This window comes from Janthinobacterium sp. SUN100, assembly GCF_030397705.1.
In the GTDB taxonomy this organism is placed as follows: Bacteria; Pseudomonadota; Gammaproteobacteria; order Burkholderiales; family Burkholderiaceae_D; genus Janthinobacterium; species Janthinobacterium kumbetense.
Genome location: NZ_JAPUBU010000001.1, coordinates 1373613 through 1604298 on the forward strand (window position 1 = coordinate 1373613; position 230686 = coordinate 1604298).

Consider the following 230686-nt stretch of genomic DNA (forward strand, 5'->3'; position numbering starts at 1 on the left):
GGGCGGGCGCTACGTGTATTCGCGCGGCTTCATGGTCGAAACGTACCAGTTCGACGGCGTCAACCGCGCCATGTTTTACCCGCAGGCGAACAGCTTTACCAGCAATACGGCCATGCTGGACCGGGTGGAAATCGTACGCGGCGCCACGGGACTGCTGCAGGGCACGGGTTCGCCGGGCGCCGCCATCAACATGGTGCGCAAGCGCCCACTGGCGGAAAAGCAGGTGCAGCTGGCACTCAGCGCGGGACGCTGGAATGACGTGCGCGGCGAAGTCGATGTCACCGGCCCCTTGAACGAGTCGGGCAGCATCCGCGGCCGCGCCGTGGCCGCGCATGACCAGCGCGATTATTTTTATGACGTGGCCGACAGCCGCACGGACGTGCTGTATGGCGTGCTGGAATTCGACCTGGCGCCGGGCAGCAAGCTGACGACGGGCGCCAGCTACGAAAAACTGCACGCGACGCCGTTCTTTTCCGGCATGCCGCGCTACCGCGATGGCAGCGACCCGCACCTGCCCCGTTCCACCTTCCTGGGCGCCGACTGGAACCGCTGGAATAGCAAGCAGACGGCCGTCTTCGCCGAATTCGAGCACCGCTTCGACGCCGACTGGCTGTTCAAGGCCAGCGCCAACTACACGCGCGAGCGGCATGACGTGAAATACATGTTCAGCCAGGGCGCGATCGATCCCGCCACCCTGGCCGGCATGATGATGTACGGCGGCGTGTTCGACTACGGCAGCACCAACAAGGGCATCGACCTGTCGCTCGATGGCAAGTTCAACGCCTTCGGCCGGCGCCACGGCTTCAGCGCCGGCATCAGCACGAACCGCCTGGAAAGCGACAGCGATTACAGCCTGGCCCTGCTGCAGCAGCCGAACAACCCGCTGCAGCCGAACCACGGCGTGGCCGAACCCAGCGACGCCTGGTTCCGTGCAAACAGCTACCGCGGCGATCCCAGCGTGACGAGCATGACGCAGACGGGCGCCTACGGCGTGGCCCGTTTCAGCGTCAGCGATCCGCTCACCGTGGTAGCCGGCGCGCGCGTGTCGAACTACAAGTCGAGCAGCGTGTACCGCGACACGGGCGAAGTGTATATCGACCCCTACCGTGAAAACGGCGTCGTCACGCCGTATGGCGGCGTGATCTACGCATTCGACCCGCGCTGGTCCGGCTATGCCAGCATCTCCGACATCTTCCAGCCGCAGAACCAGCGCACGGCCGATGGCGCCCTGCTCGACCCGCTCAAGGGCCGCAACCTGGAAGTGGGCGTGAAAGGCGAACTGTTCGACGGCAAGGTGAATACCTCGCTGGCGCTGTTCCGCATCGAGCAGCGCAACCGCGCGGAACTCGACCTGGTGAATACCTGCTCGTCCGGCACGGAATGCTATTTCTCGACGGGCAAGGTGCGCAGCGAAGGCGTCGATGCGGAAATCAGCGGCGAGGTGGCGCCGGGCTGGCAACTGTTCGCCGGCTATACCCTGAACAACTTCAAGTACCTGGAGCAGACGTCGAATGCGGGCGTGATGTTCGCCAGCACCTACTCGCCGCGCCACATGCTGCGCGCGTGGAGCGACTACCGCCTGCCCGGCGCCCTGCAGAAGTGGAGCGTGGGCGGCGGCGTGAACTTCCAGACGGAGAGCTCGCGCACCACGCGCGACGTGAAGGTGGCGCAAGGCGCGTACGCCTTGTGGAGCGCGCGCGCCGCCTACCAGATCGACCGTAACTGGACGGCGTCGCTGTCCGTGACGAACGTGCTCGACAAACGCTACTACCAGACGGTGAGCGCACCTGCGTGGGGCAATTTCTACGGCGAGCCGCGCAAGGCGCAACTGACCTTGCGCGCGCGTTTCTAAGGGGGACTCAGGTCGCCGGGCGCAGGGGCGCCTTCGGCAACGGGATGAATTCCGTCTCGCCCGGCACCTGTCCCATGCGCTGGGCGCTCCAGTCGTCGGCTGCCTGCGACAGGCGTTCCTTGCTCGACGAGACGAAATTCCAGAACAGGAAGCGGTGGCCGTCCAGCGGCTCGCCGCCGATGACGACGAACTGCACCGGGCCGCTGCCCGCCGTCACCACCGGTACGGCGCCCGCTCGCACGGCGCCCGCTTCCAGCAAGGCCATGGTGTGCGGCACCAGCGCCACGCCATCGAGCAGCACGTCCCCGCTGATCGGGTAAATCGCCGCTTCCGCCGGCAAGCCGTCCAGCCGCAGCTCCTTGCCTGCCTCCAGCGCCACGTCCAGGTACAGCGTCTGCATGTAGGTGCGCACGGGCGAAGTCTGGCCAAACGCGGTGCCGATCAAGACCTTCACCACGGCGCCATCGAGCGGCACGACGGGAATGTCGGCCTGCGGCGTGTGCGTGAAACTCGGTTCGTCTTCCTCGTGCGCCTTCGGCAGCGCCGCCCACAGTTGCAAGCCGTGCGTGCGGTGCGGCTGGCCCGCCAGGTCGTGCGGCGTGCGTTCCGAATGCACGATGCCGCGCCCGGCCGTCATCCAGTTGATGGCGCCCGGTTCGATGCGCTGGTACGAACCGATGCTGTCGCGGTGGTCGATCGCGCCCTCGAACAGATAGGTGACGGTGGCCAGGCCGATGTGCGGGTGGGGACGCACGTCGTGGTTGGCGTCGGGCGCCACGTCGATGGGGCCGAAATGGTCAAAGAAAATGAAGGGGCCGACGGCCTGTTTTACTGCCGAAGGCAGCAGGCGCCGCACGACAAAGCCGCCGCCCAGGTCTTTTTCGTGGCTTTTCAGGATGGCCGCGCTCATGCCAGCACCGTCGTCACTTCGGTGGTCACCGCCGTCATCAATTTATGCAGCGGGCATTTGCCGGCCGCGGCCAGCAATTCCTCGCGCTGCACATCCGTCAGCTCACCCGTCAGGTGCAGGGTGGCGGCCAGGCGGTACACGCCCCTGCGCTCTTCGCTGGCATCGCGCTCGGTCGACACTTCCACGTGTTCCAGCGGGATGCCCTTGTGTTTGGCGTACCAGACGACGGTGAGCGCCTTGCAGGCCGACAGGGCCGCGTCATACAGGTCGTGCGGCGACGGGCCGGCATCGCCGCCCCCTTCCGCCACCGAAGCGTCGGCGGAAATGATGTGGTCGCGCACGTGCACGATGTGGCGCATGGGTTGCGACTGGTCGCGGATGGCTTTGATGGTCATGGCGTTCCTTGGTGCGTTTGGAAAGCCACAATTTACACCGTTTGCCCGCTTTGCGCAGCCTGCGCCCCTGCTACCTGGTCATTTGATACGGAACAGGGCGTCGACCGTCTGCGCCATTTTGAGGCTGGTGACCATCAGCATGTCGTCGGGATTTTGCCGCTGGCGGCTATTCGCGCGGTTGTAGCGGTCGGACGGCACCAGGCCCACGGCATTGCCCAGGTTTTTCAGCTGGTCAGACGAGATGCCGGCCACGGCGCCCGCGCGCTTGCCGAAGCCGCGCGCCATGGCATCGGCCTTGCGCTGCGCGTCCTTGACGGCTTCGCCCACCAGTTCCTCTTCCAGGCGGATGCGCTCCGTGGCGCCGAAGGTGACGGCAAACGCATCGAGGTTGGGCATGGCCAGCAGCGGACGCATGACGGCGGGCCATTTCGACAAATCCGCCACGTTGACATGCACGCTCGCCTTGATCAGGTATTGCGGATTGGCCGGGTCCTGTTCCGCGCCCTTGCGGATTTCCTTGCGCACGTCGCGCACCTCGATGCCGGCGGCCGCCTCGGGCAAGCCCTGCTCCACCAGCAGCGCCCTGATTTCCGCGATGCGCGTCTGGACCAGCGCGGTGGCCACGTCCGGCGCCGGGTCGAAGACGCTGACGTCGAAGTCGATCTCGCCCAGATCCGGCATGACCAAGCTGTACGCCGTGCCCGTCGCATGGATGAAGGGATAGGAGGGAAAATCGCCGGCCAGGGCGGCGATGGGCAGGCAGGCGAACACGATGGACAGCAGGCGGCGTTTGAACACGGACACTCCGGCACGGTTAAGGTGCATGAAGTATCCGTCAAGATAATCAATATGGCAATCCCGGCCTACCCGGCCTGGTCCAGCGTGCGCGCCACCCGGAAGCCCACGATGTCGTTCGACAGCACGGTGGAAAAGCCGTTGCGCAGGGCCGAGCGCAGATAGCGCGGGTGATACAGCCAGGAGCCGCCGCGCAGGATGCGCCGGCTGCTGTCGCTGCCCTCTTCCCACGCGCTGCCGTCGACGGGCGCGCCCTCGTAATTGTCGTGCACCACGTCCTGCACCCATTCCCACACATTGCCGTGCATGTCGAACAGGCCCCAGGAATTCGGCGCGAAGGTACCCAGGGGCGTGGTGCCGCCCCGGTACACCCCGCGCGGGCCGCCGTTGTACACGTACAAGCCGTCGTAATTGGCTTGCTCGGTGCTGATGGTGTCGCCCACGTTGAACGCCGTGCGCGTGCCGGCGCGGCACGCGTATTCCCATTCCGCTTCGCTGGGCAGGCGGTACTGCCGGCCCGTGCGCTCGCACAGCCACGCCAGGTACAACTGCGCGTCATTCCAGCTCACGCCGACCACCGGGTGCTGGTCGTTCTGCACGAAGCCGGGATTATCCCAGTCCGTTTCCGACCCGCCCGCCCATCCCGTCGCCTTGACGAAGGCGCGCCATTCGCCCACGCTGACGGGGTGCCGGGCCAGCGCGAACGGGCGCTCGATGCCGACCCAGTGCTGCGGCGTTTCGCGGTCCAGCCATGACTGCTGCGAACCGACCTGGATGGCCGCCTTGTGCTCCGTCTCGTGCGCGCCCATCTGGAAGCGGCCGCTGGGAATGAGCACCAGTTCCGGCCCCTGTCCCGAGCCATCGAGCCAATCATCGCGCAAGATGCCTTCGGCATTGGCCACCGGTTCCGCGTGTTCCGGCTCCAGTTCCGGCGCCGGCGCGGATGCCGGCGCTGGGATGGCGGCGGTCGCGGCGCGGCTGGCCTCTTCGCGGCGCGCGCGTTCCTGCTCGGCCCGATACGCCGCCTCCGCCTTGGCGACGATGGCCTTGCGCTGCAATTCCTGGTGTTCCTGCAAGGCCGTGGCGGCATCGGCTTCGCGGCGCGCGCGCAGCTGGCCGCGCAGCGCTTCCTTGCGCAGCTTGCGCGCCTCTTCCGCTTCGAAATGGCGCTGCGCCTCCTGCTCGCGGCGCAGTTTATCCTGCCGCTGCTTTTCCAGCGCGGCCGCCTGGATTTCCGCCTTGCGGCGCTGGTCCAGTTCTTCCTGGCGCGCACGCGCCTCCTTGAGCGCCGCTTCGCGGGCCTGTTCCGCCGCCAGCGCCGCCTGCTGCTGTTGCTCTGCCAGGCGCGCCTGCTGCTGGCGCGCCTGTTCCGCCAGTTCTTCGGGCGACGGCCCGGCAGCCCGCTCCAGCCCTTCGAGCAAGGCTTGCACGGATAGCGGCCGCAATTCCGCCGTCAGCGAAAAACCGTTCTGCAGCACTTGCCACTGCTGCGCGTTGAGCGCCTGCGGCGCGGACGGCAGGTGGCTGGCGCTGCGCATGTCGTCGAACGGCATGCGCCCTTCCAGCATCTGGTAGATCATCACGGCCACGGCATACACGTCCAGGCGCGGGCTGGGCTGGCGCTGGTTGGCGCCGGCCTCGGGCGCCCGGTAGCCGTGCGTGCCCGCATTCGGCATCTCCAGCGCCAGGCTGCTGTCCGCATTGCGCACGCGCGACGCGATGCCGTAGTCGAGCAATTTGACATCGCCCTTCGCCGTCAGGAAGACATTGCCCGGCTTGATATCGCGGTGCACCAGCTTGTGCTTCTCCCACGCATACGCCAGGGCTTCGGCCACCGGGTGCAGCAGCTGCTGCACGGCGGCCAGCGGCAGCGCGCCCTGGCGGCCCAGATAGTGTTCGAGGTCTTCGCCATCGAGGCATTCCATGATGATGAAATAGCTGGCCGTGGCCGGGTCCTGCGCCCACTCGTAGACGCGCACGATGTTTTCATGCGCGAGTTTTCTCGCCTGGGTCGCTTCCTCGATCAGCAGTTTCGCGTGCGTGGCGCTTTGCGTCAGCTGCGGCGGCAAGATCTTCAGCGCCACCATTTCGCTGCTGCCCAGCTCCGCGTGCGTGGCCAGGTCGGTGGCTTGCCACACCTGCCCCATGCCGCCCGTGCCGATCAGGCGTTCGAGCCGGTAGCGGCGGTTTTGCGGGCCGATTTCCTGGCCCGTCATGAAGCCCAGCTCCGTCCCCTGGCGCACGGGCAGCGGCGCGGCCACGGGTGCGGCGCCGGGCGGCGCGTACTCGGCGTCGAGGATGGCGTTCTTGCGGCGTTCAAATTCCTGCTCGCTGAGCAGCCCGTCGTCGTGGAGGGCGCGCAGTTCCCGCAGTTTGTCTCGTGCTTTTTGCATCATCTGGGGTGAAACGCTTCCATCAAGGCTGCAGGGCGACGCCGCAGGCGGCGCAGAATTTATCTTCCGGATGGCCCGCGCGCTGCGCATGGCCGTTCTTGCAGCGGGCCGGCGCAGCGGCGCCCGGTCCGCCACTTGGCTGCAGCGCCTGCGCCACGGCCACGCCCAGCTGCGCCTGCGCCGACAGGCCATGCGCGTGCGCCGCGTTCTGCAGGTTGAGCAAGTCCAGCTGCTGGCGCCGTTCGCGTTCCGCCTGGCCTTCCTGGTAGCTGCGCTCCTGCGCCGCGCTGTCCTGCGCCATGCGCAGTGCCTCGGCAGGAGAAACGCTGTTCTCGGCCGCCGCCAGCGCCGCCAGCGCGTGGATCTGCTCGGCGCTCATGCCCGCCTGCAGCTGCACTTTCAGCACCTGCGCCAGCGCGGCCGCGTTCTGTCCGGCGGCCATGGCCACCTTGCCCGTGTCGCTCAGGGAGCCGATTTTCTCGATGCGGTCGATGTCGATGCGCGCCAGTTCGGCCGCATGCGCCTGCTGCGCCAGCAGGGCTTCGTACTCGCCCTTCCAGCGCGCGTAATCACTTTCGCGCTGCTGCGCCATGGCCAGCAAGTCGCGCTGCCATTGCGCTTCCTGTTCCAGCTGGCGCAGTTGCTGGCGCTGTTCCTCGATGGCCAGCGCGTCGAGCTGTGCCAGCTGCGCTTGCTGCTGCAGCTGGCGCGCGTGCACGCCGTCGGCCTCGATGGTGCGCAGCAGCTTTTCCTGCTGCGCGATGGCGTCTTCGCGCGCGCCGCCGCGCCGCAGCGCTGCCACTTTTCCCGCGATTTCCGCCGCCTGCACCTGGGCCGCTTCATCCTTGTGCGCCTCGGCGCGCAGCAATTCGCGCTGGCGCGCCAGCTGCATCTGCTCTTCCCACTCCTGCACCCGCTCCGCCTCGCGCTTGCGCGCCGCATTCGCCAGCATCAGGCCCTGCCAGGCGGCCTGGTGCTGCTCCGCCTCCAGCTGCGCTTCGCGCTGGGCCGCATCCGCTTCCGCCTGGCGCAGGCGCGCCAGTTGGGTGCGGCGCCCCGTTTCGTCATCGATCAGCAGCGCGCTTTCCACCTGCTGCGCGATCGACTGCAAGTGCACCTGATGCGTAAAGCGCTGCTGCGCCAGCTGGATCTGTTCGCGCCCATGCAGCTGCGACAATTCCAGCTCGCTGCGCATCTTGATGGCGGCCAGCGCCCGCACGTGTTCCCAGCTGGCCGTTTCGTCGGCGCGCTGCGCGCCCTTCTGCGCCAGTTCCTGTTCCAGCTCGCCCAGCGCCAGCGCGGCGCCATGGTCGAGCGCCTGGCGCCGCGATTTCGCTTCCAGGATGCGGCCATACAGGTCGATCTGGCGCCCGCGCAGCGCCTGCAGGCGCTCCGCTTCCTGGTGGCTCAGCTCCGCCTTTTCCACCGTCGCATCCTGCGTCAGTTCGGCGCGGCGGTGCGCATGGCGCGCCGCCAGTTCCTCGCGGCGGATGCGCTGCCACTCTTCCTCGTCATACAGCTGGTCGAGCTGCTTCATGCGTTCCAGGCTGTGCTGCTCGAGTTCCTGCGCCGGCAAGCCGCCCAGCCACAGGGTGCCGATGCTGGCGCCAGCGTCGCCTTCGCGCTTGTCGTGGCGCAGCGCCAGGGTTTCCACGCGCGCCACGGCCAGGCCGCTGGGCGCCAGGCGCTGCGTCAAGGCCGATTGCAGGCGCTCGTTCAATTCCGGGCGCAGGTCCGCATTCGCGTCCATCTCGCCCAGCGCGCGGCTGCCGATGAATTCCAGCGCGATCTGGCGCACGGATGGCAGCAGCAAGGCGTGCAGGTGGGCGCGGGTGACGGCGCCCGGCGCGCGCATGAACTGGCGCGCGAACGCGTCGGGCTGGCCCAGGGCGATGTCCACGCGCAGGGACGCGGCGACGTTCAGCAACTCCGTGCTGGCCAGGCCGGGCAAGTCGAATTCCAGGCTGACGGCGTCGGCGCGCGCGATCAGCACTTCGGCCGGACGCGCCGGCAGCAGCGCGGGCAGGCGCGCAAAGAAGGCAGCGCTGTCGTAGTCGCCGGCCGGTATCAAGGTGAAAGCGTCCGATTGCACGATCCAGGCGCGCGACTCGGCCGGTACCTGCAGGCGGCGCGCCGCGCTGCCGAACAGCGAGGACAGTTCGCGCACGCCGAAGAACAGGGCCAGTTGCCCATCAGCAAGATGCCATTGATTGGCATGCAGCACCGCGTCGCTGTCGGGTGCCCCCAGCGACAAGCCGCATTGCGCGCAATAGCCGGCGGCAGCGCCGTTCTTGTGCTCGCAGCGCGGGCAGCGGGCGCCGCCAAAACCAAACAATTGGAACATGTGTGACTCCTGATGATATTTTTATCCACGCGACGGGGCCGCCATGTCGATTCTAGCAGGACAGCTGGCCCTGCACTTGCCGCGCGCGGCAGTGTGCAGCGTCAAATAATGCCACGCGGCAATTACATTCATATGCCCGGATACAGGGCAATTTAGGCCTCAATTCAAGCAGTCGGCTTGCCAGCCCCGTGCGCAGGCATTTCAGCGCCGTTTTTTTGCAGGCCATCCCGCCAAAACCACGGCTGGTCGCATCCGCATGGCGCAGCGGCCCGCGCCTGGCTACAGTGCATGCATACCCACCCGCCACCCGAAAGGAAACATCATGAAAGCCTTGAAAAACATGGAAGCCATCTTCACCGTCGCCGTCGCCATCGCCTGCGGTGCCAGCTATGCCAGCTTCATGCAGCCATCGGCCGCCAAGGCCGCCGATGTGGCGCAAGCGGGCGCCATCCCCGTCGTGGTGGTCAGCGCCAAGCGCCTGACGGAACAGGAAAAGAAAATCTCGCTGATCGAGGAGCGGCAAGCCTTGCTGGGCAACGCCAGCGCCAGCACTCTGTGAGCCGCCGATGCTGACACCACGCCGCCTGGCGCACTGCGGACAGTCGCCGCGCCAGGCCGCCATAGGCATCTGATTTGTATCCGCAACGGATACACGGACACACAGCATTGTGTCAATTGTAATAAGTTGAATCAAAGGCGAAAAATCGCCGGCAAGCGCCTATAGTCCATTTCACGCAATCACCGAAATGGAGCAACCCATGAAACCCATCACACTCTACGCAGCAGCCATGCTTGCCATCAGCGCCGCGGCTTTCCTGCCCGCGCAGGCCATGGCCCAGAATCAGCTCGGCGTCAGCATTGTCGTCGGCAACGCCCCGCCTCCGCCACGGTTTGAAAGCGTGCCAGCGCCGCGCGCCGGCTATGTCTGGGCACCCGGCTACTGGAACTGGGATGGCCAGCGCCATGTCTGGAACAATGGCGAATGGCTGCGCGAACGGGGCGGCAACCAGTACCGCCGCGCCGCCTGGATACAGGAAAACAACCGCTGGCGCCTGGACCGTGGCGGCTGGGTCGCCGCGCAAGTGCAGCCCGTGCGCTACGACGAGATCCGCATCGCCCCGCCGCCACCGCGCCGCGAAGCCATCCCGCGCGCCCGCCACGGCTACATCTGGGCGCCCGGCCACTGGGAATGGCGCAGCCAGCGCTACGCCTGGACGCCAGGCGTATGGATCGCCGAACGCCCCGGCTATGCGTATGCGCCGCCCGCCTGGAACCAGCGCGACGGCCGCTGGCAGATGGAGCAAGGCCGCTGGTCGCCACGGGGCCCGAACGGCGACCGCGACCGCGACGGCATCCCCAACCGCTATGACCGCGACAATGGCAACCGCCACGACCACGACCATGACGGCGTGCCGAACCGCGACGACCGGCGTCCGGACAACCCGAACCGCAGCTAATACTCGGCTGTAGTCAGCACCAAGTCGCACCAAGGCCACCCCTCGCGGTGGCCTTGTCATTTTCCCGACACATCCGTGTATTAAAATCGCGCGACGATCAATCACACTGCACGAGAAAGATTCACGATGGCGATGGAAACTGCCGGTTTTACCTACGGCTCGGACACCTCGGGCCTGGTCTGGGGCTTCCTGTTTGGCCGCGAGGCGCAGCCGCTGGCGCTCGACTCGACGGCCGCCCTGGCCTGGCTGGCCGATGGCGCGGCGCGCCCGGCGCAGGAATTCGTCTGGCTGCATTTCAACCTGTCGCATGCGGCCAGCGAAAAATGGCTGATGACGCACACGCAGCTGGCCGACGAATTCTATGAAACCCTGCACCAGGGCTCACGCTCGACGCGCATCGAACAGGCGGAAAACACCCTGATCGCCGTGGTCAACGATGTGGTGCACAATTTTTCGTTCGAGGCATCTGACATTTCCACCATGTGGGCCAGCGTGGCGCAAAACCTCGTCATCACGGCGCGCCGCGCGCCGCTGCAGTCGATCGAACGCCTGCGCCAGGCCGTCATCAAGAACCACGAGCCGATCCGCTCGTCGGTGGAGCTGCTGATCCACCTGCTGCGCGATCAGGCGGACGTGCTGGTCAACATCGTGCGCGACGCCGTGGCGCGGGTCGACGATATCGAAGACCACTTGCTGGCCGGGCGCCTGGTGCCGAAACGCGAAGATCTGGGCGCCATGCGGCGCGTGCTGGTGCGGCTGCAGCGCCTGCTGGCGCCGGAACCGGCCGCCCTGTTCCGCCTGCTGCAACGGCCGCCCGCGTGGGTGTCGGAGCTGGACAGCCTGGAATTGCGCCAGTCGACAGAGGAATTTTCGGTGGTCCTCAGCGATATGTCTTCGCTACAAGAACGCATCAAGCTGCTGCAGGAAGAGATTGCCGCCAGCGTCAACGAGGAAAACAGCCGCAGCCTGTTCGTGCTGACCATCGTCACCGTGCTGGCCTTGCCGATCAATATCATCGCCGGCATGCTGGGCATGAATGTGGGGGGAATTCCGCTGGCCCAGCATCCGCAGGGCTTCTGGATCATCGTCGCCATCATCGTTACGTTCACGGTGGTGGCGGGATGGCTGGTGGTGCGCGTGCAGAGGAACAGTTAGCTCCGCTCCCGGCACGGCCTGGCAAGCGAACGGCGGGCGCCGTCCGCCATTACTGCTGGCTACGCTTAGCGGTGGTACTCGCCAGCCCGTTCAGGCTGGTAAACGATTTCCTCGATCTTGACCTTCACCACGCCGCCCGGCATGGGCCAGGCGATGCTGTCGCCCACGGATAGGCCCAGCAGCGCGCTGCCGACGGGCGCCAGCACGGAAATGCGGTCGGCCTGGCCTTCCACATCCTTCGGATACACGAGCGTCAGGCAGAATTCCTCCTTGTTTTCCACCGTGAAGCGCACGGTGGAATTCATCGTCACGACGGTCGGGGGAATCTCTTGCGGCTCGAGCACCTCGGCGCGGCCCAGTTCGTCGAGCAAGGCGGCCTTGTCCGGCGACAGATTATTACCCAAGGCATACAACAACGCTTCCAGTCGTTCCAGGTCTTGTGACGACAAAATAATTTTTGGTTTTTTTTCCAAGATATCCTCACTATTGATCATTAGGGCGACGTCCGGGTTTGCTGGCGGCAGCTTGCTTGGCCGCGGCAGACAAAACAAACAGCATCAGGACGTCCATCATCTGCGGATTATGGACGAACTCGCGGAGCAAGGCCATAGCGTTCTCGCATTCTTCATTAAAATTTATTAAAATCAATGACTTGCAATGGCCTATGCAGGCAAAAAGTTAATCCGCGCCGCGATGCCGGGGCCATTGAAGTTATTCTTGATGGCATTTTGTTTATTGTCAGCATGTTTTTAAAGGAAAAAAACAGCCGGCAAAAAAAGGATTAAAATTCAGCTTGGATTATTATTAGAAAGACACGCCCCACCTTTTCCGCCTGACTTGTCGCCTAAGTAGGTCGTGGGAAATTATTGTGAAGTTATGACGAACAGAACCGGATGCGCTGCAAGGCGCCCGTTGCGACGCAGTGCAGGCACTGCTAGCAGCGGGTAACGCCGCAGAGCGCCGGTTATGGAAGTCAGAAATCACAATAATTTATTACGGCCTACTTAGCCTGTTGCCACCGGCCTGTGGCATGCAGACAAAATTGCCGCGCGCCCTGTACTTTCACGCTGCAAAATGACAATATGTCGGCCTTAACAACACGTCGAGAGTTCCGGCTCACTTCGGTTTTCATCAGACTGGAACGTAAAGTATGGCAGGGCGAGGCGGGATCACACGGGGCGGCGGCAAGCGGGGCCGGCAGGAGAAAGCGTCATGATGGCGCCATTGATGCTGCCGTCGGCGCAATTGCGCGGCGACCGCATAGCCAGGCTGAACTTGCTGGCCGCGGCGGCCATGCTGGCCATGGCCAGCCTGCTGTTGATCCTCTTCCAGTTGTTTTCCCTCCAGGCATCCTTCCAGCGCACGCTGCGCATCCAGGCCGACATGCTGGCGCCCGCCGCCACGCAGGCCATGCGCCAGGACAATCGTCTTGCAGCGCAACAACTCCTCGCTCCCCTCGCCGCCGCCCCGCATATCCGGCAAGCACTGCTCTACAGCCCCTATGGCACGCCGTTTGCCCGCTATGCGCGCAGCGGCAGCGATACCGCACCCTCGGCGCCGCGCAGCGGCCTGCAGATCGATTACCTGGACGGCAGCGCTGCCATCCTGACGGCCTTGCCCGGCGGCGGCGCGCTGTACCTGCGCGCCAGCCTGGCGCCGCTGTACGCCAGCCTGGCGCAATTTGCCGCCTTCACCCTGCTGGTCTGCCTGTGCGCGTTCGGCCTGACCTTCCTGATGGTGCGCCGCACGCGCACCGCCGCCCTGCATGCGGAGCGCCATCTGCACTACCTGGCCCACGTCGACCCGGTCACGCAGCTGCCGAACCGCCATGAATTCAACGATGCGCTGGCCTATGCGCTGGCGCGCGCCGACCGCCAGGACAGCAGCGTGGGCCTGCTGCTGCTGGACCTGGACAACTTCAAGATCGTCAACGATACGCTGGGCCACCACTGCGGCGACCAGCTGCTCAAGCTCGTGTCCGAGCGCCTGGTGGCCATCCTGCGCGGCACCGACATCATCTGCCGCATCGGCGGCGACGAATTCGTCGTCATCGTGGAACCGGCCGACGACGCCTCGGAGATGGCCAGCGTGGCGCGCAAGATCCTCGCCGTGCTGGCCGCGCCGTTCGCCCTCGAAGGCCACCAGCTGTACGTCAGCGCCAGCATCGGCGTGAGCCTGTATCCGTTCGACGCGCAGGACGTGGCCACCCTGACGCGTAATGCCGATACGGCCATGTACCACGCCAAGCACCAGGGCAAGAACCGCTACGCCGTGTTCAAGGCCGAAATGGAGTTACGCGCGCAGCGCCGCCTGCGCATGGAAGCGAACCTGCGCCGCGCCCTGCAGAACGAGGAACTGTATTTGCACTACCAGCCGCAGATCGACTTGCGCAGCGGGCGCATCGTCGGCGTGGAAGCGCTGATACGCTGGCATTGCCGCGACATGGGCCAGCTGAGCCCCGCCGAATTCATCCCCGTGGCCGAGGAAAGCGGCATCATCGTCGACCTGGGACGCTGGGTGCTGCAAAGCGCCTGCCGCCAGGCAGCTGCCTGGTGCAAGGCGGGTCTGCTCGACTCACTGGAACACGTGGCCGTCAACCTGTCGGCTTGCCAGGCGCGCGATCCGGGCCTGATGGACGATATCCGCGCCATCCTGGACGAAACGCAGCTGCCGCATGGCTTGCTGGAGCTGGAAATCACGGAAGGCGTCCTGATGGACAATGTCCACGCCAATGTGGAATTGATGCGGCGCCTGCAGGAAACGGGCATCCACCTGTCGATCGACGATTTCGGCACCGGCTATTCCTCGATGTCGTACTTGAAACGCCTGCCCATCGACCAGCTGAAGATCGACCGCAGCTTCGTGCACGACCTGCCCGGCGAGGGCGAAGCCATCGTCACGGCCATCATCGCCATGGCGCACAGCCTGCACCTGAAAGTGGTGGCCGAAGGGGTGGAAACGCTGCAGCAGGTGGAGTTCTTGCGCAAAGCGGGCTGCGACAATGTGCAGGGCTTCTTCTTCGCGCGTCCGATGACGGCGGCGCAGTTGACGGCATTGCTGCTGGAACGGCGCGACTGGAGTACGCGCACGATCCTGCCGGCGTAAAAAAAGGCAGAACCAGTGGTTCTGCCCCTCGTCGCTACCTCAGAGTCATCAGGCCAGCTTGGCCGAATGCTCGCGCGTGGCGTGGAATGTCAGCTTCGGCCAGCGCTCTTCCGTCAGGCGCAGGTTCACGCCGGATGTCGCCAAATAGGCCATGTTGCCGGCCGCATCGTAGGCCACGTTGTGGCCCAGCGCATTTTCGAAATCCTGCAGGATGCGCTTGTCGTCGCAGCTGACCCAGCGGGCGCTGCTGATACTGGTGCCTTCGAACACGGCGTCCACGCCATACTCGTTGAGCAAACGGCTGGCCACCACTTCGAACTGCAGCACGCCGACTGCGCCCAGTACCAGCTCGCCGCCCTGCACCGGTTTGAAGACCTGCACCGCGCCCTCTTCGCCCAGCTGCTGCAAGCCCTTGTGCAACTGCTTGATTTTCAAGGGATTACGGATGCGCACCGAGCGGAAGAAGTCCGGCGCGAAGTACGGGATGCCCGTAAAGGTCAGCATCTCGCCTTCGGAAAAACTGTCGCCGATCTGCATGTTGCCGTGGTTCGGCAAGCCGATGATGTCGCCCGCGTACGCCTCTTCCACCTGTTCGCGCGAGGAAGCCATGAAGGTCACCACGTTCGACACCTTGATCTCGCGCCCCAGGCGCAAGTGCTTGACCTTCATGCCGCGCTCGAAACGTCCCGAGCACACGCGCAGGAAGGCGATGCGGTCGCGGTGGGCCGGGTCCATGTTGGCCTGGATCTTGAAGACGAAACCGGTAAATGGCTGCTCGGACGGCGCCACCGAACGCACGGTCGCGTCGCGCTCGCGCGGCGCCGGCGCCCAGTCGACCAGCGCGGACAGGATCTCGCGCACGCCGAAGTTGTTGATGGCCGAACCGAAGAACACGGGCGTCTGCACGCCGGAGAGGAATTCTTCCAGGTTGAACGGGTTCGACGCGCCGTGCACCAGTTCCACTTCCATGCGCAATTGATCCATCTCAAGCGGGAACATCTCCTGCAGGCGCGGGTTGTCGATGCCCTTGATGATTTCGAAGGCGCCGTCGGCCTTCTCTTCACCGGCCTTGAACAGCATGATTTCGTCGTTCAGCAGGTGGTACACGCCGCGGAAGTTCTTGCCCATGCCGATAGGCCAGGTGACGGGCGCGCACTGGATCTTCAGCACCGATTCCAGCTCGTCGAGCAGGTCCAGCGGATCGCGCGTCTCGCGGTCCATCTTGTTCATGAAGGTGACGATCGGCGTATTGCGCATGCGGCACACGGCCAGCAGCTTGATCGTCTGCGCTTCCACGCCCTTGGCCGCATCGATCACCATCAGCGCCGAGTCGACCGCCGTCAGCACGCGGTAGGTATCTTCCGAGAAGTCCTGGTGGCCCGGGGTGTCGAGCAGGTTGACGACGTGGTCGCGGAATTCGAACTGCATCACCGAGGAAGCGACGGAAATGCCGCGCTGCTTCTCGATCTCCATCCAGTCCGACGTCGCGTGGCGGCCCGATTTACGCGCCTTGACGGTACCGGCCATCTGGATCGCGCCCGAGAACAGCAGCAGTTTTTCCGTCAGGGTGGTTTTACCGGCATCCGGGTGGGAAATGATGCCGAAGGTGCGGCGGCGCTGCACTTCGCGCGCGATCACGGCCGGCGCCTTGCTGCTCACCGGCGCTGCGGCGTTGTCCGCGCTGTCGCTGGAATCGGGGGTGTTGATGTCGTTCTCGTTGGCCATATTGGTGACCATAATATGGCCCTCGCAAAAAACCCTCGATTTTACAGAAGGATCGGCCTTCCGTGTGAACTGCTTCACTCTGGCGAACGGCAAAACTGACCGCATCGCGGCGCACTTCATCAAGGGGTCACAATCCGCAGGCAACATTGCACTGCAGAAATGTTGTCACCCTACCCCGGAAACCCGATGAAAATGCTCCTCACCCCCGCCATCCGCCTCATGCAGCGCTTGCGCCTGCTGCCCAAATTCATGCTTGTCTGCCTGGTCTTCCTGCTGCCGCTGGCGCTGGCGACCACCCTGCTGATCTCGGAACTGGGCAAGTCGCTGGCCCAGGCGCAGGATGCGCAGCGGGGCGTGGCCTATGTGCGCCAGTTGCAGGAAGGCACGCGGCTGCTGCAACAGCGGCGCGGCCTCGAGCACTTGCGCCTGAGCGGCAAGGCGGGCATGGACAACACGGCCCTGAATGCGCGCATCACGGCCGCGCTGGCCGCCCTGGCGCGCTTGCCGGCGGGCGCCGGCCTGCCCCAGGCGGCCGAACTGACGAAACAGTGGCAAGCCCTGCTGGGCCGCCAGGCGGGCCTCGCGGCGCGCGACAGCTACGCGGCGCACACGGCGCTGCTGCGCCAGGCGGCCAAGCTGGGCCAGCTGGTGGCCGACCGCTCGCACCTGAGCCTGGACCCGGACGCGGGCGCCAACCACCTGAGCGCCGCCTTCACCGCCACCCTGCCCGACCTGGCCGAGAGCCTGTCCGACATCGGCGGGCGCGGCGCCGCCTACATCGACACGGGCCTGTTCGAGGCGAATGAAGATCAACTCGTCAACGCCAACGCCCTGATCGCGCGCCACGAACTGGAACGCCTGCCGGCCCGCTTCGACGAAATCATCGCGGCCAAGCCGGAATTGCGCGCCAGCCTGCAGCCAGCCCTGAAAGCCGTGCCGGCCGCGCTGGCCTTCCTCGAACGCACGAAGAATGAAGTGACGAATTCCTACGATCAGACGTCGGGCGCGCAATTCCACGCGGCCGGCATGCAAGCCATCGACGCCCTGCACGCGCTCTCCGGCGCCTCCGCCACCGCGCTGGACGGCTTGCTGGCGCAGCGCATCGCGCGCGACGAGGCGCGCCGCGCCCTGATCCTGGCGGCCATGCTGCTGGTGCTGCTGGCCGCCGCCTACCTGTGCGCGGGCTTTTATGCCGCGTTCGCGCGCGACGTGCAGCAATTGCGCGTGGCCGTGGGCGCCGCGGCGGCGGGCGACCTGTCGCAGCGCATCACATCGCAGGCACACGACGAAATCGGCGACCTGGTACGCGACTTCGGCGCCATGACGCACGGCCTGGCCACCCTGGTGCAGGAAATCCGCGGCGGCGCGGCCGTCATCGCGGCCGCCGGCGCCGATATCGCCCAGGGCAACGCCGCCCTGTCCGGCCACACGGCCACGCAAGCGGACGCGCTGGGCGCCACCGTGGACTCGATGCGCGAGCTGACGGCCACCGTGGGCCGCAACGAAGCCCACGTAGGACAGGGACGCACCCTGGTGGCATCAGCCGCCGAAGTGGCCCTGCGCGGCGGCGAGACCGTCAGCGCCGTGGTCGAGACCATGGCCTCGATCAAGGCCAGCTCGCACAAGATCGTCGACATCATCGGCGTGATCAACGGTATCGCCTTCCAGACGAATATCCTCGCCCTGAACGCGGCCGTGGAAGCGGCGCGCGCGGGCGAACAGGGGCGCGGCTTTGCCGTCGTGGCGTCCGAAGTGCGCAGCCTGGCGCAGCGTTCCAGCGAGGCGGCGCAGCAGATCAAGCGCCTGATCGGCGACTCCGTGGCCACCGTGGACGCGGGCGGCGACCTGGTCAACGCGGCCGGCAGCACCATGCGGCAAGTCGTCGATGCAGTGCAGCAAGTGTCCGTCGTCATCGGGCGCATCAGCAGCGCGGGCGCCGAGCAGAATGGCGAAATCGCCCGCATCAACGGCGCACTGGCGCAAATCGACGACATGACACGCCAGAATGCGAGCCTGGTCGACGAGGCGCGCGCCGGTTCGCAGCGCCTGCACCAGGAAGGCGAGGCGCTGACGCAGGCCGTCAGCCGCTTCCGCCTGGGGGAGCACGAGGCGCCTGCCGCGCGCCAGGCGAGCGCCGCGACCATGCGCGACGGCTTGCCCAGCGTGCGTCCGGCCGGCCTGTGGAGCGCCAACAAGCCGCGCGTCATATCACAAAATCGCGCAGAACGGCGCAAGGCTAGCTAGTCAAAAGTGTGCACGTAGGACAAGGACTACAATTTCGCCTCAAAAGAGACTACAAAGTGGCGACTGCTAATCTTATGTTCGCCACTTACATAAGCTTTTAAAGTAGCTACATCGCGATCTGCACCGCGCGGTCGAAAAAAAACGCTGTTCCCAGAGGGATGCAGCAACTTTTTTGACCAGCAACGCGGCAGTCGCACTCCGATGTAAAAAGCCTGTGAGGAATACTATGAGCCATACTCAACTTATCGCCCCGGTCCAGAAGAACCAGTTGCTGCCGCGCGCCATGCCGGCGGCCGGTCGGGAAATCAAGCTTGCGTCGCGGGTTAGCCTCAGCAGTGCCCAACAAAATGAATTGCTGGCCGCCCTGCCGCGCGCCGCGCTCGAATCGCTGTTCGAAGACCTGGAACTGGTGGAACTGCCTTTCGGCAAGGAATTGTATGCCTACGGTAACAACCTGGAATACAGCTACTTCCCCACCACCGCCATCATTTCCTTGCTGTATGTCATGGAAGACGGCGCCACGACGGAAATCGCCGTCGTCGGCCATGAAGGCGTGGCCGGTGCCTCGCTGCTGGCAGGCGAACGCGCCATGTGCACGGCCGTCGTGCAAAGTGCCGGCTACGGCTACCGCCTGAAAACGCAAAGCTTGCGCGACGCCTTCAACCAGGGCGGTGCCCTGCCCCAGCTGTTGATGCGCTACACCAACGCCCTGTTTGCGCAAATGGCGCAGAACGCCGTCGGCGGCCGTCACAGCTCGATCGAGCAAAAGCTGTGCCGCTGGCTGCTGGACCGCCTGGATCGCTCGCCATCGAACGAATTGAAGGTGACGCAAGAGCTGATCTCGATCATGCTGGGCGTGCGCCGCGAAAGCATCACGGCCGCCGCCGGCAAGCTGCAGGAAGAAGGCTTGATCCACTATCGCCGCGGCAATATCACGGTGCTGGACCGTGCCGGCCTGGAATGCTATGCGGGCGAGTGCTACAAAGTGGCCAAGACGGAATACGACCGTTTGCTGCGCGACGTATCACGCTGCTGATCCGCTGCTGATCAGGCAAGACAGATAAAAAAATGGCCGGGCTGCATGCCCGGCCATTTTTCTTACATCAACGTCCATTACGCTTCGGCATCCGCATCGATGTCTTCCGGCTCCGGCGTCAGCGGCAGGGGAATCACGGCTTCCACACACGTGCCCTTGCCTTCCGGCCCTTGGCGCACGGTAAGAGTACCGCCCAGCAGCAAGGCCCGCTCGCGCATGCCCAGCAAGCCGTGCGACATGGGTTTTTGCAGCGCATCTTCCGTGATGCCGATGCCATCGTCGATCACGCGCAGCACCAGGCCGTGCTCATTGCGCTTCAAGGTCACGCTGACCATGCCGGCGCGCGCATATTTCAGGATATTGGTCAGCGATTCCTGCACGATACGGAACAGGGCAATCGTCAGGGTGGCTTCGCGGTTGTCGATATTGATGGCCACGTCCGTTTCGCAGCGCACCGAACTCATGCGCGCAAAATCCTCGCAATAGCTTTCGATGGCGGCGCACAGGCCCAGGTTGTCCAGCAGGCTGGGGCGCAGGTCTTCGACGATGCGGCGCTTCAGTTCCACCGTTTCCAGCAAGGTGGCCTTGGCGCGGCGCAATTGCGCGGCCAGTTCCGGCTGCGTGTGCGCCAGTTGCTGCGTGACGGCGCCCAGGTCCATGCTGATCGACGTCAGATTGGCGCCCAGCTCATCGTGCAATTCGCGCGCCAGGCGCGCCTTTTCCACTTCATTGACGCTGATCAAATGGCGCGACAGCACGGATAACTGCTCCGTACGCTTGCTGACCGTCGATTCCAGGGTGTCGTTGGCATTTTGCAGCGCATACTCGACGGCGGCGCGATTCTGGAAACTGCGCCGCACCAGCTGGTAAAACATGATCAGCACGAGGATGGCCAGGGCATTGATGCCGATGCCGAGCAGCACGGCTTTCTGGTACTCATGATAAAAGGCGGCGCTGCCGGACGACAGCGCTTCATTCTGCTCGCGCGTCATGATCACCACTTGCAGGCGGATCTCGTCCATGGTGGCGCGGTCATCGGTCACGCGGGAAATGTTGACGATCTCGGCCAGCCCGCCCTGCTTGTAGACATCGATCGACTGTTGCAGCATCGACATCTTGCGACGGATCAAGCTTTTCAGCTGGCCCAGGTTTTTCAACTGGGTAGGACTGCCCGCGAGCAAGGTTTGCAGCTCGTTGAATTCGTTTTCGATTTCCGTGGTCGCCGTCTTCGACGGTCCCAGATAGGTTTCGGAGCCGGAAATGAAATAGCCGCGCAAGCTGCTTTCCGCATCGAGCACGAGCACGTTCAAATACTGCAGGCGGTCCGCCACGCGGGCGCTCTGGCTGAGCAGGGCGTTCGTGCCCTTCAGCGACTGCAGATTATGATAGAGACTGAAACCATTGAGTACAAGCAGCAAGGCGCAAGTCACGCACAGGATCGTCTTGTAGAGGGGCAGGCGGTGATTCGGGGCCGGTTCAGCGGTGAAATACATCCTGATGTGCATCCTTAGCAAGGTTCGGCGCGGGAAAAAGCGCCGGCGCCGGCCAATTATAGTCCTCGCCACAAACTGCTGCACTGCACAAGTCGTGCCGGCTGGCTGGCTGAGCGATCATGTTTCCATGATCGCACCGCAGCGCTAGTCAAGCAAATTGTTTTTCATTGCGTAATAGGTCAAGTCGCTGTTGGATTGCAAGCCCATTTTTTCCATGATGCGCGTACGGTAAGTACTCACCGTCTTGATGCTCAGCGACAAGGCGACACCGATATCGGACACGGTGGCGCCGCGCGCCAGGCGCAGGAAGACCTGGAATTCGCGGTCCGACAATTCCGTGTGCAAAGCGGCATTCGTATCGCGGTCGAACGATTGCGCCAGCAATTCGCCGACGGTGGAGCTGACATAACGGCGGCCCTGGAACACGGTGCGCACGGCCGTCATCAGCTCGTCGGCTTCGCATTCCTTGTTCAGATAGCCATTCGCGCCCATCTTGAACAGGTTCAACGCGTATTGCTGCGCGGGATAGCCGCTGAGTATCAGCACGGGCAATTCCGGCTGGCCCTGGCGGATCGTGCGCAGGGTATCGATGCCGCTCTGATCGGGCATGGCTATATCGAGCAGCAATACATCGCAAATTTCGCGGCGGGCGATATCGAGCGCTTCGCGCCCCGTACCGGCTTCCGCCACCACACTGAAATCGCTCGACGACGAAAAAATCTGTTTGAATCCAGCTCGTACTATTTGGTGATCATCACAAATGGCAACGCGTATCATTGTTTCCCCTTAAATTTTCCTGGCCTGGGAAAGACTACCGGAACCTGAACGCTGCTCCGGTTCAGCGTCACTAACAAAAACGCAACATTAACATTATATTCAAAATATGGCGCGCCGTACGGTAGCGTCAGCGCCAAGGCCGAGCGCCCATGCAGTATAGTCAACTTAGTCAACTGCTACCGGACAACCCCACCTATATTGGTACAAATCTTATTTTAGCAAGTTTAAAATCGCAATTAATTCATTGCGTATCCACACGCGGTCCAGCGGCGCTTCCTGCGGCGCGACGGGCACGGCCGGCAGCACTGGCAGCTCGTCGGCGATGGCATGCGAAGCGCCACGACTATCGAGCTTGTTGCGGGCACCGCTGATGGTAAAGCCCTGCTCGTACAGCAATTCGCGGATGCGGCGTATCAACAGCACCTCATGGTGCTGATAATAACGGCGGTTACCACGTCGTTTGACCGGCTTGAGCTGGGAAAACTCCTGCTCCCAGTAGCGCAATACATGCGGTTTGACGCCGCACAACTCGCTCACCTCGCCGATCGTGAAATAGCGTTTCGCCGGAATGGGCGGCAAGGCGATCAACTCGGTTTTACTGATGCGCTCGTTCATCGCCACTCACTCAGGCAGCACGTGCCAGCGGACTGGTCTCTTCGACCATGCTTTTCAGCTTCTGGCTCGCATGGAAGGTCACGACGCGGCGCGCCGTGATGGGAATCTCTTCGCCCGTCTTCGGATTGCGGCCCGGCCGCTGCGGCTTGTCGCGCAACTGGAAGTTGCCGAAACCGGACAGCTTGACGGCCTCGCCCCGTTCGAGCGCATTGCGGATCTCGTCGAAAAAGGTCTCGACCATATCCTTCGCTTCGCGCTTGTTCAGGCCCACCTGCTCGAACAACAGTTCGGCCAGTTCCGCCTTGGTCAAGGTGGGTAAATCTTTTTCCGCTTCCTGGCGCACTTTGGCAACCAGCATGGCCCGATGCAGATCTGCGGCCAGTGCGGACTGCAGTACGGCGGAATCAACGTCGCTGTTATTAATTTTCCTGCCCTGCCTTTTCTGTGCGCCCGAGCTCGCCACATGGCAAGCTCGTCTACGGTTGACGACGGAAAGGCCGTCACGCAAGGCGACGGCCAGTCCGGTAATTACGAACGCAGTTTCGCGTCGTGGCCCTGCTTGGCCGCATCGATGAGGACAGCCATCAGGCCATCGACAACATCGTCTTGCAGGGTGTTTTGAGTATCTTGCAAGCTAATCCGGAAAGCAAGGCTTTTTTCATCCGCTTCCAGCCCTTTTCCACGATATTCATCAAATAAAACAATGGCTTGCACGATACGCGCTGCCGGGCTCGACTTGGCGGCGGCGTGGAAGCTGTCGAGCAGATCCTGCACGGCCACCGATTGCTTGACGACCACGGCCAGGTCGCGGCTGGCGCCAGGGAATTTCGAGATTTCCTGGTACACGGGCACGACTCGTTGCGTCAGGGCAGCGGCGTCGACTTCGAACAGCACGGGCGCCAGCGGCAAGTCATACTTTTGCATCCAGCGCGGGTGCAGTTCGCCGATGAAACCGATGACCTTGCCATCGAGCTCCACGTTGGCCGAACGGCCCGGATGCAGGGCCGGATGCTCCGCCTTGCTGAAACGCAAGACCAGCGGCGCGAACAGCGCTTCCAGGTCCGCCTTCACGTCGAAGAAGTCGACCGTGCGCGCAGCCTGGCCCCATTGCTCGTCGGCCACCGCGCCGTAGGCCATGGCCGCCACGCGCTTCGGCTGTGCGTAACCGGCCACCGACAGGGGACCGTTTTCCACGCTGTCGTCGCGCTGGTAGATGGCGCCCACTTCGAAGATGCGCACGCGGTTCGTCTTGCGGTTCAGGTTGTAGCGCACATTGGCGATCAGGCTGCCAATCAGCGAGGAGCGCATCACGCTCATCTGGCTGGCGATCGGGTTCTGCAATTTGATCGGATTCGTGTTGCCCGAGAAATCGCGCTCCCATGCCGTATCGACAAAGCTCATGTTAACCACTTCCTGGAAGCCCAGGTCGGCCAGCTCATGACGTACCGCAAACAAGGAGCGGGTATTTTCTGGTGCAATCTGCATCACGTTCGCGGCCACGGGCGGCAAGGTCGGGATGTTTTCAAAGCCGTACACGCGCGCCACTTCCTCGATCAAGTCTTCCTCGATCTCGATGTCGAAACGGTAGCTGGGCGAGGTCACGGAAAACACGCCGTCCGCCAGGGTGAATGGCAGGGCCAGGCGCGTGAAGATATCGGCGATCAGCTCATCGTTGAGCGGCACGCCGATGACTTTTTGCGCGCGCGCCGTGCGCATCGACACAGGCTGGCGTTGCGGCAAGTTCACCACGTGGTCGTCGACGGGGCCGACGGTCGTGGCTGGCGTACCGCAGATTTCCACGATCAGGGCCGTGATGCGCTCGATGTGCTCGACGGTGGTGGCGAAATCGACGCCGCGCTCGAAGCGGTGCGCCGCATCGGTCGAGAAATTCAGGCGGCGGGCGCGGCCTTGAATGGCGTTCGGCCACCAGAAGGCCGCTTCCAGGTAGATGCTGTCCGTATCATCCGATACGGAGCTGGCGTCGCCGCCCATGATGCCGGCCAAGGATTCGATTTCCTGCTCATCGGCAATGACGCCGAGCCACTCGTCGACGGCGATGGTGTTGCCGTTCAACAGCTTGACGGATTCGCCCGCCTTGCCCCAACGCACGTCGAGGCTGCCGTGGATCTTTGCCAGGTCGAACACGTGGCTGGGACGGCCCAGTTCCAGCATGACATAGTTGGAAATGTCGACCAGGGCCGACAGCGGACGCTGGCCGCTGCGCTCGAGGCGCTGCTTCATCCAGTCCGGCGTGGCGGCACGGGCATTCAAGCCGCGGATGACGCGGCCCGTGAAACGGCCGCACAGATCCGGCGCGCTGACTTTCACTGGCAACACTTCATCGCTGGTGACAGGCACGGTGCGGAACTGCGGCGCATTCAGGGGCACGCCCGTCAAGGCCGACACTTCGCGCGCCACGCCCAGCACGGACAGGCAGTCCGCCTTGTTCGGCGTCAACTTGATAGTGAATTTCAAGTCGTTGAGCGCAAAGTAATCGCGGAAATTCTGGCCGATCGGCGCGTCGTCCGGCAATTCCAGCAAGCCGGCGTTTTCTTCCGACAATTTCAATTCGCGCGCGGAGCACAGCATGCCTTGCGACTCGACGCCGCGCAGCTGGCCTACCTTGATTTCAAACGGCTTGCCATCGGCGCCAGGCGGCAGCACGGCGCCGGCCATGGCGCACACGACTTTCAAGCCCGGGCGCACGTTCGGCGCGCCACAGACGATGTTGAGCATGGTGCCCGTGCCGACGTCGACCTGGCACACATTCAGGCGGTCCGCGTTCGGATGTTTTTCCATCTCCAGGACCAGGCCCACCACCACGTTCGAGAACGGGGGCGCGACAGGATCGACGTCCTCGACTTCGAGACCGGACATGGTCAGCAGATGGGCCAGTTCGTCCGAAGTCATCTTCGGATCGACCATGGTACGGAGCCAGTTTTCGGAAAATTGCATAATCAAGCCTTCAAAGGGTCAAAGCTCACAGCGCGAGCGCACAGGCACTCAAGCGCCATGAATCAAACGGAACAATGCTTAGTTGAACTGCTTCAGGAAACGCAAGTCGCCCTCATAGAACAGGCGCAGGTCGTTGATGCCGTAGCGCAACATCGTCAAGCGTTCCAGGCCGGAGCCGAAAGCAAAACCGATGAATTTCTCGGGATCGAGGCCGAAGTTCTTCACCACGGTCGGATGCACCTGGCCGGCGCCCGACACTTCCAGCCAGCGGCCTTTCAGCGGGCCCGAACCGAAGGCGATGTCGATCTCGGCCGACGGTTCCGTAAACGGGAAGTACGACGGGCGGAAGCGCACTTGCAAGTCGTCCGTCTCGAAGAATGCCTTGACGAAGTTCAGGTACACGCCCTTCAGGTCGGCAAAGCTGATGTCTTCGGCGATCCACAGGCCTTCGACCTGGTGGAACATCGGCGAATGGGTGGCGTCGCTGTCGACGCGGTAGGTGCGGCCCGGCGCGATGACCTTGATCGGCGGCGTGTGCGTGCGCGCATAGCGCACCTGCATCGGGCTCGTGTGCGTGCGCAGCAGCAAGGGCTTGCCATCGGTATCGTTGCCGTCGATGTAGAAAGTGTCTTGCATGGAACGGGCTGGATGGTTTTCCGGGCTGTTGAGCGCCGTGAAGTTGGTCCAGTCGTTCTCGATTTCGGGGCCGTCGGCCACGTCGAAACCGATGGAGCGGAAGATTTCCTCGACACGCTCCCACGTGCGCATCACGGGATGGATGCCGCCGGGCATGCGGCCACGGCCTGGCAGGGTCACGTCGATCGCTTCGGCGTTCAGGCGGCCTTGCATCTGGGCATCGGCCAGTGCATCACGGCGCGCCGTCAGCGCGTCCTCGATCTGCACTTTGACGGCGTTGATCAAGGCGCCTTGCGCCTTGCGCGCGTCCGGGTCCAGCTTGCCCAGGCCCTTCATCATTTCAGTAATCTGGCCAGTCTTGCCCAGGTAGCGGGCTTTGGCGTTTTCAAGTGCGGCAGCGTCTGCGGCGGCGATAAAGTCAGCCTGGGCCGAGACGACGAGTTCTTCTAGGGAGTTCATGCGGCATTTCCTGTTTTGGACATCAATTCTGGACTCAGTTATCTAAAATCCAACAATCAAAAACGGAAACGGGGCATAAGGTGTTAAAACCCCTGCCCCGCTCTTTATGACGTCACCCTACGGATGACGTTGTGCAATGACCGATGCTTACGCAGCGATTTTTGCTTTAACTGCGTTGACAATCGCAGCGAATGCTGGCTTGTCCATCACAGCCATATCGGCCAGGACTTTACGGTCCAGTTCGATATTTGCTTTTTTCAAGCCGTTCATGAATACGCTGTACGTTACGCCATGCTCACGGGAAGCGGCGTTGATACGGGCGATCCACAGGCGGCGGAAAACGCGCTTCTTGTTGCGGCGATCGCGGTAAGCGTATTGGCCAGCGCGCATAACTGCTTGCTTGGCAACACGGTATACACGGCTGCGGCGACCACGGTAGCCTTTAGCTTGAACAAGAATCTTCTTATGACGGGCACGAGCTGTAACCCCACGTTTTACTCTAGGCATAGTAACTCCTTAAATTGAGTGTGAGATTAAGCAGTCGGCATCATGCGCATGACGGATGTGACATCCGATGCGTTGATGTTACGGGTACCGCGCAACTGACGTTTGTTTTTGGTGGTTTTCTTGGTCAGGATGTGGCGTTTGAACGCGTGACCCGACTTGACTGTTCCACCTGGACGCACGCGAAAACGTTTTTTCGCGGAGCTTTTGGTCTTCATTTTAGGCATAGCAATCTGTCCTCTTACGGACAGCTCCATTTATAACAGGATTGCAGGTGGCAACACGACGCTGCGCTTAGATGCCTGCTTTCACATGTTGTGCAGCGGATGCGAGTCCACTACAGTTCACGCGGCCCGGACATTGCTGACCGGGCCGCGCAAATTCTGCCTGGGGTTTGACACCGCGCCAATGCCGGCGCGAGCAGTTTCCACCCACAGTAAAACGCTATTGTATCTTACTTCTTCTTCTTAGGCGAAAGAACCATGATCATTTGGCGGCCTTCCATCTTCGGGAACTGCTCGACCTGGCCGTACGGCTCCAGATCGGCTTTCAGACGTTCCAGCATGCGGAAGCCAATATCCTGATGCGCCATCTCACGACCGCGGAAACGCAAGGTGATCTTGGTTTTATCGCCATCTTCGAGGAACTTGATGAGATTACGCAACTTGATATTGTAGTCACCATCATCAGTCCCCGGACGGAATTTGACTTCCTTCACGAGGATGATCTTTTGCTTCAATTTGGCTTCGTGAGCTTTCTTTTGCTCCGAATACTTAAATTTGCCGTAGTCCATCAAACGGCACACCGGTGGCTGCGCGGTAGGCGCAATTTCCACCAGGTCGACGTTTGCCTCTTCCGCCAGGCGGAAGGCTTCAGCCAAACTTACGATACCGAGTGGCTCGTTATCGACCCCGCTTAAACGCATTTCAGGGGCAGTGATTTCGCCATTGATGCGATGTGACTTGTCAGTAGCTATTGTAATTTCCTTTAAAAATCTTGTAAGACGGTCGTGCAGCGAGTTTCCTCGTCAGGCCTTGGTGTCGACTTCATGTTTGAGTCGCTCAATCAGGGCATCGACGGACATGACGCCCAGATCGACATTGCCCCGCGCCCGCACGGCCACTGTATTCGCATCCCGCTCTTTGTCGCCAATCACTAAGATGTAAGGCAATTTTTGTACGGAATGTTCACGTATTTTATAGGTAATCTTCTCGTTACGCAAATCAGCCTGTACGCGCAGCCCCGCTTTGCGCAGTTTTGTTGTTACTTCTTGTACATAATCAGCTTGAGCGTCGGAAATATTCAACACCGACACTTGCACTGGCGACAACCACAGCGGCATGGCGCCCGCATAGTGTTCGATCAGGATGCCGATGAAACGTTCCAGCGAACCGACGATCGCGCGGTGCAGCATGATGGGCACCTGGCGCGTGTTATCCACGGCCACATATTCGGCGCCCAGGCGACCCGGCATCGACGGATCGATCTGCACGGTGCCCACTTGCCATGCGCGGCCCAGGCTGTCTTTCAGGTGGTATTCGATCTTCGGACCATAGAATGCACCCTCGCCCGGCAATTCCGTCCACTCCACGCCGCAGGCGCGCAGGGCCGAACGCAGGGATTCCTCGGCGAAATCCCACGACTCTTCCGTACCGATGCGGTTATCCGGGCGCAGCGCCAGTTTCACGTCGATATTCGTAAAGCCGAAAGCCGTGTACACATCCATCGCCTGCTGGTGGAACGCCGTCACTTCTCCGGCGATCTGCTCTTCCAGGCAGAAAATGTGGCCATCGTCCTGCGTAAAGCCGCGCACGCGCATCATGCCGTGCAAGGCGCCCGACGGTTCGTTGCGGTGGCATTGGCCGAATTCGCCGTAGCGCAATGGCAAGTCGCGGTAGCTGCGCATGCCATTGTTGAAAATCTGGATATGGCCAGGGCAATTCATCGGTTTCAGCGCATAGGCGCGGTTTTCCGATTCCGTGATGAACATGTTTTCACGGTAATTATCCCAGTGACCGGTTTTTTCCCACAGGCCACGGTCGAGGATTTGCGGCGCCTTGACTTCCTGGTAACCGTTGACCTGGTACACATTGCGCATGTATTGCTCGACTTGCTGCCAGATCGACCAGCCCTTCGGGTGCCAGAAGATCAGGCCTGGCGCTTCTTCCTGGAAATGGAAGAAATCGAGCTGTTTACCCAGCTTGCGGTGGTCGCGCTTTTCCGCCTCTTCCAGGTTGTGCAGATACAGTTCCTGATCCTCCTTCTTGGCCCAGGCCGTGCCGTAGATACGCTGCAGCATCTCGTTTTTCGAGTCGCCGCGCCAGTAGGCGCCGGCCAGCTTCATCAGCTTGAAGACTTTCAGCTTGCCCGTCGATGGCACGTGGGGGCCGCGGCACAAGTCCGTGAACTTGCCTTCGGAATACAGCGACACTTCCTGGTCGGCCGGGATCGAACCAATCAATTCAGCCTTGTAGGCTTCGCCGATGCCCTTGAAGTATTCGATGGCTTCGTCGCGCGCGACAACCTTGCGCGTGACTTGCTCATCCTTCTTGGCCAGTTCCGCCATTTTCTTTTCGATCGCGACCAGGTCTTCCGGCGTGAACGGGCGCTTGTAGGCGAAGTCATAGTAAAAACCGTTATCGATCACGGGACCGATGGTCACTTGCGCTTCCGGGAACAATTCCTTGACGGCATACGCCAGCAAGTGGGCCGTCGAGTGGCGGATCACTTCCAGGCCATCGGCGTCCTTGTCCGTCACAATCGCCAGTTCCGCATCTTGCTCGATCAGATAGGAAGTATCGACCAGCTTGCCATCGACCTTGCCGGCCAGGGCAGCCTTGGCCAGGCCGGTACCAATATTGGCCGCAACCTGGGCCACGGTGACCGGGCCGTCAAATTGACGGGCGGAACCATCGGGAAGTCGGATTGTAAGCATATTGATCTCCATATCGGCGCTGGCGCCAGGTAAAACTGCAATGTGATGGGTAAATAACTGAAAGGAAAACGCAGACGCAAAAAAACGCGGACTAGCCGCGTTTTTCACTTTCTTGAGACAAAGGAAACCCGTTCGACTAGCGTCACTCCCAAAGCTTGGTAGTAGTTCGCGGTGTCATAACCGGTTTTACCTTTCTCTCTAACTGCATTCTGGTGGGCGGTGAGGAATTCGAATCCCCGACCCCTTGGATGTCGACCAAGTATTCTAACCAGCTGAACTAACCGCCCGTAAAACTTTTGTTGATCATTGTATTTCAAATGACCGCTTGCGGCTTGCGCCAGCTTAAAACTCTTGAAAACTGCTTACTACTAAATTCTGGTGGGCGGTGAGGAATTCGAATCCCCGACCCCTTGGATGTCGACCAAGTATTCTAACCAGCTGAACTAACCGCCCCGAAGACCAGCATTATAGAGAGGCTTTCCCAGAATGACAAGGGCTCTTTTACAGGAAACTTTAATCATTTCTCGGGGCGTCAGCCCCCTTTATATAGAGAGGGCCCGGCGCACGCGGAATGCCGCTAGAATCGCGGCATGAACTCCACCCTATTCGCCTGGCTGAAAACCCTGAGCCGCATCTGCGGTTTTGAAACGGCCGACTCTTTCCCGCCCGGCCACCCATATGCGCGCACGCGCTGGGAAGCCGCGTATTTCGATATCGCCTCCGACGTAAAACCCGACGAGATGGAACGGCGCCTCTGCGCAGCCATCGCCAACACGCCGAGCGTCTTCGCCTACATCACCAATCCCACGCCGCGCATGCAGCGCGCGCTGCTGAACGTGATCCACGACCGGCTGCGGCGCCAGCCCGGCGCGGGCGCCACGGACCTGGTCTTGTTATTGATCAATGCCTACGCCAGCGAGCACATCATGGAAGCCGTGCCTGGCCTGCGCGCCCTGATCTTCAACACTGCACATGAAGAGACGAACCTGCGCGTGCATGCCATCCTGGAACTGCTGGTGGGCACGCCGCGGGGACTGGACGTGATCGACATGTAATCGTCACGCGTGATTGGCAGGCACATAGCGCGCCCGCAATCGCATGAACGGCGTTTCCACCAATCTATATAAGAGCCAGCCCGTGACGATGCTGACAGCGATACTGACCAGTATTGCGGTGAGGCCATCCGGCCCGTAGCCAAAGTCTTGCAACAAGGGCCGCAGCAGAATGCACAGCTGCTTGTGCAGCAGGTAGATCGCATACGACCACAGGGCCAGGCTGGCCGCGCCCGGCACGCGCAATTGATACAAAGCACTGGCAGGACTCAGCGCGGCGATCAGCAATAAGGTAAAACTGGCGGCCAGGGCCGGATAGCCGAACACCGTCACCCAATAACCATAGTGATCGGCGACGAACACGTAAAACATCAGCGCCGTGCCAAAGATTCCCGCCAGCAAGGTGCGATTGCCATAAGACGTCAGGCGCAGCCAGGCGCCAGGGTGGTAGTTTTTCAGCAGCGCCAGCGCCACGCCCGCCACCAGCTCGTCGAAACGGCACCACGACGCGTAATAAATGTATTTGTAATAGCCGAGGCCGCCTCGCGGCACGTGCACGTATTCATCCCACAGATAAGCACGCAGCAGCATGCCGACGATAAAGCTGGCGGCCACGGCCACCCACGCCCACAGCAGGGACTTGCGGCAAGCCGCGATCGCCAGCGCCACGGCCGGCAGCAGCACGTAGAACTGCTCTTCCACGCACAAGGACCACGCATGGGAAAACGCCGTGCCCGGCGTCAGATTGATGTTTTGCGTAAACGTCAGGAATTTCCACAGGGGAAGTAGCGCGCTATCGCCGCGAAACGCGGGCCACAAATAATACAGGGCCAGCACGGCATAGAAACTGGGCAAGGTGCGCAGGAAGCGCCGCGCATAGAAGTGCGGCAAGGAAAAGCCTTGCTCGCTGCGCAAGGCCGCAAAGATCTGGTTGCCGATCAGGTAGCCGCTGAGGGCAAAGAACAGGTCCACGCCCGTCCAGCCGATTTCTCCCCAGAAACCAAACGCCCCGCCCTCGCTGACGAACAACGAATAATGGTTCATGAAGACCAGCACGATGGCCAGCGCGCGCAAGGTGTCGAGGCCGTACAGGCGGGAAGGATGGGACGTACTGGTCATGGAATCGGCAAGGGAAAACAACATTGGCGCCGATCATGCCATGCCGGGATGGGCGATGGGTACATTCCTGGCGACATTTTTACGGGTGCCTGCCGCGAATCCCGCTAAAATATGCCGACCCCGCTTTCCCTTCCCTGATACCAATAGGATATGTCCAGCATGAGCAGCGCACTCCACTTCAAGTCCATCAACTACACGGGCCAGGGCAGCGGCCCGCGCCTGATCGTCACCGGCGCCGTGCACGGCAATGAAACCTGCGGCACCAAGGGCATCCACCGCGTGATGGCTGAACTCGACAGCGGCGCCCTGTCCATCGTGGCCGGCAGCGTCACGTTCGTGCCCATCACCAACCCGCTCGCTTACGCCAAGGGCGTGCGCAGCGGCGACCGCAACCTGAACCGCAACCTGTTCCCGAACGACAATCCGCAAGATTTCGAAGACCGCATCGCCAATTGGCTGTGTCCGCTGCTGGGCCAGCATGACGTGCTGCTCGACTTGCACTCGTTCAATGCCGACAGCCAACCCTTCGTCATGGTGGGACCGCGCAACAACGACGGCCCGCTGCAACCTTTTAAACATGAAGAAAAGGAACGCGCGCTGGCGCGCCGCCTGGGCGTGCGCCGCTTCGTCGACGGCTGGCTGCATGCGTATGGCCAGGGCGTGCAGCGCCGCCTGGGCAATAGCGACCAGGTAGGCCTGGTCTTGCGCTACGGCGTGGGCACGACGGAATACATGCGCTCGACGGGCGGTTACGCCCTCACCCTGGAATGCGGCCAGCATGCGGACCCGGCCGCGCCGGATGTCGCTTACCGCGCCATCATGAACACCTTGGCTTTCCTCGGTTTCATTGACGCGCCGCAACCGGAAGCCATCGCCGACGCCGACATGGAAGCGCTGAACATGGTCGTCGTGCACGACAAGCTGCATGCAAGCGACCGTTTCATCAAGACCTGGTCCAGCTTTGACAAGGTCAAACAGGGCGAGCAGATCGGCGTGCGCGCAGACGGCACGCCCGTGACGGCCGAATTCGACGCCTATATCCTGTTCCCCGACGTCAATGCGGCAGCCAATGCCGAGTGGTATTACCTGGCACGCGTGGCCAGCAGCTTTTGATTACTGCCCGACCGACTTGGAGAACAAGTTAATGACGAGCACGCCGGCAATGATCAGCCCCAGGCCGATCAAGGCCGGCGTGTCGAGGCTTTGCTTGAACCAGAACCAGCCGACGGCGGAAATGAGCACGATGCCCACGCCCGACCAGATCGCGTACACGATGCCGGTGGGAATGACCTTCAAGGTCAGGGACAGGCACCAGAAAGCGATGCTGTAGCCAACCACGGTGATGACGCTGGGCCACAAGCGGCTGAAGCCCTCGGACGCCTTCAAGGCGCTGGTGGCGATCACTTCGGCGATGATGGCGATGGCAAGGTAGAAATACGTCATGGCGAGGCTCATGCTGGCGTCCGTTATTGGGGGCTGAGTAATTTCAAGCCCAGGATGCCCGACACGATCAGGGCGATGCAGGCGATGCGCGCGGCGCTGGCCGGTTCGCCCAGCACCATGATGCCGAAGATGGCCGTGCCGACGGTGCCGATGCCCGTCCAGATGGCGTACGCCGTGCCCAGCGGCAAGGTGCGCAAGGCCAGGCCCAGCATCACCACGCTGCCCAGCATGGAAATAGCCGTCAGCACGGATGGCACGAGGCGGGTAAAGCCGGCACTGTATTTGAGGCCGATGGCCCAGCCGATTTCCAGCAAACCAGCCAATACCAAAATAATCCACGCCATCGTACTCTCCTGAGGCGGCAGGGTCGTCCCCGCCATGCAGCCCCGTCATCGAGCGGGGTCGTCCCCACAGGAGCAAAAGGAAAAGTATACCATTGGGTGAAAAGGCTTGCCGCCAGCACATTTTTCTAGTGTGGCCGCTCCAATCGAAAGTTGCCAAAAAACATGCTGATGGCAGCATAATTGGCGCATCCATTCACTTTCGGGAACAATGATGCTACTTCTGGCCCAAATCCTTACCGCCCTCATCCTGCTGCTGCACGTGTATATCGTGCTGCTGGAAACCGTGCTGTTCGATGCGCGCGGACGCAAGGTGTTTGGCCTATCGAAGGAAAAAGCGGAGATCGTGCGTCCCGCCATGTCGAACCAGGGTTGCTACAACGGTTTTCTCGTCGCGGCGCTGGCGCTGGGCTTTTTTCACCCGGACGCGGCCATCGCCCATGCGTTTACCGTGTTCGGCCTGGCGTGCATCGCCGTGGCCGGCGCATGGGGCGCGGCCACCGTCATGACGCGCATCCTCTACCTGCAAACGGTGCCTGCCGTCATCGCCTTGCTGCTGTTCCACTTCGCCTGATCCTCGCCGGGGCGGCCAGCCGGCCGCCCTACCCCACTCCGTGCCGCCGGCGCATACCCCAAATGGGTGATGTTTCCAAAAAACATGCCCGATACAATTCCTTGTAGCAAAGATACCACCAGACACATGGTGGCAAGTCACCTTCCCAGGGAAAATCATGCAAGCACATCCAACTACCTTTGCCGTCACTTTGCTCGGCTGCCTCATGCTGTCCGCCTGCGGCGGCGGCAGCAGCGCCGACAGTGGCTCGGGCGGCGGCTCCACCAGCGCCAGCGGCGGCACCTCGCCCACCTGCCAGTACAACAATCTGATCAGCGATACGGAACGCAAGCAGGCCAGCGCCTGCGGCATCCAGGTATCGGGCAACTACGCCCAGGCCGATTCCGGCTATGACAGTGTGATCGCCGCCTGCAAGCAGGGCGAAAAGGCCAAGGCGGATACCTACTACAGCGGCACGTACCAGAAAATGGTCGACTACGCGCGCTCCGTGAGCAAGGAACTCGGCTGCGGGCAAAACAACGGCACTACCTTGCCCAACAACACCGTGGCCAGCAGCTACAATTTCTGTGTCAAAAGCACCACCGTCAATGGTAAGCTCAGCTATGAAGGCGCTTGCTACGGCCCCGTCAAATCCGGCGAAGGGGGCTGCGGCAGCGGTTATAACTATGTGAGCCAGTACGCCAGCCTCAGCACGTGCACTTCCGGCGGAAAAAGCTGGCTGGAGTCGCGCTAGGGAAGCCGGGCGGCCGCTGCCAAGGCCGCCCGCGCCATGCCTTGTCCACCGCTTGCCGCCATGAGGATCGCCAATGACGCCATCGCTCGCCGTCGCCAGCCAGGCACTGATTACCCTGATCTATGAAGCGGCCACACAACATATCCAATGGCAAGATTTCCTTGCCGCCTTTGCACGCCAGTTGAAATCGCACGCGGGCTTGATCTGGGCCAATGATTTCAGCAACCGCTCGGTCGACGTCCAGCTGCCCGGCAGCGGCCTGTCCGCCACCTATGGCTTCGAAACGGATGCCATGGCCAGCTTTGCCAGCTATTACGGCGCGCGCAATGTCTGGCTGGAAGACGCCACCCTGCACCACGAAGGCGCCGTCGTCACCGGCTCCATGCTGTTTCCCGACCATTGCCTGAAGAAAACCGAATACTGGACGGACTGGCTGCGCCCGCAAGACATCTTTTATACGGCGGCGGCCATCGTCGAATTGCGCGCCGAGCGCTCCACCAACGTCACCGTGGTGCGCCGCGAACGGGCGGGCGCCTACGAGGCGGGCGAGCTGGCGCTGATCCGCAGCCTGATGCCGCATTTGCAGACGGCCTTTGCCCTGCAGCGCAAGCTGCGCCGGCTGGAAGTGCTGTCCCGGAGTTCCACCCAGGTGCTGGAATTGCTGCCGTTTGGCGTGCTGCTGCTCGACGCCACGTCGCAATTGCTGTACGCCAACGAACGGGCGCTGGCCATGACGGCTGCGACGCGGCTGCTGCAGTTGCGTGAAGGCGCGCCCCTGTATTGCCCGCGAGAAGCGGACAACGGCGCGCTGCGGCGCATGCTGCATGAGGCGGCGCAAACGGGCACGACGGCGGCAGGCGGCCCCGGCGGCGTGCTCAACCTGAGCGGCTTGACGGGAGAACAGCTGCGCCTGCGCGTCACGCCCCTGCCCTCCTGGCACAGTCCTTTCGGCTCGGCCAGCGCCATCGCCGTCTTTCTCAGCGATAGCAGCGACCTGATCACCTCCCTGGCCGCCACCCTGCGCAATTTCTATGGCATGACGGTGGCCGAGGCGCGCCTGACGGAAGCGCTCGTCAACGGCTATTCCCTGCAGGAATATGCCGAGCGCCAGCGCATCTCCATTCACACGGCGCGCACGCAGATCAAGAGCGCCACCGCCAAGGCCGGCGCCCAGCGCCAGGTGGACCTGGTGCGCATCGTGTTGACGGGCCCGGCCGTGCTGCAGCGCAATCCCCTTCCCGCCTGAATCCGTTCAAAAACGCGCGCCGCCAGCACGCTTTTCATTTATATCGTAAGATAGATATATCGCAAAACAACGATATTAGAATTGAACAACTACGATATATACATCGCTGAAAAGCGAATTGTATGTTCAGGAGAAACAATATGGATATCGACGCCATCCACAAGGCGCTGGCCAATCCGGTGCGCCGGCAGATTCTGCAATGGCTCAAGGAGCCGGAACAGCATTTCCAGGAGCAGGACCACCCGCTGCACCTGGGCGTGTGCGCCGGCCTGATCGACCGCCGCCTGAACCTGTCGCAATCGACGGTCTCGGCGCACCTGGCCAGCTTGCAAAAGGCGGGCCTGATTTCCGCAACCAAGGTGGGCCAATGGATTTTCTTCAGCCGCAACGAAGCCACCATCCAGGCCTTTCTCGATCACATGCAGCAAGGTTTGTAAGCACAGCTTTCATCTCGATCACTCCGTCTCAACGCCGCTCGACCGGCCCCAACAAGGAAATGATAATCATGGCAACTTTATTCGACCCCATCACCATTGGCAGTCTGCAACTGAAAAACCGCATCATCATGGCGCCGCTGACGCGTTCGCGCGCCGGCAATCCGGGCCGCGTGCCCAACGCCCTGATGGCCGAGTACTACACGCAGCGCGCCTCGGCCGGCATGATCATCTCGGAAGCGACGGCCGTCACGCCGCAGGGCGTGGGCTACGCCGACACGCCGGGCATCTGGTCCGAGGAACAGGTGGAAGGCTGGAAACACATCACCCGGGCCGTGCATGACGCTGGCGGCCTGATCGTGCTGCAGCTGTGGCATGTGGGCCGCATTTCCGCCCCCGTCTTCCTCGATGGCGACTTGCCCGTGGCGCCCAGCGCCGTCAAGCCGGCCGGCCACGTCAGCCTGGTGCGTCCGAAACAGGAGTTCGTCACGCCGCGCGCGCTCGATACGGAAGAAATTCCCGGCATCGTGGCAGCCTACCGCCTGGGCGCCGAAAATGCGAAAAAAGCGGGTTTCGACGGCGTGGAAATCCATGGCGCCAATGGTTATTTGCTCGACCAGTTCCTGCAAGACAGCACCAACTTGCGCACCGACAACTACGGCGGTTCGATTGAAAACCGCGCCCGTTTGATGCTGGAAGTGACGGACGCGTGCATCGAAGTCTGGGGCGCCGACAAGGTAGGCATGCATCTGGCGCCGCGCCGCGATGCGCACGACATGGGCGACTCGGACCCGCGCGCCACCTTCGGCTACGTGGCACGCGAGCTGGGCAAGCGCGGCATCGCTTTCATCTGCGCCCGCGAAGCGCTGGGCGAAGACCGCCTGGGCCCGTACCTGAAGCAGGAATTCGGCGGCGTGTACATCGCCAACGAAAAAATGGACAAGGCGGCGGCCGAAGCCCTGCTGGCCAAGGGCGAAGCCGATGCCGTCGCCTTTGGCCTGTGGTTCATCGCCAACCCCGACCTGCCCACCCGCCTGCACAGCGACGCACCCTTGAATCCGCTGAACCCGGACACCCTGTACGCTCCGGACGCTGCCGGCTACACGGACTACCCGGCGCTGGCGGCACAAGCCTGAACGGCAAGCTGAGCGGCACCCTGAAAGCACCCTGAGCGGCACTGCGCCGCCCATTCCCCCTGGCGGTGGACGCGACGATACCAACGCACTGACTGCGTGACGATCGCCGCGTCCGCCGCTTTTTTATTGACGCCGCCGCGCCGTTCCCTCACCTTCAGCGCCATCGGCGCCGTGCCGGCCGGGCCGGACGGCGCGCCTGCACGCTGCTGAAGACGCGGCGTATCACCTCGACCGGTACCGCGTGCTCGCGCAAATACGCTGTCGCCACCGTCCGCCCCAGTGCGTGGTGAAAAGCAACGCCCCGCTCGACGAGCTCGGCCATCACCTTATCCGTTCGCACATTCTCCCCATTCACCTCGTCGATGCTGTTTTTCATGCCATGGCTCCCTGTCGGGTGGATCAACACTGCATGAGGTTTTGACCACATTGTGCGCATTTAGTGCCCGACACGGAGGTCAAGCATCGTTAAAATAGCAGCAGCAACGGCCCCGACACCGCATGAATAGCGGCCTCGGCTGCTTGTCGCCATCGCCAGCCCCGTATAGAATGCCTGCGCAGAATTTTGCTTCAAGGAAAATGGCCACCAGCGCCATCCCATTAAGAACAGTGTCACTGAAGGGTATCAATGGACGATTTATTTGTACAAGCGGGCGACTTGCCGACCTGGCACCAGCGTTGCGCGCTGCGCGTGCTGCACCTGTTTGGCTGGCGCATGCGCTTCCGTCCCCTGCCGGGGCCGCGCGGCATCGCCGTCGTCTACCCGCACACGTCCAACTGGGATTTCATGGTGGGCCTGTTCGGCAAATGGGCGCTGTCGCTGCCTTTCCGCTGGCTGGCCAAGGATTCCCTGTTCCGCGGCCCCATGGGCAAGGTGCTGCGCTACTTGGGCGGCGAACCCGTCGACCGCAGCACCACCAGCGGCACCATTCAGCGCCAGGCCGAACGCATGCTGGCGGCCGACTGGTATTGGCTGGCGATCACGCCGGAAGCGACGCGCAGCTACCGTCCGAACTGGAAAAGCGGCTTTTATCACCTGGCCGTGGCGGCCAAGGTACCGCTGTTGCTGGTGTATATCGACTACCCGAACAAGGTGCTGGGCGTCGTCGACCATTTATATTTGACGGGCGACAAGGATGCCGACATGGCCGCCATTGCCGCCGTGTATGCGGGCCACCAGGGCTTGCACCCGGAAAAGGCGGCGCCCATCGTGCTGTCGGAGCGCCGTCCCGGTTCTTAATTCAGTCCCATCAACACCACGCCGGCAGCCGTCAAGGCCACGCCGGCCAGGCGCAGCATGCGCTCGGCCAATACCTGGCCCATGAAACGTCCCGCCCCCAGCAAGACAGCCGAGGCCAGCATGAAGCCGCACGCAGCCGAGGCGGCCGGCAATTCCTGGCCATGCGCATTGCCATGCGCCAAGGCAAACACGCCCACCATGCCCATGCCGAGCCAGTTCGGCAAGGCCAGCGCCAGCGCGATGGCCAGCCCCACCAGCGCCACCGTGGCGGCGATGCCCGTTTCCAGCCCCGGCACCGTCAATCCCACCATGCCGGCCAGCGCGCCCAGCAGCATCATGCCGAGAAAAGTGGCGGGCTGGGCCAGGCCGCCGCGCTGCGGGCCGCCCCAGATGCCCACGCCCAGCATGGCCAGCAAATGGTCGATGCCCGTGAACGGATGGGCGAAACCGGCCAGGAAGCCGGCGTTCTCGCCATGACCGGGATGGGCCATGGCGGGCAAGGCCAGCAGGCACAGCGCCGCCACGGCGGCCGTTTTCTTCATCAGTCTTGCGCTCATTGCAACTCCTTGCCTTGTTGATCGAGCAAACCTTGCTCGCGGATAAAATCGATAACGATCTGCACGCCGTCGCCGCTGCGCAGGTTGGTGAACACGAAGGGACGCTCGCCGCGCATGCGTTTGGCGTCCTGCGCCATGATGTCCAGGTTGGCGCCCACGTAGGGCGCCAGATCCGTCTTGTTGATGATCAGCAAATCGGAACGCGTGATGCCGGGCCCGCCCTTGCGCGGGATCTTTTCGCCGCCAGCCACGTCGATCACGTAAATCGTCAAGTCCGACAATTCCGGGCTGAAGGTGGCCGCCAGGTTATCGCCGCCCGATTCGACCAGGATCAAGTCGAGATTCGGAAAGTCTGCTTGCATGCGCGCAATGGCTTCCAGGTTGATCGACGCATCTTCGCGGATGGCCGTGTGCGGGCAGCCGCCCGTTTCCACACCCATCAGGCGCTCGGCCGGCAAGGCATCGGCGCGCAGCAGGATTTCCATGTCTTCCTTGGTATAGATGTCGTTCGTGATGACGGCCATGTCGTAGCGCTCGCGCATGCCCTTGCACAGCATTTCGCACAGGGCCGTCTTGCCCGAGCCGACGGGGCCGCCGATGCCTACGCGCAGGGGGTTTGAGGTAATCGATGTCATGTTGTAGTCTCTCGTGGTAGTGTTCAGGAGCGGTACAGCCGGCTGTACTGCACTTCGTGCCGCATCGACAGCAGCGACAGGCCAGGCGCCCAGTTGCCCATCTCGTCGTCTTGCAAGGTTTGCGCCGTCAGGGCCGCCGCTTCCAGGTCGGGCCGCAGCGACAGCAGCAGCCGCTGGCCCGCCACCTGCCCCAGCGGCACGGATTTCACGCAGACAAGCACCTGGTTTTCCGCCCACGCGAACAGCATGGCCAGCAGCGCCTCTTCGCGCGGAATGGCCAGCGCCGCCACGGCGCACGCATACGCCGTGGGCAGGGCTACCTCCGGCTGGCCCTGCAGCATGTCTATCAGCACGCCGTCGGCCACGCCCAGCTCGGCCAGCAATTTGGTCAGCGAATATCCCATCTGGATGGTTTCGGCGCGAAATTCCGCCGTGTCGCGCGAGGCGATGAATCGCTCGCTCCAGCACTGCACGGCGTGCAGATCCTGCGCCTCGAAGGCTTGCATCAAGCGCCAGCACAGGGGCGCCTCCCAGCGCGCCACCACCTGGGCCAGATGCTGGGCGATCCATTCGCGCGCCGTGGCCGCATCCGTCACCAGGTTTGACTCCAGCGCCGCTTCCAGCCCCTGCGAATAGCTGTAGGCGCCGATCGGCAAGGCCGGGCTGGCGAACTGCAGCAAATGCAGCAGGGCCGACGCCTGCATCATGCGGCGCCTGGCGCGCCCGGCGTATCACCGGGGCGGTGGATCTTTTGCCGCAGCGGCACGGGTGCCAGCAAATGCTGGCCGTGGCCGTCGTGGTGGCCATGGCCGCCGCCATACGCGCCCGCCTCCGGCTCGAACGGCGCGCTTTCTTCCGTCACAGTCGCTTGCAAGCCTTCCAGCATCTCCTTGAGCACCACGTCCTTGCGGATGCGCAAAAAGCCGTCGCCCACCTGCGCCTGCGTGTGGCGGTTCCCAAGGTGGAAGGCGCAGCGCAGCAAGGTATGCGCATCCGCACACTGCACCAGATAGGTCGGTTCGCGCGCGGCGACGATCTGCACCACCGTTCCTTCCGGCCCCGTCATGCGTTCGCCGTCGCGCAGCACCGTGCCGCGCACGGTGAACACGGCGACATCCTCGCCATTCGACAGCACGGCGCGCAGCCGGCATTTTTCGCGCTGGTCGTAGGGCAGCACCAGTTGGGCGACGGCGGCGCGATGGTCGTCAGCCGTCAGTTTGGTATGCAAAGTGAGCATGCTTGTCTCCCGCCTAAAATAGAAAATAACGCTGCGCCATCGGCAGCACGGATGCCGCCTCGCACACGAGCAGCTGGCCGTCGGCGCGCACGGCGTAGGTTTCCGGGTCCACTTCCATGTGCGGCGTGGCGCTGTTGTGGACCATGTCGTGCTTGCGCAAGCCGCGCATGTTCTTCACGGCGATGACGGATTTATTGAGTTTGAGCTGGTGGCCGATATCGAGCTCGTAGGCCGCCTGCGAGACAAACGTAAACGACTTTTTCAGGCCGCCGCCGAAGGCGCCGAACATCATGCGGTAGTGCACGGGCTGGGGCGTGGGAATCGAGGCGTTCGGGTCGCCCATCTGCGCGGCCGCGATCATGCCGCCTTTTAAGATCATCGATGGCTTGACGCCGAAGAAGGCCGGCTTCCACAGCACGATGTCGGCGATCTTGCCCGCCTCGATCGAGCCCACCACGTGCGAAATGCCATGCGTGATGGCCGGGTTGATCGTGTACTTGGCGATATAGCGCTTGGCGCGGAAATTGTCGCTGCGCGCCGTGTCGGGCGCCAGCGCGCCCCGCTGCACCTTCATCTTGTGCGCCGTCTGCCAGGTGCGCATGATCACTTCGCCGACCCGCCCCATGGCTTGCGAGTCGGACGACATCATCGAGATGGCGCCGATATCGTGCAGGATGTCTTCGGCGGCGATGGTTTCGCGGCGGATGCGCGACTCGGCGAACGCCACGTCTTCGGCGATGGCCGGGTCCAGGTGGTGGCACACCATCAGCATGTCCAGGTGCTCGTCGAGCGTGTTGACGGTGAACGGGCGCGTGGGGTTGGTCGACGAGGGCAGCACGTTGGCTTGCCCGACGGCGGCGATGATGTCGGGCGCATGGCCGCCGCCCGCCCCTTCCGTGTGAAACGTGTGGATGGTGCGGTCCTTGAAGGCCGCCAAGGTGTGTTCCAGGAAGCCGCCCTCGTTGAGGGTATCGCTGTGCAGCGCCACCTGGATATCCATGCGGTCGGCCACGGACAGGCAATTGTCGATGGCGGCCGGCGTGCTGCCCCAGTCTTCGTGCAGTTTCAAGCCGATGGCGCCCGCGCGCACCTGCTCTTCCAGGGGCAGCGGCAAGCTGACGTTCCCTTTTCCCATGAAGCCCAGGTTCATCGGGAAGGCGTCGGCGGCGGCCAGCATGGCGTGCAGATGCCACGGCCCCGGCGTGCAGGTGGTGGCGGCCGTGCCCACGGCCGGCCCCGTGCCGCCGCCCAGCATGGTGGTCACGCCGCTCATCAGCGCTTCCTCGATCTGCTGCGGGCAGATGAAGTGGATGTGCGTGTCGACGCCGCCGGCCGTGACGATCATGCCTTCGCCGGCGATGATTTCCGTCGCACCGCCGATGGGGAGCGTGACGCCGGGCTGGATGTCGGGATTGCCCGCCTTGCCGATGCCGAAGATCAGGCCGTTTTTCAAGCCGATATCCGCCTTCACGATGCCCCAGTGGTCGAGGATGACGGCATTCGTGATGACGGTGTCCATCACCTCGGCCGCGCAGCGCTGCGACTGGCCCATGCCGTCGCGGATCACCTTGCCGCCGCCGAATTTCACCTCTTCGCCGTAGATCGCGTAGTCATGCTCGATCTCGATGAACAGTTCCGTGTCGGCCAGGCGGATGCGGTCGCCCTTGGTGGGGCCGAACATTTCGGCATACGCGCTGCGGGGAATGCTGGCCATCTCAATCCTTTCCCGGTGGAGTGTCTTGCAGTTCACCCATCACTGCGCCATTGAAGCCGTAGACCTTGCGTTCGCCCGCCAGCGCCACCAGTTCCACCGTGCGCTGCTGGCCCGGTTCGAAGCGCACGGCCGTGCCGGCCGTGATATTGAGGCGCATGCCATAGGCGCGCCAGCGCTCGAAGGCCAGCGCCGGGTTGACTTCGAAAAAGTGGAAATGCGAGCCCACCTGGATCGGCCGGTCACCCCGGTTGGCCACCACCACGGTAGCCGTGGCGCGGCCCGCATTCAGGCTGATTTCGCCTTCTTCCAATTTGTATTCGCCTGGGGTCATGATATTTTCCTTCGTCAAAGCGCTCTACGCTGGCCGGCGGATCGCCGGCGCCACACAGGCACGGCGCGGATGGCGCCCTGCCATGCAATCAAAACTACGGTATCGGGTGGTGCACGGTCACCAGCTTGCTGCCATCGGGGAAGGTCGCTTCCACCTGGATATCGGGGATCATCTCGGCGATGCCGTCCATGACGTCGGCGCGCGACAGAATCTTCGTACCGTCCGACATCAGCTGCGCCACCGACTTGCCGTCGCGCGCGCCTTCCATGATGGCGGCACTGATCAGGGCCACCGCTTCCGGATAATTGAGCTTCAAGCCGCGCGCCAGGCGCCGTTCGGCCAGCAGCGCGGCCGTAAAAATGAGCAGCTTGTCTTTTTCGCGGGGAGTCAGGTCCATGGTTTTCCTTGCGTTTCTTTCCTGATTAAGTATTCCAGATGCGGGGCACGACGGCGTCGCGTCCCAGCATGGCGGGACGCAGCAGCTGCCAGGCGGCCAGCATGATGCGGCGCGCCGCCTCGCTGTCGCCGCACAGCAGGCGCACCACCACCAGCGCTTTCATGTGCGTGGCGCCAAACGCGGCGCCGGCCGGCACGGCGATCTCGCGCACGGCCGCCAGCACGGCGGGAGCAACGGGCATGCCGACGGCGATCAGGGTGGCGCACACCGTGTGGCCCCCCAGTCCCAGCGGGCTGACCATCAGGGCGCCGCCGGCGGCCAGCACGCCCTGCTCCCACCACAGCAGCTTGCCGCCGCGGCGTATCTGCACCTGCTGGCTGATGCTGCCCGTGTTGAACATTTCGCCCGAGGCGCTGCGGCCCAGGCAGACGATGTCGCAGCCGATGTAGCGGGCGTCCGGCGCCAGTTCCACCTCGTGGCGCAGGCGCACGCAAGCCTGGTCAAAGAAGATGCTTTCCTGCGGCAGCCACTCGATGGCGGCGCCGCTGCCGGCGCGCAGCACGAGGTGCTGGCCCGAGACATGGCCGTTCGCGCGGTACCACTTGGCGGCGCCCGGCGACGTGAGCAAGGCGTGCGCGCCCTCGCCCACCGTGGCGTCGACGGCCAGCTGGTCGCCGCCCACCACGCCGCCGGGCGGATGGATGATGATGGCGTGGCAGACGGCATCGCCTTCCGGATACAGGGGCTTTTGCACGCGCAGGGGGCCGCTGTGCGTGCGCTCGACGAGACGGCTGACGCCATCGTGCAGCGCAAAGCCCAGGCGCAAATGCGCCTGCCAGGCGCTGTGCGCGCTGGCGGCAGAAGGCGTTGCGAAATGTGGGCTATCTGGCATGCACTGCAATCGTGTAAATAACGATCTACAAAGCAGGATGCATGCCAGCGTCAGAGGGAAGAAACGTGAGAATCATGCACCGCATTGCGGCGCCCGCACCATATCAGTGCAGTTATCGTGCAGGCGCGGGGTGTGCTTATGCCGACACGGCTGCCGACGCCACCGTCAGCACACGCCGTTCGCGCAGCAGCGCCGTGAAGGCTTCCGCGGCCAGGGGGCGGCTGAAATAATAGCCCTGCATTTCGTCGCAGCCGTGTTCCGTCAAAAAATCCACCTGCTCGCGCGTTTCCACGCCTTCGGCGATGACGCGCATGTCCAGGTTATGCGCCAGCGAAATGACGGAACGGGCGATGGCCGCATCGCTGCTGCTGGTGGTGACGTCGTCGACGAACGATTTGTCGATCTTCAGCACGTCGATGGGGAAGCGTTTCAGGTAGCCGAGGCTGGAATAGCCGGTGCCGAAGTCGTCGAGCGAAATGCCCACGCCGATATCCTTCAGGCGCGTGAGGGCCGCCACCGCCTTGTCCGGGTCGCCCATCACCGTGCTTTCCGTGATTTCGATGCCCAGGCAGGCGGGCGCGATGGCGTATTTGCGCAAGGCCGCCTCGACGAACGGCACCGTGCGGTCTTGCGCGAACTGCTTGCCGGACAGGTTGACGGCCACCTTGATGCTGCCCAGGCCCGCGTCGTGCCAGGCGCGGATTTGCGCGCAGACGCTTTCGAGCACCCATTCGCCGATGGCCGTGATCGAGCCATATTCCTCGGCCAGCGCGATGAACAGGCCGGGCGGCACCTTGCCCAGCACCGGGTTATCCCAGCGCAGCAAGGCTTCCGCACCCAGCAAGGCGCCCGTGCGCAAGCACATCTGCGGCTGGTAGTGCACTTCGAATTCATCGCGGCCGATGGCGCCGCGCAGCTGCTGCTGCATCGCCAGGCGGGCGCGGATGTCGCTGCCCATGCGCTCCGTGAAGAAGGCGTAATGGTCGCGCCCCATTTCCTTGGCGCGCACGAGGGCCGTGTCGGCGTGGCGCAGCACGTCGTCGAGGCTGTCGCCGTCGGCCGGACACATGGCGATGCCGATGCTGGTCGTCAGCGCCAGGCGCTCGCCATCGACGCTGAGTTCCTCGCGCAAGCCGGCCAGGATAGTTTGCGCCAGCGCAAGCGTGCGCCCCAGCAGGGCATCGTCCTGCAGCAGGATCTGGAATTCGTCGCCGCCCTGGCGCACCACCGTGTCGCCTTCGCGCACGCAGCCGGACAGGAAACGCGCCACCACTTGCAGCGCCTTGTCGCCCACGGCCTGGCCGTGCGAATCGTTGATGTTCTTGAAGCGGTCCAGGTCCAGGCACATCAGCACCACCTGCTGGCCGTCGCGCAGAGCGTTCGCGCGCGCCTGTTCGAAGCGCTCGCGCAGCAGAACGCGGTTCGGCAAGCCCGTCAACGCGTCGTGGTAGGAGAGGAAATCGATCAGATGCTGCTCGGCCTTGCGCTCGCTGATGTCGAGGAAGACGCCGATGTAGTTGACGACGGCGCCGTCGGGCCCGTGCACGGTGGAGACGCTGAGCAGGCAGGGATAGGTGTCGCCGCTCCTGCGCCGCGTCTGCACCTCGCCCGACCAGCAGCCGCTGCTGCGCAAGCCCTGGCGCAGGGCCAGCAGCACCGCCTCGCCCGTGTATTCGGCGTGCAGGCGCAAAATGTCCGTGCCCACCACTTCCTGCGCCGCGTAGCCGGTGATGCGCGTAAAGGCGGGATTGGCCGTGACGATAACGCCGGCCGGATCGGTGATCAGGATGGCGTCCTGCGTCGCTTCGAAGACCTGGCCCGACAGGCGCAGCAATTCTTCATTGGCGCGGCGGATCTGCACTTCGCGCGCCAAGGTGCTGGCCACCTGCTCCAGTTCGGCCGTGCGTTCGGCCACGCGCCGTTCCAGGTTGGCGCGCTCCTGCGCCAGCTGCAGCTGCGCCCGCGCCAGGCGCACGTGGGCGTCCGTGCGGGCCAGGATTTCCTCGGCCTGGAAGGGTTTGGCGATGAAATCGACGGCACCCAGCGCGAAGCCGCGCACCTTGTCGTCCGTGTCGTACTGGGCCGACAGGAAGATCACCGGCACCTGGCGCAGGGACGGTATCTCCTTCAGGCGGCGGCACACTTCAAAGCCGTCGAGGCCGGGCATGCGCACGTCGAGCAGGATCAGCTCGGGCGGGCGCGCCTGGGCCGTCCACAGGGCCAGTTCGCCGTTCGGCGCCTGGCGCACCGCATAGCCGGCGCCGCCCAGCAAATCGCTCAACAGCTTCAGCGAAGCCGGCGTATCTTCAACGATCAGTACTTCGCCCTTCGAATTCACTTCCGAAAAATCGCGGTGCATGTAGCAGTTCTCTCAGCTTTGGATGAGGCGCGGCGATCCGTTGCCGCGCTGGACAAGACATTTCTTTGCGATGAACTACGTACTATCATCATAATCTTTATTGCAATTTAGCACCATCCATCGGCGGCACTTAGTCCGTCTTTTCAGCGAATCCGATGTTGTCAGCCCACACTTTTCAAGCGTGCGCCAGCGCGCCCTCATTCTCCAGCAAGTCGCACAGCTGACGGTATTGATGCTGGTCAAGCATCGCCTGCAGCGGCGCCAGCACGGGCGCGGCCGCCGGCGGCAAGGCGCCCAGCAACAGTGCCACCCTGGCCAGGTTCAATTCGCGCAGCGCCACCAGCAAGGCGGCGCGCTCTTCCCCGGCCAGCAGCAGCAAGTCTTGCGCCCGCAATGCCGGCGGCGCCTCGGGCGCCGGCGCCACGGGCAGCGGCACGGGCGCCGCCACGGGTGCCTCGGCCGCCTGCGCGGGTATGCTGAAACGGAAGGTGGCGCCCTGCCCCGGCATGGATTCCACCGTCAGTTCGCCTTTCATCAATTGCACGAATTCGCGCGAGATGGCCAGGCCCAGGCCCGTGCCATCCTTCGGTCCCGCGCTGTCGGCCTGCACGAAGGGCTCGAAGATGCGCTGCTGGTCTTCCGGGGCGATGCCGATGCCCGTGTCGCTGACGGCGAACGACAGGCGCCACGTGGCGTCATCGCGCCGCTCGCCGCGCACGCGCAAGGCGACCTCGCCGCCGCCGGCAAACTTGACGGCGTTCGACATCAGGTTCAGCAGCACCTGGCGCAAACGCGTCGCGTCGAGCAGCACGGCCGCCGGCACGTCGGCGCAATCGAGGCGCAAGGCCAGCCCCTGCTGCTCGGCGCGCATGCCCAGCATGTCCATCACTTCCTGCAGCAGGGGCGCCAGCGCCACCACGACCGTCTGCGCGTGCAGGCGCCCCGCCTCGCCCTTCGACAGTTCGAGGATTTCATTGATCAACGTCAATAAGTGATTGCCGGAGCGGTGGATGATGGCCAGGTTGCGCTTTTCATCGTCCTGCATGTTCGGCGAGGCGGCCATCAGGCGCGAAAAGCCGATCACGGAATTCAAGGGCGTGCGCAGTTCGTGGCTCATGTTCGCCAGGAAGGTGCTCTTGGCGCGGTTCGCCGCCTGCGCCTGGCTGACGGCCACCGACAGGGCGCTCGTGCGCTCGGCCACCAGTTCTTCCAGGTGATGGCGGTGGCGCAGCAGTTCCAGTTCGGCCTCGCGGTGCGCCGTGATGTCGTAGTTCGAACCCACCAGGCGCATGGGCCGCCCCTGCCCGTCGCGGAAGATCACGGCATCGGCCTTGATGTAGCGGATGGCGCCATCGGGCCACAGGATGCGGTACTCGTGCGTGAAGGCCTGGCCGGCGCCCAGCGCGGCGCGCAGGGCCTCCTTGGCGGCCGGCACGTCGTCCGGCATCAGCGCCGCGCGCCAGATCGCCGCCGGCGCCATGGTGCTGTCCGCATCGGCCTTGAACTGCGCATACATCTGCTCGTCCCACTGCAAGGCATCGTTGATGACATTCCAGTCCCAGATGCCGATGCTGGCCGCGCCGGTGGCCATCTGCACGCGCTCCTCGCTGCGCTGCAAGGCGCGGTAGCGGCTGTCGAGCAGCGCCACCATGTCGCGGATGGAACGGTACAGCGTGCGCAGCTCGCCCAGGAACCACGCTTTCGGCGGCGTGCCGGCCGCTTCGCTCTGCCCTGCCTGGACGCCGGCCGCATACTGGCCGATCGCCTTCAAGGGCTTGAGCATCAGACACCACATGAGCAGCCAGATGCTGGCCACCAGGATCACGTCGAGCGCCACGATCATGGCACCGATGCCCAGCGCGCGTTGCCGCAGCTGCGCGTGCAGCAGGGCCGGCGTCGCATACACGGCCACATTGCCGATGACTTGCCCGCCCATCGTCACGGGGCGCCGCTGCACCAGCCAGCCGGGTTCCGCGGACAGCGAGGAAAAACTGCCGATGGCGCCGGCCGCGGTGCGGCGCAGCACCAGCGCTTCCTTGCCGATGCCCGGCGTCAGGGAGCTGGCCACCAGATCGCGCTTGCCCAGCGTGCTGCGCATGATGGCCTGCATCTGCTTTTCATCGAGATTCCACAAGGGCAGTTCGATGGCCACGGCCAGCTGGTCCGCGCTCAGGGCCAGGCTGCGGTGCAGCTGCTGCCAGCGCTGCTCGCGTTCGGACTGGTAAAACAGCACGGCAAACACCAGCAGCAGCGCGGTGACGACAAAGGTCAGCGCCACGCTGACGGCCAGCACGATGGAGACGCCGCCCAGGCGCGCGCCCTTGGATGCGTGAACCGTCATGCGTCTTCGCCCTGCGGTTCGCTGGCCAGCTGCGCCAGCAAGGCGCACAGCGGCTGGTACTGATGCTGTTCCAGCATGGCGGCGATGTGCGCGGCCAGCTGCGGCAGGCTGGTCGCCACGCCGGCCAGCACGATGGCGCTGCGCCGCAAATCGAGGGCCCGAACGGATTCGAGCAGCGCCTGCCGTTCGGCCGCGCCCAGCTGGCCCAGCGCCTGCTGCAGGTCGAAGGCGGCCGCCGGCACGCGCGGCGGCGCGGCGGCGGTGCGCTGGAAGCGCACGCCCAGTTGCTGCTCCAGCATGGCGAACAGGTGTTCCTGTTCGATCGGCTTGCGCAGGAAGCCGTCGGCGCCGGCGGCCAGCGCCTCCTGCTTTTCTTCCTCGAAGGCGGAGGCGGTCATGATCACCAGGCGCGGCTGCACCAGCGCCGGCTGTGCGCGCAGCCAGCGCGTCAGCGCCAGGCCGTCCATGTCCGGCATGCGCCAGTCGCTGAGCACGATGTCGTAGCGCTGCGCCGCCAGCATGGCTTGCGCCTGCACGCCGCCCGCCGCCTCCTGCAGCTGGAAGCCCAGCGGCGCCAGCAAGCCGGCCAGCAGCTTGCGGCAGTTGTCGTCATCGTCGACCAGCAGCACCGTGCGCCCGCGCTGGCCCGCCGGCAGGCGCGCCACGCGGCCCGGCGCCAGCGGCGCGGCGGCAGGGCACTGCACGCAGGGGGCGCGCAAGTCGAAGTGGAACACGGAGCCGGCCCCCAAGGTCGACTCGACGCGCAGCTCGCCGCCCATCAGGCGCACGAATTCGCGTGAAATGGTCAGCCCCAGTCCCGTGCCGGCCTGCGCCACGGCGCTGTCGGCCTGCACGAACGGTTCGAAGATGCGTTCCAGGTCCTCTTGCGCGATGCCGCTGCCCGTATCGCGCACGGCAAACGCCAGCGCCACTTGCCCATCCTTGTCTGCCTGGCAGGCCAGCGACAGGGTCACGCTGCCCTGCTCGATGAACTTGAGCGCATTCGACAGCAAATTGAGCAGCACCTGGCGCAGCTTGGCGCCGTCGAGGCGCACCAGCGGCGGCACGCCGGAACGCTCCAGCCGCAGCGCGATGCCCTGGTCGCCGGAGCGCATGCGCACCATCTCGAGCACCTCGTCGAGCAAGCCGTTCAAGTCCACGGGCCCCGCTTGCAGCTGCATGCGGCCCGCCTCGATTTTCGACAATTCCAGAATATCGTTGATCAAGGTCAACAAATGATGGCCGGCGCGGTTGATGATGGCCAGGTTATGCTTTTCTTCCTCGAACATGCTGCTCGAATCGGCCATCATCTGCGAAAAGCCGATCACGGAATTCAAGGGCGTGCGCAATTCGTGGCTCATGTTGGCCAGGAAGACGCTTTTCGCGCGGTTCGCCGATTCGGCCTCGGTGACGGCCACCGACAGGGCCGCCGTGCGTTGCTGCACCAGCTCTTCTAGGTGGTCGCGGTAGCCGAGCAGTTCCTGCTCGCTGTGCTTGCGCTCGGAAATGTCGACGATGCCGCTGCGCACCAGGCGCCGCCCTTCCATCGGCAAGCGCACCAGCCGCACTTCGCAGGGAAAGATGCTGCCGTCGGCGCGCCGCACATTGCGCTCGACCAGGATGGGTTCCCCCAGCATGGCGCGGCGCAGATGCTCTTCCATCATCAGTCCCAGCGGCAGGCCATCGGGCTGCTCGCCCGTGTACAGGTCGAACGGCCCGCGCGCCAGCAGCGCCTCGCGCGACATCCCCAGCATGCGCTGCGCGCTGCTGTTGGCGTCGATGAAGCGGTCCAGGTCCAGGTCATACACGACGATGGCTTCGGGCGCATGCTCGACGAGGATGCGGAAGCGCTGCTCGCTTTCGCGCGCATCGCTCTCGGCGCGGCGCAGGCGGCGGCGCTGCAGCAGCAAGGCGCTCAGCATGCACGCCATGGCGAGAAATACGGCGCCGGCCGACAGCACGGCGACGCGGTGCTCGTGCCACAGCTGCGGCGGACGGTTGAAGAACAGGGTGTGCGGCGGCAGCCGGCTGATATCGGCATCCCAGCGCTGCAGCTGTTCCCAGTCATACATGGGCACCGGATGCGCCGGCGGCAGCAAGGCGCCCGGCGCGGCAGGCGCCTTGCCGGCCAACACGGCCAGCGACATCTGCGCCACCTGCTGCGCGGCCCGCTCGATGTGCAGGATGGAGCCGCCCAGGATACCCTTGCCGACCGTCGCGTTATACATGCCAAAGGCGGGCACATTGGCCAGCCGCGCCAGCTGGGCGGCAAACTGCACCGGCGTGGCGATATTGCCGTCCACGTCGCGGTTGACATTGCCCGCCACCAGCAGCGTATCGGCGGGCAAGCGCGCCACGGCCGCGCGCATCTGTTCCAGGGTCAGGTCATCGAGGTAGCGCATGGTCACCTTGCCCTGCCACGCCTGCGCCGCCTGCTGCATGTTGCGCTTCAGGGCCTGGTCGGCCTCGCTGGCGCCGACGGCCATGACGATGGTCTTGGTCTCCGGGAACAGCGCCATGGCTTGCGCCAGCGTGCCGGCAAAATCGACGTTCGCCTTTTGCTGCCAGATGGAAGACGGACTGCCGGCCGGCAAGGCCTTGCCCGAGGTATTGATCGCCAGCACGGGCACGCCGCGCGCCAGCGGCGCCAGGTCCGACAGCAACAAATCGAGCGCCGGCTGCTGCATGGCGATGATCAGGTCGGCCTTGCGGCCCATCATCTTGGTGTATCTTAAAAGCAACAAATCGCGCATCTCATTGCGCAGCGCCGGGTCGCCCTGGGTATTCAGGTTCAGGTGCTCGACCATGATGTCTTCGCTGGCCAGGCCCGCGGCGGCCATGGCGGCCACATAGGTGCGCGTGTACGATTCCACGCCGGCGCGGCCGTAATCGTAAGCGTTGAGAAACAGCACGCGCTGCCCCTGGTGCAGCGCCGCCGAGGCCGGCGTCGCGGCCGGCACGGCGGCAGGGGCCGCGGCAACACAGCATACCAGCAGCAATGCGCAGCCACAGCGGCGCACCGCTGCCCTGCCCAGCCCGCCGCCAGGCAACTCACGCATCCTTCGCCATGCCCATGCTCACCCCCGCCTGTCACCATGTTTCAACTATGCGCTGACTGCTCAGCCACCGACACTTACAAAAACATGATAACGTCAACTGCAGGGGCAAGTCTATTCCTTAGGGCAATCTTTTGGTGATTGCCATGTCTTTCTATATGACCCAGGCGCCGCCGGTCATCTGCTGGCTGAGCGCGGCATGAACTCTTGCTGGCGCCATGCAAGCCATTGCGCTAGCATGGTCTTTTGCCCGGAAAGCGTCCATGACCATCACCCTGCGCCCCGCCCTTGATTCCGACATCGACGCCCTGTGGGCCCTGCGCACGGTGGCCGTGCGCGTCAGTTGCGCCACGCATTATGCGCCGGAGCAAATTACTGCGTGGACGGCTACGCCTGTGCCGCCGGCGTATGCCGCCATGCTGGCCGCGGGTGGCGGCGTCGTGGCGATGCAGGGAGAAGCCATTGCCGGCTACGCCATGCTCGATGCGGACAAGCAGGAAGTGGAGGCAGTGTTCGTCGATCCGGCGCGTGCGGGACTCGGCATCGGCAAGCGGCTGCTGGCGGCGCTGGAGCAGCTGGCGCGCGGGCACGACATCACATGCCTGCACCTGTCCGCGTCGCTGAACGCCGTACCGTTTTACCGGGCCGCAGGGTTTATTTCCTTGCGCGAGGAAGCGTATGCGCACCCCAGCGGCATCAGCCTGGCCAGCGTGGCGATGGAAAAGGCGCTGGCGGCCGCCTGAGCCTTCAGTCCTGGCCGGCTTCGGACTCGGCCAGGCATTGCTGCAGTTTCGCGATCAGCGCGCGCACTTCATCGCCGCCCAGGTCCAGCGGGTCGCCTTGCGCGCCGACGGCGATCAGGCAGATGGCCGAGCCGTCATACCAGGCGTCCAGGCGCTCTTCCTGATTATTCATATTGTCTGGCTTCCTCTCGCAGGTCGGCCAGCAAGTCGCCCGGCGCCGCGATGCTGGCGCTGCCTTGCGGCACGGGAAACACGAAAGCCAACTGTTTATTCTCCGCCATGCCGGGCAGCCATTTAGCCAGAAAATCATCGAGCCCGATGGCGCGCGCCTGGAAATGTTCCCAGTCGCCGCTGGCGCACGCTTGCGCGAATGCCGCTTCCGGCCAGAACGGTATCGCCACCTTGCCGTCAAGCTGCGCCGTGGCCCAGCCGTCATGGTGCAAACCCCACACTTCTTGCGTATCGGCCACCTTGCGCACAAAGTAGGCATGACGCTCGGCGGACGGCAGCCCCGCCACCTGCTTGAACTTGTCAGGATGCATGCTCGCCTCCTGCCTCGTCCCATACCCGCAGCTGCGGCGTGCACCAGCCCGTCACCATGTCGAGGGCGTCCAGTATCACGTCTTCCAGCGGCCCTTCCTGAGTGGCGGGGCGCAGTTCCTGCAGCAAGGCGGCCACTTGCTGCGCCGTCACGCCGCTGGCGCGGTAGCGCAGCAGGATGGCGTGCAGCGTCAATAACCCCGCCCTGGCGTCCAGCGCGGCCAGCAAGTCCTTGTCGATGTCGGCGATGATGGTTTGCGGCATGTCAATCGGCCTCCCACGCGATGGCGGCCGGCCGCGCGCCGCCTGTCCTGAAAAACGCAGCGAAGGCGTGCTGGCATTCTTCCACCTCCACGCACCACGCTTCCGGATACTCGTCCACCTGGCCATTGGCCAGCAGGTAGCTGCAGGCGCCGTCCGCCTCCTCGTCGCCCAGCGAGTGAAAACTCAGGTCGTCCTGTCCCGACAGATACATCAGCCAGGCATTTCCGCCATTGCGCAGCATGCACAGGGCCGGGCCCTGTTCCGCATCCGTGGCCAGGGTCAGCCACAGTTCGCACTGGGCCAGCGCGCGCGCCTCCTGCAGCGCCTGTTCCAGCGCAGCGATGGTGTCAACGGCGCGCGGTTCGCCATGCAGATTCAATTCCATCGTCATGCCGGTTCTCCACTCTTTTTCCCGCTCAAATCGTTCGTCGCCAGGGCCGTGCTCAGGTACAGCTTGCCGCTCAAGTCTTTCAATAAACTGCTCTGGCGCAGGCGGTCCATCACGGGGCCCTTCACTTCGGCCAGGTTCAGGCTGATGCCGCGCTTGGCCAGCGCGCTGTTGAGTTCGATCAAGCCCAGCAAGGCCGTGCTGTCGATCTGGTTGACGGCTGACAACACCAGCACCAGGTGGCGCGCCGTCGGGTGGCCGCGCAATTCGTCTTCCACCCTCTCCGTCACGGCCTCGACATTGCCGAAGAACAAGCCCGCATCTATGCGCAACAGCAAGACGTCCGGCAGAGTTTGCGCTTCATAGCGCTCCACGTTGCGGAAGTGCTCACTGTTCGGGATACGCCCCAGCACGGCGATGTGCGGGCGGCTGGCGCGCCAGATCAGGGTGCCCATCGACAACAGCACGCCGATCACCACGCCTGCTTCCACGCCCAGCACCAGCACGCCGGCCGTCGTCGCCAGCAGGGCCAGCGCATCGCTGCGGTCGTAGCGCCACGACAGTTTCAAGGTATCCCAGTCCAGCAGGCTGGACACGGCAAAGATGATGGTGGCCGCCAGCACGGGCAGCGGCAGCAGGGCCAGCCATCCCGTGGGCGCCACCAGCGCCAGCGCCAGCAAGCCGGCCGTGATGATGCTGGCCAGCGGCGTGTTGGCGCCCGCCTGGAAATTGACGGCCGAGCGCGAAATCGATCCCGTGACGGGAAAGCCGCCCGACAGCGCGCTGGCCACGTTGGCCGCGCCCAGGCCCAGCAGTTCGCGGTTGGTATGCAGCTTTTCGCCCCGTTTTTGCGCCAGGGTCTGGGCGGCGGACATGCTCATCAGGAAGATGATGAAGGCGATCAGCAGCGCGGGCGACAGCAAGGTGCGCCAATGGGCGCCGGAGGTGGCCAGGTTCAGGCCCGGCAAGCCGCTGGGCACGTGGCCCGTCGTCTGCACGCCCATCGCTTCCAGGCCGCCATAGGCGACGAGCGCGATGCCGGCCAGCACCAGCGCCATCGGCGCCAGGCGCGCGCCCACGTCGGCCGCCACCGGGTTCAGACCGCAGCGCAGCAGCAGGCGCGACGCGTACCGCTTGGCCAGCCACAGGAACAGCAGGCCGGACAATCCAAGTACCAGGCTCGGCGTGTGCCAATGGGGCCAGGTAGCGCCCAGGAGCGGCGTGATCTGGCCCCAGATGATCAATATCGCGGCGCCATTGCTGAAACCGCTGATCACGGGGCGCGACAGGAAACTGGCCATGAAGCCCAGGCGCAGCACGCCGCACAGCAGCAGGACGAGGCCGCTGATGAAGGCCAGTTGGGCGGCCAGCACGATATACAGGGAGGAGCCGGGGTCGGCCAGCGGCGCCAGGGCGGCGGCCGTCATCAGGGAAACGATGGCCATGGGACCCACCGATTGCGTCATGCTGCTGCCGAACAGGGCGTACAGCACGGGCGGCAGGATGCTGGCGTAGATGCCCACCACGGGCGGCAAGCCGGCTACCAGTGCGTAAGCCATGCCTTGCGGCACCATCATCATGGCGACCACGATACCGGCGGTGATGTCTCCGGCCAACAGAGGACGCCGGTATTGCCTGAGCCAGAGCAGCATGAATGATCCCGAAATCTGAAAACCGAAGCCTATCATGCGACGAGGCCGGCTGACAGGGGGCACGGGATCAGTCTTGCAGCAATTGCGCCTTCACGGCGTCAAGGATTTCCCCCGACAGGGACTCGTCATCGACGGAACGGGCCAGCACCATGGCGCCCACCATGGCGGCAAACGTGGCGATGGCCTGCTGGCGTCGCCGCTCCTGCGTGCAATCCGGCGCGCCGTCAGGCAGCAAGCCCTGCAGCAAGGCGAACTGCTGCTGCGTGGCCTGGGTAAACGCGGGACGCGCGCCGGGCGACATGCGCGCCACGTCGACGCCCATGGCTGCCGCCGGGCAGCCGCCGCCGGGCTGGTCGCGGTGTTTCGGGGTGAGGTAGTTGTCGATAATCGCCGGCAGCGCCCGCTGCGGGTCGCTGGCGACCTTGGCCCGCCAGCCTTCCAGCGACTTATTCAGGGCATGCTGGCACGCCTCGATCATCAAGTCTTCCTTGGACGCGAAATGGCCATAGAAGCCGCCATGCGTGAGGCCCGCGTTCTTCATCAGGTCGGCCACGCCGATGCCGTCGTAACCCTTTTCGCGGAACAATCTTGCCGCCACCTCCACGATGCGCTCGCGGTTCAGCGCCGCCTGCTCCCTGCTCACTTTCATGCTGCCCTCCCACATTTATGTCAACCATCATATAACTTTGCGCCCGTTTGCGCCACTCTGTTAGCAAGCGCACCGTGCGATGCGGGTGCCGCGCCGATACTGGATAGTCGTTTCCAGGGAGGCCAGCATGAACGAGAACAAGGATCAGTCTGCCGGCAATTTGCAGCGCAGCATCCAGCAGGAGCAAGATCAGAAAGATAAACAGCCCGATGCCGCCAGGCAAGACAAACGCGACAGCAAATCCCCTGTGCAGACGGGGAGCCGCAGCCAGCCGGCGCCTCCCCTGCCCGCCCAGCACCTGGACAAGCCGGGCGTCGAAGGACAGATGCAGCTGCAACCTCGTTTCCTGGCCCCCGACTACTGCGGCAGCGGCAAGTTGGCCGGCATGGTGGCCATCGTCACGGGCGGCGATTCGGGCATCGGCCGCGCCGTAGCCGTGCTGTATGCGCGCGAAGGGGCCGATGTCGCCATCATTTACCTGAACGAACACGCGGACGCCCACGAAACCAAGCGCTACGTGGAAGCGGAAGGCCAGAGCTGCCTGTTGATTGCCGGCGACGTGCGCGACCAGGGCTTTTGCCAGCAAGCCGTCAGCCAGGTACTGGACAAGTTCAGCCATATCGACGTGCTGGTCAATAACGCCGCCTTCCAGGAACACGCCGAATCGCTGCTGGAGCTGAGCGAGGAACGCTTCGACCTCACCATGAAAACCAATGTCTACGGCTACTTTCACATGGCCAAGGCCGTGCTGCCCCACTTGCAGCGCGGTGCGTCCATCATCAACACGGGCTCCGTGACGGGCTTGCGCGGCTCGAAGCACTTGCTCGACTATTCCACCACCAAGGGCGCCATCCACGCATTTACCATGGCGCTGGCCGGCAATTTGCTGGACAAGGGCATCCGCGTCAACGCCATCGCACCCGGCCCCGTGTGGACGCCGCTCAACCCGGCCGACAAGTCGCCCGAGGACATCCGGCAATTCGGCGCGGACACAGACATGCGCCGCCCGGCCCAGCCCGAGGAACTGTCGCCCGCCTACGTCTTCCTGGCCTCGCCCGCCTGTTCCAGCTACATCAGCGGCATCGTCCTGCCCGTCACCGGCAGCGCAGGGGATTGAGCGATGGCGCACGGGAACTTGCGCAAGACGGCCTGAACCATGCACCCGCTGCGGGCGCATCGCCAGGAAGATAAATGCATTGACTTTGAGCAGGCTTCTCGCTACGTTATGCACACAGCCTGCCACCCGGCAAGCCCTGTCATGCGTGCGGAAAAATGGATGCCGAGTTAGATCAGCTTATCCTCAGCGGCGCCCCTGGCGGCGTTGTCATCACGAGCGAAGACCATGTCGTCGTACGCTGGACGGCCGGGGCGCAGCGCATTTTCGGCTATGCCAGCGACGAAACGCTGGGCCGCACGCTGTGGGAACTGATCTCGCTGCCGGGACAGGCCGAGGCAGGCCCGCTGATCGCCGAACAGCTGGCCCTGCACGGCAGCTACGACCGCGAATCGCTGCGGCGGCGCAAGGATGGCGAACTCATCTACGTCGACGTGGCTTGCCAAGCCGTGCAAACCGCGCCGGACGGCCCCCGCTACCTGATTTCCACCATGAAGGACACGACCTTGCTGAAGGCGGCGCGCGACGCCCAGTTCGTCGACGTGCGCTACCGCGTGCTGTTCGAATCGACGCCGGACAGCGTCATCATGGTCAATGCGACGGGCGCCATCGTGCTGGCCAACCAGCAGGCGCAACACCTGTTCGGCTATGAAGAAGGCGAATTGAGCGGCAGGCAAATCGATAGCCTGCTGCCGCAGCGCCTGCGCCATGCCCACGTGGGGCACCGCGCGCGCTATTTCGACCAGCCGCGCACGCGCACCATGGGCGCCGACCTGGAATTGCTGGGCTTGCGCAAGGACAACGTCGAATTCCCCGTGGAAATCAGCCTGTCGCCCATCCAGACGGAAATCGGCACCTTCGTCATCAGCGCCATCCGCGATGTCAGCGACCGCCGCCGGGCCGAGCAGAAGTTCCGCGGCTTGCTCGAATCGGCGCCGGACGCCATCGTCATCGTCAACGGCGATGGCGAGATCGTGCTCGTCAACTCGCAAACGGAACGCCTGTTCGGCTACTCGCGCGCGGAGTTGCTCGGGCGCAATGTGGAAGTGCTGATCCCGGCCCGCTACGCGACCGACCATCCGCGCCACCGCCAGGCCTTTTCCACGGCGCCGCGCGCCCGCTCCATGGGCGCGGGCCTGGAACTGTACGGCTTGCGCCGCGATGGCACCGAGTTTCCCGTCGAAATCAGCCTGTCGCCCCTGGAAACGGAGGAAGGCATGCTGGTCTCGTCGGCCATCCGCGACATCACGGAGCGCAAGCGCATCGAGCGCACGCTGAACGAACAGAAAATCGAGCTGGAACGGGCCAGCCAGGCGAAGGACCGCTTTCTCACCAGCATGTCGCATGAATTGCGCACGCCGCTGAACGCCATCCTCGGTTTCGCCCAGCTGCTGGCCAATGAAGCCCTGCCCGCGACCGCGCTGCAAAAGCGCACCTTCGTGCAAAACATCGTCACCTCGGGCCGCCACCTGCTCACCCTGATCAATGAAATCCTCGACCTGGCGAAGATCGAATCAGGCAGCCTGAGCCTGTCGATGGAAGCGGTGACGCTGCCCGCGCTGATCGAGGAAGTGCGCGTGATGGTGGAAGAACAGGCGCAGCAGCGCCAGATTCACCTGGTGTTTCCGGCCTGCGAGGCGCTGACGCTCAGGGCCGACCATACGCGCCTCAAGCAAGTGCTGCTGAACCTGCTGTCAAACGCCATCAAGTACAACCGTCCGGCCGGCAAGGTGGAGCTGGAAGTCTCGCAGCCCGAAGCACAACGCGTGCGCATCGCCATCCGCGACACGGGCAAGGGACTGGACGATGCGCAGATGGCCGAGCTGTTCCAGCCGTTTAACCGCCTGGGACAGGAGGCGGGCAGCGAGGAAGGCACGGGCATCGGCCTGGTCGTCACCAAGCGCCTGGTCGAGCTGATGGGCGGCAACATGGGCGTGCACAGCTGCCTCGGCGTGGGCAGCGTGTTCTGGATCGAACTCGATACGATGGCTGCGCCGCCCGCCGGGCAGGCGGAAACGGAATGCCTGCCCGTAGCCGCCGGCGATGCCGTCGACGCCGGGGACGATGCCGGCGGCCAGGCGCTGCTGCTGTACGTGGAAGACAATCCGGCCAGCCTGCGCCTGGTGGAAGACATCGTCAGCTTCCTGCCCCACCTGTGCTTGATCTCAGCCACCGATGCGCGCCAGGGCATCGCGCTGGCGCTGGAACGCCGCCCCGACGTGATCTTGATGGATATCAACCTGCCCGGCATGAATGGAAACCAGGCGCAGCGCATCCTGCGCAACGATACGCGCACGGCGCACATCCCCGTCATCGCCTTGACGGCGAATGCCATGAAGGGCGATATCCGGCATGGCCTGGCCGCGGGGTTTTTCCGCTACCTGACCAAGCCCGTCGAAATCACCCTGCTCAATGCGGCCATCGAGGAAGCGCTGCAGCTGGCGCGCGCCGTCCTGCCGTTCAGGCAAGAGGACTGAAGGCCAGCTTTTTCATCGCCGCATCGAGTCCCTTCGCGCTGCGCGCATAACCATCCCACGGCGCGTTGCCCACGTCGAGACGGCTGTGGACATTGCCCACGGTCCATTGGTCGCCCGCTTTCAGCTGGTCGAGTTCCTCCCAGGCCAGCGGCACGGAGATGCCCAGCCCGGAACGCGTGCGGGCCGACCAGGCGCACACGGTGGTGGCGCCCCGGCCATTGCGCAGATAATCGATGAAAATCTTGCCGACCCGGTTGGCGGGACCGCTCTTGACGACAAAACGCGTCGGGATGTGCTGCGCCATGTGCGCCACGATGGCTTGCGAAAACGCCTTCACCGTCTCCCAGTCGTGTTGTGGGCGGATCGGCACGACCACGTGCAGCCCCTTGCCGCCGCTGGTTTTCAGGAACGCGGGCAAGCCCAGCTGCGTCAAAAAGGCCCGCAGCAGCACGGCCGCTTCCCGGATGGCTGGCCAGGCCACGCCCTTGCCCGGGTCCAGGTCGAACACCAGGCGGTTCGGCGTGTCGTAGGCGCTGGCCAGCGCATTTTGCGTGTGGAATTCCACCACATTCCACTGCGCCGCCGCCAGCAAGCCTTGCAGGCTGTCCACTGCCAGCGTGGGCGGGTGTCCGGGGTCCAGCCGGGCATCGAGCTGTTTGACGCCTGGCATGGCCGACGACTCCGCATGTTTCTGGAAAAACAGCTCGCCGCCCACGCCGGACGGCGCGCGCACGAGCGACACGGGCCGGCCGCGCAGGTGCACGAGCATCAGCCTGCCCACCAGCGCGTAATAGCGCACCAGGTCGATCTTCCTGGCGCCGCTGTCCCTGTCGATCACCCGGTCCGCATGGCTGACCCTGAAACTGGCCGGCAAGGCGCCGTCCGGCGTGGAGGTGTTCTGCATCGTCTTCTCCCTGTCGATCGGGCCGCCGCCGGTGTCGAATTCCTGGCGCAGCCCGCATTTGAGCTTGACACCGTCCCCGGAACGGCGCGTGGCCTTGAGTCTAGGCCGCCGCGGCACCTGGCGCGGTACGCCAGCTAACAGAGCGCCCGCCCCGGCAAATGTAAGTGTTTGTAATTAGATCAAATCGTTGTCAACGCGATTGCCGTGCGGCGCGTTTTTGGCTCAGTGACAGGGGAAATGCATCTCCTGAACTACAACCCCACTTCTCGAGGAACTGCACCATGAAAAAAGTAATCGCTACTCTGATCGCCGGCTTGTTCGCTTCCGCAGCCTTTGCTCAAACGCCAGCCGTGCCTGCCAAGGCCGAAGCCAAGCACACCAAGGAAGTGGCAAAAGCAGAAGCCAAGGAAACCAAAGCCGTAGTCAAAGCCGATGCTAAAGAAGCAGTCGTCGCCGCCGATGCCAAGGCCGATGTCGCCAGCGCCAAGGCCGACGCAGCCGCCACCAAGGCAAAAGCCCATCACAAAGCGAAAAAAGCCAAAGCCAAGGCTGACGAAGCCAAGACTGAAGCGACCGCAGCAGCAGCCAAGTAAGTACCTCCGCGCATTTTCAGCGCCACACAAAAAGACAGCTTCGGCTGTCTTTTTGCATTTTCATGCCGTCTTCCTCAATGAACGTCGCTTAAATCACCTGATTGTAAGAAAGTGTAAACAAGGTCAACCATAACCTTCCGGGGCACGTTTTCTGCTCAGTGACACGGGAATCATCCCGGCACCAACAGACATACCAGACAAACCACCACAGAGGACTGCACCATGAAAAAAGCAATTGTTACCCTGATCGCCGGCCTGTTCGCTACCGCAGCCTTTGCCCAAACCCCTGCCGCCCCGGCAGCGTCGGTCCCCGCCAAAGTGGAAGCGGCGCACACCAAAGCTGTCGTCAAAGCCGACGCCAAGGAAGCGCAAGCCGTCGTGAAAGCGGATGCAAAAGAAGCGAAAGCCGTCGTCGCCGCGAAAACGGAAGTGGCCAGCGCAAAAACGGAAGCAACTGCCACCAAGGCCAAGGCGCACCACAAAGCCAAGAAAACCAAGGCCAAGGCCGACGCAAAACTGGCTTCGGCCACCGCTGCAGCGCCAGCGTCTGTACCAGCGCCAGCAGCCGCCAAGTAATCATCGACACACCATCACTTACCACTTGCCAGGAAAATAAAATGAAAAAAGTTATCGCTACCCTCATCGCCGGCCTGTTCGCTACCGCAGCCTTCGCCCAAACCCCTGCCGCCCCGGCAGCGTCGGTTCCCGCCAAGGCGGAAGCGGCCCACACGAAAGCCGTCGCCAAGGCAGAGGCCAAGGAAACCAAGGCTGTCGTGAAAGCCGACGCCAAGGAAGCGGTCGTCGCAGCCGATGCGAAAGCCGATGTCGCCAGCGCCAAGGCCGACGCCAAAGCCACCAAGGCCAAGGCCCATCACAAGGCCGGCAAAGCCAAGGTAAAAGCGGACGCCGCAGTTGCTGCCACACCGGCAAAGTAAGCCAAATGTAGCCACGCAAGCGCATCCGCCGGGTCTGCGCTTGCGTGGCCACTTCCAGTACCAGGGACAGCTTCGGCTGTCCCTTTTGCATTGTGCTCGTCCGGCGCGCCTTCACGCAAACTTCATCGAACAGGCCAGCTTGCGCGCGACAAAACGGCGCAATTGGGCGACACTGGCAATCCGACCATCGCCACGAAAGCTGTCCATGCGCCGCCTGCCGTTTTCACTATTGAGTGCCCTCTTCCTGTCATGCCCTGTCCTGGCGCAGGACAGCGCCCCCGCCACCCTCGATCAAGTCCTGCAAGCTCAGGATGGCGACAGCCATGGCGACTTGCGCGCCGTCGTCGTGCTGCGCGACGGGGCCATCGTCGCCGAGCGCTATTACAACGGCGAGACGGCCGACACCCTGCACGACATCCGCTCGGCCGGCAAGAGCATCACCGCGCTGCTGGTCGGTGCGGCCGTGGCGCGCGGCCAGCTGGCGACAACAAAAACGGTGGGCGGCTACTGGCCCGAAGTCGCTGCCAGCCCGGCGGGCAAGGTCGTCCTCGACGACTTGCTGACCATGCGTTCGGGCCTGGCCGCGTTCGATGAAGACGAACACTCGCCCGGCAATGAAGACAAGCTCGATGCAGCGCCCGACCCCGCCGCCTTCGTGCGCGGCGTGCCGGCCGCAACAAAGCCGGGCAGCATCTACCGCTACAACTCGCTGGGTTCGTACATTGCCGGGCGCGTGGTGGAAAACGCCAGCGGCGCCGACCTGGAAGACTACGCCGCCAAGGCGCTGTTCGCGCCGCTGGGCATCACGCGCTGGAGCTGGGGCCGCGACGTGGCACGCCACCCTAAAGGCCAGGGCAACCTGTCGCTGCGCGCACGCGACACGGCAAAAATCGGCCAGATGGTGCTGAACGACGGCGTATTTGACGACAAGAGGGTGATCGACGCCGCCTGGATCAAGGCAGCGCTGGCGCCGCGCGTGGCCATCGGCGCCGTCGATCGTTACGCCGACAGCTACGGCTATTTCTGGTACGCGAAGACGCAGGACGTGGCCGGGAAAAAGATCGCCGTGCATTTCGCCTCGGGCAATGGCGGCAACAAGATCTACGTGATACCGGCGCGCCGCATGGTGGTGAGCATCGCATCGAGCGCCTACGGCAAGGGCTACGGGCAGCGCCGTTCGGAAGACATCCTGAAAGCCATTTTGGCCGCGGATGCCACGCAGATGTAAGCGATTGTAATGACCGTCAACGCAAGCGTCCGGGGGCGCGTTTTATGCTCAGTGACACGGGAATCATCCCGGCACCAACAGACATACCAGACAAACCACCACTGAGGACTGCACCATGAAAAAAGTAATTGCTACCCTGATCGCCGGCCTGTTCGCAACCGCTGCCTTTGCCCAAACGCCAGCAGCTCCCGCAGCCTCGGTTCCCGCCAAAGTGGAAGCAGCCCACACCAAGGCCGTCGTCAAGGCGGACGCCAAGGAAGCGCAAGCCGTCGTGAAAGCGGACGCCAAGGAAGCGAAAGCTGTCGTCGCCGCGAAAACGGAAGTCGCCAGCGCAAAAACGGAAGCTGCCACCACCAAGGCCAAGGCGCATCACACTGCGAAAAAAACCAAGGCCAAGGCAGATGCCAAACTGGCGTCGGCCACCGCTGAAGCAGCGCCTGCAGCAAGCAAGTAATCCAGTCCATCAGCACCCGATTTTTATTCGCACCATTACCTTATAGGATTTCATCATGAAAAAAGTTATCGCCACCCTGATCGCCAGCCTGTTCGCCACCGCCGCTTTCGCCCAGACGCCAGCCGCACCTGCAGCACCGGCCGCTCCAGCAGCTTCTGCCGCCGCCGTCGCACCAGCAGCCAAGGCTGAAGCGCCAGCCGCCGTCAAACCGGCCGCGCACAAGAAAGCCAAGCATCACAAGGCGAAGAAAGCAGCACCGGCAACGCCAGCAGCTCCGGCCGCAGCGGCAGCTTCCGCACCAGCAGCAGCGCCAGCCAAGTAATCGGCGCCATGCAGGCAAAAAAGACAGGGTTTTCCCTGTCTTTTTTTTCGTCCGCTTATTTCGGCATCAAGACCGTGTCAATGACATTGATCACGCCATTCGATTGATACACATCATAGGTGCTGATGTTGGCGCTATTGCCGCCCTCGTCCATCACGACGATGTTGTGCATGCCGTTCATGGCGAACATCAGCTTGCCCCCGCTGGCCGTGGGCAGGGTCGCCTTGCCGTCATGCATCTTGATCTCCTTCGCCAGCGCCTTGAAGTCGTATTTTCCCGGTACCACGTGGTAGGTGAGGATTTTCGTCAGGGTGGCCTTGTTTTCCGGTTTCACCAGGGTGTCGACGGTACCTGCCGGCAGCTTGCCAAACGCCGCATTCGTCGGCGCGAACACGGTGAACGGGCCCTTGCCTTTCAAGGTATCGACCAGGCCGGCCGCCTTGACGGCAGCCACCAGGGTCGTGTGGTCGGCCGAATTGACGGCGTTGTCGACGATGTCCTTGCTCGGGTACATGCTCTGGCCGCCCACCATGGTCGTCATGTCGGCGGCAAACGGGGCGCTGGCGGCCAGCAGGGAAGTAAAGGCTGTGACAAACAGTGCTGCGGGAACAAAGGTGCGCATGATGGTATCTCCTGGATGACTGCGTTTGCGTGATTGCAGGAGTACTTACGCGGCCTGTCCGCAAACGGATTCAACTCGCTGAACACAAAAAAACGGCGCCGTGCAAGCGCACGACGCCGTTTTGACGATGTTTTCCTTGCCGCGGGCCGGACATGCCAGCTCGCGGTGCCGGAAATCAGTTGGCCGCCACCTGCGGCTCCGTCTCGCCCCAGCCGCCGCCCAGGGCACGGATCAGCGCCACCGTGGTGACGGCGCGGTTGCCGCGCAATTGCACGGCATTGCGCTCGATGGCCGCCAGGTTGCGCTGCGCGTCCAGCAGATCGAGGTAGCTGGAACGGCCCGCGTCGTACAGCTTTTGCGCCAGGTCGGCCGAGCGGCGCGCCGAGACGACGGCTTCGTCGATCTGCTGCGTCTGGCCCGACAGGATGCGCAGGCCGGCCAGGTTGTCTTCCACCTCGGCGAAGGCCACCAGCACGCTCTGGCGATACGTCGCCACCGACTCTTCCAGCTGCGCTTCGCTGCGGCTCACGGCAGCTTTATTGCGTCCGCCATCGATGATCGGCATCGACATCAGGGCGCCCAGCAGCCAGGAGCGGCTGCTCCACTTGAAGATGTCCGAGAACGTATCGGACGCGCCGCCGCCGGAAGCGTTCAAGGTCAACGCGGGGAACATGGCCGATTTCGCCACGCCGATGCGCGCATTCGACGCTTCCATGGTGCGCTGCGCCGACGCGATGTCGGGACGGCGCTCCAGCAGGGACGACGGCATGCCGGCCGGGATCACGGGCAGGAAGCCGCTGTCCTGCAGCGGGTTGACGGTCGCCGTGAAGCTGGCGGCCGGTTTACCCAGCAGAACGGCCAGCGCATGTTCGCTGGTCGCGCGCTGGCGCTGCAGGCCGATGGCTTCGGCGCGCGTCGTCGACAGCTCCGTGCGGGCACGGGACAGATCGAATTCGCCGATGTCGCCCAGGTCATAGCGGCGCTGGTTCACATGCACGCTTTCCTCGCGCAGGCGCACCGTCTGCTCCAGGGTCGCCAGTTCCGCATCCGTGGCGCGCAGCTGGAAGTAGGTTTGCGCCACGTCGGCCTGCAGGGACAGCAGCACCGAGCGATAGGTCGCTTCCACGGCCAGCGCATCGCTGCGCGAGGCGCTGACATTCGATGCCACCCGGCCGAACAGGTCGACTTCGTAGCTGGCCGTCAGATTCGCCTGGTAGACGTTGGTCGCCGCCACCGGCGCGCCGTTCGGCAAGCCGAGCGACACGGCGGAAGCGCGGTTGCGCTGGCCGCCCACGTTCACGCCCACTTGCGGGATGCGGTCCGCTTCGGCGATGCCGGCAATCGCCCTCGCCTGCTTGACGCGGGCGGCGGCGACGGCCAGGTTGGCATTGGCCTGCGTGGCTTCGCTGATCAGGCTTGTGAGGGCCGGATCATTGAAGGCCAGCCACCACTCGCCGCGCGCCTGGCGCTCGGCTGGCACGCCCTGCTTCCAGCGCGTGCCGTCGGCCGCCGTCTGCACGGCGGGCAAGGCTTGCGCTTCCTTGAACGCCGTCGGCGTCTCGATCTGCGGCTGCTTGAACTCCGGCGCCGCGCAGGCGGCCAGCAGCACGGCTGCGGCCATGGCGGTCAGCACAGGCTTGACGCGCCAGATGATTTCCTTGGTTTTCAATATATATCTCCTTCCAGGTTCAATGCTGGCGCGGCGGCAGGCTTGGCGGCAGCATCGGCTGGTTTTTTCTCAAAACGCTGCGCCAGGGTGCGCAGCAGTACGTAGAACACGGGCGTCAGGAACAGGCCGAAGAAGGTCACGCCCAGCATGCCGGCAAAGACCGCCACACCCATCGCATGGCGCATTTCCGAACCGGCGCCGTGCGAGAACACGAGGGGCACCACGCCCATGATGAAGGCGATCGACGTCATCAAAATCGGACGCAGGCGCAGGCGGCACGCTTCCAGCGCCGCTTGCACGACGGTGCGGCCATGCTCTTCCAGTTCGCGGGCAAATTCCACGATCAGGATCGCATTCTTCGACGCCAGCCCCACCAGCACGAACAGCGCGATCTGGGTAAACACGTTGTTGTCGCCACCGGTCAATTTGACGCCCAGCAAGGCGCACAGGATGGACATCGGCACGATCAAAATCACGGCCAGCGGCAGGGTCCAGCTTTCGTACTGTGCGGCCAGCACGAGGAACACCAGCAGCACGCACAGCGGGAAGACATAGATCATCGTATTGCCGGACAAGATGTCCTGGTAGGTCAGCTCCGTCCACTCATACGAAATCCCCTGCGGCAGCACTTCCTTGGCGATGCGTTCCAGCGCGGCTTGCGCCTGGCCGCTCGACACGCCAGGCGCGGCACCGCCGTTGAAATCGGCTGCAGCATACGCGTTGTAGCGCTGTACGCGGTCCGGACCATAGCTATCCTTGACGCGCATCAACGACGACAGCGGGATCATTTCGCCTTTGTCATTACGCACTTTCAGCTGCGCGATATCCTGGGCATGCGAACGGAACGCGGCATCGGCTTGCACGCGCACCTGGTAGGTGCGGCCAAACTGGTTGAAGTCGTTCACGTACAGCGAACCGAGGTTGATCTGCAAGGTCTGGTAAATCGTTTGCAGCTGCACGCCCATCTGCTTGGCTTTCACGCGGTCGACGTCGGCGAACAGCTGCGGCACGTTGATCTGGTAGCCCGAGAACACGCCCGCCAGTTCCGGCGTCTGGTACGCTTTCGCGGCCAGCGACTGGGTGGCGTTGTACAGCGCGTCGTAACCGAGGTTGCCGCGGTCTTCGATCATCATCTTGAAGCCGCCGATGGTGCCCAGGCCGTTGACGGGCGGCGGCGGGAAGACCATGATGAAGGCGTCCTGGATGCCGCCCAGGCGCTTGTTGATCTCGGCCGCGATGGCGCCGCCCGACAATTCCTTGCTGCTGCGCTCATCGAACGGTTTCAGGGTGGCGAACACGATACCGGCGTTCGGCGCATTGGTAAAGTCGTTGATCGACAGGCCGGGGAAGGCGATGGTCGATTCGACGCCAGGCACCGACTTGATGACGTCGGACATGCGGCGCACGACATCTTCCGTGCGGTCCAGCGAAGCGGCGTCAGGCAATTGCGCAAAGCCCACCAGGTATTGCTTGTCCTGCGCCGGCACGAAGCCGGCCGGCACGGACTTGAAGGTGAAGATGGCGGCAACGACCAGCAGCGCATACACACCCAGCGACGCGCTCTTGCGGCCCAACACGCCCTTCACGCCCGCTTCATAGCGGTGCGAAGCGCGGCCGAAGAAGCGGTTGAACCAGGCGAAGAAGCGGCCGAAGACCATGTCCATGCCGCGCGTCAGCGCGTCTTTCGGCGCATCGTGCGGTTTCAGCAGCGCGGCCGACAGGGCTGGCGCCAGGGTCAGCGAGCTGAAGGCGGAAATCACGGTCGAAATGGCGATCGTCAGCGCGAACTGGCGATAGAACTCGCCGGACAAGCCTGGCACGAAGGCGATCGGCACGAACACGGCGCACAGCACCAGGGCGATGGCGACGATAGGACCGCTGACCTCTTTCATGGCCTGGATGGTGGCGTCGCGCGGCGACAAGCCTTCCTCGATATTGCGCTCGACGTTTTCCACCACCACGATGGCGTCATCGACGACGATACCGATGGCCAGCACGAGGCCGAACAGCGACAGCGTGTTGATCGAGAAGCCAAAGCCCAGCATCACGGCAAAGGTACCGACAATCGACACGGGAACGGCCAGCAGCGGAATGATCGAGGCGCGCCAGGTTTGCAGGAAGATGATCACCACCAGCACCACCAGGGCGATGGCTTCCAGCAAGGTATGGATCACGGCTTCGATGGACGAGCGCACGAACTGCGTGGGGTCGTACTCGATGCGGTATTCCACGCCTTGCGGGAAGTCTTTCTTCAGTTCGTCCATCTTGGCGCGCACGTCGGACGACAATTGCAGCGCGTTGGCGTTCGGCGCTTCGAAAATACCCATGCCGACGGCAGGATTATTGTTCAGCAGCGAACGCAGCGAGTAGCTGTTGGCGCCCATTTCCACGCGCGCCACGTCCTTCAGGTGCGTGACGGCGCCGTCGGCATTCGTGCGCACGATGATGGCGCCGAATTCCTCGGGCGTCTGCAGACGGCCCTGGGTGTTGACGGTCAGCTGGAAGTCCGAGTTTTTCGCCGGCGAAGCGCCGATGACACCGGCAGCCACCTGCACGTTCTGCTCGCGGATGGCGTCGACGACGTCATTGGCCGTCATGCCGCGCGCCGCTACCTTTTGCGGGTCGAGCCAGATGCGCATGGCATAGTCGCCGGCGCCGAAGATCTGGATGTCGCCCATACCGGGCAGACGTGCCAGTTGGTCCTTGACGTTCAGCACCGCGTAGTTACGCAGATACATGTCGTCATAGCGCTTGTTCGGCGAGACCAGGTGCACCACCATGGTCAGATTCGGCGACGATTTGACGGTCGTCACGCCGATCTGGCGCACTTCCTCGGGCAGGCGCGGCAAGGCGCGCTGCACGCGGTTCTGCACCTGCGTCTCGGCCTGCTCGACGTTGGTGCCGATCTTGAAGGTCACGGTCAGCATCATCGCGCCATCGGACGTGTTTTGCGAGGACATGTAGAGCATGTTCTCGACGCCGTTGATCTGCTCTTCGAGCGGCGCGGCCACGGTTTCGGCGATCACTTTCGGGTTGGCGCCCGGGTATTGCGCGCGCACCACCACGGATGGCGGCACGACGTCGGGATATTCGGAGATGGGCAGGCCGAAAATCGACAGCAGCCCGGCCACGAATATGACAATCGACAGCACCGCCGCGAAAATCGGCTTGTCGATGAAAAAGCGGGAAAAATTCATGTTTATTCCTTGGAAGTCGATGCTGCTTTCGCGGCGATCTTGGCGTCTTTTACTTCAGGTTTTGCGGGAGCGACAGGCGCGGTCGGGTCGAAATCCATGGCCACCATCTGCGGCGTCACGGGTGCGCCTGGACGCACGCGCTGCAAGCCGTTGACGACGATCTTTTCGCCCGCCTTCAAGCCTTCGCGCACCACGCGCAAGCCGTCCGAATTCGGGCCCAGCTTGACGGCGCGGTATTCGGCCTTGTTGTCGGCGCCCACCACGTACACATATTTGCGGCTCTGGTCCGTGCCGACGGCGCGGTCGCTGATCAACAGCGCCGTGCTTTGCGCCTGCGGGCCGTTGCCGCCGTCGAGCTGGATGCGCGCGAACAGGCCCGGCACCAGCTGGCGCTCGGCGTTGGCGAAGGTGGCGCGCATGCGCACGCTGCCCGTGGCCGGGTCGAGCTGGTTGTCGACGAATTCCAGCTTGCCTTCATGCGGGAAGCCCGTTTCGTTGGCCAGGCCCACCTTGACGGTGACGGGCGTGCCCTTTTGCGCCGTGCCGGCCACGCGCAGATACGTATCTTCATCGCCGTCGAAGCTGGCGTAGATGCGGTCCGTCGACACCACGGAAGTGAGGATGGCGGAAGCGTCGATCAGGTTGCCGACGGTGATTTCCGCCTTGCTGACGCGGCCGCTGATCGGAGCCTGCACCTGCGTGTACGACAGGTTCAGCCTGGCCGCTTCATATGCGGCTTGCGCCGAGCGGGCATTCGCGTCCAGCTCTTTCAAGCCCGATGCCTTTTCATCGAATTCGCGCTGGGCGATGGCTTTTTCGGCCAGCAGCTTTTCAGCGCGCGACAGTTCCAGCTTGGCCAGTTCCGCCTTGGCGCGGGCCGAGGCAGCCGTGCCTTCGGCGCGCGACACTTCGGCCTGGAATGGGCGCGGATCGATGACGAACAGCACATCGCCTTTTTTGACTTCGCTGCCCGGCTTGAAGTTGACGGCCGTGATGAAGCCGCCGACTCGCGAGCGGATTTCCACGCGCTCGATCGCTTCCAGGCGGCCCGAGAATTCCTGCGTTTCCGTGATCTGTTTTTCCACCACGGCGGCGGCCGAGATGGGCGGGCCGCCGGCCGCTGGCGCGTCGGGCACCTTGCTATTGGCCGAATCGCAGCCGGCCAGGCTCACGGCCACCAGACCTGCCAGCGCGAGCGAGGCAGCCAGGGGCTTCAGCAGAGTGGAAAATTGTTGAACGTTTTTCATTTTATTTCCCTGTTTTATGAAAATTTCTAATGGTATGGGCGGCAGGAAGCAACCCAGCTTAAAAAGTGAATGGTGGTGCCATGGCGCCCGACGGCGCTCGATCAAAGGTAAACAGGCCGCCAGCTGCTTAAAAGCGGACGGGGACGACGAAGCTGGCTGTGCGAACGCACAACTCAGGCAGGAAGGGAACTACACTGCGTAGTGTAGCAACCAAAACTCAAAAAGTAAACTGATTAGTGTAAGTTTTTTTGCGGTGCCGCGGATGGCGGCGTCATGACTCGGGCTCCTGCCCCAGTCCGGCGACGAAACTGCTAATTTCGCTCAATACCTGTACCTTGCACGCGCACTCATTGCGGGCGGTGGCGTCTTGCAGCGGCGCGGCGGCCATGCGCCGCACGGTCGTCTTGATGCCGCAGGCGATCAGTTTGCTGCCGTATTGTTCAGCCTCGTCGCGCAATGGGTCGTCTTCGCTGGACAATATCAAGGCTGGCGGCAGGTTCTTCAGGCGGCTCGACTGCAATGGCGACGCGTACGGGTGGGTACGGTCAGCGGCATTCGGCAGGTAGCCGCGGTAGGCGGCGGCGCACTGGTCCGCCACTTCGGCCAGGTCGGGACAGGTCGGCAAGGAGCGCATCGAGCAGGTCGACAGGCCGGGATCGAGCATGGGCATGATCAGCACCTGGCCCGCGAGGGGCGGTCCGCCCCGGTCGCGCGACATCATGGCGCATACGGCGGCCAGGTTAGCGCCCGCCTCGATGCCCGACACCACCATCTGCTTGCCCGTCCAGCCCAGCTTGGACTTGTTCTTTTTTGCCCACAGCAGCACGGCATGCGCGTCTTCCACGGCGGCGGGGAATGGCCGCACGCGGGCCAAGGTGTAGTTCGCGGCCAGCACCACATGGTCGGGATTGCTCAGCACGAGGCAGCGCAGGAAGTCGTCTGCATCGTCCAGGTCGCCGTCGACAAAGCCGCCGCCATGAAAGAAGACCATCAGGTTCGGCTGCTTGGCGCCCGGCACGCCGGCCGTGTAGACACGCGCGCCGAGCGCATCTTGCGCGCCCTGCACCTGGATGTCGCGTATCTTCAGCGCCTGGCCAGGTGCCAGTTCGGCAGCGGTGTCGGCAAAACTCATTGCGCCACCACCGGCTGCACCGCAGCATCGAGCACCGTGTCGTTCAGGCACAACAGGGCGACGCCGCCCACTTCATGGGTCAGGGCGCTATAACCGCTGGCTTCGCTTTGCGCCGCCATCGAGTATGCATCCGTCGATACCATCGCGGCCAAAGCGAGCGAGCTCATAGCGAGAGCGAGCACTGCAAAGATTCCATTCCGATGACCCATGATTTTTCTCCTGTGAACTTCCTGCGGCAATCACATTTATGCTGCAGTACAACAACTATAGACTTGATCTACAATCTGATAAAGAGTGCAATGACGAATTGATTGTTCAGGATTATGAATAATCAAGCATAAAGTGATAAGGAATCAAGTGAACAAGCTGCAAGCCATGGAAGTTTTCATCCAAGTCGTCGATGCGGGCGGCTTTACGCGCGCGGCGGAAAACATGCAGCTGCCGAAAGCCACCGTCTCGACCCTGATCCAGTCGCTGGAAGCGAGCCTGTCGGTTAAGTTGCTCAACCGCACCACGCGCCACGTCAGCATCACATCCGATGGCGCCGCCTATTACGAGCGCTGCGTGCGCATCCTGTCGGACGTGCGCGAGGCGGAGGAATCGCTGTCGCGCACGCGTTTGAGCCCCAGCGGGCGGCTGCGCGTGGATGCGCCCACGGCCCTGGCCAGCGAACTGATCATCCCCGCCCTGCCCGACTTCTTTGCCCGCTATCCGGACATCTCGCTGGAACTGGGCTGCAGCGACCGCCCCGTCGACTTGATCGAGGAAGGCGTCGATTGCGCCGTGCGCGGCGGCGAATTGGGCGACCTGAACCTGATCGCGCGCCGGGTCGGCGTGCTGCACTTCATGACGTGCGCCTCGCCCGGCTACCTGGCGCAGCACGGCACGCCGCTGCATCCGGACGACCTGGCGCAGCACCGGGGCGTGAATTTTTTCTCCGCCAAGACGGGCAAGACCTTCGACTGGGATTTCACGCGCGCCGGCGACCGCATCCAGATCGCCATGCCCAGCCATATCGCCCTGAACGACTCGAACGCCTACACGGCCGCCGGACTGGCGGGCCTGGGCATCGTGCAAATGACGCATTTCATGCTTGCGCCCCTGATAGAACAAGGCAAAATGGTGGAATTGCTCAGCGAATGGGAATCCGACCCGCTGCCCATCCACGTGATCTATCCGCCCAACCGCCATCTGTCGGCCAAGGTGCGCGTGTTTGTCGAATGGGTCGCCGACATGTTTACCAACCACCCGGCCACGCAACTGAAAGGCAAGAGCAGCCTTCCCAGCGCGCGCGCCACCCAGACCGAGGCCCAGCCATGACCGCAGCAAGCACATCGCCGCACCCGCACCGCATCGTCTTTCTCGACCGCGACAGCCTGATCGCCACCGTGCGCCCGCCCGCCTTCGCCCACAGCTGGGAAGAACATGCGCACACCAGGGGTAGCGAACAGACGGTGGCTCGCCTGCAAGGCGCCACGATCGCCATCACGAACAAGGTGCCGCTGCGCGCGGCCGAGCTGGCGCAATTGCCGGACCTGCAAATGATCGCCGTGGCCGCCACCGGCACGGATATCCTCGACCTGGCCGCCTGCCGCGAACGGGGCATCGTCGTGGCGAATATCCGCGACTATGCGCGCGCCACCGTGCCCGAACACACGCTGGCCCTGATGCTGGCCCTGCGCCGCCAGCTCATCGCTTACCGCGCGGACGTGGAAGCGGGCCTGTGGCAGGCGTCCGACCGCTTCTGCCTGTTCGGCCACCCGATCCGCGACCTGGCCGGCAGCCGTCTGGGTTTGCTGGGCTATGGCGCGCTGGGCAAGTCCGTGGCCCAGCTGGGCCGCGCCTTCGGCATGCAGGTGATCGTGCACAACCGTTCGCCCATCAATGAAGATGGCATGAAGGAAGTGGGCTTCGACGAATTGCTGGCCAGTTCCGACGTGCTGAGCCTGCACCTGCCGCTGACGGACACCACGCGCAACATCATCGGAGCAAAGGAACTGGCGCGCATGCAGCCGACCTCGCTATTGATCAACACGGCGCGGGGCGGCCTCGTCGATGAAGCGGCACTGGCGGAGGCCTTGAAAAACGGCGTGATCGCCGGCGCCGGTTTCGACGTGCTGTCCAAGGAGCCGCCTCCGCCCGACAACCCGCTGCTCAATTTGCGCCTGCCCAACTTCATCCTCACGCCGCACACGGCCTGGGCCAGCGGCGAAGCCATGCAGAAGCTGGCCGATATCCTGATCGGCAATGTGGAAGCGTTCGAACGGGGTACACCGACGAACGTGGTGGCATGAGTTTGTTAAACGAGCTGGATGAACTGCTGTGCAGCGACGACGATGAATACGACCGCCTCGACCTGTTTCTCGAGGCGGACGAGCTGATCGGGCAACTGCAGTCCGCCGACGTACCCCCGCTGCTGGCCCTGTGGCGGGCGCGCAGCCCGTGCTGGCAGCAGCGTTTCACCCAAGCAAGCAGCAACATCGACGGCGCCGTGCTGCGCGCCCTGCTGGCCGGTTTGCTGCAGATCAAGGAGGCCACCCACGGCGTGCTTGAATTGATGTCGCGCTTGCCGCCCGTCGCCGACGACTCCGCCCTCAGCGACGCCCTGCTCGCCTACGCCGAGCAAGCCTGGCATGCGGACCCGGCACGGCAGCGGCAAATCCAGATCAGTTGCTGGAGCTGCGGGCTGTCGGGCCGGCTGTTGAAGCGGCTGGGACTGGCGTCGTGGAAAGACGCGGGCTTGTAGGAACTACGGCGCGGCAGGCCGCTCGAAGGAAAACCCCGGCGCATACGCGTGATAGCCATCGAAATCGCCCTTGCCGATGGCCGCGCCGGCGCTGCGCGCAATCGCATACGCCATGCTGAAGTGAAAGTAGAAATTCGGCAGTATGTACAGATGCAAGAATTCATCGGCCGGCAGCGCGATGTCGGCGAAGCCGGCGCGGTCGCGGCAGATGCGGTCTGGCGGCCCGTCAAAACGCTCCACGGGAATGTCCTTGAGGTAGCGCATGGTGTGTGCGATCTGTTCCTGCAGGCTGGCGGCGGCGCTGAAATCGGCCACGACCAGCCCCGCCAGCGGACAGCAGCCGCGCAGGGAAAAGCTCACGGCCGCGCGCACTTGCTGGGCGAACGGCAGCATGTCCGGGTGCAGGCGCGCCGCCAGCATGTGCGGCGCAGTGCCGGTCTTGTCGAGCATGGCGGAAAGCTGCGCCAGGGAACGGCAAAAGATGGCGGCCGGGTGGATGGGCGTCACGCCTGTCATGCCGAGCCTCCTGCCGCCGCATCGTGCGCCACGGCCTGCTTCAGCACGCGGATCAGGCGGCGTTCATGGCGGCCCACGGCGGCCCAGTCCCAGGCATCGGTCTGGCCCAAGTCCGGGTAAAGGGGCTGCCATTTTTCCGCGCGCTTTTGCGAATTGGCGCTCACATGCGACGCCAGTCCCTTGCCGCTGGACAGGCGCAGGTAGACGCGGATGACGCCCCAGCCTTCGCACACGTAACGGTAGGTGAGGCCGCCGCACTTGGCCGGGTCGAGGGCGATACGGCGCGGGGCAAAGTGTCCGGCCATGTCCGGGTAATGCACGGCAAGGAACACCTCGCCGGCCCCTTCAGCCTCCAGCCTGGCCGCATACGCGCACAGCTCGGCAGGCGAGCGGAAATACAGCGTTTCCCTTTCCATCTGCGAATACGCCTGCGCCACGGCCGCGCCGGGCTTGGCAAAGATTGCCGCGGCCATGGCCGCGATGCCTGCTGTTGATAATGCCACTGTGCCTGCCTTTCCTGTTGCCTGATGGTTACGCCATGCGCCGCCATCCTAGCATGGCGTCAACGGCGATGGCGGCTGAAAAACTCCCACATCACCTCATTCGCATCGATGGCGCGCGTGGTCTTGCCGATGGGCAGGCCGACGTTGAAGGCATCGGTGCCCGGCCACGTGTGGCCGCCTTCCTTGACGGTGATCAAGGCCACGCTGACGCCAGCGGCGCCCTGCTCCAGCCAGCTCACTTGCGTGGCGTCGCCAGCGGGGCCAGGAAGCAGGCGCGGCTGCGGCCTGGCACCTTCGATGCCGTTGTGCTGGCGCCAGTAATCGAACGTATCCTCGGCCGACAGATAGCTGGCGGCCTTGCCCTCGAGCAGCACGACCTTGTCGGCCGTGCCCTGTATCAGCAGCATGCCGACCTTGTCCGCCTTCTTGTGATGCTGCCGTACCGGTTCCGGCATGGGCGCCCCCACCGAGGCGACGGCGGCGAACTGTTGCGGCAATTCGGCTGCCAGGCGCAGGGCAAAGAAACCGCCGCGCGACAGGCCCGTGGCATACACGCGCTGCTCGTCGATGCGGTAATCCTGCTTGAGTTTGCTCAACATCGCTTGCGTAAAGCCGACGTCGTCCGTGCCCGCAAGGTAATCCATGCCGAAGCCCACGTTCCAATCCTGCTTGATGCCTTGCGGATACACAACGATGAACTGCTGCCGCTCGGCCGTCTTGTTCATCTGCGTGTACAGCATTTGTTCCGCCATGCTCATGCCGCCGCCATGGAAATTGAAGACGACGGGAAAGGTCTTCTGAGGCTGGCTTTGATACGCAGCCGGCGTGTAGACGATGTAGCGGCGCTTGTCATCCTTGAGCTGCAGCGATTGCACCTGGGCCAGCACGGGCATGGACAGGCAGGACAGGATGAACAGGATGATGGCGATTTTCATGGGCTTCCCTTCAAGTAAAAGAGCAGCCAGCATATGCAAGGGCAGGTGAAATCGCGGTGAAATCCGCCGACTTTATTGCGCCCGGGCCGGCACGATGGCGACACGGAACTGCGTCGCGCCCGGATGGAAAACAATGTCCCAGTGCATGGCTTTTGCCAGGCGCAGCAGCAGGTCCTGGCCATGCGCGAAACCGTGGATGCGTGGCGCTTGCCCCGGCTGCACGGTATTCTGGATGCTCAGGCAACCTTGTGCAAACGCAATATCGATGCGGCAATCGGGGCCGCCATGGAACAGCGCATTTGCCAGGCAATTATTGAGGAGCAACATGACCAGTTGCGGGTTGCCGACCGCCTCCAGCCGCTCCGGCAAGTCCAGGGTCAGCAGGCTGGCATCCCAAGGGTGTTCGTCGAGCAGGCGCAGCAGGCATTGCTCGATGCAGCCGCGCAATTCGACCACGTCGCCCGGCAATTGCTCGGCCCGCGCCAGCGCGAACAGCGCGTCGATGGTGGCGCGCATCTCGTCCGTGGATTGCCGCAGCTGCGCCTGCTCCTGCCTGCCCAGCGGCTGCGCATAGTCCAGCGCCAGGGTGTTGTGCATGAGGGTCAGCGGCGTGCGCAATTCATGGCTGACGTCGCGGGTAAAAGCCTGTTCGCGCCGCAACACCGCCTGCAGTTCGGCAAAGGTGGTTTCCAGCCGGCGCGCCAGGAAACCGATCTCGTCGGGGCGGTCGCGCTCGCTGAAATGGACGGCGCCGCCGGGCGCCAGCCGGCGCGCTTCCTGCGCTAATCTCTGCAAGGGCAGCACGAGGCGCCGCGCCAGCCAGTACGCCAGCAGCAGGGCCAGGCCGATCAGCGCCAGCGCCACGCCAGCCACGACGCCGCCCACTTCCCGCGCCAGCCGCGACACGACCAGCACGGGCGCCACGTCGGCCAGCAGGTACGCGCGGGGCGGACGGCGGCACGTGCGCACGCACCGCTTGAGGCAAGTCAAGGTAACTGCCATAAACCGTGATGAGGTCGCTGCCAGAAGGCGTAAGCTTGCCGTGCTGCTGCCAGCGCATGCTGACGGCCGCCGCTTCGCGCTCGAGCAGGCGCTGCACCAGCATGTCTTCCGTCACGTAGGCAATCACCAGCGCCAGGCCCGTGTAGCATAGGCACAGCAGGATGGTGAAGCCGGCCAGGGCGGCAAACAGGCGCTGCCGGATCGACTGGCTCATGACGATGCCGCAGCGTCGAAGGCCAGGCGGTAGCCTAGCTGCGGTATGGTCACCAGCATGCCCGCCGCGCCAACCCCGCCAAGCAACTCCAGCTGCTTGCGCAGCGCGTAGATGTGCGATTTGAGGGCGTCGCTGTCGGGCGGCTGGCTGCCCCACAGCTGCTGCAGCAAGGCCGAGCGCGAGACGGCGTGCGGGTATTCGCGGCACAGCAGCAACAGAATTTTAAAACCCGTCTGCGTCAATGGCAGCGGTGCGTCGCCATACAGGGCGCGCCCTGCGCGCGTCTGCAAGGTAAACGGTCCCACGCGCATTTCCTGATGCACGTGCAACTGCTGCCGGCGCGCCAGCGCTTCGCAGCGCAAGGCCACTTCGCGCAAGTCGAACGGCTTGGTCAGGTAATCGTCGGCGCCGTCGCGAAAGCCGCGCGCCTTGTCTTCGTACGCGTCGCGCGCCGTCAGCATCAAAATCGGCACATTGCTGGGCGCGGCCGCCTTGATGGCGCGGCATACTTGCAAGCCATCCGTGTCGGGCAAGTTCAGGTCCAGCAGCACCACGTCATAGCTGTTGCGCGTGGCCAATTGCACGGCCAGCGCGCCCGTGCCCGCATGGTCCGTCTGCCAGCGCAAGCCGTCGAGGAAATCGAGCACCTGGCGCGCGATGGCCAGGTGGTCTTCCACCAGCAGGATACTCAGGGGAAGTTTATTCATCGCACGCCGGCAATGCGCGCATACAGCCAGAAATTGCCGGATCTTCCGCGAATTTGCCGGTAGCAGCGCAGATAGCCTTCCCGCTCGAAAGCGCAGCGTTCGAGCACGCGCATCGACCGTTCATTGCTTTCCAGCACGGTTGCCTGGATGCGCAGGAAGCCGAGGCGCTGGAAGCCCCAGTCCACGACAGCGTTCACGACGGACGTGGCCACGCCCTGCCCCCATACGGCAGGAGCAAGATCGTAGGCGATTTCGGCCGTGCGGTGCTGCGGGGAAATGGCATTGAAGCCGACCGTGCCCACCAGCCGGCCCCCGTCGCGCAGCACGACGGCCAGACGAAGGGACGACGATGGCTGGGCCGAAGCATAGTCATCGAAATTGGCCTGCAGATCGTCGGCGCACTGCAAGTTCCAGCTCGTGTGCTCCACGACGGCAGGGTCGGCCAGGTAGGCATACCAGGCGGACGCGTCGCTGCGTTCCAGCGGGCGCAAGATCACCAGCGGGTGGCCTGAAGCGGGTAGATCGACAGCGATCATCGCCCGGCATCCTCCTCAGCTGCGGCCTGGCGATCGCTGGAACGCGTCGCCAACCTGTCCGCTCACGCGGCGCCCTTGCGCCGCGCTTCCCATTCGCGGCGCAGCAAGCCATACAGCGCCGAATCGCTGACCTGGCCTCCGACGATCCAGCGTTCGGGCAGAAAACCTTCCTTGTTGAAACCCTGGCGTTCCAGGGCGCTGGCCGAACCGGCGTTGTGCGGGTCGATATCGGCTTCCAGGCGGTTCAGGTCGCGCTCGATGAAGGCGAATTCCAGCAGCGCCGACAGCGCTTCGTGCATATAGCCCTTGCCCCAGTACGGGCGGCCCAGCGCGTAGCCGATCTCGGCGCGGCGGTTCTGGCGGTGCTCGGAAAACAGGCTGCAGCTGCCCAGGTATTCGCCCGTCGCCTTCAGCTCGACGGCGAAGCGGAAGAATTCCTCTTTCTCGAAAGCGGCGATGTCCTCGGCAATCTGGCGCGCGGCGCGGCCCGTGTCTTCCCAGGGCGGTTCGCTGAAATAACGCATCACTTCGGGATCGGAATGCATGGCGAACTGCGCCGCCTCATCCGATGGTTGCGGCTTGCGCAGGATCAATCGTTCAGTAGTGATGGTCTTGCTGTAGGTCATGGCTCTCCAGTCTGGCTGCAAACGGACGAAGGCTTATTATTCCATGCAACTATAACGATGTGGCAATTTTGTACGCCTGCTTTTAATGTAGTATGGCAATATTTCCACCATATCATTGATGCAACTTCATGATTCGCCTATGGATGCAGTAAAGGATGCAACAAACAAGGACGCGGCGGGCACCCTGCCGGCGCAGCCCGAGGTCTTGAGCAGGCACAAGCGGCCAGTGATCGTCTGGGCCAGCATCGCCTTCTTCTGCATGTGCGCCATGCTGCTGGGCATGACCATCTGGATCGTCTGGTCTTCGCGCGAAGTCCGCCTGCGCGAGAGCAGCGCGGCGACGGAGAACATGGCGCGCGCCCTTGCCACGCAAGCCTACATGGAACTGGAAGTCGCCGATGTCATGCTGGAAGATATCGTCGAACACATCCGCAACGAAGGCAATAATGACGCCACGGGCGAGCGCTTGCAATCGCACCTGCAGCAGCTGTCGAGGAATATCGTGGAAATTGCCGGCGTCTTCATTTTTGACAGCCAGGGGGACTGGCTGGCCACCTCGTCCGGCGCCAGGCAGGACGGCAACAACGCCGACCGCGACTATTTCACCTATCACAAGACGCATGCGCAGCTGGGCAGCCGCATCAGTGCACCCGTGCGCAGCAAATCCAGCGGGCAATGGGTCTTGCCCGTGTCGCGCCGGGTGGAGTTGGCGGACGGTTCCTTTGCCGGCGTGGTGCTGGTCACCCTGGGGCTCGCCTCCTTCGAACGCATCTACGATAGCCTCAACCTTGGCAACACGGGCACGGCATTCTTTGCCCTCGACGACGGCACGCTGATTTACCGGCGGCCGTTCCAGCCCAATGTCATCGGCATGGATATTTCGTCGGGCGCACTCTTGCGCGCCTTCCGCGAAAAAGGACCTGTCGGCACGGCCATGATGACGGCGAAGGTGGACGAAATCGAACGGCTGTACAGCTATCGCCACCTGGAACGCTTTCCCGTCATCGTGGCGGCGGGGCTCTCGAAGGAAGACGTCTTCGCCGAGTGGCAAAGGCTGAGCATGCAAATCGTGCTGGCGTCGCTGGCGGCGGGAGCGGCGCTGATCTACCTGTTCCGCAAGCTGATGCGGCAGATTGCCGTACGCGACCGCATCGAAGCCAGCCTGCGCCTGGCCACGGCGGAGCTGCGGCACGCGAATGCGGACCTGGCGGCGCGGGCGTCGCAAGACGGCTTGACGGGGCTGGCCAACCGCCGCTGTTTCGACGAGACGCTGGCACAGGAATTGAAGCGCGCCCAGCGCAGCGGCCATGAAGTGTCGCTGATCATGCTCGACGTGGATTTCTTCAAGAAATTCAACGACCAGTATGGCCACGTGGCGGGCGACGAGTGCCTGCAGGCAGTTGCCAACGCCGTGGCCCGCAGCGTCGGCCGGACCGAAGACCTGGCGGCACGCTATGGCGGCGAAGAGTTCGCCGTGATCATGCCCGCCACCAACGCTGCGGGCGCGCTGGACGTGGCGGAAGCCATCCGCTCGGGCGTGGAAGCCTTGCAGATTGCCCATGCAGCCAGCGCGAACGGTGTCGTGACCGTCAGCCTGGGCGCAGCCACGCTGCAGCCCGCACGGGAGCGCTGCAGCGACAGCAGCGAGCTGATACGCCAGGCCGATGCCCTGCTGTACCAGTCGAAAAATACGGGCCGCAACCGCGTCAGCGGCGGCGGGCCAGCAGCATGACGCCGCCCATGCCAGGAAAAAGAATCACCCTCACCATGCCGGTCACCCTCATCGCACTGGCCATCTGGCTGGGCTTGAGCCTGGGCGGCCGCTGGCTGGAAGCGGCCGGCTACGCCTTGCCGGGCGCCGCCGTCACCGGCCGCATCGGCCTGTCGTGGGCGCTGGCCGCCCTGTTCGCGCTAGCGCTGCTACTGGCCTCAAGCCGGCGCCGCGCGGCGGGCCTGTGCGCGCCGCAGCCATGGAAAACGCTGTGGCTCGTCTCGCCGCCCCTGCTGTATGCGCTGCTGATGCTGTTGCTGGCCTGGGCCGGCGGCTGGCCGCAGCCGCGCGTGCTGCTGATCGTCGCTTGCAATGCGGCCCTGGTGGCCGTCTCGGAAGAGCTGATGTTCCGCGCCATCTTGCTGCAAGGCATGCTGGAGCGCTACGCCGTCTGGCCCGCCGTCCTGATGTCCTCGGCACTGTTCGGCCTGGCCCATACGGCCAACGGCCTGGCCACGGGCGACGTCAGCGGCGCCCTGTGGCAAGCCGTGGCCGCCACCCTGCAAGGCGTCGGCTACGCGGCCATCCGCCTGCGCACCCGCTCCATCTGGCCCATGGTGCTCGTGCATGGCTTGTGGGACTACGCGCTGGTGACGGCCACCTTGCCCAACCCGGCCGAAGACGGCGCGTCTATCCTGCCGTATATCGCCCTGCTGGCCGTGCTGCCCCTGTGCCTGTACGGCGTCTACCTGCTGCGCCCCAGCCAGCGCGCCGTCCTATCGCAAGCGCCACTATAATATTGCGACATAATTTTCCATCCATTTGCCGAGGAAGCTGCATGGCGTTTTTTTCACGTGATTACGAGGTATTCCTGCTGCTGGCCGCGCCCGCTGCGGCGCCGCTGTGGGATGCGGCGCAATGGACGCCGTTCGCCGCCGGCCTCGATGGGCTCATGGCGCAGGCAAGCGCGAGGGGCAAGCCCGGCGTGCGCAGCCATCAATACAATCCCAAGGGCAAGCCGATTTCCTTTGGCCGCCTGGGCTGGGACGACAAGTCGCACGCGAAGTGGACGCATACGCCGGAAACACGCGACGCCCGCTTCATGAGCCTGGAAGCGTGGGCGCCCACCTGGACCATTTGTGAAAAGGACGACCAGGCGCCCGATATGTTCCTCGCCCTGGCCAATGAATCGCTGCTGGGACTGGCAGGAAAACCCTTGCAATTTGGCCAGCGCCTGGTGTGCGCCATCGCCACGGACATGGGTCTGGAAGCGGCCGCCGCCTTGCGGCACGCCTTGACGCAGCTGGCGGCGCAGCAAGACGCCGTCTTCTTTGCCCACACGCAACGCCAGTGGGGTAGCGCCTCGCCATACGGCGGTTTCACGGACGCCATCCAGGATATGCTGATCGGCGGCCTGTTCCGACAAGACGACCCGCATGCGCAGCCGCTCGATGACGCCACGTTCCGCGAAAAGTGGACCTTGCTCGACCTCCCCCATTTATGAACGGACTCCCATGCTACGCCTGACCTTCTCCATCCTGCTGTGCTGCAGCGTCCATGCGGGCGCCTTCGAACTGAGCGGCACCATCCGCAGCAACGGCCCGCCGCTGCCGCAAGCCATCAGCATCGTTGCCGAGCGCATGCACGGCGAGCCGCAGATACATGGCACGGTAGAAAATGGCCGCTACCGCATTGATGTGCCGGCAGGCAGCACACTGGCACTGCTCCTGCAATCGCCGGGCTGGGAAGCGGAGCCCAAGCTCATCTTCAGCGCGGCCACGGCGGGCGCGCTGGACTTCCTGCTGTATCCGGCCGCGCTGCCCGAAGCGGCGCTGGCAGCCGAATTGCGGACCATGGAACAGGAAGACCAGGCCCTGCGCGCGGGATTCCCGCCAACGGGGCCGGACCTGGCCACACGCCAGCGCATGCTGGCCACGGATGAAGCACGTGAGCAACGCTTGCGGCAAATCATCGCCAGCAAAGGCTGGCCCACGCAAACAATGGTCGGCTACAAGGCGGCGGGCAGCGCCTGGCTGATCGCCCAGCATGGATCAAGTGCCTTCCTCAAAAGCAGCTTGGTCCTGATGCGCGCAGCAGCGGCACGGGGAGAGATCACGCCTTCGAAGCTGGCACTGGCGATCGACCGCGACCTGTGCAGCAACAATCAGCCGCAGCTGTACGGCAGCCAGTTCCGCACGGATAGCACCGGCAAGACGTTCCCCTGCCCCATCGACGATCCGCAGCGCCTGGAGCAGCGCCGCGCCAGCATGGGCATGGAACCCTATGCACAGTACCGGCAGTTATTCGAACAGGACAATTGACAACGTCAACCGTTGCATGGCATCGTTGCACCATGCAATCGCCATTCCCGCCCCTGCCATCGATTATTGCCGCCATTTCACACATGGTGGCTGGACAGGAATGACATTGACCAAGCCGCCTGAGAGGCGGCTTTGATTTGCAGCAACTGGTCAAGACGTCTCGCAGACTATTTTTCACTTTCAGCGAGCGACCATGCAAACCACTTCCGGTACCACCGTTCCCACCACGCCCACCCTGCACCTCGTGTGCGGCAAGATTGCCTCGGGCAAATCCACCCTGACCGCCCGCCTTGCGCAGGCGCCGCACACCGTGCGCATCAGCGAAGACAGCTTGCTGGCGCAGCTGTATCCGGACCAGATCGCCAGCCTGGCCGACTACGCGGCTTGCGCGGCGCGGCTGCGCGCGGCCATCGCCCCCTTGTGCCTGCAGATGCTGCAGGCGGGCGTGTCCGTCGTCCTCGATTTTCCCGCGAATACGCCGGCCAGCCGCGCCTGGATGCGCGACCTGTTCCAGCAGGCAGGCACGCCGCACGTGCTGCATTACCTCGACGTGACGGATGAGGAATGCAAGGCGCGCTTGCGCCAGCGCAATGCCAGCGGGCTGCACCCGTTTTCCACCAGCGACGCGCAATTTGATGACATCACGCGCCACTTCGTGCCGCCCCAGGCATCGGAAGGTTTTGAAATCGTGCGGATTGCCGCTTAAAACGTCCCCGGCAGCAGGATTTTCTTGTCCACCTGCTGCAGGTCGCGCAAGCCGCAGAACGCCATGGTCAAGTCCAGTTCGTTGCGGATGATGTCCAGGCATTTGGTGACGCCCGGCCCGCCCATGGCGCCCAGGCCGTACAGGAACGGGCGGCCGATGTACACGCCCCTGGCGCCCAGGGCCACGGCCTTGATCACGTCCTGGCCGGAGCGAATGCCGCCATCCATGTGCACTTCGATCTGGCTGCCGACGGCGTCGACGATGGCGGGCAAGGCTTCGATCGACGATTGCGCGCCATCGAGCTGGCGTCCGCCGTGGTTCGAGACGATCAGCGCGTCGGCGCCGCTTTCCACGGCCAGGCGCGCGTCTTCCGGGTCCATGATGCCCTTGATGATGAGTTTTCCACCCCAGCGCTGCTTGATCCATTCCACGTCCGCCCATGACAGGCTCAGGTCGAACTGCTGCTGCGTCCAGGCCGACAGGGACGACATGTCCGACACGGACGTGGCGTGGCCGACGATGTTGCCGAAGCCGCGCCGTTTCGTGCCCAGCATGCCCGCCACCCAGCGCGGCTTGCTGGCCATGTTGAGGATATTCGGAATCGTCAGTTTCGGCGGCGCCGACAGGCCGTTGCGCAAGTCCTTGTGACGCTGGCCCAGCACCTGCAAGTCCAGCGTCAATACCAGCGCGCCGCACTTGGCCGCCTTGGCGCGGTCGATCAGGCGGTTGATGAATTCGCGGTCTTTCATCACGTACAGCTGGAACCAGAACGGTTTCGTCGTGTTCGCCGCCACGTCCTCGATCGAACAAATGCTCATGGTCGACAGGGTGAACGGCACGCCGAATTGCTCGGCCGCCTGAGCCGCGAGAATTTCGCCATCCGCATGCTGCATGCCCGTCAAGCCCGTGGGCGACAGGGCTACCGGCATCGATACGTGCTGGCCCACCATGGTCGAAGCCAGGCTGCGGTTTTCCAGGTTGACGGCCACGCGCTGGCGGAACTTGATCTTGGCGAAATCGCTGTTGTTGGCGCGGTACGTCGATTCCGTCCAGGAACCGGAATCGGCGTAGTCGTAAAACATGCGCGGCACCCGTTTCTGGGCCAGCACGCGCAAGTCTTCGATGCAGGTGATGATACTCATGCGTTTCCTCGGTCGATGGCAAGTCAAGCCATGATCGTGCATTTGCCGGCAATTGTCTATCCGGCAGGCAATGCCATCGGACGTGGCGCCACGCTTACCAGCCGCGCGCGCCGAGGATCTTCTCGCCCAGCGCTGTCAGCTGCGCCTGCGGATAGCGCAGCTGTTCCTTTTCCTCGGGGTCGCCAGGAAACGCATAGCCTTGCGGCGCGCTGCGCTCGCGCCAGCTTTGCACGCGCCAGTCGCGCAAGGCTTGATTGTCTTCCTGCGCTGGCGTGAAGGAAATGTATTGCGCCAGGCGCACCTGGTCCGTCGATGTGTTCGGGCGGATGCCATGCGCCAGCAGGCTGTTGAAAATCAACAACTCCCCTTTCTTCATGGCGATGAATTCCATCGGATACGGCACCGTCGCCAGATCCGGCTGCCACGGGTTGCGGTCTTGCGGCACGGTCTTGCGCCACGCCAGCAAGTTGTTGAACAATTCCGGATAGCATTGAAAGCCGCCGCTGTCGGGCGAAGTATCGGACAGGGCCAGCACGCCCTGCACATTGACGGGCAGCGGGTCGAGCGTGGTGTCGGCATCCCAGTGGATGAAGCCGCCGAACTTGCGCTTGCCATTGTTCGGCGTGTTCAGGTTGGCGCGGTCGATGGTCACCCACAAATCCTGACGGTCCCAGATGTCGACAAAGGCGTCGTACACGCGCTGGGTCTGGCGGTTATCCCACAGGGTCTGGTTGTGATAGGCCTCGACCATGCCGGAACCGTTGAGCTCTTTCATCGCGTGGTCGCGCAACTGGTCCCGGTTCCAGGTGGCGGGGTTGTGCTGGTCCAGCCCCTGGAATTCCCACAGGAAATCGGTCGTGCGGCGCACCTGTTCCGGCGTCACGGCATCCTTGACGATGACGTAACCGTAGGTTTGCCAGTGCAGGAAATCGCTGTCGGACAGCACGCGCAGGGGCAACTGTTTTTGTATGTCGCGCAACTGGGTTTGTTCCGTGTAAGCCACGGATGGATTGCCGGGACGGTCTTCGCCGTACTGATATCGGTTTTGCATCGCTGTCTCCTGTGTTGGTGTGGACAGATTGTGCTCCGGCAGTGCCGCGTAAAATGCGTGCGCAGCAACCAAAACTGATACTATCCTGACCATCACCCTCCTTAAAACGTCACAATGACGCCTTTATTTGAACAAGTCACGATTCCGACGGGCCACTCCTGGGGCTTGCTGTGGCGCGAACTCGATGCGATTCCCTTCCTCTGGCATTACCACCCGCAATTCGAGCTGACCCTGACGGTCAATGCGCGGGGGCAACGCTATATCGGCGACCACCTTGGCGACTTCGAACCGGGCGACCTGGTGCTGCTGGGGCCGAATTTGCCGCACACATGGTCGGCCAGCGAACGCATCGACGGCACGCGGCCGATGCTGGCCGTCGTCGTGTGGTTTTCGCTGGAATGGGTGGAACAGCTGGCGGCCTGTTTTCCGGAGTTGCACGGCGTGCGGCAACTGGCGCGCCGCGCCGGCCCTGCCCTGCATTTTTCGCCGGCAACGAGCGCGCGCAGCGCAGAGAAACTGCTGCAATTGAATGCGCTGCCCGTGCCGCAGCGCCTGCCGCTGTTGCTCGACGTGCTGCTGGACCTGGCTGGCGATGGCGGTGCGCAGCCGCTGGCCTCGGAAGCGCTGGCGCCGGTGCATGCCGATGGGCAGCAAAAGCGCATGGAAATCGTGTTTGACTTCATGCACGCGCATTTCCGGGAAGAGATTGCACTGGAAACGCTGGCGCAGCGGGCGGCCCTGTCGCTGGGCGCCTTCCACCGCTGTTTCAAGCGCCACGCGCATTGCACGCCCGGCGAGTACCTGGCACGGCTGCGCATCGGCCGCGCCTGCCAACAGCTGATCGAAAGCAATCTGGCCATCGCCGTCATCGCGCAAGAGGCGGGCTACCGCAACCTCGCGCATTTCAACCGCCAGTTCCGCGCCGCCAGGCAGGTGACGCCGCGCGCGTTTCGCCAGCAATACCGGCGCGGCGCCACAGGCGCAGCATAAATCCATTCGGAAACGAAAAAGGGGATCAGATTTTACAATCTGACCCCCAATATTCTGGTGCGGCTGGCAGGAATTGAACCCACGACCCCTTGGTTCGTAGCCAAGTACTCTATCCAGCTGAGCTACAGCCGCCTAAGACAAGATTATAGCAGGGCTTTGCAGAATGGCAAAGCCGTGGCGGCGATATTTCACAATTGGCGGCCACTCCTGTCTTGCAGCGGCACACGCACGCCGCACTCTTGCTCATTTCATCACATTTCTTTCCAGACTGCGGCGCGAAACCGACAGCTTTGTTACTTGTTGCTCATTATTAATGCATCCAAGAAAAATAAATTGCAATTCATGGAAAACTTTGAGAATGTTTACTAGCAGTAATTTTAATAAAAATACTAAGGGGATACCATGAAGAAGAACTTGCACAAATTATTGCCTCTGGCTGCCGCCTGCGCCGCCGCCCTCATGCTGGCCGCGTGCGGCGGCGGCAGCAGCACCCCCGCCGACCCGGTCGCACCCGTTGCGCCCATCCCTCCCGTCGTGCCCGTCGTGCCCGTTGTACCGCCGCCAGCCACGACGCTCAGCGGCACCGCCGCCGTCGGCGCGCCCGTCGCGGGCAGCGTGATTGCCATCGATAGCAAGGGCAAAGTTTCCGTGGCCGTCAGTACCGGCGCCGGCGGGGCATACACGCTCGACGTGGGCGGCATGACGGCGCCCTTTCTCCTCAGCATCACCGGCACGGCCGGCGGCAAGCAAGTGACCATGAATTCCATCGCCACGGCAGCGGGACAAACCGTCAATATCACGCCGCTGACCGACCTGATCGTTTCCACGGCGTCGGGCCAGCCTGGCGGCGCCGCCCTGGCAAGCGCCTGCGCGCCCGTCGCCAATGCCGTCCCGGCCGCCTGCACCGCGGCGCTGGCCAGTGCCGCGACCCAGCAACGGCTCGATGCGGCCATCGCCGCTGTCGTCGCCATGATCAAACCGATTAACACCAGCAACACCAATCCGCTGACGGGCGCCTTTGTTGCCAACGGCACGGGCATGGATGCCGTGCTGGACCAGATTCTCGTCGCGCCCGCGGAAGCGCAAGGCGCCATGGCGACGGTCACCCTGATTGCCACCAACAGCACGCTGGGCAGCGTGACCTTGCCTGCCGCCGCCGGCGGCGCCGCCACCATCCCCGCAGCGACGCCGCCATCGGATGCCGACTTGCTCAAGGCAAACGCCGCGGCCAGCGTCTTGCCGGAAATCCGCGCCTGCATGGCCTCGCTCAGCGCCCTGTATCCGAAGACGGGCTTCGTCGCGCCGTCGACGGCGGCCGTGTCGCCGTTCATCGACAGTTCCTTCAATATGGGGACGGGTGTGGGCCAGGCGGAAATCGTGTCGGCCCTGACCAGCACCGACCAGGCCGCTCATGCCGGGCTGACCATCGAAGCGCTGGGCTTGGCCAGCGTCAACATGCAACCGTTAAGCACGGATGAAATCGCCACGCTGACGTCGTCGAGCAGCACTTCGACATCGCGCGTCGCCGACTTCATCAACAATCGCCTGGGCGCCGGGGCGACAGCCATCGGCTTCACCGCAGGCAAGCCGAGCAGCGCATGGGTACAGTTGCGCATAGGAACAGATGCGGGCATGCTCAACTGGAAGCTGGTCAAGACGAGCGATACCAGCGCCTGCGCCGGCGGCTGGAAGCTGGCCGGCAGCGGCCACCTGGACATGCACATGAATGCGCGCATCCAGCGCAGCCTCGACAGTGCGGGCGCGGCCACCTTTGCGCGCGAATGGGCCGCGCACGTCGAGCTCGACACCGTGCTGCAGGACAATCCGGCCATCAACAAGATCGATGTGCGGGGACCGGGCCTGACGACATTCGGCGACTTCCAGACACCGGGCACGGCCGGCAGCAAATTGCAGCTGATCCTGCCAGCCACGGGCTACACCCACATGCGGATTGCCGACAGCAATGGCGCTGCCAGCGCCTTCTACAATAACGCGGAAGCGATCCAGAGCTGCCAGGACCTGGCCAGCTTGCCCGCCGGCACGCCGGGCCTGGGCGCCGGCACGGCCTGCATCGACGAGACGAAAGTGGCGCCTGGCAAGGTATATGTCTGGACCCTGAAGACAGCGAACGGCCCCGTCAGCGCCTTCCCGTTCCAGATCAATGCCGTGCCGCTGTCGAAAGCGTTTGCCCGGGCAAACCAGGCCAGCCTGTTCGCCACGATCACCAGCATCACGCCGGCGAAACTGTCGTCCATCCCGGCCGCCGCCCTGCTCGATGGCGCGGTGACCTTCAACTACACGCAGTCCGCCACCTACGGATCGAAAATGGACAATTGCGGCCTGTACCTGTTCAATGGCGTCACGCCCGTGCTGAACGCGGAACAAAATGCTGTTGGGCAAGAAACCGCGTGCACCTTCACGACCTCGGGATTGAATAGCCTGGCGTCGAATGTGGCGGACCCCGCGCAGTCGGGCGGTTCGCTGTTCAAGTTCACCGGCCCCGTGACGAATGGCGGGCTGTGGGTGACCACCATCGTCCTGGGCAACCAGGCGTCCTCGGGCCAGCCGTATCCGAATTGATGGGACATTGGCGCAACTGCGGCAGGCCGCGCCGTCGGCGGCCCGCTGCAGTTGCGCCGGACGAAAAAAAACCCGGAAAGCGAACTTTCCGGGTTTTTTCACTACTGCAAATACTGGTGCGGCTGGCAGGAATTGAACCCACGACCCCTTGGTTCGTAGCCAAGTACTCTATCCAGCTGAGCTACAGCCGCAAACTCTGACACACTTCGCCGGACGACGCGAAGCTTGAAACTTTCATCAGCACGGGAAAACCCGATGCTGGCAATACTGGTGCGGCTGGCAGGAATTGAACCCACGACCCCTTGGTTCGTAGCCAAGTACTCTATCCAGCTGAGCTACAGCCGCAAAACTTCTACAACATTCCATTAACAACATGGAGGTGAAACTTGTTACAACAAAACCAGGCAAAGTCTGATTTTCAGTATTCTGGTGCGGCTGGCAGGAATTGAACCCACGACCCCTTGGTTCGTAGCCAAGTACTCTATCCAGCTGAGCTACAGCCGCGCAGGCAAACATTATAGCGTATTCATTTCGCTTTGAAAAGTTCGATTTTTCAATCGCTTAGCTGATTTTGCAGAATACCGCCCCGCATGATCGACTACCTTTTCACTGCTAAAAAGCTGACGCCTTTTTATCGATGGACACTTCTGCTTTCACAGGAGCTTCCAGCGAATCGAGAAGTTGCTGTCTCGAAAGAAGCGGGATTATAGGGACTGCTTTCCAGCCTGTCCAGTGCTATCTGCAGGCAACGCGCAAGCGTGCGGTGGCGCTGCGCCGCTTGGGGCTACAATACCAGCCAGACAGGGGCGCTTGTGCCTCCCCTCATTCATGGCGCGGGCATTGACCATCATGACCCATTTAACTGAGCTTAGCGGCGGCGGCCCGGCGGGGCAAGAGCCCGTGCGGCAGACTCATTGTTGCAGGATTTCCGATGGCCAAGCCTGACCGCACGCAAGATCTGCTGCCCCCATCAGCGCCGCTGAGCCTCTCCGGCGAGCGCCTGGCAAACTTAATGGAAAGCATCACCGATGGCTTTTGCCTGCTCGACCGCGACTGGACCATCCGCTATATCAATACGCGCGGCGCCGACATGCTCGCACCGCAGCATCCGCCCGGCGCCAGCCTGGCGGGCAGCAGCCTGTGGCAAGCCTGCCCCGCCCTGCAAGGGACGGAACTGGAAGTGCAATACCGGCGCGCCATGGCGCAGCAGCACAGCAGCAGCTTCGAACTGCTGTACCGGCCGCTGGGGCGCTGGCTGGAAGTGCGCATCTTCCCTTCCAGCGATGGCTTGACCACGTACATCCAGGATATCAGCCAGCGCAAGGCGGCCGAGGAAAGCTTGCGCCACAGCGAGGAAGACTTGCGCGCGCTGGCCAATTCCATCCCGCAACTGGCCTGGATCGCCAGCTTCGACGGCACCATTGCCTGGTACAACCAGCGCTGGCACGACTACACGGGCACCAGCGCCGAACAGATGGCGGGCGACGGCTGGAGCATCGCCTATCACGCGCAGCATTTGCCGCCCATGCTGCACGCGTGGAAGGCCGCCTTGCGCGACGGCACGCCCTTCGAAATGGAATTTCCCATCCGCGGCGCTGACGGCCAGTACCGCTGGTTCCTGACGCGCGCCAATCCCGTGCGCGACCGGGGCGGCCAGTTGCTGCGCTGGTTTGGCACGAGCACCGACGTCGACCAGGTCAAGCGCGCGCAGGAAGCCTTGCGCGATGAAACGCGCGTGCTCGAATTGCTCAACAATACAGGGGCGGCCCTGGCCGGCACCCTCGACTTGCCCGCCCTGCTGCAGGAAACCGTCGATGCGGCCACGCGCATCAGCGGCGCGCGCTTCGGCGCCTTCTATTATGACGATGCGGGCGAGATCCCCGACAGCGCCGCGCCCCTGCCCTCGGCGCGCGCCGTCAACGGCATCAGCCTGCGCCAGGCCGAAGCGATTGCCACCGAACTGCGCCAGGGGCCGGCCATGCACCAGAACGACTTGCTGGCCGCGCCCGATGCCAGCGCCGATGGCGCGCCGCCGCTGCGCAGCTGCCTGAGCCTGCCCGTCAGCTCCCGCTCGGGCCTGTTGCTGGGGCGCTTGCTGCTCGGCCATCCGCAGGCGGGCATGTTCAGCGCGCGCAGCGAACGCATCGTCTCGGCCATCGCGGCCCAGGCCGCCGTCGCGCTCGACAATACGCGCCTGTACGCGGCCGCCACGCGCGCCGCCGAAGAGCGCAAGGTACTGCTCGACAGCGAACGCGAGGCGCGCGCCGAAGCCGAGCGCACGAACCAGCTGAAAGACGATTTTCTCGCCACCCTGTCGCATGAACTGCGCACGCCCCTGTCGGCCATCCTCGGCTGGGCCCAGGTGCTGCGGCGCGGCACGCGCGACCAGGCCGACCTGCACCGCGGCCTGCAAAGCATCGAACGCAATGCGCGTGCGCAGGCGCAGCTGATCGAGGACTTGCTCGACATGAGCCGCATCACCTCCGACAAGGTATTGCTCGACCTGCAAACCCTGGAGCCCGCCAGCATCATCGCCTCGGCCATCGAAACCCTGCGCCCGGCGGCCGACGCCAAGCACATCGCCATCCACTGCAACATCGCCAGCGATGCGGGCACCATCACGGGCGACCCCAGCCGTATCCAGCAAGTGATCTGGAACCTGCTGTCGAATGCCCTGAAGTTCACGCCGCAAGGGGGGCGGGTCGATATCAGCGTGCGCCGCGAGGCGTCGCGCCTGGCCATCACGGTGGCCGACAACGGCGTCGGCATCAAGAAGGATTTCCTGCCGCACGTGTTCGACCGCTTCCGCCAGGCCGATGCCTCCACCACGCGCCGGCACGGCGGCCTGGGGCTGGGACTGGCGATCGTCAAGCACCTGGTGGAGCAGCATGGCGGCACGGTCACCGTCAGCAGCGCCGGCGACATGCAGGGCGCCAGCTTTACCGTACGCCTGCCGCTGGGCACGCCGGCCGCCGCGCGCCAGGCGGGCAGCGCCCCGCCCTCCAGCCATGACTTGCGCGGCGTCAAGGTGCTGCTGGTCGATGACGACGCCGACGCGCGCGAACTGACGGAACGCATCTTGCGCGACAACAATGCCGAAGTGCACGGCGCCGGCGGCGTGGCGCAAGCGCTGCAACTGCTGGAGCAGGTGCGCCCGGATGTGCTGGTCAGTGACATCGGCATGCCCTACGCCGACGGTTTCGACTTGCTGGCGCAAGTGCGCGCGCATGCCGCCCCGGAGTTGGCCCGGCTGCCGGCGCTGGCGCTGACGGCGTTTGCGCAGCCGCAAGATCGCCAGCGGGCGCTCGACAGCGGCTTCCAGGCCTGGATCTCGAAGCCGCTCGACCCGGCCGGACTGGTGGCGGCCGTGGCGCAGCTGGCCGCTGCGCGCCCTGGGCGGGAACGCAAAACACCATCTCAAAAAGATGATGTAAAGAAATAAATAGTGCAGTACAAAATGACTATTTTCATGGGTTAGCCTTCCTACTTTCAGACGCGGCACTGTCCTACAAGCAACTAAGCTGAAGTTTGCTACACTGAAATGCAGAAGCACACCTGCACGGCAGGCTGGAAGCGGCGACCTTGGCCGGGGAGAACGGCAGAAGCGAGTTCATGCGCAGTTGTGCGCCCTATCTTGTTGCAAGGAGCTACTATCTTTTCCACCGCCGTCAGCCCATCATCTGCGGTAGAAGCCAGCGTTGCATAGACCGTATAACCGAGACCTTACATGCCCAGCCAAGATGAGATTTTGAAAGCCAAAATTTTGGTCGTCGACGATTCACCCGACAATGTCGACCTGATGCTGGAAATCCTGCGCGATGCCGGCTATACCAACGTCACGGCCACCATGCGTCCGGCCCAGGTTTGCCCCCTGCACCGGGAGCATTGCTACGACCTGATCCTGCTCGACCTGCAAATGCCGGAACTCAATGGTTTCCAGGTCATGAAAGGCTTGAAAGAAATCGAACATGGCGGCTACCTGCCCGTGCTGGCCCTCACGGCGCAACCGAGTTTCAAGATCGCCGCCCTGGAAGCGGGCGCGCGCGACTTCATCAGCAAGCCCTTCGACCTGATGGAAGTGCACAAGCGCATCCACAACATGCTGGAAGTGCGCCTGCTGTACAAGGAACTGGCGCAATACAGCAAGCAGCAGCAGGAACTGGCGCTGCACGATCCGCTGACGGGCTTGCCGAACCGGCGCCTGCTGGAAGACCGCATCGAGCATACGCTGCAGCAATCGGCCCGCAGCCGCGGCAAGTCGGCCATCCTGTACCTGGACCTGGACGGCTTCAAGGCCATCAACGACAGTTACGGCCACGGCTATGGCGACGAAATCCTGAAAATGGTGGCGGCCCGCCTGGTGGGCGCGTCGCGCAAGGAAGACACGGTAGCGCGCATCGGCGGCGATGAATTCGTCATCGTGCTGGGCAACCTGGCCGGCAAGGGCGACGCGCGCGAACCGGCCGCCAAGCTGATCGAAGTCATTTCCGAGCCGTATTTCATCAACGACCTGACCCTGCGCCTGTCGACCAGCATCGGCATCGCCATCTACCCGGACGACGCCAGCACCGTCGAATCCCTGCTCGGCGCGGCCGACACGGCCCTGTATGAAGCCAAGCGCGCCGGCAAGAACCGCTTTTGCTGCACGCCGCACGAAGTGATCGCGGCGCAGGTCAACATGCAGAAAAGCAGCATTCCATCGATCGCCTGACGGTGACGCGGCGCGGCACGTAAAGGCGCGTAAAAAAACCGGCGAGCCTCGCGGCCAGCCGGTTTTTTCATGTCCTGCAGGCTTTATTTCTTGCCAGCCGTCACTTCATGCTGGCCCGCATGCTGGTGGTCCGTTTGCGCATTGACGGTGTCGGGCGACACTTCGATGCGCGTGATGCCCGCATCGACGGAGATCGGGTCGCTGGCGGGAAAGGTCATTTCCACGGCGTCGTCGAGCAATTCTTCCTTGGCCCGCTCTTCGCCGCTCATGCCCTCTTCATCGGCCAGGATGGCCAGCGCGCTGGCCCATTTGACGAAGTTGAGGTTGGACAATTCGCGCACGGTGGTCACGCCAAACGCCTGCTGCAAGGCCTTGGCGTCTTTTGCGCTGACGCCGCGCAGGGCGCTGATGGGCGCATTGACGATGTCGCGGAAGCTTTTGTCGAGGTATTCCTTGTCGACGATGGTATCGATATTCATGGCATGTCCTTTCGTTTCGGTAAGCGGGCCAGTGCTGCGCCCCGCGCCGCAGTGGCGCCAGGCCGCATGGGGTAATGACAGCCCCACTATGGCAGCGTGCCGCGCCCCGGTATGTGCGCAGCCGTACGTAACGACGGGAACGGTGCCCGCTGGCGTAAACGATAATATTGTCTATCACATAAAAATGATGGAAGGAGATTAAAATTGCCGAAAAGACAGAAATTTTTCATCCATGCGCCCCGCGATGAAATCCTCATGTATGATCCACAACTTGAATTTGGTCCTCACCTTTCACCATTCACGGGGCGCTATGTCCGCACAAACAGATCCGAACAAGGAAGCGTCCCAGGCCGATGCGGAACGCGCCGCCGACCTCAGCGAATTGCTCGGCCATGTCAACACCAGCTGGGACAATGAACGGCGCGCCCTGTCGCGCCAGCTGCACGACAGCCTCGGCTCCTCGCTGACGGCGCTGACCATGCACCTGTCGCTGCTGACGCAAAAGATGCCGCAGGAAGCCGCCTTGCTCGACCGCGCGGCGACGATGAAGCAATTGCTGCTGAATGTGATCGAGACCAACCGCCAGATGCAGATGAAGCTGTGGAACGACAAGCTCGAGTTTCTCGGCGTAAATGTCGCGCTGGGTGAGCTGGCCGCGCAATTTGCCGAACAGCACAAGATCACCGTGCGCTGCAGCCTGCCCGAAGATGAATTGATTTGCCCGCGCAACGTGGGCGTGGCTCTGCTGCGCACCCTGGAAGAAGCGCTCGGCAACATCGCCGCGCACGCCCACGCCACGCAGGTGGACATCATCATCGACGACAATGACGAGGCGCTGATGATGACGGTCAAGGATAACGGCAGCGGCTTGCCGGCCAACGAGCCCGTCGAAATGAGCAAGCACGGCCTGCGCTCCGTGCGCGAGCGCGTGCATTACCTGGGCGGCACCCTGAGCCTGACGGCCAATCCGCAAGGCGGCACGGCCCTGACCGTCGTCTTGCCGCGCATTACGCCAAAAGAATAATTTCCCGCAGCGGGCGCCCTGCCCGCCTCAACGGGGCAGCGGCATGCCCTCTTCCGGCAACAGCAGTTGCGCCCCCAACACATCGCGGCGCGCGCCATGCCCGGCCAGGCTGGTGCGATCGCCTTCCAGCACCTGCAAGAAATGTCCAACACGCAACACATCCGTCAATTGGGCCGTCAGGGCGGCATCGGCCGGGGAACCCGCCTGCCGCCATCCCAGCGCCAGCAGGGTTTGCCAAATGTCGGGCAATGCCGTGCGCCAGGCGGCCGAGGCGAGAAAGACGCCGGCCGGCTGCTCCAGCGCTGCACTGGCCCGCGCCAGCAAGTCCTCGCACGCCAGCTCGCCGGGCCAGCCGTCAAGCTCGGCACGCCACCGGGGAAACGTGGCCAGCGGCGCCGGCAACGCGTCCAGGCTGCTGATGAAGCGGGACTTGCCATAGCCATCCGTGCGGAAACGCACGACCTGCCGCAAGCTTTCCCCGGCATCCCCCCTGGCCCTGCAGGCCAGCAGCAGCTGGTAAAAATCGAGCTGCTCCGGGTCCAGGCCCAGGCTTTTCAAGCTGATGTAGCGATCGTCGAACTGGCCCGGCCTGGCGGCGCCGCGCGGCTGCGTGGAAGTATCGTGCATGATTGTCCTTGGCGTGATGGTGGTGACGGTCGGCATCTTTCCCGAGTATAAAGTGTTTGCCGTGCGCAGCCCAGCATCGGCTACACTGGGCAGGCGCGCCACCGGCGTGCCCCAGTGACCGCTAACATCGCAACGACAGGAGATGGCATGCAACGACTCGCAACGACCTTGCTGGCAGCGCTGCTGGCCATGGGCGCCGCCCAGGCAGCCGACAATACCGTGCCGCCGCCGGAAACCGTGGACAAGCTGGCCTGGCTGGCCGGCTGCTGGAATGTCGACGGCGCCGAACCCGGTTCCGGCGAACAATGGAGCACGGCCGCCGGCGGCACCATCCTCGGCACCAGCCGCACCGTCAAGGGCGGCAAGACGACGGCCTTTGAATTCGTGCAGATCCGCCTCACGGAACCGGGCCAGCTGGCCTACATCGTGCAGCCGTCGGGACAGCCGCCCGTCATCTTCAACTTGCTGCGCCAGGACAAGCCGAACGAGTTCATCTTCGCCAACCTGGACAACGATTTTCCGAGCCGCATCATCTACCGCCACGACAGCGAGCGCATCTTGCATGCCAGCATCGTTGGCACCTTGAAGGGCAAATTCACCACCATCGACTTTCCCATGACGCGGGGCCGTTGCGAAGCGGCGCCTGCCGCGCGCGGCAAATAAAAAGGGGCCGCAAGGCCCCTTGTTTGATCCGGCGCAAACCGTTTACTGCAGCGCGATCAGTGCAGCTTGACCTGCGGCGTGCTGCGCTTGATCAGGAAGCGGCCCATGGCCATGACGGCCGTGCGCACGCTGCCCAGCACGGCATTGTGGTGCATCAGGTGCAGGCTCACATACATCATGCGTGCAACAAAGCCTTCGACGAACCAGCTCAGGCCCTTGAGCGAACCCATCAGCGTACCGACGGAGGTGGTGCGGCCGAAGGACACGAGCGAACCGTAATCCAGGTATTCATACGGCTTGGTTTGCGGCGGCTTGCCCTTGGCTTGCAGCAGGAACGTTTTCAGCAGGTAATCGGCTTGCTGGTGGGCAGCCTGGGCGCGCGGCGGCACCAGCTTGCCATCCGGCCCCATGCAGGCGGCGCAGTCGCCCAGCGCAAAGATATTCGCATGGCCCTGCACGTTGAGCATGCCCGTCACTTCCAGCTGGCCGGCGCGGTTGGTCGGCAAGCCCAGGGTAGACAGGAATTCCGGCGCGCGGATGCCGGCCGCCCACACGCAGATGTCGGCCGCATAACTGGTGCCGCTGGCCACCGTCACCTTGTCGGCTTCGATGGTGGTGACGCGCGTATCGGTCACCACGGTGATGCCGTGCTGGTGCAGCAATTTCGAAGCGGCGATGGAGACGCGCTCGGGCAGCGGCGCCAGGATGCGCGGCGCCCCTTCCAGCAGGGTGATGCGCACATCCTTGATGGCGTTGAGATTCTGGAAACCATACGCGGCATACACGCCGCTCGCTTCGCGCAATTCGGCCGCCAGTTCCACGCCCGTGGCGCCGCCGCCGATGATGACGATGTCGACGCCGGGATGGCCCGCGTCGCCCTGGCGCTGTTCGGCCATGGCCAGCAGTTTCAGCAGGGTCAGCCGGAAACGTTCGGCGTCTTCCGTGGCATTCAGGGAAATCGTGTTTTCCTGGGCGCCGGGCACGCCGAAGTAATTCGAGGTGCTGCCCACGGCCAGCACCAGCTGGTCGTAGCTGACAGTGCGTTGCGGCAAGAGTTGCTCATCCTTGTCCGTGGCGATGGCACCCACGGTAAGGCTGTTCGACGCGGCGTCGAGTGCGATCAGGGGGCCATAGACATAGGTGAAACCATTGTCATGCGCCAGCATCTGGTATGACAGGCCCTCTTGATGAATGTCCAGGGTGCCGGCCGCCACTTCATGCAGCGACGGCTTCCAGATATGGTACAGGCGGCTGTCGACCAGGGTGACCTGGCCGGCGCCGAGCTTGCGGCTGAGTTTACAGGCCAGCTCCAGGCCGCCTGCACCTCCCCCTACGATAACGATTTTACTATGCAAAGATCCTCCTGCTTGTTAATCCCTGTGCCCGTTGCCGTTGCCGTTGCCATTGCCATTGCCATGACCGTTGCCATGGCCCTTGCCTGGCTTGTCATCATGCTTGTCGCGCTTGCCTTCATGTTTATCGCGCTTGTCATCATGCTTGTCATAGTGGCCGCGATCACGGTCATGGTCCCGGTAGTCGGGACGGCCATGGTCGCCATGCTGCTGGCGGTAACGGGGCACATATTGGTTGTTATACCAACTATCTTGGACGAAATATACCTCTTGGTTACAGGCATTATACTTGCGGCAGTGCTTGGACCAGTGTTTCGCATGGCCGGGCGGCACGCGCAAATAGATGGGGCGCGCCGAATAGTATTGCGGGCGCTGCACGATGACGGGCTGGGCATAGATCAATTGCGGCGCTGGATAGTCGCCTATGTCGATGCGTCCGTAAAAGCCCGGCTGGCCGACGGTGACGGAGACGCCCACCTGAGCGACGGCAGCGGTAGCGGCCGACAGCAAGACGGCGGCAAGAATGAGGGTTTTCATGGGGACACTCCTTTTATCAGTTATGCCGCAATTGTAGACCTTGTGCAACCAACTGTTTGTTCGCAAGGACACATAAGGATTGCCGTGGCAATCTCACCACACCTTGCCTAAAGGCACGACCACGCCGCTGAACAGCGACCAGTCCGGCGACGCCGCCGTCAAGCCGCGCGCCATGCCGATATCGATGACCAGCCGCGGCGTGGGACTGTAGGTGGCGGCCAGCAAGAGCTGCGCCGTGGCCGGCGCGCCGCGCAAGCGCGTGCCCGACACTTCCGCCGTGGCGCCCCAGCGCTCGCTGACGGGTGTGGAAAAGGAGGTCGCCCAGCCCGTTTGCACCCTGCCGGTATGCGGGTCGGCTGCGCCCAGGCGCGTGGCGTTCAGGTTGGCGTCCATGTGCACGGCGCCCAGGTCGCGGCTGAAAATGCCGTTCAGCGACACGTCGCTCTTGCCGCTGCCGATGCTGTCCTTGGCCGTGGGCAACTTCCAGCCCAGTTCCAGGCCCAGCGCCGTGGCGCTGTCGAGCAAAAAGGCGCGCTTGAGCACGACCGTCGTGTCGCCCACGCCCGTCTCGCGGCGCCCCGTGTCGTCGCGCGCGCGCACGAAGCCCTCGCCTTCGAGCAATACGCCCCATTCCGGGCTGAACGCCAGTTTGAACGTGTACGGCAGGCTGGCGCGGCGCGTGTCGTCCGTTTTCGACAGCAGGCCGCCCGCCTCGAATTCCAGCTGGCCCGGCACGGGCAGCTGGGCGGGACTGGCCACGGAAGGCCGGTACGGCAGCACGGGATCGCCGTCCTGCGCCTGCGCCTGCGGCGGCAGGGAGAGCAATAACATGGAGAAACACAACAGCGGCAGGGAAGAAGACGGCATGGGAAACCCGGAAGTGGCAAACGCGCAATAACGACAGCCTACCACCGCCGCGCCGATTGCGCCCGGACCCGCCCCATTTCAGGCCAGGCGCCGCACGCCCTGCCTGGCGGCCTGCACCGGCCGGCGCAGCGGCGTGACATTGCTGGACGCCGGCACGGCCATCTGTTGCGCCTGGGCATGCAGGCGGAACACGCCCACCAGTTCCGTCAGGGTCTGCGCCTGGTCTTGCAGCGATTCGGCGGCCGCGGCCGCCTCTTCCACCAGGGCCGCGTTTTGCTGCGTCACCTGGTCCATCTGCAGCACGGCCTGGTTGACTTGCTCGATGCCGGCGCTTTGCTCGGCGCTGGCGGCCGTGATTTCCTGCATGATGTCGGCCACCTGGCGCACGCTGGTGACCACTTCATCCATCGTCTTGCCCGCGTCATGCACGAGTCTGGAGCCGATTTCCACCTGCTCGACGGAGTCGCCGATCAGAATCTTGATTTCCTTGGCTGCACTGGCCGAGCGTTGCGCCAGGTTGCGCACTTCGGACGCGACGACGGCAAATCCCCGCCCCTCCTCGCCCGCCCTGGCCGCTTCCACGGCCGCGTTCAAGGCCAGGATGTTCGTCTGGAAGGCGATGCTATCGATGACGCTGATGATGTCGACGATCTTGCGCGAGGACGCATTGATCGATTCCATCGTCTGCACCACCTGCCCCACCACGGCGCCGCCCTTGCCCGCCACGTCGGACGCGGCGCCGGCCAGCGCATTGGCCTGGCGCGCATTGTCCGCATTCTGCCGCACGGCAGACGTCAGCTCTTCCATCGACGACGCCGTTTCTTCCAGCGAACTGGCCTGCTCTTCCGTGCGGGACGACAAGTCGAGGTTACCCTGGGCAATTTCGCCCGAGGCCGTGTTGATGGTGTCCGTACCCGAGCGCACCTGGCTGACGATGCCCACCAGCTTGTCGCGCATGGTTTTCATGGCAAACAGCAGGCTGGCGCTGTCGTGGCTGGCCGTGCGGATATCGACGGTGAGGTCGCCCTCGGCGATGGCGCCGGCGATCTTGACGGCATACGCCGGTTCGCCACCGAGCTGGCGCGTCAGTCCGCGCGTGATCAGCGCCCCCAGCGCCAAGCCCGCCGCCACGCTGCCCAGCACCAGCGCAATCATGAAGCTGCGGCTGGCCTGGTACACGCCGGACGCCTGCTCGGAAGCGGCCTTGGCGCGCTCTTCCTTCTGCTGCGACAGCTTGTCCAGCACGCCGTCGAGTTCATCGGCATGCTGGCGCGTCTTGTTGAGCAGTTCGGTCAGTTGCGCGCTGCGCTGGGCCAGCGGTTCGGCTGCCGCCAGGGTCAGCGCCTGCTGCATGGTGGCGATATATTCCGCTTCGACGGCGGCGAAGCGGGCAAACAGTTCCTTGGCGGCCGGCGTGACGAACAGCGGCTCCGCCTTGGCAAGGTAACTTTTATTCAAGTCGAGGAATTTGGCGATGTCGGCCTGGCGCGTGGCGCGCTCCTCGGCGGTCGTGGCCAGCAAGAAGTTGCTGCGCGCGCGGCCCACCTTGATCAAGGCGATGTTGGCTTCCTTGATGTACGACAAGCCCAACAGTTCATGGTTGTACATCTGCCCCGCCATGGTATCGATCTTGCCCATGTTGAAGATGCCGATGCCGGCCACGATGGCCCCCATCAGCGCGACGCAAAAGAATGCCGCCAGCAAGCGCGTTCCCACCTTCATCCGGTTCAACATGATTTCTCCCATAGACTGGCCGATACTCGGTGCAACTGGAGCGTACTGGCTTGAATATAAAGAAAAAACACGGAAAAAAATGCTCGGATTGTCACCAAACAACAATTCCTTGATTTATAGCAACATGCAAAACGGCTTGCCATGCTAGGCAAGCCGTTCGGGCATGGGCTTGGCGCCTCTCCGTTAATGGCCCGCGTTAATGGCCCGCGTGTGCGCCAGGTTTGCGCACCGTCATCTCGACGCTGCCCTTGGCCGGCAGCTTGCCCGTACCCTGGCCGCGCACGGGTTCCGGCAAAGCGCCCGTCCATTCATAGGCCACGCTGCCGGCCGGGTGCTTGTACCAGCCAGGATCGCGGTAGTCGCCGGTTTTTTGATCCTTGCGCACCTTGACCGTGGTAAACATGCCGCCCATGCCGATGGCGCCGAAGGGACCGTCGCCCGCCATCATCGGCAAGGTATTGTCGGGAATCGGCATCTGCATCTCGCCCATGTCGGCCATGCCCCGCTCGCCCATCACCATGTAGCCAGACACCAATTGATTGATCTTCGCCGCCACGCCCTGGTGGTCGACGCCGATCATGGTGGGCACGTCGTGCCCCATGGCATTCATCGTGTGGTGCGACTTGTGGCAGTGGAAAGCCCAGTCGCCGAGGTCCGTGGCAGTAAACTCCACGGCGCGCATCTGACCGACGGCGATATCCGTCGTCACTTCGGGCCAGCGCGATTCGGGGCGCGTCCAGCCGCCATCCGTGCCCGTCACCTCGAATTCATGGCCATGCATGTGGATCGGGTGGTTCGTCATGGTCAGATTGCCCACGCGCACGCGCACCTTGTCGCCCTGGCGCACGACCATGGGGTCGATGCCGGGGAAGACGCGGCTATTGAAGGTGAACAGATTGAAATCCGTCATGGTCATGATCTTCGGCGTGTAGCTGCCGGGGTCGATGTCGTAATTGCTCAGCAAGAAGACGAAATCGCGGTCCACCTTCATGAAATTCGGGTCTTTCGGGTGCGTCACCCAGAAACCCATCATGCCCATGGCCATCTGCGTCATTTCATCCGCGTGCGGGTGGTACATGAAGGTGCCGGGCCGCTTGGCGACGAATTCATAGACGAAGGTCTTGCCGGGAGGAATGCCCGGCTGGGTCAGGCCCGTGACGCCGTCCATGCCGTTGGGCAAGCGCTGGCCATGCCAGTGCACGCTCGTGTGTTCGGGCAACTTGTTGGTGACGAAAATGCGCACGCGGTCGCCCTCCACCACTTCGATGGTGGGACCGGGCGACTGGCCGTTGTAGCCCCATAGATTGGCCATCATGCCGGGCGCCAGTTCGCGCACGACGGGTTCGGCCACGAGGTGGAATTCCTTGACGTTGTTGTTCATGCGCCAGGGCAAGGACCAGCCATTCAGGGTGACGACGGGGTTGTACGGCCGCCCGTTCGGCGGCGGTGGCGGCGCCTTCGTCTCCGCGCCGGCCATGCTGACGGCTTCCGGCAACGATGCCGCGCCCACGCGGCTCACCGCTGCCGCACTCAGGGCGACCGCGCCCGCATTCATGAAAAAGTTTCTACGTGTAATCATCATTATTCCTTGTTGGCAAGACCGCTGCCATTGATGGCGCCTTGCAGTTCAGTTTGCGCAATCCAGAAATCGCGCTGGGTGTCGATGGCGCCGTTGACGCTGGCAACTTGCTCGCGCGCATCGGCCAGCAGTTCGAAGACGCTGGCCAGCATGCCGTTGTAGCGCAGCAATACTTCATGCGAAATCGTCTTGCGCAGCGGCACGACTTCATCGCAGTAGTGGCGCGCCAGGTCGTAGGCCGTGCGGTAGCTGGAATACGCCTCGCGCACTTCCGAGCGGGCCCGTACGGCCGTGCCCGCCGTGCGCTGCAGCGACTGCTCATACAAGGCTTGCGCCTTCGCATTGCGCGCCGAACCCCAGTCGAACAGGGGCAGCTCCAGCGACACTTCGTAGCCGTTTTCGCGCGGCGCCTCGCTCGTGCTCTTGTTGGTGTAGCCCACGTCGAGCACGTTGATGAAACCCGTCACCTTGGACAGGCCCAGCGCGCTGGCCGTCGCGTGCGCGTCGAGTTTACTCATCTGCACGTCGAGGCGCTGCTCCATGGCTTGCGCCTCGATATTGCCCGCCTCGGCTGGCTTGGCCGGCAAATCGGGCAAGCGCGACGGCAAAGTGAACGTCGTCTGCTTGCCCCACAGGCCCAGCAAGCGCGTCAGGTGCTCGCGCGTGGCCGTGGCCTGGTGGCGCGCGCGGGCCAGGTCGCCGACGGCGTCCGCGTAAAACACTTGCTGGCGCGCCTGGTCGAGGCGGCTCCAGTTGCCCGCCTGCTGCAAGCGCGTGGCCAGTTCGGCGCCCGCCTCGGCCGACAGCAGCGCCCGCTGCATGAACTGTTCCGTCTGCACGGCAGCCACCGCGTTGAAGTAGGCGCGGCGCGTATCCGACGCCAGTTGCACGGCGCTGCCGGCCGCTTGCAGCTTGGCTTGCTCGAAACGGCCCCGTTCGATGTTCACGCGCATCGGCATGGTCAGCAAGCCGGCCAGGTCGAAGCTGACGCCGCGGTCGATTTCATTGCCGTGACTGCCATGCGAGCGGCCGAACGACAGGCCGGGATTGCGCAAGCGCCCCGCCTGCACCAGGTCCGCCTCGGACGCGCCCAGTTCGGCCAGCGCCACTTTCATGCCGTGGTTGTTCATCAGGGCGATGCGCACGGCGCCGTCCGCGTCCAGGGGCTGGGCCAGCAAGGTCGCCAGTTTTTCCTCGCCGCCCTTGTCGGCCAGCGCCTCGGGCGCGCCCGTGCGGGCATCCGCCAGCGCGGACACGGCCTGCATGCCGCCATCGGCGCTGAAGCTGGCGCAGCCGCTGAGCAGCAGGACGGCCGCCAGCGCCAGCGGCGTGAGGCAAGTTGATTTGGTGAAACGTGGCATGTCAGTGTCCTTCGTGCTGATGTTGCGGGGCCGGCTGGGCATCGGGCTTGGGGCTGGGCTTATCCATCGGCATCGTGTGGCCCTTCATGGCATGGCCTTCCATCTTGTGGCCTTCCATCTTCATCATGCCCATGTGGCCGCCGGCCTTGCCGACCTTGTCGTTGACGGCGCGCCAGGCCTGGTCGGGCGTGGCGTCTTCCTCGGCGGCGGGACGGTAGCCGGCGAAGGCGGAGCGGTAAGTGGTGGCCGGCACGGAGGCTTGCGCCTCTTGCGGGGCGGGCTGGGACTGCGCTGCGGCGGCCAGCGGCAGCACAGCCAGCGCAAAGCTGAACAGGTATTTCATGGTATTCCTTGAAGAGCAGGGTATGGCGCGGCGGGCGCGCGACTGGAACGCTGGCGCGGCCGGAGCAAGGTGCACGATACAAGCTGCAGGGACGTGCGACGGCGGCACCGCCAGGTTCAACGGGCGGTCAGGCGGAGCGCGTGCTTCTCGGGGGACGTTCGGGACCGGACGGGATATGCCCGGCGAACAGGGAATCGGGCGCCAGCGCCGGGAGCGGCGCGCGCAGGGTCAAGGCATGCAGGGGCGGCATGCCGGGCGGCGCCGCGGCGCCCACGGTGCAGGCGCCATGGTTGCTGCAATCGTGGCCATGGTGCATGGCGCCGCCATCGTCCATGGCCATTTTCATCGGCTGGTCCGCCACCAGCATGTCGGCCATGTCGGCCATACTGTGGCACTGGGGCGTTGGCAGCGCCTCGACGGCAACCGTGACCACCGCCGCCAACTCGTCCACGCAGCAGCTGCGCATGGCCGACGCAAATCCCTGCATGGGCAGCGTGACGGCCAGCAGCCAGAGCAGCGAGCGGGCGAGAAAGCGGGAAAAGGCACGGTTCATGACACCACTATAAACCTTCCCACATGAGGAAGGTCAAGTCCCTATTCACGCTCGCCGGCCATGCGTCAGCCAGATCACGTACACGCCGTAGTAGCCCTGCCCTTCGAAGATGACCTGGCCATCGGCAAACGACACGGTCTGCACTTGATTCACGGTGAAGTACGCGCGGGCGTCCGCCGCCTCGACATCGCCCCAGTAGCGCGCGTGCAGGGGCCGGTAGCCGCTGGCGCGCCCGATCGCATCCATCACATCGCCGATCATGAAGTCGAGCAGCATTCCGGCCAGCAACGGCCGGTGGCCCGCCAGCATGGCCGTGATGTCGGGATAGCCGGCATGCATCAGCTCGGGCAAGTCGCTTTCCTCGTACTGCAAATCGTCTTCGCGGCAAGTCTGGAGAAAACTGTTGAACGGCTCGTCGAGCAAGCCGGCCAGCGCCGTTTCCGGCACGCTCAGGCGGAACGGATGCAGCGGCAGCGCGCTGTGCTGGCCGTAATTGAGTCCGCGGCAGCCGAGGAAGGCCAGCGGATGGCGCCGGCCGCCGACCTCGCAGCGGATGCCGGATGCTTGCCCGTCCGCCATCAGCTGCCCATCCCCGCCGCCCGCATCAGCAGGCGCATCGCCCAAGCCGCCAAGCCCAGCGTCGCCACGCTGGCCAGCCAGAGGCCGGCCATCCAGGCCAGTCGTTTCCACCATGTCTGTTGTCCTTGCATCAGTGATAGCCATCTTCCGGCAGGACTTTGCCACGAAACACATAATATGACCACACCGTATACATCAGGATCACGGGAATGATGAACAGCGCGCCCACCAGCGTAAAGCCCTGGCTTTGCGGCGGCGACGACGCTTCCCAGATCGAGACCGATGGCGGGATGATGTGCGGCCACACGCTGATGCCCAGGCCCGTATAGCCGAGGAAGACGAGCGCCAGCGTGCACAGGAACGGCGCCACCTGCCGCCCCTGCCGCAGGGAGCGCAGCAGCAGCCAGCCCGCGCCCAGCACCAGCAGCGGCACGGGCAGAAACCAGAACAATTGCGGCAGCGCAAACCAGCGCGCGGCGATGGCCGGGTCGACCAGCGGCGTCCAGACGCTGATGACGGCGATCACGCCCAGCAGCAGCCAGACGAGCACGCGCGTGAGGCGTACGGCGCGCGCCTGCAGGCCGCCCTGCGTCTTCATGATCAGCCAGGTGCTGCCCAGCAAGGCATACGCCGCCACCAGCCCGGCGCCCGTGAACAGGGAAAACGGCGTGAGCCAGTCCAGCGCGCCGCCCGCATAGCTGCGGTTGACCACCGGCATGCCCTGGATGTAGGCGCCCAGGGTCACCCCCTGGAAGAAGGCGGCCGCCACCGAACCGGCGATGAAGGCCTTGTCCCACACGTGGCGCTCGTGTTCGCGCGCCTTGAAGCGGAATTCGAAGGCCACGCCGCGGAAGATCAGGCCCATCAGCATGAAGCTGAGCGGCAGATAGCAGGCGCTGAGCACGACGGAATACGCGAGCGGAAAGGCCGCCAGCATGCCGGCGCCGCCCAGCACCAGCCAGGTTTCATTGCCATCCCAGACGGGCGCCACCGTATTCATCATCACGTCGCGCTCGCTCTTGTCCTGGAAAAACGGATACAGGATGCCGATGCCCAGGTCGAAGCCATCCATCACGACATACATCATGATGCTGAACAGGATAATAATGGCCCACAGTAGCGGTAGATCAATGCCCATGCGAATGTCCTCCTTGCGCTTGCTCTTCCAGATGCGCGGCCGACATCGGCCGTGCAGGCGTGCGTTCCTGGCCGGGGCCGCCATGCTCGACGCTCGCCCCTTCGTGCGGCTGCGGCCCCACCCGGATCAGGCGCAGCAGGTAGCCGATGCCCGTGCCGAACACGGCAAAATAGATGACGATGAACAACAGCAAGGTGATGCCCAGCTGCGTGGCGCCGTGGGCCGAGACGGCATCCTCCGTGCGCAGCAAGCCGTACACGGTCCACGGCTGGCGGCCGATTTCCGTCGTGTACCAGCCGGCCAGCATGGCCACCAGTCCGCTCGGTCCCATCCACAGGGCGCAGCGCAGGAACAGGCGCGAACGCCACAAGGTATTGCGCCAGCGCAACCATGCGCTCCAGATGCCCAGCGCGATCATCAGCATGCCCAGCCCCGCCATCAGGCGGAACGACCAGAACACGACGGCGGAAGGGGGCCGGTCGCGCGGCGCAAATTCCTTCAGGGCGGGAATCGTGCCATTCCAGTCGTGCGCGAGGATCAGGCCGCCCAAGCGGGGAATTTCCACCTTGTACAGGGTTTCTTCGCGCGCCATGTCGGGCCAGCCGAACAGGATCAGCGGCGTGCCTTCGTTGCCCGTGTTTTCCCAGTGGCCTTCCATGGCGGCCAGCTTGGCCGGCTGGTGCTCGAGGGTATTCAAGCCGTGCACGTCGCCGATGACGGCCTGGATGGGCGCGACGACCAGCAGCATGGACAAGCCCATGGTCATCATCTTGCGGATGGCCGCATTGTCGTTGCCGCGCAGCAAATGCCAGGCGGCCGACGCCACCACCAGCAAGGCCGTGGCGAGGAAGGCGGCCACGCTCATGTGCAGCAGCCGGTACGGGAACGAGGGATTGAAGATGACGGCCAGCCAGTCCACGGGCACGACCCGCCCGTCGATGATTTCATGGCCCTGCGGCGTCTGCATCCAGCTGTTCGAGGCGATGATCCACGTGGCGGAAATCAAGGTGCCCAGCGCCACCATGGCCGTGGCGAACATGTGCAGGCCGGGCCCCACGCGGTGCCAGCCGAACAGCATCACGCCGAGGAAGCCCGCTTCCAGGAAGAAGGCCGTCAGCACTTCATAGGCCAGCAGCGGCCCCGTGATGCTGCCCGCGTAATCGGAAAAGAAACTCCAGTTGGTGCCGAACTGGTACGCCATGACGAGGCCGGAAACGACGCCCATGCCGAAGTTGACGGCGAAAATCTTCGACCAGAAATGGTACAGGTCGCGGTACACGCCGTCCTGCGTGCGCAGCCACGCCGCTTCCAGCACCGTCAGGTAACTGGCCAGGCCGATCGTGATTGCAGGAAAAATGATGTGGAACGAGATGGTGAAGCCGAACTGGACGCGCGCCAGTTCCAGTGCCGTAAGCCCTAACATGTGTTGCCTTCCCGACGTGTGACGTCTGTTTTACCCAGGCCTCCACTCTAGGCTTTCCGGGTAAAACATAACAGACTCAGAAACGGGAGAAAACATAGGATCAGTTTGACGTTTGCCGAATGACAAGATCAAGCCGGTCCAACGGAAAACCGCCTCAGGCGGGCTCCGTGATGCCCACGCAATTGCGGCCGTTTTCCTTGGCCACGTACAGGGCCGCATCGGCGGCGCGCAGCACGGCGTCCGTGCTGTCCGCTTCCTGTTCAGACGACACGACGCCCAGCGATATCGTGACCAGGCCCGCGCCGGGAATCACGGCGGCGGCCACCTTGGCGCGCAAGCGCTCGGCCACCTGCATGGCTACGTCGAGGTCGGCATCGGGCAGCAGCATGATGAATTCATCGCCGCCATTGCGGCACAGCACGTCGGCATCGCGCGAACAGGCGCGCATCAGCTGCGCCAGTCGCAGGATGACTTCGTCGCCCACGGCATGGCCCCAGCGGTCGTTGACTTGCTTGAAATGGTCGATGTCGATGGCGATGACGGAAAACGGCCGCGCCTGCGCCTGCCACCCTTCCAGTGCCGCCGCCATGCCGCGCCGGTTCGACAGGCCCGTCAGCGGGTCCGTCTGCACATCGGTCTTCAACTTGCCGATCTTGTTCTGCAACAATGCCAAGCCTTTCAGCAGGGCTTTCTTGATTTGCGCCGCCTCCACATACCACGAGCGGATGGCGGCGATGTGCTCGGCCGTGCCGGGCGCATCCATGCGCCGCGCGCCTTCGGCCAGCTGCACCAGGGGCCGCGAAATCAGGCTGGCCAGCCACCAGATGAATGGCAGGCTCAGCAAGGCGATGGGCAGCGAGTGCCATACCGTGTTGGCCATCAGCTGGTTCAGCGGGGCCAGGGTCATGGCCGTCGGGCGCTGCGCCACGATGCCCCAGCCCGTCGACGGCATGATGGCGTAGCCGGCCAGCATGTCCACGCCCAGGCTGTTGTTCATGCGCCGGTTGCCGCCGCCCTGCTGCGCGATGATGGCGTCGATGACGTCGTTGCTGCCGGCCACGTCGCCCAGGCGGTCGGGGTCCGGGTGGTACAGCAGGCGCCGGTTCTGGTCGACCACGTACAGGTAGGAACCGTCGCGGTAGTAATGCTGGCCCAGCATGGTGTACAGGATGTTTTTCTGTTTCAGGTAAATGCTGCCGCCCACGTAGCCCAGGTAGCGGCCATCCTTGCCCAGGATGGGATGCGAAATGAACACGACCAGGTTGCCGGCCGACGACACGTACGGCTGCGTCACCAGCGGGCGCCGCTCGCGCAGCGCCTGGATGGCGCCGGCCGAATCGAGCGTGCGGTTTTTCAGGGCCAGGGTTTCCGGCGACACGCCCAGCACCTTGCCCTGGGCATCGACGATGAGCACGGAATTGAAACTGTTCGTTTGCAGGCGCAGGCGTTGCGCCTCGTCCGTCAGCCATTGCTCGTCGCCCATGCGCGAAGGCAGGCCGCCCGCACTGTAGGCCAGCTGCTGGCGCGCCGACTGCAGGAAATCCTCGGCCGTGCTGGCCAGCTTGCTCGCATACGCGTGGTTCGCTTCCAGGGTGGTATCGATCAGCAGCTGGCGCTGCACGCTGTAGCTGGCGTAGAAGGTATTGGCCAGGGACACCAGGGCGCTGGTAAAGGCCACGAGCACGATCAAGCGGCGCAAATTCATGCGCAGAACAGGTTTAGTCCACATGGGGTCGACAAGAAGAAGTATTGCGCTAAAGAAAGGGCGCATTATACCGAGACACCCGTGCCAATATTGAAATCTTGGCATCAATGGTCAAAGAATGTGTACAAGCGGCAACGCCGAGCGTTGCCGCCTTGACATGCATCAAGCGTGGATGGCGTGTTTGCGGACCCAGTCCACGTAGCGCTGCATCCAGCCCTGGAAGAAACCCAGGCTGGCCGGGCCGATGCCGCCATGCTCGTCGAACAGGCCTTCCTTGGCCTGGATAAACATTTCAGGCTGTCCCAGCAGCGGCACGTCCAGGTAGGCGAGCACATTGCGCAAATGCTGCTGCGCCAGGGCCGTACCCGTGGCGCCGACGGAAACGCCGAGCACGGCGCCCGGCTTGCCGCCCCACACGCTCTGGCCGTACGGGCGCGAGCCCTGGTCGAGGGCGTTTTTCAGCACGCCGGGAATCGAGCGGTTGTATTCGGGGGTGAGAAACAGCAAGGCTTGCGATGCGGAAATTTCCGATTTCAGGCGCAGCACCTGCTCGGACTGCGCGCCATCGTCATCCTGGTCGTACAGCGGCAAGTCGCCGATTTCGATGTGCTTGAAGGAAAACTCGGGCGGCGCCAGCTTGATGATGGCGTCGGCCAGCTTGCGGTTGAAGGAATCCTTGCGCAGGCTGCCGACGATGATAGCAACGTTATATTGACTCATATATATCCCCGATGATGGTGAAAAAATAGCCCTGGAGTGAACTTCACTGCAGGACTATCTTGCCACACAATCATGGGGTTTGCGCTGCTTAGCGTGCGCCGCCAGCCAGGCCCCGGTACTCGCGGTAATAGCGCCCGCCCAGGTTCGTCAGCACCTCGTAGCCGATGGTATTGGCCATGGCCGCCACGGCGTCGACCGGGTGTTCGGCGCAGATCAGGTCGACCAGGCTGCCCGGCGCGACGCGGTCGCCGGCGATGGCGCTCACGTCGAGGGTGATGGAATCCATCGAGATGGCGCCGATCTGCGGCACTTTCACGCCGTCGACGATGGCCAGGCCCTGGTTGCTCATGCTGCGCAGCCAGCCATCGGCGTAGCCGACGGACACCGTCGCCACCTGGCGCGGCTCGCTGGCCGTGTAGCGGCGGCTGTAGCCCACGTGGTCGCCAGCGGCAATCGTGCGCGTCTGCAAGACCTTGCCTTGCAGGCGCACGACCGAGCGCAGGGGATTCGGCTCGCCGCCCTGCGGTCCGATGCCGTACAGGGCCGCGCCCGGACGCACCAGGTCGAAGTGGTAATCGGGCGACAAAAAGATGCCCGAGGAATTGGCCAGGCTGGCGCGGTACTGCGGCAAACGGGCGCGGATGGCGATGAAACGGGCCAACTGCTCGCCATTCATGGGGTTGCTCCGCTCGTCGGCGCAGGCCAGGTGGCTCATCAGGTAGCGCACCTTGATGCCGTCAAGAAAGTGCGGGTCCAGCAGCCAGGCGTCGATTTCCTGCGGCGACAAGCCCATGCGCGACATGCCCGTATCGACTTGCACGATGGCGTCCAGGGTGCTGCCCAGCGCTTTTGCATGCGCGCGCCAGCCCGCCACCTGCGGCTCGCTGTTGAGCACGGGCGTCAAGCCATGGGCCGTGAATTCGCCTTCCGTGCCGACGGGCGGGCCGTGCAGCACGAAGATGGACGCGTCCGGCGCCACGTGGGGGCGCAGGCTGATGCCCTCTTCCAGGTGGGCCACGAAGAAATGGCGGCAACCTTCTTCATACAGGGCCGCGCCCACTTGCGCGGCACCCAGGCCATACGCGTCGGATTTGACGACGGCCGAACAGGCGGCCGGGTGCGCCTTGTCGCGCAGCAAGCGGTAGTTGGCGCGCACGGCATCGAGGTCTACCGTCAGGATGGCGCCGCTACGCTCTTTCGGAGGCATGCTGGCCCCCATCTCAAGCCACCGCGTGCTGCAGTTTGCCATTGCCCTGCGCGCCGCTGTAGCGGCTGACGGACAGGTCGTCGGCCAGGATGGCCGGCTTTTTCGACGACATCAGGTCGGCCAGCAATTGCGCGGAACCGCAGGACATGGTCCAGCCCAGGGTGCCGTGGCCCGTATTCAGGAACAGATTGCGCAGCGGCGTGCGGCCGACGATCGGCGTGCCGTCCGGCGTCATCGGACGCAAGCCCGTCCAGAAGGTAGCCTCAGCCGTATTGCCGCCGCCGGGGAACAGGTCGTTGACGACCATTTCCAGCGTTTCGCGGCGGCGCGGGTTCAGGTTCAGGTTGTAGCCGGCGATTTCCGCCATGCCGCCCACGCGGATGCGGTCGTCGAAACGCGTGACGGCGATCTTGTAGGTTTCATCGAGGATGGTCGACACGGGCGCCTTGGCCGCGTTGACGATAGGTACGGTGATCGAATAGCCCTTCAATGGATACACGGGAATGTCCAGCAGCGGCTTCATGAAGCCCGTCGAGTAGGAGCCGAGCGCCACGACATAGGAATCGGCCTTGACGATTTCCGCGCCGCATTGCACGCCAGCAATTTCGTCGCCCTGGGTCAGCAATGCATCGATGGACACGCCATAACGGAACTTCACGCCCAGCGCCTCGGCCATCTCGGACAGACGGGTGGTAAACAGCTGGCAATCGCCCGTTTCATCGTTGGGCAGGCGCAAGCCGCCGAACAGTTTATCCTTGACCGCTTCCAGGGCCGGCTCGGCGCGCGACAGTTCGTTGCGCTGCAGCACTTCATACGGCACGCCCGCGTCTTTCAATACTTCGATATCCTTGGCGGCATCGTTGTATTGTTTTTCGGTACGGAACAATTGCATCGTGCCTTGCTGGCGGCCTTCATACGTGATGCCGGCCTCGGCGCGCAGCACCTTGAAGCAGTCGCGGCTGTATTCGGCCAGGCGCACCATGCGTTCCTTGTTCACGGCATACGCTTCCGGTGTGCAATTACGCAACATCTGCCACATCCATTTCAGCTGGGCGGCGCTGCCGTCGAGCGAGATGGCCAGGGGCGCGTGGCGCTGCATCATCCACTTCACGGCTTTCAGGGGAATGCCGGGCGCAGCCCATGGCGAAGCGTAGCCGGGCGAGATTTGCCCCGCATTCGCGAAGCTGGTTTCCAGTGCCGGGCCCGGCTGGCGGTCGATGACGGTCACCTCATGTCCTGCCTTGGCCAGATAGTAAGCACTGGTGACGCCGATGACGCCGCTACCCAGAATCACAATACGCATAGTTTCCTCATTATATTTTTTTAGGCTGACGCCAGATTAACCGCTATCATATTGGGAAAGAGCCAGTATTTGTTCACGTATAAATCGAGATATTCAGCAATAAATCATGAGAATCCTTAAAGAATCGGCACGTGGCCTCGACAAGCTGGATCGCCACATCCTGCGCATCCTGCAACAGGATGGCCGCATCTCGATGAAAGACCTGGGCGAACAGGTGGGATTGTCCATCACGCCCTGCATCGAGCGGGTCAAGCGCATGGAGCGCGACGGCGTCATCACGGGCTACCACGCCAAGGTGAACCCGGCCGCGCTGGGCGCCAAGCTGCTCGTCTTTGTAGAGATTACGCTGAATCAAAAATCCGCGTCCGCCTTCGAGCAGTTCCGCCGCGAAGTGCTGCAGATTCCCGAAGTGCAGGAATGCCACCTGGTGTCGGGCGACTTCGATTACCTGATCAAGGCGCGCATCCATGAAATGGCCGAGTACCGCAAGTTGCTGGGCGACATGCTGCTGCAGTTGCCGGGCGCCGCGCAATCGAAGAGCTATGTGGTGATGGAAGAAATCAAGGAAACCCTGGCGCTGTCGACCGACGTGCTGCAAAATCGGTGAAGGTACCGCCAGCCGGTACCGACAGCATCAAATTTTGCACCTTTGTATAATCTTGTAGCACATTCGCGGCGACACAAGCACACTCCCTCCTGACATCACGCCCGTCCCCTCTGAGATTGGAAGCAGTGATGCACACTGGGAGTCCATATGAACACATTGATAAAACTGGCAGCTTCCTGCCTCGCGGGCCTGGCCGTGGCCATGTGCACCGCCAGTGAATACAAGGTCAACCGTGCGCCGGACAATGGCGCCATCTATCAAAACATCAAGGTCGGCAAGACCACCCGCCTCGACCTCGACGCGGCCCTGGGCAACGCCACCGTCGTCAGCTTCGATCCCGGCTATGAAGTCTGGGTCTACAAGAACCAGCTGAAAACGCCCAGCGTGACGCGGCTGATCCCCCTGCTGGGCGAAAAAGGCACGCGCGAAGTGGCCGTCATGTTCGACCAGGCCGGCATCGTCAAGAAATTCCGCATCCACGAACCGCGCAGGTAGGCGCAGGCCGCGCACGTGTGCGATAGCGTAAGGCAGCCGCCAGCCAGATGGCTATACTGGCTGCTGGCTCCCGCCGCCCACCGCCCACCTACCCTGCAAGGAGTTTCCATGCGCCTGCCCCTGATCGCTCCGAAAGACCTGACACAAGAACAAAAGCCGCTGTACGACGATATGCGCAAAGGCATCACCAGCAATTTCAACGATTTCATCGCCGTGCGCGAAGATGGCGCCCTGATGGGGCCGTGGAATCCGTGGCTGCACGAACCGGCCATCGGCAAGGCGATCTGGAACCTGACCCTGGCCATGACGGCCAACGCCACGCTGCCCGACAAGGTGCGCCAGATTGCCATCCTGGTGGTTGGCGCGCGCTACAACGCCGCCTATGAAATCTACGCCCACATCGCCGTCGCGGAGCGCGAAGGCATGCCTGCCGAGCGCCTCGCCACGCTGGTAGCGGACGTCAAGCCGCTCGACCTGGACAAGCAGGAAAGCGTGGCCTACGACCTGGCCTACGCGCTCAGCCGTGGCGGCACGCTGCCAGAGCCGCTGTACCGCCTGGCGCTGGCCACCTTCGGCCAGCATGGCATCAACGAGCTGATCTACCTCGTGGGCCTGTACGCACTGGTATCGACGACGCTGAACGGCTTCAACGTGCCGGTGCCGGAACGCGACTGAAGAACCTGGCCCGCGCCGCGCCTTATGCGACCCGGGCCGCCACCGCGCTGGCCGCCCGCTGCGGCCGGTGCGCCACCGCGCAAGCCAGCACGCCCGCCAGCAGCAGCGCCGTCGCCGCAGATTCCGCCGCGGTGGGCCAGCGCCGCTCCCACGCATAGCCGTACAACAGGGCAAACAGAAATTCAAAGACGATCATCTGCCCCATCAAGGTCAGCGGCAGCACGCGGCTGGCGTAATTCCACAAGCCGTTGCCGACGACTGAACACAGCAGCGCCACACCCGTGACGAGGCCGGCGAACTGCAGCCATGCCGTGCCGCCATGCGCGGCCGGTGCCGCAAGCGCGACGGGAATCGCCAGCAGCAATGCGGCCGCGCCCGTCACCACGCCCGTCAGCAGATTCCACTCCTGCGCCGACACCGCGCGCAAGCGCCCCAGCCAGCGGCTGTTGCCGACGGCATACACCGTCCACGACAGCAGCGCCGCCAGCGCGCACAACAGTCCCAGCAGCGATGCATGGCCGGGATGCACGAGCGACTGCCAGCTGATGCACAACAAGCCGGCACCGCTGAGCAGCAACGAAGGGAGCAGCTTGCGCAGCGGCACGGCATCGTGGTCGCGGCTGCCGACCACGGTGACGACCAGCGGCAGCAGGCCGATCACCATCGACGTCATGGCCACCCCGCCCGTCTGCACGGCGCTGGCCAGCAGCACGTAATAGATGATGTTGCCGGTCAGGCTGAGCCAGATCAAGCCCCGCCATTCGCGCCAGCCCAGGCTGCGCAGCAGGCGCCGCCACGACGGCGCGACCAGCACGGCCGCAATCAGGCCGTAGGCCAGGTAGCGGCCCACCGACAATTCCAGCGGCTGGAACGCGGGCAGCAGCGCCGGCGCCAGGAACACCAGGCCCCACAGCGCGCCCGCGGCGATACCGGCCAGCATGCCCAGGCGGGTCTTATTCTTTTGCAACATATTCAATCTCCCGAAAAGGAGATTGTGGCCGCTGCGGCGCGCCCGTTCTTGGCGCCATCTACTGCGTTTTTGACCGGTTCTCGCGACGTTGGCGCCGGTAAGCGGCTGGCGTGGCGTCGATGCTGTCGCGCATGGCCCGCGTCAGCGCGCTCTGCTCGGAAAAGCCGGCCGCCAGCGCGATCTCGGCAATGCTGGCGTCGCTGGCGGTGAGCAAGTCGCAGGCCCGCCCTATCCGCTGCTGCTGTAGCCAGGCATGCGGACTGGCATCCATTTCTTCGCGGAACAGTGCGTGCAGGCGACTGACGCTGAGGTTGGCAAAGCGCGCCATCGATGCCGTCGACCAGGGCAAGCCAGGCTCGGCCTGCACGCGCGCCAGCAGCGCGGCCAGCCGCGAGCGGGCCTGCGGCGCGGTCTGCAGCAAGGTGTCCAGCAGCAGCGGTGTCCAGCCCTGGATGACGGCCGGCGTCAGCGCCTGCTGCCCCGCCATGATGCCCAGGTATTCGATCAGCTTGCGGGCCCCCGGCCCCAGCGCCGCATACGGCCGCTCCAGCAGGCGGCCCCAGCTACCCTGCTCCACGGCCGCCGCATCCACGTCGAGAATGATCGAGTGGTTGGCAACCCGGCTATGCTGGGCGTGCCAGGTATTGGCCGGGATCACCACGCCCTGCTGCGCATCCACCTTGCCCTGCTTGCCGTCGATATCCAGCAGCAACTGGCCGTGCAGGGGCAGCACCAGCTGCACGAAGTCATGCCGGTTCGGCGCGCCGATTTCCGCGTAGCTACGAAAGCTGAGTTCGATGGCAGGATGGGGGATGCTGGACATGGGGGCCGGCCTGGGCGAAGAAGCAATTATTTTATCAGCACGGCGATTATCAGCACGGCAATGCCCCAGGCCAGGCGTGCCGCCACACGCTCCGACGGTGCGCGCCAGTGGCGCCCGCTTGCTCTACACTGACGTTTTTTCCTCTGCCACTTCCATGCTACTACCTGCACAACTCGCCCACATCTCGGTGGAACAAGACTGGCAACACAGCGCACCCTACCCGCCGCTCGGCTTCAATCCCTTCTTCGAAGGCGCGCTGGGCAATGGCGACACGTTCGGCCTGTACTGGCCCATCGGCCGCGAAGCATCCGAACCGATCGTCGTCGAAACGTGGCATGACGAATGGCGCTTGCAGCCGAATTTTTCCAGCCTGGCAGCTTTCCTGCGCGCCCATGCGGCAGCCGGCGACGCTGAAGACGAAGACGAAGACGGCTACGTGGCGCTGCCCACCTTGGCCGACGACCCCGCCTCACCGCGCGCCGCCTTCCTGGCGGCCAAGGAATTGATCGCCCAGCGCAACCCGGACGCGGCCATCGCGCTGCTGGAAGCCGCGCTGGCCCTCCTGCCCGAATACACGGATGCGCTGGCGCTGCTGCACGGCCAATATGTGCGCGCGGGAAGAATCGACGACGCCGTCAAGGTGGCGATCCAGGCCATCATCTCGCCCCCGTCGTTCGGCGGCCCGCCCTTGAAAGCCTTGCAATGGCTGCGCACGCAGCCGGTACCGCAGAATGAACGAGACCCCATCTGGCGTGCCTGCGGGCAACTGTCGTTCAACTTCGGCGGCAGCAAGGACAATGCCGACTACCCCGTGCTGCTGGCCGCCATCGACACGTATCTTGAGCAAGGCGATTACCGCTGCGCCTCGACCTTGATGCAAACCTATGCGGAACTGATGAGCGCGGAAACCGTGTCCTTCCAGGAGCGCCATGCCTTCGAGCCGGCCGCCTTCATCGCGCGGCAAATCGCCGTCAGCGCAATGCTGCCCCAGGGCAGCCGGGACCCGGCGCTGCTCTGGTCAAGCGAGCTGGCCTAGCTGCTGCCGGAACAGCTTGCGGTACGCCGATGGCGACGTCTGCAGGTTCGCCCGAAAGTGCTGGCGCAAGGACAGGGCCGTGCCGAAGCCGGCCTCCTGCGCCACGAGGTCGATCGAGGCCCCGCTCTTTTCCAGCAAGCCTTGCGCATGCGCAAGACGCTGGTTCAGCAGCCACTGCTTGAACGACGTGCCCGTCGCCTGGCGGAAATGGCGCGTGAAGTTGCGCCGGCTCATGGCGGCCCGTTCGGCCAGCGCGTCGATGCTGTGGGGTATGCCCAGATTGGCCGTCACGCAAGCCAGCACCTCGGCGAAGCGCCCTTCGCTGCCGGACACGGGCAGCGGGCGCTCGATGAATTGCGCCTGCCCGCCCTGGCGGTGCGGCGCCACCAGCAGCCGGCGCGCCACCCGGTTGGCCACCTCGGCACCCGCCAGCTGGCGCAGCAGATACAGGCAGCAATCGAGGCCGGCCGCCACGCCGGCCGACGTCAGCACGCCGCCATCGTCCACGTACAGCACTTCCCGGTCCACCCTGACCCTGGGATAGCGGGTCGCCAGCCGCTCCGCCATGCCCCAGTGCGTGGCTGCGCTCTTGCCATCCAACAAGCCCGCCTGCGCCAGGGGAAACGCGCCCAGGCACAGCCCCACCATGCGCGCACCGCGCCGGCTGGCGGCCTGCAGCGCCGCGACCAGGGGCGGCGGCGCATCGCGGCAATCGTCGTGCCAGGCCGGCATGATGACGATATCGGCCCCTTCCAGCCCTTCCAGACCGAACTCGGGCGTGATGCCGAAGCCGGCCGCCGTGCGCAAGGGAATAGGATCGGCGGCGCACACGCGCACGTGGAAAGGCGGCAGGTCGGCCTCGTCCGTCTGGGCGCCAAACACGAGGCAAGGCACGGACAAGTGGAAGGGCGTCATGCCGTCGAAGGCGATCACGGCCACGCTCAAGGGGGAGGAAGGTGCAGGAACGGTAGGCATGGCCCGATTTTATCGCACATAGGCCTTCGGGCCACTTTTTATTTGCGGCGCGCGGCTTGAAAATGGCGCTATCGAGGAAGTCCATCCTCTTTCAACCGTTCCAGGAGAAACCATGTCCACCCAAGCTTCCACCGCCCCGCGCCGCGCCCTGCTCGTCATCGACGTGCAAAATGAATACTTTACGGGCGACATGCCCATCGAATATCCATCCGTCGATATTTCCCTGCCCAACATCGTCACCGCCATGGCTGCCGCGCGTGCCGCCGGCGTGCCCGTGATCGTCGTCCAGCACGATGCGCCGGAAGCCTCTCCCATCTTTGCCAAGGGCAGCGACGGCTGGCAGCTGCATCCGCAAGTGGCCGCCTTTGCCGCCGACCACCGCATCAACAAGGTCATGGGCAGCGTCTTCGCGGGCACGGACTTGCAGGCCTGGCTGGGCAGCCACGGCATCGACACCCTGACGGTGGTCGGCTACATGACGCACAATTGCGATGCCGCCACGATCTTCCACGCCGCGCACGACGGCTTGCAAGTCGAGTTCCTGCAGGACGCCACGGGCACCCTGCCCTACAGCAACGCGGGCGGCACGGCCAGCGCCGAGGAAATCCACCGCGTCTTCAGCGCCGTGTTCCACTCGAATTTCGCCGCCGTCGTCAGCACACAGGAGTGGCTCGCTGCCGTGCGCGAAGGCAAGCCGCTGGAAAAGGACAATATTTATCTGTCGAACCAGCGCGCGCGGAAAGCGGCCAGCGCCGCCTAAGTACGGAGATTAAAAGCGCCGGTGCCCGTCATCGGCGTCGCAGCGGCCGCTGAACTTGATCAAGCCATCGACCGTGATCACGCCGCTGCGGCGGTTGATCACGAGGGTAGGACGATTCAAGGCGTTCAGCTGGAAACGACCGCGGATTTCATCGTGACCGACGACCAGATCCATCACGTCCCACCAGCCATCGTTGCTGTCGGCATGAATCGGTGGAATCAGCTGCTTCGGCAAGCGGATTTGCGCCGCGCTGCCGTGAATGGAAACATTCACGGCCGTATCGAAATTGCTCTTGCCCGTCTCCAGCGTGGATTTCTGCACATACCTGTGCCTGTCGTTGTCCCACTCCATGCCGGAACGGTTTTCCATGGTGATCTTTTCCGCCTCGCCATAGCAAACGAGCTGGATATCGTCGCCGCGCCCGGCGGATCCGGAGCGGTCATACTGGTTCGAGGGGTCGGACTGGCCCGCCTGCGCGGCGAAGGCCATGGCGATCAGGATGCTGGATACGGCTGTCATGCGGTTCTCCAATGCAGAGGGGTGGCACACAGGGTTGCCATATCACCAAGCTTAGCATAGACGAATATCCCCCTGCACCGGCTTAAGAACGCGCAAGTCATCCGCCATCTGCTACAGTCGCGCTCACGAAAAACCTGCTGGATGCATAGCGATGCGAACAATACGATGGACCGCCCTGCTGGCGCTGATCACTTTCCTGCTGGCCACCGCCGCCTTGGTACTGGCCGGACTCAACGACAAGCTGGCGCCCGCCGACGTGATCGTCGTGCCGGGCAACACGATCCTGCCCGACGGTACGCCCAGCCCCCGCCTGCAGGCACGTCTCGACGTGGCGCTCCAGCAATTCCAGGCACACCAGGCGCCGCGCATCCTCGTCAGCGGGGCAACGGGCAAGGAAGGTTTTGATGAAGCAGCATCGATGGCCCGCTACCTGCAGTCGCGCGGTGTGCCGGCCAACGCCATCATTGAGGATAATCAAGGCTGGACCACGGAGGCCACGGCCCGCAATACGGCTACGCTAATGCGCGAGCACGGCTGGCGCACGGCCATGGTGGCCACGCAATATTTCCACGTGCCCCGCTTCCGCCTGGCTTTGGAGCGCAGCGGCATCGCCGTCAGCGCCAACGTGCATGCGTCCTATTTCGAGCTGCGCGACCTGTATTCGGTGCCGCGCGAAACGGTGGGCTATACCGTGTATTTCATGCGCCACTGAGCACGAGTTTTCACTCGCTCCAGTCGCGCGACCGTTCCACGGCGCGCTGCCATTTATGCAAGCGCGTCAGGCGCTCGTCGGCCGCCATGGCCGGTTCGAAGCGGCGCCCCACCTGCCACTGGGCGGCGATTTCTTCCTGCGAGTCCCAGAAACCCACGGCCAGGCCCGCCAGGTAGGCGGCGCCCAGGGCCGTCGTTTCCGTCACCACGGGGCGCACCACGGGCACATTCAAGATGTCGGCCTGGAACTGCATCAGCATGTCGTTGCGGGCCGCGCCGCCGTCGACGCGCAGCTCGGATAGCGCGATGCCCGCGTCGTCCTGCATCGCGGACAGCACATCCACGTTCTGGTACGCCACACCCTCCAATGCCGCGCGCGCGATGTGCGCCTTGCCCGTGCCGCGCGTGATGCCGATCAAGGTGCCGCGCGCATACGGGTCCCAGTACGGCGCGCCCAGGCCCGCGAACGCAGGCACGAAGACGAGGCCGCCCGAATCGGGCACGCTGGTGGCCAAGGCTTCCACTTCGGACGAGTCGCGGATGATGCCGATGCCGTCGCGCATCCATTGCACGGCCGCGCCAGCGATAAAGGCGCTGCCTTCAAGCAAATAGTCAGTTTTATCCGATCCTGGGCCCAGGCTCCAGCCCACCGTCGTCAACAGCCGGTTTTTCGATGGCAAGGGACGCTTGCCCACGTTCATCAGCATGAAGCAACCCGTGCCGTAGGTATTCTTCGCCATGCCCGGTTTCAGACAGGCCTGGCCGAAGGTGGCCGCCTGCTGGTCGCCCGCGATGCCGGCAATCGGCACGGACACGCCCAGCAAGTCGGTATAGGTGTGCGCCGCCACGCCGCTCGATGGCACGACGTCGGGCAGCAGGGAAGCGGGAATGTCGAGCAGCGCCAGCAAGTCCGTGTCCCACTGCAAGGTATGGATATTGAACAGCATGGTGCGCGCCGCGTTGCTCGTGTCCGTCAAGTGGGCGCCGCTCATCTTGTAGATCAGCCAGCTGTCGACGGTGCCGAAGGCTAGCTCGCCCCGTTCGGCGCGCGCGCGGGCGCCGGGAACGTTGTCGAGCAGCCATTTCAACTTGGTGGCGGAAAAATAGGCGTCCAGCACGAGTCCCGTCTTGCGCTGGATCACGTCCGCCTTGCCCTGCTCGACCAGTTGCTCGCAGTAAGCGGCGTTTCTGCGGTCTTGCCAGACGATGGCGTTGGCGACGGGCGCGCCCGTGGCGCGGTCCCACAGCACCGTCGTTTCGCGCTGGTTGGTCACGCCGATGGCGGCCACGTCGGATGCGGCCACGCCGCTGTCGCGCAACACCTGCTGCAGCACGCCCTCTTGCGAAGCCCAGATGTCGTTCGCGTCATGCTCGACCCAGCCCGGCTGGGGAAAAATCTGGCGAAACTCGCGCTGCGCGCTGGCGTGCGGCCGGCCAGCATGGTCGAACAGGATGGCGCGCGAACTGGTGGTGCCCTGATCTAAAGCAAGTATGTATTTGGTCATTGTCTGGTGGTGCGAAAATCGGGTAAAAACAGGCACGGAGCCGATTCGCTCCGTGCCCTCGGGACAGCCCCGGCAGAAGCTTACACGACTACCTTACCTTGCCTTCTTTCCAAGCCTGCAATAATTTATCGTAGGCAATCGTTTCACCCTTCGGCTTTTCATTCGCCAGCTTTTTCCATGGGGCATGCTGGTCCGACAGATACTGGTTCGGATCGACCTTCGGATTGAGCTTGGGTGCGCACGCCTTCATGCCGGCCCGCTGCAATCGCGCCATGACCTGGTCCATTTCCTCGGCCAGGTTATCCATGGCGGCTTGCGGCGTTTTTTCCGCCGTAATCGCCGTGGCCACGTTCTTCCACCACAACTGCGCCAGCTTCGGATAGTCGGGCACGTTGTTGCCGGTCGGCGTCCACGCCACGCGGGCGGGGCTGCGGTAGAACTCGATCAAGCCGCCGTACTCGTTCGCGTGCTTCGTAAAATAATCGTGGCGGATGTCGGAATCCCGAATAAAAGTCAGACCGACGATGGATTTCTTCAGCGACACAGTTTTCGACGTGACGAATTGCGCGTACAGCCAGGCGGCGGCCTTGCGGTCATCCGGCGTGGACTTGAACAGGAACCAGGAACCGACGTCCTGGTAGCCGTTCTGCATGCCCTCTTTCCAGTACGGGCCGTGCGGCGACGGCGCCATGCGCCATTTCGGCGTGCCGTCCTTGTTGACCACTGGCAAGCCCGGTTTCGTCATGCCGGCCGTAAACGCCGTGTACCAGAAGATTTGCTGGGCGATTTCACCCTGCGCCGGCACGGGGCCCGATTCCGAGAAATTCATGCCGTTTGCCTGCGGCGGCGCGTATTTCTTCATCCAGTCGATATATTTCGTCAGCGCAAAGACGGCCGCCGGCGAATTGGTGGCGCCGCCGCGCGACATCGAGGCGCCCACGGGCGTGCACTTGTCGGCCGCCACCTTGATGCCCCACTCGTCGACGGGCATGCCGTTCGGAATGCCCTTGTCGGCCGCGCCAGCCATCGACAGCCACGCATCGGTGAAGCGCCAGCCCAGCGACGGGTCTTTCTTGCCGTAATCCATGTGGCCATAGACTTTCTTGCCGTCCAATTCCTTCACGTCATTCGTGAAGAAATCGGCGATGTCTTCATACGCGGACCAGTTTTGCGGCACGCCCAGTTCGTAGCCATACTTGGCCTTGAACTTGGCTTGCAAATCCTTGCGCGCGAACCAGTCGGCGCGGAACCAGTACAGGTTGGCGAATTGCTGGTCGGGCAATTGATACACCTTGCCGTCCGGCGCCGTCGTAAAGCTGATGCCGATGAAATCCTTCAAGTCCAGGCCCGGATTCGTGAATTCCTTGCCCTTGGCGGCCATGTAGTCGGACAGGGGTTCCACGGCGCCATAGCGGTAGTGGGTGCCGATCAGGTCGGAATCGGAAATCCAGCCGTCATAGATACTCTTGCCGGACTGCATCGACGTTTGCAGCTTTTCCACCACGTCGCCTTCCTGGATGATGTCGTGGCGCACCTTGATGCCCGTGATTTCCTCGAAGGCCTTGGCCAGGGTCTTCGATTCGTAGACGTGGGTGTCGATGGTTTCCGAGACCACGGAAATTTCCTTGATGCCCTTGGCTTTCAGCTTGGCCGCCGCATCGATGAACCATTTCATTTCAGCAAGCTGTTGCTGCTTGCTCAGGCTGGATGGCTGGAATTCCTTGTCGATCCAGGTTTGCGCCTGCTTGGCGTCCGCCAGGGCCACATTCGACACGAGCATGGCCGCAGCCGCGAAGACCGTGAACTTCAATTTCATCGTGAATCTCCTTTTATAGTTTTTACCGGCCGCCTGCTGGCGGTACGGCATCCATCAACACCGGCAAGCCGGTCATCCCCAACGCATTACAACCAACAACAAGACAAAACTGATCGCAGCCCCGATGGCTTGCTGCATTTCCGTGAACCCCGCCCACGCCAGGTTCACGTAGGCAGCCGTCAACAGCCCGATGAACAGGCGGTCGCCGCGCGTCGTCGGCATCGGCAGGAAACCTTTTCGTTCGATGCTGGGCGAACGGATTTGCCACACCGTCATGCCGGCCAGCATCAAGCCGATGCAAATGAAGAAGATGGCCACTTCCGGCGTCCAGGCCATCCAGCCGAACAGGCTGGCAGTGCTATCGGTATTTTCCATGTCACACCCTCCCCATCGCGAAACCCTTGGCTATGTAATGCCGCACGAACCAGATCACCAGCGCACCGGGTACGATGGTCAGCACGCCGGCCGCCGCCAGCACGCCCCAGTCCATGCCGGCCGCCGACACGGTGCGCGTCATGGTGGCCGCAATCGGCTTGGCATTGACGGACGTCAAGGTGCGCGCCAATAACAGTTCCACCCAGCTGAACATAAAACAGAAGAACGCCGTCACGCCCACGCCAGACTTGATCATCGGCAAGAAGATGCGGATGAAGAAGCGGGGAAAACTGTAGCCGTCGATATACGCCGTCTCGTCGATTTCCTTCGGCACGCCGGACATGAAGCCTTCCAGTATCCACACGGCCAAGGGCACGTTGAAGACCATGTGCGCCAGCGCCACGGCCAGATGCGTATCCATCAGGCCCACCGTCGAATACAGCTGGAAGAACGGCACGAGGAAGACGGCGGGCGGCGTCATGCGGTTGGTCAAGAGCCAGAAGAACAAATGCTTGTCGCCCACGAAGTTGTAGCGCGAGAACGCATACGCTGCCGGCAAGGCGACGGTGACGGACATCACCATGTTCAAGGCCACGTAAATCATGGAATTGATGTAGCCGCTGTACCAGGAACGGTCCGTAAAAATCGTGTGGTAGTTGGCAAACGTCAATTGCTGGGGCCACAGGCTCAGCACGCCGACGATTTCCTCGTTGGTCTTGAGCGACATATTGAGCATCCAGTAGATGGGCAGCAAGGAGCCCAGCAGGAAGACGATCAGGATGGCGCTGCTCATTTTCTTGTGCATCATTTCTGGTCTCCCGTGCCGACTCTCTGCATCCACGTGTACAGCACAAAGCAGAACAGCAGGATGATGAGGAAATAGATCAGGGAAAACGCGGACGCCGGCCCCAGGTCGAACTGGCCCACGGCCTTTTGCGTCAGGTATTGCGACAAAAAGGTGGTCGCATTGCCGGGACCGCCGCCCGTCAGCACGAACGGTTCCGTGTAGATCATGAAACTGTCCATGAAGCGCAGCAAGACGGCGATCATCAGCACATTGCGCAGTTTCGGCAGCTGGATGTAGCGGAACACGGCCAGGCGCGAAGCGCCGTCGATGCGCGCCGCCTGGTAATACGCGTCGGGAATGGCGCGCAAGCCCGCATAGCACAGCAGCACCACCAGCGGCGTCCAGTGCCAGATATCCATCACCATCACCGTCAGCCACGCGTCGAGCGAGTTGCCGTTGTAATTGTAATCAAAACCCAATTGATTCAAGGTATAGCCCATCAGGCCGATGTCGCCGCGGCCAAAGATTTGCCAGATGGTGCCCACCACGTTCCAGGGGATCAGCAAGGGCAGCGCGATGAGCACCAGCGCCAGCGACGCCTTCCAGCCATCGGCCGGCATGCACAGGGCAATCAAGATGCCCAGCGGAATCTGGATCGCCAGCACGGAGCCGGAAAACAGCAGCTGGCGCAGCAAGGCGCTGTGCAAGTCGCCATCCAGCATGACCATGCGGAACCACTCGGTGCCCACGAAGACCTTTTGCGTGGGGCTCAGAATATCCTGCACGGAATAGTTCACCACCGTCATCAGGGGCAGGATGGCGGAAAAGGCCACGCACAGCAGCACGGGCAAGATCAATAGCCAGGCGCGGCGGTTGTTATCGGTTTTACCGTTATGTATCATCAGGCCACCCGCTTATCGTTGACATAGAACAAAGTGCGTTGCGGCGGGAAGCGCAGCCGCACGGCATTCCCGGCCACCGCGTCGATGGTGCGCAGCTTGGCCGCCACCGTCGCGCCGCCCAGCTGGAATTCCGCCAGGTAATGCGTACCCATGTTGCGCACGGCCGTGACCGTGGCGTCCAGGCAATGGTCGCCCCCCTCTTCTCCCGGATACGCCTTGACGCACTCGACGAATTCGGGCCGCACGCCCACCGTGATTTTCCCTTGCGCACCCGACAGCGCTGCACGTGCGGCGGCGGACACGGCCAGCGCCTGCCCCGCCACGCGCACGCCACCATCGTCCAAGGTGCAATCGAGCAAATTCATGCCCGGATTGCCGATGAAATAGCCGACGAACGTGTGTTCCGGTTCCTCGAACAGCGCTTGCGCGCTGCCCGTCTGCACTACCTCGCCCTGCGTCATGACGACCACCTGGTCGGCAAAGGTCAAGGCTTCCACCTGGTCGTGCGTGACGTAGATCAAGGATAACTTCAGTTCGTGGTGGATTTCCTTGAGTTTTCGGCGCAGCAGCCATTTCAGGTGCGGATCGATCACCGTCAGCGGTTCGTCGAACAGCACGGCCGCCACGTCCGGGCGCACGAGACCGCGGCCCAGCGAAATCTTTTGCTTGGCGTCCACGGACAAGCCGCTGGCGCGCAATTTCAAGTCGCCCGTCAATTCCAGCATCTGCGCCACCTGCTGCACGCGCTTTTTGACTTCCGTCTCTTTCCAGCCGCGATTACGCAACGGAAACGCCAGATTGTCGTGCACGGTCATGGTGTCGTAGATGACGGGAAACTGGAACACTTGCGCGATGTTGCGTGCTTCCGTGGGCAGCTGCGTCACATCCTTGCCGTCGAACAGCACCTTGCCATGCGACGGTTTCACCAGACCGGAAATAATGTTGAGCAAGGTCGTCTTGCCGCAGCCGGACGGCCCCAGCAAGGCATACGCGCCGCCGTCATGCCATTCCATGCTCATGGGCCGCAGCGCATAGTCGCTTGGCGCCGTCGGGTTCGGTTTATAGGCGTGGGCCAGGTCGACCAGTTCGATGCGCGCCATGTCAAGCTCCTCCTTGTTCTGGAGCAAACAGCAGCCCGCCGTCTTGCGCGAAGATCAGCAAGGCGTGCGGCTGGCAATACACGGTGCAGGCGCTGCCGATCTCCAGGTTGTGCACGCCGCCCAGCTGCGCCACCAGGGCCAGCTCGCCGCGGCGCGCATGCACATAGGTTTCCGAGCCGCTGATTTCCGCCAGGTCCACCTGCGCCGCGATGGGCACGTCGCCATCGGACTGGGGAGACAGATGCAGGCTGTGCGCGCGCACGCCGAGGATCACCTCCGTGCTGTCGCCCAGGCGGGCGCGCTGCGCGCCGCTCAGGTGGATGGCCAGGCCGTCAGCCGCCTGCGCCACGCCGTGCGCATCCACGCGCGCGGGGATCAGGTTGATGGGCGGGTCGCTGAAGGTGCGCGCCACATCGATGGAATTGGGGGCGTTGAACACGTCCAGGGTCGGTCCCTGCTGCAGCAGACGGCCCTCGTGCAGCACGGCCACGTGGCCACCCAGCTGCAGCGCTTCCAGCGGTTCCGTGGTGGCGTACACGACCGTCGTGCTGCCGCCGGAAAACAGTTCCGTCAATTCGCGGCGCAATTCCTCGCGCAATTTATAGTCGAGGTTGACGAGCGGCTCGTCGAGCAGCAGCAAGGACGCATCCTTGATCAGCGCGCGCCCCAGCGCCGTGCGCTGCTGCTGGCCGCCGGACAATTCCCCGGGCGTGCGCTGCAGATACGGCGTGATGTGCAGGCGCTCGGCCAGCGCCAGCACTTTCGCGCGGATCTGCTCCTCGGGCACCTTGCGCAAGCGCAAGGGCGAGGCGATATTGTCGTAGACGGTGAAGGCCGGATAGTTGATGAATTGCTGGTACACCATGGCCAGGTTGCGTTTGCTGACGGGCACGCCCGTCACGTCGATGCCATCGGCCGTCACCGTGCCCCCGCTGGGCTTGTCCAGGCCCGCCATCACGCGCATCAGGGTCGTCTTGCCGGCACGCGTGGTGCCCAGCAAGACGTTGATGGCGCCCGGCACGAGGGCCAGCGACATCGGATATAAAAAGTCGTCAGCCCCCTGCTTCCTGCTGATCTTGTCCAGTACCAGTTGCACGCGCTTCTCCTCCAGTGATGGTTTCTTGTTCTTCGCCGCACCCTCTGCGGGGCGCGGTCGCCAACGTGTGCTGCTTACGGCACAGGGTGCTGCTTATGACAAAGGGTGCTGCAACAGCCAGGCGTCGAGCGTGTCCGCTGTATCGCGCGGCAGGTGCAGGCCCAGCTTGGAGCGCCGCCACAGGATGTCGGCCGCGCTGACGGCCCATTCGTGGCGCCGCACATAATCGACTTCCGCCGCGTACAGGCCGGCGGCGATTTCCTCGCCCATGGCCGCCACATCCCTGCGCCCGGCGAGCAGCGCGTGGATGCGCGTGCCGTAGGCGCGTGCATAGCGCGCCACCAGCGCCGCCGGCAGCCACGCGTACTCGCGCTGCAAGCCTTGCACGAACTGGCCGAACTCGCGCACGGACCGGTTCTGCGGCGTGCTGCCGAACACGTCGCCGCCGGGCAGGCAGGCGCTGGCTGTCCAGGCCGGCAGTGTATTGCCCAGCAAGGGCGCCAGCATGTCCATGGCTTCCTCGGCCAGCTTGCGGAAGGTGGTGATCTTGCCGCCAAAAACACTGAGCAGCGGCGCCCCTTCCTGGTCCAGCTCGAAGCGGTAATCGCGCGTGACGGCCTTGGCGTCGGCCGCCGCGTCTTCCACCAGCGGGCGCACGCCCGCATACGTCCAGACCACGTCGGCCGGCGAGATTGGCTTGCTGAAATAGTAACTGGAAAGCTCGCACAAGTAACGAATTTCCTCGTCATCGATTTCCACCTTGCCCGTGTCGCCGTGATAGTCGAGGTCGGTAGTGCCGATCAGGGTGAAATCGTGCTCATACGGAATGGCAAACACGATGCGCCCGTCCGGATGCTGGAAAATGTAGGCATGATCATGCTCGAACAGGCGCTTGACGACGATATGGCTCCCCTTGATCAGGCGCAAATGCCGGCCCTGTCCACCGGGCGCGGCCTGCTGCAGGAACTCGGCCGTCCACGGCCCGGCCGCGTTGACGATGCTGCGCGCACGCACCGTGCTCTGCCGCCCGCTGGCGTGCTGCAAGGTGGCCAGCCAGGCAGCGTCCCCGCCCGCACCGTCGCGTGACAGGGCCGTGCAGCGCGTCTGCGTCAGCACCTGCGCGCCCTTGTCCGCCGCGTCGATGGCGTTCAGGACCACCAGGCGCGCATCGTCGACCCAGCCGTCGGAATACACGAAGCCCCGCTTGAACTCGGGTTTCAACGGTGTGCCGGCCGCGTGACGCGTCAGGTCGATGCCGCTGGAGGCCGGCAGGATTTCCCGCTTCGCCAGCATGTCGTAGAGGAACAGGCCGGCGCGTATCAGCCAGGCCGGGCGCTGGCCCTTGGCGTGCGGCATGACGAAGCGCAGCGGCCACATGATGTGCGGCGCCGAGCGCAGCAGTACTTCGCGCTCGATCAGCGCCTTGCGCACGAGGCCGAATTCATAGTATTCGAGGTAGCGCAGTCCGCCGTGTATCAGCTTGGTGGAGGCGGACGAGGTGTGCGCGGCCAGGTCGTCCTTTTCGCACAGCAGCACGGACAAGCCCCGTCCGGCCGCGTCGCGCGCGATGCCGGCGCCATTGATGCCGCCGCCGACCACCAGCACGTCGTATGCCATCGCTGTCTCCATACATTGCTGTGCTGCGGCCATCGGGACTCCGTGTCTGTCGGGGAAAGGGCGGCGAGGAAAGACTAGGCATCGCCGGCGACTGTCGTTAAGATCACCATCTAGTAATACGCATGCAATATGAATAAGATACGCCAGAATGCGAACTCATAGCAACATATTTTCATCACTATTTGTTCGTTTCTGTTCGTTTTTGATTTTTAAAGAGACAAGCCCATGATTTTGAATCCCCGCCAGCGCCGCCTGCTCGAAGTGGTGCGCCAGAAGGTCACCATGTCCGTCGAGGAGCTGGCCCAGCAATTGGGCGTGACGCCGCAAACCGTGCGCCGCGACGTCAAGCAGATGGAAGAAGCGCGCCTGCTGGCCCGCTACCACGGCGGGGTCGGCTTGCCCTCGTCCGTGGAAAACATCGATTACAGCCAGCGGCAAGTGTTCAACAGCGAGGCCAAGCGGCGCATCGCCGCCGCCGTCGCCGCGCAAGTGCCGCACGGCTGCTCGCTGCTGATCAATATCGGCACGACGACCGAGGAAGTGGCGCGCGCGCTGGGCCGGCACACGAGCTTGCACGTGGTGACGAACAACCTGAACGTGGCCGCCATCCTGGCCGACAACGCCGCCTGCGAAGTCATCGTGGCCGGCGGCGTGGTGCGCGGGCGCGACCGCGGCATCGTGGGCGAAGCCACCATCGACTTCATCCGCCAGTTCAAGGTCGACATCGGCATCATCGGCATTTCCAGCATTGACGAGGATGGCAGCCTGCGCGACTTCGACGCGCGCGAAGTGAAGGTGGCGCAAGCCATCATCGAGCAGTCGCGCGAAGTATGGCTGGTGGCCGACCAGCACAAATTCGGCCGCAAGGCGCTGGTGCGGCTGGCCGACCTGGCGCAAGTCGATATCTTGTTTACGGATGCGCCGCCGCCGCCCCGCTTTGCCGAAGTACTGCGCGAAGCGGGCGTGAAGGTGGTGCTGGCCTGAGCGGGCCGCATTTCTGCATCAAAACCTCGCACTGTCGCGCGGGCAATACGTCGTATGTGGGCAAGCACACGGAATGATATGAAATATTTATCAATTCGGCAAAAATCCTGTTACCATTGATGCAACATGAGTTATTTTTTTAATCTTCCTCTCTGGCAATACGATTATTCGCTTGATATTGTTTTTTATCTATCCAGAGCAAGAAAAAAGGAAAAACTCTTTGCCGGTAAGTGATTTCCTGTGAAAACAGTGTTAGAAATACCTCAAGCACGATGATTGTTCCCAAACAAACCACTCGACAGCAAGCGTGAAGGCCTTAACCATGCCGGCAACGCCGCCCAGTGAAGGAAAAGAAATGAGCCATAATTTTGAAACGGCCGCCATGCCGCAAGCCGCCCATCCCAACAGCGTCCCCGTCAGCGAGCTGGAAGCCCATCTCGGTTACTGGCTGCGTTTCGTCTCCAACCACGTTTCCCACAGCTTCCAGAAAAAAGCCGAGGCCAATGGCGTGACGGTCTCCGAATGGGTGGTGCTGCGCGAAATGTTCCGCCTGGGCTGCACCTCGCCCACGGTGCTGGCGCAAGTGTCCGGCATGAGCAAGGGCGCCGTATCGAAACTGATCGACCGCCTGGAAAGCAAGGGCATGGTCAGCAAATCGATCCTGCTGGCCGACCGCCGCCAGCATTCGATCGAACTGACCACGGAAGGCGAGGCGCTGGTGCCCGTGCTGGCCGGGATGGCCGACCAGAACGACGAGGAATTCTTCGGCAAGCTGCCGCGCCAGCTGCGCGACGACCTGCTCGAAGCGATGAAGGAAGTGGCGCGCACGCACCAGCTCAAGAACGCCCCGCTGAACTAGCAGCAGTCATGTATCAGCAAGGGTGACGCGGTGGCGCGGGCGCTTCGGCTATGATGCTGGCCTGACCGTTTACCAGGAACCCGCATGGCCCTGCACATCGAAACTCCCTTGCTCAACTCGCGCGCCCTGAGCCTGCACAGCGAACGCGCCATCTGGCTCAAGCTCGAAGCCTTGCAGCCGCCCGGCTCCTTCAAGATCCGCGGCATCGGCCTCGCCTGCGAAGAATACGCGCGGCGCGGCGCCAGCCGTTTCATCTCCTCTTCCGGCGGCAATGCCGGCATCGCCGTCGCCTATGCGGGACGCCAGCTGGGCATCCCCGTCATCGTCGTCGTGCCGGAAACGACCAGCGAACGGGCCAGGGCCCTGATCGCGCAGGAAGGCGCCGAAGTCATCGTGCACGGCGCCGCGTGGCAGGAAGCGAATGCGCTGGCGCAGTCGATGCTCACGCCGCAAGACGCCTTTTTGCATCCGTTCGACGACCCGCTGCTGTGGCAGGGCCACGCCGGCATGATCGATGAAGTGGCTCGCGCGGGCCTGAAGCCGGACGCCGTGGTGCTGTCGGTGGGCGGCGGCGGCCTGCTGGCCGGCGTGGCCGAAGGATTGCAACGCAATGGCTGGGATGACGTGGCCCTGGTGGCCGTGGAAACGCAAGGCGCCGCGTCGCTGGCGGCGGCCGTGGCCGCGCACGAACACGTGGCCCTGCCGGCCGTGAGCAGCATCGCCACGTCGCTGGCCGCGCGCCAGGTCTGCGCGCAAGCGTTTGCCATCAGCCAGACGCGCCCGCTGCACAGCGTGGTGGTGTCGGACCGGGCCGCCGTCGACGCCTGCCAGCGCTTCATCACCGACCAGCGCCTGGTGGTGGAGCCGGCCTGCGGCGCCGCATTGGCGGCCGTCTACGGCAAGGCGCCGGAACTGGCGCCCTACCGCAAGGTGCTCGTCATCGTGTGCGGCGGCGTGACGGCCACCACGCAGCAGCTCGACCACTGGAGCACCACCCTGTAAGTAAAACCTACGGCGCCGCCTCGAGCAGCGCCACGCCGTCGCGGCCCTGCCCCTTGGCGACATACAGGGCCTGGTCGGCCAGGTCCAGCAACTGCGCCGGCGTCAGCGCGCCTTCGCGGAAGATGGCGATGCCGATGCTGGTCGTCACCGGCAGCGGGCCGCCGGCCAGCTCGAAGGGCTGGCGGATGGCGTCGATGATCTTGGCGCCGACCTGGCGCACTTCCGCCGCGCCGTTCACGCCTTCGAGAATGATCACGAATTCATCGCCGGCCAGGCGCGCCACCAGATCGCTGGCGCGCACGCTGCGCACCAGGCGCGCGGCGAATTCCTTCAACACCTCGTCACCCGCCTTGTGTCCCAGGCTGTCGTTGATGGCCTTGAAACGGTCGATATCGAGATAGGCCAGCGCCATCGGCGCGCGCGCGGCCCGCGTGCGCTGCATGCTTAGCGCCAGCTGCTCGTCGAAGCGGCGCCGGTTGGCGATGCCCGTCAGGGTATCGGTGGCGGCGGCAGACTGCAGCGCCGTATGCACCGCCTTGGTCTTGGTGATTTCGTGGATCAGGCCATACACGCCTTCCACGGCGCCGCTCTCGCCCACGTCGGGCACGTAACTGGTCTGGAAGGCGCGCGGGCCGGCCTCCCCTTCGCCGCCGATGGTAAATTCATATTCAACCTCCTCGCCCGCGAAAGCGCGCCGCAGGTAGGCTTCGCGCAATTGATACGCCTCTTCGCCGAGCACGTCGCGGATCGACTGCATCAGGCTTTCCCGCTGCGACCTGCCGAACCATTTTTCAAACGTGGCGTTGATGAACTGGTAACGATGCTCTCGGTCGATATACACGATCACCACGGGCACATGGTCCGTCAGCAGTTTCAGGCGCCGCTCGCTGCCGCGCGTCTGCGCCTCGGCGATTTCGCGCTCGGCCACCAACGAGTAAAAGTCGCGGCTCAAGTCGCCGATCTCGTCGCGCCGCTCGATTTGCAGCACATCGATGCCCAGGCGATGACGGCGGATCTCATGCACCTGGTGGCGCAAGCGCGCCAAAGGCTGCAACAGGCGCAGCACCACGCGCCAGCCGGCCAGGCCCGCCAGCGCGGCCAGCAGCACGGCGGCCAGCAGGATCTTGCTGCGGATGGCGTGCAGCGGCGCGAACGCGTCGCTCATGGGATAGACGGAAGCCAGTATCCAGTCCGTCGAGGCGATGCGGTGGTAGGCAAACAGGGCATCGACGCCTTGCGAGGTGGTGCCCGTCAGCCAGCCCTCGAAACCCTGCATGGCGCGCCGCGTCGGTATGCTGATGGGCCCATGCGCTTCGATATGCTGCATGATGCGCGACTTGTCGGGATGCTCGACGATCACGCCTGCGCTGGTCATGATGTACAGGTAGCCGCCCGGACCCGGCTTGAGCGCGCCCAGGCGCCCCAGGAAATCGGGCTGGCGCAGGTTCACGCTGGCCGCCAGCACATAGCGCACGCCGCCCTGCGCGTCGAACACGGGCTGGGTCACCACGACGATGGGCATGCCGGAAATGCTGCCGTTGAGCGGCGCGGAAATCACCGAGCGCCGCGTCGCCAGCGTCTGTTCGAAGTATGGACGGCCCTTGACGTTCAGCCCCGCCTGCGGCTTGAAGGGACTCACGCTGGCCAGGACAACGCCGTCGGTGCCGACCACGCCGGCCGAATAAAACTCCTTGCCCAGCACCGTTTGTGCGGCCAGGAAGCGCTGCAGACTGGCGCCGTCGTGCGCGCCGCCGGCCGCCAGGCTGTCCGCCATCGCGCGCAGCACATTGCGCTTCGCGTCGAGTTCTTCATCGATGAAGACGGCGGCGCTGGACAGCGATACGTACTGCTGGCGCCCCGTCACGTCGCGCATGCCGCGCTCGGCCACGGCCAGGGTGGCCAGCGCCAGCGAGGCGACCGCGCCCAGCACGAGCAGGAAGACGACCACGCTCATGCGCGCCTTCAGGCTGGCGGGCACGTGCCGGCGCAGCCATTTGCGCCAGGTCGTCACGGCCGCTGCTGCAAATGCCGGCACAGACGCCCGACCGACTCTTCCAGCGCCAGGGCGCCCGTGTCGAGGGTCAGCGCGGCCGCCAGCGGCGCTTCGTAGGGGGCGGACACGCCCGTGAATTCGGCGATCTGCCCCGCGCGCGCCTTCGCGTACAGGCCCTTGACGTCGCGCGCCTCGCACACGGCCAGCGGGGTGCTGACGTGGACTTCGATGAAATGCGCCGTGCCGATGATGGCGGCGGCCATGGCCCGGTCGGCGCGGCTGGGCGAAATGAAGGCGGCGATGACGGTCAGGTCCGCGCCGTTCATCAGGCGCGCCACTTCGGCCACGCGGCGGATGTTTTCATGCCGGTCTTCGGGCGTAAAACCCAGGTCGCGGTTCAAGCCATGGCGCAGCTGGTCGCCGTCGAGCACCGCCACGGCGCGGCCCTGCGCCTTCAGCGCCTGCGCCAGCGACAGGGCGATACTGGTCTTGCCGGCGCCGCTCAAGCCCGTCAGCCAGACCGTCGGGTGTTGTACTGCTGTCATCACACTGCCTCTCTGTTATAGAGCTGGCAATATAACAAAGCCGTGCCGGAAAGGACAGATTTTCAGGCCGCGCTGCGCGCCTCAAGCAGCAACTGTCGTATCTCCGGTACGCAGGAGCCGCAATTGCCGCCCGCCTTGACGCAGGCCGTCACCTGCGCCGTCGTCGTCAGCTTCTGTTCCACGATGGCCGCGCATATGGTGTTGCGCCCCACGCCAAAGCACGAACACACGGTGGGACCGGCGTCCATGCCCTTGCCGATGGGCTGGCCCAGCAGCACGCCGGCGCGATCAAGCGCATCCATTTGCGCGTGCGCAAACAGGCCAGCCAGCCAGCTGCGCGACGGCAGGTCGGGCCGCGGCGAGACATACACGCATTGCGCGATGCGCCCCTCGTCCAGGTGCACGGCGCGGTACACGCCCGCGCTGGCATCCGCATAATCGAGCCAGTCGGCATGCTCGTCCGTCACGCCCAGCAGCGCGCGCGCCCAGGCGCCCAGGTCCTCGATGCGCTGGCGGCCGGCCAGTTCGTAGCGCAGGAATTGCTCGCCCTGGATGCGCGTCCAGTGCGCCACGCCGCCCAGGTTCAAGGGCGTGCGGCTCAGGACAAACGCATGCCAGTGCACGCGGAATTGCTCGATGCGCACGGGCGTGTGCTTGAATTCCGGTTCGCCCGAGACGGGATCGACGACGGGATTGACGACGGCGCCCACGCGCGCGTCGGACGCATTCGCGTCGCTCCAGTGGATGGGCACGAAGACCTGGCCGCGCGCGATGCCGCCGCCATGCACGACGCGCGCCACCATCGCGCCCCAGGCGCTGGAGACGCGCGCCAGTTCGCCTTCGCGCACGCTGTACAGCAGCGCATCCTGCGGGTGGAGGTCGATGAAGGCTTCGGCGATATGCCCCGACAGTTTCGCTGCCTTGCCCGTGCGCGTCATCGTATGCCACTGGTCGCGCACCCGGCCCGTGTTCAGGATGAGCGGATAGTCTTCGTCGGGCATGTTACGCGGCGCGCGCGGCACCGTGGGCACGAAACGCGCGCGCCCGTCCGCATGCGCGAAACGGCCGTCGCCGAACAGGCGCGCCTGGCCCTGCGGCCACTGCTGCGGCGCCAGGGCGTCATAGCGCGCCGCATCCAGGCCGGCCAGGTGGCCCAGGTTGAACAGGCGCGCCGTTTCTCCCGCGTTGCGGAAGGCGGACAGGCGCGCGTGTTCGTCGAAAATGGCCTGCGGCGACGCGAAATCGAAGCCGGCATGGCCCATGCGCCGCGCCACGTCACACAGCACGTCCCAGTCGGCGCGCGCTTCGCCGGGCGCCGGCAGAAACGCCCGCTGGCGCGAGATGCGGCGCTCCGAATTGGTCACCGTGCCATCCTTTTCGCCCCAGCCCAGGGCTGGCAGCAGCACGTCGGCATGGACGTTCGTATCCGAGCCTGCGCTGATGTCCGACACCACCACCAGTTCGCACTTGGCCAGCGCGCGGCGCACCTGGTCCGCGTCCGGCATGCTGACCAGCGGATTGGTGGCGATGATCCACACGGCTTTCACTTTACCCGCCTCGATCGCGTGGAACAGTTCCACGGCCTTCAGGCCAGGCTTGCTTGCCATGCGCGGCGAGTCCCAGAAGGTTTGTACGGCCTCGCGGTGCAGCGGCTTGTCCAGCTCCAGGTGCGCGGCCAGCATGTTGGCTAGGCCGCCCACTTCGCGCCCGCCCATGGCGTTCGGCTGGCCCGTGAGGGAAAACGGCCCCATGCCGGGCTGGCCGATGCGTCCCGTCGCCAGATGGCAGTTGATGATGCTGTTGACCTTGTCCGTGCCGCTCGATGACTGGTTCACGCCCTGGGAAAACGCGGTGACGACCTTGCGCGTGGTGGCAAACGCCTGGTAAAACGCCAGCAAGGCGTGCGGGTCGACCTTGCAGATGGCCGCCACCTGCAAGGGGTCGCCGCAATCCACGTGGGCGGCCGCCAGCGCGTCGTCGAGGCCCGCACTGTGCTGCGTGACGAAAGCGTCGTCGATCGCACCTTCCCGCGCCAGATAGCACAGCAAGCCGTTGAACAGCCACACGTCGGTGCCCGGTTTCACGGGCAGGTGCAAGTCGGCCAGCTCGCAGGTGGCCGTGCGGCGCGGGTCGATCACCACCAGTTTCATGTGCGGCCGGGTTTCGCGGATGCGGGCGATGCGCTGGAACAGGATCGGGTGGCACCAGGCCGTGTTCGAGCCCACCAGCACCACCATGTCGGCCAGTTCCAGGTCGTCATAGCAGCCCGGTACGATATCCTCGCCGAACGCGCGCTTGTGGCCCGCCACGGCCGACGACATGCACAGGCGCGAATTGGTGTCGATATTCGCGCTGCCCACATAGCCCTTCATGAATTTATTGGCAACATAATAATCTTCCGTCAGCAGCTGGCCCGAGACATACAGGGCCACCGCGTCGGGGCCGTGCTCGGCGATGATGGCGCGCAGGCCGCCGGCCACCTGGTCCAGCGCGGCGTCCCAGGAGGCGCGCTGCAGCACGCCGTCGACGCGCACCTGCGGCTGCAGCAAACGGTTCTCCAGGTCCAGGGTGTCGCCCAGCGCCGAGCCTTTCACGCACAGGCGGCCCTGGTTGGCCGGGTGGGCCGTATCGCCGGCGATGCGGATGGCGCCGTCGGGCAGGCGTGTCGCTTCCACGCCGCAGCCGACGCCGCAGTACGGGCAAGTGGTTTTCACGGGCGTGCAGCTAGTCATGAAAGTATCCTGTTGGTCGCTGTCAGGCGGCCTGGGCGCACAGCGCCTGGCCAAACAATAAATGGGCGCGCAGCTTGCTGATGTCGCGGCGCTGCTGGATCAAGTCGAAATACCAGGGACCGTCCTGCACGTCGCCATACAGCACGGCGCCGGCCAGGCGGCTGCCCTGCACCACCAGGCGCTTGTAGACGCCGCGGCGCGGATCGCGCAGCACCAGGTCTTCGCTGCCTTCGCCGCCGATGATGTCGCCGGCCGAATACAGGTCGATGCCCGTCACTTTCAATTTGGTGGCGCTGGCCTGCTGCACGTAGCGGCGGTGGCCCGCGCCGGCCAGGTGCGCGCCGCACACGCGCGCCTGCTCCCAGATGGGCGCCACCAGGCCGAAGGTGGCGCGCCGGTGCTGCACGCATTCGCCCACGGCGTACACGCGCGGGTCATAGCTTTGCAGGCAGTCGTCGACGACGATGGCCCGTTCGCAGTGCAGGCCGGCCGCTTGCGCCAGCGCGATGTTAGGGCGCACGCCGGCCGTCATCACCACCAGGTCGGCGGGAATGCTGCTGCCGTCCGCAAACTGCACGCCTTCCACGCGGGTGCTGCCCAGAATGGAGGATGTTTGCGCCTGCATCAGGAAACGCAGGCCGCGCGCTTCCAGCGCCGTTTTCAGCAGCATCGAGGCGGGTGCGTCCAGCTGCTGGTTCATCAGGGCGCCGCTCATGTGCACCACCGTGACGTCCATGCCCTGGCGCTGCAAGCCGTTGGCCGCTTCCAGCCCCAGCAAGCCGCCGCCGATGACCACCGCGTGGCGGTGCGTGCGCGCCGCCTGCAGCATGGTGTCGACGTCGCTGATATCGCGAAAACCGATCACGCCAGGCAGCGCGTGGCCCGGCACGGGCACGATGAAGGGTGTGGAACCGGTGGCCAGCAGCAGGCGGTCATAGGCAACCGTGATGCCGGACAGCGCTTGTACCGTGCGCGCCTGGCGGTCGATGCGCACGACGGGGTCGCCCGCGTGCAGGGTGATGCCGTTGTGCGCATACCAGTCGCGCGTATGCAGCATGATGTCGTCCACCGACTTTTCGCCGGCCAGCACGGGCGACAGCAGGATGCGGTTGTAATTGCCGTGCGGCTCGGCGCCGAACACGGTGATGTCGTACAGGTCCGGCGCGAGTTTCAAGAGTTCCTCGACCGTGCGCATGCCGGCCATGCCGTTGCCGACGACGACCAGCGAGGGACGCGCAGTGGCCCTGACTGGCGGATTCACAGGGCCACCCACACCATGTCCGCAAACACGCGCGCCGGCCAGGCGGCGACCGAGTGTTCCGGCGCTTCGATGCACTCGCCGCTGGCCAGGTCGAAATGCTGCTTGTAGATGGGCGAGGCGACGACGACGCGCTCCCCGATACTGCCCACGAGGCCCCGCGACAGCACGGAAGCGCCCGCGTTCGGGTCGATATTGTCGATGGCGTACACGCGCGGCGCGGCATCGCCGACGCGGAACACGGCCACGTGGCGCCCATTGAGCAAGGCGCACACGCCCGTGTCGGGCACGATGTCGGTCAAGGGGCAGATGGCCACCCAGTTGTCGGCGGTGGTGCCGGAAAGTTCATTCATCGCATTCATGGCTCAAGCCTCCACGGCAAGGATGGGGATCACGGTGCTGCGGCGTTCGTCAAGCGTGGCGGGCCGGATCTGGCCCCGCTCTTCGACGAACACCACGTTTTCATCGTTCTTTTCGCTGTTGACGAAATGGCGGAAGCGCTGGCGCACGGCGGGGTCCGTGACGGCCGCTTTCCATTCGCACGCATAGGTGTCGACCACGTGCTGCATGTCCGCCTCCAGTTCGTGGGCGATGCCCAGGCGGTCGGCCACGACGACGGACTTCAGGTAATCGAGGCCCCCTTCCAGGTTGTCGCGCCACACGCTGGTGCGCTGCAGGCGGTCAGCCGTGCGCACGTAAAACATCAGGAAGCGGTCGACGTAGCGCACCAGGGTGGCTTCATCGAGATCGGACGCCAGCAGTTCCGCATGGCGCGGTTTCATGCCGCCATTGCCACACACGTACAGATTCCAGCCCTTTTCCGTGGCAATCAGGCCGATATCCTTGCCTTGCGCCTCGGCGCATTCGCGCGTGCAGCCGGAAACGCCGAACTTGATCTTGTGCGGCGTGCGCAAGCCCTTGTAGCGGTTTTCCAGCTGAATCGCAAAACCCACGCTGTCGGCCACGCCGTAGCGGCACCAGGTGGAGCCGACGCACGATTTGACCGTGCGCAAGGATTTGCCGTAGGCGTGGCCCGACTCGAAGCCGGCCGCGATCAGCTCTTCCCAGATGGCAGGCAACTGGTCGACGCGCGCGCCGAACAGGTCGACCCGCTGGCCGCCCGTGATTTTCGTGTAGAGACCGTATTTTTTCGCCACCATGCCCACGGCGATCAAGCCGTCGGCCGTCACTTCGCCGCCCGGCATGCGGGGCACGACGGAGTACGTGCCATCCTTCTGGATATTGCCAAGGAAATAATCGTTACTGTCCTGCAAGCTGGCGTGCACGGGAGAGAGCACGAAATCGTTCCAGCAAGAGGCGAGGATATTCGCCGCCACGGGCTTGCACACGTCGCACCCCAAACCCTGGCCATGCGCGCCCAGGAGCGCACCGAAGCTGCGGATCTTGCCCACGCGCACCAGGTGGTGCAGCTCCTGGCGCGAGTACGCAAAGTGTTCGCACACATGGTTGTTGACTGCCAGGCCCTGCTTCTGCATTTCCGCCTTCATGATCTGCGTCACGAGCGGCACGCAGCCGCCGCAGGCCGTCCCCGCTTTCGTGCAGCCTTTCAGCGCGGCGATGGTGGTGGCGCCCCCGGCGACGGCCGCGCACAGCGCGCCCTTCGACACGTCGTTGCACGAGCAGATTTGCGCCGATTCTGGCAAGGCGTCCACGCCCAGGCCGATCTTTTGCTGGCCGTCCGCCTGCGGCAGGATCAGAAATTCGGGCGATGCCGGCAGCTCTATCTTATTGAGCATCATCTGCAGCAAGGTACCGTATTCGCTGGCGTCGCCCACCATCACGCCGCCCAGCAGGTACTTGCCGCAGTCGGAAACGACGATTTTCTTGTAGATCTGCTTGCGCTCGTCCATGAACTGGTAGGAGCGGCTGCCCGGCGCATTGCCGTGCGGGTCGCCCAGGCTGGCCACGTCCACGCCCATCAATTTGAGCTTGGTGCTCATGTCGGCGCCCTTGAACGATGCTTCGCCCGCTTCTCCTTCTTCCTCCTGCAGCACGTGGCGCGCCGCGATGCGCGCCATTTCATAGCCGGGCGCCACCAGGCCGAACACCAGGCCGCCCCACAGCGCGCATTCGCCGATCGCGTAGATGTCCGGGTCGGAGGTAACGCAGCTGTCGTCGATGGCGATGCCGCCGCGCGGCCCCACCTCCAGGCCGCAGGCGCGCGCCAGCTCGTCGCGGGGGCGGATGCCGGCCGAGAAGACGATCATGTCCGCTTCCAGGTGGCTGCCGTCGGCGAACTGCATGCGGTGCGTGGCCGCTTCGCCGTCGACGATGGCCAAGGTATTCTTTTGCGTGTGCACGGTCACGCCCAGCTCCTCGATCTTGCGGCGCAGGACGCGCGCGCCGCCTTCATCGACCTGCACGGCCATCAGGCGCGGCGCGAATTCCACCACGTGGGTGTCCAGCTTTAAATCGCGCAGGGCTTTCGCGCATTCGAGGCCCAAGAGCCCGCCGCCGATCACCACGCCCGTTTTTGACTTTCCGCCCCAGGCCAGCATGGCTTCCAGGTCTTCGATGGTGCGGTAGACGAAGCAGCCGTCGCGCTCCTTGCCCGGCAGCGGCGGCACGAACGGCGTCGAGCCGGTGGCAAACACGAGTTTGTCGTAGATCAAGACTTCGCCCGTGCTGGCCGTGACGGTTTTCGCCGCGCGGTCGATGGACACGGCACGCGCATTGAGCTTCAGCACGACGTTGCCCTTGTCGAAGAAGCCGGGCGCCACCAAGGAGAGGTCATCGGCCGATTTGCCGCTGAAAAATTCGGACAGGTGCACCCTGTCGTAGGCGGGGCGCGGTTCTTCGCACAGCACGGTGACGTGCAGGTGCGGCGCGTTTTCCAGGGCCAGGCGTTCGAGGAATTTATGCCCGACCATGCCATGGCCAAGGACGACGATGTTCAAGGGGTGGTTCATTGCTGTCTCCTCAGGCCGCGGCCATGTTCGGTTCGGCCGCTTCGCGGGTAAAGCGCACGGCGATGGCGCACAGGGCCGAGATCACCACCAGCGCGCTGAGGATGATCAAGGTCTGGCGGATATCGCCCGTGCCCTTCATCAGGAAACCGGCCGCCACGGCGCCCACGTTGCCGCCCGCGCCGATGATGCCGGCCACGCCGCCCAGCGCGCGGCTGTCGATAAAGGGCACCAGCGCATAGGTCGCGCCGCACGCCATGTGGGTGAACAGGCCGAAGACCAGCATGGCGATGACGGCATACGTGACGCTGTCGACCTTGGCAAACCACAGCAAGCCCACGCCTTCGCCGATCATCAGCATGAACAGCAGGGTCACGCGGCTGTTCAAATTGCCGCGCAGGGCCAATTTATCCGACATCCAACCGCCCAAAGCCCGGGCAAACAGGGCCAGCAAGCCGAAGCTGCCGGCGGCCAGTCCCGCCGATTTCAAGGACAGGCCGAAATGGTCGACGTAGTACACGGCGGCGATGTTGTGGATGAAAATCTCGATGCCGAAGCAGGCGCCGTAGGTGACGAACAGCAGCCACACGCGGTAGTTGGCGCTGGCGGCCTTGAAGCTGTCCCAGCCACCGGCCGGAGCATGTCCGGCCTTTCCACCCTCGATAGCCACGCCAGCGGCGCGCAAGTCCGCGTAATTGCCTTCCGGGCAATCCTGCGTATAGCGCCAGTAGAGGGCAGCCATCACCAGCATCAGCACGCCCGGCACCAGCAGCGCGATGCGCCAGCCCAGCGATTCGGACACGCCCAGCATCAGCACGGCGCCCAGCAGCAAGGGCATCAGCGCCTGTGCCGCGCCGCCGCCCGCATTGCCCCAGCCGGCGGCAGCCGCATTCGCCGTGCCGACCACGCGGGGCGCAAACATCACGGAGGTGTGATATTGCGTAATGACAAAGCTGGCGCCGACGGCGCCGATGCCCAGGCGGAAGAACAGGAAGCTTTCATAGCTTTGCGACGCGGCCACGCCCAGCACGGGTATGGCGCCCAGCAGCAGCAAGCCCGTGTAGGTCTTGCGCGGGCCGTAGCGGTCGCACAATGGCCCCACGATCAGGCGCACGAGGATGGTGATGGCGACGGCCGCAATATTGATATTTGCCACTTGCGCCAAGGAAAGGCCAAACTCGCCCTTGATGACGGGCATCAGGGGTGCGCAGGCGAACCAGGCGAAGAAACACACGAAAAATGCCATCCACGTCAGGTGGAATGCGCGCATGGGCGGCGTGGCGAGGGAGAAGAGCGCAATGCGCGTTGCTTTTTGGCTGGCCATGATGGTTCCCGAAGTATCCCGTTGATAAAACAAAACGGCGCCCGCCCCCGCCGATCAAAAAAATCAGCCTGGGCGGACGCCGTTGTCCATGTGGTCCGTCGTTGGACCGTTGTGCGTTTATTCAGGGGATCGCCGTTGATCCGTATCTCTTGTGTAGCAAGCGCCGTGCCAGCTTTTGCAGGGGTACGCGGCGCCATTTGCACTGGCTTTGCGCCAGATCATGGCCAATCACGGTGCAAGCACGCCACTTGCTGGTGCATGCGGGAACCGGCACGTGGCAACTCTTGTCTAACTTACCATCTGAAGCAGTTGCGGGAGACCACGATGCTCAAGACACTGCGCCGCTGGCGGCCACCATGGCCACCATGGCTCGCCTGCGTGTGTGCCGGCATGTTGCTCATAACGTGGAGCAACAGTGTCGCCGCGCAAGAGCCGAAGGAGCACAGCGAACTCGACGCCACTGTCGTCGCGCCCTTCCGCGCCGCGCTCGGTGCACGGACAACGCAGGCACGCACCTTTCTGATCCGCCTCGCCTATCCCGACGCGGGGCGCGCGCATGCGGTGCGCTGGACCTTGACCTTGTCCGGCCCGGGGCCGCAAGGCGCCTTGCTGCGGCACTGGTCGGGCACGGAACAGGTGGGGGCCGGCGGCCAGAGCGTCACCTTGCCCTGGGATGGCCGTGCCGACGCCGATGCGCGCGAACGGCGCATGCCGGTCCCGGACGGTTTATATGAACTGCGCCTGCTGGCCGTGGCCGATGCGGGCACGCCGCAGGAAGCGCAGGTGGAACAGCAATGGCACATCCAGGTGCAGCGGGGGGCCGGCGCGCCGCCCAGGGTGCCCGCCTTCCAGGCCGGCTTGCAGCAACTGCCCAGCCTGGATGGCCAGCTTGCGTACCGCATCGTCTACGCCAACCTGCACAGCCAGACGCGCCACAGCGACGGCGGCGCGGCGCTCGATGCCTGCCATGGCGCGCAGGAACCGCAAACGGCGCCCTTCGGTCCCATCGATGCCTACAAATATGCGCAGCAACATGGGCTCGACGCCCTGCTGACATCCGAACACAACCATATGTATGACGGTTCCGATGGCACCAACGCCGCTGCCATCCCGGCCGAAGCGATAGCCCTGTACCAGACGGGGCTGGCCGAAGCGGCCGCGTATACCGCCGCCCATCCCGGCTTCCTGGCCCTGTACGGCATGGAATGGGGCGTCATCAACAAGGGCGGCCACCTGAACATCTTCAATAGCGACCAGCTGCTGGGCTGGGAAAGGAATGCCCTGGGCGAGCTGCTGGCCGACGTGGAAACGCCGAAAAGCGATTACGCTGGCCTGTACGCGCTGATGCGCGAACGGGGCTGGATCGGGCAGTTCAACCACCCTGCCTATGCGGGCCAGTTTGTCGTCGATGGCCAGCCGCTGGGCTACACGCCGGATGGCGACGCGGCCATGGTGTTGTGCGAAGTCATGAACACGTCCGCTTTTTCCACCAACGACGAGGAAACGGAAACGCGGCGCAGCAATTACGAGGCGGCCTGCAACCGAGCCCTGGCGGCCGGCTATCACGTGGCCTTCAGCAGCAACCAGGACAACCACTGCGCCAACTGGGGAGCGGCTTACGGCAACCGCACGGCCGTGCTGGTGGCCAGCCCGGCCGCCGACACGCCCGTGTCACGCGACGGCTTCCTCGAAGCGCTGCGCGCGCGCCGCGTGTTTGCCACCATGGACAAGCACGCGCAACTGCTGTTCACGGCCAACGGCAAGCTGATGGGCGAGCGCTTCGACAACCACGGTCCCTTGCACCTGGCCATCAGCTTCAGCAACAGCGCCGGGCGGCAAGCGGCCGCCGTCGCCATTTTCCACGGCGTGCCGGGAAGCAATGGCTCCGTCACACAGGTATCGGACCAGGCCGAACTCACCCTCACGCCCGCGCCCGGCCCCCACTTCTATTACGCGCGGCTGACGCAGGACGACGGCAATATCGTCTGGTCGGCGCCCGTGTGGGTCAATCAGTTGCCGTGACGGTGACAGCGGGGGCGGAATGCCGGGCCATCAGTTCGGCGACCCAGTCGATGAAGACGCGCAGTTTCTTGCTGACATGGCGGTTCGGCGGGTAGGCGAGATGGAGCGGCATGGCGTCGACCGTCCATGCCGGGAACAGCGGCAGCAGCTCGCCCCTGGCCACGTGCGGCCGCGCCATATAATCGGGCAGCCACAGCACGCCCAGCCCCGCCACCCCAGCCGCCAGGTAGGCGTTGCCATCGTCGATCGACAGCACGTACTGGCCATGGATCTTCACGCTCTTGCCCTCGCGATGCATCACGTACGGAAAGCCGTTGCCGCTGCGTCCCCAGCGAAAGCGCACGATGCGGTGCGCGCTGTCCTGCAAGTCCAGCGGATGCAATGGCGTGCCCACCCGTTGCAGGTAGGCAGGCGCCGCATACACGCCCAGCGGCAAGTCGGCCAGCTTGCGCGCCATCAGCGACTGGTCGGTGATGTCACCGCCACGTATCACGCAATCGACATTGTCGCCGATCACGTCGACCATGCGGTCGCTGGCGCCCATGTCGAGCACAATATCGGGATACCGCGCATGAAACCCGGGCAGCGCCGGCACCAGCAGCAAAGCGGCGAGCGGACTGGGCACGTCCACGCGCAACTGGCCACGCGGCAAGGCAGCGGCATGCGGCAAGCTCGTTTCGATTTCTTCCAGGGTGTCGAGCACCTGCACGATGCGCTCGTAGTAGACGGCGCCATCGGCCGTTACATTGACCTTGCGCGTGGTGCGGTTCAGCAATTTCAGGCGCAGCCGTGCCTCGAGCTGCTGCACCAGCTGCGTCACCGTCGTGCGGCTCATATGCAAGGTCGCGGCCGCCCGCGTAAAACTGCCCGTCTCGACCACCCGCACGAATGCCCGCATCGTATCCAACTTGTCCATCCACACCTCCGCCACCCGATTGTTTGGATTATACAAACAGTGCAGACGATTCTGGCCGCTTTATCAGCAGGCTGGCAGCAGATAAAGTGTTCTCCAGGCAGCAACTTCGCTGCATCGACAAAGGAAAGCTGATGAAACGCGACGTCGTATTCCCTCCGGGCCGCCAAGCCCTGTATGAGCAGAACCGCTATTCGCCCGCCGTGCGCGCCAACGGCCTGCTGTTCGTGTCGGGACAGGTCGGCAGCCGCGAAGACGGTTCGCCCGAACCCGGACTCGAAGCCCAGGTCCGGCGCGCCTTCGACAACCTGAATGCCATCTTGCAAGCGGCCGGCTGCTCGTTCGACGACGTGCAGGACGTGACCATCTTTATCGTCGACCCGCAGGCCAACTTCCAGCGCATCTGGGATATCGTGCAAGCCGGTTACTGGGGCGAAGCTCCCCACCCCACCGTCACGGCCGTTGGCGTGACGTGGCTGTATGGTTTCCAGTTCGAGATCAAGGTAGTGGCCAGGCTGCCTGGCCAGCACACAGCCCCCGGAAGCGCGCAGGAAAAATAGCGGCAGGTTTTCCCCTCGCACGATTGCCCGCCGCAAGGTGCGCTGGCGCTGATCTATGGCAACATGGCAGCGCCGTTTTGACCGCAGGCGGCGCAACCGACGAATGCCAGGAAACGGAATGAAGCCAAAAGCGCTGATCATCGCCAATATTGAAGCGTTCTTGCTGGAGCCGCTGACGGCAGCGGGCTTCAAGTTCTCGCCAAGCCAGCTGACCTTCAAGCGCGCGCGGAACGAATTCGTCCAGGCCATCCATTTCCAGGCCAACCGCCATAATGAAGAGCATGTCTGTGTGGCATTCTGGAGCCACTATCAGGTTTCGTCCAGATCCTACCGCCTCGTGGCACAAGGCGCGCGACGGTCATGAACCTGCCAATCCCATCGTTGGCGCCGTGGCGGACTGGAATATTCCGAACTGGCAATGCGCGAGCGTGGACGGCGAAGCGCATCACCAGCTCGTCGATCCGGCCCAGAGTGCGACAGTCATGCACTGCCTGCGGCATAATCTGCACACATTGGCCCTGCCCTGGCTTGAGCGCTTTTCCAATTGGGAAAATGCCGCCCTGAGCCTGGTCGATGCGCAAGACGCGCATGCCAGGGCCTGCGATTTTTATCTGATGGCAGGCCAGCAGGAAAAAGCCCTGTGGCACTGAACGAGGGTCTTGCCTATTGGAAGAAAAATCCCGGTGCCTCTTTTCCCGAAGAAAAAGAAGCAATCGCTTTACGGATGGAGAAATACTTCAATGCCTAAACACGCTACGCCATGACCGAGATTACTTGCCCCTACGATGGCGACTGCGGGCGCAGCTTCGACAGCAGCGCCATGGATGCCCCGGATGCTGCGTTCTTAAACACGGCCATCGGCAAGAAAATGACGTTCATGTTCCTGCACTGTCCCGCATGCTCAAGGATGTTCCAGTTCAATCCGGTCGCCTGGACGGCACAGGCTAGCGAGACGGCTGCGCCCAAGAGCACCAAAGTAGCAAAGAAAAACGGCAAGCAGCTGGAAAAATTGCTGGCCAGGGAACAAGTAATCGTGCCCCAGGCCTATCTCGCGCACCTCCGCAGCGCCAAGTCACTACCCGGCGTGGCGATTTTCAAGGACGAAGAGCCCTTCACCTTGTACAGCCTGGACGCGCTGTGCCAAGACGTGGACGTGGATGGAACCAGGTACCTGGCAGTCAGGCAACTGGCCGGCTTTGCCCAGGCCCTGGCGCAAGCGACGGGAACAGGCTCGAAGCAGGCAGCACCGTTCAGTCCTGCCGAGCTGGCGGCATGCCTGGCCATCGGCGAGGAAAACACGCGCATCCTGTTCATCGACAGCCGCGACAACGAGGCACTGTGGATTTATCACTGCGACGGCGGCGATGTCGAACCGACGCAACTCACCTTGACCTCGCTGATGGGGCCTGGCATATGCTGAAAGGCGCGACACGCCGCAGATTCTGCGGCCTGCGTCCATTCCAGCAAACAATATTGGAAAAGCATGCTATTTTTTAAGTAGTCGCCCATAGACACTGGTTCCTTACAGCAATCCATGGCACCATGGATGTGCCGTTTTGCCTGCAACGCGGCCTCCATCGGACCAACCAGGAACCCTACATGTCGTCATATCGCATTCTCGCCAGCAGCATGCTGCTCGGCCTGGCAGCAGCGGGCATCGCCCATGCACAAGCCCCCGCGCCCGCCGCCGCCAACACCGATCCCCACCTGTGGCTGGAAGACGTCCTCGGCGACAAGCCGCTGGCCTGGGTCAAGCAGCACAATGCCGTCACCACCAAGGAACTGGAAGCCCAGCCAGGCTTTTCGGCCCTGCAGGCGCGCCTGAAAACCATCCTCAATTCCAAGGAACGCATTCCCTACGTCAGCAAGGAAGGCGAGTATTACTACAACTTCTGGCGCGACGCCCAGCACGTGCGCGGCATCTGGCGCCGCACCACGCTGGCGCAGTACCAGCAGGCCGAACCCGCGTGGGAAACCGTGATCGACCTCGACCAGCTGGCCGCCGGCGAGAGTGAAAACTGGGTCTGGGGCGGCGCTTCCTGCCTGTATCCGAAGGGCGAACGCTGCCTCATTTCCCTGTCGCGCGGCGGCGGCGACGCCAAGGTGGTGCGCGAATACGACGTGGCCAAGCGCGCCTTCGTCGAGGGCGGCTTCACCCTGCCCGAAGCGAAGGGCAGCGCCAGCTGGATCGACCAGGACACCCTGTTCGTCTCCACGGATTTCGGCCCCGGCTCGATGACCAGCTCCGGCTACCCGCGCATCATCAAGCAGTGGCAGCGCGGCACGCCGCTGGCGCTGGCGCAAACGCTGTATGAAGCCAAAGCCGACGACCTGAGCGCGGGCGCCTACAAGGATTTCACGCCCGGCCACGAACACCAGTTCATCGAGCGGCAAATCGATTTCTACAGCGGCGAAATGTTCCTGCGCGACGGCGCCGAGCTGAAGAAAGTGCCGAAACCGGACGACGCGACGGCCTTCACCGTGCGCGACCAGCTGGTCATCACCCTGCGCTCGGACTGGAAAGTCAACGGCAAGACCTATGCGCAAGGCTCATTGCTGGCGACCGACTTCAAATCCTTCATGCAGGGCAAGCAGGTGCTGGAAGTGCTGTACGCGCCCACGGCCACGTCGTCGCTGGACAATGTCACGGCGACGAAATCGGCCATCCTCGTCACCACCCTGGACAAGGTCAAGAACCGCCTGACGGAACTGCGCCACGTGAACGGCAAGTGGCAGCGCCGCGCCGTCGATGCGCCCAAGCTGGGGACCCTGGCCGTCAGCGCGCTCGACCCCGTCGATTCGGACCAGTACTTCCTGACGGTGACCGACTTCCTCAACCCCACCACCCTGTACCTGGCCACGGCGCAAAGCGACAAGCGGACCAAGATCAAGTCGCTGCCCGCCTACTACGACGCGGCGCCGTACAAGGTGGAGCAGTTCGAATCGATGTCGAAGGATGGCACGAAGGTGCCGTATTTCGCCATCATGGGCAAGAAGACGAAGTTCGACGGCAGCAACCCCACCGTGCTGTATGGCTACGGCGGCTTCGAAGTGTCGCTGAAACCGAGCTACAGCGGCACCACGGGCGTGGCGTGGCTGGAAAAAGGCGGCGTGTATGTACTGGCCAATATCCGCGGCGGCGGCGAATTCGGCCCCCGCTGGCACCAGGCGGCGCTGAAGGAAAACCGCCAGCGCGCGTATGACGATTTCATCTCGGTGGCGCAGGATTTGATCCAGCGCAAGGTCACCAGTCCGCGCCACCTGGGCATCATGGGCGGCAGCAATGGCGGCCTGCTGACGGGCGCCGTGCTGGTGCAGCGTCCCGACCTGTTCAATGCCGTCGTCAGCCAGGTGCCGCTGCTCGACATGCGCCGCTATAACAAGATGCTGGCGGGCGCCTCGTGGATGGGAGAGTATGGCGACCCGGACGTGCCGGAACAATGGGCGTACATCAGCAAGTACTCGCCGTACCAGAACGTCTTCAAGGACAAGAAATATCCGCGCGTGCTGTTTACCACCTCGACGCGCGACGACCGGGTCCACCCCGGCCATGCGCGCAAGATGGTGGCCAAGATGGAAGAGCAAGGCCACGACGTGCTGTACTGGGAAAACACGGAAGGCGGCCATGCGGGCGCCGCCAACAACGACCAGCAGGCGCTGATGTGGGCGCTGACCTACACCTTCCTGCTGGAGCAGCTGAAGTAAGGAAGTCGCAGTAAACCCGGCCTGACGGCCCCCGCAAGACAGAACGCCTGCACCGGATTCCGGCGCAGGCGTTTTTTTCATGGGTCTACTTCGCCTGCGCGCTGGGGCGTTCGGCGATGCGGTCGCGGTAGGTCTGCAGGTGCTGCAAGCCTTCCGCGCCGGGGCGGTATTTCATCAGGCCGCGCGCAAATTCCAGCGCGCAGAAGGCCGTGATGTCGGCAATGGTGAAGCGCTCGCCGGCGATGTACGGCTGCTGCGCCAGCACCTGGTCCAGCCATTGCGCCATCTCGCGCAGCTTGCCCGCCTGCGCCGTGGCGAAATCGGGAAACTGCGGGTTTTCCAGCGCCACCAGGGCCGGATGGCCATGGCGCACCCAGTTGGCGGCGGCGCTGAACAAATGCAGTTCCACGCGGCGGTCGGCCATTTCGATGAACGCGCGCTCCTCGAAACCTTCGCCCATCAGGTTCGGCTGCGGCTGCAAGCCTTCCAGGTAAGTGCAGATGGCGCGCGTCTCGGTCAGCACGCGTCCGTCCGCCAATTCCAGCACGGGCACGCGGCCCAGCGGGTTTTTCGCCAGGAAGGCGGGATCGCGGTGCTGGCCCGCCATCAGGTCGAGCGCCACTTCCTCGATGCCGGTGATGCCTTTTTCGGCGATGAACATGGTGACACGGCGTGGATTCGGCGTGCGGGGGCTGATATACAGTTTCATGTGCAAGTCTCGTCTCGTTAGGGTGGTTGACAATCAGGTGCGGCACCGGCCTGTGGCAAGGCGGTCAGGCGCCCATCATACCAGCGCACCGTGATGGTGCGGCGCTCCCGGCGCGTTGACTTTGCCCCCGTTTCCACTTAGATTGCTGTACGGGAACGCTGGCTTCCAGTTCCAGCGATGTCCCCCAACCGCCATCAACGCTCGCAGCCTACCCGGCCGGCGGGCGTTTTACCCATGAACGAAGGGCATACCATGCATCGCACACCGACTCCGCGTTTCCGCCGCAGCCAACTGGCCGCCGCCGTCCTGGCCCTGGCCGCCGTCGCCGCCTTTACCCCGGGCCACGCCGCACCGGCCGCCAAATACGCCTCGGCCAGCCACTCCCCTGGCACCACCACGCAGCTGCCGCGCGGCGTCACGCCCTTGCACTACATCCTGTCGATCACGCCGGACGCCGCCGCCTCCACCTTCAAGGGCGCAGCCGCCATCAAGGTGGCCGTCGACACGCCGACGGCCAGCATCACTTTCAATGCCCTGAACCTGGCGTTTGCCGCCGCCGCCATCGAAGGCGCGGGCGGCAGCAAGCAGGTGACGCGCAAGATCGATATCGACGCGGACAAGCAGACGGCCACCGTGCATTTCGCCGAGCCGCTGGCCAAGGGCGAGTACCTGTTGCGCATCGACTACACCGGCAAGATCGGCACGCAGGCCACGGGACTGTTCTCGCTCGACTACGACACGCCGCAAGGACGCCAGCGCGCACTGTACACGCAGTTCGAGAATTCGGACGCGCGCAGCATGCTGCCGTCGTGGGATGAACCGGACTACAAGGCCACCTTCGCGCTGGACGTGGTCGTCCCGAGCAGCCAGATGGCCGTCGGTAACATGCCGATCGCCAGCAGCGAAGAACTGGGCAATGGCATGAAACACGTGTATTTCGCCACTACGCCGCGCATGTCGACGTATTTGCTGTTCTTCGGCCTGGGCGACTTCGAACGGGCGACAAAGATGGCCGACGGCACGGAATTGGGCGTCATCACGAAGAAGGGCGCGCTGGCGCAAAGCCGCTTCGCGCTCGACGAGTCGGCCGCCCTGCTGCGCGAATACAACGATTATTTCGGCGTGCGCTACCCGTTGCCCAAGCTCGACAACATCGCCGCGCCGGGCCGCAGCCAGTTCTTCGGCGCCATGGAAAACTGGGGCGCCGTGTTCACCTTCGAATACGGCCTGCTGCTCGACCCGGCCATCTCGACCCAGTCGGACAAGGAAAACATCTACACCACCCTGTCGCATGAAATGGCGCACCAGTGGTTCGGCGACCTGGTCACCATGCGCTGGTGGGACGACCTGTGGCTCAACGAAGGCTTTGCCTCGTGGATGGAAAGCCGCACCACGGAGCGTTTACACCCGGAATGGAACACGGCCCTGTCCAACGTGGGCGGGCGCGAATCGGCCATGAGCCAGGATGCGCTGCTCACCACGCATCCGGTGGTGCAGCGCATCGCCACCGTGGAACAGGCCAGCCAGGCCTTCGACGGCATCACCTATCAAAAGGGCAAGGCCGTGATCAGCATGCTCGAAGCGTACGTGGGCGCCGACACGTGGCGCACGGCCGTGCGCAGCTACATGCGCAAGCATGCGTATGGCAATACGGTATCCAACGACCTGTGGCGCGAAGTCGACGCGGCCGCGGGCAAGCCTGTCAGCGCCATCGCCCATGATTTCACCCTGCAGCCGGGCGTGCCGATGATCACCGTGGGCGACGCCGTGTGCAGGAAGGGCAATACGCGCGTGACCCTGACGCAGACGGAATTTTCCAAGGACCAGCCGGACAAGAAACCGCTGTCGTGGAAAGTGCCCGTCATCGCGTCGACGGTCGGCAACGGCAAGCTGGCCCGCGTGCTGGTCAAGAATGGCAAGGCCACCCTGAACGTGCCCGGTTGCGGCGCCCTGCTGGTGAACGCGGGCCAGAGCGGCTACTACCGCACCCTGTACGCGCCGGCCGGCACGCACGCGCTGGCGGGCAGCTTCGCGCTCCTGGCGCCGATCGACCAGCTGGGCCTGCTGGCGGACAGCCAGTCGCTGGGCATGGCGGGCTTGCAAGACCCGGCCGCTTTCCTGGAACTGGTGAAGGCCACGCCCCTGTCGGCCGACCCGCAAGTGCTGGGCCGCGTGGCTGGCGCGCTGAACGGCCTGTATGAACAGTATGCAGGCGACACGGCACGACAGCAGGCCTTCGCCCGCTTTGCCATGGCGCGCCTGGCGCCGATGATGGCGCAGACGGGCTGGGAAGCGCGCGCGGGCGAAGCATCGAGCGTGGCAACCCTGCGCGGCCGCCTGATTGCCATCCTCGGCGACATGGGCGAGCCCGGCGTGATCGCGGAAGCGCGCCGCCGCTACGCGGCCAGCGAACAGGATCCGTCCGCCATGCCCGCGCCGCTGCGCCGCACCATCCTGGGCGTCGTGGCCCAGCATGCGGACGCCGCCACCTGGGAACAGCTGCACGCCAGGGCGCAGCAGGAAAAGACGCCGCTGGTCAAGAACCAGCTGTACGACTTGCTGGCCTCGACCGACGACGCGGCCCTGGCGCAGCGCGCGCTGGCGCTGGCGCTGACGGATGAACCGGGCGTGACCAACAGCCCGGCCATGATTTCGCGCGTGTCGCGCAGGCATCCGGAACTGGCCTTCGACTTCGCGCTGGCCCACCTGGAGCAAGTCAATGCGCGCATCGACGCCAGTTCGCGCAGCCGCTACTTCCCGCGTCTGGCCGCCGGTTCGGCGCAGCCGGAAATGATCGCCAAACTGGAAGCGTATGCGCAAGCCAACCTGCCGGCCAGCGCGCGCGGCGACGCCGACAGTTCCATGGCCGGCATCAAGTACCGTATCAAGGTGCGTACCGAGCGCCTGCCGGCCGTCGATGCATGGCTGGCCAAGCAAACGGGCTAAGCGCCCGCGCCCGGCGCCGCAGTATGGCGGCGCCGGGCGTTTTCCGGCCCTGCACGAAAATCCGGGCAAAAAAAACCGGCTTCGCAAGTCGCGGCAGCCGGTTGAAACGCTGTTTCAGAGCGCAGGGATAAAACGGAAAACACATGAAAAAGTGGAAATCGTGCCGGTCATTGAGGTGTCCGGCAACCTTGCGCCCGGGGTTTCCGTGCGCCATGTATCCACTATGCCAGCCCTTCACTTAGTCAGGCTTAGGACTTCATTAAAGTCCCTTCATTTTCCCGCTTTCCTCCTGCATGCCTTGCCATCGCAGCAATTTCACGCTGCGCCGGCCTGTCTGGTGCCGATGGTTGAGCTCACCGGCTAAGCTGTTGAGTCATGCCTGCATCCTATCGCTCCCGGAACGTAGTGATTTGCGCACCGCATGCTGTGTGCCAACAAAAGCATCATAACAGCGGCATATGACCGCCTTATGACGTAGCGCTAAGGTGTGCTGCCCTCCTTTGCAGAACTCTTGATACCCGTCAACTCGATCTCCACGCGGCGGTTCGGCTGCAGACAGGCGATCAGGGCCGCGCCCGGCGCCACCTTCTCGCAGGCGGCGACGGGTTCCGCCTTGCCCTTGCCATACGCGCTGATGACATTGGCGATGCCTTGTTCGCGCAGCAACTGTTTCACCGTCAAGGCGCGCCGCTCGGACAAGGCCTGGTTATAGCTGTCCGAGCCCAGGCGGTCCGTGTGCCCCGTCACGGACAGCGTATCGATCTGCACATAACCCTGCTTCAGGCGCGCCGCCAGGTCGCGGATCTTCTCGATGCCCTGCGGCAGCACGTCCGCCGCGCCCGCCTTGTCGAAGCGGAACAGGGCGTCCATGTCCAGGGTGATGCGTTCATGCTCGATACGCGGCGGCAAGATGTCCGGCGGCGTTACCCGCTTCGGCTGCTCGGCAGGACAGGATGCCGCGGCGGACTGGGCGGCCGCCTGCGCATCCTCGGCCAGTTGCACGTACGGGTTCGCGTGGCGCCAGCCCTGCTGCTTGTATTCATTGCCCGCATGCGCCAGCTCCACTTCGCCGCACGCCACCTTTTGCGCGGCGCAGGCAAAGCCGGGCGAGGCACGCAGCTTGCTGAAGCCGGCCCACAGGTCGTCGCGCAAGCGCGTGGCGTCGTTCACCAGCGGCGTCGCATCGCCGGGATTGGGCGTGCTGCCGTCTTCCAGCGCGGCAACAATCTTCGCCGATTCCTGCAGCGCCTGCAGGGGAAAGGCCGAGCGGTCGTTGCGCGTGTATTCGTGGAATGATACGTCGAGCCAGCATTGCGCCTTGGACAGGTAATAGTCGCCCACGCGCACGCCGCCGTCGTTGAGTTTCTTGATGCGCTCCTGCAGCAGCCGGTACGCCTGCTGGTCGGCAGAAACGGCCTGGTCGCTGATGCGCAGCTGGGGCATGGCCAGCGGCGCCGCCGGCAGGGTCGGCGTGGCCGCCTGGGCCAGGCCCATGGCCAACAGGCCGGCCAGCGGCAGCAGTTTCATCGTCGTGGTCATCATCGGTGTCATCGTCGGTATCAGTGAGGAAGTCATGGTAGCTTTCATGGCCGGGCCAGGGTACGGTTGATGGTGGCGTCTTTGCCTTTGAACAAGTTTTCATCGAATTTGAAGCGCAGGCGCAAATAGGGGCCGCGGGCCGTGTAGTCGGCGCCCGTCAGGTCGCGGTCGGAAAAGCCCGACCAGTTGTGGCCGGCCGACAGCCACAGGTTTTGCGCCAGCAGATAGCCCACTTCGACGCCGTTGGCCCACTGGCGGCTGCCCCCTTGCGGGCTGCCCATCACGGCCGCCAGCACGCCGATGTCCCAGTTCTTGCTGATGTCGTACACGGTGCGCCCGGAAAACAGCCACGCCGTGTACTTCTCTTGCCCGGCGGGCAGGTTCTTGTCGTTATTGTGCTTGGCGGCAACCCTGCCCGTGAACCACCAGGGACGGCTGGGGTGGTAATCGAGGTGCGTGGAAACGATATGCGCGCGGTAATTGTCGCCATCGATCTGCGACTGGTCGCGCACCGTCTTGTACTCATAGCGGGCCAGGCCGTTGAAACGGTTGTCGTCGACGGGACGCCACGCAAAGCCCAGTTGCGCCCGGTCCTGCAGCACGTTGCCCACGGGCGCGCCGCTGGCGTCGTCGTTGTTGCGCGTGTACAGCAGATAGTTGCGTGCAAGCAAAGTCCAGTCGCGGCTCAGCTTGCGCGCCCAGGCGATGGTATTGAGCCATTGATCCTGGCGCTGGTTGCCCGGCGCGATGTCGCTGTCGAACAGGCGCCGGTACTCGAGCTTGACGGAACCGCGCCACAGGGGATGGACGGCATAGTCGAAGCCTGCCGCCACGGCCACGGCTTGCTGTTGCTGGCCGTTCATGACTTTCAGGTATTCCACATTCGTGTTCGCCGCCAGCCCTTCGCCCAGGTTCCACGTGTTGCGCAAGCCGGACGCCAGCTGCAAGTCGCGCTGGTTGCTGAGGCTGTAATCCATGGCGTCGCGCATGCGGTACTCGCCGAACACGCTGCCGCCCGGCATGTAGCCCGTATCCGCGCCGGCGACAAAGCTGGTGCTGCGGTCGGCCGGATTGAGCGAGTACGCGGACGCCAGCCCCGTCTGGTTTTCATAGCGCGCATACAGCCGGCTGCGTTCGGCCAGCTGGTATTGCGCACCCAGGCCGTAGCGGTGCTGGTCCGCGTCGGCTATGCTTTTTTCCACGTCGCCATTCAGGGTCCAGCGGTCCGTGGCCTTGTATTGCGCGCCCAGGCGCACGGTGGTGGCATCCAGCGGCACCGTCGCGCCCGCGCCCACGCCGGGGTTGATCGGCGCAAACGTGGTGATGCTGCCGCCCGTGACGGGGTCGATGGCCGTGTTCGCCGTGCCGTTGCCGAAGAAGCCGCCCGTGGGATTCAAGCCCGTGCCCAGCGGCGACGTGTTCGGCGCGATGCCGGCCGTCGACGGCATGCCGCCGCTCTCCTTCATGTGCTGCACGGACACGTCGAGCAGCCAGCGTTCGCTGGCATTCCACGCCACGCCCAGGCGCTGCGCATCGCGGCGGGCATCCGTGCTGCGCTCGTCGCTGCGGATGGCCTCGCCATACACGGTAACGGCGGGACTGAGCTTGTAGCCCGCTTTCAGCCCCGCCTCGCCCCGCCCGCCCGTGATGCCGGCCGCCGTGTTATTGAAATCCTGGTCGGAACGGCTCCAGAAGGCTTTCGCTTCCAGCTTCTCATCCTTGTGCTGCAACTCGACCCGCGCCGCATTGCCGCTGACTTCATCGCGCAACTCGCCCGCCTGGCCCGACGGCGTCGTGTAGATGCTGCCGCCCGCGCTGTAGCTGGTGGACGTGGTGCGCGCCACCTCGACCACCAGCAGGCTGTGCTCGCCGAGGCGCACACCCGCGTTGACACTATGCAATTTGTACGGCGACAAGGGATTCCTGTCTTCCACGGCCGAGCCGCCGAGCGACACCATCTTGCCCAGCTGTACTTGCCCATCCACGCCCACGGTCCAGAATTTCTCGCCGCCCTGGTCCACCTCATAGCTGATGCGGATCGATTGCGGGTCGCCATTCGGCGTCAGCGCGGGAATCGCCTGCTTGAACAGGATGCGCCCGCTGAACGGCTCGAAGCTGTAATCCTCGAAGCGGCGCAGCGGCGTCACTTGCACGATATTGCCGTTCTGATTCTTGTCGCGCACGACGATCTCGATCTTTTCCGAGTTTTCGATGGCGTTGTTGTTGCGCACGGCGAACGGCCCCGACGTGCCGTTCGCCCGGTACTCTTCCACCACCTGCTTCAGGCTATCGTTGATGGCGAAGGCATTCGCGACGATGCCATCCTGCTCATAGTGGCCGCGGCCGCCCGTGGCCGTGCGGTTGTACTGGCCCAGTTTTCTCTGCTGCAAGTTCGCCACGGCGCCGCCGCCCGTCATCTGGCTGAAGCCGTCTCCCGTGGCAAAGTCGCCGTACAGCACATAGCTTTTTTGCCGGTCGATGCGCACATATAAACGGTCGCTGGAGCGGGCGTCGAAGTTGCGCACGGAACTGTCACCGTACACGGGATAAAACTCTTCCGGATTGACATCGCGCAAGAGGCGCGCGCGCGTATCCTTGTCCGAATCGTAGGCGGCCGTCAGCAAGGCGTCGCCTCGGATGGTTCCCTTCAAAAACATCGCCGCGCGGCCCGCCACGTTGGCCTTGCCATTATTAAAAGCGCGGCTCCAGCGCTGGATGTCGCGCTCGAAACCGTCATTGAAGCGCGACGGCGAAATGTCGCTGCTCGACAGGCTGCGCTTGCTGATGATGCCGTCGATCAAGCCCACGGCCAGCATGTCGCGCAATTCCGGCAAGAAACTGATCGTGCCCTGCGCCGCCACACTGCCGGCCGACACGCGCAGCAACACGTCCTGCGGCGTGGCGGGAGCCAGCAGGCTGAACGTCGCCACGCCGTTTTCCACCGCCAGCTGCGTGCCGGGAGTGACCTTGTCTGCGTCGCGCCGCTCCGGACCCAGTTCATCGGTGCGGGCGCCGGGCAGCAGGATGCGACCGCCGCTGGCTTCGATGGTCAGCAAAGCCTTGCCCGCCAGGGGCTGGCCCTGCTCGTCAAACAGGCTCACCGTCACCTTGACGGGACTCTGGCCATCGGCCGGCACGCCGTTCCCGTCCGTCTCGACGGCGATGCGCGCCACGCCCCGGTTGATGGCGTAATCGGTGGCGCCCACCTTGCCGGCAAGGAAGGATGGCGCCGCCACGGCGGAGCCTGCCGCGCTGTCCGGCAAGGGCAGTTGCGCCAGGCTGGCCGCCGGCAAGGCCAGCAGGGCCAGCGCGGCCGCCATGCGCCGGGGCGCGGGGAGAGTTCTCTTCATGGCTTGTTTCTCTTTAGCAGCATTGGCAAGCGGCAAGTAAGGTGACAGGGGCTTATTGCGCATGGCTGCCTCCTGCGGCTGGCACGGCGGCAGGTACGCGCGGTGCGACGACAGGCTGGTTGGCGCTGTCCGTTGCCTGGGCCGGCGCGGCGGCCGGCTGGCTGCTGAAACTCAAGCCCCCGCCCTTGCCGCCCTCCCTTTCCACGCTGCGCACCTCGCCCTGCGCCCGGCGCGCCTTGACTTGCTCGAGCACGGGATTCGAGCACGAACCTTCGATGAAGTCGGCGCGCAGCAGCTCGCCGTTCTTGGTATCGAGGAACAGGCTGTGCGGATCGCCCAGGTTGCGGTTCGACGCTTCCATCATGCGGCTGGCGCGCGGCAAGGTCGCACCGTCGACCTTGATGACATGGCTGTTCGGCGTGATGCCGCAATAGCTGTACTTGCCTTCCACGTCCGTGGTGAAGTTCGTGCCATCCTCCATGTACAGCCGCACGCCCGGGATGCCCAGTTCCTCGCCATCCTGCACGTGGTTGTTGTTACAGTCCACAAACACCTTGCCGGCGATGCAGGCATCCGTCGTGAACACGCCGCCCGTCACCTTCACTTTCGCGCGCGCCTCGTTCGAGGGCGGGCCGTTGGTGGTCGTTGCCTGGGCGCGGTTGATGCCGTCGCCCTGCAGCGAACCGACGCCCACGCGCAGGCGGTAGCGGAAGCTGGCGCTGGCGTTCGGGGCCAGCGATTCCAGCTTGAAGCTCAGCTGGGGACCCGGCTTGCCGGAAGGATCGGGCTGCAGCACATTGTTGCGCGTGGTGGTGCCGTCGATGTAGCGGAAGCCGGCCGGCAGTTTATCGAGCACGCTGACGCCGAACGCCGTCGCCAGGCCCGTGTTCTTCACCTCGATCGTGTATTGCAGGCTGTCGCCGATCTCGGCCTGCGTCTTGTTGACACTCTTGCTTATCAACAACATCGGCTTGTCCTTCGTGTTGAACACGACGGGCGTAAAGCTGGGCGGCGTGGCGCCTGGCGTGGCCGGCAGCAGCAAGGTGTCGGCCGAACTGGCCAGGGCCAGCACGCTGGCCGGCGCCACCGGCGTGCTGATCCCGCCGGCGCCGCTGTAGCTGTGGCCGATGTTGCGCCCGCTCCCATCCGTGCCCAGCATGGTGCTCGCATATACCTGGTTCAATTGCGGCACGGTGGGAATCGCCGCCACGCTGCCGAAGTCGACCAGCACCGTGAAGACGATGTTGCAGCTTTCCTGCGGCTGCAAGTCGCCCTGGCCGCTCAGCAAGCCAAACACGGTGACGCCGTTGAAGTCGGCATTCGCCGCGCAAGCCGTGGCGCCGGCGGGCCGCGCCGTGACGGCCAGGCTGCCCGGCTTGAAGGTGACGTTCGTGGCCGTGGGGAAGACGGCCTTCAGGTTTTCCGCCACCTGCACCATGGTCGAGGTCGGATAGCCGGCAGGATAGCGGTTGGCCGCCTGCACCGTGTAGCTGATCTCGAACTTGCTGGCATCGACCTGCTGCTGCGCCGACACGGCCTTGATGACATCGACCACTTGCCGCAGCAACACTACGGGCGTGGGCGTGTCTTCGCCCGTGAAGGCGACGCCGCCCACGGTATCCGACGCATTGCCGTTGCGGTTAGGATCGACCTTGTCCGCCAGCGCGGCCACCTCCGCCGCCGTGGCCACGGCGCCCGCATGGCTGCCGCCATTGTTGGACGCATCGAACACAAGGCTGCCCACGGGCGGCGTGTACGTGGGGTTGGCGGCGATCACGCCTGCCGCCGGGGCGGGCGGCACACTGATGGCGCCGCCTCCGTTGGCGACATTGCCGCCCAGCGCGCTGGCAAACACGCTGTTGTTGTACTGCGGCAAGGTCGTATCCTGCACCGTGATTTCCACGGTGAAAGTAATGACGCTCAACTCGCCCTCGCCCAAGGCCGCATCACCATTAAGCAAACGCAAGTCGCTGCCGCCGCAACCGCCCGTAAAGCCCGGATTGACGGCCAGCTGCCGGCTGCCGCCAATGGCGGGCGCGGCAGGCGGCGCGACGATGCGGCACGCGACCGGTTCGGGGAAGGCGGAGCGCAGGCTGTCGAGCGCCTGCACATTCTGCGCCGCGCCCTTGCCCACGTTGCGGATCACCACCGTGTACGGCACGTTGAAGACCTTGGCCGACAGCTGGGTCACCTTGCCCACGCCCAACGCCGCGCCGATGGCGGGATTCGCCACTTCCGTGACGGCCGTGCAATCGGATGCCTGCGCGCAACGCGGCAAGTCGGGACCTGTCGGCACGATGGTATTGCTCAGCGTGCCGCTGGTCGCCACTTTCGCACTCACCGTGACGGCGGCCACGGCGTTCGGCGCCAAGCCGGCCGGCACCGTGCAGACGAGTTTATTCGCCGCCAGCGGCGCGCACGTGGTCGGTGCGGCGGGCGTGACGACGATCTCCGCCAGGCTGGCGGCCAGGTCGTCCGTCAAGGTGATGGCCGCCGTGGTGGCGCCGCTGCCGCTGTTGGTGGCCGTGATGGTCCAGCTGACGGTGTCGCCGATGCTGGCATTGGCCTTGTCCGCCACTTTCTTGACCATCACGCTGGGGCTGGTGACGTTGGTGGTGGTCTGGCAATCGGCCGGAGACAAGCACAGCGGCGCATCGGGCCCGGACGGCACGACGCGGTTGAGCGCCGCGCCCGCCTGGGTGACGGTCGCCGACACTTCCACGCTGGCTTCGCCGCCATTGCCGATAAGGCCGGCAGGCACGCTGCAAGTGAGCACATTGCCGGCCACGGGCGCGCAAGTGGCGCGCACGGGCGTGAGCACCACGTTCGCCAGGCCGGCCGGCAAGGTGTCGACCAGGGTCATGACGGCGCGCGTGGGGCCGGTGCCCGTGTTGCTGGCCGTGATGGTCCACACGACGGTGTCGCCCACATTGGCGCTGGCGCGGTTGACGCTTTTCCGCACCGCTACCTTGGGTCCCGTCAGCACGACGCTCGATTCGCAGCTGTTCGCCTGCGCGCAAGCCGGATTGTCCGGTCCGCTCGGCATGACGCGGTTCGAAAGCACGCCTTCCAGCGTGCCCGTGGCCGTCACGCGCACGCTGCGCGTGCCATTGCCGATAGCCAATTGGCCAGCAGCAATGTTGCAGCTTTGCACGCTGTTCGCCACCCAGTTCGCCAGCGGCGGGCACGTCACGCCCGCATCCGCGTTGACCGCCAGCACCGTCAGGTTCGGCGGCAAGATGTCCGCCAGGGTCACCACGCCCAGGTTGGCCACGCCGCCGCTGTTGATGGCGGTAATGGTCCAGATGATGCTGTCGCCCACGTTGGCATTGCCGACGTTGGCCGTCTTGCTGACGCGAATCACGGGACCAGGCATGGTCACCGTGGCCGTGTTCGGCAAGTCGTACTGCACTTCCGTCGAGCTGGTGGCGATGATGCTGACGATGGTCGACACATTGCTGGCCGGCTGGATATACGACAGGCCAAAGCTGTGCAGTTCGTTGGCCGCCAGGCTGGCGGGTAAGCCCGTCACCGTCAGCATGCCGCTGACGGCGTCATAACTGCCGGCCGCGCCGTTCAGGGTCACGCCCATCAGGCCTTGCGCCAGTTTCAGGCTGTACGTCACGTTCTCGGCCGTGCCGGGACCCACGTTGCTGTAGCTGACGATGCCGTTGATCTGGTCGCCGGCGCTGGTGGTGCCAGGGAAACCGTTCAGGGTGGTGGTCACGTCGACCAGCAGCTTGATGGCCGTGGTGGTGGTGGTGCAGTCCGCCGCCTGTGCACAGACAGGATTGTCCGGGCCGCTTGGCAAGACCGTGTTCTGCAACACGCCGGCCGCGCTGGCCGTGGCCCGCAGCACCACTTGCGCCTGTCCGCCCGGCGCCAGGCCGGCCGTCACGCTGCACGTGACGATATTGCCCGCCACGGGCGCGCAGGTGGCCAGTTGCGTGGACAGCACTTGCACGCCGCTGACGCCCGCTGGCAGGTTGTCGGTCAGCACGATGGCGGACTTGGTCGCGCCCGTGCCGCCATTGCTGGCGGTGATGGTCCAGGTCAGCAAGTCGCCCACGCTGACACTGCTCTTGTCGACGCTCTTGCGCACCGTCACTTGCGGCGCGACGAGGGTCGTCGTGGCCTGGCAGGCGCTGGCCGTATCGCAGGCGGGATTGTCGCCACCGCTGGGCACGACGCGGTTCGACAGGCTGCCGCCCACCGAACCCCGGCCCGTGATGACGACCTTGCGGCTACCATTGCCGGCGGCCAATTGACCTGCCGCAATCGTGCATGACTGCACGCTGCCTGCCGTCCAGCTGGCGGCCGGCGGACAGCTCACGCCCCCATCGGGCGTCACGCCGAGCACGACGATATTGGCGGGCAGCACGTCGGCGATGACGACGGCGTTTTGATTCGGCAAGTTGCCCGTGTTCGTGGCCGTGATGCTCCAGGTCAGGATATCGCCGACGGCCGCGTTCACCTTGTCGACCGTCTTGCTGGCGCGAATCACGGGACCGGGCAAGTTCGTCGTCGCCGTATTCGGCAAGTCGTTGACGATTTCCGTGGAACTGGTCCCCACCACGCTGGTGATGCGCGAGCTGTTGCTGGCCGGCTGGGTGTAGAACAGGTTGAAACTGGCGCTCTGCCCCGCGATCAGGGTGGCTGGCAAGCCGCTCAGCACGTACAAGCCCGTGGCGCTGTTGTAGACGCCGCTGATGCCGGGCGCGCCGCTGACGGGGCTGAGCGATACGCCGCTCAGGCCCGCTTCCAGTTGCAGGCTGTAAGTCACCGTTTCCGCCACGCCCGGCCCCACGTTGGCAAACGTCACCACGCCGCGGATGGCGTCGCCCGCATTGCTGCTGGCGGGAAAACCGTTGAGGGTAGTGGTCACGTCGACCAGCAGTTTCGACACCACCGTGGTGGTCTGGCAATCGCCGGGCACGGCACAGACGGGATTGTCCGGCCCGCCCGGCAGCAGCGCATTGACGAGGCTGCCCGACAGGGTCGCCGTGGCGCTCAGCTTGACGGTGGCGGCGCTGCCGGCGGCCAGGCCGGCCGGCACGCTGCAGTTGACGACATTGCCCGCCGGCGCGGCGCAGGTGACGGGCGCCGTGGGCGTCACCAGCACGTTCGTCAGGCCCGCAGGCAGGGTATCGGCCAGGGTGGCGATGACCGTGCTCGGTCCCGTGCCGGTATTGCGCAAAGTCAAGGTCCACGTCAGTGTATCGCCCACGTTGGCCGCCGTCTTGTCGACCGTCTTGCTGGCGTGCAGCAGCGGCGAACTGACGGTGCTGGTGGTGCTGCAATCGCCCGCCTGCAGGCAGACGGGGTTATCCGTGCCGCTGGCGCTGACGCCATTCACCAGGCTGCCGGCGGCAGCGGCGCGCGCCGTCACTTGCAGCGTGGCATTGGCGCCGGCGGCCAGGCCGACCGGCACGCTGCACGTGAGCACATTGCCGGCCAGCGGCGCGCAGGTGACGGGCGCGGCGGGCGTGACGACGATATTCGCCAGGCCGGCCGGCAAGGTGTCGGTGAGGGTGACGACGGCCGTGCTGGCCCCCGTGCCGCTATTGGCCAGGGTGACCGTCCACGTCAGGCTGTCGCCGATATTCAGGGCCAGCTTGTCGACGCTCTTGCTCAGCGCCAGGCTGGGGCTGGTGATGGTGGTCTGCGTCTGGCAGCTGTTGGCCTGGAAGCAGGCTGGATTGTCAGGACCGCTCGGCATGACCTGGTTGGCCAGGTTGCCGCCCGCGCTGGCCTTGCCGGTCAGCACGATCTGGCGCTGGCCGTTGCCGGCCGCCAGCTGGCCGATGGCCACGCTGCAGCTCTGGCTGCTGTTGGCCACCCAGCTGGCCAGCGGCGGACAGGTGACGCCGCTGTCGGGCGCCACATTCGTCACGACGATATTGGCTGGCAGCAAGTCCGTCAGGATCACTGCGCCCTGGTTGGCCAGGCTGCCCGTGTTGCTGGCTGTAATCGTCCATATAATTTCCTCGCCGACATTCGCCACGGCCTTGTTGGCCGTCTTGCTGACGCGAATGATAGAGCCAGGCATGGTGACGGTGGCCACGTTGGGCTGGTCGTTCGGCACTTCCGTCGATGTCGTGGCGATACGGCTGACCACGGTCGACAGGTTGCTGGCCGGCTGGATGTAACTGAGCTGGAAGCTGAAGCCCTGCCCCGCCGCCAGGGTGGCCGGCACGCCGCTGAAGGTCACCAGGCCGGAGCCGCCGTTGTAGCTGCCTGTCACGCCGCCGAGATTGACGCCGGCCAGGCCGGGCGCCAGTTGCAGGCTGTACGTCACGCCTTCGGCCGGGCCGGGGCCGATATTGCTGAAATTGACGGTGCCCGCTATCGTGTCGCCCGCATGCGTGCTGCCGGGGAAACCGTTCAGGGTGGTGGTCACGTCGACCAGCAGTTTCACGGCCGTGCTGGTGGTGCTGCAATCGCCGGGCTGCGGGCAGGCAGGATTATCAAGACCGCTCGGCACTACCGTATTGACATAGGCGCCGGCCGCATTGGCCACGCCCTTGACGACGATATTGAGCGTGGCGCCCGCCGCCATGCCGGCGGGGATGGCACACACGAGCTGGTTGCCGTTCGGCACCGCGCACGTGGCGGGCGACGCGGGCAACACTTGCCACAGGGTCAGGTTGGCCGGCAAGGTGTCCGTCAGGGTGACGATGCCCATGGTCGCGCCCGTGCCCGTATTGGCCACGGCTATCGTCCACGTCAGCGCCTCGCCCACGTTGATATTGCTCTTGTCGACGGTTTTACGCACGGCCACTTGCGGGCTGAGGATGGTGGTGGTGGTCTGGCACGAAGCGGCCTGGGCGCAGGCGGGATTGTCTGGCCCGCTCGGCAGCACTTTATTGCCCAGGCTGCCTCCGGCCGTGCCCCTGGCCGTGATGGTGATGCTGCGGCTGCCATTCACGGCGGCCAGCTGGCCTGGCGCGACGGTACACGCTTGCGCGCTGTTGGCCAGCCAGCTGGCCAGCGGCGGACAGCTGACGCCCGCGCCCGGCGTGACGGACAGCACCGCCACGTTGGCGGGCAGGATATCGGTCAGGGTCAGCACGCCCAGGTTGGCCAGGCTGCCCGTATTCGTGGCCGTGATGGTCCAGGTAATCGTCTCGCCCACGTTGGCCGTCATCTTGTCGGCCAGTTTCGTCACGCGGATGATGGGGCCGGGTACGGTTGCCATGGCCGTGTTCGGCAAGTGGTTCGCCACTTCCACCGAGGTGGTGGCGATGGTCGACGTCACCATCGACAGGTTGTCGGCCGGCTGCGTGTAGCTGACGTTGAAACTGGTGCTCTGGCCATTCGCCAGGCCCACGGGCAAGCCGCTGAGGGTGACGACGCCCGTGGCGGGATTGTAGCTGCCAACGGCGCCCGTCAGGGTGACATTGCTCAAGCCGGGCGTCAGTTGCAGGGTGTACGTGACGCCTTCGGCCGGGCCCGGTCCCACGTTGGCGTAGGTGACGGTGCCGGAAATCATGTCGCCCGCCAGGGTATTCGGCGGGAAATTGTTCAGGGTGGTGGTGACGTCGACCAGCAGCTTGACCACCGTGGTGGTGGTGCCGCAATCGCCGGGCAGCACGCAGGCGGGAGTGTCGGGACCCGATGGCAGCACGCTGTTGACGGCGGCGCCAGCCACGGTGACCGTGGCGCTGACGACGATTTTCGCCGAGGCGCCGGGGGCCAGGCCGGCCGGCACGCTGCATGCGAGGTTCTGGCCCGCCACGGGCGCGCAGGTGGCGGGCGCCTGCGGGCTGACGACGACGTTCGACAGCCCGGCCGGCAAGGTGTCGGCCAAGGTGACGGCGCCCGTGCTGGCGCCCGTGCCGCTATTGCTCACCGTCAAGGTCCACGTGAGCGTGTCGCCCACGTTGATGCTGGCCTTGTCGACGGTTTTCTTCACGGCCACGTTCGGCCTGGTGACGGTGGTGGTGGTCTGGCAATCGCCCGGCGTGGCGCAGGCAGGATTGTCGACGCCGCCGGGCATGAGGCTGTTGGCCACCGTGCCGGCCGCATTCGCCACGGCCTTGATAGTCACCGTTGCCTGCATGCCGCTGGCCAGGCCAGGCGGCACCGTGCACGTCAGCGTGGTGCCGGCGGGCACGCCGCAACTGGCGGGCGCCACCGGCAGGATCTGCAGCGCGCCTACGTTGGCAGGCAAGGTATCGGTCAGGGTGATCGGGCCATTCGTGGGGCCGCTGCCGCTGTTGATGGCTTTCAGGGTCCACGTGATGGTGTCGCCGAGATTGACGGTGGTCCTGTCGACGCCTTTCGTCACGGCAACGCTGGGGCTGGTCACCGTGCTGGTGGTGGCGCAGGCGGCAGGCGTGGCGCAGGCCGGGTTGTCGGCGCCGGACGGCACGACGCTGTTGGCATACGTTCCCGCCGCCGCAGGCTGGGCCGTGACGGTGAAACCGGCCACGCCGCCATTCGCGGCCAGGCCGGCCGGCACCGTGCACGTGAGGGTATTACCCACCGGCGCGGCGCACGTGGCGCTGCCGACCAGCGCCACGTTCACGCCCGTCAGGTTGGCCGGCAAGGTGTCGGTGAGCGTGATGGGCGCGGTGCTCACGCCATCGCCGCTATTGGTCGCCGTGACGCTCCAGGTCAGGGTGGCGCCGATATTGATGCTGGCGTGGTCGACGGTTTTCGTCACCGCCACCTTGGGGCTGGTGATCGCAGTGACCGTACGGCAATTTTCCGCCGTGGCGCAGGATGGATTATCGGGGCCGGCCGGCATGATGCGGTTGGCCAGGCTGCCGCCCGCCGTCGCATGCGCCGTGATGGTGACGCTGCGGCTGCCGTTCAGGGCCGCCAGCTGGCCGGCGGCGATGGTGCACGTCTGGGTGCTCGACGCCACCCAGGCCGCCAGCGGCGGGCAGGTCACCCCGGGCACCGCCACCACGTTCGTCACCACCAGGTTGGGCGGCAGCAGATCGGCCAGGCTGACGACGCCCTGGTTGGCGATATTGCCCGTATTGCTGGCCGTGATCGTCCACGTGATGTTTTCACCCACGTTGGCCGTCAGCTTGTCGGCCACCTTGGTGACGCGCACGTTCGGCCCCGGCACCATCACGGTGGCCGTATTCGGCAAGTCGTTGGCCACTTCGACGGAGGTGGTGCCGATCACGCTGGTGACAAACGAGGTGTTCGTGGGCGGCTGCGTATAGCTGAGATTGAAGGTGACGCCCTGCCCGGCCGCCAGGTTCGGCGGCAGCCCCGACAGGACGATGAAACCCGTGCCCGCGTTGTACACACCCGTCACGCCGCCGACGGACACGCCCGTCAAGCCAGGCGGCAATTGCAGCGTGTATGTGACGTTTTCCGCCGCGCCCGGTCCCATGTTGCGGTAGGTAACCGTGCCGCTGATGGCATCGCCCGCATTCGTCGAGCCGGGAAAGCCGTTCAGGGTGGTGGTGACGTCCACCAGCGCCTTGCTGACCACGGTGGTGGTCTGGCAGGCGCCGGCCGTGGCGCAGCTGGCGCCATTGCCGCCGGACGGCGCCACGCTGTTGATGAAATTGCCGGCCGCCGTCGGCACGCCAGTGAGGCTGACCACGGCGCTGGCGCCCGGCGCCAGGCCGGCCGGCACGGTGCAGCTGAGCGTATTGCCGGCCAGCGGCGCGCAGGTGGCGGGCGCCGTGGGCGTGACGACGATGCCGGCCAGGTTGGCCGGCAAGGTATCGGTCAGGGTCAGGATGGCCGTGGTGGCGCCCGTGCCGGTATTGTTCGCCGTCAAGGTCCACTGCACCGTGTCACCGATGAAGGCGCTGGTCTTGTCGACGCTTTTTTGCACGCGCACGAGCGGGCTGACGATGCCCAGGCTGTCGCTGTCGACGTTGTTCGCGGGAATCGGGTCCAGCGTGCTCGCGCCGGCCGTGGTGGTGATCGTCAGGCTGCCGCTGGCGGGCAGGTTGAAGGTGGAACTGCAATTGATGCGCGAGCCGGGAATGAACGGCGACACGGGCGCGCTGCAGCTGGCCGTGGCGCCGGCGGGCAAGCCGCTCATCACGCAGGTGGGCGCGGCCGCGCTGTCGGGGCCGTTGTTCGTGCACACGCCCGTCACCGTCACGGGCGAACCGGCATTGTAGGGACCGGCCGGCACCGTCGTGACGGCTTGCATGTCCGCCTGCAGGCGGCGGTTGCTGATGGTACAGGTGACGGGCGCCTCGGGCATGGTGAAGTTGCCCGCGTTGGCCGCGCCGCTGGAAATGACGGCGGCCGTATCCGTGCGCACGCAGCTGTAGCTGCTCTGGTACTGGGCCAGCACGGTGGCCGTGCCCGCGGTTTCCGCAAACGTGACGAGGTTGCCCACGCGCACCACGGCGCTGGCCGTGGCGCCGTTGCCGCCCTGCACGCCGGCCGTGCCGTTGGCATTCATGATGAACAGGCCGCTGTCGCCGACCGGCGCCAGCACCTTGAGCACCGTCAAGGTATTCGTCCTGACCGTGGCCGTGGTGCTGCTGCTGTTGTTGCTCAGATCGCTATCCGTTTCGTTGGGCGAAACGGTCACATTGGCCGTATTCACGATGCTGGCGGCGTCGCCCGGCGTGGCCGTGATCGTCACCGTCAGGTAGGCACCCGCGGTAGGGTCGCTGACGGCGCCATTCACGGGCAGGTTGCCCATGGTAATGCTCACGTTGTTGCTGCCCGAACCCGAGGTTTTCGTGCCGCAGGAAGCGCTGCCGCTGGCGGCGCAGGTCCAGCTGACATTGCTCAGGCTGGCCGGCAGCACGTCGCTGAAGGTGGCGCCCGTGCTGAGGGCCGGGCCGCGGTTCCACACCTTCATGGTGTAGCTCAGGGGCTTGCCGACGGAAAACTGCGCCGGTCCCACCTTGCTGACGGCCAGGTCCGTCTTGCTATTGGTACAGTCGGCATAGGAACTGGCCAGGCCGGGATCGCGCAATTGCGCAGCGGGAATAATTTCCGTCACATTGTCAGGACGCGTCCAGCGCATGTGCAAATAATTGATGCCGCCCACGTTATTCCACAGGACGCGGGCCAGATAACAGCCGCCGGGCGTGGCGCTATTGAAATTGCCGGCCAAATTCTGGAAATCCGTTTCATTATTCGAATATTCGGCCACGCTGCCCACGGCCACGTTGTACACGGTATTGCGGTAATTGGTCGAATACTGGGTCGAGAAATCCACCTTCACATCGTCATCGTGCGCGACGCTGAATTTGTAATTGCCCGCCTGGGGAAACACCACCAGCGTGTACATCACGCGGCCCATGATCCAGGCCCGGCAGGCGGCCGACGTTTGCTGCGTATCGAAGTTGCATAACTGTCCGGGATTGGCGGTCGTGCCATTGGCCCAGTCCAGCTGCGCCGACGTCCCCGTGCGCGCCGCGTTGGTGGCGGGATTGGCGGCCAGCGCCGCCAGGCTGGCGAGCCGGCCCGTGCTGCCCGCGTTGAAACCGTTGTTGTAATTGGGCGCGGGCGGATTGGCCGGCACCCGCTCGATGCCGCGGTAATCCTCCCACAGCACCTGTGCGGCGGCGGGCGCGGCGGCGCCCAGCAGCAGGGAAGCGAGCGCCAGCGGCGCAACATGACACTTGGAAAGATGAGGCAGGCGGGCGCGGCCGACAAGCGCGGCCAGCATCCCCAGATAGCGCCCGGCGGACGAAAAAGCTGCGTGGCGGCCGGAACGGCCTGCCGTTTCCTGGTGTGTTTTGATCATGTTGTTCGCTAAGAAATGTACCGCTGCAAGATGCAGACAAATATAAAAATGACATTTATTTGTCATGATTATATGAACAAGTAACACTTCAAGCGTACGACAACAGTGGTTTTTTTGTTTCCAACAATGAAATTAAATTATCTCGTTGATATTTCACAACACATTCATCGAATTCATCGTGTAGTCACGCCGACATTCTATTTTTACCGCATACTGATTAGCTCGACATTATATTTAAATTATCATTTGCATAATCATGTGAAACTATCAAACGCGTAGTTTGTTTTTCAAAAGAAACTATTAATGCTAATTAACAGCATTAATTCGAATACGCCTTTTCCCGGCATGCGCGGCAATCCCGCCATTCGATTTTGCACCGCCGCACATTCATTTTCTGGCGCCTGCTTTTAATACCAATTCCATTGCATTTACGTTCATTTCCCTGCAAGACAGGGCATGCGGCTGAAGGAATTGGTCTTGCAAAACGGCCACGCATGCGTCGCGGCTATCGCACCGGTGCCGGATCGCTTACTATCGCCCCATCGCGCCCTGCGCCACCGCCATCCCTTTGCCAGGAGTCCTCATTGATGCCCCACGCCCCTCGCCGCCTGCTGCTGGCCTGCGCCTGCGCCTTGCTCGCGGCCTGCAGCCCGTTCGCCCCGCCGCCCGCCGCCTCGCTCCCGGCCGCTCCGGCAGCGGCGCCAGCCATGCAGGCGCCGCCCTGGCAACAGCCGGGCGTGCGTATCCTGCACATCGCACCGCAGGAATCCCTGCTGACCATCACCGTGCGGCGCGGCGGCGCGCTGGCGCGGCTCGGGCATGACCACGTGGTGGCCAGCCGCAGCCTGCAGGGCGTGGTGGCGCCCGCGCCGGGACGCGCGCACTTCCGCTTCCGGCTCGACGAGATGAGTGTGGATGAAGCCGGCCTGCGCCAGGCGGCCGGCTTGACGACGACGCCGTCGGCCGACGCCATCGCGGGCACGCGCCACAACATGCTGGTGCGCGTGCTCGAGGCGGAACGCTATCCGTGGGTGAACATCGAGGCGCGCCGCACGGGTGACAAGGAAGTGCTCGAGGCCGACATCACCCTGCATGGCGTGACGCGCACGCTGCAGTTGCCGGTGCGGATTGAGGAAACGTCCGATGGCCGCCAGCTGCAGGCCAGCGGCAGCCTGCTCTTGAAACAGAGCGACTTCGGCATCGTGCCCTTCGCCGTCCTGGGCGGCGCCATGGCCGTGCAGGATCAGATGGAACTGGCGTTTCGCATTACCGCCAGGCAAGAACTCAGCGCGCCAGGATCAGGCGCAAGCCCAGGCCGATGAAGATGGTGCCGGCCACGCGGTCGAGCCACAGGCCGGCGCGCGGGCGGCGGTTCAGCCAGTGTCCCACGGCGCCGGAAAAATAGCCGAGCAGGCCGAACAGCACACAAGCCTGTGCCGTGAAGACGAGGCCCAGCTGCGCCGTCTGCCAGCTGGCATTGCCCTGGCCCGCGACGATGAACTGCGGCAAGAACGAGAGGAAAAACAGCACGACTTTCGGATTGATACTGTTGGCAAACAAACCCTTGCCGAACAGGCGCAGCAGCGATTCGTCCGGCAAGGCCGCCGCGCCATCGACTTTCGCGCCGCCGCGGCTGCGCAAGGCGCCGATGCCCAGCCACACCAGGTATAGCCCGCCGGCCACTTTCAGCGCGGTAAAGGCCGTGGGCGAGGCGGCCAGCAGGGCCGATACGCCGATGGTCGCCAGCACGGTGTGCGTGAGGCAGCCAAGGGCGCAGCCCAGGCCGAACGCCATGCCCTGGCGGCGCCCGCGCGACATGCCCACGCCCAGCACCATCAGGTTGTCGGGGCCGGGACTGGCGGTAATGAGGACGGCGGCGGCCAGGAAGGCCAGGAACTGGTCGGGACTGAGCATGAATATCTCGCGGGCAAAGGCGCCATGATACCGGAGCGGGCGTCATGCCGACAGGACATGAAATTGCCCGTATGCCAGCAAGAGTCGATTAAAATGGGCACTCCACAGCAAACGGCGTTGCCGCCGCTTCCCGCGCGACCATCACCAAACCCATCGATGCCAGCCCACCCGCCCCTTTCCCGCCACCGCGCTTCCAGCTCCCGCGTCTGCGCCTGGCTATGCGGCTGGCCGCTCCTGTTCGGCCTGCTGATCGGCCTGCTGGGCCTGGCGGGTGGGGCGCAGGCGGCGCCCTTGCCCCTGAGCAAGCTAGGCATCCAGCACCTGGGCAACAGTGGGCAACTGTTTCTCGCCGGAAATGACGCCGCGCCCGCCGATGCGGCCGCCCTGCCCGCCTGGCTGGCGCACCAGCGCCCGGCCAGCCAGGTCGACCTGTTCGGCGGCGCCTACTGGCTGCACGCGCAGGTGCGCAACGACAGCGGCGAAACGGCCTGGGTCATCGACCCGAACGACACCCTGATCGACCTGGTCGACGTGTACGTGTATGGCCCCGGACTGCAGGCGGCGCCGCAGACCTTGCTGACGGGCTACCAGCGTCCGCACGAGTATTTGTTGCACTACGGCAGGAACGTGCAACTGGCGCCGGGTGCCACGTATGACATCCTGATCCGCTTTTCCAGCCCCTATTACGCGCGCGCGCCGCTGTTCGGCGTGCAGACGCAGCAGGATTACCGCAAGCTGGTGGGCAAGGAAAACTTCCTGATGGTGGCGTCCATCGGCGCCCTGCTGGCGCTGGGCCTGTTCAATTTCTTCATCTTTTCCATCACCCTGGAAAAAGCCTCGGCCTATTACGCGCTGTACGTGCTGACCTATGGCCTGGCCTGGGCCATGACCTTCCACGTCTTTGCCGACCTGTTCGACTGGCGCCTGCTGCAGCTGCATTACGTGCCGTTTTTCCTGCTGCCCGTCTTCAGCACCCTGTTCTACACGCATTTCCTGCGCCTGCGCGATTACTCGCCCCTGCTGCACCGCATCAGCAAGGTCAACCTGGTGCTGCCCCTGCTGCTGCTGCCCAGCTGCTTCTTCGCCCTGTCGTATGCGCACACGCTGGCCACCATCGTCATCAGCATCTGGATGCTGCTGGCGCTCGTCTGCGGCATCGTCGTCTGGTGCCGCGGCTACCAGCCGGCGCGCTTCTTCGTGCTTGCCTTCGTCGCCCTGATGCTGCCCGGCTTCCTGATCCTGCCGGCCAACCTGGGCCTGATGCCGGCCATGGTGGCCAACGCCCAGCTGGTGACCCTGCTCGGCGGCACGCTCGACGGCTTGCTGCTGGCCTTTGCCCTGGCCGACCAGATCCGCCTGCTGCGCAACAACCTGGAACAGCGCGTGCAGGAGCGCACCCTGGCGCTCACCCTCAGCAACGACGCCCTGCTGAAAGCCAAGGAACACGCGGAAGTGGTCAGCCGCCACCGCATCGATTTTCTATCCGCCATGAGCCACGACATCCGCACGCCGCTGGCCGGCGTGATCGGCATGCTGAAATTCGCCCTGCGCGACCAGTCCGTCAAAGGCCGCACGCAGGAATACCTGCGCATCGGCTTGCACAATGGCGTGTCGCTGTTGACCATTCTCAATGACATCCTCGATTTCTCGAAGATCGACGCCGGCAAGCTGACCCTGGAAACCGTGGACTTCGATCTGCTGGCGCTGATCGGCGACGCGGCCGGCATCGTGCAGGGCCAGGCCGACGCCAAGAGCCTGCTGCTGCGCCGCGAACTGGCGCTGGACTTGCCGCGCTACGTGCGCGCCGACCCCACGCGCCTGCGGCAAATCCTCATCAACCTGCTGGGCAATGCGCTGAAATTCACGGCGAATGGCGAAGTGCTGCTGGAAGTGCGGCGCGCCCGCACCCCGCCGCGCCGCGACGGCCGCAGCGAGATCGAATTCATCATCAGCGACACGGGCCCCGGCATCGACGCGGACACCTTGCCCCGTTTGTTCCAGAAATTCGAACAGGCCGACCACTCCACCACGCGGCGCTACGGCGGCACGGGCCTGGGCCTGGCCATCTGCAAGGAGCTGGTCGAGCTGATGAACGGCACGATCGGCGTGGAAAGCCGCATCGGCATCGGCTCGCGCTTCCATTTCACCTTGCCGCTGACGCCAGGCAGCGCGCCGGCGGCCGACGCGCGCCGGCCGCCACGCCACGCGCGCCACGCCTGCCGCCTGCGCATCCTGTGCGCGGAAGACGTGCGCACCAACCAGATCATCATCGGCACCCTGCTCGAAAGCATGGGGCATGCCGTGACCATCGTGGAAAACGGCGAGCAGGCGCTGCGCGCGCTGGGTGCGGGCGCCTACGATTGCGTGCTGATGGATGGCCGCATGCCGCTGATGGATGGCGAGCAGGCGGCGCGCCTGATCCGCGACGGCGGCAACGCCGAATTCCCCATTCCCGACGCACAGATCCCCATCCTCGCGCTGACGGCCAACGCCAGCGAACATGACCGGCAACGCTATCTGGCCGCCGGCATGGACGACTTCCTCAGCAAGCCCGTCGACGAAGCGCTGCTGTTCGAGAAAATCGACGCCCTCATCGACCTGCTGCTGGCGCGCGGCCACGCGCTGCCGCCTGCCGCGCCCACCGGGGACGACAGCCTGGCGCGCCAGTTCGGCCTGGACGAGGCCAACACGGCGCAGGCGGAGACGCCGGCCGATCCCATGACGGCGCCCGTGCACATTTTGCCGCTGGCCGGCCTGTCGCCGCAGCATTTGCAGCGCATCGCACAAGCGTTCCTGACGGAAGCGCCGCGGCGCCTGGACCTGGCTTGCCACGCCGTGCGCGATGGCAATGCCAGCGCGGCGGCGGCCGCCTTCCACGCCCTGAAGGGCAGCGCCGGCTACCTGAGCCGCCCCACCCTGCACGGCCTGTGCCACCAGATGGAAACCCTGGCCTCGAACGGCCAGCTCGATAACGTGGAACAGTTCCTGCCGCAGCTGCAGGAGGCGCTGAGCGTGGCGCGGCGCGACCTGGAAACTCAGCCCGCCGGCTGAGCCATCCAGCCATGCGCTTGCAACCACGCCAGCAACAGCTGCGGCCAGGCGGCCGGCTCGCTGCCCGGCTTGCCCAGGCCCCAGCCATGGCCGCCGCGCTGGAACATATGCAGTTCGACGGGCACGCCCGCGCGGCGCAGGGCGGCCGCCATCAGCCGGCTGTTCTCGGGCGGCGCAATCGGGTCATCGAGCGCCTGCGCAATGAACATGGGCGGCGTGCGCGCATCGACGTGCAATTCCACCGACAGCGCGTCGCGCGCCGCCTGCGCGGGATGACGTCCCAGCAGCTGCTTTTTCGCATGCGTCGTGTCGAATGGCGGCTGCATGGTCAGCACGGGGTACAGCAGCACGGCAAAGTCGGGGCGCGCAGAGACGGCATCGACCGCATCGACGGGCGCGTAGCGGGCCGCGTCGGGCTGGACGGCCGTCATGCCGGTCAGGTGCGCGCCGGCGGAAAATCCCAGCATGCCGATGCGTGCCGGGTCGATGCCCCATTCGGCCGCGCGCGCACGGATCACGCGCATGGCGCGCTGGCCATCTTGGAACGGCGCGCTGACGCCTCCGCCCTCCTGCGGCAGGCGGTACACGAGTTCAAACGCCGTGACGCCCAGCGCCTGCAGCCAGCGGGCGGTGGGGCCGCTCTCCTTGCCCGCCTCGATATGCGCATAGCCGCCGCCGCTGACCAGGAGCATGGCGATACCGTTCGACTGCGCCGGGCGGTGCGCGATCAGATACGGTTGTTCGACCTGCGTGATGGAACCCTTGGCGCTGTCGCGCTGCGGCCCAGGCGCCGCGCCACCGGGCGGCGCGCCGGGCCACAGCACGATCGAGCCGGGCGGCGCGGCGACCGCGTGCAGGTTGATACAGATCAGAAACAACAGCAGCAGGCGTTGCATGATTCGCTCGCGCAGGGAACAATGAAACGCCATCATAGCGAAATCACTAAAAATCCGTCTCGCCCTGGATCACGGCCGGATAGCCCGTCATGGCGCGCGACGTCTGCATGCCCGCCATCACGGCCGCTTCCACGCAGCCCGCGTTGATGCCCGTCTTGATCCAGTCGCCCGTGAGGAACAGGTTACTGAATCCTGACTGGTCGGTGGCCAGCCGGTACTGCGTGCTGTTCACCACCGACATCACATAGCGCTCGGACGGATCGACGTTGGCGCGCCAGTACTGGCTGTCGAAACGGGCCGCGCCCGTGGCCGCCTTCGCGTCGACCAGCCATTGCCATGGAAACGCGCCCGGCCCGCCCGCCTCTGGCCACAGCGCACCGATCTCGTGCTCCAGCTGGTGCAGCGCGCCCTGCTTCGCCCTGGCCGCGCAGCGGGCCGGGAAATCCGTGTCGGTGACGGGCGGATAGCTGTCGACGGGGAAGGCGCTGCAAAAGTACGAGACGTTTTTCGGTGCCAGTCCCGCCGGCCAATCCTCGTGCGCCAACAATTGATCCATCGGCGCCCACGTGTCGTACGGCTCCGTGAAGGCCGACAGCACCGGCTGCTGGCCCTTCGGTTGCGTGGTCCAGCCCATCTGACGCAAGTCCTTGTTGAGCCACACCTGGTAGGCTTGCGTGGCCACGGTTTTCACCTTGTCGGCCGCCAGTTGCAGGGCCGGGCTTTGCGCCAGCAGTTGCGGGCACAAGGCGGGCAGCGAGCCGATGGAAATGCCGAACACCACCTTGTCGAAATCGACGCCCTTCTTCAATACCGTGGCGGGCAGCGCGCGGCCAAACGCTTGCCGGTACTGCTGCGGCCAGTCGCTCCAGTACGATTCCAGGTTGACCTCTTTTTCCTGCAGCAGCGCCGCCTGCGCCGCTTCGATCTGCGCGTAATCGGGCGCGCTGGGCCAGCACGCCAGTCCTTTCACGTCGACCAGCGGCGCATAGCCGGCGGCGGGGTCCTTCAATTGCACCTGCTCGGTGATGCGGATGCTGTCGATGTCGCCCGCGCCCGGCACCAGTTCTTCCACGCGCTGGAAGAACTTGAATTCCACGCCCCTTTTTTTCAACACTTGGTACAGCGGCGTGAAGATCGTGTCGCCCATGCCGGCCTGCATCTTGAACATGATGCCGCCCTTGTAGGCCAGGCCGATGCGCGCCATCGCCCGCAACAGCGTCCCCGCCTCGATGTTCGGTTTCGCGAAATCGCCGCCCTCGTAGGCGAACACCAGGTCATAGAAACCGCGCACGGGCGCCGAGTTGACGCTGAACTGCTCGTCGCCGCCATGCTTGCGCAGCCAGTCGCGGAAATCGATATCGTTGATGGCGTCGAAGCCGTTCTTGAACACGCCATCCTGGAACATGCCCTTCATGACCGTGATGCCCAGGTCCAGGCAAATGAACAGGCGGCGCAATTCGTCGTCGCCATCGATCAGGGCCCGGTAGCGCAGGCGCAGCCAGGCGCGGATGCCGTTCAGGGTGCTGGCCAGCAACTGGTGGCGGGCCTGGTCGTGGCGCGTGGAGTCCGGCGCCAGGTCGGCCACCAGCGCCACCAGCGCGCCCACGGACAGGCCCACGTCCAGTCCCAGCTCGTCGGCCTGCCCCACCACTTCATCGGCCAGGCGGCGCAGCCAGCCCGGCCACACGCCCTCGCCTTGCGATGCGCTCGCGCGCACGATGCGCGCATCGGCGTCCGCCACTTGCCGGATCTGGCGTATCCACTGCTCGATCCAGCCCACCATGGCGACGGCCATCTGCCACAGCTTGATGTCTTCGCCGCCCTCGCCCGGCTCGCCCGGCAAGGTGGGAAAGACGATGGACCAGTTGCGCCACTTGCCCTTGACGTCTTCCGACAGGGCCACGTAATCGTGCTGCTTGAAAGCGTCGCGCCAGGTGGCCAGCGGCGCGCCGGGCGGACGGTCCAGGCTCGCATACGCTTCCTTGATCATCTTGAAGGCATTCGCGTAAAAGCCGAACCAGATGTGCAGGCCGTGTTCCTCGATGCGCTGGCCCGCTTGCGCATTGCGTCCGCTGGCGCCCTTGCCGCCCAGGCGCCAACCCAGCTGGTAGACGGTGATGGCGTGCCGGTTTTGCCAGCCCGGCTGGTTCGTCAGATAGTACGCGGTGGTCATGGCCGCCACGCCGCCGCCGAGGATGGCGATCTTTTCCGGCGCGATGCGGGAATTGTCGACCAGTTCCTCGCCCGGCATGGCCGTGAAGTCGAAATTCACCTGGAACGGCAAGATCGCCGCCTGCGGCCCCAGTTTCAGGCCCAGGGTCTGCTCCAGCGGGAAGCTGTCGAAGGCGTGCAGCGTGCATTCGTATTCGTAGCCGAGCAAGCGCGCGCTGTGCAGGCGGTTGATCTCGGCCGGCGCGGCCACCAGGGCCTGGTACACGGCTTTCACGCCCGCGCTGTCGGGGAATTGCTTGAGGAAAATCTGGTCGATGCGGGGATTGCGCAGCAGCGACAAAACATCGGCCCAGCCGGCCTGATCCATGTCAAAGAAATCGGGGATGGACAGGAAAATCTGGAACGCCTGCTCGATGAGTTCCAGGAAACTGTTGATGGGCTTGTGCTGTCCCGTCTGCACGGTGGCGTTGACTTCCAGCAATGGATGCAGGGCCAGTTTCGTTTCCGGCGAAAAATGCTGGAAACCCTTGGCCGCCACGGAGCAGCGCAGCGGCTCGCTGCCGGCGGCGGGGATCTCGTAGTCGCACAGATACTTCGGGTAGCCGAACAGTTCGCGCCCGTTGATCAGGGCCATGGCGTCATCGACGAAGATATGGCACGGATACCAGTAGATATGCGCGAGCTTGCCGGCCGCGTCCATCTGGCCGACCATGATCCAGGTGACGATATCGACTTCCGTGATCCAGCCCTTGGCCTGGTCGACGGGGTTGGCGGAATCCGCATGGTTGACGCGCGTAAACGTCAGCATCACATACGGCGACAGGGCTTTCAGGGTCATCTTGCTGCCCGCCACCTGATTCAGGGTGGTATTCACGGTCGCCTGCAGCTTCGCCAGGTCGCCCCGGACGAAATAGCCGTACATTTCCGACTGTTTCAATTGCAGCGGCGAGTGCATCATCACCGAACCGCCCTGATAGATATACGAAGGTCTTGCCGAAGGTATCGCCGTCATTGCCCTGCCCCCAATTTAAATTTCAGACAAACAAGATTTCCACAGTGTATTTGAGAAATATCAATGAATGATATGAAATAAATTAAAGGATTTGCCAAGATGCATAGGCTCGGCCGGGAGGGGGCAGGACAGGCGGGAGGCAAGCGCCGGCCATCGGGTGTAGGATGGATCATCCGTGCAAAGCAGGCGAGCTGATCCAGAAATGATTACTACCGACTACGTATCCACCTATTCAGGCAACCGTTTTTATCCCTTGCGCCCGCATATCGACAAGGTCGCCATCGAAGACATCGCCCACGGCCTCGCTTACCAGTGCCGCTTCAATGGACAGACGCAAGTGTTTTATTCGGTCGCCCAGCACAGCCTGATCGTCGCCGAGCTGGTGCCGCCCCCCTTGCGCCTGGCCGCCCTGCTGCACGATGCGGCCGAAGCCTACCTGGGCGACATGGTAAAGCCCCTGAAAGTGCTGCTGCCGGAGTTTGCCGTGCTGGAAGACAAGGTCAGCGCCATCATCGCCGCCACCTATGGCCTGGACTTTTCCGATTACGCACCCATCAAGCGGGCCGACCTGATCGCGCTGGCCACGGAAAAACGCGACCTGATGCCGCACTCGGCCGAGCGCTGGGCTTACCTTGACGGCATCGCCCCCTTGCCCGGTATAATCGAGGCCATGGGTCCGGCCGAAGCCAAGCAGCGCTTCCTGCAGGCGTTTGCCCAGTTGGGCGGGCTCGGGCTCGCCGCATGAATGCTTGCACCCAGCCGCACGAACGGGCGCTAAGCCCCGGTTTTTGCACGGCTTTTTTAGATATCCACAGCAACTGTGGATAAAGTTGTTGATAAGCCCCTCTTGACAAGCCGCAACACCAGTATTGATGCGGGTTTCAACAATTTGCTGATTTCACAGGCAATTTTTTACCCCAATGAAATCAATGACTTGCAATCAGGAGTTTGCGCTAGAACAAACTTACTCTGCCACCATGAAAATATATTTTCTGTGCATTGGCAATCCCCGGTCCAGGCCGTCTTGCTTGAACAGCATTGTTTTGACAAACCCCGCAGACTGGCATAGTGTGGAGTAGCGACGACGATCAACGGTGGATAAACGCATGAATATGGATAGCGATAATTCCGCCAAGGGGGCGGACGAACCCGACTGGCTGGTCGACGAACCGCTGGAACGGGCAGAAGCGGCGGCGGAACCCGCCAACGCGGCGCCTTGGCGCGTGCTGATCGTCGATGACGATGTCGACGTGCATGTGGTGACCAAGTTCGCCCTCAGCCAGGCCAGCTTCCAGGGCCGCCGGCTGAGCTTTTTGCACGCGTATTCTGGCGCCGAGGCGCTGGCCTTGCTGCGCGGCACACAAGATATCGCCGTGGTGCTGCTCGATGTCATCATGGAAACCCAGGATGCCGGCCTGCAAGTGGCGCGCCAGGTGCGCGAAGACTTGCACAACAGCGCCGTGCGCATCATCCTGCGCACGGGCCAGCCCGGCCAGGCGCTGGAACACCGCATCATCATCGACTACGACATCAACGATTTCTGGTGCAAGACCGACCTCACCACGCGCAAGTTGTTTACCACCGTGATCGCCTCGCTGCGCACCTACGCCACCTTGCGCGAAGCGCAGCAACAGGTCGCCGAACTGGCCGCCGCCCTGGCCCAGTGCGGCGACACGCCAGCGGCGCCGGCCGGCGGCACGCCCTGACCCTGCGCCACTACTTTCAGTCATAAAAACAAGAGCACTGGATAGGCATACAGGCTTGCGGCATGCCCCATTCCGGCCCATCTTGCCCGCCGATTGCATGGGCTGAGCGGCGTCAATTTCCTAAGTGGCGGATTGTTAAGCGCTTTTTCAGATATCCACACGGACTGTGGATATCTTTGTGGATAAGCGCCTATTGACAGCCCTCAAAGCCACAGCCCGTGCGGCTTTCAATAAACTGCTCAATCAAACAGCAAAAATAAAAACCATTAAAATCAATCACTTAGAAACTCACACATAATCACAAGAAAATTATTTCGCCAATTTCGTTAACTCATCATTTGTGCATAACTGAGCCGTAATGATCAATCCGACAACAGCGGATCGCGGCCGCCGGCAACACAGTTGCCGTGCGGATACTCAATGCACGGTCTGCCGGCGCTGCTCCGGGTGCAGCAGCACGCGCTCGATCAATTCCGGGGCGACATTGTATGACTTCAGGTATTCCAGTGCGCACAAGGTACTGAAGGCCGCCTGCACGGCGATGCCCAGATTGACGATATCGCACATCTTCTGGTCGACCCGGGCATGCGGCACCACGGTTTTGACGGGCATATGCAGCGTTTCTGTGGATTGAGGCATGATGGACAACTCCTGCGAAGGGGACGGAGGGGGGAGACGGCGTAGCGGTGCGAACCGCGACAGCGCGGACAGGGACAGCGATCATGGTGCCGATAAAAGTATTGCCGATAAACTCTCGATGTCAATGGCAGGGAAACATGAGCCACGGTTTTTTTCTTCCAGGCACAACCGCAGCCGAAAGCGATGGACAAGCGCGAGCGGCCACGGCGATAATCAGCCATGCCTGCCCCCGCCACCGCCCAGCCCGACCTCCCCCGCCCCCAGCCCGCCTCGCTTGCCGACCTGTTCTTCTCGTTCACCTGGCTGGCCCTGCAAGGCTTCGGCGGCGTGCTGGCCGTGATCCAGCGCGAGATGGTCGAGCGCAAGCGCTGGCTGACGCAGGAGGAATTCCTGGAAGACTGGGCCGTGGCGCAAATCATGCCGGGGCCGAATGTCGTCAACCTGTCCCTGATGGTGGGCGGACGCTATTTCGGCTTGAAAGGCGCGCTGACGGCGCTGGCCGGCATGCTGACCGTGCCCCTCGTCATCGTGCTCGTGCTGGGCGTGCTGTACACGCGCTTCGGCGACAATCCGCAGATGGCGGGCGCCCTGCGCGGCATGGCGGCCGTCTCGGCCGGCATGATCGCCGCCACGGGCGTGAAACTGGCGACCGCGCTGGTCAAGCATCCGCTGCCCCTGTGGCTGACCTTGTCCATCACCGTGCTGGGCGTGCTGATGGTGGCGGTCTTCCGCTGGCCCCTGCTGTACATCCTGCTGGGCCTGGGCGGCATCGGCTGCCTGCTCACGTATCGAAAGCTGTCCGCATGACGCCGCCCCTGCAACTGGTGTTGAGCGCGGGCGACTGGCTGAACCTGTTCGGCCATTACCTGATGCTGTCGCTGATGTCGATCGGCGGCGCCATTTCCACCACGTCCGAAATGCACCGTTTCCTCGTCGAGCAGCACGGCTGGCTGACGCAGGCGCAATTCAACGAGTCGATCGCCATCGCCCAGGCCGCACCCGGCCCGAACGTGCTGTTCGTCGCCCTGATGGGCTGGAACGTGGGCATGAACGCGGGCAGCTACACGGCCGCCTGGCTTGGCGTGTTCATCACGATGGTGGGCATCATGCTGCCCAGCACCACCCTCACCTACGTGGCAGCCCAGTGGGGCTACCGCAACCGCGACCTGCGCCCCGTGCGCGCCTTCAAGCAAGGCATGGCGCCCATCGTCGTCGCCCTCTTGATTTCCACGGGCATGATTTTGGGCGGCGCCAACCACCATTGGCGCACCGACTGGCCCCTGTGGACCCTGTCCATCGTGGCTGGCCTCATCATCTGGCGCACGAAGATCCATTTATTGTGGCTGCTGGCGGCCGGCGCCGTGCTGGGCTGGCTGCAACTGGTGTAGTTGCTACACCGCCAGGTGCCGCTTCACCTCCTCGCCATCCATCTGTTCTGCCAGTCCGCTGGCCACGACACTGCCGCGCGACAGGACGATGAATTCGTCGGCCAGTTCGCGGGCGAAATCGAAATACTGTTCGCACAGCACGATGGCCATGTCGCCGCGCTGTTTCAGCAAGGAAATGACCCTGCCGATATCCTTGATGACGGACGGCTGGATGCCCTCCGTCGGCTCGTCGAAGATGATCAGCTGCGGTTCGGCCAGCAGGGCGCGGGCGATGGCCAACTGCTGCTGTTGCCCGCCAGACAAATCGCCGCCGCGCCGCTGCAGCATCTCTTTCAATACCGGAAACAGTTCATACACGTGGGGATCGATGCGCGCAGCTTGCCTGCCCCGCTTCACCGCCATGCCCATCAGCAAGTTTTCCTCGACCGTCAGGCGCGCAAAGATGTCGCGCCCCTGCGGCACGTAGGCGATGCCCAGCTTGGCCCGCGCATGCGGGGCCAGCTTCGTGATATCGCGCCCTTGGAACAGCACCTGGCCCTGCGCCACGGGCAGCACGCCCATCAGGCATTTCAGCAAGGTCGTCTTGCCCACGCCATTCCTGCCCAGCAGGGCCAGGCACTCGCCCTTGCGCGCCGACAGGTTGATGCCGCGCAAGGTGTGCGAGGAGCCGTAGTATTGATTTAACTGTTGCACTTCCAACATAGTCTGTGATCTCCCCTATTACCTTCCCAGATAGACTTCGATGACCCGCTCGTCGGCTTGCACCTCGTCCATGCGGCCCTGCGCCAGCACGGATCCCTCGTGCAGCACGGTGACGATGCCTTGCCGGGCGATTTCCGTCACAAAGCCCATGTCGTGCTCGACCACCATGATCGAATGTTTGCCCCGTAATTCATTGAGCAATTCCGCCGTGCGCGCCGTTTCCGCATCCGACATGCCGGCCACCGGTTCATCCAATAAAATCAGCTGCGGCTCCTGCATCAGCAGCATGCCGATTTCCAGCCACTGCTTTTGCCCATGCGACAGCAAACCGGCCGGCCGCGCTTCGTGGCCGTTGAGGCGGATCAAGCGCAATACCGCCTCGATCTTGCCTGCCTGCTCGGACGTGAGGCGCGCAAACAGGGTGGGCGCCACGCGCTTGTCCATCTTCATCGCCAGTTCCAGGTTGTCGAACACCGTATGCTGCTCGAACACGGTGGGACGCTGGAACTTGCGGCCGATGCCCGCGTGGGCGATCTGCGCTTCCGTCATGGTCGCCAGATTCATCGTTTGCCCGAACCAGGCCGTGCCGGACGTGGGCCGCGTCTTGCCGGTAATCACGTCCATCATCGTCGTCTTGCCCGCGCCGTTAGGCCCGATGATGCAGCGCAATTCGCCCACGGAAATATCGAGACTGAGCTTGTTGATGGCCTTGAAGCCGTCGAAGGACACGCTGATATCTTCCAGATACAAAATGGCGCCATGCGTCGTGTCGACGCCCTCGCCCTTCACGCGCGCATACGTGGGGCCCGCTTCCGCGCTGGCCATACCGGGCAACATGCGGATGCTCATGCGGCCTCCTCTGCCACGACGGCGGCTTTTTTACGTTTGAGCTTGCTCAACACGCCCAGCATGCCTTGCTGCATGAACAGGGTGACGACGATGAACAGCAAGCCCAGCGCGAACAGCCACAGTTCCGGCATGGCGGCCGTGAACCAGCTTTTCAAGCCGTTGACGGTGAAAGCGCCCAGAATCGGGCCGATCAAGGTGCCGCGCCCGCCGACCGCCACCCACACGACCATCTCGATGGAGTTGGCCGGCGACATCTCGGACGGGTTGATGATGCCCACTTGCGGCACGTACAGGGCGCCGGCGATGCCGCACAGCACGGCCGACAAGGTCCACACGAACAGCTTGAACCACAGCGGGTTGTAGCCGAGGAACATCAAGCGCGCCTCGCTGTCGCGCACGCCCTGCAGCACCCGTCCCAGCTTCGAGCGGACGATGGCGCGCGCGCCCACCAGGGCCGCCAGCAGGAAGGCCAGGGTCAGCAGGAACAGCACGGCCCGCGTGGCGGGCGCCGTGATGCTGTGGCCCAATATCGTCTTGAAATCCGTGAAACCGTTGTTGCCGCCAAAGCCGGTGTCATTGCGGAAGAACAAGAGCATGAAGGCATATGTCATCGCTTGCGTGATGATGGAAAAATACACGCCCTTGATGCGCGAGCGAAACGCGAAGTAACCGAACACAAAGGCCAGTACGCCCGGCACCAGCACGACGAGGGCCATGCAGTACCAGAAATGTTCCGTGAAGGCCCAGTACCAGGGGTAGGTTTTCCAGTCGAGAAAGACCATGAAGTCGGGCAAGCTGCTGTGATACTGGCCCTGGTCGCCGATGGCGCGCATCAGATACATGCCGTGCGCATACGCGCCCAGGGCAAAGAACACGCCGTGGCCCAGGGACAATATGCCCGTGTAGCCCCAGACGAGGTCCAGCGCCAGCGCGGCCAGCGCGTAGCACATGAACTTGCCCACCAGCGCCACCGTGTAAGCGGACACGTGCAAGGCATGCCCTTCGGCAAACGCCAGGTTAAAAATCGGCAACAACGCCGCCAGTAATGTACAGACGGCAATCGCCAGCCACACGGGCCGCGTGAACAGGCCAGGCTTGATTTGATGGGAGGTAATCATTCGACGCTGCGTCCCTTCATGGCAAACAGGCCCTGCGGCCGGCGCTGGATGAAAATGATGATGAATATCAAAATGGCGATCTTCGCCAGCACGGCGCCCGCCACCGGTTCGAGGAATTTGTTGACTTCGCCCAGGCCCAGCGCGGCGATCACGGTGCCGGCCAGCTGGCCCACGCCGCCGAGCACCACCACCATGAAGGAATCGACGATGTAGCTTTGGCCCAGGTCCGGCCCCACATTGCCCAGCTGCGACAGGGCCACGCCGCCGAGCCCGGCGATGCCGGAGCCGAGGCCAAAGGTCAGCATGTCGACCTTGCCCGTGGCCACGCCCACGCAATCGGCCATGCGGCGGTTTTGCGTGACGGCCCGCACGAACAGTCCCAGCCGCGTCTTGTTCAAGATCAACCACACGGCCACCACGACGACGATGGCAAAGGCGATGATGGCCAGGCGGTTGTACGGCAGCACGAGGCCGCCCAGCACGGTGACGCCGCCCGACATCCAGGCCGGATTGGCCACTTCCACGTTTTGCGCGCCAAAGATCGTGCGCACCGCCTGCATGAGGATCAGGCTGATGCCCCAGGTGGCCAGCAAGGTTTCCAGCGGCCGGCCATATAGCCAGCGGATCACCGTGCGTTCCAGCACTACACCCACCAGGCCGGAGACGAAAAATGCGGCCGGCAAGGCGGTCAGCAAATACCAGTCTTGCACGCCCGGCAAGTAGTTGCGGAAAAACAGCTGGCACAGATACGTCGTGTAAGCGCCTATCATCAGCAGCTCGCCATGCGCCATGTTGATGATGCCCATCAAGCCGAACGTGATGGCCAGGCCCAGGGCCGCCAGCAGCAGCACGCTGCCCAGCGAAATGCCGTAAAACACATTGCCGGCGAACTCCATGCGCGCCACCCGTCCCTTGATCTGGCGCATGGTCTCGATGGCAGCCAGTTGCACGGCCTCGTCCGGCTCGCCACCTTTCTCCAGCATGGCTTGCAGCACGGGCAGCAGGCGCGCATCGCTGCTGCCGGCCAGCGCCTGCACGGCGGCCTTGCGCGTGGCGACGTCGGGCGCATGCAGGTTGGCGCTGGCGATCAGCACCTGCAATATCTGTGTAATTTCCGCATCGCTTTCCCGCGCCAAGGCGGTGCGGATCAGGGGCAGCTGCGCGGGATCGACGGCCTTTTGCAACGCTTGCGCGGCCGCCAGCCGTTCGGCCCGTTCCGGCGCCAGCAGTTTCAGCCCCGACAAGGCGCCTGCCACGGCCGACCGCAAGCGGTTGTTGACCATCACGCCATCGATGCCGTCCGGCAGCGGCACGTTCTTGCCGAGCGCCGGGTCAAGCGCCTGCTCGCCGTCGACGATATACACCTTGCCGTCGGGCGTGGCGTATAACGCGTCGTCCTGCAAGGCTTGCAGCACACGGGCGGCCTCGGGCGTGGCAAGGGCGGCGATCTGCGCGACGGCGGCGACCCTGGCGTCAGGATCGTCGCCGGCCAGCGGCTTGAGCAGGTCGGGAGGGATGGCGGCCTGCGCCATGGACGACAGGCACAGGCAGGCGAAGACCAGCAGCGATGTGAATAGCCTCATTGATATCCCGGGAAAGCGTTGATAGTCGGCGCCACCGGACGCATGGCCCGATGGCGCCGGCGTGGCTTTTACAGCTTTTGCTTGCCCTCATTGCCCTTGATAAACGGGCTCCACGGCTGGGCGCGTATCGGCTCCTTAGTTTTCCACACGACATTGAATTGCCCATCGGCCTTGATTTCGCCGATCATCACGGGCTTGTGCAAGTGGTGATTCGTGGCATCCATGGTCAGGGTGAAGCCCGACGGCGCCTTGACGCTCTGGCCGGCCATGGCGGCGATCACCTTGTCCGTATCCGTCGATTTCGCCTTTTCCACGGCTTGCGCCCACATGTGGATGCCGACATAGGTCGCTTCCATCGGGTCGTTCGTCACGACCGACCCCGCGTTCGGCAGCTTTTGCGCCACCGCATACGCCTTCCACTGCTTGATGAAGGCCGTGTTGACGGGATTCTTGACGGATTCAAAATAATTCCATGCCGCCAGGTGACCGAGCAGCGGCTTGGTATCGATGCCGCGCAACTCTTCCTCGCCCACGGAAAACGCGACTACGGGCACGTCCGTGGCTTTCAAGCCCGCATTGCCCAGTTCCTTGTAGAACGGCACGTTGGAATCGCCATTGATGGTGGAAATGACGGCCGTCTTGCCACCCGTGGAAAACTTCTTGATGTTGGCGACGATGGTTTGATAGTCGGCGTGGCCGAACGGCGTGTAGACCTCGCTGATATCGCTATCCTTGACACCTTTGCTTTTCAGAAAGGCGCGCAAGATCTTGTTGGTGGTGCGCGGATACACGTAATCCGTGCCCAGCAGCACGAAGCGTTTCGCGCCGCCGCCATCCTTGCTCATCAGGTATTCCACGGCGGGAATCGCCTGCTGGTTCGGCGCGGCCCCCGTATAGAACACATTCTTTTCCAGCTCCTCACCCTCGTATTGCACCGGGTAAAACAGCAGGCTGTTGAGTTCCTTGAACACCGGCAAGACGGATTTGCGCGACACGGACGTCCAGCAGCCGAACACGACGGCAACCTTGTCCTGCGCCACCAGCTGGCGCGCTTTTTCCGCAAATAAAGGCCAGTTCGACGCCGGATCGACGACGACGGCTTCCAGCTTCTTGCCCAGCACGCCGCCCTTGGCATTGATCTCGGCAATCGTCATCAGCGCCACATCCTTGAGCGACGTTTCGGAGATGGCCATGGTGCCCGACAGGGAGTGCAAAATGCCCACCTTGATCGTGTCTGCGGCCAGGGCTGCCTGCATGTAAGTGGACGTGGCCAGGGCCAGTGCGCCGGCGGCGGCCGCTTTCAGGATGATGCGTCGTGACATGGGGACTCCTGTGATGGGTTCGTGGGGGTCGAGCTGGGCCTGCGATGTTGTTAAAGCAGAATGCATGCCAGCGCTGTGCACCGGCATGCCAGCTTGCAACGCCACGATTTGGTGCAACGGTGGCTTTGTTGCACGAAAAAAAACCGGCTGCACAATGGTTGTGCGAACGGTGGACCTGCGTTGTATATTGACGAGAATAAAAGACGAAGAGTTAGGTACTTGCAAGGATAGTTCCCGCCTGGAAATTATCATATAATGTATTCTTTAATGAAACTTCAGGACGCAATCCTCGTGTAGTTGACGATGAGATAGCGTTCCGGAATACACGCATGCAACCAGTCATCGATAAAGCCGTTCTGTCTGTCCAAAGTCTGCTGAGTCTTGAACAACTCGAAATTCCCAGCTACCAGCGTCCCTACAAATGGAAACTGAAAAACATCAGCGAACTGTTTGCGGATATAGACAGTCATCGCGACAAATCCGCTTACCGCCTGGGATCTGTCGTCTTCCACCTGCGCGTGGCTGACGAACAGCATTGGCTCGATATTGTGGATGGTCAACAGCGCACGCTAACGCTCCTGCTAGCGATCAAGGCCATTATCGAGCGCAGAATTAATACATTAACAAGACAAGACCTGAGACAGACCCTTGGCAATCTCGAGTACAAGGTCAATGCTTTCATGAAGCGCCAGCACTTTTCCAGCCTGATCTCCCAGCACAATCTGCGGCGCAATTTTCAGGAACTACTGCGTCTGGTTGATCGGCCCGAATTCACCGAGGAACATATCGACTTTCTCCTCAAGCGATGCGAAGTCGTCACTTTCGTACTTACCGATGTATCGGAAGCCTTTCAATTTTTCGACTCACAGAATGCACGAGGGCGCGACTTGGCCCCCCATGATTTGCTCAAGGCATATCATTTACGCGAGTTTGCGGAACATGAAGTGTCTCTCAAGGCAGATACCGTCGCTCACTGGGAAAACCTGCAAAGCGACAGCCTTGCCACTTTATTTGCCACTTACCTGTTCCGGATACGCCAATGGGCAGAGGGTAAATCGGCTCGCTATTTCGGTAAGGAAGAAGTTGATCTTTTCAAAGGTGTCAGCCTGCATCGGAAAGGGCTTCCCCCCTACGCGAAATCGCTGCAAATTGCGCACCATTTTGTTGATGAATATAACCGTCAGTACCAGCGTCAGATTGACGGCCAGAAAGCGGAATTTCCCTTTCAGCTGGATCAGATGATCGTCAACGGGCGACGTTTCTTTGAAATGGCAGAGCATTACCAGCGCATGGTATCGGCCATCATCAAGGATGAGCATGCCGCCGACGAGACGCATATTCTAGGCGAAAGGTTGAGTGAGCAGGCAAGCCGTATCCTCAAGACACTCAACACCTATCAACGACGCTACCGCACCGGAGATCAGTATGTACGGTCGATGTTTGATTGTGCTCTTATCTTCTATATCGACAAGTTTGGCGCCGAAGGCATCTCGGCTGCCATCGAAAAGTGTTTCATCTGGGCCTACCGCTGCCGTATCCGCCAGCAGGTAGTACAGCTAGCCACCATGGACAACTATATGCTGGAGTACAACCTGATCCGGATTATCCGCGATGCCAGGCAAGCGCGGGACCTGCTGTCCGTGCCCTTGCAAACGCTCAATGCATCGCAAAACAAAAACAATCGCAATGGCGACAGTGATAGTGAGGACGAGTTAATCGTCCTCTTCATAGAGATGAATTATTATGAATGACAAAGCCGTACGCCCCTTCCGCATCAAGGAACTGCTCAACAGCGAGGCCAGTTATCTGGTGCCTATGTATCAACGCAACTATGCGTGGGGCGAGGCAGAAATCATGCAATTGTTACAGGACATACATGATTACCAGCAAAAAACGGCCGACAACGAAACACCGCAGACCTACCATATCGGCACTTTGGTCGTATTTTTCCGGGAGCGCGGGCGCTATGAAGTAATTGATGGCCAACAACGTTTTACAACATTTTCCCTGCTGGCAAATTGGCTGAGAAATCGCGCCACTTCCGCAGTGGACATGCGTTGGTATGAACGCATCAATCTTGAGTTCGAGAGCCGACCTATCTCAACCAAAACCTTTGATGCCATATGGCAAGGGGTAACGCCGCACCTGCTCCGTGGCGATGCATTCAACGAAGGATTGGTGAATGGCTACGAACTGATAGGCAAGGCACTTGATAACCTCAAACTGAGCGGTGAGCGCCTGACAGCCTTTTGCCGCTACTTGCTTGAGCATGTACAAATCAGCCGGATCGAGGTACCTGTGGATACCGATCTTAATCATTTCTTCGAGGTGATGAACAACCGGGGTGAACAACTGGAAAAGCACGAAGTGGTGAAAGCCAGTTTAATGGAGGCTCTATACCGGATTACCGATAAAACCGTACGCCTTAAAAGTATAAATGCAATGGCACACGTCTGGGATGCCTGTGCAAACATGGAGCGCTATGTACAATATGGTTTCGCTCCAGAAGTGCGGCATGTCCTTTTTGGTCAGGACGATTGGGGGCAGTTGATACCTGAGAATTTCCAGGAACTGATTGATCTGCTTGATTCCTGTGCGCAAAAGCAGGACAAGGCATCGGGCCATGATAAACCGCAAGTCCAGGCCAGTGTCGAAGCTCGTTCCCTGTCCGAAATCTTAGAAGGCGTAGTGCTTGATGCCGGCTCGATACAAATTGAAGAGGCCGCAGGATCCGAGCGATTCAATAGCGTTATCAATTTTTCAAATTTCCTGTTACATGTCTTGAGGGTGATTACCCATGAACCCGGAGAAACAGAAGGTGTGCCGCTCGACGACAAGCAACTTATCGCACAATTCGAACTGAAAGTGCTGAAACAGAAAGACCCGATCGCCGCGACGCAGTCCTTTGTCTATGCACTTCTAAAAGGCAAATTTCTGTTTGATCAGTGCATACTCAAGAGGGAATTTGCCCAAGGCAGCGATGGCTGGAGCCTGAAACGGCTGCACTGGTACTCTGCCAAGAGCGTCAGCTACATCAACAGTTTCGACGATGGCGAGGGCGAGCGTGAGGGAAGCAACCGACAGATTCTAATGCTGCTATCTGCTTTCCATGTCTCCACGCCAACCCAGGTCTACAAGCACTGGCTTAATGGCGCCCTGCGCTATCTGTTCCTGGCCTACAAAAAAGAGAACCCGATATGCGCCAGCGAGTACCTTGAGTATTTGGAGCAGCTTGCGCGACGCTTCGTCTTCTTGCGCTTTCTGTCCGAAGGAGAGGGACAGTCTTATTACAGCATGATCTACGGCGATGCCAGCAGTCAACCAGTGCTGGGGTACAACGTTCTGTCACGCAACGAAGCGCGGGAAATGCTGCGTTTCGGCGCCATCAAGAATAACTTAGTCTTTAATTTTATCGATTACCTACTCTGGCGCCGTGACATTGGCAAAAATGAGGTGACGAAGCGCTTCGAATTCACGTTCCGTAGCTCTGTTGAACACCTCTCCCCCCAACACCCGATGAACGGTTATGTAGCGATGCCCACGGCCTCGCTACACGCCTTTGGCAATCTGTGCCTGATCAGTCACAGCAAAAACTCGCGCTTGAGCAATTTCCAACCCAAACAGAAGTACGAACACTTCGAAGCAAGCATCAAGAATCATCAGATCGACAGCCTGAAGCTGTTGTCGATGCTCAACTTGATGAAGAAAAATGATTGTTGGACGCAAGAGGAAGTCAGCGTACATGAAGAGGAAATGTTGGATCTGTTATTTCCCCTGCATCCTCAGTAGTCCCTACGTCTGGCGCCGGCCTCCACGCAAACGGCGCCAGCCCTTGCGGCCCAGCGGGAACAGCAGCACGAAAGCGAGCAGCCACGGCAGGATGTAGGCCATGGCCGTGATGGCGTTGGCCACGCCTTCCGACAGGTTTTCCGTGAAATTGCCCAGCGCGCGCTTGACGGGGCGCCAGAACGATTGCTTGCCTTCGGCGCTGATGGCCACGTTCAACAAGTCCGTATCGATGCGCTGCATCAATAGCGCGTTGGCGGCCGTCGCCTGCTCCAGCTCCACTTGCACGGTGGCCAGCTCCTTGGTCACCTTGATGAGGGCATCGACGTTGGTGCCCGAGCGCTTTTCCAGGTCTTGCAGCTGCGCCTGGTATTGCTTGAGCATTTCCAGGCGTTTCTTGCTGTCGAGCACCGGACGGCCCAGGTCTTCCACCTTGGTGCCCTGGCTGGTGACGTCGCCTTCGGCCGCGACCAGCGCGACCAGCTTCTTGATGCCGGCCGGCTTGGCGCGCATGCTGATGCGCGCATGCACGTAGCGGCCGCTGTCGACGCTGGAATCGAGCAGCAGGCAGCCGTTTTCCGTATCGGCCTTGCAGGCGGCGACCACTTTTTCATACAGGGGACGCACTTGCGCTTCGTGCGTATCGACGCTGACATTATGCTCATAGGCAAGAAACTCGCTGCCCTTTTCCTTGCCATCGAGACGCGCGGCGCTCGATTGCCCGCCGCTCTCGCCCTTGCTGCCGCAGCCGGCCAGCAGCAACAGTCCAAACAGGCATATGGATATTTTTTTCATGATTTCTTTCTTTGGATTATTTTTGCAGCGGCAACAATTCGATATCGGGCAAGTGCGCCGCCACATCCTGCACGGTCGCATGGCAAGTCAAGGACGCCACCACCTGCGGCAACGGTTCCGGCCAGATTTCCGGCAAGTCGCGCTCTTCGGGCGCCAGCACGGGAAAGGCCAGCTGTTCCCGTGGCGGCGTGAAGGCGGCAGCGACGCCGGGCTTGTTGCCGCGCGCATCGATGCGGTACCAGCCAAACTCTTGCAGATACACGGCATTCAAGCCATGCAGGCAGAACGGCGGCCCCACCTCGCCCACGGCCAGGCGCTGGTAGCACAGGCCGGCAGGAATACCGTTGGCGCGCAGCAGCGCGGCCAGCAGATGGCTCTTCGCATAGCAGTAGCCCGTGCCATGCTGCAAGACGTCGGACGCGCGGCAGGTGACGGGATTGCGCCGGTAGTCCCAGCTGTGGGCGACCTCGTCGCGCACGAAGGCAAAGCAGCGGGCCGCGATCGCGGCGTCGCCCACCGCGCCCTCCGCCAGTGCGGTCGCCCTGGCGCGCACGGCCGGATGGTCGCTGTCGATGTAAGTGCTGCTGGCTAAGTACAGGGAAAAGTCGGTAGACATGGCATCGAGGTCATGCAAAAAGATAATGCGCGATTCTAGTCGAAGCGGCACGAAATCGAACGTTTCCTTGCGCAGGAACAAAGAAAATCCACGCTTCGGCCTGCCTGCCTGGGGGGCGGCGACTTTGGCGGCGGCCCGGTAGCTGGTATCATGCGGGCAAACGCAGCCGGCCCTGTTGGCCCCGCACATGGCACTACCTTGCGAAGCGGCCCCCGCCGCCGACGCCTCCCTACAGATCAGAGAAACGAGTTCCCTATGAGCACTTCATCGTCCCACCCATCGTTCTGGCGCCGAGTCCCGCTGGCTTTCGGCGCCTTCTTCAGCACCCTGTCGGACGCCGCCTATGCGGCCCGCGTGGAAAAGCTGTCCTTGCCTGAAGCCGCCCCGGTGGCGCCAGTGGCCCCGGCTCCGGCGCCCGCCCCCGTGCCGACGCCGGCCGCCGCGCCCGTCATTTTGAAGGAAGCGACGCCCGATGCCGCCCTGCAATTGCTGGCCCTGCTGCAACGCGAAGCGCGATTGATCGACTTTACCCAGGAAAACCTGGGCAGCCATGCCGATGCCGACATCGGCGCGGCCGCCCGCGTCGTGCATGAAGGTTGCGCCAAGGTCATGCGCGAATACTTCACCATCGAGGCCGTGCGCCAGGAAGCCGAAGGCAGCCGCATCGTGCTGCAGGAAGGCTTTGATTCTGCGCAAGTACGCCTGACGGGCAACGTGGTCGGTTCCGCGCCGTTCACGGGCACCCTCAGCCACCGCGGCTGGCGCGCCTCCGGCGTGCGCCTGCCGAAACTGAGCGAGCAGCACGACGCGGCCATCCTGGCGCCAGCCGAGGTGGAACTGTGAACGATCAAGCCAACCCAAGCCCGCACTACGCCATCGGCATCGACCTGGGCACCACCCACAGCGCCCTGTCGTACGTGAACCTGGTCGAGAGCGACGGCGAGCAATCGAGCCACGGCGTTCTGAAAGTGCCGCAGTTGTCGGCGCCGGGCACCGTCGAAGAATTGTCGCTGCTGCCGTCGTTCGTCTACCTGCCGCACGCCGATGAAGTGGCGGCGGGCGACCTGGCCCTGCCCTGGGTCACCGAGGAAGCGCAAGCGCCGTTCGTCGTCGGTGAAATGGCCCGCAGCCGCGGCGCCACCACGCCGATCCGCCTCGTCTCCAGCGCGAAAAGCTGGCTGTGCCACCCGGGCGTGGACCGCCGCGCGGCCATCCTGCCGAACGATGCGCCGGCGGAAGTGGCGCGCATTTCGCCCATCACGGCCGCCACGCGCTACCTGACGCATTTGCGCCAGGCGTGGGACAACGCCCACCCGCAAGCACCGTTCGCCGAGCAGGAAATCACCGTCACCATTCCCGCCTCGTTCGATCCGGCCGCGCGCGAGCTGACGATGGAAGCGGCGCAGGCGGCCGGCTACGCTTCGCTGACCCTGCTGGAAGAGCCGCAGGCGGCCTTGTACAGCTGGATACAGACCAGCGAAGGCCGCTGGCGCAAGGAAGTCAAGCCGGGCGACATCATCCTGGTCGTCGACGTGGGCGGCGGCACCAGCGACTTTTCGCTGATCGCCGTGCTGGAACGCGACGGCGTGCTGGAACCGCACCGCGTGGCCGTCGGCGAACACATCCTGCTGGGCGGCGACAATATGGACCTGGCCCTGGCGCACCTGGTGGCCCGCAAGCTGGCCGCCAACGGCACCCAGCTGGACGCCTGGCAGATGCGCGCGCTCACTTATGGCTGCCGCAGCGCCAAGGAAAGCCTGCTGGCCGACAGCGGCCTGGAAACGGCGCCCATCGTCGTGCCGAGCCGCGGCTCAAAGCTGATCGGCGGCTCCATCCGTACGGAACTGACGCGCGCGGAAGTGTCCACCTTCATCCTCGACGGCTTCTTCCCGCAAGTGGAAGCGTCGAGCCGTCCTGCCGTGCGCACGCGCGCCGGCCTGACGCAACTGGGCTTGCCGTATGCGCAGGACGCGGCCATCACGCGCCACCTGGCCGCCTTCCTGGGCCGGCAAGTGGCGGCGACGTCCGAACTGGAAGGCTTCGCGGGCCGCCAGTCGGCCGACGCCAGCTTTTTGCACCCGACGGCCGTGCTGTTCAACGGCGGCGTCTTCAAGTCCGACCTGCTGGTGCAGCGCATCATGGCTACAGTCAACGACTGGCTGTACATGGAAGGCGCGGAACCGGCGCGCATGCTGGCCGGGGCCGACCTGGACCTGGCCGTGGCGCGTGGCGCCGCCTACTACAGCTATGTGCGGCGCGGCCATGGCGTGCGCATCCGCGGCGGCACGGCCAGTTCCTTCTATGTCGCCATCGAATCGGCCATGCCCGCCATCCCCGGCATGGAACCGCCGATCCAGGCCCTGTGCGTGGCGCCGTTCGGCATGGAAGAAGGCAGCGAACTGGAACTGCCGGGCCAGCAATTCGGCCTGGTGGTGGGAGAGCCCGTGCACTTCCGCTTCTTCGCCTCGTCCACGCGCCGCAACGACCAGATCGGCGACTTGCTCGATTTCTGGGGGCCCGACGAATTGCAGGAGCTGAGCGAAATCCAGGCCACCCTGTCCGCCGAAGGCCGGTCGGCCGGCGACGTGGTGCAAGTGACACTGCACGCGCGCGTGACGGAAGCGGGCACCCTGGAACTGCTGGCCGTTTCCCCTGATGGCGCCGAGCGCTGGAAGGTGGAATTCGACGTGCGCGGCACGCCGCAGCAATAGGCATGCGCAGCGCTGTGGGCAAGCCGGCCTTCCTGGTCGGCATCGACCTGGGCACCACCAACACGGTGGTCGCGTATGCGGCGGCTGGCGATGCGCCGGCAGGAATAAACCTGTTCGCCATCGAGCAGCTGGTCGCTCCCGGCGAAGTGGGCGCACGCCCCCTGCTGCCTTCCTTGCGCTACCATCCCGCCGCCGGCGAACTGGCGGCGGGCGACTTGACGCTGCCGTGGCCGCAGCAGGACGTGGCCGGCGTCGAGCATGCCGTTCTGGGCGCCCTGGCGCGCCAGCTGGGCGCCCAGGTGCCGGGCCGGTTAGTGGCCAGCGCGAAGAGCTGGCTGTCGCACGCGAACGTGGACCGCCAGGCGCCCATCCTGCCCTGGGGCGCGGATGCCGACGTGGCCAAGGTGTCGCCCGTGGCGGCCAGCGCCAGCTACCTGGCCTACGTGCGCGCCGCGTGGAACCACCGCTTCCCGCAGGCTCTCCTCGAAAACCAGGAACTGGTGCTGACCATCCCCGCCTCGTTCGACGAGGGTGCGCGCGCACTCACCCTGGAAGCGGCCCGCATGGCGGGCATGCCTACGATGCGGCTGGTGGAAGAGCCGCAGGCCGCGTTCTATGATTTCCTGCAGCGCCGGCGCACCACCCTGCGCGCAGACCTGGCCGATACGCGCCGCATTTTAGTCTGCGACGTGGGCGGCGGCACCACCGATTTCAGTCTGATCGACATGGCCTTCGATGACGACGGCGAACCGCAGCTCACGCGCAGCAGCGTGGGCAACCATTTGATACTCGGCGGCGACAATATGGACCTGGCGCTGGCCCACCTGGTGGAAGCGCGCCTGGCCGCCGGCCAGGAAGGCGGCATGAAGCTGTCCGCCGCGCGCCTGTCGCAGCTGATGGAGCGCTGCCGCGCCGCCAAGGAGCTGCTGCTGTCCGCCGACGCGCCGGAGAAAACCACCGTCACCCTGCTGGGCGCGGGCTCGCGCCTGATCGGCGGCAGCCGTTCCGCCGACGTCACGCGCGAGGAAGTGGCGGCTATGGTGGTCGACGGCTTCTTTCCGAAGGTGGAGCTGGGCGAGGTGGCCAGGAAGGGCCGCGCCGGCATCGTCGAATTCGGCCTGCCGTATGCGCAGGACGCGGCCATCACGCGCCACCTGGCCAGCTTTCTGCAACAGCATGCGGGCGCTCTGCCCGATACCCTGCTGCTCAATGGCGGCGTGTTCCGCGCCGACGCATTGGCGCGCCGCCTGGCCGACACCCTGGCGCACTGGCGCGGACAGCCGCTGACCATCCTGCACAACGACAATCCCGACGTGGCCGTGGCGCGTGGCGCCGTCGCCTACGCGCTGGCCCGGCGCGGCCAGGCTCCGCGCATCGGCGGCGGTTCGCCGCGCAGCTATTTCCTCGTGCTGGGCGAGGCGGGCAAGGACCACCGCGCCGTCTGTATCCTGCCCCGCGGCAGCGCCAGCGGCGAGGAAATCCGCCTGACGGAGCGCCTGTTCGCGCTGCGCCTGGGCCGGCCCGTGCGCTTCCACCTGGCCACGTCCCTCTTTGAGGCGGGCGCGCCGCCGCAGCTGGGCGAGATCGTCGACCTGGACGCGGGCGAGTATTTGCGCCTGCCGCCGCTGGCCAGCGTGCTGCACGCCAAAGACGACGGCAACGACAAACGCGACATCACCGTGCAGCTGGCCACCGTGATGACGGAAGTGGGCACGCTGGAAGTGCACTGCGTGGCCGCAGCCGATGCCAGTCAGCGCTGGCTGTTGGAATTCCAGCTGCGTGGCGAAGAGGAAGCGCCCGCCGAAACGTCTACCGTGCCGCCGCGCGTCAAGGAAGCCATCGAGAAGATCGAGCGCATCTTCGGCGGCAAGGCGCAAAAAGTCGACGTCAAGGAAGTGCGCCAGCTGCGCCAGCACCTGGAACGGGGGCTGGGCGGACGCGAAAGCTGGGATACGCCGCTGCTGCGCCAGCTGTTCGACGCCCTCCTGCTGCGCGCCCGCGGCCGGCGCCGCTCCGCCGAGCATGAGCGGGCCTGGCTGAACCTGGCCGGCTACTGCCTGCGTCCCGGCTACGGCGATGCACTGGACCCGTGGCGCATCGAGCAGCTATGGGCGATGTTCGACACGGGCGTGCAGCACCACAAGGATAGCCAGGTGTGCGCCGAATGGTGGACCCTGTGGCGCCGGGTGGCCGGCGGCTTGAGCACGGAGCAGCAATTGCGCCTGCTCGACGATTTTGCCTTCAACCTGCAAGCCGATGCGGCGCAGCGGGGCAGCCGCCCCGTCACCCTCGTCAATGGCAGCGACGACGACATGCTGCGCCTGGGCGCCTCTCTGGAGCGCATCCCCGGCGCCTACAAGGCCGAAGTGGGCGCCTGGCTGCTGAAACGCCTGGAGAAAGCCGGCAAGAAGGGGGAAGCGGCGGACACGAACACCCTGTGGGCGCTGGCCAGGGTCGGCGCGCGCCAGCCCTTCCACGGCAGCGTGCACGAAGTGGTCGACAGCGCCGCCGTGGCCGACTGGTTGCAGGTGCTGCTGGCGCTGGACTGGAAAAAGGTGGAACCGGCCGCTTTCGCCGCCACCCACCTGGCGCGCATGACGGGCGACCGCTCGCGCGACATCGCCGACGATTTACGGGCCACCATCCTCGCCCGTCTGAAAGCCGTGGGCGCCCCGCCCCTGTGGCAAGCGATGGTCAGCGAAGTGACGCAGCTGGACGAAGCGAATACCAAGCGCATGCTGGGCGAGGCGCTGCCGCCGGGGTTGAAGCTGATCAATTAATCAACTGCCATCTCGCTACACCAGCGCCACCACCAGCAACACCACCGCCAGCGGCGCCTGCACCAGCACGATGCCGGGATGCGTGCGGCGCAGCTGGGCCCACACGGACAGGCCCGGCACTTCCTCGTGCGGATGGTGGGCTTCGTCGCGCAGCGACATCGCGTGCAGGAACATGCCGGCGATCAGGGGGCCGGGATTGACCCACCAGCCCTGCTCCAGCAAGCCGCGCGACAGGTAGATGGCCAGTGCGCCGATGGCAAACGGCGAAGCCCACACCAGCGCCAGCATCAGGCGGATGCCATAGAATTCCGCCAGGGTGCCCATGCGGTGCAGGCGGCTGAAATCGTGGTCTTCCATGCGCTTGTCGATGGCCAGTTCGGCGCGGCCGTACAGGGTCCACAGGCCGCCGAACAGGCAGCCCAGCAGCACGCCGATGACGATATCGGCTACGAACACCGCATATTTGTTGACGTCGGCCGTGCCGATGCCCAGCGACGTATGGGCGGCCGCATGCAGGTGCAGGCCGGCCTGCTCGCCTTCGGCCGTCGTATAGCGGTCGCGCACATCATACGTGCTGCCGATATACACGACATTCTTGCGCAGCGCCCCGGCATCCACGCCGGCGCGGCCATCGACCAGCTTGACGCGCGTGCGCGTGGGGTTCAGGAATGCCGGCGCCACGGCGGCCGGGTGAAACGGCGCGGTGACGGCGTTCTGTTCGGCCGCCGCCTCGGCGTCGCCGCGGATGACGGGTTCGAACGCCCAGCGCGCCAATTCCTTTTCGCTGCCCGTGCGCCGCGCCAGCTGGCACACGCGACCGGCCAGCGCCAGCCCTTGCTTTTGCTCGGACAGGACGGCCGGCATGGGCTGCTTCTGCTCCTGTTCATCGGCGCCATGCGCCAGCTCGAAGGCCACGGCCGCCAGCACGGGACTTTTCAGCTCGATGCGCGTGACGGCGCCCATGCGTTCGCGGATTTGCGGACTGGCGAAATGGATGCCGGCCGCGCAGCGCGCGCGTATCCACGGCAGGTTCGCATTCTCGTCCGATTGCTCGGGCAGGATCAGCACCAGTTGCCGGCCATCGGCGGCCAGCCGGTCGAGCAGGCGGTCCAGCGGCCGCTCTCCCTCCTTGTGCTGTTCGTACACGGCCGGCGCCAGGTCCAGGTCGATGGCCAGCACCTGGCTGCCGCGCGCAGCGGCGCCGGCGATCAATTGCTCCAGGCGCGTGCGTTCCAGCGGTTCGCGCTCGTCGAAGACCTGTTCGAACGCGGACTGGTCGATTTCGATGATGCCGGGCCGGTAGGCGGCGCCCGGGTCCTTGCCTCGGTCCAGCAACTGCTCCTGCGCCGCGCTGGCGCGCAGCATGGCCGCATCGAGCCATTCGAGCACGTGAAAACCTTCCAGCGCCAGCATCAGCGCGGCGATCAGGCTGGCGCCGATCACGTGGTGCAACAAGTACGTGCCCGTCAGCTTGAAGGCCGAGCCCAGCTGGGCGACCGGCCACAGCAGACGCCGCCAGAGCGGCGGGTGCGGTTGATCCGGCTGGCTGGTTTCCACGGTGCCTGCTCCTTGCGCGCAACGAATAAATTATCACTCAAGCAACAAGTGATGACGAAAGGACAGTGTATTGCAGTTGTGCCCGTTCCGCCGCACGGCTGGCAAGGGTCAGCCTGGCACCCTACTTCGGCCTGGCCAGCAGCAGCTTGCCCAGCGCTTCGAAGGCCGGCGTGGTGGTCGGGTCATTGGCCGCATTGGCCGCCGTCGGTGTCGAGGCGAAGCGCACGATCACCATTTCCGCCTTCGGATCGACGTAGATGCGCTGGCCATACACGCCGCGCGCCATGTAGGCGCCATGGTCGTTATGCGTGACCCACCACATGTCGCGGTAGCTCCAGCCTTGCAGCAGGTCGTAGCCGCCCTTGGCGAACAGCTGCTTGTCGCCGCCGCGGCGGATATCGGCAACAGCCGCGCGGGGGATGATTTGCTGGCCGTTGTAGCGGCCATCGTTGCGCAGCATTTCGCCGAAGCGGGCCAGGTCGCGCAAGCCCGCGCTCAAGCCGCCGCCGGCAAACGGCGTGCCCGTCGAATCAACGCTCATGTAGGCATCCTGTTCGGCACCCAGCTTTTGCCAGACGTGCTCGGACAGGTACGCGTTGACGTTCTGCCCCGTGACGCGGGCGATGATCCAGCCCAGCACGTCGGAGTTCACCGTGCGGTAGCCGAACGCCTCGCCATGCCGGCCCTCGTGCCGCACCGTTTGCAAATACTCGAAATAGCTGCGCGGCCCCGTGTAATCCTTCGGCTTGGGCAGCGGATTGCCGGCCGCCGCGTGCTGCCACACTTCCGCTGTCGGGTCGGCGTAATCTTCGCTGAATTTCAGGCCCGTGGTCATGTCGAGCACCTGGCGCACGGTGGCGTCGCCAAACGCGGACTTGGCCAGTTCCGGCACATACTCGGCCACTTTCTTGTTCGGATCGAGCTTGCCTTCGGCCACCAGTGCCGCGCCGATGGTGCCCATCACGGACTTCGTCACGGACATGGCGCCATGCTGGCCGCTGTCCTTCAGCACGCCGAAATAGCGCTCATACACGATGCGGCCCCGGTGCAGCACGACGATGCCGTCCGTGTAGTTGGCTCCCAGCGACTGCTCCCAGGTCATCGTTTCCGTCGCCCCCAGGGGCGTGAAGCGCAGGCTGTCGATATCCGTGCGCAGCGCGCGCGGCAAGGGCACGGGCCCTTTCAAGCCGCGCGACACCTCCACCGTCGGCATCAGCTGGCGGAAATGCGACACGCTCCAGCGCAACTGCGGGAAATTGAAATAGCTGCCATCGTCGAAGCGGATGATTTTATCGGCCGGCGGCGGCGCGCCCACCATCCATTGCAAGGTAGCCGGGTCGCTGGCGGCGGCCGACAGCGGCGCCGTCGCTTCTGCCGCATGGGCGCCGGCGGCCAGCGCCAGGCAGGCTGCGGCCAGGGCCAGGCGTTTCATGCTGGGGAAATTGTTCATGTGATGCTCTCCTTGATAGACAGAATACTTAATAGACCCAGACGACGTTGGCCAGCCAGCCCGTCCACGTCCTGGCCTGGCCATTCACCAGTTGGTTGACGCCCGACTGCGCGAACGAAGCGCTGAAGCCCAGGGTCAGGTAGGTATTCGGGTTCACCACGCGCACGTACTTGACGAAGACATCGTTCGCCAGCATCGGACGCAGCACGCCGGCGATCACCACGGGCGCGTCGCCCGGCACGTCGAGGCGCGTGGCCTGGCCGAACTGCAGCGGGCTGCCCATCTGGTTGGCCCGTACCTGGGCCAGATAGGCGGTCACGGTATCTTTCGGCGTCGGGTGCAGCTCGATGGTAGCCTGCAGCGCATTCACGTTGGCATTGACGAAGACCCAGGTCGCCTTGCTGCCAGAAGCCCAGGCGCCCGGCGTGCCTTCGAAAAACAGCGGGTCGAAGCGCTCGTTGCGCGCCGTGCGCGGATCGTCGCCTGAAAAACTCTGGTAGCCAAGCGTGAACTTCGGCGTCCAGGCCACGTCGGGCAGCGAAAAGCCCCCTTCCGTGCGCCAGCCCCAGGCCCGCATCGGCTCGCGCGTATTCCATTCGCGCGCTGCGTCGACGCCGAACCAGCCTTTCGGCAGCACGGTGGGCAATACGGGAACGCGCGCATAGCCATACACGAACTGCAAGTCCTTGCGGCCTTCGGGCACGGCCAGCGGCGCGCCGATGCCGCCTGGCGCCGCCTGCGGATACGCGGCATGCGAACGGGGCACCTTGCCATATGCAATGCCGGCCTTGCGGTCGTTCGCGGGCGCGTAGCTGAAATCAACGCCGACGACGCGCGTGCCCGAATCGTTGTCGGGGTTTTCATTCGGGTCGAGATAAAACGCCTGGGCGCTGAACGCATCCTGGCTTACTTTCGCCACCACGGAATTCTGGAAAGCCTTGCGCGGCCCCAGTTTCAGGGCGCCACGGTCAAAGCCGTTCGAGCCGCCATTGGCGATCAGCATGCCGGTGCCCAGCGTGAAATTTTGCGCGCCGGCCGACAGGTCGAGCATGGCGCGCGTGCCGCCGAGCGGCATGCGGATGCCGGCGACGAATTCCTCGATCGAGATGCGGCCCGTATCGCCGGCGCCGAATGGATCATGGCGCGCTGTGCCGGAGCCGACGGCGGACACGCGCGCATACAGCTGCTTGCCGTCGCCCAGATTGCGCTTGAAGCCAAGGGCCGGCTTGACATAGAACTCGTACCAATAGGGGTTGAATTCGAAGCCGGGATTACGCGCGGGCGCATTCGACAGCTTCCAGAACAAGTTGTTTTCGCCGGCCACCTGCACGCCCGCTTCCACGGAGCGCGTCACTTGCCAGTCGGCGCCGATGGCCGGTTCGACGGCGGCGCGCCGGGCCACTTCCTTTTCCAGGCTGCTCTGGCCATCGGGATCGAGCTGGCCGGCGGCACCGCAGGAGGCGCTCGCTCCCAGCAAGGCCAGCACCATCGTTCTGCGTGCCAGGAACATCGCTTGCATTGCCATAGATATCCCTTGCGCTGGCTGACTGTCAATTTGAGCGAATGTTATCAGAGATGCTCTTTTTTATTGTTGTAAAGCATCCTATTGTGCGGCGCGGCTGTGGTGAGACGAACGTCTCACGGCAGTCCCATGCTGCAATGCGGCATGCATGTGCCAGCGCTTCGTGCTAAAAACGGGCATACCATAAAAAATACCGAGACACCGGAGAGCGCCATGCCCTACGTCCGCCAGACCAGCCATATCGACCGCGTGCGCGACCTGATCGCCGGCCGCATCGTCAATCCAGGGGCCGATACGGCCAGGCTGGCGTCGTCGTACCGGCGCTCGCTGGACGACTACCGGCTCGACCCCGCCTCCACCACGGGGCCGCGCATCCTGACGGGTGCCGAGCTGCGCACCATCCAGCAATCCGAAGAAAATTTTCTGCGCTCCACGGGCCAGTGCCTGCCGCGCCTGCACGCCATGGTGCGCGAAGCGGGCTACTGCGTCATCCTCGCCAATGCGCGCGGCGTGACGATCGACTACGTGGTCGACACGGACCAGCGCAAGGATTTCAAGAAGGCGGGCCTGTATCCGGGTTCGTGCTGGTCGGAAGAGGAGGAAGGCACGTGCGGCATCGCCTCCGTGCTGCTCGACCATGAAGCCATCACCGTGCACAAGACCGACCATTTTCGCGCCGCGTTCACGGGCCTGACCTGCAGCGCCGCGCCGATCTTTTCGCCGCACGGCGACTTGATCGGCGTACTTGATGCCTCCGCGCTGACCTCCCCCGACGCGCGCGACAGCCAGCGCCTGGTCAGGCAACTGGTGCGGCAAGGCGCGACCCTGATCGAAGACGGCTTTTTCCTGAAGTCCTACGGCCATTGCTGCATCCTGCTGGCGCACCGCAACCGCCACTTCGTGGAAGTGCAGCCGGAGATGCTGCTCGCCATCGACGAGCATGGCGACATCGTCGCCGCCAACCGCTGTGCGCGCGACGTCATCGGGGGCCTGGACACGCTGCCGCGTCCCGTCGGCGACGTGCTGGAAGTGCGCGCCGAGCGGCTGTTCGATGCGCGCGCGGGACACAATCTGCTGTCCTTGCGCCTGGCCGGCGGCAGCACCTGGCTGCACGCCCGCGTGCGCGCACCGCTGCGCCAGGCCGGCGTGCGCGCCACCCGCGAGGCGCCTGTCGCGCCGGACGCACTGGCATACACCGCGCCGGAACAGGCCGAACGCACGCGCATCGTCCACGCCATGAACGCCGCCAAATGGCGCCCGCTGCAGGCGGCGGCCATGCTGTGCATCTCGCGCGCCACCCTGTACCGGCGTCTCAAGCAGTTGCACATCGTGCCGCCGCACCGCCAGTAGCCATCCGAAAAGCTGAGATTTCCGTCTCAACTTCAGCCATGCTGCGCTGCGCAATGCAGCGCCGGAACGCCGGTGTTACAACATCGTCAGCGGCAACACAGCCGCATCCCATCATAAAGTCAGCAGACTTGGAGGAGACACGATGCAAACCGATAGCAACCCGCACGACCTGGCCGTGGCCGGCATCCTGGAGCAACTCGAAGGCGCGCTGCGCGCCGGCGACAGCACGGGCGCCGCGCAATTGTTCGAACAGGACGGCTACTGGCGCGACCTGGTGCTGTTTACCTGGAATTTGAAAACTCTGGAAGGCCGCGAGCAGATCGCCGCCATGCTGGCCGCCCAACTGGGCGCCGTGCAGCCGCTCTCCATCCGCATCGCCGACGGCGAACACGCCAGCGAGGCCGGCGGCGTGCTGCAAAGCTGGATCACGGTGGAAACGAAGGCGGCGCGCGGCGTGGGTCTCATCCGCATCCGCGACGGCAAGATCTGGACACTGCTCACCACCATGAGCGAATTGAAGGGTTTTGAGGAAGCCAAGGGCGGCCGGCGGCCCATGGGCGCGGAACACGGCGCGCGCACCAACCGCAGCAGCTGGCTCGAGCACCGCGAGCAGGAAGCAAAGGAGCTGGGCTACGCGCGCCAGCCCTACTGCGTCATCATCGGCGGCGGCCAGGGCGGCATCGCGCTCGGTGCGCGGCTGCGCCAGTTGAACGTCCCCACCATCATCATCGAGAAGAACGCGCGCCCGGGCGACAGCTGGCGCAAGCGCTACAAGTCCTTGTGCCTGCACGACCCCGTCTGGTACGACCACATGCCGTATATTCCCTTCCCCGACAACTGGCCCGTCTTCACGCCCAAGGACAAGGTCGGCGACTGGCTGGAAATGTACACCAAGGTGATGGAACTGAACTACTGGGGCTCGACTTCCTGCGAATCGGCCAGCTTCGACGAAACCAGCGGCGAGTGGACGGTGCAAGTGCTGCGCGACGGCCAGCCCGTCACCCTGAAACCGAAGCAGCTGGTGCTGGCCACCGGCATGTCGGGCAAGGCGAACATGCCGAAGTTCAAGGGCATGGACGTGTTCCAGGGCGAGCAGCAGCACTCGTCGCAGCATCCGGGGCCGGACGCGTATGCGGGCAAGAAGGTGGTCGTCATCGGCGCGAACAATTCCGCGCACGATATCTGCGCCGCCCTGTGGGAAGCGGGCGTGGATGTGACCATGGTGCAGCGCTCGTCGACGCACATCGTCAAGTCCGATTCCCTGATGGACCTGGCCCTGGGCGACCTGTATTCGGAACGGGCGCTGGCCGCCGGCATGACGACGGCCAAGGCCGACCTGACGTTCGCCTCGATCCCGTACAAGCTGCTGGCCGACTTCCAGAAGCCCGTCTTCAAGGCCATCCGCGAGCGCGACGCGGACTTTTATGCGCGCCTGGAAGAACGGGGCTTCATGCTCGATTTCGGCGACGACGATTCGGGCCTGTTCATGAAGTACCTGCGCCGCGGCTCCGGCTACTACATCGACGTGGGCGCCTCGGAGCTGGTCGCCGAGGGCAAGATCAAGCTGAAAAGCGGCGTCGGCGTGCAGGAATTGACAGCCCATTCCATCGTGCTGTCCGATGGCACGGAACTGCCGGCCGACCTGGTGGTGTACGCCACCGGCTACGGCTCCATGAATGGCTGGGCGGCCGACCTGATCTCGCCGGAAGTAGCCAACAAGGTGGGCAAGGTGTGGGGACTCGGGTCAGACACGACGAAAGACCCGGGCCCGTGGGAGGGCGAGCAGCGCAATATGTGGAAACCCACGCAGCAGCAGGCGCTGTGGTTCCACGGCGGCAACCTGCACCAGTCGCGCCACTACTCGCAATACCTGTCGCTGCAACTGAAGGCGCGCATGGAAGGCTTGACCACCCCCGTGTATGGGCAGCAGGAGGTACATCACCTGGCGTGATGGCAGGGGCAAGCAGATAAAAAAATGGCGGCGGACCGAAGTCCGCCGCCATTTTGCATCATGCAGCCAACAATTACTGCTTAATGGCTTCGATGGCAAACGTCAGGGTGACGTCATCGCTGACGGCTGGCGCATATTTGCCGGCGTTGAATTCCGAGCGCTTGATCTTGGCCGTGGCGTTGGCGCCGCAAGCGTCTTTTTTCAGCATCGGGTGCGGGGCGCAGGTGAACGAGGTGACGGTCAGGGTGACTGGCTTGGTCACGCCTTTCAGGGTCAGGTTGCCGTCGACGGAAGCGAGCTTGTCGCCGTCAAAATTGAACTTGGTCGATTTGTAGGTAGCGACCGGGAACTTGGCCGTGTCAAGGAAATCTTCGCCCTGGATGTGCGAGTTGAACAGGGTCGAACCCGTGTCGACGGATTTGGTGTCGATCAGCACTTCGACGGCGCCCGTCTTGGCGGCGCGGTCCAGGGTGACCTTGCCGGTGGTGTTATTGAAACGGCTTTGCTGCGTCGAGAAGCCCATGTGGGTGTACTCGAAGCGGGGGAAAGTGTGGCTGCCATCGATGACATAGACTTCAGGAGCGGCAACGGCGGACAGCGAGAAGCCGGCGGCGGCGATAAAAGCGAGCAGTTTTTTCATTGTAGGTTCCTAACAGAAAGTGGAGGATGTCAAAACCGCAACCAGCTGCAGGCGACTGGCGCATGCGGCTGATTGTCTGGCTTCAGTTGCAACAGATTATGCATGGCATGAAGATCGATGTAAAACGGAAAATATACCTAGTTAGCATCGATAAAATCGATAATACATGGCGATATTCTCTGCGACAGCGCCTTCTGCTGCCGATTATTGTCTGCATTACCAAAAATATCCAGCGTTATCCGGCACCTCAGATTACACCATAAATGAGAATGATTCTTGTTATTATTTGATGAGCTTGCTATCATGGCGCGCTTTGATCACGGGGACATGCGCGGTGCTTGAACGCTATTACCAGGAATTGCTGCGCCTGATTTCGCGCTCCACGGGATGCCGCGACAAGGCACAGGACGTGGTGCAGGAAGCCTACGCCCGCCTCCTGGCGCGCCAGCCGCAAGGCGGCGCCCGCGCCCTGCATGGCGATACGCCGCCCGACAGCGGCCAGCGCGCCCTGCTGTACGTCACGGCGAAAAACATCGCCATCGACGAACAGCGCTTGCACCAGAGGCGGCCCCATGACGCGCTCGACGAGCCGCACATGCAGCTGCGCGCGCCGCGCGCCGATGAACCCGAGCAACGGCTGCACGACCGGCAAACCATGGAACGCCTGCTGCTCATCATCGAGGGCTTGCCGCCGCGCTGCCGCCAGGCTTTCGCGCTGTACAAGTTCGACGGCCTGAGCCAGATCGAGATCGCCGCGCAGATGGGTATCTCCGTCAACATGGTGGAAAAACACATCATCAACGGCATGCTCGCCTGTAAAAAAGGCTTGCCCGAGCGGGATACGCTATGAAACAGCACATGACATCACAAGACACGACGGCCGACGACATCGACTTCCTGGCGGCGCAATGGCTGCTGCGCCGCGACGCGGGCCTGGCCGCGCACGACCTGGCGGCATTGCAGCAATGGCTGGAAGCGGACCCGCGCCACCAGCAGGCCTGGCAGGCGCTGGCCCGCACCGATGCGCTGCTGGCCAGCCTGCCGACGCAGCGCGTGGCAGCCTTCAGCCAGCCCGTCCCGGCGGCGGGCGCGCCGTCATCGCTGCTGCGGCGGCTGCGCCAGGCGGCCTCTTTCCCGCCGCGCGGCGCGCTGGCCGGCGGCTGCCTGCTGCTGTGCGGCCTGCTGGCCTGGCCGCTGGCCGGCCATCTGCAGCGCCCCGGCTTCCAGCACGATTACAGCACGGCGCGCGGCCAGTTCGCCACGCAAGTCCTGCCCGACGGCAGCCGCATCGAACTCGATAGCGGCAGCGCCGTCGACGTGGCCCTGTACCGCGACCGGCGCAGCGTGCGCCTGCTGCGCGGCCAGGCCATGTTCCATGTGCAGGCCGACCCTGCGCGTCCGTTCCAGGTCATCGCGGGAGCGGCGACGGCGACGGTACTGGGCACGCATTTTTCAGTGCGCCACGTGGGCGCCACGACCCAGGTGAGCGTGGCGCAAGGCACAGTGCGGGTGGAGAGCGAAGCCGGCGCGCATGCCGAAGTGCTGCGGGCGGGCGACACCGTCACCGTCACGCCGCAGGGCGTGCAAGCGCTGGCCAGGGTCAGCGCGCAAGCGGTGGGCAACTGGCGTGCCGGGCGCATCGATTTCGAGGACGCCACCCTGGCCGAGGCGCTGGCCGAATTCGAGCGCTATGGCGATTCGGGCCTCGTGCTTGACGACCCGGCCCTGGCCGGCCTGCGCCTGAACGGCAGCTTCGACGCGAAGCTGCCGGCGCAGTTTGCCGCCGCCCTGCCCTTGGCCTTGCCCGTGCGCCTGCAGCGCCAGGACGGCAAGCTGCACATTCTCGCCCGCTGATGTATTCCACATGCAGCGAAATAAAATGCATCCGCACGTCAGGGTAAATGAGACTCATTCGTTTTAACTATGAAGGATCACCACATCACCATAGGAAAAACATGCATATGACTCCACCGCGCCATCCCTTGCACGCCCGCCTGTCTCCCCTCTTCCTGGCCATCGGCCTGGCCTTCGCCACGCCCGCCGTGCATGCCGCCGCCGCGCCGGTGGCGCAGGTCGAATGGCACATCCCCGCGCAGCCCTTGAACCGCGCGCTGAACGAACTGGCGCGCCAGGCCGGCATGGTGCTGCTGGCCGACGCGCGCCTGACGCAGGGACGGCAAAGCGCACCGCTGCAAGGCCGCCATTCGCTGCCCGAGGCGCTGCGCCAACTGCTGGCCGGCAGCGGCCTGCAGGCGCAGCTGCAAGACGGCACGACCATTATCATCAGCGCGCCCGCCCCCGTCGCCGCAGGCGCCGTGCAGATCGGCACCCTGCGCGTGAATGGCCAGGGCGGCAGCGGCACGTTCGAGACGGACGACACGGACCCGACCGACCTGCCCTACGTCACGTCCGCCTCCTCCGCCTACATCGGGCGCGAACAGATCGAACGCTTCCGCGGCACCTCGCCGGCCGATATTTTCAAGGGCGTAGCCGGCGTGCAGGTGGGAGACAGCCGCAACAGCGGCGCCGTCGACGTCAACGTGCGCGGCATGCAGGGCCAGGGCCGCGTGCCCGTGCTGATCGACGGCAGCCTGCAATCGTCCACCGTCTACCGCGGTTACGCGGGTATCGCCGACCGCAGCTACATCGACCCTGACCTGATCAGCGCCATCCGCATCGACAAGGGGCCGAACCTGTCGGCGCAAGGCGCGGGCGCCATCGGCGGCATGGTCAGCATGCAGACTTTGCGCCCCGAAGACATCCTGCGGCCGGGCCAGCGCACGGGCGTGCGCCTGCGCGGCGGCATCCAGGACAACAGCATCTCGGCGCCGGACGATTTCGGCAGCGCGCCGCGCACGCACCGCAACAAGCTTGGCAACCCGCGCAGCGGCTTTGGCAGCATCGCCGTGGCCACTCGCCAGGACGACTACGACCTGGTGGCCGCCATCAGCCAGCGCAGCATCGGCAACTACTTTTCCGGCACGCGCGGTTTCGAACGCTATCAGCTGCTCAACGAATGGGGCGACGACGATGGCGTGACGCAGTTCTTCAAGAAAGGCGATGAAGTGCTGAACACGGCCAACCGCACTACCTCGGCCCTGCTGAAGGCCAACCTGCGCCTGCCGCACGCGCAGAAGCTGGAGCTGGGCTACCGCTATTTCGACAGCAGCTATGGCGAAATCATGCCCTCGCAAATCTACCGCAACAGCACCGGCAGCATCCCCCAATGGGATCCCAGCCAGGTGCGCACGAATGCGCTGACGGCGCGCTACGAGTGGAAGCCGGAAGGCCAGAACCTGATCGACCTGAAGGCCAACCTGTGGCTGACGGACATGCAGAGCAAGTCGCGCAACGGCGATATCTTCAGCAATCCGCTGGAAGGCAAGACCAATCCGGGCGACCACGAATGCAAGGAATGCGTGGAAGTGCTGTACCTGGCGAAGAACCAGGCGCGCCGCGTGGGTGCGGACCTGACGAATACCTCGCGCTTCGCCACCGGCATGGGCGCACTCAAGCTCGATTACGGCCTGTCCTTGCAAAATGAAGATATCGGCCCGGCCGACAGCGTGCGCATCCTCGATGAAGACTTGAACGCCAATCACACCCTGCGCAACGGCAAACGCCACGAGCAAAGCGCCTTCGCCTCGCTGCAGTGGCAGGCGCGGGACTGGCTGAGTGTCGAGGCGGGCGGACGCTTCCAGCGCTTCGATACGCGCGACCGCAACCGCCGCGCCGAGCAGCAATACCATCCGCAAGGCTGGCAATGGGTCACCATGTGGGACAAGGACGGCGATCAGATCGGCGCGGCGAAGTGGTACCAGGATGCGCAGGGCCGGTTCACGCCCGCCACCAATCCCGCGCTGGTCGGCGGCATGGTGGAAAACTACGGCACCGAGCCGGCGCCGCTGGACGTCTCGCAGGTGGATCAGTGGAGCGGCAATGGCTATGTCTACCGAGACGCCATTCCCGGCCTGTTCAAGTACAGCACGCCGATCCGCCGCAAGGACCACGGTTTTGCGCCCACGTTTGCGCTGACGGCGCGCCTGTCCGACAGCGTCAGCGTGTTCCTGCGCGATGCGCGCGGCTTGCGCATGCCCAGCCTGTACGAATCGACGATGGGCTTCTCGGCCACGTATTCATCGCCCTTGAACGCCGAGCGCAGCCACAACCGCGAAGTGGGCGTGAGCGTGGTCAAGGATGGCGTATGGAGCGCCGCCGACAAGCTGCGCCTGCGCGTGGCGTATTTCGACAACGTCACGCACGGCTACATCACGCGCCGCCCGATTCCCGACTTGCCGGCCTACGCACAGAATTTCTCGATGGCGAACACGGACAAGTACAGCGTCTCGGGCATCGAACTGCAGTCGTCATATGACCGGGGTAGCGTGTTCGCCGACTTTTCCGGCACCTGGAACCGCAAGACCCTGATCTGCGACGCGGCCACGGCAGCCTATTTGCGCAAGGCCAGCAAGTGGGAATCGGATATCTGGAACACGCCCGACTGCTCGCCCATCGGCTTTTCCAGTTCCTACGTGAGCAACCATATCCAGCCCAAGCTGAGCGCCAACCTGACCCTGGGCACGCGCTGGCTGCAGGAAAAACTCACCGTCGGCACGCGCCTGACGCACGTCGGCCATCCGCTGGCGCGCCAGGACGACAAGGCCGTGTGGCAGTCGTGGACGGGCACCTCGCCGCAGGTGCTGACGCAGGCCTACACCCTGGCCGACCTGTTCGCCAGCTACAAGATCACGCCCAACGCCACCGTCGACGTGGCGGTGGACAACCTGACGGACCGTTACTACCTCGATCCGCTGACCCTGAGCCTGATGCCGGGGCCGGGCCGCACGGCGCGCGTCACGCTTGGCGTTCGTTTCTGATTTGATTCATCCTTATAATAGAGAGCAGATACTCCATGCATGCAGCAAGCGACACCAGCAGCACCTTGAACACCGTTCCGATTAACGCGGCCCCTAGCCGCAGCCAGCGCCTGAAAGCCGACACCATGGCCACCCACGACTTGCTGGACCAGCGCATCATGGCCAGCGCGCCGTTTTCCAGCCGCGACAACTACGCGCGCTTCCTGCAGGCGCAGTACGCGTTCCTGCGCGATGTCGACGCGCTGTACGACAACGCGCAGCTGGCCGCCCTGCTGCCGGACCTGGAACAGCGCCGCCGCTACGCCAGCATCGCGGCCGACCTACACGACCTGGGCACCGTCCTGCCGGCCGATGCGGCCACGCCGCCGTTCGACGCGCAACTGGACCTGGCCACGGCGCTGGGCTGGCTGTACGTGAGCGAAGGCTCGAAGCTGGGCGCGGCCATCCTGTATAAGTTGGCCGGCAAGATCGGCCTGGACGAGCATCACGGCGCGCGCCACCTGGCCGGCCATCCGGACGGACGCGCGCGCCACTGGCGCGATTTTACGTCCGTGCTCGATTTGGCCGTCCTTGACGCCGCCGGTGAAGCGCGCGTGATCGACGGCGCGCGCGCCGCCTTCCTGCGCATGCATGGCCACGTGGAGGCTTGCGCCTGATGGAAGAGCCAGTAATCCAGGCCGGCGCGGAAGCGCATACGGCACGGCTGCGCCGCTGGGCCTGGACGGCCGCCGGCATGCTGATGGTGGCGCTGGGCGTGATCGGCGCCCTGCTGCCCGTCATGCCGACGACGATCTTCCTGATCCTGGCACTGGCCTGCTTCAGCCGCGCCTCGCCACGCCTGGAACACTGGCTGCTGCACCACCCGCGCTTCGGCGCGCCGCTGCGCCAGTGGCGCGAACACCGCGCCGTGTCGCGGCGCGGCAAGGTCCTCGCTTGCCTGGGCATGGCCATCGGCTTTGTCGCCATGTGCCTCGGCCATCCGCCCTGGTGGGTCATCGCCCTCGTGGCAACGATGGAAATCGCCGTCATCATCTATCTGCTGCGCCGCCCGGAAGGGCCGGCGCCGGCAGCAAAAAAGACGCCGCCGGCGGACTGGCACAAGCCGCTGACCATCGCCACGGTCTTCGCCATGCATGGCGCCCTGCTGGGATGGGCCGTATACCACCGCGCGCCGGCAGCGCCCGTGCTGGCCGTCGCGCCCGACTCCGCGCAGCCGGCCATGCTGCTGTTCCTGCCGGCCGCCGCCCCGCCCCGCCCACTGGAGCAGAATCTTGCTGAACAGGCCAGCGCCGCGGCCGCGCCGTCGCGCGCCCTTGCCAAAAAAGCAGCGCCATCCCTGCCGCAATTCGTGCCGCCGCAGCCGGATGCCGCGCCCATGCCGCCGCAAGCCGAGGCCGTCGCGGCCGTCGCCGAGGTGCGCCCTGCCCCCGTCACGCCGGCACCGGTGGCCACAGCATCCGTCGCGGCGGCGCCTCCCTCGCCCGCCCTGCCGCCCGCGCCACAGGAGCTGCGCAGCGGCGTATCGAGCTGGGAAGGCAAGGTTTTGGCGCGCATGGAGCGCTTCCGCCGCTATCCGACGGCGTCGCGCGCGAAGCAGGAACAGGGCGTGGTGTACCTGCGCTGCCGCATCGACCGCGACGGGCAGGTGCTGGCGGCCGCCATTGAGCGCAGTTCCGGTTCCGCAGCGCTGGATCAGGCCGCGCTCGACACTTTGCAACGGGCGGCGCCACTGCCGCGCATTCCCAAGGAACGGCCGGAGCCGCTGGAATTATCGATTCCCGTCGAATTTTCCATTGGCTGATCGCGTAAAAACCGCTTTTACTCTCGCCAAACACCCATATAGACATTATTTGCATATTCAAAGCAAGATTCTGTCGTAGGAGTAATAACACGATCGGAGGTATACTACGCAACCGACGTAACAGGCTGGGCGATTTGGCCCCTGCAAGCGCGCCTGTCACGGTCCAATAAAAAAGGAAACACTGCATGACCACACCACACCGTACGCCGGTGATTCGCATCGATGGCGCAAACAAGACCTTCGCGCTGCCCAAGGGCGAACAATTCCACGCGGTCAAATCGGTCACGCTGGAAGTCTATCCCGGTGATATTTTCGGCCTGATCGGCAAGAGCGGCGCCGGCAAATCGACCTTGCTGCGCCTGATTAACCTGCTCGAGCGTCCCGACAGCGGCAGCATCACGGTCGCCGGGCGCGAATTGACCAGCTTGAGCAAGGGCGACTTGCGCGACGCGCGCCAGAATATCGGCATGATTTTCCAGCAATTCAATCTGCTGCAAAACGCCAGCGTGTTCGACAACGTCGCCTTTCCCCTGAAAATCCATGGCACCACCAAGGGCGAGCACATCGCCGCCCGCGTCGAGGAATGCCTGGCGCTGGTGGGCCTGTCCGACAAGCTGCACAGCTATCCGGCGCAATTGTCGGGCGGGCAGAAACAGCGCGTGGCGATTGCCCGCGCCCTGGCCAGCCACCCCGACGTGCTGCTGTGCGACGAACCGACGTCCGCGCTGGACGCGGAAACGACGCGCGCCCTGCTCGATACCTTGCGCGACATCAATGCGCGCCTGGGCGTGACCATCGTCATCGTCAGCCATGAGCTGTCGGTGCTGGGCGCCATCTGCAACCGGGTCGCCGTCGTGGAAAGCGGCGCCATCGCCGAACAATTCGACCTGAGCGACACGGCCACCCCGCGCAAGACGGCGCTGGGACGCGAGCTGGCTTATTACGGCACCGAGGCGTTTGAAGCCACCGCATGGAAGGATGCAACACATGTTTGAAGAATCGATCAATAACGTCATCAACCTGCTGCCGGAAATCTGGGTGGCGCTGGGCCAGACCATGACCATGCTGGGCATCGGCTTGACGGCCGCCATCCTGATCGGCGGCCCGCTGGGCATCTTGCTGTTCCTCGTCTCGGAGGGCCAGTCGCTGGAAAACCGCCCGCTGTCGATGATCCTCGGCTGGCTGGTCAATACCGTGCGCAGCTTCCCCTTCATCATCCTGCTGGTGGCCCTGACGCCGTTTACGCGCATCATCGCGGGCACTTCGATCGGCCCGCTGGCGGCCAGCGTGCCCCTGTCGTTCGCCGCCATTCCCTACCTGGCGCGCCTGGTGGAACAGAACCTGCGCGAAGTGCCGCGCGGCGTGATCGAAGCGGCGCACGCCATGGGCGCGTCGGAAATGCAGATCATCTTCCGCGTGCTGCTGGTGGAAGCGCGCTCCGGCCTGGTGCTGGCCCTGACCGTGCTGTCGATCAGCTTCCTGTCGTATTCGGCAGTGGCCGGCGTGGTGGGCGGCGGCGGTATCGGCGACCTGGCCATCCGCTACGGCTACTACCGCTTCGAGACGGACATCATGGTCGCCACCGTGGCCATCCTGATCGTGCTGGTGCAAACCATCCAGTTCGCCGGCACGCGCATCGCCAAGCGCCTCGACAAACGTTAATTCATATTCAGTATTTCAGTACAAGGAAAAGCATGAACCACATTCGCCGCAACCTGCTCCTGGCCGCTGCCAGCCTGACCTTCGCCACCGCCGCCCACGCCAAGGACCCGAAAGAACTCGTCATCGGCACCAGCTCCGGCCCGTATTCGGACCAGCTGAAGCTGGGCATCAAGCCTATCCTGGAAAAACAGGGCTACAAGGTCAAGATCGTGGAATTCAACGACTACGTGCAGCCGAACTACGCGCTGGCCGAAGGCTCGCTGGATGCCAACGTGTTCCAGCACATCGTCTACCTGACCAAGTTCGCCACCGATAACAAGCTGCCACTGAGCTCATTGATCACCGTGCCGACCATGCCGATCGGCCTGTACGGCGGCAAGCAGAAAACGCTGGCGGAAGTCAAGAACGGCGCCACCATCACCATGCCGAACGACCCGACCAACCAGGCGCGCGCGCTCGTGATGCTGGCCAAGATGGGCTGGATCAAGCTGAAACCGAACGTCGACCCGCTGCGCGCATCCGAGCGCGACGTGCTGGAAAACCCGAAGAAGCTGAAACTGGTGCCGCTGGAAGCGGCGCAGCTGCCACGTTCGCTGGCCGACGCCGACTACGCTTTCGTCAACGGCAACTTCGCCCTGGCCGCCGGCATGAAGCTGACGTCGGCCCTGAGCGTGGAAAAGATTTCGGACAGCTACATCAACCTGGTGGCCATCCGCACGGCCGACAAGGCCAAGCCATGGGTCAAGGACCTGGAAGCGGCCTACCGCTCGCGCGCCTTCCTCGACGCGACGAACAAATACCTGGCCGGCTACGAAAAGACGGATTACCAGCTGGCACTGGAAAAGACGCTGAAAAAATAAGGCGAAAGCAAGGCGCTGCACACAAAAAGACGGCCAGGTTCACACCTGGCCGTCTTTTTTATTCTGCGCGCCACCCGGGCGCCATCACTGCTTAGAAGCGGTAACCGACGCCTACGCCGATCAGGATAGGATCGATCTTGACTTCGCTGACCTTGCCGCCAGCAGCGGTCAGTACATCGCTGCGGATCTGCACTTTCTTGATGTCGAAGTTCAAGGACCAGTTCTTGTCCAGTTTGTAGTCGACACCGGCTTGCAGCGCGAAGCCCCAGCTGTCGTGTTCCAGGCGCAGGCCGGGCAGTTTGACACCCGAGATATTCGTGTAGTTCACGCCGGCACCCACGTAAGGGCTGAACTGTTTTTCAGGCATGAAGTGGTATTGCAGCGACAGGGTCGGCGGCAGGTGCTTGAAGGTGCCGACCTGGCCGCCATCGAGCTTGACGTCATGCTTTTGCGGGTAGGTCAGGATCAGCTCGGCAGCGATATTCGGGGTGAAGAAGTACGAAATATCGATTTCAGGAATCGTCTTGCTGCTGACCGTCAAGCGGTCCGATGCACCGAGGCCACCAACAGGAGTCGATTTATCGGCCGGATCGATATGCACGGCGCGCGCACGGACCAGCCATGGGCTTTCCTGTGCCATGGCGTTGCCGGCGAATGCGCCGATGGCGGCCAGGACGATTGCTGCTGCAGTTGCGGACGTTTTCATTATGTTTTCCTCTGTCGTTAAGTAACGCTGCGAAGTCTAAGAGTGCAGTGCAACAAAAACTTTGATCCACATCAAATAGTGCTATATGGCATCACCAGAGGGATTTTTTCCTTTGCCCAGGTCAAAAATTGCCGCATTGCAGCGCATCAATGCACGTCGGCAAACAGGCTGGCGACCCAGTCGGCAAACACGCGCACGCGCGGCGACAATTGCCGGTGGTGGGGATACAGCACGGACACGGGCAGCGGGTCGGGCCGCCAGTCCCGCAGCACTTCCACCAGTTCGCCGGCCGCCAGCGCCCGCTCCAGGTGATAACGGGGCGCCTGGATCAAGCCCATGCCCGCGCGGCAGCAGGCGTGATACGCGTCGGCATTGTTGACGGACACGGTGCCCGGCAAGGCCACACTGCGGCGTTGGCCTTCCACCTTGAAATCGAAGGGCCAGACCTTGCCCGTCTGGGCGGAAAAGAAATTGACGGCGCGGTGGCCATCCAGCTGCGCCAGATGCTCCGGCGTGCCGTGCGCGGCCAGGTAGGCGGGGCTGGCGCACGTCACCTGTTCCAGCAGCGCCACGCGGCGCGCCACCATCGACGAGTCGCCCAGTTCGCCCACGCGCAGCACGCAATCGACGCCTTCGCGCACCAGGTCGACGAGGCGGTCGCCCATGCCGATTTCCAGTTCGATCAGCGGATAGCGGGTGCAGAAGCGGTCCAGCACGGGCATGACGAAGTGCATGGCCAGGGTCGCGTGCAAGTCGATGCGCAGCTTGCCGGCCGGCTGCTGCGCCGCCGAACTGAACACGGCTTCCGTTTCTTCCAGGTCCGCCAGCAGGCGCACGCAGCGCTGGTAATACGCGTCGCCATCGGGCGTGGGCATCACTTGCCGCGTGGTCCGCTGCAGCAGGCGCACGCGCAGCCGCGCTTCCAGCTGCTTGATCGCATGCGTGACGGTGGCCTTCGGATAGCCAAGGTCATGCGCCGCCTGCGTAAAACTGCGCAGTTCGACGATGCGCGCAAAGATGCGCATCGCATCAAATCGGTCCATGCCCCCTCCATTGTTATTCCTTGCTGCACAGTATAGCGATTCGACCGCCACTTTTCATCGGCAACCAATATTGCTGGCATCAGTTGCCTGCCACGCAAGCGCCACTTGCGCCGATGTCACTGGATTGCCGCCCGCCCGCGCGGCATACTATTTACAGTACACACATGAGAATGGTAATGATTATCATTTGCGATATAATGCAATACCTCGCTCGGGCGACTACAAAAAGGAATGGGAGACATGGATATATTGAGGGAACTGCGTGAATCGGGCTTGAAAGTGACCATCCCCCGCTTGCGGATTCTGCAGCTGTTTCAAGAAGGCACGATCAAGCACCTGAGTGCGGACGATGTCTACAAACTCTTGCTGGCTGAAAAGATTGACGTGGGCCTGGCCACCATCTACCGCGTGCTGATGCAGTTTGCCGAAGCGGGCATTTTGTTTCGCCGGCATTTCGAATCGGGCCACGCCGTCTTCGAACTGAACGAAGGGCAGCACCACGACCACCTGGTCTGCACGGGTTGCGGCAAGGTCGATGAATTCGTCGACGAAGGCATCGAACTGCGCCAGAACGAGATCGCCGCCGAGCGGGGCTTCGTGCTGCACGAGCACGCGCTGTCGCTGTACGGCACCTGCGCCGAGTGCACGGCGAAGAAAGTGCCGCCGCGCCGGGCCTGAAGATGCCTGGGCAGTTTGGGCGCCGCTGCCATACGGTAAGATTCGCTCAAGCTTGAGAAAGGATCACCCATGTACATCGGAGAAATCGCCCGCCTGGCGGGTACCTCGCCCAAGGCCTTGCGCCACTATGAAGCGCTGGGCTTGCTGGGCGACGTGCGCCGCGCCGGCGCCTACCGCGTCTACACGCAGCAAGACCTGGCGCAAGTCAAACTCATACGCCAGGCGCAGGCGCTGGGCTTCCGCCTGGCCGAACTGCTGCCCATCCTGGCCGGCGACGATACGGACTGGGCCGCCCTGTCGCAGCACATCGCCGCCAAGCGCACGCAGATACAGCAGGATATCGCCCGCCTGCGCCAGCTCGACGCGCAACTGGCCGACATCGACACGGAAATCCACGACTGCCTGGCGCACCAATACCTTCAAGCAGCCGCTTGACTCTGCCCCCAGGGGCAGGCTTTAGCATGCAAGCTCTTCTTTAACGGACAGCCTGCACCATGACCAAGACGACACCCAAGCGCATTTTGATACTCCTCGGCCACCCGTCGGGCGACAGCTTTTGCGCCGCCCTGGCCGAGGCCTATGCCGCCACGGCCCGCAGCGCGGGCCACACCGTGCGCGAGCTGCGCCTGGGCCAGCTGGACTTCGATCCCATCCTGCACGAAGGCTACCGCCAGGTGCAGCCGCTGGAAGCGGACTTGCTGGCCGCGCAGGAAGCCATCAGCTGGGCCGAACACCTGGTGTTCGCCTACCCGATCTGGTGGGGCGGCGCGCCAGCCCTGCTGAAAGGCTTCGTCGACCGCGTCTTTCTGCCCGGCTACGCTTTCAAGTACCGCCCCGGCAAGGCCTTCCCGGCGCAACTGCTGAAGGGCCGCACGGCGCAGCTGCTGGTGACGATGGACACGCCGCCCTGGTATTTCCGCTGGGTCTACCGCATGCCCGGCATCCACCAGCTGCGCAAGACGACGCTGGAATTTTGCGGCATCAAACCCGTCAGGGTGGCCAGCTTCGGCCCCATCCTCGATTCCACCGAGCCGCAGCGCGCGCGCTGGCTGGCCCAGGCACAGGCGCTGGCCCGGCGCCTGTAAGTTGCTTGCCATGCAGCCATCTTGCATACGGTTTTGACAAGCTGGTAATCAAGCCGTCATATTCCAAGGCTACCATGATGATATTGCCTGTTTGTCAGTCGCCTTGCCGTCGCGACAACAAGGGTCCGATCGTCATGTAAAGGTAGCCGCTGTGGAGTTCAACGCTTCTCGATTGCATCTTCCCCGTTATCGCACGTCCGTGGCGTTTGATCTGTGCATTCCCACGGAATCCGTGCAGGCCGACGCCAGCAATTTCGCCGTGCTGGAACTGTTCACGGAACGGCGCGACATGATGAGCCTGCCCGTCACGGAGCAGCAGAAGCCCATCGGTTTGATCAGCCGCAACATCTTCATGTCGCAGATGTCCAAGCCCTTTTATCACGAGGTGTACGGCAAGAAGAGCTGCATCGCCTTCATGGACAAGGAACCGCTGATCGTCGACGGCGCCATGAGCATCGAAGACCTCACCTTCCGCGCCGTGGAAGCGGGCGAGAAGGCGCTGGCCGACGGCTTCATCATCACCGAGGATGGCGCGCTGGCCGGCGTGGGCTTCGGCTTGCAGCTGATGAACGTGGTCGCCACCATGCAGGCGGAAAAGAACCGGCAAATCATGCACAGCATCGATTACGCCAGCGTGATCCAGCGCGCGCTGCTGCGCACCTCCGATGCGGAATTGCGCGCCACCCTGCCCGACGCGCACCTGGAATGGCAGCCGCGCGACGTGGTCGGCGGCGATTTTTACTTTTTCGAGCGCCACGCGGGCGGCTGGTTTGCCGCCATCGCCGACTGCACGGGGCACGGCGTGCCGGGCGCCTTCATGACCCTGATCGCCTCGTCGGCCCTGAGCCAGGCCTTGCGCGAGCTGGGGCCGCACGATCCGGCCGCCCTGATCGGCGCCGTCAGCCGCGCCATCAAGACCCTGCTGGGCCAGGACGGCGCCAGCAGCGGCGAAGCCACGGGCCACGCCGGCTCGAACGACGGCATGGATTGCGCCTTCCTGTGCTACGACACGGCCAGCGCCAGCCTGCGTTTCGCGGGGGCGAAACTGGCGCTGCACGTGGTCGCGCCGGGCGAAGAGGCCGTGCGCGCCATCGATGGCGCGCGCATGGGCGTGGGCTATGTCGACACGCCGGCCGGCTACTGCTGGCACAACGAGATGCTGGACATTCCCGCCGGCAGCCTGCTGTTCCTCACCACCGACGGCCTGCTCGACCAGATCGGCGGCGCGCGCGACATCGCCTACGGCAAGCGGCGCATGCGCGAACAGCTGCTGGCGCAGCGCGATGCGCCCGCCGGCGACGTGGCGGCGGCGCTGCTGCAGGACAGCGCGGCATGGCAAGGCAAGCAGCCGCGCCGCGACGACCTGACCTTTTTCTGTTTTCGCCTGTAGTCGGGCGCCATCGAGCCACCTTATCAACAAGAAACCGGGTCACCGGCTAGCCAGGAGCACGGACGTGCTGTACGAAGAATTCAACGAGTTTTGGGATGTGGCGCGCAAGCGCAACATCATCTTTTTTTACGTGGGCTATTTCTCGCAGCACGTGGTCAGCGCCATTTCCGAAACCATCAAGGCGCGCCTGGACACGGCCGGCGCGGCCGGGCCCACGCGGCGGCGCATCTTTTCCTCGTTCATCGAGATGTCGCAAAACATCATGCACTATTCCGCCGACAGCCTGACGCCCGATGCGCAGCTGGACCAGCAGATGCGGCGTGGTTCCTTCTGCATCGGCACGCGCGGCGACAGCTTTTTCCTGCTGTGCGCCAACCCCGTCTCGACGGACAACGTGGCGCAGATCCGCGCCCGGCTGGAGCCGCTGCACACCATGACGATGGAAGAAATCCGCCTGGCGTACAAGAAGGCCCTGCGCGAGGAAGCGCCGGCCGACAGCAAGGGCGCGGGCCTGGGTTTTCTGACCATGGCGCGCGACGCCAGCGAGCCGCTGGAATTCGAATTCGTCCAGGATCCCCAGGAGCCGGGCCACACCATCTTCTGCATCAAAGCCATCATTTGAAAGAGCCGACTCAGGAAAGCATATGCAATTACCGTCACCACTGTTCATCGCCGCGACCCCGAGTTCGCCCGAAATCGACTTCCGTTTCGAGCAGCACACCCTGTCGATCAAGGGCGAGTCGTATCCGGAAAACGCAGCCGCCTTCTATGGCCCGCTGATCGCCGCCGTGCGCGCCTACCTGGAAGGCTGCCGCGAAAGCGCCATCACCGTCAACGTCTCGCTGGCCTACTTCAACAGCTCCAGCACGAAGATGCTGTTTACCCTGTTCGACACCCTGAACCAGGCGGCCGTCGATGGCAACCAGGTGCGCCTGAACTGGTATCACGACGAGGACGACGACACCATCCTGGAATTCGGCCAGGAGCTGCAGCAGGACTTTACGGCGCTGGACTTCCACGACCATCCCGTGCAGGGCAGCTAGGGCATGCGCGCCGCCATCTCCGAGTCCGACCTGGAGCCCGACCTGTTCACCGTGGAAGCGGCGGCGCTGGCTGCCGCGCGCCGCATGCACGCCGATACTCACGCCAGCGGCGAGGCGCAGCGGCGCGTGCTCGGTGAACTGATCAATCACTACGAACGGCTGATGCGCGAGACGCGGCGCCTGATCGGCCGCAGCGACCGCGCCGAGCGCGACATGCATTTGCTGAACCGCCAATTGCAAACCCTGGCCGGCCAGCTCGAATACCGCGCCACGCACGACCCGCTGACGGGCGCCCTGAACCGCGGCGCCGTGATTGATCACGCCTCGCGCTGCCTGGCGCAGGGCGACATGGCGCTGATCGTGCTCGACATCGACTTGTTCAAGCAGGTCAACGACGACTTCGGCCACCCGGCCGGCGACGGCGTGATCCAGGCAGTGGTGGACTGCCTGAAGGCACTGCTGGGACAGGAAACGGCCATCGGCCGGGTCGGCGGCGAAGAGTTTTCCGTGGTCTGGCCCACTTCCTCGCGCGACGACGCGGCGCAAGTGGCGCAGCGCATCTGCGAGAGCGTCGGCCGCCAGCGCCATGCGGCGCCCATCACGCGCGCCATCACCGTCAGCGTGGGCCTGAGCTGGAACCGCGCCGGCACGGCCTTCGAGACGGCCTACAGCCACGCGGACCAGGCCTTGTACCAGGCCAAGCGCGAAGGGCGCAACTGCGTGCGCCAGTGGCTGGAAAGCTGAAGCGGACCCTAGCGGATATGCTCGCGCGCCATGCTGCCGTCGCGGCGCATGGCCGCCGCCGCCCGCTGCATGGCCAAGGCCTGCGCCTCGGGCAACTGCCTGTTGCAGGCGAGGTAAGTCTGCACGCGGTTGAAGGTCAGCAGCGGCACCACCTTGCCCTCCCACTCCTTGCCGGCAAACGGCTTGCTGCCCACCGCCATCCCGACGGCCCACAGGTCGATGCGTCCGAGCAGCAGCTTTTGCGGATTGAGCCACTCCTGCGTCACGGGCGCCACGTTCAGGCCGCGCTGGCGCAGGTAATCGTCGCGCGCGTCGCCCAGCACCGTGCCGATCACCAGGCCGCGCGCATCATCGAGCGTGCGCAGCGCCAAATGCCGTTCGGCCAGGCCGTAGAGTATCCATTCCGCTTCATTCAGGGGCCCGATCCAGCGAAATTGCGCTTCGCGCTCCTGCGTGCGGCTGGTGGAAAAGATGCAGGTGTCGGCTTCGCGCAGCGCCTGCGCGTACGCGCGCTTCCACGGCAGCAGCTCGATGCTGTAGGAAAGACCGGCGCGCGCCATGATGTCGCGCACCTTGAGCGTTTCACGTCCGACGACGACATTGCCTTCCATCATGCTCGACGGCGGCAAATGCTCGCCGACGATGCGCACGTCCACCGCCGCGGCCAGCGCCGGCATCAGCAGCGCCACTGCCAGCAGCCACGCCATGCTTGCTTGTTTCATGCTTGCTTTCATCTGCCACAGGGGATACAAGCCGATGTTACCATCGGCTCACCCTGGCATCGTTGCATATTATCAATAACACCATTTATTTACCGCAACGTGACAACAGGCCAACGCCGGGACGATCACCGTGCAGGGGGAAGGAAGAATAACTGGCGGAAAACAGTAGGAGTCGAACCTACGGGAGAACGTCTGACGCCCTCCACCGGGTTTGAAGCCCGGCCACATCACCGGATGAGTGTGCTTTCCGCGGTGCCTGAGCTAGTACTTAGCTGTTGGGCAAGGCCGCGGTGTAGGACCACAGCGCTTGCGGGCGCAATAGATGCCCATTGCCAACACGGCGAGTATAACCGACGCGGTCAAAGAATTCCAAGACCTGGATCGCCCGCTTGCGGCCCAGGCCGCTGGCGTCGCGGAACGTGGCCGCGCCCACGGCGCCATTGCCGGCCGGCAAGCCTGCATCCTCTTCCGCCTTGTGCGCCAGTTGCCGCACCAGTTGCGCCAGTTCGGCCAGCGCCGCCTGGTGATAAAACAGGTCGTGCACGACCTGGCTGATCTGCCCGGCCTTGGCCAGTTTGCGCAACAGCCGGCGAGCGTCATCCTCGGCCAGGCCGAAGCCGCGTGCCAGGTCGCGCGTCCACGGCGGATCGGCACGCCCCTGCTCCAGGGCGGCCAGCAAGGGTTCGGCCATGGCCTGCTCCTGCGGCGTCAGTTCCACGCTGTGCGTCGGCAAGTGCAGGCTGGCGCCGCGCGCCAGGATCTCGCCGCGCGCCAGCAAGCCTTCGACCAGGTGGCTCCACAAGGCGTCTTCCATCTCGGCGTCGACGATGCGTTTCAGGCGCCACAGTTCCGGTCCGGCCTCGTCGGGCGCGCGCGCGTGGAAGACGTCCAGGGCTGCCAGCACGCGCGTTTCCAGCGCCAGCAACGCATCCGGCGCCAGCAGCAGGGCGTCGCCGGCGCGCAGGGCGATGCGCCGCGTGTCGGGCGGCAGCGCGAGGGCGCCCGCCGGCAGCAGGGACAGGCGCACCAGCAGCGATACACGCAGCCCCAGCGGACTTTGCGCCAGCAGGGCCGCATAGTCGCCGTGCGCGACGAACGCGGCCAGCGCATCGAGCCACGCCAGCCTGGCCGGGCTGCGCCGCTTGCGCGCGGGGCCGAACGGATCGAGCACCATGCCGCCACCCACCGTCTGCGTCGCTTGCGCATTGCGCACGACGAAGCGGTCGCCCGGCACGCCGTGCATGGGCGCATCGAACACCAGCTGTACTCTGCCCGTCTGCCCCGGCGACAGGGTCTCGCCATCGAGCATGACGGCGCGCGCCAGCTGGTGCGCGGCGCCCAGGTGCACGTGCAGCGGCGACCAGGCTTTCAATTGCACGCCCGCGTCGGGCAGCAGGGTCAGCTCCACGTCGAGGCGTTCGGAACACTGCGCCAGCTCGGGCGCGACGATCCAGTTGCCCCGCTCGATGCGCTCGCGGTCGATGCCGGCCAGGTTCAGCGCCAGGCGCTGGCCCGCCATGCCCGTCTCGGCGGCGCGGTTCTGCGCATGGATGCTGCGCACCCGCGCTGGCGCGCCGCCGGGCGCCAGCTGCAGCATGTCGCCCACGCGCGCGCATCCCGCCAGCGCCGTGCCGGTGACGATGGTGCCCTGCCCCGACAAGGTGAACACGCGGTCCACGCCGAGGCGGAACAAGCGCCGCTCGTCGCGTTGCGGCAAGCTGCGCGCCACCTGCGTCAGGTGCGCCAGCAGGGCGGCCACGCCGGCATCGCTGTCGCGATTGGCGGCGGTGGGGAAAATCGGGCTGCCCGCCAGCGGCGTGCCGGCCAGCAGCGCCTCGATGTCCGCTTCCACCTGCGCCACGCGGGCGCTGTCGGCGCGGTCGACCTTCGTCAGCGCCACGGCGCCGCGCGTCACGCCCAGCAGCTGCAAGATGGCCAGGTGCTCGTGCGTCTGCGGCATGACGCCATCGTCGGCCGCCACCACGAGCAGGGCGAAATCGATGCCCGTCACGCCGGAAGCCATGGTGCGGATGAATTTTTCGTGGCCCGGCACGTCGATCACGCCCAGCACCGTGCCGTCCGCCAGCGGAAGATAGGCGTAGCCGAGTTCGATGGAGATGCCGCGCTCCTGCTCTTCCTTCAGGCGGTCCGTGTGCACGCCCGTCAGCGCGCGCGTGAGCGTCGTCTTGCCATGGTCGATATGGCCCGCGGTGCCGACGATCATGCGGACAACTCGGCGAGCTGCGCGACGAAGGCCGTCTCGTGCGCCGCTTCCAGGCAGCGCAAATCGAGCCACAGGGTGTCTTGCCCGATGCGTCCGATCACGGGGCACGGCAAGGCGCGCAGCCGCTGCTCCAGCGCGCCCAGGGGATTGCTCAGGCGCGAGCCTGGGGCGCTGCGGATGGCCAGGCCAAAGCTGGGCAGCTGGTCGACGGGCAAGGCGCCGCTGCCGATCTGGCTGGTCATTGCTTCGGCCGTGACTGCGTACGCGGCGCCCAGCGCACCCTGAAGCAGCGGCAGCAGCATTTCCGCCTGCGCGCGCATGGCGGCGGCGGGACGCGTCAGCAAGCGCAAGGTGGTCAGCCGTTCGGCCAGCAAGTCCGGCGCGCGGTACAGCCGCAGCACGGGCTCCAGGGCGGCCAGGGTCAGCTTGCCCACGCGCAGCGCGCGTTTCAGGGGGTTGCGCTTGATCTTCGCGATCAGGTCGGCGCGCCCGACAATGACGCCGCATTGCGGGCCGCCCAGCAGTTTGTCGCCGCTGAAGGTGACCAGGTCGGCGCCCGCTGCTATGGTTTCGCGCACCGTCGTTTCATGCGGCAAACCGTATTGCGCCAGGTCAACCAGAGTGCCGCTGCCCAGGTCCACGGCCGTCGGCACGCCGTGTTGTGCCGCCAGTGGCACGAGTTCGTCGAGCTCCACGCTTTTCGTGAAGCCGGTAATGGCGTAATTGCTGCAATGGACCTTCATCAAGAGGGCCGTATCTGCATTCACGCCGTTCGCGTAATCGGCCAGGTGGGTGCGGTTGGTGCTGCCCACTTCGCGCAGCACGGCGCCCGCGCGCGTCATCACGTCGGGGATGCGGAAGGCGCCGCCGATTTCCACCAGCTCCCCACGCGACACCACCACCTCCTTGCCCTGCGCCAGGGTGTTCAACATCAGCAGCACGGCGGCCGCATTGTTGTTGACGATGGTGGCCGCTTCGGCCCCCGTCAATTCGCGCAGCAATTCCTCGACCAGGTCGTCGCGGTCGCCCCGCTTGCCCGTCTCCAGGTCGAATTCCAGGTTCATCGGCCACTGCAACGCTTCCACCACGGCTTGCACGGCGGCGTCGGGCAGCAGCGCGCGGCCCAGGTTCGTGTGCAGCACGGTGCCCGTCAGGTTGAAGACGGCGCGCAGCTGCGAACGCGATTGCGCCTGCAGCCGTTCGGCCATCTGCGCGGCGATGGCGGCGATCGATGCGCCCTCTTCGCAGACTGCCCCCGCCAGCATGGCCGTGCGCAGTTCGGCCAGCACGGCGCGCGCGCAGGCCAGGGTCTGCGCGCGGCCGTAATGTGCAATCAGGGCCAGGCAAGCCGCGTCGCCCAGGATACGGTCTACCGATGGCAGGCGCACGGTTTGCCCCGTCGTCATGCTGTCTGGCCCTCGCTGCTGTCGCTCTTCCCCAGCCACAGCAGCGGATTGCCGCTGGCGCGCTGGTAGCCCGCTTCGCCCACCAGCAGGTCGAGCATCAGGCTGGCCAGGTCGTCGGCCAGGGGCTCGACGTTGTAATCGTGTTCCTGGTTGAAGACCTTGC

200 protein-coding genes, 7 tRNA genes and 2 pseudogenes (2 of these 209 only partly in view) are annotated in these 230686 nt (G+C 64.2%); 85 read left to right on the forward strand and 124 right to left on the reverse strand.

From position 1 onward, the window contains the following. On the forward strand, positions 1 to 1852 hold the 3' portion of the coding sequence (locus O0881_RS05945; protein ID WP_289910572.1) for a TonB-dependent receptor. 626 nt of this gene lie to the left of the window's left edge; the window shows 1852 of its 2478 coding nt (coding positions 627–2478); the start codon falls outside the window, past its left edge; the stop codon is at positions 1850 to 1852. Positions 1853 to 1859: 7 nt separating this feature from the next. Here the strand turns inward: O0881_RS05945 and O0881_RS05950 are convergent, their stop codons facing one another. The 5 genes from O0881_RS05950 to O0881_RS05970 all read right to left on the reverse strand — a co-directional run bounded on the left by O0881_RS05950 (position 1860) and on the right by O0881_RS05970 (position 8689). After that, entirely contained in the window at positions 1860 to 2762 is a 903-nt protein-coding gene (locus O0881_RS05950) for a pirin family protein (RefSeq protein ID WP_289910573.1), read from the reverse strand. Continuing rightward, positions 2759 to 3157, reverse strand: a complete 399-nt coding sequence (locus O0881_RS05955; RefSeq protein WP_289910574.1) for an OsmC family protein — start codon at positions 3155 to 3157, stop codon at positions 2759 to 2761. The genes O0881_RS05950 and O0881_RS05955 overlap by 4 nt, the downstream gene beginning before the upstream one ends. 78 nt (positions 3158 to 3235) lie before the next feature. Further along, positions 3236 to 3955, reverse strand: coding sequence for an SIMPL domain-containing protein (locus tag O0881_RS05960; protein ID WP_289910575.1), 720 nt, complete (start codon positions 3953 to 3955; stop codon positions 3236 to 3238). Positions 3956 to 4020: 65 nt separating this feature from the next. Next, positions 4021 to 6348 (reverse strand): SUMF1/EgtB/PvdO family nonheme iron enzyme, encoded by a 2328-nt coding sequence (locus O0881_RS05965; RefSeq protein WP_289910576.1) that lies wholly within the window; start codon positions 6346 to 6348, stop codon positions 4021 to 4023. A gap of 19 nt (positions 6349 to 6367) precedes the next feature. Continuing rightward, on the reverse strand, positions 6368 to 8689 hold the full coding sequence (locus tag O0881_RS05970) for a hypothetical protein (protein ID WP_289910577.1): 2322 nt from the start codon (positions 8687 to 8689) through the stop codon (positions 6368 to 6370). 322 nt (positions 8690 to 9011) lie between these two features. On the opposite strand from O0881_RS05970, the gene O0881_RS05975 reads away from it, so the two are divergent. From O0881_RS05975 to O0881_RS05985, 3 genes are all read left to right on the forward strand, one after another. After that, positions 9012 to 9248, forward strand: a complete 237-nt coding sequence (locus O0881_RS05975) for a hypothetical protein (protein ID WP_099667411.1) — start codon at positions 9012 to 9014, stop codon at positions 9246 to 9248. Positions 9249 to 9447: 199 nt separating this feature from the next. Continuing rightward, positions 9448 to 10146 carry a YXWGXW repeat-containing protein gene (locus tag O0881_RS05980; RefSeq protein WP_289910578.1) on the forward strand — a complete coding sequence of 233 codons (699 nt, stop codon included), beginning with the start codon at positions 9448 to 9450 and terminating at the stop codon, positions 10144 to 10146. 126 nt (positions 10147 to 10272) lie between these two features. Beyond that, the gene (locus O0881_RS05985) at positions 10273 to 11301 is read left to right on the forward strand and encodes a transporter (protein WP_175444840.1); all 1029 of its coding nucleotides are present in this window, start codon (positions 10273 to 10275) and stop codon (positions 11299 to 11301) included. Positions 11302 to 11366: 65 nt separating this feature from the next. Here the strand turns inward: O0881_RS05985 and rnk are convergent, their stop codons facing one another. Further along, positions 11367 to 11774 carry a nucleoside diphosphate kinase regulator gene (gene rnk / locus O0881_RS05990; protein ID WP_162835757.1) on the reverse strand — a complete coding sequence of 136 codons (408 nt, stop codon included), beginning with the start codon at positions 11772 to 11774 and terminating at the stop codon, positions 11367 to 11369. 739 nt (positions 11775 to 12513) lie between these two features. On the opposite strand from rnk, the gene O0881_RS05995 reads away from it, so the two are divergent. Next, a complete protein-coding gene (locus O0881_RS05995) occupies positions 12514 to 14406 on the forward strand; it encodes an EAL domain-containing protein (protein WP_289910579.1) in 1893 nt (630 codons plus the stop codon). 48 nt (positions 14407 to 14454) lie between these two features. Here the strand turns inward: O0881_RS05995 and O0881_RS06000 are convergent, their stop codons facing one another. After that, positions 14455 to 16131: a peptide chain release factor 3 gene (locus tag O0881_RS06000; RefSeq protein WP_077409182.1), complete on the reverse strand. Its 1677-nt coding sequence runs from the start codon at positions 16129 to 16131 to the stop codon at positions 14455 to 14457. A 186-nt stretch (positions 16132 to 16317) separates the two neighbouring features. Here O0881_RS06000 and O0881_RS06005 point away from each other — a divergent pair, with 186 nt between their 5' ends. Next, a complete protein-coding gene (locus O0881_RS06005; protein ID WP_289904519.1) occupies positions 16318 to 18375 on the forward strand; it encodes a methyl-accepting chemotaxis protein in 2058 nt (685 codons plus the stop codon). Between the two features lie 226 nt (positions 18376 to 18601). Then, a complete protein-coding gene (locus tag O0881_RS06010; protein WP_034783188.1) occupies positions 18602 to 19411 on the forward strand; it encodes a Crp/Fnr family transcriptional regulator in 810 nt (269 codons plus the stop codon). 77 nt (positions 19412 to 19488) lie between these two features. Here O0881_RS06010 and O0881_RS06015 read toward each other — a convergent pair whose 3' ends face one another. The 12 genes from O0881_RS06015 to O0881_RS06070 all read right to left on the reverse strand — a co-directional run bounded on the left by O0881_RS06015 (position 19489) and on the right by O0881_RS06070 (position 30238). Then, positions 19489 to 20904: a CHASE3 domain-containing protein gene (locus O0881_RS06015; RefSeq protein WP_077406205.1), complete on the reverse strand. Its 1416-nt coding sequence runs from the start codon at positions 20902 to 20904 to the stop codon at positions 19489 to 19491. Between the two features lie 144 nt (positions 20905 to 21048). Then, on the reverse strand, positions 21049 to 21681 hold the full coding sequence (locus tag O0881_RS06020; protein ID WP_034783185.1) for a response regulator transcription factor: 633 nt from the start codon (positions 21679 to 21681) through the stop codon (positions 21049 to 21051). A 210-nt stretch (positions 21682 to 21891) separates the two neighbouring features. After that, on the reverse strand, positions 21892 to 22296 hold the full coding sequence (locus O0881_RS06025; protein WP_099667408.1) for a MerR family transcriptional regulator: 405 nt from the start codon (positions 22294 to 22296) through the stop codon (positions 21892 to 21894). A gap of 10 nt (positions 22297 to 22306) precedes the next feature. Further along, positions 22307 to 22654, reverse strand: coding sequence for an integration host factor subunit alpha (locus O0881_RS06030; RefSeq protein WP_010399205.1), 348 nt, complete (start codon positions 22652 to 22654; stop codon positions 22307 to 22309). A 170-nt stretch (positions 22655 to 22824) separates the two neighbouring features. Next, complete coding sequence (pheT, locus tag O0881_RS06035) at positions 22825 to 25251, reverse strand: phenylalanine--tRNA ligase subunit beta (RefSeq protein WP_289910580.1); 2427 nt, start codon at positions 25249 to 25251, stop codon at positions 22825 to 22827. 78 nt (positions 25252 to 25329) lie between these two features. Further along, entirely contained in the window at positions 25330 to 26346 is a 1017-nt protein-coding gene (gene pheS, locus O0881_RS06040) for a phenylalanine--tRNA ligase subunit alpha (protein ID WP_034751917.1), read from the reverse strand. Between the two features lie 147 nt (positions 26347 to 26493). Continuing rightward, positions 26494 to 26853, reverse strand: coding sequence for a 50S ribosomal protein L20 (gene rplT / locus O0881_RS06045; RefSeq protein WP_010399214.1), 360 nt, complete (start codon positions 26851 to 26853; stop codon positions 26494 to 26496). Positions 26854 to 26879: 26 nt separating this feature from the next. Further along, positions 26880 to 27077, reverse strand: coding sequence for a 50S ribosomal protein L35 (rpmI, locus tag O0881_RS06050; protein WP_038493025.1), 198 nt, complete (start codon positions 27075 to 27077; stop codon positions 26880 to 26882). A gap of 227 nt (positions 27078 to 27304) precedes the next feature. Then, positions 27305 to 27826: a translation initiation factor IF-3 gene (gene infC / locus O0881_RS06055; protein ID WP_071650129.1), complete on the reverse strand. Its 522-nt coding sequence runs from the start codon at positions 27824 to 27826 to the stop codon at positions 27305 to 27307. 51 nt (positions 27827 to 27877) lie between these two features. Beyond that, positions 27878 to 29785, reverse strand: a complete 1908-nt coding sequence (gene thrS, locus O0881_RS06060) for a threonine--tRNA ligase (protein ID WP_102294334.1) — start codon at positions 29783 to 29785, stop codon at positions 27878 to 27880. Positions 29786 to 29995: 210 nt separating this feature from the next. Beyond that, positions 29996 to 30072, reverse strand: a tRNA-Val gene (locus O0881_RS06065). A gap of 89 nt (positions 30073 to 30161) precedes the next feature. Then, a tRNA-Val gene (locus O0881_RS06070) sits at positions 30162 to 30238 on the reverse strand. A gap of 137 nt (positions 30239 to 30375) precedes the next feature. Here O0881_RS06070 and O0881_RS06075 point away from each other — a divergent pair. Then, positions 30376 to 30840, forward strand: a complete 465-nt coding sequence (locus O0881_RS06075) for a hypothetical protein (RefSeq protein ID WP_289910581.1) — start codon at positions 30376 to 30378, stop codon at positions 30838 to 30840. Positions 30841 to 30843: 3 nt separating this feature from the next. Here the strand turns inward: O0881_RS06075 and O0881_RS06080 are convergent, their stop codons facing one another. Next, complete coding sequence (locus O0881_RS06080; RefSeq protein WP_289910582.1) at positions 30844 to 31956, reverse strand: acyltransferase; 1113 nt, start codon at positions 31954 to 31956, stop codon at positions 30844 to 30846. A gap of 159 nt (positions 31957 to 32115) precedes the next feature. Between O0881_RS06080 and O0881_RS06085 the strand changes: the two genes are divergently transcribed. Continuing rightward, entirely contained in the window at positions 32116 to 33069 is a 954-nt protein-coding gene (locus O0881_RS06085; RefSeq protein WP_289910583.1) for a succinylglutamate desuccinylase/aspartoacylase family protein, read from the forward strand. Here O0881_RS06085 and O0881_RS06090 read toward each other — a convergent pair whose 3' ends face one another. Together O0881_RS06090 and sugE are read right to left on the reverse strand one after the other, a co-directional pair. Continuing rightward, entirely contained in the window at positions 33070 to 33399 is a 330-nt protein-coding gene (locus O0881_RS06090) for an SMR family transporter (protein WP_289911459.1), read from the reverse strand. 23 nt (positions 33400 to 33422) lie between these two features. Beyond that, entirely contained in the window at positions 33423 to 33743 is a 321-nt protein-coding gene (gene sugE, locus O0881_RS06095) for a quaternary ammonium compound efflux SMR transporter SugE (protein WP_034783172.1), read from the reverse strand. Positions 33744 to 33954: 211 nt separating this feature from the next. Here sugE and O0881_RS06100 point away from each other — a divergent pair, with 211 nt between their 5' ends. The 5 genes from O0881_RS06100 to O0881_RS06120 all read left to right on the forward strand — a co-directional run bounded on the left by O0881_RS06100 (position 33955) and on the right by O0881_RS06120 (position 37863). Then, the gene (locus O0881_RS06100; RefSeq protein ID WP_150131136.1) at positions 33955 to 34314 is read left to right on the forward strand and encodes a DUF1304 domain-containing protein; all 360 of its coding nucleotides are present in this window, start codon (positions 33955 to 33957) and stop codon (positions 34312 to 34314) included. 157 nt (positions 34315 to 34471) lie between these two features. Next, complete coding sequence (locus tag O0881_RS06105; RefSeq protein ID WP_289910584.1) at positions 34472 to 35047, forward strand: hypothetical protein; 576 nt, start codon at positions 34472 to 34474, stop codon at positions 35045 to 35047. A gap of 73 nt (positions 35048 to 35120) precedes the next feature. Beyond that, positions 35121 to 36293, forward strand: a complete 1173-nt coding sequence (locus O0881_RS06110; RefSeq protein WP_289910586.1) for a helix-turn-helix transcriptional regulator — start codon at positions 35121 to 35123, stop codon at positions 36291 to 36293. Between the two features lie 140 nt (positions 36294 to 36433). Next, positions 36434 to 36730 (forward strand): helix-turn-helix transcriptional regulator, encoded by a 297-nt coding sequence (locus O0881_RS06115; RefSeq protein WP_289910587.1) that lies wholly within the window; start codon positions 36434 to 36436, stop codon positions 36728 to 36730. 68 nt (positions 36731 to 36798) lie between these two features. Next, the gene (locus tag O0881_RS06120) at positions 36799 to 37863 is read left to right on the forward strand and encodes an alkene reductase (RefSeq protein ID WP_099667401.1); all 1065 of its coding nucleotides are present in this window, start codon (positions 36799 to 36801) and stop codon (positions 37861 to 37863) included. A gap of 154 nt (positions 37864 to 38017) precedes the next feature. Here the strand turns inward: O0881_RS06120 and O0881_RS06125 are convergent, their stop codons facing one another. Next, positions 38018 to 38239, reverse strand: coding sequence for a hypothetical protein (locus O0881_RS06125; protein WP_077406246.1), 222 nt, complete (start codon positions 38237 to 38239; stop codon positions 38018 to 38020). A 249-nt stretch (positions 38240 to 38488) separates the two neighbouring features. Between O0881_RS06125 and O0881_RS06130 the strand changes: the two genes are divergently transcribed. Further along, entirely contained in the window at positions 38489 to 39100 is a 612-nt protein-coding gene (locus O0881_RS06130) for a 1-acyl-sn-glycerol-3-phosphate acyltransferase (RefSeq protein ID WP_099667400.1), read from the forward strand. Here the strand turns inward: O0881_RS06130 and O0881_RS06135 are convergent. The 11 genes from O0881_RS06135 to O0881_RS06185 all read right to left on the reverse strand — a co-directional run bounded on the left by O0881_RS06135 (position 39097) and on the right by O0881_RS06185 (position 52622). After that, entirely contained in the window at positions 39097 to 39657 is a 561-nt protein-coding gene (locus O0881_RS06135) for a HupE/UreJ family protein (protein WP_289910588.1), read from the reverse strand. The two genes, O0881_RS06130 and O0881_RS06135, sit on opposite strands and share 4 nt — an antisense overlap. Then, positions 39654 to 40292 carry an urease accessory protein UreG gene (gene ureG / locus O0881_RS06140; RefSeq protein WP_289910589.1) on the reverse strand — a complete coding sequence of 213 codons (639 nt, stop codon included), beginning with the start codon at positions 40290 to 40292 and terminating at the stop codon, positions 39654 to 39656. Before ureG ends, O0881_RS06135 begins: the two co-directional genes overlap by 4 nt. Before the next feature lie 23 nt (positions 40293 to 40315). Then, a complete protein-coding gene (locus O0881_RS06145) occupies positions 40316 to 40996 on the reverse strand; it encodes an urease accessory protein UreF (protein ID WP_289911461.1) in 681 nt (226 codons plus the stop codon). Beyond that, positions 40996 to 41529, reverse strand: a complete 534-nt coding sequence (ureE, locus tag O0881_RS06150) for an urease accessory protein UreE (protein WP_289904505.1) — start codon at positions 41527 to 41529, stop codon at positions 40996 to 40998. Before ureE ends, O0881_RS06145 begins: the two co-directional genes overlap by 1 nt. 13 nt (positions 41530 to 41542) lie before the next feature. Beyond that, complete coding sequence (gene ureC / locus O0881_RS06155) at positions 41543 to 43243, reverse strand: urease subunit alpha (RefSeq protein ID WP_289910590.1); 1701 nt, start codon at positions 43241 to 43243, stop codon at positions 41543 to 41545. Position 43244: 1 nt separating this feature from the next. After that, on the reverse strand, positions 43245 to 43574 hold the full coding sequence (locus tag O0881_RS06160) for an urease subunit beta (protein WP_251348197.1): 330 nt from the start codon (positions 43572 to 43574) through the stop codon (positions 43245 to 43247). A gap of 94 nt (positions 43575 to 43668) precedes the next feature. After that, on the reverse strand, positions 43669 to 43971 hold the full coding sequence (locus tag O0881_RS06165; RefSeq protein ID WP_034751936.1) for an urease subunit gamma: 303 nt from the start codon (positions 43969 to 43971) through the stop codon (positions 43669 to 43671). Between the two features lie 25 nt (positions 43972 to 43996). Then, positions 43997 to 44863: an urease accessory protein UreD gene (locus tag O0881_RS06170; protein WP_289910591.1), complete on the reverse strand. Its 867-nt coding sequence runs from the start codon at positions 44861 to 44863 to the stop codon at positions 43997 to 43999. 136 nt (positions 44864 to 44999) lie between these two features. Then, positions 45000 to 47222, reverse strand: coding sequence for an EAL domain-containing protein (locus tag O0881_RS06175; protein WP_289910592.1), 2223 nt, complete (start codon positions 47220 to 47222; stop codon positions 45000 to 45002). A gap of 175 nt (positions 47223 to 47397) precedes the next feature. Next, on the reverse strand, positions 47398 to 49563 hold the full coding sequence (locus O0881_RS06180) for an ATP-binding protein (RefSeq protein WP_289910593.1): 2166 nt from the start codon (positions 49561 to 49563) through the stop codon (positions 47398 to 47400). Then, entirely contained in the window at positions 49560 to 52622 is a 3063-nt protein-coding gene (locus tag O0881_RS06185) for a PAS domain-containing hybrid sensor histidine kinase/response regulator (RefSeq protein WP_289910594.1), read from the reverse strand. The genes O0881_RS06180 and O0881_RS06185 overlap by 4 nt, the downstream gene beginning before the upstream one ends. A 260-nt stretch (positions 52623 to 52882) precedes the next feature. On the opposite strand from O0881_RS06185, the gene O0881_RS06190 reads away from it, so the two are divergent. Continuing rightward, positions 52883 to 53362 (forward strand): GNAT family N-acetyltransferase, encoded by a 480-nt coding sequence (locus tag O0881_RS06190; protein WP_289910595.1) that lies wholly within the window; start codon positions 52883 to 52885, stop codon positions 53360 to 53362. A gap of 4 nt (positions 53363 to 53366) precedes the next feature. Here the strand turns inward: O0881_RS06190 and O0881_RS06195 are convergent, their stop codons facing one another. From O0881_RS06195 to O0881_RS06220, 6 genes are all read right to left on the reverse strand, one after another. Continuing rightward, entirely contained in the window at positions 53367 to 53534 is a 168-nt protein-coding gene (locus O0881_RS06195) for a hypothetical protein (RefSeq protein WP_289904496.1), read from the reverse strand. Next, positions 53527 to 53904, reverse strand: a complete 378-nt coding sequence (locus O0881_RS06200) for a DUF2750 domain-containing protein (protein WP_289910596.1) — start codon at positions 53902 to 53904, stop codon at positions 53527 to 53529. Before O0881_RS06200 ends, O0881_RS06195 begins: the two co-directional genes overlap by 8 nt. Beyond that, positions 53894 to 54166: a hypothetical protein gene (locus O0881_RS06205; protein WP_289910597.1), complete on the reverse strand. Its 273-nt coding sequence runs from the start codon at positions 54164 to 54166 to the stop codon at positions 53894 to 53896. The genes O0881_RS06200 and O0881_RS06205 overlap by 11 nt, the downstream gene beginning before the upstream one ends. 1 nt (position 54167) lies before the next feature. Continuing rightward, on the reverse strand, positions 54168 to 54557 hold the full coding sequence (locus tag O0881_RS06210) for an Imm1 family immunity protein (RefSeq protein ID WP_289910598.1): 390 nt from the start codon (positions 54555 to 54557) through the stop codon (positions 54168 to 54170). After that, entirely contained in the window at positions 54554 to 56206 is a 1653-nt protein-coding gene (gene sulP / locus O0881_RS06215) for a sulfate permease (RefSeq protein WP_289910599.1), read from the reverse strand. Before sulP ends, O0881_RS06210 begins: the two co-directional genes overlap by 4 nt. Before the next feature lie 67 nt (positions 56207 to 56273). Then, positions 56274 to 56855 carry a TetR/AcrR family transcriptional regulator gene (locus tag O0881_RS06220; RefSeq protein WP_289910601.1) on the reverse strand — a complete coding sequence of 194 codons (582 nt, stop codon included), beginning with the start codon at positions 56853 to 56855 and terminating at the stop codon, positions 56274 to 56276. A gap of 127 nt (positions 56856 to 56982) precedes the next feature. Between O0881_RS06220 and O0881_RS06225 the strand changes: the two genes are divergently transcribed. Both O0881_RS06225 and O0881_RS06230 read left to right on the forward strand, forming a co-directional pair. Next, entirely contained in the window at positions 56983 to 57972 is a 990-nt protein-coding gene (locus tag O0881_RS06225) for an SDR family oxidoreductase (protein ID WP_289910602.1), read from the forward strand. Positions 57973 to 58127: 155 nt separating this feature from the next. Beyond that, a complete protein-coding gene (locus O0881_RS06230) occupies positions 58128 to 60446 on the forward strand; it encodes a PAS domain S-box protein (protein WP_289910603.1) in 2319 nt (772 codons plus the stop codon). On the opposite strand, the pseudogene ligD reads toward O0881_RS06230, so the two are convergent. After that, positions 60430 to 61323: pseudogene (gene ligD / locus O0881_RS06235) on the reverse strand (non-homologous end-joining DNA ligase); the annotation flags it as partial. The gene O0881_RS06230 and the pseudogene ligD sit on opposite strands and share 17 nt — an antisense overlap. 308 nt (positions 61324 to 61631) lie before the next feature. Here ligD and O0881_RS06240 point away from each other — a divergent pair. The 6 genes from O0881_RS06240 to O0881_RS06265 all read left to right on the forward strand — a co-directional run bounded on the left by O0881_RS06240 (position 61632) and on the right by O0881_RS06265 (position 64882). Beyond that, positions 61632 to 61943, forward strand: a complete 312-nt coding sequence (locus O0881_RS06240; RefSeq protein ID WP_289910604.1) for a hypothetical protein — start codon at positions 61632 to 61634, stop codon at positions 61941 to 61943. Positions 61944 to 62165: 222 nt separating this feature from the next. Next, positions 62166 to 62519 (forward strand): hypothetical protein, encoded by a 354-nt coding sequence (locus O0881_RS06245; RefSeq protein WP_289897372.1) that lies wholly within the window; start codon positions 62166 to 62168, stop codon positions 62517 to 62519. 41 nt (positions 62520 to 62560) lie between these two features. Further along, complete coding sequence (locus tag O0881_RS06250; RefSeq protein WP_289910605.1) at positions 62561 to 62878, forward strand: hypothetical protein; 318 nt, start codon at positions 62561 to 62563, stop codon at positions 62876 to 62878. A 205-nt stretch (positions 62879 to 63083) separates the two neighbouring features. Beyond that, positions 63084 to 64106, forward strand: coding sequence for a serine hydrolase domain-containing protein (locus tag O0881_RS06255; RefSeq protein WP_289910606.1), 1023 nt, complete (start codon positions 63084 to 63086; stop codon positions 64104 to 64106). Positions 64107 to 64221: 115 nt separating this feature from the next. Then, positions 64222 to 64560 (forward strand): hypothetical protein, encoded by a 339-nt coding sequence (locus O0881_RS06260; protein ID WP_099667380.1) that lies wholly within the window; start codon positions 64222 to 64224, stop codon positions 64558 to 64560. A gap of 55 nt (positions 64561 to 64615) precedes the next feature. Further along, positions 64616 to 64882, forward strand: coding sequence for a hypothetical protein (locus O0881_RS06265; protein WP_152257397.1), 267 nt, complete (start codon positions 64616 to 64618; stop codon positions 64880 to 64882). A gap of 55 nt (positions 64883 to 64937) precedes the next feature. On the opposite strand, the gene O0881_RS06270 is transcribed toward O0881_RS06265, so the two are convergent. The 6 genes from O0881_RS06270 to O0881_RS06295 all read right to left on the reverse strand — a co-directional run bounded on the left by O0881_RS06270 (position 64938) and on the right by O0881_RS06295 (position 72931). Continuing rightward, positions 64938 to 65414, reverse strand: coding sequence for a fasciclin domain-containing protein (locus tag O0881_RS06270; RefSeq protein WP_257219082.1), 477 nt, complete (start codon positions 65412 to 65414; stop codon positions 64938 to 64940). A gap of 265 nt (positions 65415 to 65679) precedes the next feature. Continuing rightward, the gene (locus O0881_RS06275; protein WP_289911465.1) at positions 65680 to 67125 is read right to left on the reverse strand and encodes an efflux transporter outer membrane subunit; all 1446 of its coding nucleotides are present in this window, start codon (positions 67123 to 67125) and stop codon (positions 65680 to 65682) included. Positions 67126 to 67169: 44 nt separating this feature from the next. Further along, positions 67170 to 70370, reverse strand: a complete 3201-nt coding sequence (locus O0881_RS06280) for an efflux RND transporter permease subunit (RefSeq protein WP_099667378.1) — start codon at positions 70368 to 70370, stop codon at positions 67170 to 67172. Positions 70371 to 70372: 2 nt separating this feature from the next. Further along, the gene (locus O0881_RS06285) at positions 70373 to 71617 is read right to left on the reverse strand and encodes an efflux RND transporter periplasmic adaptor subunit (RefSeq protein ID WP_289904479.1); all 1245 of its coding nucleotides are present in this window, start codon (positions 71615 to 71617) and stop codon (positions 70373 to 70375) included. Between the two features lie 271 nt (positions 71618 to 71888). Continuing rightward, complete coding sequence (locus O0881_RS06290; RefSeq protein ID WP_251348172.1) at positions 71889 to 72749, reverse strand: alpha/beta hydrolase; 861 nt, start codon at positions 72747 to 72749, stop codon at positions 71889 to 71891. Next, positions 72746 to 72931 carry a hypothetical protein gene (locus tag O0881_RS06295; protein ID WP_289904478.1) on the reverse strand — a complete coding sequence of 62 codons (186 nt, stop codon included), beginning with the start codon at positions 72929 to 72931 and terminating at the stop codon, positions 72746 to 72748. The genes O0881_RS06290 and O0881_RS06295 overlap by 4 nt, the downstream gene beginning before the upstream one ends. A 175-nt stretch (positions 72932 to 73106) precedes the next feature. Here O0881_RS06295 and O0881_RS06300 point away from each other — a divergent pair, with 175 nt between their 5' ends. The 3 genes from O0881_RS06300 to O0881_RS06310 are packed head-to-tail and all read left to right on the forward strand — an operon-like array spanning position 73107 to position 75495. Next, positions 73107 to 74069: a LysR family transcriptional regulator gene (locus O0881_RS06300; RefSeq protein ID WP_099667375.1), complete on the forward strand. Its 963-nt coding sequence runs from the start codon at positions 73107 to 73109 to the stop codon at positions 74067 to 74069. After that, entirely contained in the window at positions 74066 to 75043 is a 978-nt protein-coding gene (locus tag O0881_RS06305) for a D-2-hydroxyacid dehydrogenase (RefSeq protein WP_289910607.1), read from the forward strand. Before O0881_RS06300 ends, O0881_RS06305 begins: the two co-directional genes overlap by 4 nt. Next, positions 75040 to 75495 carry a hypothetical protein gene (locus O0881_RS06310; RefSeq protein ID WP_289910608.1) on the forward strand — a complete coding sequence of 152 codons (456 nt, stop codon included), beginning with the start codon at positions 75040 to 75042 and terminating at the stop codon, positions 75493 to 75495. Before O0881_RS06305 ends, O0881_RS06310 begins: the two co-directional genes overlap by 4 nt. A gap of 3 nt (positions 75496 to 75498) precedes the next feature. On the opposite strand, the gene O0881_RS06315 is transcribed toward O0881_RS06310, so the two are convergent. From O0881_RS06315 to O0881_RS06345, 7 genes are all read right to left on the reverse strand, one after another. Beyond that, a complete protein-coding gene (locus O0881_RS06315; protein WP_289910611.1) occupies positions 75499 to 76011 on the reverse strand; it encodes a DUF1993 family protein in 513 nt (170 codons plus the stop codon). Next, positions 76008 to 76484, reverse strand: coding sequence for a hypothetical protein (locus O0881_RS06320; protein ID WP_289910612.1), 477 nt, complete (start codon positions 76482 to 76484; stop codon positions 76008 to 76010). The genes O0881_RS06315 and O0881_RS06320 overlap by 4 nt, the downstream gene beginning before the upstream one ends. Before the next feature lie 89 nt (positions 76485 to 76573). Beyond that, the gene (locus tag O0881_RS06325) at positions 76574 to 77449 is read right to left on the reverse strand and encodes an alpha/beta hydrolase-fold protein (RefSeq protein WP_289910613.1); all 876 of its coding nucleotides are present in this window, start codon (positions 77447 to 77449) and stop codon (positions 76574 to 76576) included. Positions 77450 to 77521: 72 nt separating this feature from the next. Further along, the gene (locus O0881_RS06330; RefSeq protein WP_289910614.1) at positions 77522 to 78418 is read right to left on the reverse strand and encodes a HAMP domain-containing sensor histidine kinase; all 897 of its coding nucleotides are present in this window, start codon (positions 78416 to 78418) and stop codon (positions 77522 to 77524) included. 243 nt (positions 78419 to 78661) lie between these two features. Further along, complete coding sequence (locus tag O0881_RS06335) at positions 78662 to 79372, reverse strand: response regulator transcription factor (RefSeq protein ID WP_289910615.1); 711 nt, start codon at positions 79370 to 79372, stop codon at positions 78662 to 78664. Then, complete coding sequence (locus tag O0881_RS06340) at positions 79369 to 79908, reverse strand: GNAT family protein (protein ID WP_289910616.1); 540 nt, start codon at positions 79906 to 79908, stop codon at positions 79369 to 79371. Before O0881_RS06340 ends, O0881_RS06335 begins: the two co-directional genes overlap by 4 nt. A gap of 62 nt (positions 79909 to 79970) precedes the next feature. Next, positions 79971 to 80534 carry a GNAT family N-acetyltransferase gene (locus tag O0881_RS06345; protein WP_289910617.1) on the reverse strand — a complete coding sequence of 188 codons (564 nt, stop codon included), beginning with the start codon at positions 80532 to 80534 and terminating at the stop codon, positions 79971 to 79973. A 139-nt stretch (positions 80535 to 80673) separates the two neighbouring features. Between O0881_RS06345 and O0881_RS06350 the strand changes: the two genes are divergently transcribed. From O0881_RS06350 to O0881_RS06370, 5 genes are all read left to right on the forward strand, one after another. Further along, positions 80674 to 82266 carry a sensor domain-containing diguanylate cyclase gene (locus tag O0881_RS06350; RefSeq protein ID WP_289910618.1) on the forward strand — a complete coding sequence of 531 codons (1593 nt, stop codon included), beginning with the start codon at positions 80674 to 80676 and terminating at the stop codon, positions 82264 to 82266. A 35-nt stretch (positions 82267 to 82301) separates the two neighbouring features. Continuing rightward, on the forward strand, positions 82302 to 83042 hold the full coding sequence (locus tag O0881_RS06355) for a CPBP family intramembrane glutamic endopeptidase (RefSeq protein WP_289910619.1): 741 nt from the start codon (positions 82302 to 82304) through the stop codon (positions 83040 to 83042). 41 nt (positions 83043 to 83083) lie between these two features. Next, positions 83084 to 83749, forward strand: a complete 666-nt coding sequence (locus O0881_RS06360; protein ID WP_289910620.1) for a hypothetical protein — start codon at positions 83084 to 83086, stop codon at positions 83747 to 83749. A 10-nt stretch (positions 83750 to 83759) separates the two neighbouring features. Then, positions 83760 to 84566, forward strand: coding sequence for a DUF6624 domain-containing protein (locus O0881_RS06365; protein WP_289910621.1), 807 nt, complete (start codon positions 83760 to 83762; stop codon positions 84564 to 84566). A gap of 193 nt (positions 84567 to 84759) precedes the next feature. Then, entirely contained in the window at positions 84760 to 85272 is a 513-nt protein-coding gene (locus O0881_RS06370; protein ID WP_289910622.1) for an ATP-binding protein, read from the forward strand. Here O0881_RS06370 and O0881_RS06375 read toward each other — a convergent pair. Beyond that, positions 85269 to 86414, reverse strand: coding sequence for an alpha-hydroxy acid oxidase (locus O0881_RS06375; RefSeq protein ID WP_289910623.1), 1146 nt, complete (start codon positions 86412 to 86414; stop codon positions 85269 to 85271). The two genes, O0881_RS06370 and O0881_RS06375, sit on opposite strands and share 4 nt — an antisense overlap. 94 nt (positions 86415 to 86508) lie before the next feature. Beyond that, complete coding sequence (locus O0881_RS06380; protein ID WP_289910624.1) at positions 86509 to 87465, reverse strand: phytanoyl-CoA dioxygenase family protein; 957 nt, start codon at positions 87463 to 87465, stop codon at positions 86509 to 86511. A 114-nt stretch (positions 87466 to 87579) separates the two neighbouring features. Here O0881_RS06380 and O0881_RS06385 point away from each other — a divergent pair, with 114 nt between their 5' ends. Then, on the forward strand, positions 87580 to 88455 hold the full coding sequence (locus tag O0881_RS06385; protein WP_289910625.1) for an AraC family transcriptional regulator: 876 nt from the start codon (positions 87580 to 87582) through the stop codon (positions 88453 to 88455). Between the two features lie 55 nt (positions 88456 to 88510). Here the strand turns inward: O0881_RS06385 and O0881_RS06390 are convergent. Further along, positions 88511 to 88587 (reverse strand) — tRNA-Arg (locus O0881_RS06390). Between the two features lie 270 nt (positions 88588 to 88857). Here O0881_RS06390 and O0881_RS06395 point away from each other — a divergent pair. After that, entirely contained in the window at positions 88858 to 91035 is a 2178-nt protein-coding gene (locus O0881_RS06395) for a hypothetical protein (protein ID WP_289910626.1), read from the forward strand. 114 nt (positions 91036 to 91149) lie between these two features. Here the strand turns inward: O0881_RS06395 and O0881_RS06400 are convergent. The 3 genes from O0881_RS06400 to O0881_RS06410 form a co-directional block, all read right to left on the reverse strand. After that, positions 91150 to 91226, reverse strand: a tRNA-Arg gene (locus O0881_RS06400). A 77-nt stretch (positions 91227 to 91303) separates the two neighbouring features. After that, a tRNA-Arg gene (locus O0881_RS06405) sits at positions 91304 to 91380 on the reverse strand. 82 nt (positions 91381 to 91462) lie between these two features. Next, positions 91463 to 91539: transfer RNA gene (locus O0881_RS06410), tRNA-Arg, on the reverse strand. Positions 91540 to 91966: 427 nt separating this feature from the next. Between O0881_RS06410 and O0881_RS06415 the strand changes: the two genes are divergently transcribed. Together O0881_RS06415 and O0881_RS06420 are read left to right on the forward strand one after the other, a co-directional pair. Beyond that, complete coding sequence (locus tag O0881_RS06415; RefSeq protein WP_289910627.1) at positions 91967 to 94477, forward strand: ATP-binding protein; 2511 nt, start codon at positions 91967 to 91969, stop codon at positions 94475 to 94477. 285 nt (positions 94478 to 94762) lie between these two features. Next, positions 94763 to 95746: a diguanylate cyclase gene (locus O0881_RS06420; protein WP_077406388.1), complete on the forward strand. Its 984-nt coding sequence runs from the start codon at positions 94763 to 94765 to the stop codon at positions 95744 to 95746. Positions 95747 to 95829: 83 nt separating this feature from the next. Here O0881_RS06420 and O0881_RS06425 read toward each other — a convergent pair whose 3' ends face one another. Continuing rightward, on the reverse strand, positions 95830 to 96225 hold the full coding sequence (locus O0881_RS06425) for a hypothetical protein (protein ID WP_077406391.1): 396 nt from the start codon (positions 96223 to 96225) through the stop codon (positions 95830 to 95832). 310 nt (positions 96226 to 96535) lie between these two features. Here O0881_RS06425 and O0881_RS06430 point away from each other — a divergent pair, with 310 nt between their 5' ends. Beyond that, positions 96536 to 97249 carry an ATP-binding protein gene (locus tag O0881_RS06430; protein ID WP_099667356.1) on the forward strand — a complete coding sequence of 238 codons (714 nt, stop codon included), beginning with the start codon at positions 96536 to 96538 and terminating at the stop codon, positions 97247 to 97249. A gap of 27 nt (positions 97250 to 97276) precedes the next feature. Here the strand turns inward: O0881_RS06430 and O0881_RS06435 are convergent, their stop codons facing one another. Next, positions 97277 to 97876, reverse strand: coding sequence for a hypothetical protein (locus tag O0881_RS06435; RefSeq protein ID WP_289910628.1), 600 nt, complete (start codon positions 97874 to 97876; stop codon positions 97277 to 97279). Positions 97877 to 98023: 147 nt separating this feature from the next. On the opposite strand from O0881_RS06435, the gene O0881_RS06440 reads away from it, so the two are divergent. Beyond that, positions 98024 to 98539, forward strand: coding sequence for a DUF6265 family protein (locus O0881_RS06440; protein WP_289910629.1), 516 nt, complete (start codon positions 98024 to 98026; stop codon positions 98537 to 98539). Between the two features lie 56 nt (positions 98540 to 98595). Here O0881_RS06440 and O0881_RS06445 read toward each other — a convergent pair whose 3' ends face one another. From O0881_RS06445 to O0881_RS06520, 16 genes are all read right to left on the reverse strand, one after another. Next, complete coding sequence (locus O0881_RS06445) at positions 98596 to 99894, reverse strand: NAD(P)/FAD-dependent oxidoreductase (protein ID WP_251348150.1); 1299 nt, start codon at positions 99892 to 99894, stop codon at positions 98596 to 98598. Positions 99895 to 99909: 15 nt separating this feature from the next. Further along, complete coding sequence (locus O0881_RS06450) at positions 99910 to 100428, reverse strand: hypothetical protein (protein WP_289910630.1); 519 nt, start codon at positions 100426 to 100428, stop codon at positions 99910 to 99912. Between the two features lie 93 nt (positions 100429 to 100521). Then, on the reverse strand, positions 100522 to 101259 hold the full coding sequence (locus O0881_RS06455; RefSeq protein WP_289910631.1) for a transporter: 738 nt from the start codon (positions 101257 to 101259) through the stop codon (positions 100522 to 100524). Between the two features lie 114 nt (positions 101260 to 101373). Next, positions 101374 to 103029 carry a methyl-accepting chemotaxis protein gene (locus tag O0881_RS06460; protein WP_289910632.1) on the reverse strand — a complete coding sequence of 552 codons (1656 nt, stop codon included), beginning with the start codon at positions 103027 to 103029 and terminating at the stop codon, positions 101374 to 101376. 196 nt (positions 103030 to 103225) lie between these two features. Continuing rightward, positions 103226 to 104608, reverse strand: coding sequence for a copper oxidase (locus O0881_RS06465; RefSeq protein WP_289910633.1), 1383 nt, complete (start codon positions 104606 to 104608; stop codon positions 103226 to 103228). A 2-nt stretch (positions 104609 to 104610) separates the two neighbouring features. After that, the gene (locus O0881_RS06470; protein WP_289910634.1) at positions 104611 to 105969 is read right to left on the reverse strand and encodes a TolC family protein; all 1359 of its coding nucleotides are present in this window, start codon (positions 105967 to 105969) and stop codon (positions 104611 to 104613) included. 1 nt (position 105970) lies between these two features. Continuing rightward, entirely contained in the window at positions 105971 to 106312 is a 342-nt protein-coding gene (locus tag O0881_RS06475) for a hypothetical protein (protein ID WP_289910635.1), read from the reverse strand. 127 nt (positions 106313 to 106439) lie between these two features. Beyond that, a complete protein-coding gene (locus tag O0881_RS06480) occupies positions 106440 to 106865 on the reverse strand; it encodes a hypothetical protein (protein WP_289910636.1) in 426 nt (141 codons plus the stop codon). A 45-nt stretch (positions 106866 to 106910) separates the two neighbouring features. Further along, positions 106911 to 107444, reverse strand: a complete 534-nt coding sequence (locus O0881_RS06485; protein WP_289910637.1) for a hypothetical protein — start codon at positions 107442 to 107444, stop codon at positions 106911 to 106913. Next, positions 107444 to 107575: a DUF2474 domain-containing protein gene (locus tag O0881_RS06490; protein WP_289910638.1), complete on the reverse strand. Its 132-nt coding sequence runs from the start codon at positions 107573 to 107575 to the stop codon at positions 107444 to 107446. Before O0881_RS06490 ends, O0881_RS06485 begins: the two co-directional genes overlap by 1 nt. Further along, positions 107575 to 108582: a cytochrome d ubiquinol oxidase subunit II gene (cydB, locus tag O0881_RS06495; RefSeq protein WP_289910639.1), complete on the reverse strand. Its 1008-nt coding sequence runs from the start codon at positions 108580 to 108582 to the stop codon at positions 107575 to 107577. Before cydB ends, O0881_RS06490 begins: the two co-directional genes overlap by 1 nt. Next, the gene (locus O0881_RS06500; protein WP_289910641.1) at positions 108572 to 110005 is read right to left on the reverse strand and encodes a cytochrome ubiquinol oxidase subunit I; all 1434 of its coding nucleotides are present in this window, start codon (positions 110003 to 110005) and stop codon (positions 108572 to 108574) included. The genes cydB and O0881_RS06500 overlap by 11 nt, the downstream gene beginning before the upstream one ends. 154 nt (positions 110006 to 110159) lie before the next feature. After that, positions 110160 to 111710: a sensor domain-containing diguanylate cyclase gene (locus O0881_RS06505; protein WP_289910642.1), complete on the reverse strand. Its 1551-nt coding sequence runs from the start codon at positions 111708 to 111710 to the stop codon at positions 110160 to 110162. 162 nt (positions 111711 to 111872) lie between these two features. Further along, positions 111873 to 112430: an NAD(P)H-dependent oxidoreductase gene (locus O0881_RS06510; protein ID WP_099667341.1), complete on the reverse strand. Its 558-nt coding sequence runs from the start codon at positions 112428 to 112430 to the stop codon at positions 111873 to 111875. A gap of 88 nt (positions 112431 to 112518) precedes the next feature. Next, a complete protein-coding gene (gene alr / locus O0881_RS06515; RefSeq protein ID WP_289910643.1) occupies positions 112519 to 113637 on the reverse strand; it encodes an alanine racemase in 1119 nt (372 codons plus the stop codon). A gap of 13 nt (positions 113638 to 113650) precedes the next feature. Continuing rightward, positions 113651 to 114940, reverse strand: coding sequence for a D-amino acid dehydrogenase (locus O0881_RS06520; RefSeq protein WP_099667339.1), 1290 nt, complete (start codon positions 114938 to 114940; stop codon positions 113651 to 113653). 106 nt (positions 114941 to 115046) lie between these two features. Between O0881_RS06520 and O0881_RS06525 the strand changes: the two genes are divergently transcribed. From O0881_RS06525 to O0881_RS06535, 3 genes are all read left to right on the forward strand, one after another. Further along, on the forward strand, positions 115047 to 115547 hold the full coding sequence (locus O0881_RS06525) for an Lrp/AsnC ligand binding domain-containing protein (RefSeq protein ID WP_070222192.1): 501 nt from the start codon (positions 115047 to 115049) through the stop codon (positions 115545 to 115547). A 147-nt stretch (positions 115548 to 115694) separates the two neighbouring features. Next, the gene (locus O0881_RS06530) at positions 115695 to 116042 is read left to right on the forward strand and encodes a hypothetical protein (protein ID WP_099667338.1); all 348 of its coding nucleotides are present in this window, start codon (positions 115695 to 115697) and stop codon (positions 116040 to 116042) included. Positions 116043 to 116150: 108 nt separating this feature from the next. Beyond that, positions 116151 to 116717 carry a carboxymuconolactone decarboxylase family protein gene (locus O0881_RS06535; RefSeq protein ID WP_289910644.1) on the forward strand — a complete coding sequence of 189 codons (567 nt, stop codon included), beginning with the start codon at positions 116151 to 116153 and terminating at the stop codon, positions 116715 to 116717. Between the two features lie 22 nt (positions 116718 to 116739). On the opposite strand, the gene O0881_RS06540 is transcribed toward O0881_RS06535, so the two are convergent. Together O0881_RS06540 and O0881_RS06545 are read right to left on the reverse strand one after the other, a co-directional pair. Continuing rightward, positions 116740 to 117687: a DMT family transporter gene (locus tag O0881_RS06540; RefSeq protein WP_289910645.1), complete on the reverse strand. Its 948-nt coding sequence runs from the start codon at positions 117685 to 117687 to the stop codon at positions 116740 to 116742. Positions 117688 to 117745: 58 nt separating this feature from the next. Beyond that, the gene (locus tag O0881_RS06545) at positions 117746 to 118510 is read right to left on the reverse strand and encodes an AraC family transcriptional regulator (protein ID WP_289910646.1); all 765 of its coding nucleotides are present in this window, start codon (positions 118508 to 118510) and stop codon (positions 117746 to 117748) included. A gap of 154 nt (positions 118511 to 118664) precedes the next feature. Between O0881_RS06545 and O0881_RS06550 the strand changes: the two genes are divergently transcribed. Next, positions 118665 to 119546: a tetratricopeptide repeat protein gene (locus O0881_RS06550; RefSeq protein ID WP_289910647.1), complete on the forward strand. Its 882-nt coding sequence runs from the start codon at positions 118665 to 118667 to the stop codon at positions 119544 to 119546. On the opposite strand, the gene O0881_RS06555 is transcribed toward O0881_RS06550, so the two are convergent. Beyond that, positions 119529 to 120521, reverse strand: a complete 993-nt coding sequence (locus O0881_RS06555; protein ID WP_289910648.1) for a helix-turn-helix domain-containing protein — start codon at positions 120519 to 120521, stop codon at positions 119529 to 119531. The two genes, O0881_RS06550 and O0881_RS06555, sit on opposite strands and share 18 nt — an antisense overlap. Before the next feature lie 112 nt (positions 120522 to 120633). On the opposite strand from O0881_RS06555, the gene O0881_RS06560 reads away from it, so the two are divergent. Beyond that, the gene (locus O0881_RS06560; RefSeq protein ID WP_289910649.1) at positions 120634 to 121281 is read left to right on the forward strand and encodes a cysteine hydrolase family protein; all 648 of its coding nucleotides are present in this window, start codon (positions 120634 to 120636) and stop codon (positions 121279 to 121281) included. A 9-nt stretch (positions 121282 to 121290) separates the two neighbouring features. On the opposite strand, the gene O0881_RS06565 is transcribed toward O0881_RS06560, so the two are convergent. Beyond that, the gene (locus O0881_RS06565; RefSeq protein ID WP_289910650.1) at positions 121291 to 121800 is read right to left on the reverse strand and encodes a hypothetical protein; all 510 of its coding nucleotides are present in this window, start codon (positions 121798 to 121800) and stop codon (positions 121291 to 121293) included. A 151-nt stretch (positions 121801 to 121951) separates the two neighbouring features. On the opposite strand from O0881_RS06565, the gene O0881_RS06570 reads away from it, so the two are divergent. Then, positions 121952 to 122512 carry a YdcF family protein gene (locus O0881_RS06570; RefSeq protein WP_289910651.1) on the forward strand — a complete coding sequence of 187 codons (561 nt, stop codon included), beginning with the start codon at positions 121952 to 121954 and terminating at the stop codon, positions 122510 to 122512. A 10-nt stretch (positions 122513 to 122522) separates the two neighbouring features. Here the strand turns inward: O0881_RS06570 and glpK are convergent, their stop codons facing one another. The 8 genes from glpK to glpD all read right to left on the reverse strand — a co-directional run bounded on the left by glpK (position 122523) and on the right by glpD (position 131709). Further along, positions 122523 to 124016, reverse strand: a complete 1494-nt coding sequence (gene glpK / locus O0881_RS06575) for a glycerol kinase GlpK (protein ID WP_289910652.1) — start codon at positions 124014 to 124016, stop codon at positions 122523 to 122525. A gap of 88 nt (positions 124017 to 124104) precedes the next feature. Further along, positions 124105 to 125832 (reverse strand): extracellular solute-binding protein, encoded by a 1728-nt coding sequence (locus tag O0881_RS06580; RefSeq protein ID WP_289910653.1) that lies wholly within the window; start codon positions 125830 to 125832, stop codon positions 124105 to 124107. A gap of 72 nt (positions 125833 to 125904) precedes the next feature. Next, positions 125905 to 126207: a DUF2160 domain-containing protein gene (locus tag O0881_RS06585; protein ID WP_240317573.1), complete on the reverse strand. Its 303-nt coding sequence runs from the start codon at positions 126205 to 126207 to the stop codon at positions 125905 to 125907. A gap of 1 nt (position 126208) precedes the next feature. Further along, on the reverse strand, positions 126209 to 127015 hold the full coding sequence (locus tag O0881_RS06590; protein ID WP_099667331.1) for a carbohydrate ABC transporter permease: 807 nt from the start codon (positions 127013 to 127015) through the stop codon (positions 126209 to 126211). Then, positions 127012 to 127896, reverse strand: a complete 885-nt coding sequence (locus O0881_RS06595; protein WP_034754965.1) for a sugar ABC transporter permease — start codon at positions 127894 to 127896, stop codon at positions 127012 to 127014. The genes O0881_RS06590 and O0881_RS06595 overlap by 4 nt, the downstream gene beginning before the upstream one ends. After that, the gene (locus O0881_RS06600) at positions 127896 to 128996 is read right to left on the reverse strand and encodes an ABC transporter ATP-binding protein (protein ID WP_289910655.1); all 1101 of its coding nucleotides are present in this window, start codon (positions 128994 to 128996) and stop codon (positions 127896 to 127898) included. Before O0881_RS06600 ends, O0881_RS06595 begins: the two co-directional genes overlap by 1 nt. A gap of 1 nt (position 128997) precedes the next feature. Then, positions 128998 to 130092, reverse strand: a complete 1095-nt coding sequence (locus tag O0881_RS06605) for an ABC transporter ATP-binding protein (RefSeq protein WP_289910657.1) — start codon at positions 130090 to 130092, stop codon at positions 128998 to 129000. 93 nt (positions 130093 to 130185) lie between these two features. Continuing rightward, positions 130186 to 131709 carry a glycerol-3-phosphate dehydrogenase gene (gene glpD, locus O0881_RS06610; protein WP_289910658.1) on the reverse strand — a complete coding sequence of 508 codons (1524 nt, stop codon included), beginning with the start codon at positions 131707 to 131709 and terminating at the stop codon, positions 130186 to 130188. Positions 131710 to 131934: 225 nt separating this feature from the next. On the opposite strand from glpD, the gene O0881_RS06615 reads away from it, so the two are divergent. From O0881_RS06615 to O0881_RS06625, 3 genes are all read left to right on the forward strand, one after another. Then, positions 131935 to 132693: a DeoR/GlpR family DNA-binding transcription regulator gene (locus O0881_RS06615; RefSeq protein WP_289910659.1), complete on the forward strand. Its 759-nt coding sequence runs from the start codon at positions 131935 to 131937 to the stop codon at positions 132691 to 132693. Between the two features lie 355 nt (positions 132694 to 133048). After that, the gene (locus tag O0881_RS06620) at positions 133049 to 133552 is read left to right on the forward strand and encodes a MarR family transcriptional regulator (RefSeq protein ID WP_077406479.1); all 504 of its coding nucleotides are present in this window, start codon (positions 133049 to 133051) and stop codon (positions 133550 to 133552) included. An 84-nt stretch (positions 133553 to 133636) separates the two neighbouring features. Beyond that, positions 133637 to 134554, forward strand: coding sequence for a pyridoxal-phosphate dependent enzyme (locus O0881_RS06625; RefSeq protein ID WP_289910660.1), 918 nt, complete (start codon positions 133637 to 133639; stop codon positions 134552 to 134554). Between the two features lie 7 nt (positions 134555 to 134561). Here the strand turns inward: O0881_RS06625 and O0881_RS06630 are convergent, their stop codons facing one another. The 7 genes from O0881_RS06630 to O0881_RS06660 form a co-directional block, all read right to left on the reverse strand. Then, complete coding sequence (locus tag O0881_RS06630) at positions 134562 to 136565, reverse strand: diguanylate cyclase (protein WP_289910661.1); 2004 nt, start codon at positions 136563 to 136565, stop codon at positions 134562 to 134564. After that, positions 136562 to 137092: an adenylyl-sulfate kinase gene (cysC, locus tag O0881_RS06635; RefSeq protein WP_289910662.1), complete on the reverse strand. Its 531-nt coding sequence runs from the start codon at positions 137090 to 137092 to the stop codon at positions 136562 to 136564. Before cysC ends, O0881_RS06630 begins: the two co-directional genes overlap by 4 nt. A gap of 62 nt (positions 137093 to 137154) precedes the next feature. Beyond that, entirely contained in the window at positions 137155 to 139824 is a 2670-nt protein-coding gene (locus tag O0881_RS06640; protein WP_289910663.1) for a nitrate reductase, read from the reverse strand. A 22-nt stretch (positions 139825 to 139846) separates the two neighbouring features. Continuing rightward, a complete protein-coding gene (locus tag O0881_RS06645) occupies positions 139847 to 141085 on the reverse strand; it encodes an FAD-dependent oxidoreductase (protein ID WP_289910664.1) in 1239 nt (412 codons plus the stop codon). Beyond that, positions 141082 to 141435, reverse strand: a complete 354-nt coding sequence (gene nirD / locus O0881_RS06650; protein WP_289910665.1) for a nitrite reductase small subunit NirD — start codon at positions 141433 to 141435, stop codon at positions 141082 to 141084. The genes O0881_RS06645 and nirD overlap by 4 nt, the downstream gene beginning before the upstream one ends. A 12-nt stretch (positions 141436 to 141447) precedes the next feature. Next, positions 141448 to 144012, reverse strand: coding sequence for a nitrite reductase large subunit NirB (nirB, locus tag O0881_RS06655; RefSeq protein ID WP_289910666.1), 2565 nt, complete (start codon positions 144010 to 144012; stop codon positions 141448 to 141450). 10 nt (positions 144013 to 144022) lie between these two features. Beyond that, on the reverse strand, positions 144023 to 145333 hold the full coding sequence (locus tag O0881_RS06660) for an MFS transporter (protein WP_289910667.1): 1311 nt from the start codon (positions 145331 to 145333) through the stop codon (positions 144023 to 144025). A gap of 390 nt (positions 145334 to 145723) precedes the next feature. Between O0881_RS06660 and O0881_RS06665 the strand changes: the two genes are divergently transcribed. After that, positions 145724 to 147355, forward strand: a complete 1632-nt coding sequence (locus O0881_RS06665; protein ID WP_289910668.1) for a CehA/McbA family metallohydrolase — start codon at positions 145724 to 145726, stop codon at positions 147353 to 147355. On the opposite strand, the gene O0881_RS06670 is transcribed toward O0881_RS06665, so the two are convergent. Continuing rightward, positions 147339 to 148271: a LysR family transcriptional regulator gene (locus O0881_RS06670; protein WP_251348118.1), complete on the reverse strand. Its 933-nt coding sequence runs from the start codon at positions 148269 to 148271 to the stop codon at positions 147339 to 147341. The genes O0881_RS06665 and O0881_RS06670 overlap by 17 nt on opposite strands. 128 nt (positions 148272 to 148399) lie before the next feature. Here O0881_RS06670 and O0881_RS06675 point away from each other — a divergent pair, with 128 nt between their 5' ends. The 5 genes from O0881_RS06675 to O0881_RS06695 all read left to right on the forward strand — a co-directional run bounded on the left by O0881_RS06675 (position 148400) and on the right by O0881_RS06695 (position 152533). After that, positions 148400 to 148828 (forward strand): RidA family protein, encoded by a 429-nt coding sequence (locus tag O0881_RS06675; RefSeq protein WP_289911466.1) that lies wholly within the window; start codon positions 148400 to 148402, stop codon positions 148826 to 148828. A gap of 118 nt (positions 148829 to 148946) precedes the next feature. Beyond that, positions 148947 to 149192 (forward strand): DUF4304 domain-containing protein, encoded by a 246-nt coding sequence (locus O0881_RS06680; protein WP_289910669.1) that lies wholly within the window; start codon positions 148947 to 148949, stop codon positions 149190 to 149192. Beyond that, positions 149110 to 149478 carry a hypothetical protein gene (locus O0881_RS06685; RefSeq protein WP_289910671.1) on the forward strand — a complete coding sequence of 123 codons (369 nt, stop codon included), beginning with the start codon at positions 149110 to 149112 and terminating at the stop codon, positions 149476 to 149478. The genes O0881_RS06680 and O0881_RS06685 overlap by 83 nt, the downstream gene beginning before the upstream one ends. A gap of 110 nt (positions 149479 to 149588) precedes the next feature. Beyond that, positions 149589 to 150248: a hypothetical protein gene (locus O0881_RS06690; RefSeq protein WP_289910672.1), complete on the forward strand. Its 660-nt coding sequence runs from the start codon at positions 149589 to 149591 to the stop codon at positions 150246 to 150248. Between the two features lie 179 nt (positions 150249 to 150427). Beyond that, positions 150428 to 152533 (forward strand): prolyl oligopeptidase family serine peptidase, encoded by a 2106-nt coding sequence (locus O0881_RS06695; protein ID WP_289910673.1) that lies wholly within the window; start codon positions 150428 to 150430, stop codon positions 152531 to 152533. Positions 152534 to 152618: 85 nt separating this feature from the next. On the opposite strand, the gene O0881_RS06700 is transcribed toward O0881_RS06695, so the two are convergent. Beyond that, positions 152619 to 153242, reverse strand: a complete 624-nt coding sequence (locus tag O0881_RS06700) for a glutathione S-transferase family protein (protein WP_289910674.1) — start codon at positions 153240 to 153242, stop codon at positions 152619 to 152621. A 252-nt stretch (positions 153243 to 153494) separates the two neighbouring features. Between O0881_RS06700 and O0881_RS06705 the strand changes: the two genes are divergently transcribed. Beyond that, complete coding sequence (locus O0881_RS06705) at positions 153495 to 156188, forward strand: M1 family metallopeptidase (RefSeq protein ID WP_289910675.1); 2694 nt, start codon at positions 153495 to 153497, stop codon at positions 156186 to 156188. Then, complete coding sequence (locus O0881_RS06710) at positions 156160 to 156552, forward strand: hypothetical protein (RefSeq protein WP_289910676.1); 393 nt, start codon at positions 156160 to 156162, stop codon at positions 156550 to 156552. The genes O0881_RS06705 and O0881_RS06710 overlap by 29 nt, the downstream gene beginning before the upstream one ends. A 116-nt stretch (positions 156553 to 156668) precedes the next feature. On the opposite strand, the gene O0881_RS06715 is transcribed toward O0881_RS06710, so the two are convergent. Genes O0881_RS06715 through O0881_RS06725 form a run of 3 tightly spaced genes read right to left on the reverse strand, consistent with a single transcriptional unit; the run spans position 156669 to position 172772 of the window. Then, complete coding sequence (locus O0881_RS06715; RefSeq protein WP_289910677.1) at positions 156669 to 157763, reverse strand: OmpA family protein; 1095 nt, start codon at positions 157761 to 157763, stop codon at positions 156669 to 156671. An 8-nt stretch (positions 157764 to 157771) separates the two neighbouring features. Then, on the reverse strand, positions 157772 to 161077 hold the full coding sequence (locus O0881_RS06720) for a hypothetical protein (protein ID WP_289910678.1): 3306 nt from the start codon (positions 161075 to 161077) through the stop codon (positions 157772 to 157774). A gap of 52 nt (positions 161078 to 161129) precedes the next feature. Further along, on the reverse strand, positions 161130 to 172772 hold the full coding sequence (locus O0881_RS06725; RefSeq protein WP_289910679.1) for a hypothetical protein: 11643 nt from the start codon (positions 172770 to 172772) through the stop codon (positions 161130 to 161132). Between the two features lie 587 nt (positions 172773 to 173359). On the opposite strand from O0881_RS06725, the gene O0881_RS06730 reads away from it, so the two are divergent. After that, positions 173360 to 174094, forward strand: coding sequence for a YceI family protein (locus O0881_RS06730; RefSeq protein WP_289910680.1), 735 nt, complete (start codon positions 173360 to 173362; stop codon positions 174092 to 174094). Here O0881_RS06730 and O0881_RS06735 read toward each other — a convergent pair. Beyond that, positions 174057 to 174686, reverse strand: a complete 630-nt coding sequence (locus O0881_RS06735) for a LysE family translocator (protein ID WP_251348108.1) — start codon at positions 174684 to 174686, stop codon at positions 174057 to 174059. The genes O0881_RS06730 and O0881_RS06735 overlap by 38 nt on opposite strands. A 156-nt stretch (positions 174687 to 174842) precedes the next feature. Between O0881_RS06735 and O0881_RS06740 the strand changes: the two genes are divergently transcribed. Further along, positions 174843 to 177737: a hybrid sensor histidine kinase/response regulator gene (locus tag O0881_RS06740; RefSeq protein ID WP_289910681.1), complete on the forward strand. Its 2895-nt coding sequence runs from the start codon at positions 174843 to 174845 to the stop codon at positions 177735 to 177737. Here O0881_RS06740 and O0881_RS06745 read toward each other — a convergent pair. Continuing rightward, on the reverse strand, positions 177722 to 178633 hold the full coding sequence (locus O0881_RS06745; protein WP_289910682.1) for an alpha/beta hydrolase: 912 nt from the start codon (positions 178631 to 178633) through the stop codon (positions 177722 to 177724). The genes O0881_RS06740 and O0881_RS06745 overlap by 16 nt on opposite strands. A gap of 46 nt (positions 178634 to 178679) precedes the next feature. Continuing rightward, the gene (locus O0881_RS06750) at positions 178680 to 181817 is read right to left on the reverse strand and encodes an NAD(P)-binding protein (protein WP_289910683.1); all 3138 of its coding nucleotides are present in this window, start codon (positions 181815 to 181817) and stop codon (positions 178680 to 178682) included. 202 nt (positions 181818 to 182019) lie between these two features. On the opposite strand from O0881_RS06750, the gene O0881_RS06755 reads away from it, so the two are divergent. Together O0881_RS06755 and O0881_RS06760 are read left to right on the forward strand one after the other, a co-directional pair. Continuing rightward, positions 182020 to 182562: a phosphohydrolase gene (locus tag O0881_RS06755; protein ID WP_289897306.1), complete on the forward strand. Its 543-nt coding sequence runs from the start codon at positions 182020 to 182022 to the stop codon at positions 182560 to 182562. A gap of 361 nt (positions 182563 to 182923) precedes the next feature. After that, on the forward strand, positions 182924 to 183523 hold the full coding sequence (locus O0881_RS06760; RefSeq protein WP_251348103.1) for a response regulator: 600 nt from the start codon (positions 182924 to 182926) through the stop codon (positions 183521 to 183523). Between the two features lie 417 nt (positions 183524 to 183940). On the opposite strand, the gene O0881_RS06765 is transcribed toward O0881_RS06760, so the two are convergent. Beyond that, entirely contained in the window at positions 183941 to 184162 is a 222-nt protein-coding gene (locus O0881_RS06765; protein ID WP_099667305.1) for a hypothetical protein, read from the reverse strand. A gap of 219 nt (positions 184163 to 184381) precedes the next feature. Between O0881_RS06765 and O0881_RS06770 the strand changes: the two genes are divergently transcribed. Next, entirely contained in the window at positions 184382 to 184969 is a 588-nt protein-coding gene (locus O0881_RS06770) for a chromate transporter (protein WP_289910684.1), read from the forward strand. Beyond that, positions 184966 to 185550 carry a chromate transporter gene (locus tag O0881_RS06775; protein ID WP_289910685.1) on the forward strand — a complete coding sequence of 195 codons (585 nt, stop codon included), beginning with the start codon at positions 184966 to 184968 and terminating at the stop codon, positions 185548 to 185550. The genes O0881_RS06770 and O0881_RS06775 overlap by 4 nt, the downstream gene beginning before the upstream one ends. Positions 185551 to 185553: 3 nt before the next feature. On the opposite strand, the gene urtE is transcribed toward O0881_RS06775, so the two are convergent. The 5 genes from urtE to urtA all read right to left on the reverse strand — a co-directional run bounded on the left by urtE (position 185554) and on the right by urtA (position 191124). Continuing rightward, on the reverse strand, positions 185554 to 186252 hold the full coding sequence (gene urtE, locus O0881_RS06780) for an urea ABC transporter ATP-binding subunit UrtE (RefSeq protein ID WP_289910686.1): 699 nt from the start codon (positions 186250 to 186252) through the stop codon (positions 185554 to 185556). A gap of 18 nt (positions 186253 to 186270) precedes the next feature. After that, on the reverse strand, positions 186271 to 187101 hold the full coding sequence (gene urtD, locus O0881_RS06785) for an urea ABC transporter ATP-binding protein UrtD (protein WP_251348099.1): 831 nt from the start codon (positions 187099 to 187101) through the stop codon (positions 186271 to 186273). Continuing rightward, a complete protein-coding gene (gene urtC, locus O0881_RS06790) occupies positions 187098 to 188219 on the reverse strand; it encodes an urea ABC transporter permease subunit UrtC (protein ID WP_289910687.1) in 1122 nt (373 codons plus the stop codon). Before urtC ends, urtD begins: the two co-directional genes overlap by 4 nt. Continuing rightward, positions 188216 to 189802 (reverse strand): urea ABC transporter permease subunit UrtB, encoded by a 1587-nt coding sequence (gene urtB / locus O0881_RS06795; RefSeq protein WP_289910689.1) that lies wholly within the window; start codon positions 189800 to 189802, stop codon positions 188216 to 188218. Before urtB ends, urtC begins: the two co-directional genes overlap by 4 nt. A gap of 68 nt (positions 189803 to 189870) precedes the next feature. After that, positions 189871 to 191124, reverse strand: a complete 1254-nt coding sequence (urtA, locus tag O0881_RS06800; protein ID WP_070305111.1) for an urea ABC transporter substrate-binding protein — start codon at positions 191122 to 191124, stop codon at positions 189871 to 189873. 329 nt (positions 191125 to 191453) lie between these two features. Here urtA and O0881_RS06805 point away from each other — a divergent pair, with 329 nt between their 5' ends. Together O0881_RS06805 and O0881_RS06810 are read left to right on the forward strand one after the other, a co-directional pair. Continuing rightward, a complete protein-coding gene (locus O0881_RS06805) occupies positions 191454 to 192875 on the forward strand; it encodes a DUF262 domain-containing protein (RefSeq protein WP_289910690.1) in 1422 nt (473 codons plus the stop codon). Then, the gene (locus O0881_RS06810) at positions 192868 to 194913 is read left to right on the forward strand and encodes a DUF262 domain-containing protein (RefSeq protein WP_289910691.1); all 2046 of its coding nucleotides are present in this window, start codon (positions 192868 to 192870) and stop codon (positions 194911 to 194913) included. The genes O0881_RS06805 and O0881_RS06810 overlap by 8 nt, the downstream gene beginning before the upstream one ends. A gap of 3 nt (positions 194914 to 194916) precedes the next feature. Here the strand turns inward: O0881_RS06810 and O0881_RS06815 are convergent, their stop codons facing one another. Further along, positions 194917 to 195705, reverse strand: a complete 789-nt coding sequence (locus O0881_RS06815; protein ID WP_289910692.1) for a DUF4349 domain-containing protein — start codon at positions 195703 to 195705, stop codon at positions 194917 to 194919. A gap of 16 nt (positions 195706 to 195721) precedes the next feature. Further along, positions 195722 to 196321 (reverse strand): transglutaminase family protein, encoded by a 600-nt coding sequence (locus O0881_RS06820; protein ID WP_289910693.1) that lies wholly within the window; start codon positions 196319 to 196321, stop codon positions 195722 to 195724. A gap of 255 nt (positions 196322 to 196576) precedes the next feature. Between O0881_RS06820 and O0881_RS06825 the strand changes: the two genes are divergently transcribed. Genes O0881_RS06825 through O0881_RS06835 form a run of 3 tightly spaced genes read left to right on the forward strand, consistent with a single transcriptional unit; the run spans position 196577 to position 201812 of the window. Beyond that, positions 196577 to 197164 carry a DUF2760 domain-containing protein gene (locus O0881_RS06825; protein WP_289910694.1) on the forward strand — a complete coding sequence of 196 codons (588 nt, stop codon included), beginning with the start codon at positions 196577 to 196579 and terminating at the stop codon, positions 197162 to 197164. Next, positions 197161 to 199032 (forward strand): Hsp70 family protein, encoded by a 1872-nt coding sequence (locus tag O0881_RS06830; RefSeq protein ID WP_289910695.1) that lies wholly within the window; start codon positions 197161 to 197163, stop codon positions 199030 to 199032. The genes O0881_RS06825 and O0881_RS06830 overlap by 4 nt, the downstream gene beginning before the upstream one ends. Positions 199033 to 199034: 2 nt before the next feature. Continuing rightward, entirely contained in the window at positions 199035 to 201812 is a 2778-nt protein-coding gene (locus tag O0881_RS06835; protein ID WP_289910696.1) for an Hsp70 family protein, read from the forward strand. A 15-nt stretch (positions 201813 to 201827) separates the two neighbouring features. Here O0881_RS06835 and O0881_RS06840 read toward each other — a convergent pair whose 3' ends face one another. The 3 genes from O0881_RS06840 to O0881_RS06850 all read right to left on the reverse strand — a co-directional run bounded on the left by O0881_RS06840 (position 201828) and on the right by O0881_RS06850 (position 206344). Further along, positions 201828 to 203369 (reverse strand): CHASE2 domain-containing protein, encoded by a 1542-nt coding sequence (locus O0881_RS06840; protein ID WP_289910697.1) that lies wholly within the window; start codon positions 203367 to 203369, stop codon positions 201828 to 201830. A 121-nt stretch (positions 203370 to 203490) separates the two neighbouring features. Beyond that, positions 203491 to 204687 (reverse strand): serine hydrolase, encoded by a 1197-nt coding sequence (locus tag O0881_RS06845; protein ID WP_289911468.1) that lies wholly within the window; start codon positions 204685 to 204687, stop codon positions 203491 to 203493. Positions 204688 to 204847: 160 nt separating this feature from the next. After that, on the reverse strand, positions 204848 to 206344 hold the full coding sequence (locus O0881_RS06850) for an alginate export family protein (RefSeq protein ID WP_289910698.1): 1497 nt from the start codon (positions 206342 to 206344) through the stop codon (positions 204848 to 204850). 210 nt (positions 206345 to 206554) lie between these two features. Between O0881_RS06850 and O0881_RS06855 the strand changes: the two genes are divergently transcribed. Both O0881_RS06855 and O0881_RS06860 read left to right on the forward strand, forming a co-directional pair. Further along, positions 206555 to 207691 carry a GAF domain-containing protein gene (locus O0881_RS06855; protein WP_289910699.1) on the forward strand — a complete coding sequence of 379 codons (1137 nt, stop codon included), beginning with the start codon at positions 206555 to 206557 and terminating at the stop codon, positions 207689 to 207691. Between the two features lie 142 nt (positions 207692 to 207833). Beyond that, positions 207834 to 209642: an NAD(P)/FAD-dependent oxidoreductase gene (locus O0881_RS06860; RefSeq protein WP_289910700.1), complete on the forward strand. Its 1809-nt coding sequence runs from the start codon at positions 207834 to 207836 to the stop codon at positions 209640 to 209642. 73 nt (positions 209643 to 209715) lie between these two features. Here O0881_RS06860 and O0881_RS06865 read toward each other — a convergent pair whose 3' ends face one another. Further along, positions 209716 to 210282: a YceI family protein gene (locus O0881_RS06865; RefSeq protein WP_099667289.1), complete on the reverse strand. Its 567-nt coding sequence runs from the start codon at positions 210280 to 210282 to the stop codon at positions 209716 to 209718. 26 nt (positions 210283 to 210308) lie between these two features. Here O0881_RS06865 and O0881_RS06870 point away from each other — a divergent pair, with 26 nt between their 5' ends. The 10 genes and pseudogenes from O0881_RS06870 (at position 210309) to O0881_RS06915 (ending at position 219482) form a co-directional block, all read left to right on the forward strand. Beyond that, positions 210309 to 210545, forward strand: a complete 237-nt coding sequence (locus tag O0881_RS06870; protein ID WP_289910701.1) for a hypothetical protein — start codon at positions 210309 to 210311, stop codon at positions 210543 to 210545. A gap of 71 nt (positions 210546 to 210616) precedes the next feature. Continuing rightward, a complete protein-coding gene (locus O0881_RS06875; RefSeq protein WP_289910702.1) occupies positions 210617 to 211132 on the forward strand; it encodes a sigma-70 family RNA polymerase sigma factor in 516 nt (171 codons plus the stop codon). An 8-nt stretch (positions 211133 to 211140) separates the two neighbouring features. Continuing rightward, positions 211141 to 212136, forward strand: coding sequence for a FecR domain-containing protein (locus O0881_RS06880; protein WP_289910703.1), 996 nt, complete (start codon positions 211141 to 211143; stop codon positions 212134 to 212136). A gap of 101 nt (positions 212137 to 212237) precedes the next feature. Further along, positions 212238 to 215159 (forward strand): TonB-dependent receptor, encoded by a 2922-nt coding sequence (locus tag O0881_RS06885; protein WP_289910704.1) that lies wholly within the window; start codon positions 212238 to 212240, stop codon positions 215157 to 215159. A 35-nt stretch (positions 215160 to 215194) separates the two neighbouring features. After that, entirely contained in the window at positions 215195 to 215815 is a 621-nt protein-coding gene (locus O0881_RS06890) for a biliverdin-producing heme oxygenase (protein ID WP_289910705.1), read from the forward strand. Further along, positions 215815 to 216225: pseudogene (locus O0881_RS06895) on the forward strand (YbaN family protein); the annotation flags it as partial. The gene O0881_RS06890 and the pseudogene O0881_RS06895, both read left to right, overlap by 1 nt. A 309-nt stretch (positions 216226 to 216534) precedes the next feature. Beyond that, complete coding sequence (locus O0881_RS06900; RefSeq protein WP_257219080.1) at positions 216535 to 216960, forward strand: energy transducer TonB; 426 nt, start codon at positions 216535 to 216537, stop codon at positions 216958 to 216960. Positions 216961 to 217145: 185 nt separating this feature from the next. Further along, positions 217146 to 217955 carry a methionine ABC transporter ATP-binding protein gene (locus tag O0881_RS06905; RefSeq protein ID WP_289910706.1) on the forward strand — a complete coding sequence of 270 codons (810 nt, stop codon included), beginning with the start codon at positions 217146 to 217148 and terminating at the stop codon, positions 217953 to 217955. After that, on the forward strand, positions 217948 to 218622 hold the full coding sequence (locus O0881_RS06910) for a methionine ABC transporter permease (RefSeq protein WP_058051319.1): 675 nt from the start codon (positions 217948 to 217950) through the stop codon (positions 218620 to 218622). Before O0881_RS06905 ends, O0881_RS06910 begins: the two co-directional genes overlap by 8 nt. Before the next feature lie 32 nt (positions 218623 to 218654). Beyond that, positions 218655 to 219482: a MetQ/NlpA family ABC transporter substrate-binding protein gene (locus tag O0881_RS06915; RefSeq protein WP_289904373.1), complete on the forward strand. Its 828-nt coding sequence runs from the start codon at positions 218655 to 218657 to the stop codon at positions 219480 to 219482. 91 nt (positions 219483 to 219573) lie between these two features. On the opposite strand, the gene O0881_RS06920 is transcribed toward O0881_RS06915, so the two are convergent. Together O0881_RS06920 and O0881_RS06925 are read right to left on the reverse strand one after the other, a co-directional pair. Next, positions 219574 to 220188 (reverse strand): OmpW family outer membrane protein, encoded by a 615-nt coding sequence (locus O0881_RS06920; RefSeq protein WP_289910707.1) that lies wholly within the window; start codon positions 220186 to 220188, stop codon positions 219574 to 219576. A gap of 146 nt (positions 220189 to 220334) precedes the next feature. Then, positions 220335 to 221231, reverse strand: coding sequence for a LysR family transcriptional regulator (locus O0881_RS06925; RefSeq protein ID WP_289910708.1), 897 nt, complete (start codon positions 221229 to 221231; stop codon positions 220335 to 220337). 240 nt (positions 221232 to 221471) lie between these two features. Between O0881_RS06925 and fur the strand changes: the two genes are divergently transcribed. The 7 genes from fur (at position 221472) to O0881_RS06960 (ending at position 226171) form a co-directional block, all read left to right on the forward strand. Beyond that, positions 221472 to 221909, forward strand: coding sequence for a ferric iron uptake transcriptional regulator (gene fur / locus O0881_RS06930; protein WP_099667281.1), 438 nt, complete (start codon positions 221472 to 221474; stop codon positions 221907 to 221909). Between the two features lie 69 nt (positions 221910 to 221978). Continuing rightward, on the forward strand, positions 221979 to 222344 hold the full coding sequence (locus O0881_RS06935; RefSeq protein WP_099667280.1) for a MerR family transcriptional regulator: 366 nt from the start codon (positions 221979 to 221981) through the stop codon (positions 222342 to 222344). 59 nt (positions 222345 to 222403) lie between these two features. Next, positions 222404 to 222994: an NAD(P)H-dependent oxidoreductase gene (locus O0881_RS06940; protein ID WP_289910709.1), complete on the forward strand. Its 591-nt coding sequence runs from the start codon at positions 222404 to 222406 to the stop codon at positions 222992 to 222994. 232 nt (positions 222995 to 223226) lie between these two features. Continuing rightward, complete coding sequence (locus O0881_RS06945) at positions 223227 to 224384, forward strand: SpoIIE family protein phosphatase (RefSeq protein WP_099668441.1); 1158 nt, start codon at positions 223227 to 223229, stop codon at positions 224382 to 224384. A gap of 64 nt (positions 224385 to 224448) precedes the next feature. Next, complete coding sequence (locus O0881_RS06950) at positions 224449 to 225006, forward strand: SiaB family protein kinase (protein ID WP_071076508.1); 558 nt, start codon at positions 224449 to 224451, stop codon at positions 225004 to 225006. A gap of 22 nt (positions 225007 to 225028) precedes the next feature. Continuing rightward, positions 225029 to 225427 carry a DUF1987 domain-containing protein gene (locus O0881_RS06955; RefSeq protein ID WP_077406607.1) on the forward strand — a complete coding sequence of 133 codons (399 nt, stop codon included), beginning with the start codon at positions 225029 to 225031 and terminating at the stop codon, positions 225425 to 225427. A 3-nt stretch (positions 225428 to 225430) separates the two neighbouring features. Further along, positions 225431 to 226171, forward strand: coding sequence for a GGDEF domain-containing protein (locus O0881_RS06960; protein ID WP_251348081.1), 741 nt, complete (start codon positions 225431 to 225433; stop codon positions 226169 to 226171). Positions 226172 to 226179: 8 nt separating this feature from the next. Here O0881_RS06960 and O0881_RS06965 read toward each other — a convergent pair whose 3' ends face one another. The 5 genes from O0881_RS06965 to fdhE all read right to left on the reverse strand — a co-directional run. Beyond that, a complete protein-coding gene (locus O0881_RS06965) occupies positions 226180 to 226893 on the reverse strand; it encodes a transporter substrate-binding domain-containing protein (protein WP_253192659.1) in 714 nt (237 codons plus the stop codon). Between the two features lie 153 nt (positions 226894 to 227046). Next, positions 227047 to 227142, reverse strand: a tRNA-Sec gene (locus O0881_RS06970). Positions 227143 to 227161: 19 nt separating this feature from the next. Then, positions 227162 to 229117 (reverse strand): selenocysteine-specific translation elongation factor, encoded by a 1956-nt coding sequence (selB, locus tag O0881_RS06975; RefSeq protein WP_289910710.1) that lies wholly within the window; start codon positions 229115 to 229117, stop codon positions 227162 to 227164. Next, complete coding sequence (selA, locus tag O0881_RS06980) at positions 229114 to 230523, reverse strand: L-seryl-tRNA(Sec) selenium transferase (RefSeq protein WP_289910711.1); 1410 nt, start codon at positions 230521 to 230523, stop codon at positions 229114 to 229116. The genes selB and selA overlap by 4 nt, the downstream gene beginning before the upstream one ends. Continuing rightward, on the reverse strand, positions 230520 to 230686 hold the end of the coding sequence (gene fdhE, locus O0881_RS06985; RefSeq protein WP_289910712.1) for a formate dehydrogenase accessory protein FdhE. 889 nt of this gene lie beyond the right edge of the window; only the last 167 of its 1056 coding nucleotides appear in the window; the start codon falls outside the window, past its right edge — the gene reads right to left on this strand; it ends in the stop codon at positions 230520 to 230522. The genes selA and fdhE overlap by 4 nt, the downstream gene beginning before the upstream one ends.

Excerpts from the sequence above, each read along its gene's own strand:
- O0881_RS06080 (WP_289910582.1), bottom strand. The coding sequence starts at position 31,956 with ATGACCAGTACGTCCCATCCTTCCCGCCTGTACGGCCTCGACACCTTG.
- O0881_RS06355 (WP_289910619.1), top strand. The coding sequence starts at position 82,302 with ATGCCGGTCACCCTCATCGCACTGGCCATCTGGCTGGGCTTGAGCCTG.
- O0881_RS06290 (WP_251348172.1), bottom strand. The coding sequence starts at position 72,749 with ATGAGTTTTGCCGACACCGCTGCCGAACTGGCACCTGGCCAGGCGCTG.
- O0881_RS06245 (WP_289897372.1), top strand. The coding sequence starts at position 62,166 with ATGAAAAAAGCAATTGTTACCCTGATCGCCGGCCTGTTCGCTACCGCA.
- O0881_RS06775 (WP_289910685.1), top strand. The coding sequence starts at position 184,966 with ATGACGCCGCCCCTGCAACTGGTGTTGAGCGCGGGCGACTGGCTGAAC.
- O0881_RS06960 (WP_251348081.1), top strand. The coding sequence starts at position 225,431 with ATGCGCGCCGCCATCTCCGAGTCCGACCTGGAGCCCGACCTGTTCACC.
- O0881_RS06145 (WP_289911461.1), bottom strand. The coding sequence starts at position 40,996 with ATGCAGGCGTCGGCCCTGCTGCATTTGCTGCAGTTCGCCAGCCCGGCC.
- glpK (WP_289910652.1), bottom strand. The coding sequence starts at position 124,016 with ATGACCAAATACATACTTGCTTTAGATCAGGGCACCACCAGTTCGCGC.
- O0881_RS06395 (WP_289910626.1), top strand. The coding sequence starts at position 88,858 with ATGAAGAAGAACTTGCACAAATTATTGCCTCTGGCTGCCGCCTGCGCC.
- O0881_RS06690 (WP_289910672.1), top strand. The coding sequence starts at position 149,589 with ATGACCGAGATTACTTGCCCCTACGATGGCGACTGCGGGCGCAGCTTC.
- O0881_RS06870 (WP_289910701.1), top strand. The coding sequence starts at position 210,309 with ATGTCAAAACCGCAACCAGCTGCAGGCGACTGGCGCATGCGGCTGATT.
- O0881_RS06025 (WP_099667408.1), bottom strand. The coding sequence starts at position 22,296 with ATGAACGAGCGCATCAGTAAAACCGAGTTGATCGCCTTGCCGCCCATT.
- urtE (WP_289910686.1), bottom strand. The coding sequence starts at position 186,252 with ATGTTGGAAGTGCAACAGTTAAATCAATACTACGGCTCCTCGCACACC.
- O0881_RS06555 (WP_289910648.1), bottom strand. The coding sequence starts at position 120,521 with ATGCCTACCGTTCCTGCACCTTCCTCCCCCTTGAGCGTGGCCGTGATC.
- ureC (WP_289910590.1), bottom strand. The coding sequence starts at position 43,243 with ATGGCCAGCATTCCCCGCAGCGCGTATGCCGAAATGTTCGGCCCCACC.
- O0881_RS06075 (WP_289910581.1), top strand. The coding sequence starts at position 30,376 with ATGAACTCCACCCTATTCGCCTGGCTGAAAACCCTGAGCCGCATCTGC.
- O0881_RS06350 (WP_289910618.1), top strand. The coding sequence starts at position 80,674 with ATGGATGCAGTAAAGGATGCAACAAACAAGGACGCGGCGGGCACCCTG.
- O0881_RS06340 (WP_289910616.1), bottom strand. The coding sequence starts at position 79,908 with ATGATCGCTGTCGATCTACCCGCTTCAGGCCACCCGCTGGTGATCTTG.
- O0881_RS06310 (WP_289910608.1), top strand. The coding sequence starts at position 75,040 with ATGAGTTTGTTAAACGAGCTGGATGAACTGCTGTGCAGCGACGACGAT.
- O0881_RS06275 (WP_289911465.1), bottom strand. The coding sequence starts at position 67,125 with ATGGCCGCAGCCGTGCTGCTGGCCGCCTGCGCGGCGCCGGAGTTCAAG.
- O0881_RS06435 (WP_289910628.1), bottom strand. The coding sequence starts at position 97,876 with ATGCACGATACTTCCACGCAGCCGCGCGGCGCCGCCAGGCCGGGCCAG.
- O0881_RS06845 (WP_289911468.1), bottom strand. The coding sequence starts at position 204,687 with ATGGTGGGCGCGCCGCCGCCGGCCGATAAAATCATCCGCTTCGACGAT.
- O0881_RS06200 (WP_289910596.1), bottom strand. The coding sequence starts at position 53,904 with ATGCATCCTGACAAGTTCAAGCAGGTGGCGGGGCTGCCGTCCGCCGAG.
- O0881_RS06640 (WP_289910663.1), bottom strand. The coding sequence starts at position 139,824 with ATGACTAGCTGCACGCCCGTGAAAACCACTTGCCCGTACTGCGGCGTC.
- O0881_RS06440 (WP_289910629.1), top strand. The coding sequence starts at position 98,024 with ATGCAACGACTCGCAACGACCTTGCTGGCAGCGCTGCTGGCCATGGGC.
- O0881_RS06540 (WP_289910645.1), bottom strand. The coding sequence starts at position 117,687 with ATGTTGCAAAAGAATAAGACCCGCCTGGGCATGCTGGCCGGTATCGCC.
- O0881_RS06510 (WP_099667341.1), bottom strand. The coding sequence starts at position 112,430 with ATGAGTCAATATAACGTTGCTATCATCGTCGGCAGCCTGCGCAAGGAT.
- pheS (WP_034751917.1), bottom strand. The coding sequence starts at position 26,346 with ATGAACTCCCTAGAAGAACTCGTCGTCTCGGCCCAGGCTGACTTTATC.
- O0881_RS06020 (WP_034783185.1), bottom strand. The coding sequence starts at position 21,681 with ATGATACGCGTTGCCATTTGTGATGATCACCAAATAGTACGAGCTGGA.
- O0881_RS05955 (WP_289910574.1), bottom strand. The coding sequence starts at position 3,157 with ATGACCATCAAAGCCATCCGCGACCAGTCGCAACCCATGCGCCACATC.
- selA (WP_289910711.1), bottom strand. The coding sequence starts at position 230,523 with ATGACGACGGGGCAAACCGTGCGCCTGCCATCGGTAGACCGTATCCTG.
- O0881_RS06530 (WP_099667338.1), top strand. The coding sequence starts at position 115,695 with ATGAACACATTGATAAAACTGGCAGCTTCCTGCCTCGCGGGCCTGGCC.
- O0881_RS06600 (WP_289910655.1), bottom strand. The coding sequence starts at position 128,996 with ATGGCGCGCATCGAACTGGTCGACCTGGCCCACGCCTATAAACCGAAC.
- O0881_RS06370 (WP_289910622.1), top strand. The coding sequence starts at position 84,760 with ATGCAAACCACTTCCGGTACCACCGTTCCCACCACGCCCACCCTGCAC.
- O0881_RS06880 (WP_289910703.1), top strand. The coding sequence starts at position 211,141 with ATGACATCACAAGACACGACGGCCGACGACATCGACTTCCTGGCGGCG.
- pheT (WP_289910580.1), bottom strand. The coding sequence starts at position 25,251 with ATGCAATTTTCCGAAAACTGGCTCCGTACCATGGTCGATCCGAAGATG.
- fur (WP_099667281.1), top strand. The coding sequence starts at position 221,472 with ATGGATATATTGAGGGAACTGCGTGAATCGGGCTTGAAAGTGACCATC.
- O0881_RS06705 (WP_289910675.1), top strand. The coding sequence starts at position 153,495 with ATGCATCGCACACCGACTCCGCGTTTCCGCCGCAGCCAACTGGCCGCC.
- O0881_RS06570 (WP_289910651.1), top strand. The coding sequence starts at position 121,952 with ATGCGAACAATACGATGGACCGCCCTGCTGGCGCTGATCACTTTCCTG.
- O0881_RS06260 (WP_099667380.1), top strand. The coding sequence starts at position 64,222 with ATGAAAAAAGTAATTGCTACCCTGATCGCCGGCCTGTTCGCAACCGCT.
- urtB (WP_289910689.1), bottom strand. The coding sequence starts at position 189,802 with ATGAGGCTATTCACATCGCTGCTGGTCTTCGCCTGCCTGTGCCTGTCG.
- O0881_RS06900 (WP_257219080.1), top strand. The coding sequence starts at position 216,535 with ATGCCGCCGCAAGCCGAGGCCGTCGCGGCCGTCGCCGAGGTGCGCCCT.
- O0881_RS06185 (WP_289910594.1), bottom strand. The coding sequence starts at position 52,622 with ATGCGTGAGTTGCCTGGCGGCGGGCTGGGCAGGGCAGCGGTGCGCCGC.
- ureE (WP_289904505.1), bottom strand. The coding sequence starts at position 41,529 with ATGCTCACTTTGCATACCAAACTGACGGCTGACGACCATCGCGCCGCC.
- O0881_RS06760 (WP_251348103.1), top strand. The coding sequence starts at position 182,924 with ATGAATATGGATAGCGATAATTCCGCCAAGGGGGCGGACGAACCCGAC.
- O0881_RS06420 (WP_077406388.1), top strand. The coding sequence starts at position 94,763 with ATGCCCAGCCAAGATGAGATTTTGAAAGCCAAAATTTTGGTCGTCGAC.
- O0881_RS06365 (WP_289910621.1), top strand. The coding sequence starts at position 83,760 with ATGCTACGCCTGACCTTCTCCATCCTGCTGTGCTGCAGCGTCCATGCG.
- O0881_RS06335 (WP_289910615.1), bottom strand. The coding sequence starts at position 79,372 with ATGAATAAACTTCCCCTGAGTATCCTGCTGGTGGAAGACCACCTGGCC.
- O0881_RS06375 (WP_289910623.1), bottom strand. The coding sequence starts at position 86,414 with ATGAGTATCATCACCTGCATCGAAGACTTGCGCGTGCTGGCCCAGAAA.
- O0881_RS06465 (WP_289910633.1), bottom strand. The coding sequence starts at position 104,608 with ATGATTACACGTAGAAACTTTTTCATGAATGCGGGCGCGGTCGCCCTG.
- O0881_RS06955 (WP_077406607.1), top strand. The coding sequence starts at position 225,029 with ATGCAATTACCGTCACCACTGTTCATCGCCGCGACCCCGAGTTCGCCC.
- O0881_RS06190 (WP_289910595.1), top strand. The coding sequence starts at position 52,883 with ATGACCATCACCCTGCGCCCCGCCCTTGATTCCGACATCGACGCCCTG.
- O0881_RS06805 (WP_289910690.1), top strand. The coding sequence starts at position 191,454 with ATGCAACCAGTCATCGATAAAGCCGTTCTGTCTGTCCAAAGTCTGCTG.
- O0881_RS06730 (WP_289910680.1), top strand. The coding sequence starts at position 173,360 with ATGCCCCACGCCCCTCGCCGCCTGCTGCTGGCCTGCGCCTGCGCCTTG.
- urtA (WP_070305111.1), bottom strand. The coding sequence starts at position 191,124 with ATGTCACGACGCATCATCCTGAAAGCGGCCGCCGCCGGCGCACTGGCC.
- O0881_RS06110 (WP_289910586.1), top strand. The coding sequence starts at position 35,121 with ATGACGCCATCGCTCGCCGTCGCCAGCCAGGCACTGATTACCCTGATC.
- O0881_RS06455 (WP_289910631.1), bottom strand. The coding sequence starts at position 101,259 with ATGTTATTGCTCTCCCTGCCGCCGCAGGCGCAGGCGCAGGACGGCGAT.
- alr (WP_289910643.1), bottom strand. The coding sequence starts at position 113,637 with ATGCCTCCGAAAGAGCGTAGCGGCGCCATCCTGACGGTAGACCTCGAT.
- O0881_RS06385 (WP_289910625.1), top strand. The coding sequence starts at position 87,580 with ATGACGCCTTTATTTGAACAAGTCACGATTCCGACGGGCCACTCCTGG.
- O0881_RS06615 (WP_289910659.1), top strand. The coding sequence starts at position 131,935 with ATGATTTTGAATCCCCGCCAGCGCCGCCTGCTCGAAGTGGTGCGCCAG.
- O0881_RS06125 (WP_077406246.1), bottom strand. The coding sequence starts at position 38,239 with ATGAAAAACAGCATCGACGAGGTGAATGGGGAGAATGTGCGAACGGAT.
- O0881_RS06590 (WP_099667331.1), bottom strand. The coding sequence starts at position 127,015 with ATGATGCACAAGAAAATGAGCAGCGCCATCCTGATCGTCTTCCTGCTG.
- O0881_RS06925 (WP_289910708.1), bottom strand. The coding sequence starts at position 221,231 with ATGGACCGATTTGATGCGATGCGCATCTTTGCGCGCATCGTCGAACTG.
- O0881_RS06280 (WP_099667378.1), bottom strand. The coding sequence starts at position 70,370 with ATGAATTTTTCCCGCTTTTTCATCGACAAGCCGATTTTCGCGGCGGTG.
- O0881_RS06735 (WP_251348108.1), bottom strand. The coding sequence starts at position 174,686 with ATGCTCAGTCCCGACCAGTTCCTGGCCTTCCTGGCCGCCGCCGTCCTC.
- O0881_RS06920 (WP_289910707.1), bottom strand. The coding sequence starts at position 220,188 with ATGAAAACGTCCGCAACTGCAGCAGCAATCGTCCTGGCCGCCATCGGC.
- O0881_RS06825 (WP_289910694.1), top strand. The coding sequence starts at position 196,577 with ATGAGCACTTCATCGTCCCACCCATCGTTCTGGCGCCGAGTCCCGCTG.
- O0881_RS06010 (WP_034783188.1), top strand. The coding sequence starts at position 18,602 with ATGAGCCATACTCAACTTATCGCCCCGGTCCAGAAGAACCAGTTGCTG.
- O0881_RS06205 (WP_289910597.1), bottom strand. The coding sequence starts at position 54,166 with ATGCCGCAAACCATCATCGCCGACATCGACAAGGACTTGCTGGCCGCG.
- O0881_RS06425 (WP_077406391.1), bottom strand. The coding sequence starts at position 96,225 with ATGAATATCGATACCATCGTCGACAAGGAATACCTCGACAAAAGCTTC.
- O0881_RS06270 (WP_257219082.1), bottom strand. The coding sequence starts at position 65,414 with ATGGTGGGCGGCCAGAGCATGTACCCGAGCAAGGACATCGTCGACAAC.
- O0881_RS06165 (WP_034751936.1), bottom strand. The coding sequence starts at position 43,971 with ATGGACCTGACTCCCCGCGAAAAAGACAAGCTGCTCATTTTTACGGCC.
- O0881_RS06100 (WP_150131136.1), top strand. The coding sequence starts at position 33,955 with ATGCTACTTCTGGCCCAAATCCTTACCGCCCTCATCCTGCTGCTGCAC.
- O0881_RS06115 (WP_289910587.1), top strand. The coding sequence starts at position 36,434 with ATGGATATCGACGCCATCCACAAGGCGCTGGCCAATCCGGTGCGCCGG.
- O0881_RS06820 (WP_289910693.1), bottom strand. The coding sequence starts at position 196,321 with ATGTCTACCGACTTTTCCCTGTACTTAGCCAGCAGCACTTACATCGAC.
- O0881_RS06480 (WP_289910636.1), bottom strand. The coding sequence starts at position 106,865 with ATGAACCGTGCCTTTTCCCGCTTTCTCGCCCGCTCGCTGCTCTGGCTG.
- O0881_RS06380 (WP_289910624.1), bottom strand. The coding sequence starts at position 87,465 with ATGCAAAACCGATATCAGTACGGCGAAGACCGTCCCGGCAATCCATCC.
- O0881_RS06485 (WP_289910637.1), bottom strand. The coding sequence starts at position 107,444 with ATGGCGGACGGGCAAGCATCCGGCATCCGCTGCGAGGTCGGCGGCCGG.
- nirB (WP_289910666.1), bottom strand. The coding sequence starts at position 144,012 with ATGAACCACCCCTTGAACATCGTCGTCCTTGGCCATGGCATGGTCGGG.
- O0881_RS05995 (WP_289910579.1), top strand. The coding sequence starts at position 12,514 with ATGATGGCGCCATTGATGCTGCCGTCGGCGCAATTGCGCGGCGACCGC.
- O0881_RS06905 (WP_289910706.1), top strand. The coding sequence starts at position 217,146 with ATGACCACACCACACCGTACGCCGGTGATTCGCATCGATGGCGCAAAC.
- O0881_RS06090 (WP_289911459.1), bottom strand. The coding sequence starts at position 33,399 with ATGACGTATTTCTACCTTGCCATCGCCATCATCGCCGAAGTGATCGCC.
- urtD (WP_251348099.1), bottom strand. The coding sequence starts at position 187,101 with ATGAGCATCCGCATGTTGCCCGGTATGGCCAGCGCGGAAGCGGGCCCC.
- O0881_RS06130 (WP_099667400.1), top strand. The coding sequence starts at position 38,489 with ATGGACGATTTATTTGTACAAGCGGGCGACTTGCCGACCTGGCACCAG.
- O0881_RS06230 (WP_289910603.1), top strand. The coding sequence starts at position 58,128 with ATGGATGCCGAGTTAGATCAGCTTATCCTCAGCGGCGCCCCTGGCGGC.
- O0881_RS06890 (WP_289910705.1), top strand. The coding sequence starts at position 215,195 with ATGCATGCAGCAAGCGACACCAGCAGCACCTTGAACACCGTTCCGATT.
- O0881_RS06305 (WP_289910607.1), top strand. The coding sequence starts at position 74,066 with ATGACCGCAGCAAGCACATCGCCGCACCCGCACCGCATCGTCTTTCTC.
- O0881_RS06505 (WP_289910642.1), bottom strand. The coding sequence starts at position 111,710 with ATGAATTTGCGCCGCTTGATCGTGCTCGTGGCCTTTACCAGCGCCCTG.
- O0881_RS06585 (WP_240317573.1), bottom strand. The coding sequence starts at position 126,207 with ATGGAAAATACCGATAGCACTGCCAGCCTGTTCGGCTGGATGGCCTGG.
- O0881_RS06325 (WP_289910613.1), bottom strand. The coding sequence starts at position 77,449 with ATGAAAATCGCCATCATCCTGTTCATCCTGTCCTGCCTGTCCATGCCC.
- O0881_RS06765 (WP_099667305.1), bottom strand. The coding sequence starts at position 184,162 with ATGCCTCAATCCACAGAAACGCTGCATATGCCCGTCAAAACCGTGGTG.
- O0881_RS06755 (WP_289897306.1), top strand. The coding sequence starts at position 182,020 with ATGATTACTACCGACTACGTATCCACCTATTCAGGCAACCGTTTTTAT.
- urtC (WP_289910687.1), bottom strand. The coding sequence starts at position 188,219 with ATGATTACCTCCCATCAAATCAAGCCTGGCCTGTTCACGCGGCCCGTG.
- O0881_RS06000 (WP_077409182.1), bottom strand. The coding sequence starts at position 16,131 with ATGGCCAACGAGAACGACATCAACACCCCCGATTCCAGCGACAGCGCG.
- thrS (WP_102294334.1), bottom strand. The coding sequence starts at position 29,785 with ATGCTTACAATCCGACTTCCCGATGGTTCCGCCCGTCAATTTGACGGC.
- O0881_RS06220 (WP_289910601.1), bottom strand. The coding sequence starts at position 56,855 with ATGAAAGTGAGCAGGGAGCAGGCGGCGCTGAACCGCGAGCGCATCGTG.
- O0881_RS06135 (WP_289910588.1), bottom strand. The coding sequence starts at position 39,657 with ATGAGCGCAAGACTGATGAAGAAAACGGCCGCCGTGGCGGCGCTGTGC.
- O0881_RS06545 (WP_289910646.1), bottom strand. The coding sequence starts at position 118,510 with ATGTCCAGCATCCCCCATCCTGCCATCGAACTCAGCTTTCGTAGCTAC.
- O0881_RS06885 (WP_289910704.1), top strand. The coding sequence starts at position 212,238 with ATGCATATGACTCCACCGCGCCATCCCTTGCACGCCCGCCTGTCTCCC.
- O0881_RS06565 (WP_289910650.1), bottom strand. The coding sequence starts at position 121,800 with ATGACAGCCGTATCCAGCATCCTGATCGCCATGGCCTTCGCCGCGCAG.
- O0881_RS06910 (WP_058051319.1), top strand. The coding sequence starts at position 217,948 with ATGTTTGAAGAATCGATCAATAACGTCATCAACCTGCTGCCGGAAATC.
- O0881_RS05950 (WP_289910573.1), bottom strand. The coding sequence starts at position 2,762 with ATGAGCGCGGCCATCCTGAAAAGCCACGAAAAAGACCTGGGCGGCGGC.
- O0881_RS06500 (WP_289910641.1), bottom strand. The coding sequence starts at position 110,005 with ATGTTAGGGCTTACGGCACTGGAACTGGCGCGCGTCCAGTTCGGCTTC.
- sugE (WP_034783172.1), bottom strand. The coding sequence starts at position 33,743 with ATGGCGTGGATTATTTTGGTATTGGCTGGTTTGCTGGAAATCGGCTGG.
- O0881_RS06450 (WP_289910630.1), bottom strand. The coding sequence starts at position 100,428 with ATGAAAACCCTCATTCTTGCCGCCGTCTTGCTGTCGGCCGCTACCGCT.
- O0881_RS06240 (WP_289910604.1), top strand. The coding sequence starts at position 61,632 with ATGAAAAAAGTAATCGCTACTCTGATCGCCGGCTTGTTCGCTTCCGCA.
- O0881_RS06180 (WP_289910593.1), bottom strand. The coding sequence starts at position 49,563 with ATGACGGTTCACGCATCCAAGGGCGCGCGCCTGGGCGGCGTCTCCATC.
- O0881_RS06750 (WP_289910683.1), bottom strand. The coding sequence starts at position 181,817 with ATGACGGCGATACCTTCGGCAAGACCTTCGTATATCTATCAGGGCGGT.
- O0881_RS06850 (WP_289910698.1), bottom strand. The coding sequence starts at position 206,344 with ATGGCAATGCAAGCGATGTTCCTGGCACGCAGAACGATGGTGCTGGCC.
- O0881_RS05965 (WP_289910576.1), bottom strand. The coding sequence starts at position 6,348 with ATGATGCAAAAAGCACGAGACAAACTGCGGGAACTGCGCGCCCTCCAC.
- O0881_RS06665 (WP_289910668.1), top strand. The coding sequence starts at position 145,724 with ATGTTGCTCATAACGTGGAGCAACAGTGTCGCCGCGCAAGAGCCGAAG.
- O0881_RS06085 (WP_289910583.1), top strand. The coding sequence starts at position 32,116 with ATGAGCAGCGCACTCCACTTCAAGTCCATCAACTACACGGGCCAGGGC.
- O0881_RS06720 (WP_289910678.1), bottom strand. The coding sequence starts at position 161,077 with ATGAAGAGAACTCTCCCCGCGCCCCGGCGCATGGCGGCCGCGCTGGCC.
- O0881_RS05970 (WP_289910577.1), bottom strand. The coding sequence starts at position 8,689 with ATGTTCCAATTGTTTGGTTTTGGCGGCGCCCGCTGCCCGCGCTGCGAG.
- O0881_RS06015 (WP_077406205.1), bottom strand. The coding sequence starts at position 20,904 with ATGTATTTCACCGCTGAACCGGCCCCGAATCACCGCCTGCCCCTCTAC.
- glpD (WP_289910658.1), bottom strand. The coding sequence starts at position 131,709 with ATGGCATACGACGTGCTGGTGGTCGGCGGCGGCATCAATGGCGCCGGC.
- O0881_RS06620 (WP_077406479.1), top strand. The coding sequence starts at position 133,049 with ATGAGCCATAATTTTGAAACGGCCGCCATGCCGCAAGCCGCCCATCCC.
- O0881_RS06835 (WP_289910696.1), top strand. The coding sequence starts at position 199,035 with ATGCGCAGCGCTGTGGGCAAGCCGGCCTTCCTGGTCGGCATCGACCTG.
- O0881_RS06625 (WP_289910660.1), top strand. The coding sequence starts at position 133,637 with ATGGCCCTGCACATCGAAACTCCCTTGCTCAACTCGCGCGCCCTGAGC.
- O0881_RS06030 (WP_010399205.1), bottom strand. The coding sequence starts at position 22,654 with ATGCTGGTTGCCAAAGTGCGCCAGGAAGCGGAAAAAGATTTACCCACC.
- O0881_RS06915 (WP_289904373.1), top strand. The coding sequence starts at position 218,655 with ATGAACCACATTCGCCGCAACCTGCTCCTGGCCGCTGCCAGCCTGACC.
- O0881_RS06265 (WP_152257397.1), top strand. The coding sequence starts at position 64,616 with ATGAAAAAAGTTATCGCCACCCTGATCGCCAGCCTGTTCGCCACCGCC.
- O0881_RS06520 (WP_099667339.1), bottom strand. The coding sequence starts at position 114,940 with ATGCGTATTGTGATTCTGGGTAGCGGCGTCATCGGCGTCACCAGTGCT.
- O0881_RS06700 (WP_289910674.1), bottom strand. The coding sequence starts at position 153,242 with ATGAAACTGTATATCAGCCCCCGCACGCCGAATCCACGCCGTGTCACC.
- O0881_RS06685 (WP_289910671.1), top strand. The coding sequence starts at position 149,110 with ATGTCTGTGTGGCATTCTGGAGCCACTATCAGGTTTCGTCCAGATCCT.
- O0881_RS06320 (WP_289910612.1), bottom strand. The coding sequence starts at position 76,484 with ATGGCCGCGGCAATCTTTGCCAAGCCCGGCGCGGCCGTGGCGCAGGCG.
- O0881_RS06660 (WP_289910667.1), bottom strand. The coding sequence starts at position 145,333 with ATGGCCAGCCAAAAAGCAACGCGCATTGCGCTCTTCTCCCTCGCCACG.
- O0881_RS06550 (WP_289910647.1), top strand. The coding sequence starts at position 118,665 with ATGCTACTACCTGCACAACTCGCCCACATCTCGGTGGAACAAGACTGG.
- O0881_RS06315 (WP_289910611.1), bottom strand. The coding sequence starts at position 76,011 with ATGACAGGCGTGACGCCCATCCACCCGGCCGCCATCTTTTGCCGTTCC.
- O0881_RS06745 (WP_289910682.1), bottom strand. The coding sequence starts at position 178,633 with ATGCAACGCCTGCTGCTGTTGTTTCTGATCTGTATCAACCTGCACGCG.
- rplT (WP_010399214.1), bottom strand. The coding sequence starts at position 26,853 with ATGCCTAGAGTAAAACGTGGGGTTACAGCTCGTGCCCGTCATAAGAAG.
- O0881_RS06535 (WP_289910644.1), top strand. The coding sequence starts at position 116,151 with ATGCGCCTGCCCCTGATCGCTCCGAAAGACCTGACACAAGAACAAAAG.
- O0881_RS06470 (WP_289910634.1), bottom strand. The coding sequence starts at position 105,969 with ATGCCACGTTTCACCAAATCAACTTGCCTCACGCCGCTGGCGCTGGCG.
- O0881_RS06160 (WP_251348197.1), bottom strand. The coding sequence starts at position 43,574 with ATGACCCCAGGCGAATACAAATTGGAAGAAGGCGAAATCAGCCTGAAT.
- O0881_RS06120 (WP_099667401.1), top strand. The coding sequence starts at position 36,799 with ATGGCAACTTTATTCGACCCCATCACCATTGGCAGTCTGCAACTGAAA.
- O0881_RS06285 (WP_289904479.1), bottom strand. The coding sequence starts at position 71,617 with ATGAAAAACGTTCAACAATTTTCCACTCTGCTGAAGCCCCTGGCTGCC.
- O0881_RS06525 (WP_070222192.1), top strand. The coding sequence starts at position 115,047 with ATGAGAATCCTTAAAGAATCGGCACGTGGCCTCGACAAGCTGGATCGC.
- O0881_RS06345 (WP_289910617.1), bottom strand. The coding sequence starts at position 80,534 with ATGACCTACAGCAAGACCATCACTACTGAACGATTGATCCTGCGCAAG.
- O0881_RS06170 (WP_289910591.1), bottom strand. The coding sequence starts at position 44,863 with ATGCCAGATAGCCCACATTTCGCAACGCCTTCTGCCGCCAGCGCGCAC.
- O0881_RS06695 (WP_289910673.1), top strand. The coding sequence starts at position 150,428 with ATGTCGTCATATCGCATTCTCGCCAGCAGCATGCTGCTCGGCCTGGCA.
- O0881_RS06710 (WP_289910676.1), top strand. The coding sequence starts at position 156,160 with ATGCATGGCTGGCCAAGCAAACGGGCTAAGCGCCCGCGCCCGGCGCCG.
- ureG (WP_289910589.1), bottom strand. The coding sequence starts at position 40,292 with ATGACATCGATTACCTCAAACCCCCTGCGCGTAGGCATCGGCGGCCCC.
- O0881_RS06250 (WP_289910605.1), top strand. The coding sequence starts at position 62,561 with ATGAAAAAAGTTATCGCTACCCTCATCGCCGGCCTGTTCGCTACCGCA.
- O0881_RS06105 (WP_289910584.1), top strand. The coding sequence starts at position 34,472 with ATGCAAGCACATCCAACTACCTTTGCCGTCACTTTGCTCGGCTGCCTC.
- O0881_RS06475 (WP_289910635.1), bottom strand. The coding sequence starts at position 106,312 with ATGAAATACCTGTTCAGCTTTGCGCTGGCTGTGCTGCCGCTGGCCGCC.
- O0881_RS06005 (WP_289904519.1), top strand. The coding sequence starts at position 16,318 with ATGAAAATGCTCCTCACCCCCGCCATCCGCCTCATGCAGCGCTTGCGC.
- cysC (WP_289910662.1), bottom strand. The coding sequence starts at position 137,092 with ATGACAGCAGTACAACACCCGACGGTCTGGCTGACGGGCTTGAGCGGC.
- O0881_RS06810 (WP_289910691.1), top strand. The coding sequence starts at position 192,868 with ATGAATGACAAAGCCGTACGCCCCTTCCGCATCAAGGAACTGCTCAAC.
- O0881_RS06940 (WP_289910709.1), top strand. The coding sequence starts at position 222,404 with ATGACCAAGACGACACCCAAGCGCATTTTGATACTCCTCGGCCACCCG.
- O0881_RS06740 (WP_289910681.1), top strand. The coding sequence starts at position 174,843 with ATGCCAGCCCACCCGCCCCTTTCCCGCCACCGCGCTTCCAGCTCCCGC.
- O0881_RS06965 (WP_253192659.1), bottom strand. The coding sequence starts at position 226,893 with ATGAAACAAGCAAGCATGGCGTGGCTGCTGGCAGTGGCGCTGCTGATG.
- O0881_RS06255 (WP_289910606.1), top strand. The coding sequence starts at position 63,084 with ATGCGCCGCCTGCCGTTTTCACTATTGAGTGCCCTCTTCCTGTCATGC.
- O0881_RS06860 (WP_289910700.1), top strand. The coding sequence starts at position 207,834 with ATGCAAACCGATAGCAACCCGCACGACCTGGCCGTGGCCGGCATCCTG.
- rpmI (WP_038493025.1), bottom strand. The coding sequence starts at position 27,077 with ATGCCTAAAATGAAGACCAAAAGCTCCGCGAAAAAACGTTTTCGCGTG.
- O0881_RS06490 (WP_289910638.1), bottom strand. The coding sequence starts at position 107,575 with ATGCAAGGACAACAGACATGGTGGAAACGACTGGCCTGGATGGCCGGC.
- O0881_RS06855 (WP_289910699.1), top strand. The coding sequence starts at position 206,555 with ATGCCCTACGTCCGCCAGACCAGCCATATCGACCGCGTGCGCGACCTG.
- O0881_RS06770 (WP_289910684.1), top strand. The coding sequence starts at position 184,382 with ATGCCTGCCCCCGCCACCGCCCAGCCCGACCTCCCCCGCCCCCAGCCC.
- O0881_RS06865 (WP_099667289.1), bottom strand. The coding sequence starts at position 210,282 with ATGAAAAAACTGCTCGCTTTTATCGCCGCCGCCGGCTTCTCGCTGTCC.
- O0881_RS06415 (WP_289910627.1), top strand. The coding sequence starts at position 91,967 with ATGGCCAAGCCTGACCGCACGCAAGATCTGCTGCCCCCATCAGCGCCG.
- O0881_RS06195 (WP_289904496.1), bottom strand. The coding sequence starts at position 53,534 with ATGAATAATCAGGAAGAGCGCCTGGACGCCTGGTATGACGGCTCGGCC.
- O0881_RS06560 (WP_289910649.1), top strand. The coding sequence starts at position 120,634 with ATGTCCACCCAAGCTTCCACCGCCCCGCGCCGCGCCCTGCTCGTCATC.
- O0881_RS06225 (WP_289910602.1), top strand. The coding sequence starts at position 56,983 with ATGAACGAGAACAAGGATCAGTCTGCCGGCAATTTGCAGCGCAGCATC.
- O0881_RS06360 (WP_289910620.1), top strand. The coding sequence starts at position 83,084 with ATGGCGTTTTTTTCACGTGATTACGAGGTATTCCTGCTGCTGGCCGCG.
- O0881_RS06715 (WP_289910677.1), bottom strand. The coding sequence starts at position 157,763 with ATGACTTCCTCACTGATACCGACGATGACACCGATGATGACCACGACG.
- O0881_RS05975 (WP_099667411.1), top strand. The coding sequence starts at position 9,012 with ATGAAAGCCTTGAAAAACATGGAAGCCATCTTCACCGTCGCCGTCGCC.
- O0881_RS06580 (WP_289910653.1), bottom strand. The coding sequence starts at position 125,832 with ATGAAATTGAAGTTCACGGTCTTCGCGGCTGCGGCCATGCTCGTGTCG.
- O0881_RS06595 (WP_034754965.1), bottom strand. The coding sequence starts at position 127,896 with ATGATACATAACGGTAAAACCGATAACAACCGCCGCGCCTGGCTATTG.
- O0881_RS06935 (WP_099667280.1), top strand. The coding sequence starts at position 221,979 with ATGTACATCGGAGAAATCGCCCGCCTGGCGGGTACCTCGCCCAAGGCC.
- O0881_RS06175 (WP_289910592.1), bottom strand. The coding sequence starts at position 47,222 with ATGCACCGCGATTTTTCGGAAGTGAATTCGAAGGGCGAAGTACTGATC.
- O0881_RS06210 (WP_289910598.1), bottom strand. The coding sequence starts at position 54,557 with ATGACGATGGAATTGAATCTGCATGGCGAACCGCGCGCCGTTGACACC.
- O0881_RS06680 (WP_289910669.1), top strand. The coding sequence starts at position 148,947 with ATGAAGCCAAAAGCGCTGATCATCGCCAATATTGAAGCGTTCTTGCTG.
- selB (WP_289910710.1), bottom strand. The coding sequence starts at position 229,117 with ATGATCGTCGGCACCGCGGGCCATATCGACCATGGCAAGACGACGCTC.
- O0881_RS06460 (WP_289910632.1), bottom strand. The coding sequence starts at position 103,029 with ATGTTGAACCGGATGAAGGTGGGAACGCGCTTGCTGGCGGCATTCTTT.
- O0881_RS06670 (WP_251348118.1), bottom strand. The coding sequence starts at position 148,271 with ATGGACAAGTTGGATACGATGCGGGCATTCGTGCGGGTGGTCGAGACG.
- sulP (WP_289910599.1), bottom strand. The coding sequence starts at position 56,206 with ATGCTGCTCTGGCTCAGGCAATACCGGCGTCCTCTGTTGGCCGGAGAC.
- cydB (WP_289910639.1), bottom strand. The coding sequence starts at position 108,582 with ATGGGCATTGATCTACCGCTACTGTGGGCCATTATTATCCTGTTCAGC.
- nirD (WP_289910665.1), bottom strand. The coding sequence starts at position 141,435 with ATGAATGAACTTTCCGGCACCACCGCCGACAACTGGGTGGCCATCTGC.
- O0881_RS06815 (WP_289910692.1), bottom strand. The coding sequence starts at position 195,705 with ATGAAAAAAATATCCATATGCCTGTTTGGACTGTTGCTGCTGGCCGGC.
- O0881_RS06725 (WP_289910679.1), bottom strand. The coding sequence starts at position 172,772 with ATGATCAAAACACACCAGGAAACGGCAGGCCGTTCCGGCCGCCACGCA.
- O0881_RS06430 (WP_099667356.1), top strand. The coding sequence starts at position 96,536 with ATGTCCGCACAAACAGATCCGAACAAGGAAGCGTCCCAGGCCGATGCG.
- O0881_RS05985 (WP_175444840.1), top strand. The coding sequence starts at position 10,273 with ATGGCGATGGAAACTGCCGGTTTTACCTACGGCTCGGACACCTCGGGC.
- O0881_RS05980 (WP_289910578.1), top strand. The coding sequence starts at position 9,448 with ATGAAACCCATCACACTCTACGCAGCAGCCATGCTTGCCATCAGCGCC.